Source organism: Streptomyces sp. NBC_00727, assembly GCF_045161745.1.
Classification (GTDB): domain Bacteria; phylum Actinomycetota; class Actinomycetes; order Streptomycetales; family Streptomycetaceae; genus Streptomyces.
In genome coordinates this window covers 6,849,393-7,071,489 of the sequence record NZ_CP108981.1, presented here as the reverse complement: position 1 = coordinate 7,071,489, position 222,097 = coordinate 6,849,393, and the positions used below count along the sequence as shown (strand labels likewise).

General features: G+C 71.4%; 202 protein-coding genes and 9 pseudogenes (1 of these 211 running past the window's edge). 104 read left to right on the top strand and 107 right to left on the bottom strand.

Features of this window, described 5'->3' with window-relative positions; genetic code table 11:
- Positions 1-505 precede the first annotated feature (505 nt).
- The 7 genes from OG242_RS31860 to OG242_RS31830 all read left to right on the top strand — a co-directional run bounded on the left by OG242_RS31860 (position 506) and on the right by OG242_RS31830 (position 10,299).
- Positions 506-3,001 (top strand): Helicase associated domain protein, encoded by a 2,496-nt coding sequence (locus tag OG242_RS31860; protein WP_405901458.1) that lies wholly within the window; start codon positions 506-508, stop codon positions 2,999-3,001.
- A 40-nt stretch (positions 3,002-3,041) separates the two neighbouring features.
- Entirely contained in the window at positions 3,042-3,386 is a 345-nt protein-coding gene (locus OG242_RS31855) for a KTSC domain-containing protein (protein WP_331738740.1), read from the top strand.
- Positions 3,387-3,438: 52 nt separating this feature from the next.
- Positions 3,439-5,295: an AAA family ATPase gene (locus OG242_RS31850; protein WP_331738744.1), complete on the top strand. Its 1,857-nt coding sequence runs from the start codon at positions 3,439-3,441 to the stop codon at positions 5,293-5,295.
- A 792-nt stretch (positions 5,296-6,087) separates the two neighbouring features.
- Positions 6,088-7,611, top strand: coding sequence for a Mu transposase C-terminal domain-containing protein (locus tag OG242_RS31845; RefSeq protein WP_405901459.1), 1,524 nt, complete (start codon positions 6,088-6,090; stop codon positions 7,609-7,611).
- Positions 7,601-8,377, top strand: a complete 777-nt coding sequence (locus OG242_RS31840; protein WP_136207106.1) for an AAA family ATPase — start codon at positions 7,601-7,603, stop codon at positions 8,375-8,377. Before OG242_RS31845 ends, OG242_RS31840 begins: the two co-directional genes overlap by 11 nt.
- A complete protein-coding gene (locus OG242_RS31835; protein ID WP_331738754.1) occupies positions 8,377-9,408 on the top strand; it encodes a hypothetical protein in 1,032 nt (343 codons plus the stop codon). Before OG242_RS31840 ends, OG242_RS31835 begins: the two co-directional genes overlap by 1 nt.
- 297 nt (positions 9,409-9,705) lie before the next feature.
- Positions 9,706-10,299: a hypothetical protein gene (locus OG242_RS31830; RefSeq protein WP_405901457.1), complete on the top strand. Its 594-nt coding sequence runs from the start codon at positions 9,706-9,708 to the stop codon at positions 10,297-10,299.
- A 135-nt stretch (positions 10,300-10,434) separates the two neighbouring features.
- Here OG242_RS31830 and OG242_RS31825 read toward each other — a convergent pair whose 3' ends face one another.
- From OG242_RS31825 to ltrA, 6 genes and pseudogenes are all read right to left on the bottom strand, one after another.
- Positions 10,435-12,690, bottom strand: a complete 2,256-nt coding sequence (locus OG242_RS31825) for an ABC transporter permease (protein WP_405901456.1) — start codon at positions 12,688-12,690, stop codon at positions 10,435-10,437.
- Entirely contained in the window at positions 12,690-13,394 is a 705-nt protein-coding gene (locus OG242_RS31820; RefSeq protein ID WP_331739125.1) for an ABC transporter ATP-binding protein, read from the bottom strand. The genes OG242_RS31825 and OG242_RS31820 overlap by 1 nt, the downstream gene beginning before the upstream one ends.
- A 217-nt stretch (positions 13,395-13,611) precedes the next feature.
- The gene (locus OG242_RS31815) at positions 13,612-14,259 is read right to left on the bottom strand and encodes an IS3 family transposase (protein ID WP_331739150.1); all 648 of its coding nucleotides are present in this window, start codon (positions 14,257-14,259) and stop codon (positions 13,612-13,614) included.
- A 1-nt stretch (position 14,260) separates the two neighbouring features.
- A pseudogene (locus tag OG242_RS31810) lies at positions 14,261-14,530 on the bottom strand (IS3 family transposase); the annotation flags it as partial.
- A complete protein-coding gene (locus OG242_RS31805; RefSeq protein WP_047471432.1) occupies positions 14,527-14,835 on the bottom strand; it encodes a transposase in 309 nt (102 codons plus the stop codon). The pseudogene OG242_RS31810 and the gene OG242_RS31805, both read right to left, overlap by 4 nt.
- A 66-nt stretch (positions 14,836-14,901) precedes the next feature.
- Positions 14,902-15,759 (bottom strand): group II intron reverse transcriptase/maturase, encoded by an 858-nt coding sequence (ltrA, locus tag OG242_RS31800; protein ID WP_331739124.1) that lies wholly within the window; start codon positions 15,757-15,759, stop codon positions 14,902-14,904.
- A gap of 726 nt (positions 15,760-16,485) precedes the next feature.
- On the opposite strand from ltrA, the gene OG242_RS31795 reads away from it, so the two are divergent.
- The 4 genes from OG242_RS31795 to OG242_RS31780 all read left to right on the top strand — a co-directional run bounded on the left by OG242_RS31795 (position 16,486) and on the right by OG242_RS31780 (position 19,497).
- Complete coding sequence (locus OG242_RS31795; RefSeq protein WP_405901455.1) at positions 16,486-16,980, top strand: hypothetical protein; 495 nt, start codon at positions 16,486-16,488, stop codon at positions 16,978-16,980.
- Positions 16,981-17,392: 412 nt separating this feature from the next.
- Positions 17,393-18,034, top strand: coding sequence for a hypothetical protein (locus OG242_RS31790; protein WP_331739122.1), 642 nt, complete (start codon positions 17,393-17,395; stop codon positions 18,032-18,034).
- Between the two features lie 30 nt (positions 18,035-18,064).
- Complete coding sequence (locus OG242_RS31785; protein WP_331739147.1) at positions 18,065-18,475, top strand: hypothetical protein; 411 nt, start codon at positions 18,065-18,067, stop codon at positions 18,473-18,475.
- A 683-nt stretch (positions 18,476-19,158) separates the two neighbouring features.
- Positions 19,159-19,497 (top strand): hypothetical protein, encoded by a 339-nt coding sequence (locus tag OG242_RS31780; RefSeq protein WP_331739120.1) that lies wholly within the window; start codon positions 19,159-19,161, stop codon positions 19,495-19,497.
- Here the strand turns inward: OG242_RS31780 and OG242_RS31775 are convergent.
- Positions 19,473-19,949 carry an integrase core domain-containing protein gene (locus OG242_RS31775; RefSeq protein ID WP_405901454.1) on the bottom strand — a complete coding sequence of 159 codons (477 nt, stop codon included), beginning with the start codon at positions 19,947-19,949 and terminating at the stop codon, positions 19,473-19,475. The genes OG242_RS31780 and OG242_RS31775 overlap by 25 nt on opposite strands.
- A gap of 326 nt (positions 19,950-20,275) precedes the next feature.
- Between OG242_RS31775 and OG242_RS31770 the strand changes: the two genes are divergently transcribed.
- Positions 20,276-21,283, top strand: coding sequence for a serine hydrolase domain-containing protein (locus OG242_RS31770; RefSeq protein ID WP_405901453.1), 1,008 nt, complete (start codon positions 20,276-20,278; stop codon positions 21,281-21,283).
- A gap of 69 nt (positions 21,284-21,352) precedes the next feature.
- On the opposite strand, the gene OG242_RS31765 is transcribed toward OG242_RS31770, so the two are convergent.
- From OG242_RS31765 to OG242_RS31755, 3 genes are all read right to left on the bottom strand, one after another.
- Positions 21,353-22,462, bottom strand: a complete 1,110-nt coding sequence (locus tag OG242_RS31765) for a Gfo/Idh/MocA family protein (protein ID WP_405901452.1) — start codon at positions 22,460-22,462, stop codon at positions 21,353-21,355.
- Between the two features lie 56 nt (positions 22,463-22,518).
- Positions 22,519-23,715: a Gfo/Idh/MocA family protein gene (locus OG242_RS31760; protein WP_405901451.1), complete on the bottom strand. Its 1,197-nt coding sequence runs from the start codon at positions 23,713-23,715 to the stop codon at positions 22,519-22,521.
- 86 nt (positions 23,716-23,801) lie between these two features.
- Positions 23,802-25,115 (bottom strand): condensation domain-containing protein, encoded by a 1,314-nt coding sequence (locus OG242_RS31755; RefSeq protein WP_405901450.1) that lies wholly within the window; start codon positions 25,113-25,115, stop codon positions 23,802-23,804.
- A 1,230-nt stretch (positions 25,116-26,345) separates the two neighbouring features.
- Between OG242_RS31755 and OG242_RS31750 the strand changes: the two genes are divergently transcribed.
- The 13 genes from OG242_RS31750 to OG242_RS31690 all read left to right on the top strand — a co-directional run bounded on the left by OG242_RS31750 (position 26,346) and on the right by OG242_RS31690 (position 41,446).
- Positions 26,346-27,692, top strand: a complete 1,347-nt coding sequence (locus OG242_RS31750; protein WP_405901449.1) for a hypothetical protein — start codon at positions 26,346-26,348, stop codon at positions 27,690-27,692.
- Positions 27,689-28,285 (top strand): hypothetical protein, encoded by a 597-nt coding sequence (locus OG242_RS31745; protein ID WP_405901448.1) that lies wholly within the window; start codon positions 27,689-27,691, stop codon positions 28,283-28,285. Before OG242_RS31750 ends, OG242_RS31745 begins: the two co-directional genes overlap by 4 nt.
- Positions 28,282-29,478: a YcaO-like family protein gene (locus OG242_RS31740; RefSeq protein ID WP_405901447.1), complete on the top strand. Its 1,197-nt coding sequence runs from the start codon at positions 28,282-28,284 to the stop codon at positions 29,476-29,478. The genes OG242_RS31745 and OG242_RS31740 overlap by 4 nt, the downstream gene beginning before the upstream one ends.
- 11 nt (positions 29,479-29,489) lie before the next feature.
- Positions 29,490-30,278, top strand: coding sequence for a SagB/ThcOx family dehydrogenase (locus tag OG242_RS31735; protein WP_405901446.1), 789 nt, complete (start codon positions 29,490-29,492; stop codon positions 30,276-30,278).
- The gene (locus OG242_RS31730) at positions 30,265-31,320 is read left to right on the top strand and encodes a JmjC domain-containing protein (protein ID WP_405901445.1); all 1,056 of its coding nucleotides are present in this window, start codon (positions 30,265-30,267) and stop codon (positions 31,318-31,320) included. The genes OG242_RS31735 and OG242_RS31730 overlap by 14 nt, the downstream gene beginning before the upstream one ends.
- Position 31,321: 1 nt before the next feature.
- Positions 31,322-32,452, top strand: coding sequence for an insulinase family protein (locus OG242_RS31725; protein ID WP_405901444.1), 1,131 nt, complete (start codon positions 31,322-31,324; stop codon positions 32,450-32,452).
- 38 nt (positions 32,453-32,490) lie between these two features.
- Positions 32,491-33,036 (top strand): hypothetical protein, encoded by a 546-nt coding sequence (locus tag OG242_RS31720; protein ID WP_405901443.1) that lies wholly within the window; start codon positions 32,491-32,493, stop codon positions 33,034-33,036.
- Positions 33,020-34,246 carry an MFS transporter gene (locus OG242_RS31715; protein WP_405901442.1) on the top strand — a complete coding sequence of 409 codons (1,227 nt, stop codon included), beginning with the start codon at positions 33,020-33,022 and terminating at the stop codon, positions 34,244-34,246. Before OG242_RS31720 ends, OG242_RS31715 begins: the two co-directional genes overlap by 17 nt.
- A gap of 5 nt (positions 34,247-34,251) precedes the next feature.
- Positions 34,252-35,700 carry an AMP-binding protein gene (locus tag OG242_RS31710; protein ID WP_405901441.1) on the top strand — a complete coding sequence of 483 codons (1,449 nt, stop codon included), beginning with the start codon at positions 34,252-34,254 and terminating at the stop codon, positions 35,698-35,700.
- Positions 35,697-36,182 (top strand): acyl carrier protein, encoded by a 486-nt coding sequence (locus OG242_RS31705; protein WP_405901440.1) that lies wholly within the window; start codon positions 35,697-35,699, stop codon positions 36,180-36,182. Before OG242_RS31710 ends, OG242_RS31705 begins: the two co-directional genes overlap by 4 nt.
- On the top strand, positions 36,179-37,603 hold the full coding sequence (locus OG242_RS31700) for an AMP-binding protein (RefSeq protein WP_405901439.1): 1,425 nt from the start codon (positions 36,179-36,181) through the stop codon (positions 37,601-37,603). Before OG242_RS31705 ends, OG242_RS31700 begins: the two co-directional genes overlap by 4 nt.
- A 170-nt stretch (positions 37,604-37,773) precedes the next feature.
- Positions 37,774-38,961, top strand: a complete 1,188-nt coding sequence (locus OG242_RS31695) for an MFS transporter (RefSeq protein WP_405901438.1) — start codon at positions 37,774-37,776, stop codon at positions 38,959-38,961.
- 109 nt (positions 38,962-39,070) lie between these two features.
- A complete protein-coding gene (locus OG242_RS31690; RefSeq protein ID WP_405901437.1) occupies positions 39,071-41,446 on the top strand; it encodes a glycoside hydrolase family 3 N-terminal domain-containing protein in 2,376 nt (791 codons plus the stop codon).
- 27 nt (positions 41,447-41,473) lie between these two features.
- Here OG242_RS31690 and OG242_RS31685 read toward each other — a convergent pair whose 3' ends face one another.
- Both OG242_RS31685 and OG242_RS31680 read right to left on the bottom strand, forming a co-directional pair.
- Positions 41,474-41,941 (bottom strand): RICIN domain-containing protein, encoded by a 468-nt coding sequence (locus tag OG242_RS31685; protein WP_405901436.1) that lies wholly within the window; start codon positions 41,939-41,941, stop codon positions 41,474-41,476.
- Between the two features lie 44 nt (positions 41,942-41,985).
- Positions 41,986-42,453 (bottom strand): RICIN domain-containing protein, encoded by a 468-nt coding sequence (locus OG242_RS31680; RefSeq protein WP_405901435.1) that lies wholly within the window; start codon positions 42,451-42,453, stop codon positions 41,986-41,988.
- Between the two features lie 455 nt (positions 42,454-42,908).
- On the opposite strand from OG242_RS31680, the gene OG242_RS31675 reads away from it, so the two are divergent.
- The 4 genes and pseudogenes from OG242_RS31675 to OG242_RS31660 all read left to right on the top strand — a co-directional run.
- Positions 42,909-43,433: a GNAT family N-acetyltransferase gene (locus OG242_RS31675; RefSeq protein ID WP_405901434.1), complete on the top strand. Its 525-nt coding sequence runs from the start codon at positions 42,909-42,911 to the stop codon at positions 43,431-43,433.
- Positions 43,434-43,524: 91 nt separating this feature from the next.
- On the top strand, positions 43,525-44,961 hold the full coding sequence (locus OG242_RS31670) for an IS1380 family transposase (RefSeq protein WP_405901779.1): 1,437 nt from the start codon (positions 43,525-43,527) through the stop codon (positions 44,959-44,961).
- A 464-nt stretch (positions 44,962-45,425) separates the two neighbouring features.
- Complete coding sequence (locus tag OG242_RS31665; RefSeq protein ID WP_405901433.1) at positions 45,426-46,739, top strand: helicase associated domain-containing protein; 1,314 nt, start codon at positions 45,426-45,428, stop codon at positions 46,737-46,739.
- Between the two features lie 42 nt (positions 46,740-46,781).
- Positions 46,782-47,079: pseudogene (locus OG242_RS31660) on the top strand (ATP-binding protein); the annotation flags it as partial.
- A gap of 20 nt (positions 47,080-47,099) precedes the next feature.
- Here OG242_RS31660 and OG242_RS31655 read toward each other — a convergent pair.
- The 4 genes and pseudogenes from OG242_RS31655 to OG242_RS31640 all read right to left on the bottom strand — a co-directional run bounded on the left by OG242_RS31655 (position 47,100) and on the right by OG242_RS31640 (position 49,882).
- Entirely contained in the window at positions 47,100-47,678 is a 579-nt protein-coding gene (locus tag OG242_RS31655; protein ID WP_405901432.1) for a GNAT family N-acetyltransferase, read from the bottom strand.
- A 176-nt stretch (positions 47,679-47,854) separates the two neighbouring features.
- Positions 47,855-48,292 (bottom strand): DUF4259 domain-containing protein, encoded by a 438-nt coding sequence (locus OG242_RS31650; protein WP_405901431.1) that lies wholly within the window; start codon positions 48,290-48,292, stop codon positions 47,855-47,857.
- Positions 48,293-48,346: 54 nt separating this feature from the next.
- A complete protein-coding gene (locus OG242_RS31645; RefSeq protein WP_405901430.1) occupies positions 48,347-48,658 on the bottom strand; it encodes a transposase in 312 nt (103 codons plus the stop codon).
- 268 nt (positions 48,659-48,926) lie between these two features.
- Positions 48,927-49,882: pseudogene (locus tag OG242_RS31640) on the bottom strand (IS3 family transposase).
- Between the two features lie 122 nt (positions 49,883-50,004).
- Here OG242_RS31640 and OG242_RS31635 point away from each other — a divergent pair.
- Positions 50,005-50,379, top strand: coding sequence for a transposase (locus tag OG242_RS31635; protein WP_405901429.1), 375 nt, complete (start codon positions 50,005-50,007; stop codon positions 50,377-50,379).
- Positions 50,380-50,428: 49 nt separating this feature from the next.
- Here OG242_RS31635 and OG242_RS31630 read toward each other — a convergent pair whose 3' ends face one another.
- From OG242_RS31630 to OG242_RS31615, 4 genes are all read right to left on the bottom strand, one after another.
- Positions 50,429-50,953, bottom strand: coding sequence for a hypothetical protein (locus OG242_RS31630; RefSeq protein WP_405901428.1), 525 nt, complete (start codon positions 50,951-50,953; stop codon positions 50,429-50,431).
- Between the two features lie 332 nt (positions 50,954-51,285).
- A complete protein-coding gene (locus OG242_RS31625; RefSeq protein ID WP_405901427.1) occupies positions 51,286-51,807 on the bottom strand; it encodes an NUDIX hydrolase in 522 nt (173 codons plus the stop codon).
- A gap of 552 nt (positions 51,808-52,359) precedes the next feature.
- On the bottom strand, positions 52,360-53,004 hold the full coding sequence (locus OG242_RS31620; protein WP_405901426.1) for a hypothetical protein: 645 nt from the start codon (positions 53,002-53,004) through the stop codon (positions 52,360-52,362).
- A gap of 205 nt (positions 53,005-53,209) precedes the next feature.
- The gene (locus OG242_RS31615) at positions 53,210-53,332 is read right to left on the bottom strand and encodes a hypothetical protein (RefSeq protein ID WP_405901425.1); all 123 of its coding nucleotides are present in this window, start codon (positions 53,330-53,332) and stop codon (positions 53,210-53,212) included.
- A 139-nt stretch (positions 53,333-53,471) separates the two neighbouring features.
- Between OG242_RS31615 and OG242_RS31610 the strand changes: the two genes are divergently transcribed.
- On the top strand, positions 53,472-53,735 hold the full coding sequence (locus OG242_RS31610; RefSeq protein WP_405901778.1) for an Imm49 family immunity protein: 264 nt from the start codon (positions 53,472-53,474) through the stop codon (positions 53,733-53,735).
- 49 nt (positions 53,736-53,784) lie between these two features.
- On the opposite strand, the gene OG242_RS31605 is transcribed toward OG242_RS31610, so the two are convergent.
- A complete protein-coding gene (locus OG242_RS31605) occupies positions 53,785-54,711 on the bottom strand; it encodes a hypothetical protein (protein ID WP_405901424.1) in 927 nt (308 codons plus the stop codon).
- Between the two features lie 380 nt (positions 54,712-55,091).
- Here OG242_RS31605 and trpS point away from each other — a divergent pair, with 380 nt between their 5' ends.
- Positions 55,092-56,210, top strand: coding sequence for a tryptophan--tRNA ligase (trpS, locus tag OG242_RS31600; protein ID WP_405901423.1), 1,119 nt, complete (start codon positions 55,092-55,094; stop codon positions 56,208-56,210).
- A gap of 166 nt (positions 56,211-56,376) precedes the next feature.
- Here the strand turns inward: trpS and OG242_RS31595 are convergent, their stop codons facing one another.
- Complete coding sequence (locus OG242_RS31595; protein WP_405901422.1) at positions 56,377-57,489, bottom strand: SMI1/KNR4 family protein; 1,113 nt, start codon at positions 57,487-57,489, stop codon at positions 56,377-56,379.
- A 53-nt stretch (positions 57,490-57,542) separates the two neighbouring features.
- Complete coding sequence (locus tag OG242_RS31590) at positions 57,543-58,955, bottom strand: FAD-dependent oxidoreductase (RefSeq protein ID WP_405901421.1); 1,413 nt, start codon at positions 58,953-58,955, stop codon at positions 57,543-57,545.
- A 71-nt stretch (positions 58,956-59,026) separates the two neighbouring features.
- On the opposite strand from OG242_RS31590, the gene OG242_RS31585 reads away from it, so the two are divergent.
- From OG242_RS31585 to OG242_RS31570, 4 genes are all read left to right on the top strand, one after another.
- Positions 59,027-59,677 (top strand): TetR/AcrR family transcriptional regulator, encoded by a 651-nt coding sequence (locus OG242_RS31585; protein WP_405901420.1) that lies wholly within the window; start codon positions 59,027-59,029, stop codon positions 59,675-59,677.
- Positions 59,678-59,785: 108 nt separating this feature from the next.
- Positions 59,786-60,205: an ATP-binding protein gene (locus OG242_RS31580; RefSeq protein ID WP_405901419.1), complete on the top strand. Its 420-nt coding sequence runs from the start codon at positions 59,786-59,788 to the stop codon at positions 60,203-60,205.
- Between the two features lie 562 nt (positions 60,206-60,767).
- The gene (locus OG242_RS31575) at positions 60,768-62,570 is read left to right on the top strand and encodes a hypothetical protein (RefSeq protein ID WP_405901418.1); all 1,803 of its coding nucleotides are present in this window, start codon (positions 60,768-60,770) and stop codon (positions 62,568-62,570) included.
- Complete coding sequence (locus OG242_RS31570) at positions 62,567-63,322, top strand: hypothetical protein (RefSeq protein WP_405901417.1); 756 nt, start codon at positions 62,567-62,569, stop codon at positions 63,320-63,322. The genes OG242_RS31575 and OG242_RS31570 overlap by 4 nt, the downstream gene beginning before the upstream one ends.
- On the opposite strand, the gene OG242_RS31565 is transcribed toward OG242_RS31570, so the two are convergent.
- Complete coding sequence (locus tag OG242_RS31565) at positions 63,310-64,119, bottom strand: alpha/beta fold hydrolase (RefSeq protein WP_405901416.1); 810 nt, start codon at positions 64,117-64,119, stop codon at positions 63,310-63,312. The genes OG242_RS31570 and OG242_RS31565 overlap by 13 nt on opposite strands.
- 150 nt (positions 64,120-64,269) lie before the next feature.
- Here OG242_RS31565 and OG242_RS31560 point away from each other — a divergent pair, with 150 nt between their 5' ends.
- Positions 64,270-65,115: a helix-turn-helix transcriptional regulator gene (locus OG242_RS31560; protein WP_405901415.1), complete on the top strand. Its 846-nt coding sequence runs from the start codon at positions 64,270-64,272 to the stop codon at positions 65,113-65,115.
- Between the two features lie 60 nt (positions 65,116-65,175).
- Here the strand turns inward: OG242_RS31560 and OG242_RS31555 are convergent, their stop codons facing one another.
- On the bottom strand, positions 65,176-66,294 hold the full coding sequence (locus tag OG242_RS31555) for a serine hydrolase domain-containing protein (protein ID WP_405901414.1): 1,119 nt from the start codon (positions 66,292-66,294) through the stop codon (positions 65,176-65,178).
- 157 nt (positions 66,295-66,451) lie between these two features.
- On the opposite strand from OG242_RS31555, the gene OG242_RS31550 reads away from it, so the two are divergent.
- A complete protein-coding gene (locus tag OG242_RS31550; RefSeq protein WP_405901413.1) occupies positions 66,452-67,111 on the top strand; it encodes a TetR/AcrR family transcriptional regulator in 660 nt (219 codons plus the stop codon).
- 97 nt (positions 67,112-67,208) lie between these two features.
- Positions 67,209-67,490 (top strand): hypothetical protein, encoded by a 282-nt coding sequence (locus tag OG242_RS31545; RefSeq protein WP_405901791.1) that lies wholly within the window; start codon positions 67,209-67,211, stop codon positions 67,488-67,490.
- A gap of 333 nt (positions 67,491-67,823) precedes the next feature.
- Here OG242_RS31545 and OG242_RS31540 read toward each other — a convergent pair whose 3' ends face one another.
- The 6 genes from OG242_RS31540 to lanL form a co-directional block, all read right to left on the bottom strand.
- The gene (locus OG242_RS31540) at positions 67,824-68,564 is read right to left on the bottom strand and encodes a dienelactone hydrolase family protein (RefSeq protein WP_405901412.1); all 741 of its coding nucleotides are present in this window, start codon (positions 68,562-68,564) and stop codon (positions 67,824-67,826) included.
- Between the two features lie 165 nt (positions 68,565-68,729).
- Positions 68,730-69,725, bottom strand: coding sequence for a DUF3533 domain-containing protein (locus OG242_RS31535; RefSeq protein WP_405901777.1), 996 nt, complete (start codon positions 69,723-69,725; stop codon positions 68,730-68,732).
- Between the two features lie 186 nt (positions 69,726-69,911).
- Entirely contained in the window at positions 69,912-70,766 is an 855-nt protein-coding gene (locus OG242_RS31530; protein WP_405901411.1) for an ABC transporter permease, read from the bottom strand.
- Positions 70,763-71,809, bottom strand: a complete 1,047-nt coding sequence (locus tag OG242_RS31525; RefSeq protein WP_405901410.1) for an ATP-binding cassette domain-containing protein — start codon at positions 71,807-71,809, stop codon at positions 70,763-70,765. Before OG242_RS31525 ends, OG242_RS31530 begins: the two co-directional genes overlap by 4 nt.
- An 85-nt stretch (positions 71,810-71,894) precedes the next feature.
- Positions 71,895-72,056: a VenA family class IV lanthipeptide gene (locus tag OG242_RS31520; RefSeq protein ID WP_405901409.1), complete on the bottom strand. Its 162-nt coding sequence runs from the start codon at positions 72,054-72,056 to the stop codon at positions 71,895-71,897.
- A 46-nt stretch (positions 72,057-72,102) separates the two neighbouring features.
- On the bottom strand, positions 72,103-74,757 hold the full coding sequence (gene lanL, locus OG242_RS31515) for a class IV lanthionine synthetase LanL (protein ID WP_405901408.1): 2,655 nt from the start codon (positions 74,755-74,757) through the stop codon (positions 72,103-72,105).
- 209 nt (positions 74,758-74,966) lie between these two features.
- Between lanL and OG242_RS31510 the strand changes: the two genes are divergently transcribed.
- Complete coding sequence (locus OG242_RS31510) at positions 74,967-75,320, top strand: STAS domain-containing protein (RefSeq protein WP_405901407.1); 354 nt, start codon at positions 74,967-74,969, stop codon at positions 75,318-75,320.
- 34 nt (positions 75,321-75,354) lie between these two features.
- Positions 75,355-75,789: an ATP-binding protein gene (locus tag OG242_RS31505; RefSeq protein WP_405901406.1), complete on the top strand. Its 435-nt coding sequence runs from the start codon at positions 75,355-75,357 to the stop codon at positions 75,787-75,789.
- Between the two features lie 27 nt (positions 75,790-75,816).
- Here OG242_RS31505 and OG242_RS31500 read toward each other — a convergent pair whose 3' ends face one another.
- The 4 genes from OG242_RS31500 to OG242_RS31485 form a co-directional block, all read right to left on the bottom strand.
- A complete protein-coding gene (locus tag OG242_RS31500; RefSeq protein ID WP_405901405.1) occupies positions 75,817-76,191 on the bottom strand; it encodes an STAS domain-containing protein in 375 nt (124 codons plus the stop codon).
- Positions 76,188-77,258, bottom strand: a complete 1,071-nt coding sequence (locus tag OG242_RS31495; protein ID WP_405901404.1) for a B12-binding domain-containing protein — start codon at positions 77,256-77,258, stop codon at positions 76,188-76,190. Before OG242_RS31495 ends, OG242_RS31500 begins: the two co-directional genes overlap by 4 nt.
- Entirely contained in the window at positions 77,255-78,838 is a 1,584-nt protein-coding gene (locus OG242_RS31490) for a SpoIIE family protein phosphatase (RefSeq protein WP_405901403.1), read from the bottom strand. Before OG242_RS31490 ends, OG242_RS31495 begins: the two co-directional genes overlap by 4 nt.
- Before the next feature lie 250 nt (positions 78,839-79,088).
- Entirely contained in the window at positions 79,089-79,421 is a 333-nt protein-coding gene (locus OG242_RS31485) for a helix-turn-helix transcriptional regulator (RefSeq protein ID WP_405901402.1), read from the bottom strand.
- A 95-nt stretch (positions 79,422-79,516) separates the two neighbouring features.
- On the opposite strand from OG242_RS31485, the gene OG242_RS31480 reads away from it, so the two are divergent.
- Positions 79,517-79,927, top strand: coding sequence for an STAS domain-containing protein (locus OG242_RS31480; RefSeq protein WP_405901401.1), 411 nt, complete (start codon positions 79,517-79,519; stop codon positions 79,925-79,927).
- A gap of 64 nt (positions 79,928-79,991) precedes the next feature.
- Here the strand turns inward: OG242_RS31480 and OG242_RS31475 are convergent, their stop codons facing one another.
- The 4 genes from OG242_RS31475 to OG242_RS31460 all read right to left on the bottom strand — a co-directional run bounded on the left by OG242_RS31475 (position 79,992) and on the right by OG242_RS31460 (position 83,591).
- Positions 79,992-80,513, bottom strand: coding sequence for a hypothetical protein (locus OG242_RS31475; RefSeq protein WP_405901400.1), 522 nt, complete (start codon positions 80,511-80,513; stop codon positions 79,992-79,994).
- A gap of 88 nt (positions 80,514-80,601) precedes the next feature.
- Positions 80,602-81,423 carry an ABC transporter permease gene (locus tag OG242_RS31470; protein ID WP_405901399.1) on the bottom strand — a complete coding sequence of 274 codons (822 nt, stop codon included), beginning with the start codon at positions 81,421-81,423 and terminating at the stop codon, positions 80,602-80,604.
- Positions 81,420-82,034 (bottom strand): ATP-binding cassette domain-containing protein, encoded by a 615-nt coding sequence (locus OG242_RS31465; protein ID WP_405901398.1) that lies wholly within the window; start codon positions 82,032-82,034, stop codon positions 81,420-81,422. Before OG242_RS31465 ends, OG242_RS31470 begins: the two co-directional genes overlap by 4 nt.
- Positions 82,035-82,190: 156 nt before the next feature.
- Positions 82,191-83,591, bottom strand: coding sequence for a wax ester/triacylglycerol synthase domain-containing protein (locus tag OG242_RS31460; protein ID WP_405901397.1), 1,401 nt, complete (start codon positions 83,589-83,591; stop codon positions 82,191-82,193).
- 708 nt (positions 83,592-84,299) lie between these two features.
- Between OG242_RS31460 and OG242_RS31455 the strand changes: the two genes are divergently transcribed.
- From OG242_RS31455 to OG242_RS31435, 5 genes are all read left to right on the top strand, one after another.
- Complete coding sequence (locus OG242_RS31455) at positions 84,300-85,469, top strand: SDR family oxidoreductase (RefSeq protein ID WP_405901396.1); 1,170 nt, start codon at positions 84,300-84,302, stop codon at positions 85,467-85,469.
- Positions 85,470-85,527: 58 nt separating this feature from the next.
- A complete protein-coding gene (locus tag OG242_RS31450) occupies positions 85,528-87,111 on the top strand; it encodes a PfaD family polyunsaturated fatty acid/polyketide biosynthesis protein (protein ID WP_405901395.1) in 1,584 nt (527 codons plus the stop codon).
- A 38-nt stretch (positions 87,112-87,149) separates the two neighbouring features.
- Positions 87,150-93,035 carry an SDR family NAD(P)-dependent oxidoreductase gene (locus OG242_RS31445; RefSeq protein WP_405901394.1) on the top strand — a complete coding sequence of 1,962 codons (5,886 nt, stop codon included), beginning with the start codon at positions 87,150-87,152 and terminating at the stop codon, positions 93,033-93,035.
- A 55-nt stretch (positions 93,036-93,090) separates the two neighbouring features.
- The gene (locus tag OG242_RS31440; protein ID WP_405901393.1) at positions 93,091-99,648 is read left to right on the top strand and encodes a beta-ketoacyl synthase N-terminal-like domain-containing protein; all 6,558 of its coding nucleotides are present in this window, start codon (positions 93,091-93,093) and stop codon (positions 99,646-99,648) included.
- Positions 99,649-99,749: 101 nt separating this feature from the next.
- Positions 99,750-100,583 (top strand): NAD(P)H-binding protein, encoded by an 834-nt coding sequence (locus OG242_RS31435; protein ID WP_405901392.1) that lies wholly within the window; start codon positions 99,750-99,752, stop codon positions 100,581-100,583.
- A 54-nt stretch (positions 100,584-100,637) separates the two neighbouring features.
- Here OG242_RS31435 and OG242_RS31430 read toward each other — a convergent pair whose 3' ends face one another.
- Entirely contained in the window at positions 100,638-101,033 is a 396-nt protein-coding gene (locus tag OG242_RS31430; protein ID WP_405901391.1) for a GNAT family N-acetyltransferase, read from the bottom strand.
- Between the two features lie 88 nt (positions 101,034-101,121).
- Here OG242_RS31430 and OG242_RS31425 point away from each other — a divergent pair, with 88 nt between their 5' ends.
- Entirely contained in the window at positions 101,122-101,661 is a 540-nt protein-coding gene (locus OG242_RS31425) for an ArsR/SmtB family transcription factor (RefSeq protein WP_405901390.1), read from the top strand.
- Between the two features lie 17 nt (positions 101,662-101,678).
- Positions 101,679-102,953, top strand: coding sequence for an MFS transporter (locus OG242_RS31420; protein ID WP_405901776.1), 1,275 nt, complete (start codon positions 101,679-101,681; stop codon positions 102,951-102,953).
- Positions 102,954-103,001: 48 nt separating this feature from the next.
- Here OG242_RS31420 and OG242_RS31415 read toward each other — a convergent pair whose 3' ends face one another.
- Complete coding sequence (locus tag OG242_RS31415) at positions 103,002-103,211, bottom strand: DUF4287 domain-containing protein (protein WP_405901389.1); 210 nt, start codon at positions 103,209-103,211, stop codon at positions 103,002-103,004.
- Positions 103,212-103,254: 43 nt separating this feature from the next.
- Positions 103,255-104,073, bottom strand: a complete 819-nt coding sequence (locus OG242_RS31410; RefSeq protein WP_405901388.1) for an alpha/beta fold hydrolase — start codon at positions 104,071-104,073, stop codon at positions 103,255-103,257.
- A gap of 154 nt (positions 104,074-104,227) precedes the next feature.
- Between OG242_RS31410 and OG242_RS31405 the strand changes: the two genes are divergently transcribed.
- Positions 104,228-104,836: a TetR/AcrR family transcriptional regulator gene (locus OG242_RS31405; RefSeq protein ID WP_405901387.1), complete on the top strand. Its 609-nt coding sequence runs from the start codon at positions 104,228-104,230 to the stop codon at positions 104,834-104,836.
- Between the two features lie 128 nt (positions 104,837-104,964).
- On the opposite strand, the gene OG242_RS31400 is transcribed toward OG242_RS31405, so the two are convergent.
- A complete protein-coding gene (locus OG242_RS31400) occupies positions 104,965-105,189 on the bottom strand; it encodes a hypothetical protein (protein ID WP_405901386.1) in 225 nt (74 codons plus the stop codon).
- Positions 105,190-105,389: 200 nt separating this feature from the next.
- Here OG242_RS31400 and OG242_RS31395 point away from each other — a divergent pair, with 200 nt between their 5' ends.
- Both OG242_RS31395 and OG242_RS31390 read left to right on the top strand, forming a co-directional pair.
- Positions 105,390-106,067 (top strand): ThuA domain-containing protein, encoded by a 678-nt coding sequence (locus OG242_RS31395; protein WP_405901775.1) that lies wholly within the window; start codon positions 105,390-105,392, stop codon positions 106,065-106,067.
- 85 nt (positions 106,068-106,152) lie between these two features.
- Positions 106,153-106,563: a RidA family protein gene (locus tag OG242_RS31390; RefSeq protein ID WP_405901385.1), complete on the top strand. Its 411-nt coding sequence runs from the start codon at positions 106,153-106,155 to the stop codon at positions 106,561-106,563.
- Between the two features lie 22 nt (positions 106,564-106,585).
- Here OG242_RS31390 and OG242_RS31385 read toward each other — a convergent pair whose 3' ends face one another.
- A complete protein-coding gene (locus tag OG242_RS31385) occupies positions 106,586-107,125 on the bottom strand; it encodes a GNAT family N-acetyltransferase (RefSeq protein WP_405901384.1) in 540 nt (179 codons plus the stop codon).
- A gap of 110 nt (positions 107,126-107,235) precedes the next feature.
- Here OG242_RS31385 and OG242_RS31380 point away from each other — a divergent pair, with 110 nt between their 5' ends.
- The 5 genes from OG242_RS31380 (at position 107,236) to OG242_RS31360 (ending at position 113,153) form a co-directional block, all read left to right on the top strand.
- Positions 107,236-107,877: an SUKH-4 family immunity protein gene (locus OG242_RS31380; protein WP_405901383.1), complete on the top strand. Its 642-nt coding sequence runs from the start codon at positions 107,236-107,238 to the stop codon at positions 107,875-107,877.
- 84 nt (positions 107,878-107,961) lie between these two features.
- Complete coding sequence (locus OG242_RS31375; protein WP_405901382.1) at positions 107,962-108,411, top strand: universal stress protein; 450 nt, start codon at positions 107,962-107,964, stop codon at positions 108,409-108,411.
- Positions 108,408-109,409, top strand: a complete 1,002-nt coding sequence (locus OG242_RS31370; RefSeq protein ID WP_405901381.1) for an adenylate cyclase regulatory domain-containing protein — start codon at positions 108,408-108,410, stop codon at positions 109,407-109,409. Before OG242_RS31375 ends, OG242_RS31370 begins: the two co-directional genes overlap by 4 nt.
- A 195-nt stretch (positions 109,410-109,604) precedes the next feature.
- Entirely contained in the window at positions 109,605-112,205 is a 2,601-nt protein-coding gene (rph, locus tag OG242_RS31365; protein ID WP_405901380.1) for a rifamycin-inactivating phosphotransferase, read from the top strand.
- A 39-nt stretch (positions 112,206-112,244) separates the two neighbouring features.
- Complete coding sequence (locus OG242_RS31360; RefSeq protein WP_405901379.1) at positions 112,245-113,153, top strand: NAD-dependent protein deacetylase; 909 nt, start codon at positions 112,245-112,247, stop codon at positions 113,151-113,153.
- A 20-nt stretch (positions 113,154-113,173) separates the two neighbouring features.
- Here the strand turns inward: OG242_RS31360 and OG242_RS31355 are convergent, their stop codons facing one another.
- Both OG242_RS31355 and OG242_RS31350 read right to left on the bottom strand, forming a co-directional pair.
- Entirely contained in the window at positions 113,174-113,620 is a 447-nt protein-coding gene (locus OG242_RS31355) for a glutaredoxin domain-containing protein (RefSeq protein ID WP_405901378.1), read from the bottom strand.
- Between the two features lie 11 nt (positions 113,621-113,631).
- Positions 113,632-113,979, bottom strand: coding sequence for a hypothetical protein (locus OG242_RS31350; protein WP_405901377.1), 348 nt, complete (start codon positions 113,977-113,979; stop codon positions 113,632-113,634).
- A 154-nt stretch (positions 113,980-114,133) separates the two neighbouring features.
- On the opposite strand from OG242_RS31350, the gene OG242_RS31345 reads away from it, so the two are divergent.
- Complete coding sequence (locus tag OG242_RS31345; protein WP_405901376.1) at positions 114,134-115,072, top strand: alpha/beta hydrolase; 939 nt, start codon at positions 114,134-114,136, stop codon at positions 115,070-115,072.
- 32 nt (positions 115,073-115,104) lie between these two features.
- Here the strand turns inward: OG242_RS31345 and OG242_RS31340 are convergent, their stop codons facing one another.
- A complete protein-coding gene (locus OG242_RS31340) occupies positions 115,105-115,590 on the bottom strand; it encodes a hypothetical protein (protein ID WP_405901375.1) in 486 nt (161 codons plus the stop codon).
- Positions 115,591-115,630: 40 nt separating this feature from the next.
- Here OG242_RS31340 and OG242_RS31335 point away from each other — a divergent pair.
- Positions 115,631-116,182: pseudogene (locus tag OG242_RS31335) on the top strand (DUF3626 domain-containing protein); the annotation flags it as partial.
- Positions 116,183-116,419: 237 nt separating this feature from the next.
- A complete protein-coding gene (locus OG242_RS31330) occupies positions 116,420-116,668 on the top strand; it encodes a DUF5133 domain-containing protein (protein WP_405901374.1) in 249 nt (82 codons plus the stop codon).
- 113 nt (positions 116,669-116,781) lie between these two features.
- Here the strand turns inward: OG242_RS31330 and OG242_RS31325 are convergent, their stop codons facing one another.
- A complete protein-coding gene (locus OG242_RS31325; RefSeq protein WP_405901373.1) occupies positions 116,782-117,156 on the bottom strand; it encodes a VOC family protein in 375 nt (124 codons plus the stop codon).
- Positions 117,157-117,322: 166 nt separating this feature from the next.
- On the opposite strand from OG242_RS31325, the gene OG242_RS31320 reads away from it, so the two are divergent.
- Positions 117,323-118,576, top strand: a complete 1,254-nt coding sequence (locus OG242_RS31320) for a cation:proton antiporter (RefSeq protein ID WP_405901372.1) — start codon at positions 117,323-117,325, stop codon at positions 118,574-118,576.
- Positions 118,577-118,706: 130 nt separating this feature from the next.
- Here the strand turns inward: OG242_RS31320 and OG242_RS31315 are convergent, their stop codons facing one another.
- The 3 genes from OG242_RS31315 to OG242_RS31305 form a co-directional block, all read right to left on the bottom strand.
- Entirely contained in the window at positions 118,707-119,477 is a 771-nt protein-coding gene (locus OG242_RS31315; RefSeq protein ID WP_405901371.1) for a restriction endonuclease, read from the bottom strand.
- Positions 119,478-119,599: 122 nt separating this feature from the next.
- Positions 119,600-120,466: a GNAT family N-acetyltransferase gene (locus OG242_RS31310; RefSeq protein WP_405901370.1), complete on the bottom strand. Its 867-nt coding sequence runs from the start codon at positions 120,464-120,466 to the stop codon at positions 119,600-119,602.
- 92 nt (positions 120,467-120,558) lie between these two features.
- The gene (locus tag OG242_RS31305) at positions 120,559-121,725 is read right to left on the bottom strand and encodes an FAD-dependent monooxygenase (protein WP_405901369.1); all 1,167 of its coding nucleotides are present in this window, start codon (positions 121,723-121,725) and stop codon (positions 120,559-120,561) included.
- A 104-nt stretch (positions 121,726-121,829) separates the two neighbouring features.
- On the opposite strand from OG242_RS31305, the gene OG242_RS31300 reads away from it, so the two are divergent.
- Positions 121,830-122,462: a TetR/AcrR family transcriptional regulator gene (locus tag OG242_RS31300; RefSeq protein WP_405901368.1), complete on the top strand. Its 633-nt coding sequence runs from the start codon at positions 121,830-121,832 to the stop codon at positions 122,460-122,462.
- A gap of 18 nt (positions 122,463-122,480) precedes the next feature.
- Here OG242_RS31300 and OG242_RS31295 read toward each other — a convergent pair whose 3' ends face one another.
- Positions 122,481-124,019: an MFS transporter gene (locus OG242_RS31295; protein WP_405901367.1), complete on the bottom strand. Its 1,539-nt coding sequence runs from the start codon at positions 124,017-124,019 to the stop codon at positions 122,481-122,483.
- A gap of 205 nt (positions 124,020-124,224) precedes the next feature.
- Between OG242_RS31295 and OG242_RS31290 the strand changes: the two genes are divergently transcribed.
- The 3 genes from OG242_RS31290 to OG242_RS31280 all read left to right on the top strand — a co-directional run bounded on the left by OG242_RS31290 (position 124,225) and on the right by OG242_RS31280 (position 126,167).
- On the top strand, positions 124,225-125,115 hold the full coding sequence (locus OG242_RS31290) for an LLM class F420-dependent oxidoreductase (protein WP_405901366.1): 891 nt from the start codon (positions 124,225-124,227) through the stop codon (positions 125,113-125,115).
- Positions 125,116-125,195: 80 nt separating this feature from the next.
- Positions 125,196-125,795 carry a TetR/AcrR family transcriptional regulator gene (locus OG242_RS31285; protein WP_405901365.1) on the top strand — a complete coding sequence of 200 codons (600 nt, stop codon included), beginning with the start codon at positions 125,196-125,198 and terminating at the stop codon, positions 125,793-125,795.
- A 3-nt stretch (positions 125,796-125,798) separates the two neighbouring features.
- Positions 125,799-126,167: a DoxX family protein gene (locus tag OG242_RS31280; RefSeq protein WP_405901364.1), complete on the top strand. Its 369-nt coding sequence runs from the start codon at positions 125,799-125,801 to the stop codon at positions 126,165-126,167.
- A 49-nt stretch (positions 126,168-126,216) separates the two neighbouring features.
- Here the strand turns inward: OG242_RS31280 and argJ are convergent, their stop codons facing one another.
- Positions 126,217-127,392, bottom strand: coding sequence for a bifunctional glutamate N-acetyltransferase/amino-acid acetyltransferase ArgJ (argJ, locus tag OG242_RS31275; protein ID WP_405901363.1), 1,176 nt, complete (start codon positions 127,390-127,392; stop codon positions 126,217-126,219).
- 282 nt (positions 127,393-127,674) lie between these two features.
- On the opposite strand from argJ, the gene OG242_RS31270 reads away from it, so the two are divergent.
- The 3 genes from OG242_RS31270 to OG242_RS31260 all read left to right on the top strand — a co-directional run bounded on the left by OG242_RS31270 (position 127,675) and on the right by OG242_RS31260 (position 131,665).
- Entirely contained in the window at positions 127,675-129,468 is a 1,794-nt protein-coding gene (locus tag OG242_RS31270) for a cellulase family glycosylhydrolase (protein ID WP_405901362.1), read from the top strand.
- Positions 129,469-129,799: 331 nt separating this feature from the next.
- Positions 129,800-131,062, top strand: a complete 1,263-nt coding sequence (locus OG242_RS31265; protein ID WP_405901361.1) for a phosphatase PAP2 family protein — start codon at positions 129,800-129,802, stop codon at positions 131,060-131,062.
- A gap of 114 nt (positions 131,063-131,176) precedes the next feature.
- Positions 131,177-131,665, top strand: a complete 489-nt coding sequence (locus OG242_RS31260; protein ID WP_405901360.1) for a flavin reductase family protein — start codon at positions 131,177-131,179, stop codon at positions 131,663-131,665.
- An 11-nt stretch (positions 131,666-131,676) separates the two neighbouring features.
- On the opposite strand, the gene OG242_RS31255 is transcribed toward OG242_RS31260, so the two are convergent.
- Together OG242_RS31255 and OG242_RS31250 are read right to left on the bottom strand one after the other, a co-directional pair.
- A complete protein-coding gene (locus tag OG242_RS31255; protein WP_405901359.1) occupies positions 131,677-132,108 on the bottom strand; it encodes an SRPBCC family protein in 432 nt (143 codons plus the stop codon).
- 55 nt (positions 132,109-132,163) lie between these two features.
- On the bottom strand, positions 132,164-132,544 hold the full coding sequence (locus OG242_RS31250) for a VOC family protein (RefSeq protein WP_405901358.1): 381 nt from the start codon (positions 132,542-132,544) through the stop codon (positions 132,164-132,166).
- A 210-nt stretch (positions 132,545-132,754) separates the two neighbouring features.
- On the opposite strand from OG242_RS31250, the gene OG242_RS31245 reads away from it, so the two are divergent.
- The 3 genes from OG242_RS31245 to OG242_RS31235 are packed head-to-tail and all read left to right on the top strand — an operon-like array spanning position 132,755 to position 136,197.
- Complete coding sequence (locus tag OG242_RS31245) at positions 132,755-134,473, top strand: diacylglycerol kinase family protein (RefSeq protein WP_405901357.1); 1,719 nt, start codon at positions 132,755-132,757, stop codon at positions 134,471-134,473.
- Positions 134,473-135,426: a YihY/virulence factor BrkB family protein gene (locus OG242_RS31240; protein ID WP_405901356.1), complete on the top strand. Its 954-nt coding sequence runs from the start codon at positions 134,473-134,475 to the stop codon at positions 135,424-135,426. The genes OG242_RS31245 and OG242_RS31240 overlap by 1 nt, the downstream gene beginning before the upstream one ends.
- Positions 135,427-136,197, top strand: a complete 771-nt coding sequence (locus OG242_RS31235) for a phosphatase PAP2 family protein (RefSeq protein ID WP_405901355.1) — start codon at positions 135,427-135,429, stop codon at positions 136,195-136,197.
- A gap of 10 nt (positions 136,198-136,207) precedes the next feature.
- On the opposite strand, the gene OG242_RS31230 is transcribed toward OG242_RS31235, so the two are convergent.
- Complete coding sequence (locus tag OG242_RS31230) at positions 136,208-137,158, bottom strand: Lrp/AsnC family transcriptional regulator (RefSeq protein WP_405901354.1); 951 nt, start codon at positions 137,156-137,158, stop codon at positions 136,208-136,210.
- Between the two features lie 182 nt (positions 137,159-137,340).
- Between OG242_RS31230 and OG242_RS31225 the strand changes: the two genes are divergently transcribed.
- Positions 137,341-137,856: a hypothetical protein gene (locus OG242_RS31225; RefSeq protein WP_405901353.1), complete on the top strand. Its 516-nt coding sequence runs from the start codon at positions 137,341-137,343 to the stop codon at positions 137,854-137,856.
- Between the two features lie 245 nt (positions 137,857-138,101).
- Positions 138,102-138,983: a GH25 family lysozyme gene (locus tag OG242_RS31220; protein ID WP_405901352.1), complete on the top strand. Its 882-nt coding sequence runs from the start codon at positions 138,102-138,104 to the stop codon at positions 138,981-138,983.
- Positions 138,984-139,065: 82 nt separating this feature from the next.
- Here the strand turns inward: OG242_RS31220 and OG242_RS31215 are convergent, their stop codons facing one another.
- Positions 139,066-139,806 (bottom strand): SDR family oxidoreductase, encoded by a 741-nt coding sequence (locus OG242_RS31215; RefSeq protein ID WP_405901351.1) that lies wholly within the window; start codon positions 139,804-139,806, stop codon positions 139,066-139,068.
- A gap of 110 nt (positions 139,807-139,916) precedes the next feature.
- On the opposite strand from OG242_RS31215, the pseudogene OG242_RS31210 reads away from it, so the two are divergent.
- Positions 139,917-140,042 (top strand): annotated as a pseudogene (locus OG242_RS31210) (VWA domain-containing protein); the annotation flags it as partial.
- Positions 140,043-140,086: 44 nt separating this feature from the next.
- On the opposite strand, the gene OG242_RS31205 reads toward OG242_RS31210, so the two are convergent.
- Positions 140,087-141,412, bottom strand: coding sequence for a condensation domain-containing protein (locus OG242_RS31205; RefSeq protein ID WP_405901774.1), 1,326 nt, complete (start codon positions 141,410-141,412; stop codon positions 140,087-140,089).
- Between the two features lie 467 nt (positions 141,413-141,879).
- Here OG242_RS31205 and OG242_RS31200 point away from each other — a divergent pair, with 467 nt between their 5' ends.
- Positions 141,880-142,476, top strand: coding sequence for a hypothetical protein (locus OG242_RS31200; protein WP_405901350.1), 597 nt, complete (start codon positions 141,880-141,882; stop codon positions 142,474-142,476).
- Between the two features lie 75 nt (positions 142,477-142,551).
- Here the strand turns inward: OG242_RS31200 and OG242_RS31195 are convergent, their stop codons facing one another.
- Positions 142,552-142,755, bottom strand: coding sequence for a cold-shock protein (locus tag OG242_RS31195; protein WP_018523299.1), 204 nt, complete (start codon positions 142,753-142,755; stop codon positions 142,552-142,554).
- A 678-nt stretch (positions 142,756-143,433) separates the two neighbouring features.
- Between OG242_RS31195 and OG242_RS31190 the strand changes: the two genes are divergently transcribed.
- A complete protein-coding gene (locus OG242_RS31190) occupies positions 143,434-144,264 on the top strand; it encodes a helix-turn-helix transcriptional regulator (protein ID WP_405901349.1) in 831 nt (276 codons plus the stop codon).
- 84 nt (positions 144,265-144,348) lie between these two features.
- Positions 144,349-144,789, top strand: coding sequence for a GNAT family N-acetyltransferase (locus OG242_RS31185; protein ID WP_405901348.1), 441 nt, complete (start codon positions 144,349-144,351; stop codon positions 144,787-144,789).
- Between the two features lie 69 nt (positions 144,790-144,858).
- Here OG242_RS31185 and OG242_RS31180 read toward each other — a convergent pair whose 3' ends face one another.
- A complete protein-coding gene (locus OG242_RS31180; protein ID WP_405901347.1) occupies positions 144,859-146,013 on the bottom strand; it encodes a S1 family peptidase in 1,155 nt (384 codons plus the stop codon).
- 273 nt (positions 146,014-146,286) lie between these two features.
- On the opposite strand from OG242_RS31180, the gene OG242_RS31175 reads away from it, so the two are divergent.
- On the top strand, positions 146,287-147,300 hold the full coding sequence (locus OG242_RS31175; protein WP_405901346.1) for an SCO7460 family lipoprotein: 1,014 nt from the start codon (positions 146,287-146,289) through the stop codon (positions 147,298-147,300).
- Between the two features lie 18 nt (positions 147,301-147,318).
- On the opposite strand, the gene OG242_RS31170 is transcribed toward OG242_RS31175, so the two are convergent.
- From OG242_RS31170 to OG242_RS31160, 3 genes are all read right to left on the bottom strand, one after another.
- The gene (locus OG242_RS31170; protein WP_405901345.1) at positions 147,319-148,812 is read right to left on the bottom strand and encodes a carboxylesterase/lipase family protein; all 1,494 of its coding nucleotides are present in this window, start codon (positions 148,810-148,812) and stop codon (positions 147,319-147,321) included.
- Positions 148,813-148,938: 126 nt separating this feature from the next.
- Positions 148,939-149,208: a hypothetical protein gene (locus OG242_RS31165; protein ID WP_405901344.1), complete on the bottom strand. Its 270-nt coding sequence runs from the start codon at positions 149,206-149,208 to the stop codon at positions 148,939-148,941.
- Positions 149,209-149,243: 35 nt separating this feature from the next.
- Complete coding sequence (locus OG242_RS31160) at positions 149,244-149,705, bottom strand: MarR family winged helix-turn-helix transcriptional regulator (RefSeq protein ID WP_405901343.1); 462 nt, start codon at positions 149,703-149,705, stop codon at positions 149,244-149,246.
- A gap of 56 nt (positions 149,706-149,761) precedes the next feature.
- Between OG242_RS31160 and OG242_RS31155 the strand changes: the two genes are divergently transcribed.
- Positions 149,762-150,169, top strand: a complete 408-nt coding sequence (locus OG242_RS31155) for a VOC family protein (protein ID WP_405901342.1) — start codon at positions 149,762-149,764, stop codon at positions 150,167-150,169.
- 16 nt (positions 150,170-150,185) lie between these two features.
- Here OG242_RS31155 and OG242_RS31150 read toward each other — a convergent pair whose 3' ends face one another.
- Positions 150,186-150,737 carry a glycoside hydrolase family 25 protein gene (locus OG242_RS31150; RefSeq protein WP_405901341.1) on the bottom strand — a complete coding sequence of 184 codons (552 nt, stop codon included), beginning with the start codon at positions 150,735-150,737 and terminating at the stop codon, positions 150,186-150,188.
- 142 nt (positions 150,738-150,879) lie between these two features.
- Entirely contained in the window at positions 150,880-151,752 is an 873-nt protein-coding gene (locus OG242_RS31145) for an oxidoreductase (RefSeq protein ID WP_405901340.1), read from the bottom strand.
- Between the two features lie 115 nt (positions 151,753-151,867).
- Between OG242_RS31145 and OG242_RS31140 the strand changes: the two genes are divergently transcribed.
- Complete coding sequence (locus tag OG242_RS31140; RefSeq protein WP_405901339.1) at positions 151,868-152,752, top strand: LysR family transcriptional regulator; 885 nt, start codon at positions 151,868-151,870, stop codon at positions 152,750-152,752.
- A gap of 3 nt (positions 152,753-152,755) precedes the next feature.
- Here OG242_RS31140 and OG242_RS31135 read toward each other — a convergent pair whose 3' ends face one another.
- Positions 152,756-154,123, bottom strand: a complete 1,368-nt coding sequence (locus OG242_RS31135) for a radical SAM protein (protein WP_405901338.1) — start codon at positions 154,121-154,123, stop codon at positions 152,756-152,758.
- A 220-nt stretch (positions 154,124-154,343) separates the two neighbouring features.
- Between OG242_RS31135 and OG242_RS31130 the strand changes: the two genes are divergently transcribed.
- Positions 154,344-154,850 carry an SRPBCC family protein gene (locus OG242_RS31130; protein ID WP_405901337.1) on the top strand — a complete coding sequence of 169 codons (507 nt, stop codon included), beginning with the start codon at positions 154,344-154,346 and terminating at the stop codon, positions 154,848-154,850.
- 4 nt (positions 154,851-154,854) lie between these two features.
- Here the strand turns inward: OG242_RS31130 and OG242_RS31125 are convergent, their stop codons facing one another.
- Complete coding sequence (locus OG242_RS31125; protein WP_405901336.1) at positions 154,855-155,727, bottom strand: pentapeptide repeat-containing protein; 873 nt, start codon at positions 155,725-155,727, stop codon at positions 154,855-154,857.
- A 137-nt stretch (positions 155,728-155,864) separates the two neighbouring features.
- Here OG242_RS31125 and OG242_RS31120 point away from each other — a divergent pair, with 137 nt between their 5' ends.
- A complete protein-coding gene (locus OG242_RS31120; RefSeq protein ID WP_405901335.1) occupies positions 155,865-156,356 on the top strand; it encodes a hypothetical protein in 492 nt (163 codons plus the stop codon).
- Between the two features lie 89 nt (positions 156,357-156,445).
- On the top strand, positions 156,446-156,673 hold the full coding sequence (locus tag OG242_RS31115) for a hypothetical protein (protein WP_405901334.1): 228 nt from the start codon (positions 156,446-156,448) through the stop codon (positions 156,671-156,673).
- A gap of 46 nt (positions 156,674-156,719) precedes the next feature.
- Here the strand turns inward: OG242_RS31115 and OG242_RS31110 are convergent, their stop codons facing one another.
- Positions 156,720-157,793, bottom strand: coding sequence for an enoyl-CoA hydratase/isomerase family protein (locus OG242_RS31110; RefSeq protein WP_405901333.1), 1,074 nt, complete (start codon positions 157,791-157,793; stop codon positions 156,720-156,722).
- 208 nt (positions 157,794-158,001) lie between these two features.
- Here OG242_RS31110 and OG242_RS31105 point away from each other — a divergent pair, with 208 nt between their 5' ends.
- Positions 158,002-160,101, top strand: coding sequence for a SpoIIE family protein phosphatase (locus OG242_RS31105; protein WP_405901332.1), 2,100 nt, complete (start codon positions 158,002-158,004; stop codon positions 160,099-160,101).
- A gap of 101 nt (positions 160,102-160,202) precedes the next feature.
- Here OG242_RS31105 and OG242_RS31100 read toward each other — a convergent pair whose 3' ends face one another.
- The 5 genes from OG242_RS31100 to OG242_RS31080 form a co-directional block, all read right to left on the bottom strand.
- Positions 160,203-160,841: an LAETG motif-containing sortase-dependent surface protein gene (locus OG242_RS31100; RefSeq protein WP_405901331.1), complete on the bottom strand. Its 639-nt coding sequence runs from the start codon at positions 160,839-160,841 to the stop codon at positions 160,203-160,205.
- 272 nt (positions 160,842-161,113) lie between these two features.
- Positions 161,114-161,602, bottom strand: a complete 489-nt coding sequence (locus OG242_RS31095) for a GNAT family N-acetyltransferase (protein ID WP_405901330.1) — start codon at positions 161,600-161,602, stop codon at positions 161,114-161,116.
- Between the two features lie 40 nt (positions 161,603-161,642).
- Positions 161,643-162,722 carry a DUF6397 family protein gene (locus tag OG242_RS31090; protein WP_405901329.1) on the bottom strand — a complete coding sequence of 360 codons (1,080 nt, stop codon included), beginning with the start codon at positions 162,720-162,722 and terminating at the stop codon, positions 161,643-161,645.
- A gap of 195 nt (positions 162,723-162,917) precedes the next feature.
- Positions 162,918-163,331 (bottom strand): roadblock/LC7 domain-containing protein, encoded by a 414-nt coding sequence (locus OG242_RS31085; protein WP_405901328.1) that lies wholly within the window; start codon positions 163,329-163,331, stop codon positions 162,918-162,920.
- A gap of 118 nt (positions 163,332-163,449) precedes the next feature.
- A complete protein-coding gene (locus OG242_RS31080; RefSeq protein WP_405901327.1) occupies positions 163,450-164,856 on the bottom strand; it encodes an LCP family protein in 1,407 nt (468 codons plus the stop codon).
- 444 nt (positions 164,857-165,300) lie between these two features.
- Between OG242_RS31080 and OG242_RS31075 the strand changes: the two genes are divergently transcribed.
- Complete coding sequence (locus tag OG242_RS31075) at positions 165,301-165,876, top strand: TerD family protein (protein ID WP_405901326.1); 576 nt, start codon at positions 165,301-165,303, stop codon at positions 165,874-165,876.
- Positions 165,877-165,934: 58 nt separating this feature from the next.
- Here OG242_RS31075 and OG242_RS31070 read toward each other — a convergent pair whose 3' ends face one another.
- Positions 165,935-168,046 (bottom strand): MMPL family transporter, encoded by a 2,112-nt coding sequence (locus tag OG242_RS31070; RefSeq protein WP_405901325.1) that lies wholly within the window; start codon positions 168,044-168,046, stop codon positions 165,935-165,937.
- Between the two features lie 91 nt (positions 168,047-168,137).
- On the opposite strand from OG242_RS31070, the gene OG242_RS31065 reads away from it, so the two are divergent.
- Complete coding sequence (locus OG242_RS31065; RefSeq protein ID WP_405901324.1) at positions 168,138-168,641, top strand: MarR family winged helix-turn-helix transcriptional regulator; 504 nt, start codon at positions 168,138-168,140, stop codon at positions 168,639-168,641.
- Between the two features lie 30 nt (positions 168,642-168,671).
- Here the strand turns inward: OG242_RS31065 and OG242_RS31060 are convergent, their stop codons facing one another.
- Positions 168,672-169,574 (bottom strand): oxygenase MpaB family protein, encoded by a 903-nt coding sequence (locus tag OG242_RS31060; protein ID WP_405901323.1) that lies wholly within the window; start codon positions 169,572-169,574, stop codon positions 168,672-168,674.
- Positions 169,575-169,683: 109 nt separating this feature from the next.
- Here OG242_RS31060 and OG242_RS31055 point away from each other — a divergent pair, with 109 nt between their 5' ends.
- Positions 169,684-169,992, top strand: coding sequence for a hypothetical protein (locus OG242_RS31055; protein WP_405901322.1), 309 nt, complete (start codon positions 169,684-169,686; stop codon positions 169,990-169,992).
- Between the two features lie 118 nt (positions 169,993-170,110).
- Positions 170,111-171,031 carry a hypothetical protein gene (locus OG242_RS31050; RefSeq protein ID WP_405901773.1) on the top strand — a complete coding sequence of 307 codons (921 nt, stop codon included), beginning with the start codon at positions 170,111-170,113 and terminating at the stop codon, positions 171,029-171,031.
- A 12-nt stretch (positions 171,032-171,043) separates the two neighbouring features.
- Here OG242_RS31050 and OG242_RS31045 read toward each other — a convergent pair whose 3' ends face one another.
- The 3 genes from OG242_RS31045 to OG242_RS31035 all read right to left on the bottom strand — a co-directional run bounded on the left by OG242_RS31045 (position 171,044) and on the right by OG242_RS31035 (position 172,945).
- Positions 171,044-171,586 (bottom strand): MOSC domain-containing protein, encoded by a 543-nt coding sequence (locus tag OG242_RS31045; RefSeq protein WP_405901321.1) that lies wholly within the window; start codon positions 171,584-171,586, stop codon positions 171,044-171,046.
- A 29-nt stretch (positions 171,587-171,615) separates the two neighbouring features.
- Positions 171,616-171,798 carry a hypothetical protein gene (locus OG242_RS31040; protein ID WP_018523268.1) on the bottom strand — a complete coding sequence of 61 codons (183 nt, stop codon included), beginning with the start codon at positions 171,796-171,798 and terminating at the stop codon, positions 171,616-171,618.
- A 103-nt stretch (positions 171,799-171,901) separates the two neighbouring features.
- Complete coding sequence (locus OG242_RS31035; protein ID WP_405901320.1) at positions 171,902-172,945, bottom strand: fatty acid desaturase family protein; 1,044 nt, start codon at positions 172,943-172,945, stop codon at positions 171,902-171,904.
- A 254-nt stretch (positions 172,946-173,199) separates the two neighbouring features.
- Between OG242_RS31035 and OG242_RS31030 the strand changes: the two genes are divergently transcribed.
- The 3 genes from OG242_RS31030 to OG242_RS31020 all read left to right on the top strand — a co-directional run bounded on the left by OG242_RS31030 (position 173,200) and on the right by OG242_RS31020 (position 178,239).
- A complete protein-coding gene (locus OG242_RS31030) occupies positions 173,200-176,085 on the top strand; it encodes a DEAD/DEAH box helicase (protein ID WP_405901319.1) in 2,886 nt (961 codons plus the stop codon).
- The gene (locus tag OG242_RS31025; RefSeq protein ID WP_405901318.1) at positions 176,082-177,419 is read left to right on the top strand and encodes an SWF or SNF family helicase; all 1,338 of its coding nucleotides are present in this window, start codon (positions 176,082-176,084) and stop codon (positions 177,417-177,419) included. The genes OG242_RS31030 and OG242_RS31025 overlap by 4 nt, the downstream gene beginning before the upstream one ends.
- Positions 177,420-177,648: 229 nt before the next feature.
- Positions 177,649-178,239 (top strand): N-acetylmuramoyl-L-alanine amidase, encoded by a 591-nt coding sequence (locus tag OG242_RS31020; RefSeq protein ID WP_405901317.1) that lies wholly within the window; start codon positions 177,649-177,651, stop codon positions 178,237-178,239.
- A 28-nt stretch (positions 178,240-178,267) separates the two neighbouring features.
- Here OG242_RS31020 and OG242_RS31015 read toward each other — a convergent pair whose 3' ends face one another.
- On the bottom strand, positions 178,268-178,825 hold the full coding sequence (locus OG242_RS31015; protein ID WP_405901316.1) for a helix-turn-helix domain-containing protein: 558 nt from the start codon (positions 178,823-178,825) through the stop codon (positions 178,268-178,270).
- A gap of 116 nt (positions 178,826-178,941) precedes the next feature.
- Here OG242_RS31015 and OG242_RS31010 point away from each other — a divergent pair, with 116 nt between their 5' ends.
- On the top strand, positions 178,942-180,180 hold the full coding sequence (locus OG242_RS31010; protein ID WP_405901315.1) for a benzoate/H(+) symporter BenE family transporter: 1,239 nt from the start codon (positions 178,942-178,944) through the stop codon (positions 180,178-180,180).
- Positions 180,181-180,264: 84 nt separating this feature from the next.
- Positions 180,265-182,058 carry an ABC transporter ATP-binding protein gene (locus tag OG242_RS31005; RefSeq protein ID WP_405901314.1) on the top strand — a complete coding sequence of 598 codons (1,794 nt, stop codon included), beginning with the start codon at positions 180,265-180,267 and terminating at the stop codon, positions 182,056-182,058.
- 41 nt (positions 182,059-182,099) lie between these two features.
- Here the strand turns inward: OG242_RS31005 and manD are convergent, their stop codons facing one another.
- A complete protein-coding gene (gene manD / locus OG242_RS31000) occupies positions 182,100-183,314 on the bottom strand; it encodes a D-mannonate dehydratase ManD (RefSeq protein WP_405901313.1) in 1,215 nt (404 codons plus the stop codon).
- A gap of 82 nt (positions 183,315-183,396) precedes the next feature.
- On the opposite strand from manD, the gene OG242_RS30995 reads away from it, so the two are divergent.
- Complete coding sequence (locus OG242_RS30995) at positions 183,397-184,614, top strand: MFS transporter (protein WP_405901772.1); 1,218 nt, start codon at positions 183,397-183,399, stop codon at positions 184,612-184,614.
- An 80-nt stretch (positions 184,615-184,694) separates the two neighbouring features.
- On the opposite strand, the gene OG242_RS30990 is transcribed toward OG242_RS30995, so the two are convergent.
- The 3 genes from OG242_RS30990 to OG242_RS30980 all read right to left on the bottom strand — a co-directional run bounded on the left by OG242_RS30990 (position 184,695) and on the right by OG242_RS30980 (position 189,482).
- The gene (locus tag OG242_RS30990; protein ID WP_405901312.1) at positions 184,695-187,076 is read right to left on the bottom strand and encodes a glycoside hydrolase family 9 protein; all 2,382 of its coding nucleotides are present in this window, start codon (positions 187,074-187,076) and stop codon (positions 184,695-184,697) included.
- A 208-nt stretch (positions 187,077-187,284) separates the two neighbouring features.
- Positions 187,285-189,117: a SpoIIE family protein phosphatase gene (locus OG242_RS30985; protein WP_405901771.1), complete on the bottom strand. Its 1,833-nt coding sequence runs from the start codon at positions 189,115-189,117 to the stop codon at positions 187,285-187,287.
- 203 nt (positions 189,118-189,320) lie between these two features.
- Complete coding sequence (locus OG242_RS30980; protein ID WP_405901790.1) at positions 189,321-189,482, bottom strand: hypothetical protein; 162 nt, start codon at positions 189,480-189,482, stop codon at positions 189,321-189,323.
- Positions 189,483-189,682: 200 nt separating this feature from the next.
- Between OG242_RS30980 and OG242_RS30975 the strand changes: the two genes are divergently transcribed.
- Entirely contained in the window at positions 189,683-191,593 is a 1,911-nt protein-coding gene (locus OG242_RS30975; protein ID WP_405901311.1) for an ABC transporter ATP-binding protein, read from the top strand.
- A gap of 53 nt (positions 191,594-191,646) precedes the next feature.
- On the opposite strand, the gene OG242_RS30970 is transcribed toward OG242_RS30975, so the two are convergent.
- Positions 191,647-192,432 (bottom strand): PepSY domain-containing protein, encoded by a 786-nt coding sequence (locus OG242_RS30970; protein ID WP_405901310.1) that lies wholly within the window; start codon positions 192,430-192,432, stop codon positions 191,647-191,649.
- Between the two features lie 201 nt (positions 192,433-192,633).
- Here OG242_RS30970 and OG242_RS30965 point away from each other — a divergent pair, with 201 nt between their 5' ends.
- Positions 192,634-192,951, top strand: a complete 318-nt coding sequence (locus tag OG242_RS30965) for a hypothetical protein (protein WP_405901309.1) — start codon at positions 192,634-192,636, stop codon at positions 192,949-192,951.
- 53 nt (positions 192,952-193,004) lie between these two features.
- On the opposite strand, the gene OG242_RS30960 is transcribed toward OG242_RS30965, so the two are convergent.
- The 6 genes from OG242_RS30960 to OG242_RS30935 form a co-directional block, all read right to left on the bottom strand.
- Entirely contained in the window at positions 193,005-193,199 is a 195-nt protein-coding gene (locus tag OG242_RS30960; RefSeq protein WP_405901308.1) for a hypothetical protein, read from the bottom strand.
- Between the two features lie 198 nt (positions 193,200-193,397).
- Positions 193,398-194,504 carry an acyl-CoA dehydrogenase family protein gene (locus OG242_RS30955; RefSeq protein ID WP_405901307.1) on the bottom strand — a complete coding sequence of 369 codons (1,107 nt, stop codon included), beginning with the start codon at positions 194,502-194,504 and terminating at the stop codon, positions 193,398-193,400.
- Complete coding sequence (locus OG242_RS30950; RefSeq protein ID WP_405901306.1) at positions 194,501-195,688, bottom strand: acyl-CoA dehydrogenase family protein; 1,188 nt, start codon at positions 195,686-195,688, stop codon at positions 194,501-194,503. The genes OG242_RS30955 and OG242_RS30950 overlap by 4 nt, the downstream gene beginning before the upstream one ends.
- Positions 195,685-196,653, bottom strand: a complete 969-nt coding sequence (locus OG242_RS30945; protein ID WP_405901305.1) for an NADPH:quinone oxidoreductase family protein — start codon at positions 196,651-196,653, stop codon at positions 195,685-195,687. Before OG242_RS30945 ends, OG242_RS30950 begins: the two co-directional genes overlap by 4 nt.
- A 176-nt stretch (positions 196,654-196,829) precedes the next feature.
- On the bottom strand, positions 196,830-199,490 hold the full coding sequence (locus OG242_RS30940) for a beta-N-acetylglucosaminidase domain-containing protein (RefSeq protein ID WP_405901304.1): 2,661 nt from the start codon (positions 199,488-199,490) through the stop codon (positions 196,830-196,832).
- 175 nt (positions 199,491-199,665) lie between these two features.
- Entirely contained in the window at positions 199,666-200,397 is a 732-nt protein-coding gene (locus tag OG242_RS30935; protein WP_405901303.1) for a PIG-L deacetylase family protein, read from the bottom strand.
- A 135-nt stretch (positions 200,398-200,532) separates the two neighbouring features.
- On the opposite strand from OG242_RS30935, the gene OG242_RS30930 reads away from it, so the two are divergent.
- Positions 200,533-201,105 (top strand): rhodanese-like domain-containing protein, encoded by a 573-nt coding sequence (locus OG242_RS30930; RefSeq protein WP_405901302.1) that lies wholly within the window; start codon positions 200,533-200,535, stop codon positions 201,103-201,105.
- Between the two features lie 61 nt (positions 201,106-201,166).
- On the opposite strand, the gene OG242_RS30925 is transcribed toward OG242_RS30930, so the two are convergent.
- Positions 201,167-202,462: an alpha/beta fold hydrolase gene (locus OG242_RS30925; RefSeq protein ID WP_405901301.1), complete on the bottom strand. Its 1,296-nt coding sequence runs from the start codon at positions 202,460-202,462 to the stop codon at positions 201,167-201,169.
- A 106-nt stretch (positions 202,463-202,568) separates the two neighbouring features.
- On the opposite strand from OG242_RS30925, the gene OG242_RS30920 reads away from it, so the two are divergent.
- Complete coding sequence (locus OG242_RS30920) at positions 202,569-203,732, top strand: ABC transporter ATP-binding protein (protein WP_405901300.1); 1,164 nt, start codon at positions 202,569-202,571, stop codon at positions 203,730-203,732.
- Between the two features lie 15 nt (positions 203,733-203,747).
- Here OG242_RS30920 and OG242_RS30915 read toward each other — a convergent pair whose 3' ends face one another.
- The 5 genes from OG242_RS30915 to OG242_RS30895 form a co-directional block, all read right to left on the bottom strand.
- A complete protein-coding gene (locus tag OG242_RS30915; RefSeq protein WP_405901299.1) occupies positions 203,748-204,710 on the bottom strand; it encodes an ABC transporter substrate-binding protein in 963 nt (320 codons plus the stop codon).
- Positions 204,707-205,390, bottom strand: coding sequence for an ABC transporter permease (locus tag OG242_RS30910; protein WP_405901298.1), 684 nt, complete (start codon positions 205,388-205,390; stop codon positions 204,707-204,709). Before OG242_RS30910 ends, OG242_RS30915 begins: the two co-directional genes overlap by 4 nt.
- Positions 205,387-206,064 (bottom strand): ABC transporter permease, encoded by a 678-nt coding sequence (locus tag OG242_RS30905; RefSeq protein WP_405901297.1) that lies wholly within the window; start codon positions 206,062-206,064, stop codon positions 205,387-205,389. The genes OG242_RS30910 and OG242_RS30905 overlap by 4 nt, the downstream gene beginning before the upstream one ends.
- 77 nt (positions 206,065-206,141) lie before the next feature.
- A complete protein-coding gene (locus tag OG242_RS30900) occupies positions 206,142-206,840 on the bottom strand; it encodes an alpha/beta fold hydrolase (RefSeq protein ID WP_405901296.1) in 699 nt (232 codons plus the stop codon).
- 35 nt (positions 206,841-206,875) lie between these two features.
- Entirely contained in the window at positions 206,876-207,460 is a 585-nt protein-coding gene (locus tag OG242_RS30895; protein WP_405901295.1) for a PadR family transcriptional regulator, read from the bottom strand.
- Between the two features lie 70 nt (positions 207,461-207,530).
- On the opposite strand from OG242_RS30895, the gene OG242_RS30890 reads away from it, so the two are divergent.
- Both OG242_RS30890 and OG242_RS30885 read left to right on the top strand, forming a co-directional pair.
- Positions 207,531-207,923 carry a nuclear transport factor 2 family protein gene (locus OG242_RS30890; RefSeq protein ID WP_405901294.1) on the top strand — a complete coding sequence of 131 codons (393 nt, stop codon included), beginning with the start codon at positions 207,531-207,533 and terminating at the stop codon, positions 207,921-207,923.
- A gap of 105 nt (positions 207,924-208,028) precedes the next feature.
- Positions 208,029-210,152 carry a SpoIIE family protein phosphatase gene (locus OG242_RS30885; protein WP_405901293.1) on the top strand — a complete coding sequence of 708 codons (2,124 nt, stop codon included), beginning with the start codon at positions 208,029-208,031 and terminating at the stop codon, positions 210,150-210,152.
- Between the two features lie 36 nt (positions 210,153-210,188).
- On the opposite strand, the gene OG242_RS30880 is transcribed toward OG242_RS30885, so the two are convergent.
- The 8 genes and pseudogenes from OG242_RS30880 to OG242_RS30845 form a co-directional block, all read right to left on the bottom strand.
- The gene (locus tag OG242_RS30880; protein WP_405901789.1) at positions 210,189-210,461 is read right to left on the bottom strand and encodes a hypothetical protein; all 273 of its coding nucleotides are present in this window, start codon (positions 210,459-210,461) and stop codon (positions 210,189-210,191) included.
- 5 nt (positions 210,462-210,466) lie between these two features.
- Positions 210,467-210,790 (bottom strand): annotated as a pseudogene (locus OG242_RS30875) (ABC transporter substrate-binding protein); the annotation flags it as partial.
- Positions 210,786-211,103: pseudogene (locus tag OG242_RS30870) on the bottom strand (class I SAM-dependent methyltransferase); the annotation flags it as partial. The pseudogenes OG242_RS30875 and OG242_RS30870, both read right to left, overlap by 5 nt.
- 10 nt (positions 211,104-211,113) lie before the next feature.
- A pseudogene (locus OG242_RS30865) lies at positions 211,114-212,229 on the bottom strand (MFS transporter); the annotation flags it as partial.
- A 204-nt stretch (positions 212,230-212,433) separates the two neighbouring features.
- A pseudogene (locus OG242_RS30860) lies at positions 212,434-212,724 on the bottom strand (dipeptide epimerase); the annotation flags it as partial.
- Positions 212,721-213,788, bottom strand: coding sequence for a PLP-dependent cysteine synthase family protein (locus OG242_RS30855; RefSeq protein WP_405901292.1), 1,068 nt, complete (start codon positions 213,786-213,788; stop codon positions 212,721-212,723). The gene OG242_RS30855 and the pseudogene OG242_RS30860, both read right to left, overlap by 4 nt.
- Complete coding sequence (locus tag OG242_RS30850; RefSeq protein ID WP_405901291.1) at positions 213,785-214,618, bottom strand: Rossmann-like domain-containing protein; 834 nt, start codon at positions 214,616-214,618, stop codon at positions 213,785-213,787. Before OG242_RS30850 ends, OG242_RS30855 begins: the two co-directional genes overlap by 4 nt.
- Positions 214,615-215,871, bottom strand: coding sequence for an ATP-grasp domain-containing protein (locus tag OG242_RS30845; RefSeq protein WP_405901290.1), 1,257 nt, complete (start codon positions 215,869-215,871; stop codon positions 214,615-214,617). The genes OG242_RS30850 and OG242_RS30845 overlap by 4 nt, the downstream gene beginning before the upstream one ends.
- 247 nt (positions 215,872-216,118) lie before the next feature.
- Between OG242_RS30845 and OG242_RS30840 the strand changes: the two genes are divergently transcribed.
- The 3 genes from OG242_RS30840 to OG242_RS30830 all read left to right on the top strand — a co-directional run bounded on the left by OG242_RS30840 (position 216,119) and on the right by OG242_RS30830 (position 219,743).
- The gene (locus tag OG242_RS30840; protein WP_405901289.1) at positions 216,119-217,411 is read left to right on the top strand and encodes an alpha/beta family hydrolase; all 1,293 of its coding nucleotides are present in this window, start codon (positions 216,119-216,121) and stop codon (positions 217,409-217,411) included.
- A 224-nt stretch (positions 217,412-217,635) separates the two neighbouring features.
- On the top strand, positions 217,636-218,700 hold the full coding sequence (locus OG242_RS30835) for a tetratricopeptide repeat protein (protein ID WP_405901288.1): 1,065 nt from the start codon (positions 217,636-217,638) through the stop codon (positions 218,698-218,700).
- Complete coding sequence (locus OG242_RS30830; protein WP_405901287.1) at positions 218,697-219,743, top strand: polyprenyl synthetase family protein; 1,047 nt, start codon at positions 218,697-218,699, stop codon at positions 219,741-219,743. The genes OG242_RS30835 and OG242_RS30830 overlap by 4 nt, the downstream gene beginning before the upstream one ends.
- Positions 219,744-219,787: 44 nt before the next feature.
- Here OG242_RS30830 and OG242_RS30825 read toward each other — a convergent pair whose 3' ends face one another.
- Positions 219,788-220,228, bottom strand: a complete 441-nt coding sequence (locus OG242_RS30825; protein WP_405901286.1) for a DUF2000 family protein — start codon at positions 220,226-220,228, stop codon at positions 219,788-219,790.
- A gap of 90 nt (positions 220,229-220,318) precedes the next feature.
- Between OG242_RS30825 and OG242_RS30820 the strand changes: the two genes are divergently transcribed.
- Positions 220,319-221,122 (top strand): AraC family ligand binding domain-containing protein, encoded by an 804-nt coding sequence (locus tag OG242_RS30820; protein ID WP_405901285.1) that lies wholly within the window; start codon positions 220,319-220,321, stop codon positions 221,120-221,122.
- A gap of 9 nt (positions 221,123-221,131) precedes the next feature.
- On the opposite strand, the gene OG242_RS30815 is transcribed toward OG242_RS30820, so the two are convergent.
- Positions 221,132-221,641 carry a DUF664 domain-containing protein gene (locus OG242_RS30815; RefSeq protein WP_405901284.1) on the bottom strand — a complete coding sequence of 170 codons (510 nt, stop codon included), beginning with the start codon at positions 221,639-221,641 and terminating at the stop codon, positions 221,132-221,134.
- Positions 221,642-221,859: 218 nt separating this feature from the next.
- A protein-coding gene (locus OG242_RS30810) for a YkvA family protein (protein WP_405901283.1) crosses the window boundary here: on the bottom strand, positions 221,860-222,097 show its 3' portion. It continues 83 nt past the right edge of the window; only the last 238 of its 321 coding nucleotides appear in the window; its start codon lies off the right edge, out of view — the gene reads right to left on this strand; its stop codon occupies positions 221,860-221,862.

Genomic DNA, 222,097 nt, shown 5'->3' with positions numbered 1-222,097 from the left:
ATCGCTTCGCGATGGGAAAGCGAAACGAAACCGCTTCGCGGTTCGTGACGAAGTGTTTGGAAAGCCGCTTCGCGCCTTTCGGATTTCCGCTTCGCTCCAATCCGCGGGCTTCCGCTCCGCTCCAGCCCGAACTGCGGGGCGGGTCCGCTTCGCTCCCCCGCCCGGTTCCGGCTCCGCCGGAACGGCTGGCTACACGATGACGGTGCATCATTGCTGTTCTGTGTAGTATCCCGAGAAAACGGCCACCCCCGAACCGTGACACTCCATCATCCTGGCCCGAGTGCCGGCCCCGGGCCGTGGGTGCGGATTCCGCTTCGCTCCCCCGCACCAGACAGGCCATCAGTCGCTTCCGGGGGTGACTCCAGCGCCGGGACGAGGTGGCCTGAAACTCCCCCTGGGTACCATCGTCCCGCTACGATGGTACCTGTGCATCACCCGCATGTGCATCGCATCGTGCGTCACTGATGTGCTGTGTAGTATCCCGAACAGATCGCCACTTCCTCTGATGGCCACCTGTTCATTCCTGGATTTCCGGAGATCCGATATGCCGAGTACAGAGAAATTCACGCTCCGACCTCACCAGATCGAGGCCGTTGACGCTGTCGTGCGCGGCCTTGATATCCCTCCGGGGAAGAAGATCCCACGGGCCGGTCTGAGGGCCACCGTGGTGGCGGCCTGCGGCACGGGGAAGACGTTCATCGCCGCGCACTCCGCGCTCCGTCTGGCCCGTAACGGGCGGGTCCTGGTCCTGCTGCCGACTCTCGATCTGCTGACGCAGACCGTGCGGGAATGGCGGGCCGCCGGCCACCACGGACCCGCCGTCGCCGTCTGCTCGCTGGAGGACGACCCGCACCTGTGGGACCTCAAGGTCCGCTCCACAACGTCCGCACCGCAGCTGGCCCTGTGGCACGGACGCGGACCGGTAACCGTCTACGCCACCTACGCCTCCCTGCCCGTCCTCGCGGAAGCCCACGAGGGCGCATACGGGCTGCCCATGGACGTCTTCGACCTCGTGGTCGTCGACGAGGCCCACAGAACAAGTGGCTCGGCAGGAAAGGCGTGGGCCGCGGTTCACGACCAGGACATCATCCCTGCGATGCGCCGGCTCTACATGACCGCGACGCCCCGCATCTGGAAGGAGCGGCCGCCCCGGCCCTCCTGGGCGCAGCGGCAGGCCGGGGCCGGTCAGCTGTGGGACCCGCTGCCGCAGGACATGGCCTGCTCCATGGACGATCCCAAGGTCTTCGGCCCCGTCGTCTACGAGCTGTCACTCGCATCAGCCGTCTCCCGGGGCCTGCTGGCGCGGTATCAGATCGTCGTCGTGGAACTGACGGACCCGGTCGTCACCCCAGCCCGGCTCGCCAGACCGGAGAAGCGGGACGAGGACGTCCGCGGCGAACGCATGGGCGCGCTCCAGGCCGCACTGCTGGAGACCATGGCCGAACACGGGCTGCAGACCACCATCACCTTCCACCACCGCACCATCGAAGCAGCCGCCTTCGCCGGAGGGCTGGGCCGGGTCGCGAAGCGGCTCCACGCCGCAGACTCCGAGCGGTATCCAAAACGGGTGTGGGCGAACTGGCTGTGCGGGGACCACGAGCCCGACCACCGCCGCCAGGTCCTCGCCGACTTCGGCCGCCGCGCCGGACGCGCCGTGCTCTCCAACTGCCGCGTCCTGGGCGAAGGCCTCGACATCCGAGCCGTCGACTCCGTCGCCCTCCTCGACCCCAAGGGATCAGCCGTCGACATCGTCCAGGCCATCGGCCGGGCACTGCGGCAAAAACCCGGACAGGGGAAAATGGCGACCCTGATCGTGCCCGTCTTCCTCGCACCGGATGAAAAGCCCGAAGACATGCTCACCTCCAACTCGTATCGGCCCTTGGTGAAGGTTCTGGAGGGGCTTCGGGCACACGACGAGCGTGCTATCGAGCTGCTGGCCATTCCTCAGGAACAGCGGAAGGCGGTCGTTGATCCGTCGCCTCCGATCGGTCCCCCGCCGGAGGAGGGTCAGGAGGACACGCGGCCGCTGCTGCGGTTCGCCGCCCCCAGGGATCCGGTGGTGATCGCGAAGTGGGTACGGTTCAACGTCATCAGCACCGAACGCCAGGACTGGCAGCGCGGCTACGACGCCGCCCGCCGCTACTACGAGCGCGAAGGCGACCTGGACGTGCCCTACGAGCACACCGAGGGCGCCTACCCGCTCGGGAGGTGGCTGTCCGACCAGCGGCGTGCCTACCGCGCCGGGACCATGAACGGCGAGCGCGCCGACGAGCTGGAGGAGCTCGGCATGGTGTGGGACACCGCCGACGCCGCCTTCGAAGAGAATCTCGCCGCCGCCCGCGCCTACTTCAAGGAGGCCGGCACCTTGGCCGCGCCCCGGCACGCCACCGCCCTCGACCGGCATGTCGGGCAATGGCTCACCAACCTCCGCCGGCCAGGCGGACTCGGGAAGGACACCGGTCGGGCGCAGCGGCGGGCGGAGCAGCTCGCCGCGATCGATCCGGACTGGAACCCGCGGCTCCTCGGATGGACTGTGGACTGGCAACGCTGCTACGTCGGCCTGGCCGCCCTCCTGGACGCCGGGAACACGCTGGAGAACGTCCAGCCCGGCGTGACCTACCGGGGCGACGACATCGGCCGCTGGGCCACCCGACAGACACGGGACTGGGCGCAGCTGAACGCGGAGCAGCGGCGGCGACTGGAGGAGCTGGGTGTAAGGCCACGGGCGGTTGTACGAGCGCAGAAGGCCCCCGCGCGGGGTGCGGCGAAGGCTGGGGCTGGGAAGGGCTCCGAAGCCTTCCAACGGGGCGTACAAGCCCTGCAGCAATACATCGCACGGGAAGGAAAGACCACCGTCGGAAGGCAGCATGTCGAAGAGCTGCCGGACGGGACGTCGGTGCGCCTGGGCGTATTTCTCAGCAACCACAAGAGCCGGCGGGACCGACTGAGCGACGACCAACTCACCACCCTCGCCGGCTTGGGGCTGGAGTGGGCGGCGTAGGGGTGGAGACGGACTGTACTGCTGGTTCTCAAGCGGTGAGGTGCAGGTCTGGGCAGCCCTGCTGTTCTACGAGAACGAGAGGCTTCGGAACCTCGCTGGCACAGCCGAGTACCGCGCTATCATTTCGGTCAATCGTGCAACGCTTGGCACGTTAGCTGTAGGAGGCGCCTTGTTGCATGAGCCGGTCCGCTCCTCCAACCTCCGATCGGTGGGCTACGACCAGGCGGAGCGTGTGCTTGAGGTCGCCTTTCACGGTGGAGGGTTGTATCGCTACGAGAACGTGCCCGCAGAGGTGCACGTGGCGTTGATGATGTCCTCCGGTAAGGGCGGTTACCTAGCCCAGTTCGTGAAGGGCCGATATCGGTACCGTTTGATTTCGGGCTGACAGCCCGGTAGTTGTTCCAAAACCGCTCCATCGTTGTCGAGTCGAGGCATGCGTGCAGATCTGCTCCGTTTCTGTTGAGGGCTTCCGCTGCCTGGCGAACATCAACAATGTTCCTGTCCTGCCGCAGACGGTTCTGACTGGTCAGAACGAGGGTGGGAAGAGTGCTCTGCTGGACGCGCTGGACTTCCTGCTTCATGGGACTGCGCTGAGCGAGCGCGATCTCACCTATGTCAGCGATGGGGTCGTGCAAGAACCGGTGCACAGCGAGGACGCGGTCGCGCCGCACGCGCGGGTGCCTCAGACCACCGTGATGGGCGATTTCACCCTCAGCGCCAACGAGCAGCAGCATTTCGCCCTGCCTGAGCGGGTACAGATTCGCCGTCGCTTCCGCCCGGAAGCGGGTGCGTTCCTGGAGATCCGCCGCCGCGTCTGCCGGATCCCTGAGCTACGCGACTTGGAAGCGGTGAAGCTGGCGGGCCTTAGGGAACTCGCAGCTACCCACGGGGTCGAGCCCGTCGGGCAGTTGAATGCGCGGAACAGTTGGGAGCAGCCCCTCCGGGAGTTGGCCCAGCGGATGGAGCAGGTCGATGCGTGGGTGGCGGCGGACTCCGAGGTAGCTGCTGCGATGCCGTCCATGGTGTATTTCAAGGGCGACTCGGTCCAGGCGCCTGAGGCTGTGGTCCAGAGTCTGCTCAACTCCCGGCTGCGCGAGTACACGCGCGCCGATGAGGTGGCTAAGCGAGTGGCGGATCTTGAGGGCTATCTTGCCGAGTCGCTGACACCCGACATCGACAGCATCCGCGGGCACATCGCGCAGCGGTGTGCCCTGCCTTCGGTGGAACTGGACCCTCAGGTGCAGGTGCGTCCTGCGCTAGTCGGGGTGGAACTGAACATTGTGGACTCGCAGGGGAGGCGGTTTCCGCTCTCGTCGGCCGGGACTGGTCGCTCGCGCCGTATCTCGCTGGCCTTGTGGGAAAGCAGCAACGACCTGGGACAGGACCAGGCGCAGGAAGGACCTGCCTCGGATGTCGTGTTCGTTTACGACGAGCCTGACACCCACCTGGACTACTCCCACCAGCGGCGGATCATGGCATTGATCCAGTTGCAGTCGTCACGGCCGAACGCGCGCGTCATTGTGGCGACGCACTCACTCAACCTGATCGACGGAGTCGACATCTCGTCCGTGGTGCACCTACGCACCCACGAGGGGCAGGTTCGGGCGGAAGTCCTGAGCGAGGACAGCGCAGACATTGATGTGCGCCGCCACCTGTCGACAATCGCGACCACGCTGGGGTTCCGCAACAGTGTTCTGCTACACGAGCGGTTCTTCGTCGCGGTGGAGGGGGTGTCCGAAACATCCGCGTTCCCGATCTTGTTCCGCAAGCACGCCGGGTACCCCATTCAGTCCGCTGGTATCTGCCTGTGGGCTGGGGGAAGCAATGAGGGTGCCTTGCGATTTGCCAAGTTCCTCAAGGAACACGGCCGCGACGTTGCGTTCGTCGTCGACAAGGACAGCCGTGCGAACCAGAAGCACGTCTTCCGGGACGCCAAGCTCAAAGAGCATGGCTTCGACCCCACCGAGGAGTGCTTCTACCTCGGTTCCCCCAACGAGCTCGAAGACCTGTTCACCGACGGCGACTGGGCCGATACGGCCAACGCGCTGTGGAAGCCGAACACCGAGCGCGAGGCTTGGCAGCCTGCGGAAATCGAGGCACTGCGGTCCGGAAAGTTCAGCTCTCAGCTGCTGGGCTTGTTCAAGGCCGGCTCGGACGATGGACCTCAGAACAAGGAAGACCTCATGGTAGGCATCGCCGCGCACCTTGGTAAGGACCGCATCCCTGCTGCGCTCTCAGCAATCTTCAACTCCCTGATCGATCGCGCGCAGAACGCGGGGCCGCATCTGTGGTAGACGTCGCGCTGCCAGCCTGACGTGCCGCGCGCCGTACCTTCATACGCTTGAGTCGTTGTTCACGCGTCGGCGCCTCCCACGTGTGCAGGCCGACCGAAGCTACCCACTGTGAGCCGTGATGGCCCTGGTCATCGCCACACCAGCGGCATCCGTCAGGGGAAGGCAGGTCCTTGCGATGTACGCGTATCGTCCGCCCATCACCCATGGAACACCGCCCATATGCGTCGGAATGCCTTCGATATGAATACTTCCCCCGGAAGGTCATGCTCAAAGATTCCCACATGCCACTGACAGTCCTACGGCCCAATCCGGGCTGCCACAAGCACTGTGCCGCTGGCGGGCCAAGGTACTGGTAATTACCGCAAGCACCCTGCTGCTCGCCGGACACGATGCTGCAGACGAACTCGTTCTCCACGCGCTCCCACTAGGGCCTTCATCCTGCTCTGACCAGCGGAGATGCGAACCTGAGCAGCAACGGCGTGCCGAGCCATGATGCCGTGGCATTCCAGTGCCTCGGTCGGTCTGTCGAATGCGGAGCGATCTGCCAGACGGCTCCAGCGGTCGGACGCGGCTTCGCAACGGCGCGGCCGTAACGGATGGCAACGGTCGCTGTCAGCCGTATGCCGATTCCGGTCAGCCCGGTACCGAGGAGCTGGGATACCTGGGTCCAGGACGGCGGGGTGCCGTCTCGGACTCGGCAGAGAGGGGCCGTACATGCGGGGAAGCCGTGGTGAGATTCCCGCGGACGCCTCGATGGCCGTGTTCCCGCCCGCGTCGGGGCGTGCTGCGGCCATGCCCCGGCTGCTGGACCTCGACGGGCGTGGAGAGCTGACGGCCGCGCATGTGCGCCTGGTGGCGCAGGCGTTGGGGAAGTCGGAGCGGACGGTATGGCGGTGGCTGGCCGCTGCCCGGAAGGATCACCGTCTCGCTCGGGTGGAGTCGTCCCGTTTCACGGTCACCACGGAGGTCCGGCGGCTGCTGGCGCTGTGGGGCGGGAACGCCTCCCGGGTCCATGCCGAGCTGGCACAGCGGGCAGCCGAGGATCCGGACGCGCCCCCAGTCCCGTCGCTGTCCACGTTGCACCGGGCGATCCGGCGGGACCTGACCCGCGGGGAGCGGGCCGGACTCAGGAGCGGGGAATCCGCCCGGCGCGCGCATGACGTGTTCGGACAGCGGCCGGCCACACACCGCAACGCGGTATGGGAGGGCGACCACAAGCACGTACCCGTCGAGGTGGACGTCGAGGGTGAGCTGGCCACTCCGTGGGTGACCTGGTTCATCGACTGCGCCACCAGGGCCATCACCGGGGTGGCCGTCACCGCCCACCCTCCGAGCCGGGACGCGGTGCTGGCCTCCCTGCGCATCGCAATCACCCGCAGCGCACCGTTCGGCCCCCTCGGCGGACTGCCGGGACAGATCCGGGTCGACCGCGGCAAGGAGTTCCTGTGCCGGGCGGTCACCGCGGCGATGGGCGCGCTCGCCGTCCCCGTCACCGACCTCCCCGCCTACACCCCACACCTGAAAGGGACGATCGAGGCGCTGAACGACGCGGTGGAGGAGATGTTCCTCGTCTCGCTCCCCCGCTACACCGGCCGGCAGAAACTCACCGGCGGCCGGACCGCCGACCCCGAAGCCCCGCCCCTGACGTACGAGGCGTTCGTGGGACTGCTGCTGGACTGGGTGACCTGGTGGAACACCCGCCACCAGCCGTCCGCGCTGCACGGGCAGACCCCCCTCCAGGCGTGGCAGGCCGACGCGACTCCGCTCACGGATGTGTCCGCGGGGCAGCTGGCGACGTTCGTGCTGGAGGACAACGGGCGCACGTACACGATCAGCACGTCCGGGGTGCGGTGGCGCCGGCGCGACTACCTCGCCCCGTGGATGAACGGCCGCACAGGCACCAGAGTCTCGGTACGGCACCTGCCCCATCACGACGACACCATCGAAGTCTTCGACGCCGATACCGGCCGCCATCTCGGTTCGGCGTTCCTGGCCGCCGCGGCGAGCCGTGAGCAGATCCGCTCCGTCCAAGCCGCACGTACCGCAGCAGCCCGGCGGCTCAAGGCTGATCTGAAAGCCGCGGAAAAGCTGCGCCGCCGGCGCTTCGAAGCCTCCACCACCGCAGCCCCACCCAGGGCGCTCACCTCTTCGACCGCTGCGCAGGCCGAAGAGGAGCTCGGTGCGGCGGCTCAGACGGACCGCCGTGCGCTGGCTCGTCCCGATCTCGTACCGCACGGCCCAGCGCCCGACACCTGGGCCCGTCCCAGGCCGCCACGCACACCCACTCCTGACAAGGACCGAGCCGATGATCACTGAGCTGGACTACGGGCTGCTGCCCGACGAGAGCGAAGACCACTTCCTGGGCCTGGAGCAGGCGCAACTGGTGGGCACCGATACGCTCCTGACCACCCGGGACAACATCGAAGCCGTCATCGAGGCCAAGGCCATGATGTGCGTCTACGGGCCGGCCGGATCCGGCAAGACGATGTCGGTGAACTCCGCGCTGCGCCACCTCGCACCGGACATCACCCACCGCCTGGAACTGCGGGCCGGACCGACCCCGCGAGACATTCGGCACGGTCTCTTCCAGGCACTGGGACTGCCCGGTGAGCCGCCGGCCCGCCCGATCGAGTTCGACACCCTCCTCAAAGAGGCACTCGCCGAGGAATTCAGGGTCCTGGTCTGTGACGAGGCGCAGTGGATGAAGAAGACCGGGTTCGAGTTCTGGCGCCACCTGTGGGACGACAAGCGCACCAACATCGCGGTGATCTTCGCCGGGGGCGACGGCTGCTACAAGGTTCTGCGCCGCGAGCCGATGCTGGCCTCCCGGATCTTCATCTGGCAGGAGTTCACCCGCATGTCCAAGGACGAAGTGAGGGAGACGATTCCCGCCTTCCATCCTGTCTGGGCCGATGTGGACACCGCGCTGATCGACGCGATCGACAAGCAGGCCGCCCATGGCAGCTTCCGCAACTGGGCCAACATCACCACCCACATCCTGGCCGGCATGAAGAAACTGCACCTCAATAAGGTCGACGAAGACCTCGTGCGCTGGGTCTACAGCAAAATCGGCGGCATGTAATGACAGCCGGCAGTCTCCCAGCCGTCACCGTCGTCATCGACAAGCACGACCACCCCGACTGGACGACCGCCGCTCACCACGCGCATCACCCGGGCCTCGGACGCCTGACCATCGACCCCAGCCCCGCCAACGGAGCACCCGCCGCCCTCGCCCACGACCTTCTCTATGCCCTGGGCAAACGACTCCCCCCAGGCGGAGAAACGTACGGGACGTGGGCCGACTCCCAGCGCCCCGCCTGGGACGCCGTCGCCACCTGGATCCTCACCCACCACATCGGACACCTCATCGTCTGCCGCACCGACCGCCTCACACACGCCCGCCGGCAACAACTCCTCGCCCTGCGGGAACAATGCGGCATCCGCCTCACCCTCCTGTGGCACCGCCCCGTCACCCCCGCCCTGACAACACTCCTCGAAGCCACCCCATACCGACTCATCGACGCCCTCCCCCGAGCCCGGAACGCGCTGACCCAGACCGGGCATTCAGCGTCCAGCACCAGAAACACGGGACACTGGCACCACCGGCACATCAAGGACGACGGACAGTGGATCACCCCACCCGCACCGTCCAACGGCACGGTGACAGGCCGTCCGAAACGGGCGCAGTGCCAGGGCGCCCCCGTACTCGCCCCGACAACGAACAACGCACCACCCGCGCGAGAGCGTCACCACCTACCAACGGACGCCCTCGTCGCACGGCTGGCCACGGTGGCACACCCCCTGCACGCAACAGCGCTGACCATCCACGCGGTCACCGGAGCAGACCTCACCCGGCTCGCTCTCATCCGCGGCATCGACATCAACGAAGCAGCAACCGCTGTCAAAGTCCACGACAGCACCGCCCACCGCAGATGCCAGGTCCACCCACTCCCCACCTGGACACACCAGCTCATACGCGCCGCCGGCATTCACGGACACCTCAAGGGCCGTACCGCCGACAGTCCGCTCTTCCCACTCATCACAGTCCAGAACGGCGAACAACTCACCCGCGCCGCAACAGGGATCCGCTACCACCTGAAACCCATGCCGTAAAAGGCCATGCCTACCACCTTCGGCCAGCAACGCCCCGGCACCGCCGCACGGCCGTGACCAGCAACAACACCCACCCATCTGTACCAACCGGCAACAAACTGACCCGCACCATCACCAAAAACGTCAGCACCGGATCGGCATTCCTGACAACAACCGAGCCACCCACAACAACCCACAGAGCAGCAGAGAGCCCGCTACTCACCCACTGACATCAAAACGCCGAACCACCACCGACAAAAACTCGCAGATCATCAACCACCGACAAAAACTGGCAGATCATCAGTCAGAAGTCCCTACTTGCCGCCACTGCCGCAGCGGGATGTTTCCGCAGCGGTGCACAAGGTACGCAAGATCCTGCGTAAGGATTCACGAGGGCGAACCACCGTCCTGGACAGCCCCGAAGTCAGGGCGGACTTCGCCGCAGCGTTGGACGTCGCACGGGACACGCTGCTGGTTTCCGAAGTGGCCCGCGCTGAAGCTCTCCTCGCCCGTTGGAACACGCCGCCTCGCCGTACCTTCAACGAGGCCCCAGGTCTGAGTCCCCAAACGCTCAAAACTGTGGCCGTCGCGGTGCGCGGAGCGCTCAAGAAGGCCGCGCGGGAGCAGCGAACAACGAGCTGGGAAGGCCTGAAGCGTCAGCTCGGTTCTGCGCTCCCTTCAATGACTGCGGCCGAGCGCACCAAGGTACTGACGCTGGTCGATGAGGGCTCCGCCTCAGCCGACCAGCCCTTGCTGTCCGTACTCGTTGCGATGAACTCCCCCGCCCTGGCACAGACCTATCGTCAAGTCGCTCTGAACCTCGGTCTCGAGATGCCCAGCGACGACGACGGCCTTGCTGACGTCATCCGGGCGGACAGCGAACACCTTCATCGCTACTGGCGGGACAGGTAGCGCGCGGCGGGGTGGCTCAGCGAGTGCGAAGGGACGCCAGGCGTCGGTGCCACGCACAAGGCCATCGCTGAGGTTGGCCAGTCCTGCCTGCAGCCTTCGGCACGACTGGCCCATCGTTGCTAAGCGTGATCCTCGTCAGTCCCCTCGCGGGCGCCAGCGGCGGGCTTGCCTTACCGAGACGGTGTTGGCCCATGCCCACATGAGGATGCCGATGGCCAGGACTGTTCCTGCGGCCGCGAGGGTCAGGTCGCGTGTGAGGAAGGCGTCGTCGCTCTCGGAGACGGGGTCGGCGAGGCCTGATGCGACGGCGCTGCCCGCAAGTGCTGCCAGGACGAGTGGCATGAAGACGGTCCATGCGGCGCTGGTGCGGAAGACGTGGAGTCCGCCGGTGAGTACGGACAGCGGTGCCAGTGCCCGTCCGTGGCGGAGGAACTCTGCCATGGCACTGATGCCGGCAGTGAGGGTGAGGACGGTGACGCCGAGGAGGCCGAGGAGGGTGCTCCAGCGGCCCTGGTCTCGGTTGGGGATTCCCGCGGTCAGTTCGTCTTCGCCGGGGGCGCTGGCGCGTGCGCCGCGTGGGAGCACTTGGTGGGCCAGCTTTTTGATGGCGGCGGCGGAGATGGCGTGTCCGTCGTTGCGGACGAGGACGAGGGCGGATTCTTCGGTCGAGGAGGCTGTGCGGTGGGCGAGGGCGGGCCCGGTGGTGCGGTGGGTGTCCATCTGTAGGGGTCCGTGTGGTGTCCACCTGACCATTTCTTGCAGTCTGGGGTCTTGGGGCGGTCCGGTGAGGCGGGCGGTGCGTGAGGGGCACTTCAGGTGGAGGGCGATCAGGGCGGGGCAGTCTCCGTAGAGGCGCATGGGGGCGCTGCTGCCCGGGCCGTCGGCCGGGCCTGCCAGGAGGACGGCTTGGGTGTTGTCCGGCAGGCGGTGAAGGAATGCGGTCATGTCGGCATCCGAGACCTGGCCTCTTACGCCGACGGACAAGGCGCTGGTGCCGATGCGGTCGAGGGTGCGCTGCGCGTCGTTGCTCTGGGCTCCGAAGAGTCCTTGCCAGGCGACTGCCTGCATGAGGACGATGAGGGCCACGGTGACGCCGGTGACCAGGCGGGCGGTGCTGCCGGGATAGGTGCTGGTGCGGCGCCCGGCCACCAGGGTTCCGGCCAGGCCGCGCGACTGTCCCCAGCGGGTGAGGACCGGGCCGGCGGCTGCGATCGCGGTCGCGATCGCGGCGGGCAGGGTCAGCACGGTGCCTGCGATGCCCACCCAGCCGACAAGGGTGCGCTGTCCCGAGTCGGAGCCGACGAAGTCGGGGCCCCGTACGGCGATGAGGAACATGACGGGGAACAGACCCGCGATGCGGGGCAGCCAGCGGGATGCGCTTGGGCTGTGAGGCCGGGTGCCCGTGCCACTGCGGCGGGGGGCCAGCTCGGCCACAACAACAGTGGCGCAGACCAGGACGAGAGCAGCGGCAGGTGTGAGCCCGACCAGCCAACCGTGCTGGCGCAGGTACTCGCTGGAGAGGATGTAGTGGGTGAAGGGGATGCGGAGGTCGGTGAGCAGGGCCGGTGCAACAGCCGTGGCGCCGAGCAGGGCGCCGAGCAGGACTGGCTGTGCTGCTTCGCCGAGTGCGACCAGGGCGCGGTCGGTGCGGCGGCCGCCGAGTGCGGCGATCAGTGCGGTTCTGCGGTCGCGGGCGTGAGCCCCTGTTCGCACGGCGATGACGAGTAGGGCCAGAGCGGGCAGGCCGAGCAGGCCGGCCACAGCGATCTGGAACATCCACTCGGCTTTGTCGTCGTCCCGGCCCGATCCCGGTTCCAGGCCTGGGGCGAAGATGCCCTGGGTCGCCGGGCCGAAGCCGGCGATGACATTGGTCGGCGCTTTGTCGCTGATGCCGTCGCGTGGGCGGACATAGGCGAGCCATTCAGATGGTTCGTCGAGTCCGGAGGGCTGGATGACACCGGCCAGGCGACCGTAGCGGTGGTCGATGTCCTCGCTCGCTCCCGCCTTCCGCAACTCGGGCGAGAGCACAGCTTCTCCCGGGGCCGGCCAGTGGTCCACGCCGGGAGGCAGCGGTGCGTCGCCCTCGTGGGGGGCCAGGAAGACGAGGTGGAACCGTCGCTTGTTCTGCAGCGAATCGGAGGCCACCAGCCAGGTCGTGGAACCCTTGTCGCTCGCCCGGTCTTGCACGACCGGGGTTCGCGCAATCCGGTGTTCCTCCTTCCCCGCGTACATGGCGTGGACGGCTGCCAAGCCGGCCAGCACGACGGACAGAACGGCAGTGGCGAGGAGCAGCGCCACTACCCGGATACCGCCAGCCTCCGCCCGGCGGCCTGCGCCTCGCCCGATGCCCAGGAGTCTGCGCGTCAGCTCCCCTGCGCCTGTTGCAGCCATCAGACGGCACCTCCGGCGGCAGCGGGCTCCAGGATCCCGGCCGACAAGTGGAGTGCGCGGTCGGCGCGGGCAGCGATTCCCGGATCATGGGTGACCACCAGCAGGCCGCACGCGTACCGCCGCGGCACCTCGAAAAGCAGATCCGCGGTCCTGTCCCGGGATTCGGCGTCCAGGGCCCCGGTCGGCTCATCCGCCAGCAGCAGCGCCGGCTCGTTGATGAGTGCGCGGGCCACCGCTGTCCGCTGGCGCTCCCCGCCGGAAAGTTCCTGGCTCGTCGCAGCCGGCGGAACCCCGAGTTCCTCCAGAAGGCGCTGTGCTCGCCCCCGCGCTTCATGGCCGCGGCCGTTACGTGCCAGCAGGGCAGCCAAGTACACGTTGTCCAGAGGGCTGAGTTCCGGGAGAAGCTCGCCGAACTGGAAGACCATACCGATCGACTGTGCACGCAAACGAGCCAGCTTGGCCTGCCGCAGGCCGGATATAGGTGTGCCGGCGACTTCCACTGTTCCGCTGTCGGGTTTGATCAGGCCGAGTACGCAGGACAGCAACGTGCTTTTCCCGGAACCGCTCGGTCCCGTTACCGCAACCGACTCCCCCGCACGCAGTAACAGAGAAAGGCCGTCGAACAAAGTCCGTCCGCCGATCCCGTAGCCGAGATTCGAGATCTCCAGTACCGGCCGCGCTTCCGCCGTATCGCCCTGTGCCATGCTCACTTGTCCTGTCCTCACCGTGCTGTCCCGCGCGGCATGCAAAACGCGGTGGGGCGCCGCCGGGGCACCCCACCGCCTTAAGGTTCTTAGCGTCCGTCGCCGGGCGAGTCCGTCGGACCGCACCGGTCAGGCTTGTTGTTGAGATTGACGCAAGCCTGCACCGATGTCACGTAGTTGGTGGTGTGAGGTTCCCCCGTTGCTCGGGAGGTGCTGATCAGCTGGTCAGGGCGGGTTGGCGGGGTTTCAGGTTCGCTCGTTCGGCCGTTGCCTGCTCGGCGTAGTGCTTCTCCTCGAACTCGATCGGGCTGAGGTAGCCGAGCCGCTTCTGGATGCGCCGGCTGTTGTAGAAACCGTCGAAGTACTCGAAGAGCGCGAGGTTCGCCTCGGCCCTGGTGGCGAAGACGCGACCGCGGACGCACTCGGTCTTCGTCAGCATCCACAGATTCTCCGCGAGGGCGTTATCGTAACTGTCGCCGACCGAGCCCATCGACGCCTCAATTCCCGCTCTCACCAGGCGAGTTGTCAGCTTGATGGATGTGTATTGGCAGCCGTGGTCGGCGTGGTGGATGAGCTTGCCGGGCTCGATCTCGCGGGAGGCGAGCGCGTACTCCAGGCTGGACAGGACCAGGTCGGCGTCCGCGCGGGCGGAGGTTTCCCAGGCCACGACCCGGCGGGAGAACGCGTCGCGGATCGCGGACAGCCACAGCGGTCCCTCGGCGGTCGGGATCATCGTCAGATCGGTGACCCACAGACGGTTCGGCCCCTGAGCGGTGAAGTCCCGGTTGACGAGGTCCGGGGCGAGCGCGGCCCTGGGATCCCGGCGCGTGAAACCGCTCCGGCGCGGGGTTGAGACCCGCCAGATCGGCCTCGCGCATCAAACGCTCGACGCGTTTGCGGCCCACGTGGACGCCCTCGCGTTTCAGCATGGCGTGCACGCGCGGTGACCCGTAGATGCCACCGGACTGGGTGTGGATCGCCTTGATCTGCCCGGTGAGCTCGACGTCGCGACGCCGCCGCTCGCAGGGCTCCTTCTCGGCGCGGCGCCAGCGGTAGTAGGTGGAGGAGGCGATGGAAAGTTCCCGGAGTACGCACTCGACTCCCAGGTGTGGATGCTCGTCGAGGAGCGCGGTCACCTGGGCCGGGTCGGGTCGAGTTGCGCCGCGAAAAACGCCGAGGCCGTCCGCAGTACGTCGTTCGCCCTCTTGAGCTGGGCGTTCTCCTTCCGCAGTGCCACCAGCTCGGCGTGTTCGTCGGTGGTCAGCCGGTCATCACGCTCGCCGGCATCGGCCTCGGCCTGACGGATCCAGCCCCGCAGGGCCTCGGGGTGGACGCCGAGGTCGACGGCCAGCTTCTTGATCTGCGGCTTCGGATCCGAGGTGCGATACATCCGCACCGCACGCTCACGCAACTCCAGCGAGTATTTCCTGGGGGCAGCCATGGTCGATGTTCCTCTCATGAGAACCATCTGACCCTCTGTCATCGACTTCCGCATCTCGGGGGAACCTCAATCAGCCAGCAGACACGTCAGCTGCTCCAAAGCAGCTTCGGCCTGCGCGCGGGTCGCGCACATCACCACAGCGTCATCGGCATAGCGGACCAGCACCCCATGCTGCCGTGTCTCCCACGCCCGGTCGATCCGGTGCAGAAAGACATTGGCCAGGAGCGGGGAGACAACCCCGCCCTGAGGAGTACCGGTGACCGGCCGGCGGACCTGCCCGTCTTCCATCACTCCGGCCCGCAGCATTGCGCGCAGAAGCTTCAAAACGGACTGATCACAGACACGTTCCTCGACCGCGTGCATCAACTTCTCATGGTCAATGGCCTCAAAGCAGTTGGCGATGTCCGTCTCGACGACCCATCGCCGTCCCCGCCAGGACTCATCGATCAAGACCTGCAGGGCATCATGTGCGCCCCTCCTGGGCCGGAACCCGAAAGAGCACGGCAGCATGTCCGCTTCGAAGACCGGTTCGAGCACGATCTTCAGCGCCGCCTGCACGATGCGGTCGCGAACTGCCGGAATGGACAAGGGCCTTTGCTCCGACGTACCGGGTTTGGGAATGAACACCCGGCGAGCCGGAAGCGGCTGCCACCTGCCGTCCTTCAACTCCGCGACCAGCTCACCGAGAAGCCGGGTGACCCCGTACTCCTCGACCTGCGCGAGATCAACCAAGTCGATGCCCGGGGCGCCGTTGTTACGACGCACCGTCAACCATGCACGCGCCAGGACATCCCTGCGGTGGACTTTGTCCCCCAGCGCGTGGAACCGTCGTCCGGGACCGGCCTTGGCCGCCCGGTAGAGCGCATGCTGGAGGGCACGGACCGGATCCGAGGGAGAACGTCCCCCGACGGCGGGACTAGCCACGCGGGCACTCACCGGGCCCCTCTACTTCAGCAGTACACATCGACGAAGCAGCGGCCCTTCCTCCACCGGCGGTTATGTTGTCCGCCCGGCTCAAGCAGTACTACGGCCGCCTCCGACGCCCACCCGGCCCGCTTTCCCTTCCCGGGGCACCCCCGGTTATAGGTCGCGATGCTTCCGACAGCACTCCTGCCGCAGGCTGCCGGGCCGGGGAGGGCCTCCCCAGTTCCCGCCGTCACCTTCGAAACGTTCCATGCCCCATACGCCGGGGAGTCCCTCGCGGCTGCCCATCCAGGATCTTCACCGCTTCCATGGCCTTCGCCCTGATTTCGGGGGCTCGGCTCTCCCTGTCCCCACCCTCACGAGCAGGCCTCCAACGACGCCGCAGACTTCGCGTGATGCTACGGACCGCTTCTTCGCTCCCCCTTCACAGGGCTTTCGACGCTGGACTTCGACGCTGGGCGTTTCCCCCCGACACCGCCAGCCTGCTACCGGGCCTCCTGGCAGCTACCCGGACCGGACTCACACCGGCAGGCGACGACGAGCTTACGAACCACGATCAACCACCTACATGGCCAACCTCCAAGTTCTGCTGGGCGTACGAAAGCGCGAGGCTAGGGATTGAAGGTATCAAAGCGATCCGCCAAGATGCTCAATAGTCGGCAGGGCAAGGGGCCCTGGGTATCCAACTATTGGGGGCGGACCATGATCCACATTACGCTCGGCCGAATGCGCTACGTCAACCCGCAGGAGGACCAGCTGGGCCGCGAACACGTCGGCTGGGACCCGAGCATGGGCGACGAAGCCCTCTTCCGCGCCAACCGAGGCTGCTGGGTCCTCGGCGAGCGGGCGGAGAAGGAGCAGTACGCGCTGCTCTCCTACGAAGGGGAGGTGCGTATGGCCATCGAGATCGACAGGCTGGTTCCGGTGGCCGGAGGACGCAAGGCGATGGAGGGCAGGTTCCTCAAGCCGGGCGACGCGGTCTACGACGCCTACGTCGGCGGGAATCCTCCCGTGGAGTCGGCCCGTAACCCGATTACCTACTTCGACTCCCCGCACGACAGCCGCTTGTGCGGGTGCGGCTGTGGTGAACCGGTCGCCGGCGGCTGGTTCCTGGCCGGACACGACCAGAAGGCCCTACATACCCGAGTCGCCAAGATCGGCACTGTCCGCGAGTTCATCGACTGGTTCGACAACACCTACGTCGAGCCGACGACCGAATAGCCGCTCAGTTCTCGTCGACGGACCAGCACCCTCCCCTCTGAGGCCCGCCACCCGATGGCGGGCCTCAGTTCGTCTCCCGCTCGATGAACGGCACGCAAGGTGCACACAAGAGCCGCCATACAGATAGTGCCGCGGCCGGAAGGGGTCGGCGATGGTGAGTCGGATCTGACCTGCGATGACCCGGGGGTAGGGCGCTGATCAGCTGCCCACGCGGCATGGAAGACTGGGCCCGCCCGCCGCGCCCTGGCGGGCGGATTCTGGGAGGGCGCCGAACATGGCGAGCTGGAGAAGGCGCGCGGCGGTACTGTGCGCCGTTGTCGCGGTAAGTGGACTGGCGGGTTGCGGCGGGACCGACGAAGAGGCAGCCGAAGCCAAAGCGTCCCCGGCGCCGCCCGTGAGCGACGCGCAACGCATGACCGAGGCGCTGGAGACGTTCAAGGCTTACCGCTCGTTCGGCTTGAAGGGGGAGGTCAGGGACGAGGGCGGCACCTCGATCGATTTGCACGTCGACCGTGAGGGCCACTGCACCGGCACCTACACCCGCGCCCATGCGGTAACCCGCTTCGTCATCATCGGCGACCGGGCCTGGTCGGCATACGACGACGCGACGCTGAACGACTCCATCGTGGTCGCGCAGATTGTTGGACCCGAGGCGGTGGCCGCGGCCAAGGACGCCATCGCGAAGGCGCGCGGTAAGTACGTGGAGTCATCTGCCGCCGAGCTGACCGCTCAGACCGCCCTTTCGCTGTGCCGGATGGACACCGCCTACGCAGGAGTGCCCGCCTCTGTGACCACCGCCGAGCACAGCAACCCCCGCGTAGTGGACGGGGAGCAGCGCGTCACGCTCACGCACGCGGTCAAGGCCGGCGAGGTGGTCGTCCACGTACCGGAATCGGGCAGGCCGACACCCCGCGGCATCGAGTTCGAGATCGCGGACACCCCCGTAGTGGTCGACGTCTACGACGCCGACGTGCCGGTCGATCCGCAGAAGCCTGATGCCCCTGACGTGGTGAAGGCCAAGGACGTACGCGGGCTTTACCCCTTCCCGAAGTGACCCGCGAACAGTCTGGACGATGATCTCGTGATGTTCGATCGTCTGGAGATCAAGGCGTTGCCGCACGAACCTCGGTTCCCTGCCCAGCTGCGGTTCTGGGTCAACGGCGAGGACGTGGTCGAAGCGACGGTCGGCGAAGGCGGCCGCGGCCCGTACGCTGCCGAGGCGCTGCCGGCTGGTCTCCCCAGCCCTCTACGAGCGACCGGCGAGGCGCGCCGCCTGGAGCTGGGAGAGCCGGACTGCACCGGTGGCTGCTGCGGCTTCCTGACCGTGGTCGTGCAGCGGTTCGGGGAGATCGTGCAGTGGTCGGACTGGGAAGTTCCGTGGGCGGCGCACACCGAGATGCCCTATCCCCCGCCAGAGCTCCACTTCGACGCGAGTCAGTACGACGCCGAAGTAGCTCGCGCTGAAGCGGATCGCTGGTGGCAGGCGTACTCGTAGCCCAGCACAGAGCGACCCCGCGATGCTGGGGCTCTACCGGCGGCCCCGCGTCCTTGGTCAACGGGCGACGCCCCAGCAGGCCCAGGTGTTGTTGAGACTCGCCGCCCTCGCGGCCACGGATGCCAAGGGCCGGCCGGCGGTCCCGCAACACGTCCTCTCCGGAGCCGCTGTCGGCGCGGTCGTCCTGGTGCTCGGTCATCTGGGCGAGGAAGTGGGCGTAGCCCCGGCTCGCGCGCGCCAGGAGTGCCGCCGAAGGCGCTCCGTAGAGTCGGAGGTGGAGTCCCGGTCTGCGGGCATGCGGCACCACCCCTCATGTCCGGCCGGTGGTTCGTCGGCGCTCTCGACGCCACGACCGGTGCGCCGCTCCCTCAACATGATCGCGACGCGTTGCGCAACTCGGCCCCCGGGGTCCCGATCACGGCCCGGGGAGCAGCGCGGGCACGGGGGCGCGTGCACGGCGACCCCGGCGGATGCTCTGACCGGGTCCTCGAACTCGCACGACCGGGTCACGCGGCGGGGTCTGGTCAGCTGGCCACCGTCGGCCAGGCGCGCTGCCCCAATCCCCGTCTGTGGCCGGGTCATCATTTGGGCAACCCTGTGACCTGCGCATGTGGGGGTTTGGGTCAGCGATTGGGTCGGAGGTCCTGAGAAGCATTCACGGCATCACCTGAACAGGAGCTGCCGTGAACGGAACCCGTGTTTTTGAGTCGCTGAACGCCGAGTGGGCGGTTGTGTGCGCCGAGCCGGGCCACACCGAGATGGTGCTCGGATGGCTGCGCGAGGGCGGCGTGTACCTCAGGGACGGGGAGCTTGAGGGCGGCCTGTCGGAGGTCCTGGTCGAGCTCGGTCGCCGGGACCGGACGCAGGACCGTGGGCACAGCGACCGGTGGCTTCGGGTGCTGCTGGAGCGGGCCGTCGGCGAGGGCGCCGGGGCGCTGCTGGCGGCGCGGGTGGTTGTGCAGGCTGAAGTGACCCCTCAGGTCCCGACACTTCCGTTCTATGCCGCGAGGTCCAGCCGTTGATGGCAGCGGACCCTCGCCTGGTACGGCGTGATGTAGCCGATGGCCGAGTGGATCCGCTCCCGGTTGTAATGTTCCGCGATCCACCGGAAAACGTCCTGCCGAGCCTGCGCCCGGGTTTCCCAGGCGGTCGTCCCGATCTCTGCTTTCAGGACGGCGAAAAAGCTCTCCGCGGCAGCGTTGTCGAAGCACGAACCGGTGCCCCCGGCGCTCTGCCGAATGTCCAGCTCACCCAGCAGAGCGCGGAATTGATGGGACGTCAGCTTCCGTCCGCGCTGCTCGCACGCCTCGGCGAGCCGTACGGCGGTGGGGATGTGCCCGAGGTCGACCGCCTGGTCCGCGAGCCCGCGCAGTGCGGTCGCGGCGAGTTCGATCTCGCCGGCCTCGGCGGCAAGCCGGTAGCTGTGCAGGTGGTACTTCTGGCTCAGGCCCTGGTTGCCCTCGTCGCGGGTCATCCAGCTGATGCGAAGAGGATCACACCGGCCCACAGCATGAGATTCGGTCCCAGGCACCGCATGACGCACCCGCCAGCCCTCGGCCGGAGGCTCCGGTACGGCGGTCAGGGGCGGGACATCCCGAGGCGACCCCAGGTAAGGTGCCCTGCGGCTCGACCGGAGATCGGAGGCAGGGTGGAACACCTGGTGGCGGAATCTGCGCGTCTCACGAAGGAAGGCCGCGCCCGGACCCGCCCGGCCTCCTGCGCGTCACGAAGCCATGCCGCCAACAGCAGGCGCCAGCCGCTCCGTTCACCGCGCTGCCACTCCACCGCAGGGGCTGCCCTGTGAGTGCGTCCGAGGCCCCGGCGCGCATCCGCCGGATGCTGGAGCAGTTGGTGGAGCGCAGGCTCCTCCTCGGCGGCCAGGTCTTCCACCGGCATGGCAGCGAGAGCCACCGCATCGCGGTGGGCGAGGCGCCGGGGGTCGGCGCCGCCGAGGCGGCCGGACGCCTGTACTGCGCCAACAAGCCGGTGCTGGCGGTCATCGCCGGACTCGCTGCCCAAGACGGGCTTCTCGGTTTCCAGGACCCGCTGACCCGCTTCTTCGGCGACTGCGCCCCGGCCATGGCCGCCGTCACCGTCGCCGACCTGCTCGGGCACGCGGTCAGGCTTCCCCCGTCCCTGCACCGGGACAGCCCGTCCCTGGACGAACGGGGGCGTCGCATCGCCGCAACCGCCACACCCCGCCAGGGCCCTGCCCACTACAACGCCCAGAGCACGTCCGCGGTGCTCGGCGCGATCGTCGAACGGGTCCACGCCCGGCCCCTCGCGGACGTCGTGGAGGAGCGGGTCGCCCGGCCGCTCGGCCTGCGCGACCTGGCACTCGTGCCGCGACCGGGCCGGCCGTACGGTGCGCTGCACCGCCGCGACGGACAGCTGCGGTTCGTCCCAGTCGACGACGAGGCGCGTGGTCTGGACGCGCTGAACCCCGGGCAGGCAGGGGTGTCCACGGCCGCGGACGCGGGCCTGCTGTACGCGGATCTCCTGGAATCACTCGACGGCCGAGGCACCCTGCTGTCGCAGGCGACGGCCCGCCGACTGGTGGCCGCCGGACCGCCGGTACACCTGTACGACCTCGGCGAGCGCAGCTGGGGCCTCGGCTTCCAGCGGGACCTGCCCCAGGGCATTCTGGGCGCGGGATGGGGTCCGGGCACCTTCGGCCACCTGGGCACCGCGCCCCGCCGCATCGTCGTCGTGCACGCCGCCGACCCGGAGGCCGGACGGGTACTGACCATGCGGCTGTTCAGCCCCGTTGACGACCGGTGGGTGCGGCAGCTCACCGTGATCGCCTGACCACCGCCTCCGGGATTCTGACAATCCGTCAGTAACCCAGAAGGTGCGACCCCGCGGACGGCACGGGCGTCATCGCGGCTGCGGCATCTCCGGCCGCGCGTTCGCCGGGACCGCGTCGGGCCGCTGGAAGCCGCTGTCCACCCGGCGGGCGGTGCCCGACTCGGTCGCCGCGAGCAGGGACTCCATGACGTCGAGGACGTGGTAAGCGAGATCGGCACTCGCCCGATGCGCTCCATCCGTCGCGATGGCGTACGCCATGTCCGCGATGCCGATGCCCCGTGCCCCGCCCGCGTAGCCGCCGAGCACCGGCAGCGTCCGCCAGGCGGAGTCCCCGTCGTGGGAGACGCGGACGTCGCCGCCGAAGCTGTTCGGGTCGGGCACCGACAGCGTGCCCTCCGTGCCGTACACCTCGATCCTGGGCAGCGTGCTCCGCCACACGTCGAAGCTCATCATGAGCGTGGACAGCGCCCCGCCCTCGTGCTCGAGCACCCCGGTGACGTGCGTCGCCACGTCCACGGGGAACGTGGTGCCCGCCCGGGGGCCGCTGCCGATCGTGCGAGTCCGGCGCGGGGTCACGGACAGGCCGGTGACGCGCCGCACCGGGCCGAGGATGAGGACCAGCGCGGTCAGGTAGTACGGGCCCATGTCGAGGATCGGTCCGCCCCCGGGCCGGTAGTAGAACTCCGGGTCGGGGTGCCAGCGTTCGTGCCCCGGGGTGGTCATGAAGGCGCTCGCCGCGATCGGGGTGCCGATCTCGCCCTTGTCCACGCAGACCCGCGCGGTCTGGATACCGGTGCCCAGGACCGTGTCCGGTGCGCAACCCACCCGTACGCCCCGCGCCGAGGCGGCGGCGAGGATCGAGCGGGCGTCGGCGGTGGTCATGGCGAGCGGCTTCTCCCCGTACACGTGCTTGCCCGCGGCGATCGCGGCCAGGGAGACCTCCAGGTGAGCCTCCGGAGTGGTGAGGTTGAGGACGAGGTCCAGCTCGTCCGAGGCGTAGAGCTCCGTCAGGCTCGTCGCACGTGCCCCCGGGAACCGCGCGACCGCGGTCCGAGCGTGTTCCGGGTTGCGCGTGGCCACCTGGAGGGGACGCACGTTCGGCATCCTCGACAGCGTTTCCAGGTATTCGCCGCTGATGTTGCCCGCACCCACCACGCCGATCCCCAACGGGCCAGTCATGTCGTCTCCTCCTGTGTGGTCATCGGAAGGCGGGGAACCGACGGGCGGCTCCCCGCTCATCTGGCCGCCGTCCGCGGCATGGCGGGGGCGAGGGTCAGTTTCTTGTCGTCGGAGGCGGGCAGCGCCACGTCTTCCATGACTCCGCGGCCCTCGGAGAGCCGGAGGCTGACGTCCAGCACATGGAGGGAGAAGTCCGCGGACAGGAAGGGCTGTTCACCCTTGAGGGCCGCGGCGGCCATGTCGGCGACCCCCGCGCCGACCGTGAGGTCATGGGTGTCGTCGTACCGGTGCTGCGCGGGCGGCACGACAAAGGGCAGCTGCTCCGCCTCCTGCAGATACGCGTTGGTCTTGCCGCTCGTCCTGGCGTGGCGCTGGAGCATGACCGGCGCGGATGCCTGCCACACGTCGCTCACGGTGAGGACCCCTTGGTCGCCGACGACGGTGAGCGATAGGTCGGCAGGCGCGACCCAGCCTATGCTGAGCCGGCAGACGGTGCCGCTCGCGAACTCCAGGAAACCCAAAGAGACATCAGGTGCGAGTTCCGTCTTCCCCGGCCACTTGTCCTCGAGTTGCAGGGAAGTGTGGGCCGCCATCCGCACCACCGGACCGAACATGGCCACCAGCCAGCTGAGTTGGTACCCCGCGTGTTCCATCACGCATCCGTTGGCGACCTCGTCCAGATACGGCCACGGCACACCCCGCCGGCTGCGCCACTCGGTGTAGGGCATGAAGGCGAGAGCACCCATGTCGAGCGAAGCGTGCGCGAGGAGCGGCTTGCCGATCAGGCCGTCGCCGACAGCGCGCAGCAACGTCTGTGCGGCCTGGCTGAAGATGGTCGAGGGGGCGCTCGACAGCAGGAGCCCTCGCTCCCTGGCCAGCTCGACGAGCTCCGTCGCCTCCGGGAGGCTGGAGGCGAGTGGCTTCTCCGAATAGACGTGTTTGCCGGCCAGCAGCGCCGCCTTGCTCACCGTGTAGTGCTGTGGCACCGGGGTGAGGTTGACGACGATGGCGACGTCCGGGTCGCCCAGCACTTCGTCGAAGTCGCTGAAGACGCGCCCGCCGTACTCCGCGACGAACGTGGCGGCGCGCTGCTTGTCCACATCGAAGGCGCCCTTGATCTCCACGTGCCGGTAGTTGGGCATCGTCGCGCCGTAGAAGTCGGCGGCGTATCCGCAGCCGACGAAGACCACGCCCACCGTCTCGCCGGACGGCTCCAGCGGGACTCCGGCGTGCCTGCTTCCTTCGTTTGCCATGTTCTTCTCTCCCGAAATGGTGTCAAGGGCTGTCGTGCGGGCGCCAGGGGGGCGGTGGAGCCGATTCGGGCACCACCGGCGCGGCGTCAGCCGGCCAGAGCGCGTCGGACCAGGTACTCCTCCAGGCCGCGCAGGACCGCCTCGGCCTGCGCGGGAGGGATGACGGCGTCGTCGCAGACCAGGTGGATACGCGCGGTGGGCCCGCCGTCCAGCACATAGGCGAACATCGTCGCGTCCCTGACGCGGTGTGTGGCGACGGCGGTCACGTGCGCGTCGCCTGGCTGCCACGAGGCCAGCTCCCCGGCCCGGTGCTCCAGACCGTCCCAGCCGCGCGACCTCCTCGCATCGTTGAAGTAGAAGGAGAGGTCGGGAGCCGTGCCGCGCTCCGTCATCGCGGCAAGCTTCTCGCGCCAACGCGTGGTGTCGTACCGGGCTTTGGCGTAGCCGCGGATCGCCGAGTCCTGAGTGGCCCTCAGGTATGCGTGGACGGTGCCTTCTCCGTCCGCCGGCGGGATCACGTGCAGACCGATCTGCAGGGCAATCCCGGTGAATCCGGCGAGGTCCGGGTGGTGCCGGTTGCTGGCGACCAGCAGCAGGGCGGCGGGAGGGTCGGCGAGCACCGGACGCAGGGCGGCCCCCAGCGCCGCGAGCAGGACGCTCGACGTGTTCACGCGGTGCCGGGTGGCGACGGTCTGAGCGGCCACGGCGGCCTCCCGCGAATGCAGGGCCCACTCCGTGTACGACCCTGCGGAGGGCAGCCGGAAACCGCGTCCCGGCGGCAGCGCGGACAAGGCGTTCGACCACTGGGACAGCGCGGCTTCACTGCGTTCCCGCATGCGGTCCGTGGCCTCACGGCGTACCAGGTCGCGAACGTGCGGGGTCTCCTCGGCGGCCCCCTCCAGGCCGCGCTCCAGGAAACCGGCGACCAGGGAGTGGCTGAAGGCGTCGAACACCAGGTGGGAGTAGGCGACGGCCAGCGCGTGGACCTCGTCGCCGTCGGCCACCAGGCCGAAGCGGACCGGCAGGTCGGTGCCGGGAGAAAAGGCGGCGCCGGCCAGCTCCGAGGCGAGGTCCGCAGCCGCCTTTGCGGGGTCCCCGCCGGAGTCGAGAACCCGGATCGGCGCGGCGACCGCCGGCCGGATCACCTGGGCGCGCCGGGTGACGTCGAAGGTCGTACGGGCCACGTCGCACTCGGCGAAGAACCTGGTCAGCGCGGCGAGCACCTGTCCGATGCCGTGCGGCGTCCGGAGCAGCCGCCGCCGCGGCAGGTTCAGGTCCCGTGCCTGTGTCCCAAGCGCCAGCACGTATTCCCACATGGTCGCCTGCGCCCAGGTGAGCGGGTAGTTCCTGGTCTCACTGTCCCGTCCGGACGCCTCTATGACGGTGTGTGCCTCGGTCATCACGCTCCCTGTCTTTCCAGCACGGAACAACCCACTGCGTCCCCCTCCCTCGCGCAGTCGCGCGCCAAGGGGGTTTCGTGCCCGGCGGACGGCGCCTTCGCATGCGGGCCTTCGTCCCGGCAGCGCACAGAAAAACACTCATCGCCAAGCGGAATGCACAAACCCAACGGGCGCCGGCCTGCCCGATAACGTTTTCCCTCGTCGTCTTCCGCCATCCTGCATCGTGTACCCGATGTCATGTGAGTGCATTCGCCGTCGTGCGGTGGGGCCGGGTGAAGGCCGGACACGGTTCAGAGCCTTTTCGGACCTGGTACATCAGCTCGTTCAACCGGGCCGGGGAGGCGGCTGCGGTAACCGGATTCCCGACGAAAAGGACTGCCTCCGCCGGAACGCCAGGGGAATTTCTACCCGCCCGGGCTGGCTCTGTCCAGACCCGACCGGCTGTTTTTGACGTGCGATTACCTGCCGCCGGCGCGCGTTCTCTGAACCGCCGCAGACGGTGGGCGAACGCCGGCCGAGAGGCCTGGGGCGCTTCCGTTTTACTGCGGTCCTTTCATCGGGCAAAACGGTTCTCCGGTCGGTCTTCGGTACGTAACTTCACTTTCGATGTGAAGTTCCTTTTTGTGACGAACTCCGAAAGCTGGCTACATTCTGTGACTTGCGGGGCCGTATCTCCTCGGAAGCTCCAGAGATATCCGCTATGTCCGGTTGATTGATCGCAGTCACGTGACCGTGGCCAGATTTGTCAATCCGCTTGACAAACCTGTTCGCGGAACTGGACCGTATGGAGGTCTCTTTCGGGACGTCACTTTGCGCAAGCTCTTTCTACGAGAGGTAGGCCCGGCATGGTGCACCAAGCGATGGTTCCGGCGTCCAGTGACAATGGACGTGCTCGCGCGATGGTTCCCGCGTCCAGCGACAATGGGCGTGCTCATGCGATGGTTCCCGCGTCCAGCGACAATGGGCGCGCCCGCGCGATGGTCCCGGCGTCCAGCGACAACGGGCGCTGATTACGCCGAAGTAATCCGTTTCGGACATCAGGTGTGCACGGATTTCGCTCCGGCGTACCTGTAGACCGCACGAACTGATCGGCACGCGAAAAGCGGCATTCGCCGCGTAAGGCTTCGGCGCCGGGAATTCCGGCGCCGAAGCCGCGCGTCATCCCCTGGACGTCAGCAATGGACGGTCGGCGCTCACGCGCGACCGCGACACCCTGATCACGAGGACACCGTGCCGCCTGATGGAGAGAACTTCGGCGAGGCCGTCGACGCATGGATCGACGTCGTCGCCGAAGGCTGCGACGTTCCTGCCGCCTTGACGACCGATGCGGCGGCGGCATCCGCCGACTTCATGCTGTGCGCCCTGATCGGCCGGACACTGCTCGGCGGAGCCGACCGGCACCCCGGAAGCCCTCCGGCACGGCTGGGCGCCGTGGGATTCCCCCTCTGGTGGACCGGGAGAAGCTCAACCGCCGCGCACGCGGCCCGTGCGAACCTGCTCGCCGGAATCTCCGCCGACTTCGACTCGGTGCACTACCTCGCCGGAGGGCACCTTTCCGCCTTCCTGACCCCCGTGCTCTTCGCGCGGCCCGATGTCCCGCTGGACACCGCTCTGCGCACCCAGGCGCTGGCAACGGAATTCGCCGTACGCCTGGGGCAGGCGGTCAAGGACCCGGCCCGGGCCAACGGCTTCCACGTCACCCCGGTGATCGGGGGCCTGGCCACCGTCTACGCCCTGGCCCGGTGGCGCGGGCTGCCCGCCGAACGCGTCAGGTGGTGCCTGCGCCTGTTCCTCTCGACGTACCGCTCGGACTACGGACTTTTGAGCAGCGACGGACGCCTGTACCAGATGGGGCAGGCACTCAGTCAGGTGTTCGCGGCGGTGGACGAGGGCGGTACACACACCAGGATCGACCAGCGGGCCGCGCGGGAGTGGTGGCGGCCCTTCTCCGCGATGGGCGTCCCGATGAACACACCCGCGGCCTCCTCGCAGGAGTGGCTCTCGGCGCTGGGCCACACCTCGCTGAAGCCCGTGCCGTGCTGTGCGTACTTCTTCGAGACACTGGAGACGGCGGCGAGCGTGCGCCGGCAGGTCCCCGGCGACGGCCTGCGCCACCTGAACGTCGACGTCCCGGAGTACGTCCTCGCCGCACACCGCCCCTCCGTGAGAGCCGACTGGCTCGAGCCGTTCGACCTCGTGCACAACCTCGCCATCTGCTGGGCGCTGGGCAGGAACTCCTGGACCCCGCTGGCAGAGACACCCATCGAGGCCGTCCGGCGGATCGCCGAGGCCATCACGCTGCACCCCGTGCCCGACAACGCGGCGGTGACCGTGACGGCGGTGACGGACGACGCCACCGTGACCGCGCGGGCCGCGCAACGGCAGGAGCCCGGAGTCGCCGTCAGGGCACTGCGAAGGAAAGCCGAGATCGTCAACGCACACCTCGACCGGGAGCAGCACCGGCCAGAGGTGTCCGCCGACCCACGTCAGCTGCTGCGCGACCTCCTCGATTCGTGTGGTGAAGACCGTCACGGGCGCCCCCCGGGCGCACGTCAGGCCGATGGAGTACTCCGATGACGTTCCCTCCCGTTGAGATCTCCACCGTCTGTCTCCACCCCTCCTCGTCGCATCCGTCCATCGCGACGGAGCTGACGACACTGCTGTTCGACGGCGGGGGCCCCGGCACGGCGGAGCACGACGCGGCCATGGCACGGAAGACACTGTGCGTGGCCATCGTCGGCGCCGACGGCGTCGACGACCTCCTGCCGCATGCTCTCGACTGGACGCGGCGCGGTGGCCTCCTGCTCCCCGTCGTCGTCGACGCGCGGCACACCTCGGTCGGCCCGCTCACCAACCCAGGGTTCTCCGCCTGCCTGCAGTGCGCCTGCTACAGCGGTCTTCTCGACCCGGAACCGGCGCCCGCCGGCGCGGACGGGCCCGGTGATCCGGCCGACGTCCCCTGGCTCGTGGCGAAGCTCGTCGCCGTCACCGTCGCCCGGGAGGTGCACCGGATCACGCGCGACACCAAGGCCCTGCCCATGACCTTGGGCGCGCTGGCCCGTATCGACCACGCCTCCGGGACCGTCGGCTTCCGGAACGCCGGCCAGATCGACGGCTGCGAGACGTGCTCTGCGCTGCTGGAGTCGGTCTTCCAGGGAAGCGCGAGGTGAGCGCCGTCCACGTGCCCCTGCCGCAGCGGGTGCGGCAGTTGGAGGAGCTCCTCCTCGGGCGGGCCGGCCACGTCTCCACGCTGGACCCCCTCGACGACTTCTACAACGACGAGCCGCGGGGACAGGGCTGGGTCGCCCAACTGCCGCCCAACGCCCACCTCCCATGGGGATCGGCCCCCCACCCGCGGGCCACCGGTGGCCGCGGACGAGGCGAACTCGCCCGCCTCAAGGCCCTGATGGAGGCCGCCGAGCGGGTCTGCCTGAGCACCGTGCCCAGCGACGGCCTCCTGTACGGGACCGCCTCGGAGCTCGGCGCCTGCGTCGCCGCCGAGGAATTCCCCCAGCCCTGGAAGGACTCCCCGGTCTGGCAGTCGCCGATGCACTGGTGCGGCGCCACCAGGATCGGCTCCCCCTCCTCCAAGGCCGTCCTCGTGCCGGCGCAACTCGTCTACTGCCCGTTCCACGAGCCCGACGAACGGGCGATGCTGTGGGACCCGAGCAGCAACGGCGCGGCTGCCGGCTTCTCCTTCGACGACGCGGTGGCGCGCGCGACCCGGGAGGCGTTCGAGCGGCACGCCCTCATGCTCTCCCACTACCTGCGGCTCGGCGGCCGGGAGATCGACTGGCTCGGCCTGCCGCTCGACCCGGGCGCCGTGGCGATGGGCCTGGAGGCACAGGCGCTGGGGCTGCGGCTGCGGGTCGCGTGCCTGACCGAGAACCCCTTCCCCGTCGTGGTCTGCTGCGCCGTCGACCCGTCCGACAGGTTTCCCTCGCTCACCACGGGCAGCGCCTGCGGCGAGACGCTCGCGCAGGCCGTCGGCGGCGCGATCAGCGAGGCGCTGCACGCCCGCAGGCAGGCCCGGGACTTCCTGACGAACGTGCCGGCGACGGACATCACCGACCTCGAAACGATCGAGGACCGCGTCGTCCACTGGGGGCAGCCGCAGACCGCGCGGAAGCTCGACTACCTCTTCGGGGACGCGACGCCCCTTGACGGCGCCTACACCAGCGGCGGCCTGGACCTGGGGTACGCGGCGGACATCACGACACCGCTCCTGCGCGAAGCCGGCGTCTTCGTCGTCAAGGTGGTCCACCCGCGCCTGCAACCCATGTTCTTCAACGAGAACCAGAAGCTGATTCTGGGTGCTCCGGATCAGGGTGCGCTGTCACCCGATCCGCACCCCTATGCCTGACGGAAGTGAGTATGAAGGCAGACAAGGGAGCGGCTCCTTCGGCGCTCGACTTTCACCGGACCACGTACGCCGACGCGGCGATGCTCTCCGACTGGGTGATGCTGCCCGTCGACCAGTGGCCCGACGAGTGGTTCACGTACAACCAGAAGACGTTCCCGCGGTTGGAGAGCCTGGTGCTTCCGGAGCCGGCGGAGCCGCCCGCGGGCCTCGGCGCACAGTGGCTCGCCCACCGGGTCAGCAGCCGCACCGCCCTCGCGGAGATGTCGCTCGCCGACCTCTCCCAGGTCCTCTGGTACACGACGCACTCCGAGCCACCGGAGCAGCACACCCCCGGCAACTGGCACCGGCCGTACCCCTCGGCGGGCGGGCGCCTGGGGTGCGAGTTCTACGTCATCGCGCAGAACGTCGCCGGCCTGGAACCGGGCGTCTACAGCTACGGCGTGGCCCGCCACCAGCTGACCCGGCTCCGCCCCGCTCTGACCGGGCACACCATGAGCCTCCTCTTCGGCGACGGCTGGGTGACGCGCACATGCGCAGTGCTCGCCCTCACGGTCTCCCTGGACCGGCTGCAGATTAAATACGGCCCCCGGGGGTTCCGTTACGGCCTGGTGGAGTCCGGTGCCGCCGCGCAGACGGCCTGTCTGGTGGCCGGCGCCGCGTCCATCGGCACCTGTGTGCTCGGCGGGTTCGCCGACGTCCCGATGAGCCAACTCCTTTTCTGCACACCGGAATCCGAGATACCCGTCGCCACCATCGCCTTCAGCCGCATCGAGGAGGGCCACCGAGATGATCGTCACTGACGACGCGGTCGAGCCGGTTCTCGGCCTCTCCAGGACCGAGCTGGCGGAGGCGATGGGGCGCCGGTGGTTCCACCGGCCCGGCGCGCTGTCCCCAGGCGGCGCCTTCACCTGGGGCGACCTCAACAGGGCCCTGCAGTACGGCAACCTCGGACCCGACCAGATCCGGCTCGTCGGCGGCGAGGTACCGGTCGGCGACCTCTTCCGCGTCGCCGTGGCCGGCGGCGGCCGTGCCTTCCACCGGGTTGTCCCGGAGGCGGCGCACCGCGCCCTCGCGACCGGCGCGACGCTCGTCATCGACCAACTGGACCTGATCGACCCGTGGGCCGACCGGATCGCCCGAGCCCTGTCCGGCATCTTCACCGCCAGGGTGCAGGCGAACCTGTACGCGTCGCTCCGCCGGGCACCCGGGTTCGGCGCGCACCAGGACACCCACGACGTCTTCGTGGTCCAGGGCAGCGGCAAGAAGCACTGGACGGTGGGGACCGAGACCGGGGCCACCAACCTGACCATGTGCCGGGGCGACGTGCTGTACCTGCCCGAAGGGACCCGGCACGACGTCGCCACCGACGCCGAGGGCTCCCTGCACATCACCTTCGCCATCCCGCGCCCGAACCTGCGCGAGCTGCTGGCGTGGGCGCTCGACGGCTCCCGCGACGCGCGCCTCCTCGCCCCCGTCGGCACCGGCGACACGGCGGCCCGGACAGCGGCGCTCACAGGGCAGGCGGACGCACTCACCGACGCCGAGGTGCACTCGTTCGTCGAGGAGCGGCTGCACAGCGGGATGGCACCCTCGTTCGTGAACCTCCCCTACGCCGGCCAAGGTGCCCCCGCGGTGCGGGACGCCCCCGTGCTGTTCGCCCGGCGGTCCTTCGCCGCCGTCCTGCCCGACGGAGCGGACCAGCACGCCCGGGTGCTGGAGTGCCTGAGCGCGACCGAGCCGATGGCCGTCGAAGAACTCTTCGCGGCCAGCGGCGTCGACAAGGCCCTGGAGGTGGTGTGCGAACTCGCGCAGCAGGGCCTGATCAGCCTGTCGGAGCGCTGAGATGAACCGCGTGTACGAGGCGGCTCCGGGGCTGGGCTGGTGCGAGGAGAACAGCGACATCGGGGCGTTCGCGCTGGGCTTCCCGGCGGGGTTCCGCGCCGAAGGCGCCGGCCGGCCGGGCCTCGCCCACTTCACCGAACACCTGCTCATGGCGCCCAGGGACGAAAGCGCCCATCCGTACGCGCAGTTGGAGGAGCGCGGGTTCCTGCTGGAGGCACAGACGCGGCGCGACCACCTCACCGTGAGCCTCAGCGGGCCGCAGAAACACCTGCTGGGCGCCGTCGAAACCCTCGTCACCCACCTCGTCGACCGTCGCCGGCCGGGCGGCGCCGCCCGGCAGCAGGCGGAGATCATCCACAACGAGGTACTGGAGAAGACCGGGCTCGACCCCGCGTCCGACCGGTGGCGCTGGTGCGTCCCGGTGCCGGGCGGGGCGATCGGCGCCGATCACGACCCGGTCGTCGCCCCCGCACTGGCCGGTCTGGTCGTCTACGCGGACGCCTGGCAGGGCTTCGCCGCCGAACACGTCCGCCTCGAGGAGTGCGCCGCCGCCGTGGCGGCCGATCCCGCGGTGGTCAGCCCCGAGGACGTGACATCGCTGCTGGGCCCCAGGTCGCTGCCGCGTGCCAGGCCCGCCGTCGCGCCCGCCTCCTTCGCCGCCGCGGGGGATGGCAGGCCGGCGCCGCGCGAGGAGGTCGTCCTCCCCGTCCGGGACGGCGGCCTGCCCGGCCAGAGCGCCGCTCTGGTCGCCGCCAGGCTGATCGGCGAGGCGCTCGCCGCGGCGACCGGATACCCGAGCGTCCCCGCGCACTACGGCCTGTTCGACGAGTGGTTCAGCGAGGACGCCCCGACCGTCCTCACCGTTGCCGTGCCCCCGGGGTCCGACCCCGACGCGCTGGAGCGGTCCGTCGGAAACGCCCTCCGATCCGCCACCGAGCCACGCACCCTGGCCCGGGTCTGCGCCCAACTGTCGGACGAGTGGAAGAGACGCATGGGCACCCCCTCGGCAGCCTCCCGGCTGACGGCGTGGATGCTCCTCGGAGAACGCATGGGCGTCCCTTTCACGGACGTCGACGCCGGACTCGTCACCCGGAGCCTCGAAGCGGCCGTGCTTCCCGGGGGGTCACGGTGACGCGTCCCACCACTCGGGTGAACCGCTGGGGAACGACCATGGACCTCGTCTCCCGCCCGTCCCACGTCACCGCGACCACGCCGGTGAACGTGGTCTGCGCCGACGACGTGCGCGCGTGGCTGTGCCTGTGCGAGTACGTCGCGGGCAACTTCACCAGCCCCCTCATGCGCGCGGGCCGGCTCACCGGGACGCTGTTCCGGGTCCGGCTGGCCCTGCTGCCCGGCCTCCCCGGCAGCGGCGTCCTCGCCCTCACGTTCACCTCGTCCGAGGCGTCGGAGCGGACGAACCTGGCGCTGGTCCACCAGGCGCTCGAAGACGTCGTCGAGGAGGGCGGGGTGCCGCCCGCCCACTGGCGCCGTGCGGCCCTGACGCTGAGGACCCGGCTAGCCACCAGCGACCCCCTGCCGCGGCGCTCCCCCTGGGGCCGCCCGCCGTACGACTGCCGCCTCGACGACCCGCTGACGTGGGCGGAGCGGCATCCACCCCAGCACGAAACCCACCGGCCCGCACTGGCGGCACTCGCCCGCCGGCTGTCGGACCGTCGATCGGCCCTTGAGGGGGATGGTGATGAGTTTCTCCGCTGAGCGGGAGTCGCCCATCAGACTTCTGCGCAGGATCAGCACGGCATCGAGCCTGGAGGACGGCGCCTTCACCCTGGTACTGCCCGTCCTCGCCCAGCAGTCCACCGGCGACCTCGGGGTGGCCGCGGTCTTCGTCGCGGTGACAGCCCCATGGGCGCTGGTCTCGCTGCCGGTCGGATACCTCGCGGACCACATGTCCCGGACGCGGCTGCTGAGGATCACGGCGTTCGCGCGGACCGGACTCGCCGTGGTACTCGCCGTGTTGTGCGCGTCCGGGAACCCCATGCCCGCGCTCATCGCCATCCTGGCGTTCGGGCTGAGCAGTTGTGGCGTCGCCTCCGAAATCGCCCGCCAGGCGCTCGTACCGCAGCTCGTGGCGGATTCCAGCCGGCTCGTCTCCGCCAACACGGAGATCGCCAAAGTCTCCCAGCTCTACGGGGGTTTCGTCGGACCGCTGGTGGGCGGATGGCTGCTCCTGTGGAGCCAGTCCCTCGCCACCGCTTCGCTCGCCGTCTTCGCCGCGATCACGATGCTCGTCACCCTCGGACTGCCGAGGACCCCGGCGTTGCACGACGAGCCCATGCGATTGCGGACGATGATGACGGCGGGGCTGGGCGGATTCCACCAGATCTACCACCACCGCATGCTCCTCACCCTGGCGTCGCTGAGCTTCACGGTCTCCACCGTCTGGTACGTCTGGGAAACGTCCTTCACCGCCTTCGCGCTCTCCGACAGCGGCCTGGGCGCCTCCAGCCTCACCTACTCGTTCCTCCTCCTGGCCGGGGCGGCCGGGGCGCTCGCCGGCAGCCAGGTCGTGCAGCCCATCACCCGCAGGTTCCCGCTGCGCACCACGCTCGCGATGAGCCTGGTGGGCTGGGGCGTATGGTTCCTCGTGCCCGCGCTCACGTCGAACTGGCTGCCCATCGTCTGCTGCCTCGTCCTCGGCGGCTGCGTGGGACTCATGTGGAACACCATCTCGATCACGGCCCGGCAACTGGTCACCTCCGGGCATCTGCTGGGACGCACCACCGCCGCGTACCGGATGGTGACGCGCACCGGCCGGGCGCTCGGGGCGGCCCTCGCCGGCCTGCTGATGTCACACACCTCCTGGCAGCACATCTTCGGCTCCTGCGCGATCGTCATCGGTGTCGTGGCCGTCGGGATCATCACCTTCTACCGCGACCGGCTCATGCTCGAACCGGAAACGAGGTGACGGCGATGACGGCCCACAGGACCGCGCGACCGTCCGCCGCGGAGTGGATGCCGACCGCCGGCCTCGTCCTGCACCTGGCCGACGGCAGTACGGAGACACTGTCGCCGGAGCGCCTGCGGGCACACGTGTCACGGCTCCGCGAGGCATACCGGCAGGCCGTGGGCCGCGACGACACCCTGTGCCTCGTGCCCGACGGGCGGGCACCCTTCCGGCGCTACCTGACGGAACTGCTCGCGGCGCTCGGGCTGCCCAATCCGGTGGTCGTGCCGGACGGCGAGACCGGTGCGCCGCCGACCGCCGAGCGGCTGGCCGCCCTGGGCCTGGCCGCCCACACGCTCGGGCACGAGCGGCAGCCGTGGAACGGGTCCGAGGCCCGTACGGCACTGCCCCCATCCACCCTGCTGCTGCGCACCGGCGGCACCAGCGGGCGCGTCCGGTACGCGGTGAACACCAGCATGCGCGGGGCCCTGGGCCGGGACCCGAGGCTGAGCCTGGCCTCATCGGTGGGGCTCAAGGCCGGACTCCGCGTCTGCCTGGCCGGGTCCGTCCGCCATGCGGCCACCCTGAGCATGCTGCTGGACGCGCTGAACCAGCGGGCGGAGATCCACCTCTTCGAGAAACCCGATCCGGCGCACGTGCTGCACGAGGTCCGCCGGCACCGCGTGCACTGGCTCCTCGTCACCCCTCTGCACATGCGCATGATGCAGCGCCAGTGGCTGAGCGACGGAGGCGCACCGGACCTCAGGACCCTCGTCCACATGAGCGCGGTCTGTGCCGAGCCGGTCAAACGGTTCTGGCACGCGACGCTCGGCCCCGAGCACGTCTACGAGGTGTTCGGCGCGTCCGAGGGGATCGGAACCACGGTGGCCCGCGGCGACGAGTGGGAGGCGCGGCCGGGAACCGTGGGCAGGGGTTTCTACACGTCCGTGGCCGTCCTTGACCCCTCGGGCGCACCCGTCGCACCGGGCGAGGCGGGCGACGTCTACTTCCAGTGCGGAACGAGCGCGCGTCCGCTGCACGTGGGCCACCGCGACTCGGTGCGGTGGAGCGGCTCCGGATACGTCAGCATCGGGGACCGGGGCCGCCTGGACGCGGACGGATACCTCTACCTGGAACCCCGGTCGCACCTGCGGATCACCGTCGGCGGAACGACCGTCCTGGCGACCGACGTCGAGGACGCGCTGATGGACGTCCCCTGGGTACGGGACGCGGCAGCGGCCGGCATCCCGAACCGGGTGACCGGGCACCGTGTCGTCAGCTTCGTGGTGACCGACGGCCAGGGGGCCGGGGACCGGCTGACCGAACTCGCCAGGCACCTGCGCGGGGTCCTGCCGCCCGCCGCCGTTCCGCGCCGCATCGTGGAGGTCGACGCGATCCCCCGTTCAGCGGCCGGAAAGGTCAACCGCACCCTGCTCGCGGACATGGTTCACCAACACTTCCAGGAGGGGCAATGACCACGCAGCACATCCCTGACAACCCGGACTGCGCGGGGATCTACCGGGTCACCCCGGAGGGCGACCACGTCGCGGCCGTGACCACCAGCTCCTTCGTCTCCGTTCCCGAGATACGGGCGCGCCTCAGCGCGCTCCTGGCGACGGACGCACACCGGCTGGTGTTCACCGTCCTCCACACGAGCGAGGCCGCCGACGCCGGGACCATCAGCGACGACGCGGTCGCGGCGGGTGCCTTCCACCGGACCAGGGCTCCCGAAGGCGCCGTGGAATCGCGGTTGTTGGAGCGGATCGCACTCACCCTGCCCGAGGACGTGGTGCTCAGCACGACCGACAGCATCTGGGACCTGGGCGGGGACTCGTTGCTCTGCCTTGAGCTGAGCGAGGCCATCACCGACATGTGGGGCGTGGAGATCGATCCCGTGGACATCTTCCGCGCCAAGTCCCTGGCGCGGCTCGCCGACGACATCGAGGCGAAACGATGACGTCGAGCACGTATGACCTGTTGGCCGGCGGCGGCAAGGACGCGCCGGCCCTCCTCGACGGCGCCCGGACTCTCACGCGTGGACGGGCCCGCGAGATCTGCGACGACGTCGCCCGGTTCCTGGGCGACGACGCGAAGAAACTCGTGATGGTCGAGAACCCCCGCTCCGTGGCGGGGGCGCTCGCCTACCTGGCGGCTCTCAGGGCAGGCCACGCGGTGATGCTCGTGGAGGCCGCAGGGCTCGACGACATGCCGGCGTCCATCGAGCGGATGCGGCCCGACGTCGTCCTCGGCCCCTCCTGCGTCCGGGCCACGGAAACGTCCGCGGACTACCGGCGCGAGGTCGAGAACGCCCCGCACATCGGCGCCGCGCGCCGCCTGGCCCCGGCCCGCGCGACCGAGCCCTCGCCCGAACTCGCCCTCGTGGCACGGACGTCCGGCTCCATGTCGGAGGGCAAGCTCGTGCGGCTCTCCTACGGCAACCTGTCGAGCAACGCCCACGGCATCGCCCGGGCGACAGGCATCCGCCCGACCGACGTCGCGGCGACGTCCCTGCGCCTGGACTACAGCTTCGGGCTGTCCGTGTTCAACTCCCACCTGGCGGCCGGCGCCGCCGTCGCCCTGACCACGGCGTCACCCACGACCGGCCGCTTCTGGACGGACGCCCGGCGCCTCGGCGTGACCACCATCGGCATGGTCCCCTCCACGGTCCCGTTCGTGCTGGGGGACCCACAGGCGCGGGCGAGGCTGTCCTCGCTGCGCGCCGTCCTCGTCGCGGGCGGACCTCTGGCCGCCCCCTCCCTGCGGCGGCTGCGGGACACGGCGGGCCCGCAGACGCCGGTGTTCTACATGTACGGGCAGACCGAGGCGACCGCACGGATGACCTGCCTGGACCCGGCGCTGGCCGCCGTACGCGAGGGGAGCGTGGGGGCCGCCATACCGGGCGGACGGATCGAGATCCGCGGCAGGGACGGGGCCCGACTCGCCCCCGGGCAGCGCGGCGAGGTCCACTACATGGGCCCCAACGTGATGCTCGGCTACGCGCGCACCCGCGACGACCTGGCGCTGCCCGACGTCACGGGAGGTGAGCTGCGGACCGGCGACGTGGGGCGGATGGAGGACGGCGTCCTCTACCTCGAAGGCCGGCTGGACCGGCAGGTCAAGGTCCTGGGCGAGCGGGTCGGCCTCGACGCCGTCGAAGCCGCGGCGATGTCCGCCCTCGACGGCGCCACCGTCGCCGCGGTGCTCGCCAGGCCCGACGAGGTCCACGTCTACGTCGAGGGAGACGCGGACCGCCTCGGCCGGCTGCGGTCGCTGGGCTCGGCCGGCCTGGGCGTTCCGCGGGGCTGCCTGAAGCTGCACGCGGTGCACCGCCTGCCGAGGACACCCTCGGGAAAGGTCAGGTATGTCGCGCTGAGCTGAGACGGAGCCGGCCGGCCGTTGCCCGCGCCCCGGGGTTCGCCTCCGCGCCGAGCAAGGAGAACCGGCGCCGGGCGGAAGCGGCGTACGAGGCTTCCGCGCCGTCGGGACGAGTGACGGCATCGGGGGAGCGAGAACTTGCGAAAGGGCCTGTTGCGACCATGGATGTGACGGTGCCGCAGTCAGCGGCGAAGGAGTCCGGGGAGGTCACCCGGGGGCGAGCGGTCGTCGCGGTGGCGGCGCTGTCGGTCGCGCTGTTCGCGTTCGCCACGGTGGAGACCCTGCCGGTGGGGCTGTTGCCCCAGATCGCACACGGGCTGGGGGTGTCACTGCCGTCGGTGGGACTGCTGGTGACCGGTTACGGGCTGGTGGTGATGGCGACGGCCGTGCCGTTGACCGCCCTGACCCGGCGGGTCCCGCGCCGGCGTCTGCTGGCCGTGCTGCTGAGCGTCTTCACCGCGGCCACGCTCCTGTGCGGTGTGACACCCGGATACGGCATCCTGCTGGCGGGGCGCATACTGATCGCGCTGACCCATGCGGTGCTGTGGTCGGTGGTCGCATCGGCTGCCGCGGGCATGTTTCCCGAGCGGATGCGGGCGAAGGTGGTGGCCGCCCTGTTCAGCGGGTCCTCGCTGGCGCAGGTGGCGGGTGTGCCGACCGGGACCTGGCTCGGGCAGCAGACCGACTGGCGGGTGCCGTTCCTGGTGATGAGCGTCCTGGGCCTGATCGCGGGGACCGTCGTGGTGACCCTGTTGCCGTCGGCCTCGGCCGAAGACAATCCGGCTGCCACCGCCCCGGAGCCCAGCGGCACCCGTTTCGCCCTGCTGGTGACGGTGACGGCCGTCGTCGTCGCCGGGTTCTTCACCTTCTACACGTACGTCACCGTCTTCCTCACACGTGTGGCCGGGATGTCCTCCCACTCCGTCGGCGCCGTGCTCGCGGTCGGCGGCGTGGCGGGCGTGATCGGCACCAGCGGGTCCGGGGTGCTGGCGGACCGCAGTACCCGCGCCACCATGACCGGGTCGGTGACGCTGGTGACCGCCGCCCTGGCGCTGCTGGTGGCCGCCGGCTCCCACCCCGTCGCCGCGATAGCAGCGGTCGCCCTGCTCTCCCTGTCCCTGTCCGGCATGATCACCGCCCTCACCAGCCGCATCCTGCACATCGCCCCGGGCAACGTGGACGTGGCCTCCGCGGCCGGTTCCGCCGCCTTCCAAGCCGGCATCGCCGCCGGCTCCTTCCTCGGAGGCCGCCTCCTGGACGCCCATGGCCCGCACTCCACCGTCGTCACCGGTGCGGCTCTCGCCGCCGCCGGTCTCGTGCTGCTTCTCGCCGAGGAGCCCCTCAGCCATCGCCGCCGGTAGCGGCCACGGCGACACCCGGGCCGAGACCCGTACGTGGCACGATGCGGCACCTGGCTCGCCCCGTGCCGCAACGAGAACTCGGCGTGTACTGAATGAGAGGAAAAGTCGCATGACCGAACGGATCGCACAGAGCGGCGCCGACGGGCCGGATCAGCAGACATGGCGGAACCCGTCCTCACCGGTGAGCGACCGGGTGGCCGACCTGCTGCGCCGGATGACCCTGGAAGAGAAGATCGGGCAGCTCGGCTCGTACTGGACGGCGCCGCTGCGCCCCGGTGAGCCGGTACTGCCCCTGCCGGACTGGGCCACGGACCCGTTGCCCCCACAGCTGGCGGAGGCGGCGACAGCCGGCCTGGGACAGCTCACGCGGGTCTACGGCACCGAACCGGTGACGCCGGCGGCCGGACTCGAGCGGCTGCGCCTGCTGCAGCGCACCGTCGTTGCGGCGAACCGGTTCGGCATACCGGCGCTGGTGCACGAGGAGTGCCTCACCGGGCTGTTGTCGTGGACCGCCACCGTGTTCCCCACCCCGCTGGCCTGGGGCGCGTCCTTCGATCCCGAGCTGGTGGAGGAGATGGCGACGGCCATCGGGGAGAGCATGCGCAGGTCCGGTGTCCACATGGGCCTGGCGCCGGTCCTCGACGTGACGCGCGACTACCGGTGGGGGTGCACCGAGGAGACCATCGGCGACGACCCCCACCTGGTCGCCACCGTAGGCACCGCCTACGTCCGCGGTCTGGAGAAGGCGGGCGTGGTCGCCACGGTGAAGCACTTCGCCGGGTACTCCGCATCGGCGGCCGGGCGGAACATGGCTCCCGTCACCTGCGGTCCCCGTGAGTTCGCCGACGTCATCCTGGAGCCGTTCGTGGCGGTGCTCCGCGACGGCGGGGCCCGTGCCGTCATGGTCGCGCAGACCGCCGTGGACGGCGTCCCCACCACCGCGGACCCGTACCTGTTGACCGACGTCCTCCGGGGCAAACTGGGCTTCACCGGCCTCGCGGTGGCCGACTACTTCGCGGTCTGGAACCTCAAGTACATGCAGCGGGCGGCGGATTCGGCCGGCCACGCCGCCGCCATCGCGCTGCGGGCCGGCATCGACACGGAGCTGCCAACGACGCACTGCTTCGGGCAGCCGCTGATCGAGCAGGTGCGCCAGGGCATCGTGCCCGAGGAACAGGTGGACCGGGCGGCGTCCCGCGTGCTGACCCTCAAATGCGAGCTGGGGCTGCTGGACGAGACGTGGGAGAGCGAGCTCGCCGCACTGCCGGTTCCCGGGCCCGACGCGTTGGATTCGCCCGAACACCGGGCACTGGCACGCCGGCTGGCCGAGGAGTCGGTGGTGCTGCTGGCCAACGACGGCACCCTGCCCCTCGGCGGCGGGTCCCTCGCGCTGACCGGCCCCCTGGCCGACGACCCCCTGTCCATGCTCGGCTGTTACGCGTTCGCCAACCACAACTCCCTCGACCACATGGAGGAGATGGCGGCGCGCGTGGGCCTGGAACTCGGCGTCGAAGTGCCCACCCTGTCCGCCGCCCTGGCCGCGGAGCTGCCCGACGCGAAGATCCGGGTCGCCCCCGCCGGGCGGGTCGACGCGTTGGAGGACGTGCACATCGCTGCCGCCGTGGCTGCCGCGCGCGACGCCGACGTGTGCGTGCTGGCGATCGGCGACCGGGCCGGGCTGTTCGGCCAGGGCACCTCAGGCGAGGGGTGCGACGCGCAGACCCTGGACCTGCCCGGCCGGCAGGCGGAACTCGCCCGGGCGGTCCTGGACACCGGCACCCCCACGGTCGTCGTGCTGGTCTCCGGCCGCCCCTACGCCTTGGGCGACCTCGCCGGGCGCGCGGCAGCCGTCGTCCAGGCGTTCTTCCCCGGCGAGGAAGGCGCCACGGCCATCGCGGGGGTGCTGTCCGGCCGGGTGGAGCCGTCGGGCCGGCTTCCGGTGAGCATGCCGGGCAACGCCGGCGCTGCCTTGGGGACCTATCTGCATCCGCAGCTGGGCGGCCCCACCGAGGTGAGCGGCGCCGACCCCACCCCGCTGTACCCCTTCGGGCACGGCCTGACGTGGACCACCTTCGCCTACGAGGACTTGGCGATGGACGCCGACATCATCCCCACCGACGGGACGGTGCGCATATCCGTGACCGTGCGCAACACAGGGCCCCGGGCCGGTACCGAACTGGTCCAGCTGTACCTCTCCGACCCGGTCGCCTCGGCAGCGCGGCCCATACGCTGGCTGGCCGGCTGGGCGCGGGTACGGCTCGAACCGGGACACGCCGCGAGGGTCCGGTTCACCGTTCACGCCGACCGGGTCTCCTTCACCGGACAGGACCTGCACCGCAGGGTGGAGCCCGGCCTGATCCACGCCGAGGTCGGACGGTCGAGCGCGGACCTCCCGCTGCTCGGGTCCTTCGTCCTCGAAGGCCCCGAGCGGGCCCTGGGCTACGACCGGGTGCTCACCGTACCGGTGAGGGTCACCGCCCTGTGAGAGGCCGGGCACCGGGCCGGGTGGCCCTCAGGTCCAGTACTGATACTCCCCACCGTTGCAGGTGAGCATGTAGACCTGGTTGTCGTTGCTGTCGAGGCACTCGCCGGTGGCCACGTTCTGCAACTTCCAGCCGCTGTTGGTATAGATCTCACGCCAGCGCTGGTAGTCGTTCTGCCCGCTGCTGCACGTTTCCACATAGGCGTCGTGGTCGGTGTACGCGGCAAGACACACATCCGGCACTTCGGCCATGCGCCCCACCCAGACGCCTCCACCGACGCTGACGTCGTGCCACTTCGCGGAGCCGAACGCGCAGAGGTACAGGCCCACGTTGGACCAGCCGAAGTGGCGGTCCCACATGGCGGCGAGACAGCCGCCGCCGTGCTTGTGGTTCCACACGATGTCGCCGTCGGCGTGCGCGGTGGCGCTCGCCCCGACGACCAGGAGCAGGGCGGATCCGGCCACTCCGAGCATACGGGCGGCACGTTGCCCGATCATCTGTTCTGCCTTTCGTTGTGGTGGGTGGGAGACGGATGGACGGCTCAGTACCAGCGCTGGTAGTCGCCGTCGTTGCAGGCGTGCACGTAGACGGAGGTGCCGTTGCTGTCGAGGCACTCGTGGGTCTGCCGGTTCTTCAGCTGGTAGCCGTTGCCCCTGTTGATCTCGTCCCGCCGCTGATAGTTGTTGCCGCTGCACGCCTCCATGTACACGTCGTGGTCGGTGTACGCGGTCATGCAGTAGTTGCACTTGGCGTTGTCCTTCTCCAGCCAGCTTCCGTCGCTCTGCTGAGCGTCGTACCAGAAGGTGAAGTCGGTGAAGGTGCAGCCCTTGATTTCCACGTCGTCGGGCGTGGTGGTGGCCCAGCTGTAGTGGACCTCCAGACACTTGTTGTCCGTCCGGTGGGTCCAGTGGACCTCGTCGTCGGCGTGCGCAAACCCGCTGGTGGCGAGCACGAGGAGCGGGGCGAGCGTGACCGCTCCGACGGCCTGGGCGATTCGTTTGACGCGCATGGGGACCCCTTCGGGTTCTCGAAGCTGCGGGCGATGAGGCGGGAAACGGTGACACGGCACTGGGTCACGGGGTCCGGGCCGGGGCCGACGCCCTTCGGTGCCCCCGGACTACGTCAGGGAGCCTAGGCGCGCCGGAAACGGCGGTGTGTGCATCGCGCGCAGTGTTTCTGTGCGCCCGGCAGGCGGGACTTTCGGAACACGCCCTAGTCTCGCCATTTCGGTTGAGATGAGGCCGGAAGCGGGGAGGAAATACGAAAGCGCCTTCTGAGCTGGGACGATGAACCTTGTCGAGGGGTTCTGTCGCTCCCAGCGGAAGGCACTTTCTGCGTGCAGGGTATCGAGAACAAGAGCTGCGCGATCGACTGGATCCTCCGGCGGGCGTAGGGTCGCGGCGGCGCGGGCACCCTCGCATAGGCTGGCCGTTTCATCCGACGCACCGCGACGAGGGTCAACCCATGCGCAGCACCAGGATCCGCCTGATCGAGCCCACCGACGCCGCCTCGATCGCCGCGCATAGGGTGCGGGACTTCGAGGCTTTCCGGCCGTGGGAACCGGCCCAGCCGGCCGACTTCTTCACCCCGGAGGGCCAGGCGGAGCGGATAGACAGCCTGCTGGCCGGATACCGGGGCGGCGCGGTCTGGCCGGGCGTGGTGCTCGCCGACGACCAGGTTATCGGGCAGGTCACCGTCGGAGGCATCCTGACGCAGCCGCACCTGCGCCGCGGCTCCGTCGGATACTGGATCGCCAGCGTCGCCCAGAATCAAGGGCACGCCGGGCACGCCGTCGGGCTTGTACTACGGGTGATGACGGACGAACTCGGGTTGCACCGCGCCGAGGCGTCCACCAATCTGGAGAATCTGCCATCGCAGCGGGTGCTGCGCCGCAACGGGTTCAGCCCGTACGGCGTCGCGCACTCCTCGATCTTTCTCGACGGGAGCTGGCAGGACGGGCTGCTGTGGGAGCGGATCCTCGGCGACTAACCGCGCCGGTTTCGGTTGAGATGAGGCCGGAAGCGGGGAGGAAATACGAAAGCGCCTTCTGAGCTGGGACGATGAACCTTGTCGAGGGGTTCTGTCGGTCCAAGCGGAAGGCACTTTCTGCGTGCAGGGTATCGGTTCTCGTCCCAAGCTCCACGTCTCCGCTGACGGTTCGGGGGTGGTCGGGCACGCAGGCGCACGTTTGCTGGCGGATCTTGCCGATGCTACTGGTCTGACCACCGCCTACTCCACTGCCCTCAGGCCGCTGCGACCGCGTGGCACCGGGCACGATCCAGGTCGGACCTTCACCGACCTCACGGTGATGCTCGCCGACGGCGGTGAGGCGATAGCGGATCTGGCCGTGCTACGGGACCAGGGCGAGGTATTCGGACCGGTCGTCTCCACGCCCACCGCCTGGCGGTTGCTCGCCGACACCGACGGGGCAGCACTCGCTTCGCTGCGAGCGGCCCGCGCCTCAGCCCGAGAAGTCGCCTGGATGCAGGCGGCCGAGACCGGCCAGGGCATACCCGCCGTCCAGGCCGGCGGACGAGAACTTGCCGGCCTGGTCCTGGACCTCGACGCCACGCTGATCACGTGCCACTCCGAGAAGGAACAGGCCGCGCCCACCTACAAGGGCGGCTTCGGCTTCCACCCACTGCTGTGTTTCCTCGCGAACACCGGCGAGGCCATGTCCGGCCAGCTGCGGCCCGGCAACTCCGGAGCCAACACCGCCGCCGATCACATTGCGGTGCTGGACGACGCCCTCGCACAGATCCCCGACGCTCACCGGCACGGCACCGCGATCCTGGTCCGCGCCGACAGCGCCGGCTCCGCGAAAGCCTTCCTCGCCCGCATCCGAACCTTTCGCGAGCACGGGTTGGACCTGCGGTTCTCGGTCGGATACGCGGTCACTGAGCCGGTCCGCCATGCGATCCGGACCCTGCCTGAGCAGGTCTGGCACCCCGCCCTGGACCAGAACGGGACACTGCGCGACGGCGCCGAGATCGCCGAGCTGACCGGCATAGTCGACCTGGCCGGCTACCCGGCCGACACCCGCATCATTGTGCGCCGGGAGCGACCGCACCCCGGCGCCCAACTGTCCCTGTTCGATCAGGACGAGGGCCTGCGACACCAGGTCTTCCTCACCGACACCCCGTACTCCGGTGGCGGTTCCGCCCAGTTCCTGGAGGTCCGTCACCGCGGGCATGCCACGGTCGAGGACCATATCCGGTGCGGGAAGAACACCGGCTTCGGCCGCTTCCCCTCCCGCGACTTCACCATCAACGCCGTCTGGCTCGAACTCAGCCTCACGGCGGTCGATCTGCTGGCGTGGATGCGCGTCCTGCTGCTGGACGGCGAACTCGCGGCTGCCGAGCCGAAGAAACTCCGATACCGGCTGCTGCACGTCGCCGCCCGCCTCACCCGCGGCGGCCGACGCCTGCACTTGCGGATATCGGTGACCTGGCCCTGGAGACACGAACTGGCCGCGGCCTTCGACCGCCTCGCTGCACTGCCCCGACCAGTTGGCTGACCGACCGCCCCCACCCACCCACGACCGAAGGACCCCGGAGAACCCGACCACCGCGCCGGGACTCCGCCATGCCCAGGGAACAAAATCGCCTCGACCACCCCACAGTTGGTGATCAGCGACGTCGCTTCAGCCCAACCGAAACGGCGAGGCTGAGGCCGATAGGCACACCTGACAGGCAGGCAAACAGCTCTGACCAGCGAAAACACCAACCGAGCCATTACACGCTCCCGAAACCCGCAACAAACCTGGTCTCACTCCCCACACCACAGATATCCCCAGCTCACACACCAGGACCATCAGGGTCTAACCGCCCGCTCGGTTTCTCAGCGAACCCACAACACACCAGGCCAGCAATCCCGCAATACACCAGCAAACCCCCCACCGAGCGTTAGCAGCCCGGGGAGGGCAAGCTGGCCTCGCTCGTGGTGCCGGTGCTCCTCGGGCCGGGTGAGACAGTCGACAACATGCTCACCAGCCGGGCATACGGCGGGCTCGCGAAGCTCCTGGAAGCGCTCAGGGCGCACGACGCCCGGATCGTGGAGCGGCTCGCAGAGCAGCAGGCCCCCAGCGCCTACAAGCCCGTGCAGGGCGGCCAGGAGGGCGAGATGGGCGAGGCCGGGGAGGGCGAGGTGGCGGGTCCGTCGGTGCCGGCGCGGGAGCTGCTGAAGTTCTCCGTGCCGCGTGATCCGGCGCAGCTGGCCGCGTTCATCAACCTGCGTGTCCTCAACCCGGAGAATGAGCACTGGCGGCGCGGTGTGGAGGCCGCTGGCATCTACCACCGGTTGCACGGTGATCTGAAGGTTCCGTTCACCTACCGCGTACCCACCACCGACACCCACGAGGACGACGAGGTCCAAGAAGTCGAGGAGGTGCAGGAGGGCCGGGGCGACGAACCTGGAGCGTGGCCCGCCTCGCTCGCCGGATTCCCCCTCGGCCAATGGACGGCCGACGCCCGGCGCTTCTACGCCCGCGGCGACATGGACAAAGACCGCATCGCGCAGCTGGAGAAGCTGGGCATGGTCTGGTCGCACTACGACGTCGCCTGGGAAGAAGGACTCGCAGCCGCCCGCGGATGGGCCGCCCAGGCAGGCCACCTCCTGGCCCCCACCGACGCCGTGTTCCACGGCTACCGGCTAGGGATCTGGCTCAAGAATGCGAGGGCTGCGGCCCGACGGACGGCCGAGAACGAACAGCGGCGCGCCGAGGGGCTGCCGGTCCAGTCCTCGGCCGGGGTCTTGTCGGACGAGCGACGTGAGCAGCTGGAGGAGATCGACCCCGCCTGGTGCCCGGCCTGGCCGGTGGAATGGCAGCGCTGCTTCCACCTCGTCCGGCGCCACCTGGACGTCGGCCACCCGCTGCCCACCGCACCTGGGGACGTGATGGACCAGGGCGAGGACCTCGGGCGGTGGGTACGGGCACAGCGGCTCGGCTGGGACGAGCTCACGGCCGTGCAGCAGTGGATGTGCGAACACGTCCTCGGAATCACACCGGCCGCCGAGAACGAGAAGCCGAAGCCGCGGACCACTCAGGCCGAGAAGTGGGCGATGCACTATACCGCCGCCCGCCAGTACTACGAACGCGAAGGCCACCTGACCGTACCGAGAAAACACATCGAGACCGTCACCCTTGGCGGTGACAGCAAGGTCAAGGAGGACCAGGAGCAGCATGAGGTATCTCTCAAGCTGGGGGCATGGGTCAGCAACCAGCGCAGCAGAGCCGCGACACTGTCCCCCGAGCGAGTAGAGCTCCTGTCCGCGATCGGGATGCGGTGGGCGTGATGGGTCTCGTCGTCACGGTGTCCGCCGCACTCACGGCCGGCAATCGCCCGCTACAGCCGTGTCGACCTGCTCTGCATCGACGAGCTCGGCTACATGGAACTCGACCGCCGCGGCGCTGAACTGCTCTTCCAGGTCCTCACCGAACGCGAGGAAAGGAACATCGGTCGCCATCGCCTGCAACGAGTCCTTCGGCGGCTGGACCAAGACCTTTGCCGACCCCCGACTCTGCGCAGCCATCGTCGACCGCCTGACCTTCAACGGCACCATCATCGAGACCGGCACCGACTCCTACCGACTTGCCAGCACCCGGGCACGTGCTGAACATGCCGAGGAGGGCTGAAGGCGAGGTATCCCAGTCGCTCAAGGCGAAAGGGAGTCTGCTCCGCCGTTCTGATAACACCAGGTAAGCAACCTGATCTGGCGGCCCTTGACCTCAAGCGTGGTGGGCTCGTCGTCGGTGAGCTCGAAACCAGTTGCACGGGCGACAGCCACGCTGGGGTAGTTCCCCGGTTCAATGCGCAGCAACACACGCCTTACGCCCTGCTGGCGATGGGCATAGTCAGCCACCAGCCTGACAGCTCGTGAGGCAAGGCCCTGCCGCCGATGTTGGCTGCCGACGCCGTAAGCGAGCTCGACGTCACGCGCGTCGAGCTCGCTGCGGAAGAGGAGGACCTCACCACGCGGCTGCTTACCGTCGGTAGTGATCACCAACTGCGCCTTCTTGCGGCCTTCCTCGCGGCCTTCGTGGGCCCTGGCCAGGTATTCACTTGCCGCCGTCGAGTCGAAAGGTGAGGGCACCGGAGTCCATCGGTCGATCTCGGGGTCGTCATAGAGCTCAACCAACGCAGACAGGTCGGTCTCGGCCCACTCTCGCAGCAGTATCCCGTCTCCTGATAACCGAATGCGTGACGGCAGAACGATCTCACGTTGGCTGGACATGTGCCCGATCTTGCCTTGCAAGAGCACCAAACTCCAGAGCCAGCAAGCCCGCCGGCCAGGTTTCGTTGTCGACTGAACGCCGCAGTTGCGTCAGGCAACACACGGACGAGACCGGCTATGCCGGCAAAACTCGGGTTCTGGCTCAGGTTCTGTGGTCCGTGACTGCGGGTCACCAATTAGATCCCGAACAGCGCTTCCTCTTGTGGCGGGATCGGAGGGTCGAGGACGTCGCGGAGGCGGGTGATGCCCTGGCGCCACTTCGACCAGTTCGCGGCTTCGGCCCACAGCTCGGCGAGTTCAGACCGGTTGGAGACCACTTGGTCCAGGGCGTCGACGGCGAGCATTCTAAGGTCTGCAGGCAACTTCGGTAGCGGCTCTGAAGGGCCATAGTTCGAACACGGCCGATCGCAGTCAGAATGCCGGGCAACGACCAGAGCCGCCGCGCCCACGGCTCGCTCGCCGTCGTAGATACCCAGCAAGTCCGCGGGCCCGGCAGCACGCCTGAGCACGCCCCGGATCATGGCTTCACGCTCTTCCAGTGCTGCCTCGTCCAGGTCACCGGCGAAGTCGGCGGCGGTGTCGTTGTCGAAAGGGCCGATGTCCCAGGTGCCCATGTCTCTCCTCGCGCGGTCGTCTGGGGATCCTCGCACTGACCACTGACAGTGCGCTCAGGAGGCAAGCAACACCCGCTTGCGCATGAGGTTGAAGCCAGCGCGTCCATACATCTGCCGCTTGATCATTTTGATGCGGTCGACATGGCCTTCGACTGCGCCCGAGCTCCAAGGCACGGTGAGACCGGCGATGACGGCATCGCGGTCGCGGTCGATGCCGGCGGCAAGGGTCTGGAGACTGGGCAGATCGTCCTGCCGGACGGCGACGAGCCAGTCCGGAAGACGCTCGCCCTGGCGCTCGGTCAGCATGACGGCGAAGGCGCGGACGTGTCGGGTGAACGCGTCGATCTCGAGGCAGTAGCTGCGCACGGCTTTGAGCAGCAGTTGTTCGCGCTCGAGAAGGGTTTCCGGTCGCCGGAGAATCCATCCGGCGACCGTTCGGGGTGAGGGCGGCCGGGCGACTACCGGTCGTGGGGAAGCGCGCTTCTTGTGCTGGGTAGGCGCGGACGCGCTGGTAGCTGCCCTTGTAGCCGAGCGGCACAATCTCTTCCCACAGCTTCCAGGCGTTGGTGCAGCCCTCGTTCCACCGGTCGTCCAGGTGGGGTGAAGTGACCCCTCAGGTCCCGACACTTCCGTTTTATGCCGCGAGGTCCAGTCGTTGATGGCAGCGGATCCTCGCCTGGTACGGCGTGATGTAGCCGATGGTCGAGTGGATCCGCTCCCGGTTGCAATGTTCGGCGATCCACCGGAAAACGTCCTGCCGAGCCTGCGCCCGGGTTTCCCGGACGGTCGTCCCGATCTCTGCTTTCAGGACGGCGAAAAAGCTCTCCGCGGCAGCGTTGCCGAAGCACGAACCGGTGCGCCCGGCGCTCTGTCGAATGTCCAACTCACCTAGTAGACAACGGAATTGGTGGGAAGTGTGGGCGCGGTGAAGTCGCGCCGCACGAGGTCTGGAGCCTTGGGTGCTCGCGCGTCCTGCACGGTGGTCCGCTTCCCTTTACGCAGGTGGCGGCCGGTGATGCCGGCGGCCCGCATCAGCCTCGCGACCCGCTTGTGATTCACCACCGGACCCGATTCCCGCAGCTCACGCGTGATCCTCGGGACGCCGTAGGCGCCCTTGGTCCCGGTGTGAATGCCGCGGATCTGCTCGGTCAGCGCCGCCTCGGCCGCCGCCCTGGCCGCCCGGGCGGGCCCGGCTGCCCGCCAGCGGTAGAAACCGGACCGGGAGACGCCGAAGATCCTGCACAGCCGCTGTATGCCGTACTCCGTGTGGTGGTCGGAGATGAACCGCCAGCGGCCGGTCATCGACCCATCTCCTTCGCAAAATACTGCGCAGCCTTCTTCAGGATCTCCTTCTCCAGCTCCAGCTCACGCACCTGTTTGCGCAGCCGCTTCAGCTCCTCACGCTCCACCCGGGGTCATCGGCTCACCACCCCCGCCGGCCCGGGCGGCCTCGGCCGCACGCACCCACTGCCGCAGGGACTCGGTGTTGACTCCGAGCTCCTTGGCCACCGAGTTGACGGACCGGCCGGTGGAGGCCACCAGCCTGACCGCGTCCTGCTTGAACTCTTCCGAATACCGGGCTGTACCCACCACGACACCTCCATGCCAATCCCACGATCTGACCCTCAAGAGATGTCCACAAACGCGGGCAAACCTCACTTTGCGCGAGGCCCCATCCGGGGGCGCCGTCCCGGGCGCCGACGGTGCGGCAGGTGACCGGCTGGATCACCCGGCACCCCGCGACCCTGAACGAGGAAGACCGCGCCGGCCTGAAGGAAGTCCTGGCGCGCTGCCCCGAGCTGGACAAGGTCGGCGAACATGTCCGCGACTTCGGCGAGATACTCACCGACCGCCTCGGCGTCACGCTCCCCACCTGGATCGACGCAGTCGACGCCAGCCAGCTGCCCGGCCTCACCGGCTTCGCCGTCCACATGCGCCGGGACCTCGACGCCGTGACCGCCGGGCTCACTCTCGACTGGAGCTCCGGCGGCGTCGAGGGCGCCGTCAACCGCATCAAGAAGATCAAGCGGCAGCTCTACGGCCGAGCCGGATTCGAACTACTCCGCAAGATGATCCTGCTTCAGTGACTCTCCGCGATCGTGACGTTTCGCCAGAAACGCCTTCTGACCCCACTCGTCAGAAGCGCGGCCCGACACTGGGATGTGACGCCAAGGCACAGGCCGCGATCTGCAGTTGCGCCTTCCATGCCGCCTCGTCGAGCCCCAGCGTGTACTCGACGCAGCACGCGCATGACGGGAGTAGCGCCACGAATGCTTGCTCCTCGGCGGTCTCGACCTCCATCTCCGACCACTCGTCCGATGCCAACTCGGCAAGATCCACCTCCCCTGCGCTGAATCGCGAGGCCAGCCTGCGCAGCGCGTATCGTCGGGCCACGTGGTGATCGGGCAGATTGATCCCCAATTCTTCAAGGGCCTGCTCGAATGTGTCACGGATGTCCCGGGGGTCCGCATGACGCGGCAGACCGGCGAGCTCGCACAGGGTCGGCGTGTCCATTCCCATCGCGAGCCCCTGGGCAGCGGTCATCGGCAGGTCTTCCGGACACACCTGATCCGCCTGATACAGCCACGCTGCCTCCACCAGGGGCGGATAAGCGCCGCGGACAGGGCTGTCGGGTTCGGATGTGTTGTCTATCGCTGCCATGATTCATACGATGCCAGCACGCCTCGCGAGAGTGCCCGGAAATTTCGACTGTCCCGGCAAACCGCCCTACGGGCTGACCCACCCCATGCTGTTGCCCCGGTGACACTCCGCGACGACTCCCCAAGACCTGTGCCAGAACCCACTACTGCTCGATAAAGCCATGAAGGCGGCCTCGTGGTGGGTGTTGTGCATGGCCAGTTGGCCGGCAAGGAGGTAGGCGCCCACCAGCGCACGCTCGCCCCCTGCCCGGAATCGAACGTGCCTCGGGTGTCCGGAGTATGTGCGGGCGCGGCTTCGGACTCTTCGCGTGTTCCCTTGTCGGCTGCTCCGTATCAGCGGCCCAAAGCCTTCCCCAGCCATCGCGCATGCTCACGCACGCGCGCCGCGTCCCCGGGGAAGCAGCTGGACCAATCCTCGACCAGGGGCGTCCACGCCGCCGGCTGCCCGCTCTCTGGGGTCAGAGGCGTTGCCGCGCTCGCGATCGCGACGAATGACAGCCCGAGAGTCGCCGCCAACCCGGCGCGGTAGGAACGCACCGTTGCGGCGGCAGGTACAGGCAGCAGTTCTGCCTCGACGCCGGTCTCCTCGAAGAGCTCGCGCCGTGCTCCTTCACGGGGTGTCTCCCCCGGCTCGACACGCCCGCCCGGCGGGACCCAACCACGCCACTGGTGGTGGACCAGCAGCACCCGAGCGAGATCCTCGTCGAAGACCCATACCTCCGCGGCAAGCGGCTCCGAGGGCCCTCGCCCGACGGCGGCCAGCCATTGGCGGACCCCGTCGAACTCCTTTCTAGCCAGCTGGACATCGGCGGTTGCGGCCTCCGCCACCCGGGGATCAAGTGCGTCACGCATCATCAGGACAACATAGAGGGAGGGTCTGACACCGGGATGATGCGGGCGCCGCCCAGGTCCTGTGCCGACCGGCCTCGCCGTCGTTGCTCTTCACGGCTCGGGCGCTCGTGATCGGCTGCCGTGGGTCGATCTCGGGGACCGATGAGACCAGTTCGCGGCTGGGGGGCTGTGGTGAACATCGCCTTGCCCAGGTCGCCGAGAGGGGCGTCGTGAGGTGCGACGTCGACTGCAATCTCGGGGACGGGTCGTGTGACGGCCTCGGGCCGGCCCTCCGGTGGGCGGGGTTGGTGAGTGTGCATCGGTTGGCAAAGCTGAGCGCGTTCGTCCACTTCGTCACCGATCACTACGACGAAGGCCCCGTCATCACGTCGCAGCAGGGCCCCGTCCTACCTGGCGACACCACCTAGCCTCGTCGCTCGCGTCCTGCGCGCTGAGCACCGGATTCTCCCCGCAACGGCCAGGCCTCCCCGGTCCTGCCCTCACGGCTCCACGCCTGCCTCGGTCAAGAGGCAGGCGTGGCCGCGAAGCCCGGCGTGCGGACACGGGTACGGGCGGTCAGTTGGTCCAGAGGACGGGACTGTCGCTGTACGCGTCACCCTCCTCGAACGAGGCGACCGTGATGGGGTCCGTCTTCGTGGCGCTGAGCGAACAGGTCTCGTACGAGGCGCCCTTGGTGGTGAAGTCGCGGGGGGCCGTCTCGTTGTCGCACTTGCCCGGGAGGTCGCCGATCAGAATGACGCCCGTGGGGCCGCCGCCTTCCAGCTTGCCGCGCAGCCTCAGCGATGAGTAGGACAGGTCGGTACCGCCGACGTTCTCCACCTTCATCCGGATGTAGTAGGGCGTCATGCCCTTCGCCTTGTCGCCGAATGGGGCCATGTCGGCCTCGGTGCCCTTTTCGATCGCCGTGACGGTCACGGCCACGGTGCCCTTCTTGCTGGTGCCGTACTTGAACGGGAGAATCGCCCGGTCACCGATCTTGAACTTCGTGCCCGGTGCGGCGACGTCACCACTGGGCGTAGCGGAAGCGTCGTCGCTCGGCTCCGCGGACGGGTTCTCGCTGCTCGGTGCGGACGAGGGCGAGGCGGAGGCTGAGGGTGATTCCTGCGCCGATGCCGAGTCTTCGCCGTCGTTGCAGGCCGTGAGCCCGAGGCCCAGGGTGGCGAGGGCAGCTGCGAAAACAATGCGTCCCTTATATGTCATTTTGACCTAACTCGCGATGGGGCTGCGCTGCGCGACAGCAGTTCAACAACGGGACGGAGTCCCCGGCTGTACGACCGGGGATGCCGGAGCGGCACGACGATGGCAATGCGTCAATCAGGCGCGCCGTGCCGCGCATCTCAGACTGACGCAGGAATGACACAGACTCGTCGCAGGCCCGGCACAGCCGCGCGACGGGCGCCCCGGCTCACTCCGAGCACTCCGCGTCGGCCTGGGCCAGGAACATCTGTGCGTCCCGGCCGTCGAGGGTCTGGGGCGCGGAGGCGGGCGCAGGCACATGGCAGAGGGCCGAATCCTTCGCCCTGATCACCGGGGCACGCAAGGACCTTGCCCCACTGGTTCTCACCGGCCCCACATCGCCCGGACGCCTCCGCGTTCACCGCGTACCGCAAGGCCCTCTATGCCTACCGGAAGGGCGCCGACCCTGAAGCAGCCGCACAGCTCGGGCGCTGCAGGAGGCCGAGAGGGCCAAGGACTGGGGCTTGGCGATGCCGCCCGCCGTGCTCCTGTCGCAACTCGTCGAGGGTGACGAGGAGGGCTTCAACCTTGCACTGGCTGACGTACTCGAAGCCCATCGGGCCTACTACCAGGTCGCCGATCCCTGCTCGCCGTACGGAATCGCCGCGACCTGGGGTGAATGGCTTCCATCGTTGCCCTCTTCGTTCCTGGCTCGTCCGACGCACGATCAGACCAGTCGGCCGGCCGGAGGGTGACGGTCCGCAGGGGTGAGCTGGGTACGACAACGCGGCGGCACCGTGGCTTTCAGAACCTGCGGCTGATCTTCTTTTCCCTTATGAGTTCCTCCAGTTCGGCGTCCGTCGGCCGGTGCAGGCCGCTGAGGAGTTGGCGTAGCTCAGGTTCGTCCAGAGTCTGGCTGCTGGCTTCGACCTCGACACTCCGGTGGCGGCGGGTGACAGTGACCTTGCTGCGATAGCCGTCCAGCCTGTCGATCGTGACGGCCTCGCCGTTGCGCTTCACCGTGCAGGTCTCGTCCTCCGTCAGGTACTCGGGGCATTGCACGGTTGGCGTGATCGGCACTCGAATGACGAGCGATGCGTATCCCGTCTCGTAGCCCGCCCGGACCGGGCGGTACTCGAGGACGGAGGATGCGGGTCCCACCTCGGCGCGCGTGAGCTGCATGCCTGACGGCACAGCGCCCAGGTACAGCAGGTCCGGGGGTTCTCGGTACCCTGCGATCTCCGCCTCGTGCTGCCGCTGCTGGGCCTGCATCGGACCGATGAACCCTCCGTACGTCAATGCCCCGGCCAGCAGCGCCAGCGCGCCCAGGCGCACCCACCGGCTCGGCACGAAGAGTGACGCGGCAACGGCGTACGGCACTCCGGTCAGCACGACGCGTATCCCCGCGCTGCCGAGACCGATGTCCTCCGCATAGGCGGCCACGCCGGCGAGGACTCCGAGTGTGCCGAGGACGAAGACCAGTACGGCCCAGCCCAGACGCCGCGAGGCAGAGCCGCACAACGGAACCACGTCCCCTGCCGGCAAGCCGGCCACGGACAGCAGGCCCACGACCACCGGCACGCCACACACGAGAACGGGCACTGTGCCAACCGCTCCACCGGTCCACGCCGCGCCCAGCAAGGCGAACCCGAGCGTCGGCACAGTGGCCGTCATCACCGCCCAGACCAAGAAGAGATGCAGGGCTATGAGCGGTCGTCTGCCAGTTTTCATGGAACGGAGCCTTCAGTCGATGTCCCGGAGGTACATGAGTACGCGTACTCAGGAGCCATTTCGGTCGGCGGGTTCGGTAGCCCTGCGGCCGTAGTCGTGGAGCGGCTGATGACGCGGCACATGGCCGTACTCCGGGAAGTTCCGCGGCGCCGGCCTCGCCGCACCGCAGGGGGCAAGCTCGTATTTCACGGCTGTTCGGCGGTCCGACCGTATATGATGCCGCTATGCAACTTTCTTCGTGTCGTAGCTGGTGGCGCTCCTCGTAGGAGCGGCTACCTCTCAGGCATGACCGGGCCGTTCGGATGGACGGCCCTTTTTGTGTCCCCTGGTCCGGGGGCGTGGCGTGTCGTCCGGCGGCGATACGACCACCAGGAGACCGTGTGAACACCACCACTCAGCCGGCAGGCCCGAACACCGATGCCCCTGCCGTCGAACCGTCCGCCGATGTACTCGGGACGACCGCCGCGCAAGTACGCAGCCGGGTGCTGGAGGAACTGATCCTCGACGATCCCGGGCAGTTCCGTGTACTGACCGGTGACCGTCCTACCGGGCGTCTCCATCTGGGGCACTACTTCGGCACCCTGCACAACCGGGTGCGTCTGCAGAACCTCGGGGTCGATTTGTTCGTCATCGTCGCGGACTACCAGGTCCTGACCGACCGCGACGTGGCGGACAACCTGACCGGGCACGTCGAGGAACTGGTCCTGGACTACCTCGCCATCGGAGTGGACCCCACCCGCAGCACTATTTTCACGCACAGCGCCGTCCCCGCCCTCAACCAGCTGCTGCTGCCCTTCCTGAGCCTCGTCTCCGTCGCCGAGCTGAGCCGCAATCCCACGGTCAAGGACGAGATCGCCCACTCACGGCAGTCCTCGGTCAGCGGCCTGATGTTCACCTACCCCGCGCACCAGGCCGCCGACATCCTCTTCTGCAAGGCCAATCTGGTGCCGGTCGGACAGGACCAGCTCCCACACCTGGAACTCACCCGCACCATCGCCCGCCGCTTCAACGACCGTTACGGGTCCGGTGCCGCGGTCTTCCCCCAGCCCGAGGCCCTGCTGTCGCCCGCACCGTTGCTCCTGGGTACGGACGGGACCAAGATGAGCAAGAGCCGCGGCAATGCCATCACCCTGGCCGCGGGCGCCGACGAGACGGCGCGGCTGATCAAGGGAGCCAAGACCGACTCCCGGCGCCACATCACCTTTGATCCGGCCGGCCGCCCCGAAGTCTCCTCACTCCTCCTGCTGGCCGCTCTCTGCCAGGACCGCACTCCTCAGCAGGTGGCGGACGACATCGGCCCCGCGGGTGCCGCAGCGCTGAAACGTACGGTCACAGAGGCGGTCAACGAGTACCTGGCCCCGATCCGGGCCCGCCGCGCCGAGCACGCCCGGGACCGCGCGTACATCCGTCGGACACTGCGCGAGGGAAATGAGCGAGCGAGAGCCGTGGCTGATGCCACCCTCGCCGAGGTGCGGGCTGCGATGAACAGCGACTACTGACGAGCAGACCGGCGGGACGGCGTAGGGCGTGGACCCGGGCCGGCCTGCCGGTGCACCAGCTCGCAACGCCGGTCCACGCTCCGACGGGCCGGGTGGCCAACTCCTGCTGTGAGCAGTCCTTGAGCATCATGCTCATGGGCCCCTCCTCGTGATCAACGGAATGCGATCAACGGCGGCGGTGCTCCCGGTCCGGGGAGCGGCGGCCGTTGACAACGGCGCGTACGGCCCGGTCGCCACGAGGGTCGGCCATCAAGCGGGCGATGTCCCACCACCGCAGCAGCAGTGCCGGAAAGTGCGGCGGGATCGCGGCAAGGAAGTCCTGGCTGAACCTCGTGCGGACGCTCTCGTGGCGCAGGGCGGTCCTTATGTCGCCCAGGGACGGCGGGCGGTGGCGGATGGCGGGCGGCAGCGTGGCCTCGTACTCCGGTGCCAGCTTGCGGCCGGGCTGGGCCATGACGCTCCCGCCCAGCGCGGCTGCGACTTCGTCCTCCAATTCCTCCTGAGCCCGCACGGCACGCTCCCACCAGTGGTCTCGGAACGCCGCGACGGCTACGGGGTCGGTCAGGTCGAGCGCGTCGCGCTGCTCGTCGAACTCCTCGCGTTCGTCGCCGGGCAGAGCTTCCCGGATCGCGCCGAGTGTCTTCGCGGGGTGGCGCGGCCGGGCCCCGCCCAGGTGGCGCACCCACTGGCTCCCGCGCTCTCCGTCCGGGGGCCCCCATACGAGGGCGCCCCTCAGCATCCCGGGCTTCTCCGGGCCGGCTGCCGCCAAGGGAGCTTCCAGGCTGACGGCCATGAGTTCGAGGTAGGCGGGCAGCGACTCATACTCGCGCTGGCGCTCCGCGAACCTGCTCCACCGGCACACTTCCCCGGTCCGGCCGTTCAGGTAAAGGCCGTAGACGGTGTCGTCGGGGTTGTAGGAGCAGAACGGAATCCACGATGGCTGCCACTGCGCCAGGGCGTCTTCGTCCTCGCCGTCGGCGTCCCGGAGTCGCATCTGCGTCTGGTGGACCTCGATCACGGCGTCGAGCGGCATCAGGGCCCAGTCGCCCAGCATGAGCCCGGAGCCGTTCACGCCGTTCTCACCGGCGGACAGCCGCCACAGCGCCTTCAACTCCTCCGGAACGCCGGCACCGAGGGCCTCCTCCACAGCCGCGATCTCATCGTCGGAGGCGCCCGGTTCGAGGGCCGCGTACGACGGCGGGGCGTAATCGGCCAGCCACTCGAGGATCCGGCTCCATGCCCGGGTGACTCGTGCGTCTGCTGATGCGTCGGTAGTCATGAACACCACCCTCGCATCGCGCTCCGGCGCAACACACGGCGGGCCGGGCCGTGTTACCGGGTTCGCGAGACCCGGCTCAGGTATTCGTCGAGGCCGTCCGGCGTGTCCCCGGCCCATCCCACGTAACCGTCCGGCCGTACGAGGAACAGTCCCGTGCCGTACGCACCGTGCGCGCCGCCCCGCACCACGCGTGCCACCGGCCCCGTGGTGTCCCCGGGCGCTTCGGTGCCCAGCGCGAGCAGTGTCCAGTGCGGGCCCCGGAAGGCGTCGAAGAGCCGTACGCCGTCCACCGTGCCGTCGGGCGCGCGGTCCCCTGCCCGCAGCGTGCCCTCGGGAACCGCTCCGCGCGCCTCCACCGTCAGCGACGACTCGCGGTACCCCAGGCCCAACTGCCGTGTCGCGCCGCCGCGTCGCACCTCACCCCTGTGTACCCCGGTCGACAGGTCGAGCATCTGCGCGGCGATGGGGCGCCGCTCCTCCTCGTAGCTGTCCAGGAGCGCGGCCGGCGCATCGCCCGTCAGCACCGCGTCCAGCTTCCAGCCCAGGTTGTAGGCGTCCTGGACACTGGTGTTCAGGCCCTGTCCGCCCGCCGGCGAGTGCACATGCGCGGCGTCGCCGGCCAGGAAGGCCCGGCCCGAGCAGAAGCGGTCGGCCAGGGCGGCGCGCGGGCGGAAGTCCGAGGCCCAGCGCACCTCGGTCAGGTTCTCGGCGAGGATGTGTGAGCGGTCCGCGACGACCTTGCGGATGCCGGCCGGGGTGAGGTCGATGCCGGTCCCCTCCGGGAACCGCGCGGTCACCTGGAAGTCGTCCGTACCGGCCAGCGGGCAGACTGCGAGGAAGTCGGCGCCGTCACGGGGCGGGAAGATGTGCCAGTTGTCGCGGTCCAGGCCGTCGATTCGGACGTCCGCGACCAGCGTCGGACTCGGGTCGACGGTCTCCCCGGTCATGTCGATTCCCAGGGCGCGCCGCACCGCCGACCGGCCGCCGTCCGCAGCGACCAGATAGCGGGCACGAAGGGTGTCACCCGAGGAGAGGTGGACGGTGACGCCCTCCGCGTCCTGCGCGAGGCCGACGACGTCCCGGCCGAAGGCGACCTTGCCGCCCAACTCCGCAAGTCGCGTCGCGAGGATCTCCTGTGTGCGCCACTGCGGCACCATCCACGGCTTGTTGTACGGCGAGTCCTCGCTGGGCTCCGCCGGGTCGAACATGTGGTGCTCGCCGACCCGTTCGCCGTTCTTCCAGACCATCCCGACCGGGTAGGTGCCGCCCGCCGTATGGATGGCGTCGAGGACACCGAGGTCGTCGAACACCTCCATGGTGCGGGGCTGGAGCCCCTTGCCCCGCGAGCCGGGAAACAGCTCTTCGCCGCGCTCCAGGACCAACGCGTCCACCCCGCGCCGGGCCAGGTCGACGCCGAGTGCGAGGCCGGTGGGGCCCGCGCCGACGATCAGTACGTCCGTGTTCACAGCAACTCTCCTTAACGCCGTTAAGTAGCAACTGGTCCGAGAGTGGCCTTAACACCGTTAAGCTGTCAAGTGTGAGTACCGAACGACGCGCGCCCCTGGACCGCCAACGGGTTGCGGACACTGCCCTGAGGCTGCTGAACGACGTGGGGCTGGACGGGCTGACCCTGCGCGCCATCGCCAGGGAGCTGGACGTCAAGGCGCCCGCTCTGTACTGGCACTTCGAGGACAAGCAGGCCCTGCTCGACGAAATGGCCACCGAGATGTTCCGGCGGATGATCGCGGGAACTCCCCTCGACCCGGCCGACACCTGGCGGGAGCGGCTGCTCAGGACCAACCGCGCCCTGCGCACGTGCCTGCTCGGCTACCGGGACGGCGCCAAGGTGTTCAGTGGTTCACGCTTCACCGGCGCGGTGCACGCCGCGCAGATGGAGGAGAACCTGCGGCTACTCACCGCCAACGGGCTCACGCTGGCCCAGGCGGTGCGCGCGGCCACGACGACGCACTTGTTCACACTCGGCTTCGTCATCGAGGAACAGGGCGTCGAGCCCGTGCCGGGCCGGCGCCGGGAGGGTTTCGATGTGGCCGAGCGCGCCCGTGCGCTGGCCGCCTACCCTCTGACGGCCGCTGCGGGCGCGGAGATCTTCTCCGACTTCGAGCGGCACTTCGAGGAATCGCTCGACCTGGTGATCTCGGGCATCGCAGCGGCCCACGGCCTCGATTGATCACGCACCTGCCGGAAGGGTCCTCACCCCGGTTCGACGACTCCCGCGTCAGCGCTCCCGCCGGGGGTAGACGCGAGACGTAGGCGCCGGACCGACGAGGGGAGAACCATGGGGGAATCGCTGCGCGCAGTGGGCTGGGCGCGGTCGCTGCCTCTGCACAGCGAAGTCAAGGTCGCGCGGGAATGGGCGCGCGGCCACCTGGAGACGCTTCCGTGGGCCCGCGACGCCGCAGAGGTGGTCGACGATGTGCTGCTGACCGTCTCGGAGCTGGTCACCAATGCCCACGTCCACGCCGACAGCAGCGCACAGTTGGTGATGACATGGGACGAGCGTTGCCTGCACGTCGCCGTCCACGACTCCTCGACCACGCTGCCCACGCCGCGGCCGCCCAGCCCCGAAAGGCCGGGCGGCCGGGGTATGTTCCTCGTCGATGCCCTGGCCGACGACTGGGAGGCCCGCCCCTGCCACGACGGCAAGATGGTGATCGCCTGTTTCCACCCGCCCGTGGCAGACCAGGAAGGTAGGTAGCTGCGACGAGGGCCGCGGTCGGCGGGCTTCCCGGCGTATGGCCGGATGCGAGCGGCGCGTGATGGCGTGTCACCTCCACACTGTTCCCGTAGCGATCGGATCTTGCCGATACCGAGGCCGACGCTGACGCCTGTTCGGGCCTAGGCTTCCCGGTCGGCCGAGTGCAGGGGTGCTGCGCCCCACGAGATCGCAGTCCGCAGACCACTCACGGGGGAACACGATGACAGAGCCCGAAGACGCCCACCGGCCGCCCGCTGACCGCCCACCGCAGGACTCGCCCTTTGGTCCGCCACCCGGCGTTTTCGGGCCACCGCCTCCGGCTCCGCCGAGCGTTCCACCCCAGCACTCCCCGTACGGTGCTCCGCCGGGAGCCTTCGGGCCTCCGGTGCAGGGCCCCTACCCCTCGTCGGGCGCACCGTCCGTGCCACCGCCGCGGTTCCCCTACGGTCCCCCGCCGGGTTCCCCGTACGGCCCTCCCCCGGACTCCCCGTACGGTCCGCCTCCGACGCCGCCAGGCGGGCCGGGGCGGCGCAGGCGCTTCCTGCTGTTCGGCGGCGTCGGGGTGCTGGTCGCCGGGCTGGTGGCCGGGCTGCTGGTCTGGCACGGCAACCCGGCTACGAAGGAACCGGTGGCCAAGCGTGACCTGAGGCCGTTTCGGCAGGCCGTAGCCGCACTGGCCGACAGTCCCGGTCTGCGGTACCAGGATTCCGGCACCGGCGCGATGAAGCGGGATGTCACGGTCACCGCCTCGGGCAGCCGCTTCGGCGCGATGGATTACGGAAGCGCCGAACTCGCCCGGGAGGTCCTGCACATCGGTGGCAGGACGTTCACCCGGCAACAGGGACCGGCTTCCGGCGACGGGTCCGACGAGGACGCCTCGGGCAAGTGGGCGGCCGCGGACGACAGCGCCGGTGTGACGACGGAGATGGTCGAGCACATGCCGGCCCCGCCCGACCTGGCCACGCAGCTCTCGAAGGCCCTGGACAAGCTGGAGGGCAGCCCGGCACCCAGCGAGTCCGCACAGCCTCCCGCCGTCCATGGCACGCCGGCCCTCGCGGTGGACACCTCCGCCGGCCGGCTGCTCGTCACCGCGACGAAGCCGTACCAGGTGCTGCGCCTGGAGTCGTACGGCCCTTCCGGGTCGGCCGGGGCCTCCGGTGGCTCGGCTCAATCCGCCTCGCTCCGGTGGGCGACCGTCACGGGGCAGGGGGACGAGGAGGACGAGGACTCCGCGGAGAGCCCCGAGGTGACCGATGGGCCCCTCGAAGGCAGCGATTCCGGGGGCCTGGACCTGGCGCCGGTCACCGAGGACGCCGTCGACCCCATGTTCGACACCCTGGAAAAGCAGACGAAGGAGTTGAAGAACGCCACCGACAGCGGCATCACCCTCGCCCTCAGCGGCGGCGGAACGGTGAAGTGCAGCTCCGGCGGATGCACGGCCAGGAACAGCTTCGCCGGTCACATCACCTCCAGCGCCAAGAGCCGCCTGGTGAGCGGCAAGGTCACGGCGGTGATGACCGCTTCCTTCAGCATCGACGGCAAGGCCGCGGGCCGGTGCACCAGCCCGCAGAGCTCCTTCGCGGTCACCGGCACCAGCGTCTCCGGCAGCCTGTCGTGCTCCGATCCGGGCGCCGGACCGGCCTTCGCCTCGGTCGAGGCGCAGAAGAAGAGCGAGGCACGGGCCCGTTCCCGGGCCAGCGGCGGCCGGCTGGTCCAGTACCGCATTCCGTACCGCGCCGACACCCTGATCAACGCCTACGCCCTGGCTACGACCGAGGTCAAGAAGCTGGTCGACAAGGTGCGGCAGGAACGCGACGACATCGGCTGCAAGGTCCGCAGCGGCTCGGCCTCCGGCGCAGGGGCCCGTTCGGACGGCGTTACCGAGCCCGCCGGGCTGGTCCGCGCCGCGGTCCTCGTCGGCCACCGTACGTACACCTGGGCCGGGTTCCAGGCCGGCAGTGCCAAGTGCCCCGACGCGAAGGCGACGAGTGCCGCGGACGAGATCACCGAGAGAGCGGCGGACGGCAAGGTACGCAAGTCCAGCAACTACCACCCGCACTTCAGCGACGAACGCGTGGCGGAGATCCTGAAGAGCCCGGACGCGGTGTACCTCTCCCAGGGTGGGCGCGGGAACCTCATCTTCCGCAAGGGGGAGGACATAGTGGTGACGAAGGGGCCGGGGGCCGGCGTGGGCGACGTGATCACGGGCTACGGCCCCTCCGGGAAGAAAGGGCAGAGCGGAGCCGAGGCTCTCGGTGGTTCGCCCGACGACCCGGGGCCCCCGGTGACGCACGAGAACATCGTGAACGGCAGGATTCCCGACACCAAGGGCGGTTTCATGCCGCCTGCCAGACGCATCCGGTGAGGATCACGGTCGGCGACACCATGACCGCCGAGACGACGGACAGGCCCCTCGCCTTCGCTCCTCGCTTCGACTTCCGGGACCTCCAGCTGATCGTCGCGGGCTACTCGGACCCGGGCGAACGGGAACGGGAGCTGTCGGAGACCTTCGGCAGCCTGCGGTGGTTGTGGTCGCAGGACGATTACCTCCGCTTCGACCGGGAGAGCGGAGACCTGCGCAGCCTGACGTTCTTCGTGCCGGCGGAGTCCGTCGCCGTGCCTCAGGCCTACGCGGCCCACGACGAGCCCCGGCCACTGGCGGCGGGGCTGCACGCGGACGCTGCACGGGAGTTCGTCATGCCCGGGACCACGGTCTTCCACTGTGACGCCGGGGCGAGCGAGCTGCGAGTCTTCGGGGACGGCCGTCTCCTGGGCACGCGGCCGGACGCGCGGCTCGGCATCGCCCCCGATGTGGCTCTCCTCGTCCACGAGAGGGCGGTGACCGGATGGAGTCTCCGCGATCCCGCACGGTACCTGACGGACGGTTTCGCCGAGCCCTCGCCGGCCCCGCCGGCCCCCACGACCCGGCTCCGGCTGGCCGAGTGCCTGGAGCTGGTCTCCTCGCCGCTCGTCGACCGGGTCATGGACGCGGCCCCGGAGGCGTGGCGCAGGCTCCGGGCGACCGAACACGCCCTGCGTGAGCAGCGGGACGACCGGCCCCGTGCGGACATCCTGCACGCAGTCATCAGCCGGCTTATCGAGGACTACGGGGTGTGAGACACGAGCACCGCGTGGATCCGGTCCGCCGTTCCGCGCGGGCGGAAGACGTAGCCGTTGTGCCCGCCCGGGAACGTCTCCAGGCTCACCCCCAGGGCGCCCGCGAGCGTCGCGGCACATGTGTGCGTCCAGACGTGGCCCGATGTCTCGCCGGCGGCCGCCACGATGCGGGCGGGTGTGCCCTTGAGCGCGGCCGTGTCGAGGACGTGCGCCCTGATGGCCGGCAGGTCGTACGTGAGGAGAACCTCCGCGTTCCGCAGGTGTTCGGGGCCCGGTACGCGTACTGGGGCGTCCGGTTCGCGGTCGTGCGGGTCGATGTCGAGGTCGGCCGCGAACCTGCGCATCGCGGCGTCGGCGCCCTCGGACCTGAATGTGTCCTCGACGGTGAGGAGTTGGTCGATGGCCCGCCGGGGTTCCGGTAGCAGCCGGATGACCGGGGGCTCGTGTGCGATGACTGTCGCGACCTGTCCGGGGTGACGGGCGGTCAGCTCCAGTGCGATGAGCGCGCCCAGGCTGGTGCCGTAGACCCGTGCGGGCTCGGGTGTGAGAGCGCGGAGCAGATGGGCGACGTCCTCGGCGTGCGTGGCGATGGTCTTCGCGGGGGCGTCGGTCGTGCTGCCCGACAGGCCGCGGCGGTCGTACGTGACGACGGTGTACCGGTCGGTGAGGTGGCGGGCGAGCGGTTCGTTGGCTTCGATGCCGTGGTGTCCCCCGGCGACGAGCAGCAGCAGGGGGCCCTCGCCGCGGACGGTGTGGCGCAGGCGCGCGCCCGGTACGGACAGCAGGGATTGCCTCATCGTGCGACCACCGATCTTCTTGCCGGACAGGCCTCGGGCGGGCCATGGGCCGATCGTGCCGCCGTCGGTGTCCTTCCGGGATCGGAGCGGTTTCCCCAGGACCGGCGGTCCCAGGATGCGCGGGCGCAACGGCGTTACCCTGGGAGCGACATGACACTGAAGCGTCCGGACCTCGCCGACTTCCTGCGCCGGTCCCGGGAGCGGCTGACGCCGCGCGACGTCGGGCTCGTCGAAGGGCCGAGGCGGCGGACCCCGGGGTTGCGTCGCGAGGAGGTCGCCGTCCTCGCGGGGATGTCGGCCGACTACTACATGCGCCTGGAGCAGGCGCGTGGCCCCCAGCCCTCGGTCCAGGTGCTCGGCGCGCTGGCGGGCGCGCTGCGGCTGACCGAGGACGAACGGGACCACCTCTATGTGCTCGCCGGGCACCGCCCGCCCGAGGGCGCGCGGGCCGGGGAGTATCTGCGTCCCGGGCTGCGGTATCTGCTCGACCGCCTGGACGGTGTGCCGGTCCAGGTGGTGAGCGATCTGGGTGACCTACTGGCGCAGAACGATCTGGCGCTCGCACTCTTCGGGTGCGTGTGCACGGTGGCCGACGAGGACCGGAACATCGTGTTGCGCTGGTTCACCGACCCGGGCGTCCGCGGTCACTTCGCGGCCGGGGAACACGAGCAGCAGGCACGGCAGTTGGTGGCCGACCTGCGGGCCGCGACCGCCCGTCGCGGCAACGATCCTGCGTCCCGCTCGCTGCTGACGCGGCTCCTTTCCGCGAGCGCGGAGTTCCGCTCGTTGTGGGACCGGCACGAGGTAGCCGTACGCAGGGCGCACCCGTACCGGCTCGTACATCCCGACCTGGGCGCGATCGAGCTGGACTGCGAGGTGCTGGCCACACCTGCGGTGGACCAGCGGCTGCGGATCTTCACGCCTCCGCCCGGTGGCACTTCGGTTCTGGACGAGCTGCGCGCGCTGGGTCCGCAACACCAGTGCGGCTCCCTGTAACTGACGAGCCGTCAGGTGCGGCGCCCGGCGGCAGACCGGGCCGCCGGGCCGAAGGCGTGATCAGCCGTACATCGCCACGCGGTACAGGGCCTCCAGCGCCTCGTCGATGGGGTGCGGCTGCGGCCTGCCCGAGGCGTCGAGGCTGTTCCACCTCTGCAGGTTCACCGCGACCGCCAGCTGCCGTTTGCCGTCGGCGCGGGTCATGGCGAGCGTGCCGCCGCCCCAGACCGTACCGCCGTGGCCCCAGAAGGTGTCCTGGCCCGGTGCCTCCATCGGGTACAGGCCGAGGCCGTACTCGATGAGCTTGCCCTCCTGGGAGATGACCGGGCCGGTGCGCCGCATCTGCTCCAGCGACGCCCGGGTGACGATCCTTCCGGCCATGAGCTGGGCGTAGAAGAGGTTCATGTCGGCGACGGTCGATATGAGGGAGCCGGCCGGCCCCACGAACGACATGTCGAAGACGCTGTAGTCGCGGGGCGGGTCGAGCTTGCCCAGCCACGCCTCGTAGAGCCGTGAGTGCGGTTCCGCGATCTCCGTTCCGGTGGGGAAACCGGTGTCCTTGAGCCCAGCGCGCTCGATGACGTCTCGGGTGACGCATTCCTCGGCCGTGGTGCCGGTCACCCGCACCAGGAGTTCGGCGAGGAGCAGGTAGTTGGTGTTGGAGTACAGCCCCGGTGCACCGCCGGGGGTGCCGACGGCGGGTGCGTCGACTCCCGCCGCGATGAGTTCCGCGCGGTCGAACCGAGTGAACCGGTGGTCGTCCAGGCTCTGGGGCGAGGTTTCGGCCAGGTTGGGGAACTGCTTGAGCGAGGGATAGACATAAGGAAGGTACTCGGCGAGGCCGCTCGTGTGGCCGATCAGCATCCGCACCGTGATCGCCTCGCCCCGCTCCCCCGGCACCAGCTCCGGCAGGTAGCGGCCGACCGGTGCGTCGAGTTCGATCCGGCCCTTCTCGGCCTGCCGGAGAACCGCCGCGGCGGTGAACGTCTTGGTGACGCTGCCGACGCGGTGGCGCATACCGGCGTCGACGGGCCGGCCGCCGGCGGTGTCGGCGACCCCGGCGGCGCCGCACCAGACCTGGTCGCCGTCCCGGACCTCGGCGAACAGGCCCGGCATCCCGGCGCGGTGAACGTTGTCGATGGCCGCGTCCAGTACCGCGGCGTCCAGTGTCTTCTTCACGTCGTGCGTCCCTTCGTAACCCCCGGGGCCGGCAGCGGTCACCGCGCGCCGGACCACCTCCTGCCGGGCCGCCCGGCAAGCTCATGCACCCAGTATGCACGCGCTGCGTGCAACACCAAGTGCATAGGTTAGGCTGGAACCCGGCGAGAGGAGAGAAATGGCAGGCAGAAGGCGTTGGACAACCGACGAGATCCTGGATTCGGCGGCCGAGCTACTGCGGACGAACACGACGGAATCGTTCAGCGTACGAAAGCTGGCGGCGACCCTCGGGACCGATTCGTCGAGCCTCTACCGGCACTTCCGCAGCAAGACCGAACTGCTGCGCGCCGTCGCCGACCGGGTCCTGCTCGCCGCCATGGAGGGCCACGGCCCCGAGGGTGACTGGAAGCAGCGCCTCACCGCCTTGGCCCTGCGCGTGCGGAACGCCTTCAGTCAGCAGCCGCAGCTCGCCAGGGTCTGGGGGCGTTACGTGTCGGGCGGCGCCGGCTCGCGGCTGGTCATGGAGGAGGTGCTCCAGGCCCTGCGCGCCTCGGGCCTGCCCGACGGGCAGATCCCGGTGCACTACCACCGGATCGTGGTGCTCATCGCCGCGCTGATCGCCTCGGAGGCGGGGGCCGACACGCTCACCCCGCAGGAGCGCGAACAGGGAATGGAGTTGTTCCGCGTGACGGTTCTGGGCGCCGATCCCGAGCGCTTCCCCGCGATGGCACACTTCGCCCGCGACCTGCGCCCGCTGCAGACGGATCATCAGGCGGCCTTCGAGGAGATCCTCGCGGCTCACCTCGCTCATGTCGAAGCGGTCGTGCGGGCCGGCTAGCGGAGCGGCTCATGGATGTGGGCCGGGGCCACGGCCGGCGGACAGACCCGGCGTCGGGAGCGGGCAGGCCGTCGCCGACGAAGCCGACCGTGCGGCCGTGTGCGCGCGGCGCGGTGACGATCCGCGCCTTGCCCTCGGGCCCGCGCCGGGCGAAGACCGTGATGCGGTCCCGTCCGCCAGACCGGCCGGCCGTCCGTCCGTCGAGCGGGCCCGGGGCGCCGGCGTCCACCACATCGCCCGGCTCCAGCCCCGGGTCGCGGCAGAGGCGGTCGGCCGCGGCCGGGTGGTCGCCCGTGAGGACCTGGACGCCAACGCCCTGGCCGGTGAGACGGGCCGTCGCCTCGACGGCTCCCGGTGCGAGGGCGTTCGCGGAAGCTGACGAAGCCGCGGAAGTCGAGGCCAGTTCGTCGGCGGGACCGTACGGGCGGCTGCAGGCACAGCACGTCCATCGCGCCGAGGTCGTACAGTGCCGGCGGTCTGCGGACGATCACGCCGTGGGTGCGCGCCGGCAGGGCGGATCCGCGGGTCAGGCAGGTGGTCACGACGACGGGCAGCATCTCGGGTGTCAGCCCCACTTCAAGGTCGGGTCATTCCAGGGGGTGAGGCGGGCGGCGGACGTCTGGATGCCCCGCACTTCAGCCGGCCCGGCGCCACGGACGGGCCCACGGCACCCCCGCGGTGCCGGAGCACGCGCGGGGGTGCCGTTGGGGTGCTACTTCAGGTGCCGGGCGAAGAACTGGACCGCGGGGTCCCCGGCGTGCTGCGGGACACCGGTGTGTCCGCCCATGTGGGCGTGCAGGGACTTCTCCTCGGTGCCGAAGGCGTCGAACAGGTCCAGCGACGCCTGCCGGTCGTTCCTCTCGTCGTCCCACTGCAACAGGACGTGCAGCGGAGTGGTGATCCGGCGGGCTTCCTCGAAGGTGGCGCGCGGGACGAAACTTCCGGCGAAGAGGACGGCGGCCGCAAGGCGCGGCTCGACCAGCGCCAGCCGGACGCCGATGGAGATCACTCCCCCCGAGTAGCCGACCGGGCCGTCGATCCCGGGCAGCGCGAGAAGCTCGTCCAGGGCGGCCTGCCACTCCGGGACCGCCCGGTCGACCAGCGGGAGGACGAGGGCGTCGACGATCTCGTCGCTGAGCGGTTCGCCCGACTCCAGTGCCCGGCGCATGTCGGCGCGGGCCTGGTCGAGGGCGGGCAGCCGGGGCCGGTCGCCGCAGCCGGGGAGCTCGATGGTGGCCGTGGCGAAGCCCCCCGCCGCGGAGTGCCGGGCCCGGCCGAGCAGACGCGGATACATCTTGTTGAGGCCGAGCGTGGGGTGGCCGAGCAGGATGAGCGGCACCGGTGCGGACGCCGAAGCGGATGCGGGAGTCCAGAGGATGCCGGGAATGTCACCGAGGGTGAAGGTGCGTTCGAGTACGCCGTCGTCGAGGCGCTGCTCGGAAGTGAAATGCATGATCGTGCCTTTCGGGAGTGCACAGATTGGCGCTCCCGGACGACCTGCCTATCGCCCGACCGTGACTCCGGAGGGGAGCACCCATGTCGATACTGCGTTCACGGGTACCACCTCCTCGTTCTTTCGCACGGCCGGGAGAATGTAGCAGTGTGCCGCTGCCGTCGGCTAACGGGTTTCCGTGCGGGCCCGCCGGCCGCGCAGGGCGGCGGCGAGCAGGGCCACGACGATTCCGCCGAATGCCCAGGCGCCGAGGATCCACAGTGCGCCCGTGGTGTTGTTGCCGTCGAAGTAGACCGTGTTGCGCACCACCGTCGTACCGGCTCCGGGTGGCAGGGCCTGGCCGATCGCGGACCAGAAGGGCGGCAGCAGGGACGCGGGGTAGACGCCGCCGGAGCTCGGGTTGCCGAGGATCGTGAAGATGAGGATGGTCAGGCCGAGGCCGATCGTGCCCGCCACCGACTGGAGGGCCACCCCCACGGCCCCGGAGGCGAACACGACCAGGGTGCCGATGCCGACGAGCTCCCAGAAGGCGCCCGGCAGGCAGTGCAGCACGGGCCCCACGATGATGGCGCCGCCGATCCCGGAGATGAAGGCGTAGGGCACCATCGCCGCGAGCCGCACGATGGAGCGCCGGAGGGTGGGTCGCTTGGAGCCGGCCGCCATGTTCAGCGCCGACGCGGCGAGGTAGCCGCCGATCGTCCAGCTCAGTACGAGGTAGAAGGACGACAGCCCCCGGGTGTCCCCGGCTGCGGGCGGGCGGATGTCACGGACGGTCAGGGCGCGGTCCTGCGTCCGCTCGACGGTCGCCACGACCTTCGCCGCGGCGTCCGCCGCCGAGGGGCCGCCCGCCGAGGCGATCAGCAGGGTGTCGGTACGCCCGGTCACCGCGACGATCAGCGCGGCGTCGGTCTTCCGCTCCAGAAGCCGTGCCCTGGCCTGCGCGCGGTCGTGTACGGCGGTGACGTGCACCGGGTCGCCTGGCAGTGCGTTGAGCCGGGCGACGAGGTCGGCCTCCACGGCGCGCGGGGCGACCAGCGTGATCGGGATGCGGTGCGGCTCAGGGGCGTGGAAGGCCCCCATGTACGATAGGGCGAAGCCCAGTTGGAGCAGCAGCACGCCCACCATGACGAGGACGGCTCTGGTGGTGATCGCGTCCCGCATCTCCGTCCACGCGTCGACCCTCGTCGTCGAACCCTCTGCGTCCGCCACGTGACGTACCTGCTCTCAGCCGTGATTGACCGGTGCACCCATTCCGCCGACATCCTCATCGCCGGTCCGCGCCGTACGGAGAGAACACGCATGGCCGGTGCCGTGCCCACTCGTTCGGCGGAACAGGTGCGCGGCCGGTCACTCCTGGCGTTCGAACTGGTGAGCGGCCCAGAGCAGGGCCCCGACGCCGGTGATCAGGAGCAGGGCGGCCTTCACGGCGAGCGGGACGGGGTGTCCGGCCCAGGTGACACCGCCGACGGCCGCCCCGTCCGGGGCTCGCAGGGCGATGCTGTCGCGAAGCATGTCGATGCCGTAGGCGAGCGGATTCGCGGCGGCCAGGGCGTGGATCCAGGCGGGGAGGGTCTGCAGGGGGAAGAAGCCGCCGGAGAGGAACAGCAGGGGCATCATCATCACGCCGAGCAGTGTGTGGAAGGTCTCGGGCCGACGCAGGCTCACGGCCAGGGTCAGGGCGAGGGCGGTGATCGTGAAGGAGATCAGCGACATGCCGGCGAGGAGCAGGGCCAGGAGGAGCGGGTCGTAGGGCAGGCCGACGACGCCGGCGAGAGCGAGGAGTACGGCACCCTGGATGGTGGCGACGAGGGTGCCGCCGGCGCAGCTGCCGAGGAGCAGGGTCGAGCGGCTTACCGGGGCCATCAGGAGTTCTCGAAGGTAGCCGCTCTGCCGGTCGGTGATCAGGCGGATGCCGACCAGGATGGCGGGCGTCTGCACGGTCATCATCAGCATGCCGGGGAAGAGGTAGGTCTGGTAGCCGACCCCCAGCTTCGAGTCGGGGATGAGGGCGGCGAGTCCGCCTCCCAGGATCAGCAGGTACAGCACCGGGTGGAGCAGCATCAGCGCGGTATGGGCGCGCTGGCCGGCGAGGCGCAGCAGGTCTCGGTGGATCAGGCCGTGGATCGCTCGCAGTTCGTGTCGCAGGCGCGCCGGTCGGTCGCTGTCGCGGGTGGCGGGCGCGTCGAGGGGGAGCGCGGTCATCGGCCGCCTCCGGGCGGTTCGCTGTGGATGCTGCGGCCGGTGTGGTGGAAGAAGACGTCGTCGAGTGTGGGCGGGGTGGCGGAAGCGGCGCGGACGGCGATGCCGTGGCTTTCGAGGGCCGCGCAGAGGCGGGGAATCCAGGAGCTGCCATCGGGCAGACGCAGGCAGATCCCGTCGGGGTCCGTGGTGACGGTGTGCCCCGGCGGCACGATGCGTCGGACGATTGCGTACGCCGAGTCGTCCTGGCTGGTGCGCAGCACGACGCGGTCGTCGCCGATGGCCGCCTTCAGAGCGGAGGGCGTGCCCTGCGCGACAAGCCGGCCGTGGTCGATGATGGCGACGCGGTCGCAGTTGGCGGCCTCTTCGAGTTGGTGGGTCGTGACGAAGAGGGTGCTGCCGCGCCTTTCCCGCAGGGCGTACAGGTGGTCCCAGATCTGTGCGCGGGCGTGGGGGTCGAGGCCGGTGGTCGGCTCGTCCAGGAAGAGCACACTCGGCGCGTGCAGCAGTTGGCGGGCGATCTCCAGGCGGCGGCGCATGCCACCCGACAGGGTGCGTACGGGGGAACGCCGCCGGTCGGTCAGTCCGGCCACCTCCAGAACCTCGGCGGTGCGCTGCCTGGCGTAGCCGCGTCGCAGTCCGTAGAGCCGTGCGTGGATGTACAGGTTCTGTTCGGGCGTCAGGTCCGGGTCGAGTGCGCTCTGTTGGAAGAGCATGCCGACTCGCTGCCGGACCTGGTGGGGCTGGGTACGGACGTCCGCGCCCGCCACCGTGGCGTGGCCGGAGGTGGGGCGGGCGAGGGCGCACAGCATGGCGATGGTCGTGGACTTCCCGGCGCCGTTGGGTCCGAGGAAGGCGAAGGTCTCGCCGCGCCGGACGTCCAGGTCGAGGCCGTTGACCGCCATGGTGGTGCCCTGGGGGCCGGGGTAGCTCTTGACCAGGCCGCGCGTGGTGATGGCCTGCTCGGGCTCGGGCGGTCGGGGTGTGGCGTGGGCGTCGGGGGTGGGCTCGTGGGCGAGTTCCTCGTCACCGGTGTGCAGTCGCATGGGGCCGGTCCTCACCTCTGGTTGGCCGGTGGGTTCCGGCCGGCGGCTGTCCCGGGACAGCCGCCGGCCGGACGTTATGCCGGTCCTAGGCGCAGCTGATGCCGATGCAGACCGTGTTGAGGACCGTCAGCAGGCCGATGCACTCGCAGGTGGCGGAGAACGCCGCCCCTTCGGCGCCGACGGGGTCGGTCTCGGGAAGGGCGTGGAGGTGGGCGAGGAGTTCGAGGTCCTGGGTCTGGGTTTCCATGGTTCTCTCCTTCTTCTTTGTGGTTGGGCGGCAGGGTTTCTGCCGCTCAGCCCGGCAGCTGGGCCAGCCAGTGCCGGGGGTCTGTGTGCCGGAGCCGCAGGAGGAAGGCCAGGATTCCGGCCGACCCGTCGCTCCAGCTGGTCGAGACGTCGCCGTACTCGTTGGGGAAGACCAGGTGCCGGTGGCGGCGGGCTCCTTCGGTGCGGGCGAGTCGGCCCATGTCGTCCGCCATCGCGCGGTAGGCGGCGTCCCCCGTGGCGGTGCTCATGTCGAGGAGGAAGTCGCCGTTGCCGGCGAGTCCGTGGCATTGGGAGAGCGGGGCGCGTGCGGCGCGTTCGGTGACGGCGAGGGCGCTGCGGTGGGCCTGGTCGCGGAATCTGTCGTCGCCGGTGACCTGCCAGAGCCGTACGAGGAAGGTGCCGATGCCGGCCGCGCCGTGGCACCAGTACGGGGCGGTGGGTTCGTCCTCGGCCTGGGCGGGCCACTGGGCCGCCTCTCCGATGCGTACGGCGCTGTGCAGGAGGTGTTCGCCGACCTCGACCGCGAGCCGCAGGTGGTCCTCGCGTCCGGAGGCGACCGCGCTGCAGAGGAGGAAGCAGCCGATGCCGGCGGAGCCGTGGGCGAAGCCCAGGTAGCGTTTGCCGGCTTCTCCGGAGAGGGCTTCCGCGGGAACCGGCCAGCTCGCCGCCGACGGCTCGCGCTGCGCGGCGGCCGCCAGCCGGTCGGCCGCGTCGACGGCGAGCTCGGCGAGGCGCGGGTCGCCGGTGCGGTGCCACAGGTGGAGGGCGGCCATCCCGCTGCCGGCGGTGCCGTGGGTGATGTCGTGGTGGGGTGTGGGCTCCTGCGGGGTCAGTGCCAGGGCGAGCGCGTGGCCGACGAGTGCCCGGTCGTCGAGGGCTCTCCCGGCTTCGTACAGCGCCCAGGCGGTGCCTCGGTCCCCGAAGTGCAGGCCGGGGCGGGTGGACTGCGGGTGGGTGCGGTCCGCGATCCAGTGGCCCGCCGCCGAGAGCAGCTCGGGCAGGCGCGGGTCCGCGGTCAGTTCGAAGTACCGCGTGAGTACGGCCAGGGGACCCGCCGCGCCCTGCTGCACGGTGCAGGGGTTGGTCTCCCCCGCCGCCGTGGACACCGGCCACAGGCGCCGGTCGTCCGCCGGGGTCATCGAGTCGACGAGGTGGTTGACCAGTCCGGTGACGGCATCGTCCACGTCCTCGGCCCGTGCCGGGGCGTTCCGTGGAGAGCCCGCCCCTTCCGGTCTGCGCAGGGCCGCGCGCGCCCGGCGGGTGCCCCAGCGTGCGGCGGGCTCGTCCCTCATCAGTCCGGTGATCATGTCCGCCACGCCGTCCGGGGGCTTCGCGTACCCGGTACAGGCTCTCAGCCAGGCGGCGAACCGTTCCTCGTCACTTCTGGTGGCGGGTTCCTCGGACAGGAGGTTCGGCACCTTCCCGGTCAGGACGAAGCACGTGGTGGCGCCGAGGCTGTAGTAGTCGCCCGTCACGGACACGGGTGCGTCCGTCAGGCGTTCGGGGGGACTGAACCCGGGGGTGCCGACCCGGGTGGGCATACAGGGGCCGGTCGCGTCGACGGCGAGTTCCAGGTCGATGAGGCGCAGTTCGCCGTCGGGGCGGACCATGACGTTGCCGGGCGTGAAGTCGCGCAGGACGCAGCCGTGGGCATGGGCGGCCGTGACGAGGTCGACGAGCCGGGCGACCAGGGCCAGGGCCTCGCGGCGGTAGTGCTCGGCGCCCAGATCGCGGAAGCGCTCGGCGACCCACGTGCGCAGGCTGACGCCGGGGACCTCGCTCTGGGCCAGGAAGAGGTGTTGGCCGTGCTCGAACAGGGCCAGGGCTTCAGGGGCGAGCCCGGTGCCTTTCAGCTTCTCCAGCATCCGGGCCTCGGCGCGCAGCCAGTCTCGGACGTCGCGGCCGGACGCGTCGCCCTCCACATGGGGCCGGGTCTCCTTGATGACCACGGGGGCGCCGGTGGTCATGTCGGTGCCCCGGTAGACGCCGCCCTTGTTGGTGTGACGGATGGCCTCCCGTACCGCGAAGCGGTCGCCGAGCAGGACCGGGCCGCCGGCCGCGGCCGTCTCGGGCGGCGGGAGTGGCACGGTGTCCGGGAAGGGGCAGACGGCCCAGGAGGGCGGTGAGTAGCGGCCGGTGCGCGCGTCCTCCACGGGGTTGCCGTCGGGGTCCTCGATGTACCAGATCAGCAGGCCCTGGTCGGACAGTCGCTGCCGGGCGACGAAGGCGCCGTAGCGGTAGTGCACCAGGCTGTGCGGTGCGTAGGGCTGGTCGGAGAGGATGCGCGGGCCCGCGAGTCCGGCCGTCGCCGCGTGCAGGTCCTGGGCGAGCCGGACGGCGTCGGCGTCGGAGCGCGGGTAGACGGTGAGGAATTTTCCGGAGCTTCCCCGGGGCGTGGCGCGGGAGTTGAGGGTGCTCACCTGGTCGAGCGAGCGCGCGAACTTGAAGGCCGACGTGTCCGGCAGCAGCACGTCCAGGGCCCGTACGAGGACCGTCGGCGCGGAGGCGGCCGTTGCCGACAGGTGCAGCTTCCAGCCCTGGTCGCGGCGGGTCGCCGAGCGTGGTGCGACGCGGCACCACGTCTCGTCGGTTCCGGCCGTCCAGCGGGCGGCCGTGCGGGTGGCTTCCAGGGCTCGGCGGAGAAGGCTCTCGAGGTCGACTTCGGTGGCGTTGCTCGTCATGTGGGTGTCCCTCTCAACGGTGAGGACCGCTGATCGGAAATTGCCCATGACACGTGAGCGTGGAACGCGCCCCAGCCGGAATCACCTGCTCCAGCGAGCGTGCGGGTATCGCTTTTACCTGGTCCGGCGCCGCCCGGCGCAAGGGGAGGCGCACGTGCGGCGAGCCCCTCGGCGATGGCCCGGCAGTGGGACGTAGGAAGATATGACGCATGGCGGAAGATGAACGGTCGGTCGGTTCCGAGAAGACGGCCGGCGATGTGGTGCTGATCCGGGTCCGGGGCAGTCTGGACGGGTGGTCGGGCAGCAGCGAGTTGTCGGCCGCGCTGACCGCAGCGGTGGCGGACGGTGGTGTGCGTACGGTGGTCGATCTGTCCGGGGTGGCTTTCGCCGACTCCGCGGCGCTGCACTCCTTGCTGGGCGGTCAGCGGGGACACGCGAAGGCGGGGGTGCCGCTCGTCCTGGCCGGTCCACTGGAATCGGGCGTCCGCAGGCTCTTCGAGGTCACCGGTACTTCGGGCGCGTTCCGGTTCGCGGACGACGTCGAAGCGGCACTCCGTTGCTGAGCGCGCCGGTCCGCGGGGGCGTGGGGGTGTCCGGGTGTCGATAGAAGCGGGAGGGGAGGCGGAACGGCTCTCGGCCGTTCCGCGGAACGCGGCCGCCGCACGAGGCATCGTGTCCGATCTGCTGGCGGCACGTTTCGGAGCCGTTGTGGCGCAGTGGCCCGCGCACGTGGTGGACGACGTGCTGCTGGTCACGTCGGAACTGGTGACGAATGCCTTCCGGCACGGTGGTCGTCTCACCGCATTCGAGACCGAGGTCACGGATGAGGGTCTGCGCATCACCGTGGGCGACGCGAGTACGGAGAGTCCCGCCGAGTCGGCGGACGTGGGGCCGAAGGTGCGGGCCGGCGCGGCGCGGATCGGTGGTTACGGCTGGCCGCTGGTGCGCCTGCTCGCCAGCCGGGTGTCCATCAGCTTCCACGCGGGCGGCAAGCGGATCACGGTGCTGATGGCCCTGCCCTCGTATCCGTGACCGGCCGGGAATCGGGGACCCGGCGCCTCAGTCCGTCGTCTCGCGCACCTCGTCGGGGCGCCTGTGCCGTGGCTTCTCGTTCTCCAGTGCGAAGAGGTCCCGGGTGCCCGTGACGCTCAGCATCCGCTCCATGAAGGGTGGCGGGTTGTCGAGGAAGAGTCTGATCCCCCGGGCCGTGGTCCGGCGGTGGATCATCAGCAGTGCGGAAAGCCCCGTGGAGTCGCAGAGCCGGAGCTTCTCGCAGTCGAGGTGCAGCTCGCCGGCCTGTGGGTCCTGCTCGACGCACGCGTCGGCCCGCGCGGCGAGCTCGTCACTGGTGTCGTAGTCGAGAACGCCGGCGAGGCGCAGCCACAGGGCCCCGCCCTCCGATTCGACGGTGAGGAAGAGGGGCGGGGCGCTCATGCGTGGGCTCCCGGGTGTGCTGTGGCGGTTTCGGCCAGGATGGTCCGCGCCCTGTGCAGGGGCCTCAGAGCCCGGGGGAAGTCCTTGAGTTCGGTCATCAGGATGTCCAGGACGGGCGGCAGGGAACGGGCGGGAACGCGGCGGGCCGTGAGGACGTCGGCGGTCCAGGTCATGAAGGTGGTGAACAACTCGTCGTCGTCGGTGTAGATCGCCACGGACAGGAACTCGACGATGTGCGCGATGTCCTCCGCGGTGCGCTCGCGCTGAACGCCGGTGTACGCGGTCATGGCCGGGAAAGTGTCTTCGAGCTTCGTCAGGACCTGCTTGACGAGTTGTCCCTGCGCACGCGAGACCAGGGTGTACTCCTGATCGACCAGATGCGGCAGGTCGTCGATCTGCTGCCGTACGTCGCCACGGGCGGACGGGGGCATGCCCGCGTCCAACTGCTCGGCGGCGCCGCGCGCGTCGCGCGCCCACGCGTTCGTACCGAGCATCCGTGCGAAGCGGCCGTCGGGCCCGAAGGCCGCCCCGCCGGCGAGGACGGGTACTCCGACGGACTGGCAGGCGGTGATCGCCGCGTGGGCCACGGGCAGCCGGGTGGGGATGGAAGACGAGAGGGCGACGACGTCCGCACCTGTGTGGTGGAGGTGCGAGACGAGGTGCGGGGTGGGCACCTGGGCTCCGAGGAAGTCGACTTCCCAGCCCCGCAGGGTGAGGACCTCGGCCAGGAGCCGGGCGGGCAGCGAGTGCCATTCCTGCTCCACGCAGGCCACGGCGACCTTGCCGAGGCGGGGCTTCGTGCGGGCGGCCGGGTGGTGGGCGAGTGCCGTGATCACCCGCTCGACGATGGCGCTGGCGGCGTGTTCCTGGGCGACGGTGAGGCGGTTGGCCGCCCACTCGGTGCCCACCCGCGCCTGCACCGGTGCGATGAGGTCGAGGAGGACCGATTCAGCGGGCATGCCGTCATCGAGGGCGCTGGTGACGAGGCCGGCGGCGGCGAATTCGTCGCGTTCCAGGGCCGCGGCGGTCAGGAGCCGGTCGCGGAGCTCCGCCGTCACGGCCGTCATGCGGTGTACCTGCCTCGCGTGTGTCCGTCCACCGCGCTGAGGTGGTTCGTCCGGGGCGCGGTGATCGCGACCACCGCCATGTCGTCGTGGCCGCCGCCCCGTACCCACTGGGCTGCGAGCATCTGGATGCGCTCGACCACGGCCTCCGCGGGCATGTCCGCGCATTCCGACAGCGCCCGCTTCAGCCTCTCCTCACCGAACATCTCGTCGCCGAGCGGGCCGCCCCGGGCCTCGGTGAACCCGTCGGTGTAGAGCAGGCATGTCTCGCCGGAACGCAGGACGGTCTCGACGGTCCGGGACTCGATGTCGGGGAGGGCGCCGATGAGGGTGCCGTGGGCCCCGACCTCCTCGACCCGGCCGTCCAACCGCACCACCAGCGGCACGGGGTGACCCGCGGAGGTGAGCCGTAGGCGCACCACGTGGTCCGTACGCCGGACCGAGGCCAGGACCATGGTCGCGAAGCGGGTGTGGTGGGAGTTGAGGAGCGCCCCGTTGAGGAGTCCCAGTATCTTCTGGTGGTCGTCCGACATCGGGACGAGGGCCTGCAGGGTGTTGCGGATCTTGCCGGTGAGCACGGCCGCGTCCAGCCCCTTGCCGCACACGTCCCCCAGGACCACCAGGGAGGAATCGTCCTCGTCGGTGCCTGAGTGGTGGACGTCGAAGAAGTCTCCGCCGACGCGTTCCCGGGCCGCCGCGGGCCGGTATCCGCCCGCGAACTCGACTCCGTTGACGCGGTGCAGCCGGGGCGGGAGCAGGTCCTGCATCAGGGTGTGCGTGATGGCGCTCTGCTCCGCGTACAGATGGGCGGCGGACAGGGCGGCACCGGCCCGTGCGGCGAAGAGCCGGGCGAAGATCTGCTCGTTCTCCGTGAACTGGCCGCCGCTGCGCAGCAGGACCAGAGCGCCCGCCGGGACGCCTTGGCCGGGAAGCGGCGTGATGACGACCGAAGTGATCGTTCCGGTGTAGCCCTCGGGGATCATCCACGCGGGCAGTGCGCCGGGGTCTATCCAGCGCGAAGGTACCGGCGGGAATCCCTGGAGGGCCTCGTCCAGGCCGGGCAGCTGGGACGGGTCGGCCGCGACGAGGCCGCGGACGACTTCCTGGCCGGCGACCGCATGGGCAAGGGGCAACTTGTCGCCCTTGGCGGGGGAAACGACGACGGCTGCCTCAGCGAGGTACTCGGAGGCGAGTCGGGCCGTGGCGGTCACGCATCGGTCGGTGTTCAACGAGGACAGCAGGACATGGGACGCCTCCGTGAGGAATGCGGTTCGTTCGCGTTCGGTGGCGAGTGCCTCCTCGGCGCGTCTGCGGTCGGTGTCCTCCACGAGCCACCACACCACGTTCCCGTTCCCGCTCCGGCCGGGGTGTGCCTCGAAGCTCCGGGCACCGATCCACCCCGACGCACCGCCGTCGGTGTGCCCGGACCCGTTCACGATGCGGTCCCGTAGATCCTGGTCCGCCCGCGCGAGCCAGGCCGGTGCCGCGTCGGCCATCCTGGCCCCCGGTCGCGCGTCCCGCAGGAGCCGGGAGGCAGCGGGGTTCACCTCGGTCAGCACGCCGTCCGCGGCGCTCTCGATCACCGGATGCGGGGCCGTGGACCATGCGCCGGACGCCGGGCGTGCGCCGGTTCTCGTAGCGGGAGTTCCTTGCGGAGGAGCCATGAGGGGGCGCCCGCCTGCGGCGAGCGGCACCACCTTCCAACTGGACGGAGAAGCATTGCCTTGCGGCAACTATCACGCAGCGCCTCCCCCGCTGGCAATCAGCCGCCCTCCGCCGCGGTAACAGAGTGTGATATCTCTACCGCCCCACCGCCCGCTGGACGCACAACCCTCACGTGGCCTTCACCCGGTCCCTGCCGCGGTCCGTTTCGTCCTGCACGAGGAGGGTGAGCAGCGACGCGACGGAAAGGCCGGCTTCGGCCGGGTGGCGCAGCACCTTGTCCGGTTCGATGCGGTAGGTGTTCGCGCGGCCCTCTCGGGTGTGGGAGAGGTATCCGTCCTGCTCGAGGTCGGAGATGATCCGCTGAACCGCACGCTCCGTGAGTCTGCAACGGGCGGCGATGTCGCGGATACGGACAGTCGAGTCCTCGGCGATGGTCGCCAGCACACGCGCGTGGTTGGTGATGAACGTCCATCCGGTGTGGGATTCGGGTACTCCAGGCATGTCTCCCATCTAAGCGCGCATGCTTGCCCGCCCTCAACTACATGACATACTTTTCGTGTAATCACTGACAGGGTGAAAGCCACGGGAGGCCTCGGGTGTCGTACGGCGAAGCCGTTCCGGCAGCACGCGCGAGCGACGTCGGAACAAGCAGCGTGCACCCGCCGCGCCAGGCGGCCGGGCCCGGCCCGGCGCAGGCCGTGGTGGTGGAGTACGAGCGGCACGGTGTGTGGGTGGTCGCGGCCAGTGGCTCGTGCGACTCGGAGTCGATCGCACGGCTGGAGGAGGCACTGACCTCGGCGGCCTGGAGGCATCCCAAGGTGGTCCTGGACGCCTCGGGGATCACTTTCGCGGATTCCTCGCTCCTCAACCTTCTGATCCTCACCCACCGGGCAGGCGCCCTGCGCGTGGCCGCCCCGGAGCCCCAGCTCCAGCGCCTGCTGGAGCTGACCGGGCTCGACGCGGTCCTGTACGTCCGGGCGACGATCGAGGAAGCAGCCGCCTGCTGACAGCGGGGTCGCGGCTCCGTCCCGTACGGGATGCGGGGCGGAGCCGCGCGGTCCGCGGGTCTCGTTACCAGCCGGCCTTCGCCGTGTCGTACGCGGTACGGCAGTCGGCGTTGGTGGCGTCGGCGGCCAGCTTCGCCATGGAGTCCTTCCAGATCCTCTTGGCCAGCTTCTCCAGGTCACGCGTTTCGGCGGGCACGTTCGGGGCGTACTTCTTGATCGTCGCGAGGGACGACTTCGCGAACTTGTTGCACACCGGCCCCGCCGCGTTGCGGTAGCGCGTGTCCAGGTCCGTGGCTACGGCCTGGCCGTTGGCGGTCGCCCAGCTGTTCCAGGCCGCGCACGCCTTCTCGGTGAACACCTGCTGATCGGCCTCGCTCAGGCCGAGGACCTCGGCGAGCATCGTGTTCTTGGCCTTGTCCGGGACCGTGAAGTCGACCACGGGGAACTTGTCGAAGGTCTCCAGCAGCGCCTCCTGACAGGCGGGCGGCAAGGACGCCGCCTGCGCCGGGGACGGGGCGGCCAGCGCGGAGACGGTCAGGAGAGCCGCGGCGAGTACGGTGCTCCGGGCGGTACGCGAAATGGTCATGGGAGTAGTGCTCCTTGCACGAGGGGGTGGCGCCGCGGGCGCCGTGTGAGCGCCCGACGGCTACAGAACGATCACCGGCATTCGTAGGTCACGGCTGTCGTGCCGCCTCCGGGGACCGGGTGGGCGCCGGCACGCCGGCCCTCCCCCGGGCAGGCAGCGCGTCGCGGGTGCGCCTGCGGAAGACCAGCAGTCCGGCGCACGCGGCGCCGGTGAGCCAGAGGAACTGGATCGCGAGCCCTTCGCCCACCGGCGCATCGGAGAAGGCGGCGGACATGCTGGCCTGCACGGCTCCGTACGTCGGCAGGAATCGGACGACCGGGCTGTCGGATCCCGAGCTGGAGAGCGGGTTCTGCAGGGCGACGTCGAGGATGCTGATCATGAGGATGGCGAACATCCCCTCCACCTCGCGGCGGAGCACCGATCCGAAGACCACGCCGAGCGCCCCGTAGGTCAGGGCGGCGAGGAACAGTCCGGCGGCCAGCATCAGGGGTTGCCTCGGGGTCCAGGCGAAGCCCGCTGCAGCCGTGGCGTACGCGGCAACGGCCGTGCAGACCAGCGTCAGCGCGGAGAGCTTGGCGAGGACGAGGTGATACCGGGGGTATCCAGCCATGGCGAGGCGGCGGTCGAAGGCGCCTCCGGTGAAGGTGGCGGCGAACATCATGAAACCGGCGATCAGGGTGACCGCGTTGAGCGCGCCGGTGATCTGGGTGAGGTGGTTGCCCGGCGGGGACAGGATCTCGCCGGTGGCCCGCAGCCGGAACGGTGCGGGCCGGCCGGGAATGGCCACATAGGCCAGGCCGATCCAGACGGGGATGTACACGACCACCAGCAGCATCGCGAACCGGTTGCGGGCGTGGCCGATCAGGGCGTAGCGGGACGCCGTGACGAACAGGGACCAGTGCCTCTTCACGCCGTCGCCTCCGTACGCGTGTCGCTCAGGTGCAGGCGTCTGCCGTCCAGCCGCCACAGCAGGTCGAGCCGGTCGATGTCGTACGCGAGGTGCGAGACGACCAGCACCGAGTGTCCGGCGTCGCGCAGGCTCGTCGCCAGCTCCCAGAACCGCAGATAGGTCTCCCAGTCGAACCCCTGGTAGGGCTCGTCCAGCAGCAGGACGTCCGGGTCGTGCATGAGCGCCAGCGTCAGGTTCAGCTTCTGCCTCGAACCTCCGCTGAGCAGCCCCGCGCGGTGGTCGAGGTACTCGGTGAAGGCCAGGATCTCCATCACCTCGAAGGCTCGCCGGAGGTCCAGCAGGCCGAATGCGTGCCGGAAGAAGTCGAGGTGCTGGCGGACGGTGAACGAGTCGTCGAGCACGACGGCCTGGGGGCAGTAGCCGAGTCTGCCGCTGTGCCGGACCGTTCCCCGGTCCGGGGCGAGTTCACCGGCGAGGATCTTGAGCAGGGTCGACTTCCCCGCGCCGTTCTCCCCGACGATCCCGGCGAGTGTGCCGGGTCGCAACTGGAGGCCGACGCCCCGCAGGACGGCGTGCCGCCGGTAGGAGTGGTGCACATCGGTGACGTCCATCGCGCTGCTCCGTCGTGGCTGGTGTGGCCGGTCGTCGGCCCCCGTGACCGGGCCCGCTCGTGCCCAACGAGCGGCCGGCGCACCGGAAACGGTGGTGCCGGCGCACCGTCCGCGCAAGCGTCGGCCCGGTGCGGCGCGGACCTGTCGTGCGCCGGCTCATCGCGGCTCCGGGATCTCCTCCAGTTCCGCGACGGTCCGCTCCCACAGTTCGGGCAGCCGCTCACCCAGCGGCAGGCCGCTGTCGACGACGACGGACACCTCCGCCCACTCGCCGAAGGACGAGAGGGCGACCGCGAAGAGATGCCCGGGTACGAGCAGCGGCAGCAGGGCGGTGCCCGTCACCCGGGTCTCGCCGAGGTTTCCCCGGTCGGCGAGCGGCATCGAGGTGGTCATGATGTTGGTGACGCGCGGGGAGAGCACCCGGCGCATGTACCACTCGGTGGGCCGGGCCGGCATGTGGCGCACCAGGTCCACGATCGTCTGCCGCCGTGCGGCGCCGCGCAGCTTGCGGGTCGCCGTCGTCACGTGGTCCAGCCGCCGGACGGCGTCGCTGTCCGAGGACGCGTCGGCGGGTGCGGGGGCGAGGCGCACGGGCAGTTCCAGCGGCAGCGCGAAGCAGCGGTTCCCCCAGGTCTGTTCCTCGTCGGGGCGTCGTGCGTCGACCGGGAGCACGGCCGTGACCCGTGGCAGCGGCACCCCCGACTCCTCGGCCCAGGACGCCAACGCGCCCGCGAGCGCCGCGAGGTATGCGTCGTGCGCCGAGCCGTCCCGGGCCGCACCGATCCTCCGCAGGGTGTCCGACGGCACGCGCCCCCGGTACAGCCGCCGCTCCCCGGTCGGCACGTAGGCGGCGACGGGGCGGTGGCCGCGTACGGTGATCGTGCCGGCCGCGAACCTGGCGGCCATCCCGACAGCGGCGGCCGCACGGCGGGGCACCGCGGCCCGGCGGGCCCGGCCGGGCACGGGCCGGCCGGAGGATTCCCCCTCACCGAGCACGGCCCGGAAGGTCATGGCCGCTGCCGCACCGTCCTGGCAGGCGTGGTGGAAGCGGTAGCACAGGGCGTACGCGTCGGGGTCGTGGCCGTGAATCAGCCAGGCCCCCCAGTAGGTGCCGGGTGCGAGGGGGGTGTTGAGCGCGGTGTGCAGGGCGGCGTCCCAGCCGCCGGGCCCGTCGGCGACGGCCTCGTGCACGTGCCGGTCCACGTCGAAGCCCTCGTCCGGCTGCCATCGCGGTCGCCGGCCGCCCTCGATACGGCTCGTCATGAGCGGCAGCGCGCGCAGGCGGTGACCGAAGTACGCGCGAAGGTCCGCGAGGGCGGGGGGCGGACCGCTCAGGTACGCGATGCCCCCGGCGTCCCAGCGGACGTCAGGGCGTGCGCGCTCCAGATTCAGGAAGGCCCGGTCCACGGGGTGGACGGGCACATGGGGCGGCTCGGGCCGGCCTTCCGGGGCCGCCTCGCCGGAGTGGTCGCCGGGCGGCGCGGGCCGGGCGGACGGGACGGATGTGGCGGGCGGCGCCGGCTCCGCCGACGGGGTGGACCGACCGGAAGCGGACATGGGTTTCGACTCCAATGCGTGACGGGTCTGCGGGCTGGCGGGACAGGTGGTGACAGGGGTGATCGGCGGGACGTGCCGTGGACCACGGCCTCGCAGTCCCTCTCCCCCGGCCGCGCCCCTCAGGATGTCCGCCGGCCGGGCCGGGTCCGCACCGGCAACGGGCGCCGGTCCTCTCTCCAGCTCGCCGAACCGGCCGGCCCAGGGCTGCTCCGCGTACGGCTTGGCCCCCTGAACCGCCGTGCTGTGCCCGCGTCACAGCGCCTGTGCCCCCGCCCCTGGATCGTGCGGCACCCGGCTTCGGACCGATCCGAAGGATCCCTCGAAGGAGGGATGCGTCATGCGCCCCCGTCCCCGCAGGCGCCTCGAAGTCCCACCGCGTGTGGGCAGAAGGGACGGCTTGCCACCTCCGCACTGACGTACGCGGCCCATGATCGCGGGCGTACTTCGTTCGGGTGAGCAGCACGGATCGAGGTCTTCCGCTTCGCCTGCCGTCTGACAGGGTGTGCCGTGCGCCGAAGATCAACGCGGCCGGGAGGGCCGGGGATCGGAGCGTCGGTGCGGTTCCGGTCCGACGGGGCGAGCCGCTCGGGGTGCGACCGCACCGTCGGCACGGCGCGTCCCGCACTTGCCAGTCGTCACACCGGCGGCGCCCCGCCCCATAGCTTTGCGCGGCGGGACGCGGCTGTCCCGTCCGAAGCCCTTGGAGCCATGGCCGTGCACGTAGCCCTCACCGGCGCCACCGGATTTCTCGGACTGCGCCTGCTGCGTCGTCTTCTCGTGACGCACCGGTCGGTGACGGTGCTGGCGCACGCGGGGTCGGGCGACGCTCTGCACCGCATCAGCCGCTTCTTCGAACTGACCGGCGCATCAAAGGCGTTCACCGCCGCCCTCCCCGACCGGCTGCGGGTGGTGGAGACGGACCTCGCGCGGCCCCGGCTGGGGTTGTCCCGGCAGGCGTTCCAGGAACTGGCCGACCGTATCGGCACGCTCTGGCACAGCGCCGGAAGCATCAATCTGGAAGGCGACCTCCCCGAGCTGCGCCGGACCAATGTCGAAGGGACACGGCACGTCCTGGAGCTGGCCGCGGCGGGGCGGCTGCGACCCCGTGTGCATCACGTGAGTACCGCGTTCGTGGCCGGCGCCCGGCGCGAGGGGGTGGCGTACGAGGACGAGCTGGACGACGCACGCGGCTTCGAGAACGCCTACGAACGCTCGAAGTACGAGGCGGAGTTGCTGGTGCACGCCTGGTCGAGGGAGCACGGCCGGCCGGCCCTGGTGCTGCGGCCGGGCATCCTGGTCACCGACCTGCCGCCGCACCCCGAACTCCCGTCGCACCCCTTGCAGGTCGTCGAACGGATCCTGCGGGACGCGCGACACACCACCGGCCCCGTCGACCCCGCACTGCGGACCGGCGCCCTGGATTCCCGGCCCCGTGTCCGGATGGTGGGGCACGCGCACGGCCGGCTCAACCTCCTCCAGGTCGAGCACGCGGCCGAGGTCATGGTGCGGCTGGCCGGCCGGGCGCCCTCGGGCGGGGTCGACACGTACCACGTCGTCCACGACCGCGATGTGCCCGTGACGACCGTCGTGACGGTGCTGGAACGGCTGGTCCCGGTCTCCATCGAGCTGGTGGACGCCAGACCGGACACCCCGTCGGCCTTGGAGGCCCTGCTCGGCTTCTACCCGGGCATGACGCCCTACCTCGCGCACCGGCGACGGTTCGACGACACCCGGGTCCGGGCTCGGCTGGGCCCCTCCGCCGCGTCCGCCCCGCTGGGGGCCGACTACCTCTGGTCGGGTCTGGCCGCGCGCCCGTGGACCGTGCCGGGCCCGCCGGGCGCCCCAGCGGACCTTTCGTCGTCCGTTCACTGCGCCTGACCGTCCCCCTCCCCCTTCTCGCCGACCAGCCCGCCTCCTGTCCCGTTGGAGCCTCTCCGTGTCCGTCCTCGCCGCTTCCGGCGCATCCGTCATGCCCCCGGATGCCTTCGCCCTCGACGGAATCGCCGCCTGTGCCCGGCGCATCCGGGAACCCGTCCATCTGGTCGGCGGGCCGGACGGGCGTGAGCTGGGGCTCGCGTGCGGTCCCGTGCCGCCGGACCGGGTGCTCGCGACGCTGCCGCCGCTGTACCCCGAATGGCTCGGCGGCCGTACCTTCTGCGAGGCACACGGGGTCCGGTTCCCCTATATCGCCGGTGAGATGGCGAACGGCATCGCGACCACCGCCATGGTGGCGGCGATGGCACGGGCGGACATGCTGGGCTTCTTCGGCGCGGGCGGTCTGGCGTACCCGGAGGTGGAGCGGGCGGTCCACACGCTCGTCCACGAACTGGGCGAGCGGCGGAACTGGGGCGTGAACCTCATTCATTCACCGGCCGAGCCGGAGCTGGAGTCACGCGTCGCCGAACTCCTGGTCCGCTGCGGTGTCCCCCTCGTCTCGGCGTCGGCGTACATGGAGCTGACCCCGGCCGTCGTGTGGTGTTCGGCCCGGGGGCTGCGCCGGGACGCGGGCGGTGGCATCGTCCGGCGTACGCGGATGCTCGCCAAGGTCTCCCGGCCGGAGGTGGCCGAGCGGTTCCTCTCTCCCGCCCCTGCCGGTCTGCTGGGCTCCCTCGTGGCGCAGGGCAGGCTGACGCGGCAGGAGGCGGAACTGGCGGCGTGCGTGCCGGTGGCCGATGACATCACCGTGGAGGCGGACAGCGGCGGGCACACCGACAACCGGCCGTTGTCGGTGCTGCTGCCGAGGATCGCGGCGCTGCGCGACGAGGTGTGCGCGCGGTACGGCTATCGCAGGCCGGTCCGGATCGGTGCGGCCGGCGGTCTCGGCACGCCCGACGCGGTGGCCGCCGCCTTCGCCCTCGGTGCGTCGTACGTGCTCGTGGGGTCGGTGAACCAGAGCGCCGTGGAGGCCGGCCTGTCCGACGAGGCCAAGGCCATGCTGTGCGACGCCGACATCGCGGACGTGGCGATGGCGCCCGCGGCCGACATGTTCGAACTCGGCGTGAAGCTGCAAGTACTCGCCCGGGGGACGATGTTCGCGCAGCGGGCCGGGCGGCTCCACGCGGCGTACCGGGCGCACGACGCACTGGAGGAGATCCCGCCCGCCCTGCGTGCCGTGCTCGAACGCGATGTGCTGCGCGCGTCGTTCGACGAGGTCTGGCAGCACACACGGGCGTTCTGGGAGCGGCGCGACCCCTCGGAGATCACCCGCGCGGAGACGGACCCCAAGCACCGGATGGCCCTGGTCTTCCGCTGGTACCTGGGGAGTTCGAGCCGCTGGGCGATCGCCGGCGAGACATCACGGCGTACCGACTACCAGATCTGGTGCGGCCCCTCGATGGGCTCCTTCAACCGGTGGGTGGCGGGCACACCGCTGGCCGATCCGGCGAACCGGACCGTGGTCGGGATCGCCCTGAACCTACTCGAAGGCGCGGCCGTGCTGACGCGAGTCCACCAACTGCGCACCCATGGCGTCCCGTTGCCCCCCGAGGCGTTCGCCTACGCGCCGTGCGAGCCGGCATGAACGGCCCCGGCTTTCCGAAGCCCACCCCTTCAGGATCCATGCGTTCCTCCCTCCTCGGCCGCAATCCCGTCGCCGTGGTCGGAGTGGGCGCCCTGGTGCCCGGTGCGACGGACGCGGCCGGATACTGGCGGATCGTGTCCGGCGGACAGGACCTGATCACCGAGGTTCCCGCGTCCCGCTGGCGGGTGGAAGACCACTACGACCCGGACCCGGCCGCCCCCGACCGGACGTACGCCCGCCGGGGCGCCTTTCTGCCGGAGGTCGACTTCGATCCGATGGCGTACGGCGTTCCGCCCACCGTCCTGTCGTCGACGGACAGTTCGCAGCTCCTGGCCCTGGTGGTAGCCGACCAGGTGCTGGCGGACGCCGGTGGCGGGGCGCGACCGGCCCCGGACCGGACCGGTGTGGTCCTCGGCGCGGCCGCCCTGGAACTCCTTCCGCACATGTACGGGCGGACGCACCGCCCCGTGTGGCTCGCCGCGCTCCGCGAGAGCGGGTTCGCCGAGGCCGAGGCGCAGGCGGTGTGCGACCGGATCTCGGCCCGGTTCGAGCCGTGGCGGGAGTCGACGTTCCCCGGTCTGCTGGGCAACGTCGTCGCGGGCCGGATCGCCAACCGGTTCGACCTGCACGGCATCAACCACACCACGGACGCGGCCTGTGCCAGTTCGCTGGCCGCCCTGTCCACGGCGGTCGGTGAGCTGGCGCTCGGCCGGGCCGACCTGGTGATCAGCGGGGGCGTGGACACCGGCAACGACGTCGGCATGTTCCTGTGCTTCTCCAAGACGCCCGCGCTGTCCCCCAGCGGTGACTGCCGGCCGTTCTCGGCCGAGGCGGACGGCACCATGCTGGGCGAGGCCGTCGTCATGTACGCCCTGAAGCGGCTGGCCGACGCGGAGCGGGACGGCGACCGCGTCCACGCGGTGATCCGGGGTATCGGCAGCTCATCCGACGGCCGGGGCACCGCGATCTACGCGCCGCTGCCCGAGGGCCAGGCGCGGGCCCTGCGTCGCGCGTACGAGGACGCCGGCTACGGACCGGAGACCGTCGAGCTGGTCGAGGCGCACGGCACCGGGACCAGGGCCGGCGACACGGCCGAACTCGCGGCACTCGGCGAGGTGTTCGGCGCGTCGGGCCGTGCGGACGGGCAGTGGTGTGCGATCGGCTCGGTGAAGTCCCAGATCGGCCACACGAAGTGTGCGGCGGGCGCCGCGGGGCTCCTCAAGGCGGTCATGGCCCTGCGCCACCAGGTGCTGCCGCCGACCGTGAAGGTCGAGCGCCCCAACCCGGCGGCGGCTCTCCCCGACGGTCCGTTCTACGTGAACACCGAGACACGCCCCTGGGTACGTCCGCCCGGTCATCCCCGCCGGGCGTCGGTGTCGAGCTTCGGGTTCGGCGGCAGCAACTTCCACGTCACGCTGGAGGAGTACGTGCCCTCCGGATCCGGTGGCCGCGTGGCCCTGCGCCACCGCTCGGCGCCGAGCGAACTCGTCCTGTTCAGCGGGGGCTCCCCCGCCGCTCTCGTCCCGCCGCCGACGGACGCGGGCCGCCCGCTCGCCGCACTGGCGCGGGAGAGCCACACGTCCTTCTCCCCCACCGACCCCGTGCGGCTGGCCATCGTCGCCGCCGACGGGGAGGATCTGCGGGAGAAGTACGACCAGGCGCTCGCGCTGATCAGGAAGCGGCCCGGCACGGCTTTCGCCACGCCGCAGGGAACCCGCTACGCGTACGGGGAACCGGCTCCCGGTCGCATCGGCTTCCTGTTTCCCGGCCAGGGTGCGCAGTACGTCGGGATGGGCGCCGGGGTCGCCATGCTGTCGCCGGCCGCGCAGGCCGTGTGGGACCGGCTGGGCGGCGCCTCCTTCGACGGCCGGGCGCTGCACCGGGTCGTGTTCCCGCCGCCCGCCTTCACCGATGAGGAGCACGCGGCCCGGCGGGCGCTGCTGGACGCCACCGAGTGGGCGCAGCCGGCGCTCGCGGTGCACGCGCTGGCGCTGCTGGAGGTGGTGCGGGAGCTCGGGCTGCGCCCGGACTGCGTGGCCGGGCACAGCTTCGGGGAGCTGGTGGCGCTGCACTGTGCGGGCGTGCTGGACGCCGGGGCTCTGGTGGGTCTCGCCCGTCGCCGGGGTGAGCTGATGCGGGACGCGGCGGGCACACCGGGCGCGATGCTGGCGGTGGCGACGGACCACGCCCGTGTCGCGGAGGTGCTGGCCGCCGGAGCTTACGGAGACGTCTGGCCCGCCAATCACAACTCCCCCCGGCAGGTGGTGCTCTCGGGCGCGGTCGACGCCATCGCACGCGCAGAGGAGGGCTTCGCCGCCGAGGGGGTGGCGACCAGGCGGCTGGCCACATCGACCGCGTTCCACAGTCCGGTCGTCGCCCCGGCCGCCGAGCCGCTCGCCGCGTACCTGCGTTCGGTGGCGCTCACGGAGCCCCGGATCGAGGTCTACGGCAACGCCGACGCGACGCCGTATCCCTCGGACCCCGGGGAAGTGCGCCGGCGGATCGCCGGTCATCTCGCGTCGCCGGTGCTCTTCCAGGATCAGATCGAGGCGATGTACGCGAACGGGGTGCGGACCTTCGTCGAGGTCGGTGCGGGCCATGCGCTGACCGTCCTGACGGGGCAGATCCTCGGTGACCGCCCGCACGTGGCCGTATCCCTGGAGGGTCCGGGGCGGGCCGGGACCGGCGGCCTGCACGCGGCACTCGGCGAACTCGCCGTGCGCGGTGTCCCCCTCGATCTCGGCACTCTCTGGGCGTCCTACGACCTGCCCGAAACCTCAGCGAAGGAGCGCGAGCCCCGAATGACGGTGAAGATCAGCGGAGCCAACCACGGCCAGCTTCCGCCGCCCCGTGCGGCGGCCGCCGAGCCGGAGCGCCGGCCGTCGCCCACGTACGTACCCGAGCCCGAGACCCAGGTGGCCCCCATGCCCGCGTACGCCCCTGAGTACCCTGCGCCTCCGCAGACCGTCGGGGCAGTCCATGCCCCCGTACCCCTGCCCGAGACCGTCACCTCCCTCGGTCCGGACGTGTACACGGCCGTCGAGCAGGTGCACCGGCAGACGGCGGAGGCCCATGCGGCGTGTCAGCGCATGCTGGTGGACAGCCACATGGCGTTTCTCCGGATGACCGAGACGAGCATGGCCGCGCTGCTCGGCGCGCCTCTGGGAGGGGAAGCGCTCGCCGTTCCGCTCCCCCGTCCCGCGCCGCGGACAGACAGCGCGGTGGTGAACGCGCCCGCGCCCATGGTGACCGTGCCCGCTCCGGCGCCGGAGGCCGTGCCCGTACCACCGGCACCTGTCGTCCCGGCGCCGCATGTTCCGGCGGCCTCCGACGTGTCCCCGTCCCTCTCACCGGAGGAGCTGGAGAACGTGCTCCTGTCGGTGGTGGCCCGGCTCACCGGCTATCCGGCCGAAATGCTCGACACGGGGATGGAGTTGGAGGCGGATCTCGGGATCGACTCCATCAAGCGGGTCGAGATCCTTTCGGCCGTTCGTCGTCAGGTGGGCGATCTCGCGACGGGGGACGTCGGGCACCTGGGGCGGCTTCGCACACTGCGAGAGATCGTCGATGCGCTCGTCGACGTGACCGCGCCCGGTGAGGCGTCTTCCGCCTCTCCTGGTTCCGGTGTCCTGGACCGCGCCGAGCCTCCCGAGGACGTAACGCTTACGCGGCTCGTGCCGCGCCTGGCGGAGTCATCGGCGTCCGGCCTGGTGACGGCGGGCCTGCTGGACGGGCCCGTCGTGGTGACCGGCGGGGGCTCCGGCGGGTCCGGGCTGACCGGCCTGGTCGCCCGCATGCTCGCGGAACGCGGTGTGGACGCCACCGCCGTGGCCGAGGTGCCGTCGGACGCACGGGGTGTCATCCATCTCGGCGGGCTCACCTCGTCGAGCGCACCGGACGAGGCGGGGGAGGTCCACCTGTCGGCGCTCCGTGCGGCGCGCACGGTGGCGGCGCGGGCGGCGGCCGGGGGCGACGTCGTGTTCGTGGCCGTGCAGGACACCGGGGGCGACTTCGGGCTCGGCGGCCGCACGCGCGACCGGGCCTGGCTGGGCGGGGTCGCCGGACTGGTCAGGACCGCGGCGAAGGAGTGGCCCGACGCCTCGTGCAGGGTCGTCGACTGCGAGCGGGGCGGCCGGGACGACGAGGAGGTCGCCGAGGCGGTCGTACGGGAACTGCTCGAAGGCGGAGCCGACAGGGAGGCCGGTCTCCGGGCCGACGGTTCGCGGGCCGTCCCGCGCCTGGTGCCCGCTCCGGTGACGCCTGGCGGGGAAGGCCGGATCACCTCCGCGTCGGTGCTCGTGGCCACCGGCGGAGCGCGCGGCGTCACCGCGGCCGCCCTGCTGGACCTGGCCCGGGCGCACCGTCCGCGGATCGTGCTGGTGGGCAGGACCGACCCGGGCGCCGAACCCGCGGGGCTCGACGCTGCACCCGACGAGCCCTCGCTCACCCGCCTGCTCGCCGAACGCGCGGACGCCGCCGGGACGGGCGCCTCGCCCGCGCACGTCGCGGCGCGGGCCCGGGAGATCCTGGCCGCGCGCGAGGTGCGGGCGACGCTGGCCGCTCTGGAGGCGGCCGGTTCGCCCGTCCGGTACGTCCAGGTGGACGCCCGCGATGCCGACGCACTGGCCGCGGCGCTGCGTGACGTACGTGAGGCATGGGGTCCGGTCACCGGCGTCGTGCACGGTGCGGGGGTGCTGGCCGACAAGCGGATCGCGGAGAAGAGCGACGAACAGGCCGGGCTGGTGATGTCCACGAAGGTGGACGGGCTGCGGGCGCTGCTGGCGGCGACGGCGGACGATCCCCTGGACACGATCGTCCTGTTCTCCTCGGTGGCCGCCGTGTTCGGCAACCCCGGGCAGTGTGACTACGCCATGGCCAACGAGGTCCTGCACCAGGTCGCGTCCGCCGAACAGGCCCGCCGCCCCGACTGCCTGGTGCGGTGCGTGGCCTGGGGGCCGTGGCAGGGCGGCATGGTCACCCCCTCCCTCGCGGCGCACTTCGGCCGGTCCGGGGTGCCGCTCATCCCCCTGACCCAGGGTGCCGCCGCCTTCACCGCCGAGTTGGGCGGCGCGGCCGGTGAGCCCAGGGTCGTCCTCGTGGCCGGCGAGGACCCTGCGGCGATCGCGCCGGCCGGTGACTCGTCCCGGGCCGAGGTGCTGGTCCGCGCGGACTCGCTGCCGCAGCTGGCGGACCACGCGCCGGCTGGCGTCCCCGTGCTGCCCGTGGCGATGGCCCTGGACTGGTTCGCCGGTGCCGCCGCGGCGTGGCTCCCGGCCGCCGGCCCGATCGTCGTGCGGGAGCTGCGCGTGTACAGGACGTGCGCCCTGCCGGACCTGGCGGGAGCGGGTCACCGGCTCACCGTGCTCGGCAGCCGGGGCGCGCCCGGGGCGCCGAAGGGGCTCGACGCGGAACTGCGGGGCGAGGACGGAACGGCGTACTACCGGGCCGTGCTGGACACCGCCGACGACCTGCCGGTTCCGGACGTGTGGGAGACCCCCGACGCCCTGAAGCCGCTCGACGCGGCCGGTCCGTACGAGGGGACGGCTCTCTTCCACGGCCCCCGGTTCCACGCCCTGCGCATGGTGAACGGCGCTTCGGAGCACGGTGCCGAGGCGGTCGTGGCGGGGCTGCGTGCGCTGGACTGGGCAGGCGCGCACGGGCCGCTGGACGCGGCCGCGGTGGACGGTGCGCTCCAACTCGCGCTGCTGTGGGCGGAGGTGGCGCTCGGTGCGCAGACGCTGCCGATGGCGGTCGCGGAGTGCCGGGTGCACCGGCGCGGTCCCGTGGACGGCGAGGTCCGGTGTGTGGTGCGCGGGCGGAAGACGCATGCCACGGGGGCGCGCTGCGACGCCGCGCTGATCGACGCCGACGGGAGTGTCCTGCTGGAACTCGTCGGCGTGGAACTCGTCCGCCGCCCCTCCTGAGCCACATGCCCTTTCCGGCCTTCCCGCCTACTCCGCCGACCGAGTGAGCACCCGCATGGATTTCGAACCGATCGCCGTCGTCGGCCGGGGCTGTGTGCTGCCCGGCGCCCTGGACCCGGACACGTTCTGGGCGAACATCGCGGCCGGCCGCACCAGCCTGTCGGCGGCCCCCGCGGGGCGCTGGCGGATCCCGCGCCCGCAGGTCATGGGCTCGGTGGACGACTCCGTGGACCGCACGTGGACCGAGGCCGGCGGTTACGTCGAAGGGTTCGAGTCCGTCTTCGACCCGGGCGGCTTCACGATCGCCCCGGAGGAGATCCGTGCGCTGGACCCGCTGTTCCACTGGGTCCTGTACGGGGTGCGCCAGGCCCTCACCGAGGCGGGGCGCCTCGGTCCGCTGCCGCGCGGGGGGCTGGTGCTGGGGAACCTGTCGTATCCGACGGAGTCCGGGGCCGCCTTCGCCGAACACGTATGGCTGTCCGCGCAACGGCCGCCACTGCGCGATGCCTTGTTGAGGGGTGCGCGCCGGGCCCGCCCCGATGCCCGTAACCGCTTCTCCTCGGGGCTGCCCGCGGCGCTCGCGGCACGGGCGCTCGGGCTCGGCGCGGGGGCGTGGTCCCTCGATGCCGCCTGTGCCTCTTCGCTGTACGCGGTGAAGCTGGCGTGCGACCGGCTGCACGACGGCACGGCCGACCTGATGGTGGCGGGTGCCGTCAGCCGGCCCGACCCCCTCTACCTCCATGTGGGGTTCTGCGCGTTGTCCGCGACCAGCCGTACGGGCAGGTGCCGCCCGTTCCAGCGGGACGCGGACGGGCTGGTGCACGGTGAGGGCGCCGGGTTCGTCGTCCTGATGCGGCTGCCTGAGGCACGCGCCGCCGGGCTTCCGGTGCTCGGCGTGATCAGGGGGGCGGGGCTCTCCAACGACGGACGCGGCGCCGGGCTCATCAGCCCGTCCGAAGAGGGCCAGGTGCGGGCCATGCGTCTGGCGTACGAGCGGGCGGGTGTCGCCCCCGAGTCGGTCGCGCTGGTCGAGTGCCATGCGACGGGGACACCCGTCGGTGACGCCGTGGAAGCGCGGGCCATGGCGGATGTCTTCGGGGCCGCCGGGGACATGCCCATCGGTTCCGTGAAGTCCAATATCGGGCACCTGCTGGCCTCGGCGGGCATGACCGGGCTACTCAAGGTGCTCGGCGCGCTGCGGGCGGGGGTGCGTCCGGCGACACCGGGCGGGCGACGGCCGCTGGACGTGCTGTCGGGCACACCGTTGCGGGTGCTCGCGGAGCCGGAGGAGTGGACCGGCCCGCGGAGGGCGGCGGTGAGCGCGTTCGGCTTCGGCGGGACCAACGCCCATGTGGTCGTGGACCATCCGGACGAGGTGCGCCGGCCCGTCGTCCCCCGGCCGGCACGCAAGTCGGCGGCCTCGCGGAACCGGGGACCGGTGGCCGTGGTCGCGGTCGGTGCCCGGGTGGGCGACGGGGCGTCCGCCGAGGACTTGCGCCGGGCGGTCCTGGGTGGCGAACGGCGCGGTCCTGTCACGGAGTTCGCCGTGGGGCTGAAGGACCTGTGCTTCCCTCCGCTGGCCCTGGAGCGGACCGTACGCCATCAGATCCTGGTGCTGGAGGCCGCCCGGGAGGCCGCACGGACGGTGGCCCTTCCGCGTGAGCGGACGATGGTGGTCATCGGGATGGGCGTGGACCCGGAGGTGGGGCGCGCGGGTGCCCGCTGGCGGGTGCCGCACTGGCTGGAGGAGGGCGGGCGGGCCGCGGCCGTGCCGGCGGACCGGGCGCGGGACGCGTTCGCCCCGGCGATGACGGCGGAGGGGGTGGTGGGGAGCATGCCGAACCTCGCGGCGAACCGCATCAGCACCCAACTCGATCTCGGAGGGCCGGGATTCACGGTATCGGCGGAGGAGGCGTCCGGGCCGGTCGCGCTGGAACTGGCGGCCCGGGCACTGCGTGCGGGCGAGGCGGACGCCGCGCTCGTGGGCGCCGCCGACCTGTCCTGCGAGGCAGTGCACCGGGCGGCCCTGCGGGAGCTGGGGCACGGGTGCGAGCCGGGGGACGCGGCCGTCGTCCTCGTACTCAAGCGCCTGGACACCGCGCGCAGGGACGGTGACACGGTCGTCGCGCTGCTCGACGAGAGGGGTGACGACGAGCCCGACATGGTCATCGGTGACGGCCCCGACGCGGTGTTCGACCCGTCGGCGGCCTTCGGGCGTGCCCATGCCGCGTCCGGGCTGGTCTCCGTCGCCGTCGCCGCGCTGGCACTCCAGCACCGCGCGGTGCCCCGTCCGGACGGGCCCGCCGACACCGGGGCGGTCCCCCACACCGCGCGGGTCGTGGTGACGCCGATGGAGGGGCCCGCCGCGCACGTGCGTCTGCGTGCGGGTGACGCGCGGCCGTGGCTGCGGGGGCCGGTCCCGGGTCTGCACGTGTATTCCGGTGCGGACCGCCGGGAGGTCCTGGCCGCGCTGGACTCCGGTGTGCGCTCCACTGCGGGCCCGGCGCGGCTGGCGTTCGTGGCCGATGGCGGCCGTGTGTCCGCGGAGCGCAAGGACGCGGCCCGTCGCTGGCTGACCGGGGGCGGGGCGCGGCCGTCGGGTGTGCGGTACCGGGACCGGCCGGTCGACGGGCGGACGGCGTTCGTCTACACCAACGGCTCGGCCGCGTACGAGGGCATGGGGCACGAGCTGATGCTCGCGCTGCCCTCGCTCGGCGAGGCTGTACGGGACACCCACCACGACGTCGGTACGCGGTTCCGGTCCGGGCCGCGCCACGGGGTGCTGCGGCAGATCTGGTCCGCCGCCGAACTGGCGGTCTGCCACACGGTGTTCAGCCGGGAGGTGCTGGGCCTTCGTCCGGACGCCGCACTCGGCTACTCCTCCGGCGAGTCGACCGCACTGGTCGCGCTGGGGGCCTGGCCCGATGCGACGGGGCTGTACGAAGCGACCCGGGACAGCGGCCTGTTCACGACCGAACTCACCGGCGAACTCCGTGCGGTGCGGCGCCACTGGCAGCGGCACGGCATCGCGGGGTCCCGTTGGTCGAGCTACTTGGTCGGCGCCGGGGCGGAGGCCGTCCGCGCCGCACTGGCCGGTGAGCGGGCCGTCCACCTGATGGCGGTGAACGCGCCCGGACTGTGCGTCATCGGCGGCGAGTCCCGGGCGTGTGCGGCCGTCGTGGCGGGGCTGGGCGCGGAGTTCGCCGTCGAGCTGGACTACGACGTGGCGGCCCACGCACCGGAGCTGGCGGAGGTCCGCGAGGTGTGGCGCGCGGCCCATCACCGGCCCACCTCTCCGGTGCCTGGTGTGCGGTTCTACAGCGGGGCCACCGGGCAGGCGTACGTGCCGACGGCCGACCGGGCGGCCGACGCGATCACCGCTCAGGGCATGGGCACGATCGATTTCGCGGCCACGGTCGAGCAGGCGTGGGCGGACGGGGTCCGTGTCTTCGTCGAGCACGGGCCGCAGAAGCTGTGCACGGGCTGGATCAAGCGGGTGCTCGGTGACCGGGAGCATGTGGCCGTCGCCCTGGACTCCCCGGGGGACACCGGTCTGCGGCAGCTGTGCCTCGCGGTGGCCGAGCTCGTCGTCGCCGGAGTGCCGGTACGCACCGAGGAGTTGCTGGGGCGGCTCGCGGACGCCGCCACGGAACTCCCGGATCCGGGTCCCACCGTGACCGTGCGGCCGGTCCCGTCTCCGTGTCTGCCCCACGCGGAGCCTCCGGTGACGGTCCTGCCCCGGGCGCCCCGGCTGGCCCCGGTTCCGGCCCCCGGGCCGAGGCGTCCCGCGGCCTCCCTCGTGCCGCGGACACGCGCCGCGGAGGACCGCCCCGGCCGTCCGGCGCCTGCCGTCGCGGAAGGCGCCGACGGCGCTCGGGCCGCCGCCGGGCTGGGACAGCGGGCCGCCGAGCTGCACCGGGAAGTGATGGCCCGCCACACCGACAGCCACCAGCGCTTCCTGCGCATGTCGGCGCTGGCCGTCACCGCGTTGACGCGCGCCGGAACACCGGCCCGCACCCCGGGCCCCGTACGCCCGCTCGACCTCACCGCGCACCGCGCTGCCGCCCCGCTCGCGCTGCCGGCCCCACAGCGGCCGGAGTCCGGAGGGCCGGCACGTCCGTCGGAGCCACCGGCCGCACCGGAGCGGTCCGACCCGGGCCCCGGGCCGACGTTCGACCGTGCCCAGCTGGAGTACCTCGCGAAGGGGAGGATCTCCGCCCTGTTCGGCCCCCGGTTCGCCGAGCAGGACCGATACGCGGTGCAGACCCGCATGCCCGGACCGCCGATGCTGCTCGCCGACCGCGTCACCGGCATCGACGCGGTGCCCGGGGCGCTGGCTCTGCCGGGGCCGGTCCGCACCGACGGCAGAATCTGGACGGAGACCGACATCCTGCCGGACAGCTGGTACCTGGACTCCACGGGCCGCATGCCGTCCGGCCTGCTGATCGAGGCGGGGCAGGCCGATCTGCTCCTGCTCAGCTGGCTGGGCGCCGACCTCCTGAACCGGGGCGAGCGCGCCTACCGGCTGCTCGGATGCGAGGTCACCTTCCACGGTGTCCCGCCGGGCGCCGGGGACACCCTGCGCTTCGAGATCCACATCGACGGTCACGCGGAGGCCGATGGCGTGCGGCTCGCCTTCTTCCACTACGACTGCTTCGTCGACGGCGAGCTCCGGCTCAGCGTCCGCGAGGGCCAGGCCGGCTTCTTCACCCCGGCGGAGCTGGCCGACGGCGGGGGTGTCCGGTGGGATCCTGCCGGGCATCCGCCCGGTGACGGCCTGCCGCTCGACCCGCCCGCCGTCCCCTGCGAACGGAGGCGATTCGACGCGGAGGCGCTGCGGGCCCTGGCGGGAGGGCGGCCCGCGGACTGTTTCGGCCCCGGCTGGGAGGCGACCGCGGCCCATGTCCGCTCGCCGCGGCTCGACGGGGAGCGGATGCGGCTGCTGGACGAGGTGAGCGAGTTCGATCCGGCGGGCGGGCCGTGGGGCCGGGGGTATCTGCGCGCCGAGACCTCGTTGGGGCCGGACGACTGGTTCTTCGCCGGGCACTTCCACAACGACCCGTGCATGCCGGGCACCTTGATGCTCCAGGGGGGTCTCCAGGCGATGGCCTTCTATCTGACGGCCATGGGGTACACGGTCGCGCGGGACGGCTGGCGCTTCGAGCCGGTGGATGGGCAGCCCTACCGGGCCATGTGCCGGGGCCAGGCGACCCCGGAGGACGGACGGGTCGTCTACGAGGTGTTCGTACGGGGTGTCTCGGCCGGTCCGGTGCCGACGCTCCACGCCGATGTGCTGGGCTCCGTGGACGGGATGAAGGCGTTCCTGGGGCGTGGCATGGCCCTGCGGCTGGTCCCGGACTGGCCGCTGACGCAGTGGCGGCACGCGGGTCCGCCCGCCGTGCAGACCGGCGGGACCCCGCTGCCGCTCCCCCGGCTGGGCGGGCTCGCCGGCCATCGCGAGGAGAAGCCGGTGGCCACGGCGGCCGACGGGTTCCGGTTCGACTACCCCTCGCTGCTGGCGTGCGCCTGGGGCAGGCCGAGCGAGGCATTCGGTCCGATGTACGAGCCCTTCGACGGCACACGTGGCGTGGCGCGGCTGCCCGGTCCGCCGTACCACTTCATGAGCCGGATCGTCTCGGTGGACGGGCCGCAGGGCGGGATGCGGGAGGGCAGTCGTGTCGTCGCGGAGTACGACGTGCCCGAGCGTGCCTGGTTCTTCGAGCAGAGTGGTGGCCGCACCATGCCGTTCGCCGTCCTCATGGAGGTCGCGCTGCAACCCTGCGGCTGGCTCGCCTCGTACGTGGGCAGCGCGCTGACCACGGAGGTGGACCTGCTGTTCCGCAACCTCGACGGGACGGGAACGGTCACCGGCGAGGTGACGCCGGCGACGCGCACGGTGCGTACCCGGGCCGAGCTGACGCGGCTCTCCCGTAGCGGGGAGATGATCATCGAGTCGTTCCGGGTGTCCTGCACGGCGGACGACGTGCCCGTGTTCGCGATGGAGACCGTTTTCGGGTTCTTCCCCCGGTCGGCCTTCGACGACCAGCAGGGTGTCCCCGTCACGCCGGACCACCGCGCCCGCCTCGCCGAGCCCTGCGACCGGGCCGTCGACCTGACCACCCGGCCCGACCGCTACTGCGCCGGACGGCTGCGTCTGCCGGGGCCCATGCTGCTGATGCTGGACCGCGTGACCGGCTACTGGCCGGAGGGCGGCAGCGCGGGGCTCGGGCGGCTGCGGTCGGAGAAGGACGTGCGCCCCGGCGCCTGGTTCTTCCGGGCCCACTTCTTCCAGGACCCGGTGCAGCCGGGCTCCCTGGGGGTCGAGGCGATGTGCCAGCTCCTGCAGTTCTACCTGCTCGAGCGCGATGCCGCCGAGGGCATGCCGCGCCCCCGCTTCGAGCCGGTGCTGCCGGACCGGGAGACGGCGTGGACGTACCGCGGCCAGATCACCCCGGCCCATCGGCTGATCCGGGTGGACATGGACATCGTGGAGAACGGCCGGGACGCGCTGGGGCCCTACGCGGTGGCGGACGCCACGTTGTGGGGCGATGACACCTGCATCTACCGCGTACGGGGGCTGGGCATGCGGGTGGTCTCGGCGCCGGCCGGGTGAGGAGGCGGGCGCCCCGGGTGCCCGCCTCTCCTTGACCTCAAGTTCGCTTGAGGTCCTAGCGTGTTGCCCGGTCAGTCATCTGCCGACGGGAGAACACGTTCATGATCCTCGTGACCGGAGCCACCGGGAACATCGGAAGCGCACTGCTGAAGGAGCTGCACGGCCACGGCGCGGGCCCACTGAGAGGACTCACCCGGAATGCCTCACGGGCCGCACTCCCCGCCGGAGTCGCACTGTACGAAGGTGATTTCGGGGTGCCGGAGTCGCTGGAACCCGCGATGGCCGGGGTTCGCTCGATGTTCCTGCCGTCGCGCGTGGGCCCGGACGCGGACATTCTCGCGGCGGCCCGGCGCGCGGGTGTGGAGCATGTGGTGCTGGTGTCGTCCATCACCGTCCGGACCCATCCGCACCTCGGGCCCGCCGCCGAGAACCTGGCGGTCGAGCGACTGCTCAAGGACAGCGGCATGGCGTGGACGATTCTGCGGCCGACCCAGTTCGCCTCGAACGCGCTGATGTGGGCCTCGTCGATCCGCGCAGGGGAAGCGGTCCGCGCACCGTTCGCGGACACCGGGCTGCCCACGATCCATCCCGCGGACATCGCGTCGGTGGCCCGGGTCGCACTGACCGAGCCCGGTCACCGGGGGCGGACGTATGCCCTGACCGGTCCGGAGCCGGTGTCCGCCAGGCAGCAGGTGGAGGCCGTCGCGGCGGCCGTCGGGCGGGATGTGCCCTTTGCCGGGATCAGCCGGGAGGAGGCCCGCGCCTGGATGGCCGACGTCTTCGGGGAGGAGGCGGCGGACGCGGTCCTCGATGTCACGGGCGGCGACGTCAACGACGAACTGCTCGCCGTACGCGACACCGTCGCACACGTCACCGGGGCGCCGGGCCGAACGTTCCGGCAGTGGGCCGAGGAGAACGCCGACGCCTTCCGCTGAGGGCTGACCGTCGCCCCTTGCCTCGGCTGTGCCGCCCCGGCGCGGCGGCGGGGCTCACAGAGCGATGAGCCCCGCCGCGGTCTCCCTGAAGCCGCACGCGTCGAAGTAGAACGGGCGCAGGTGCGCTTCGAAGTCGACGTGCAGCCACTCGCACCCCGCCGCACGACTCCCCTCGACGGCCGCCGCGACCAGCCCGGCCCCCACCCCCTTGGAACGGCTGCCGGGCGCCACGACCGTATCGAGAACGAACGCGTGGACCCCGCCGTCCCAGGCGACGTTGACGAAGCCGGCCAGCAGGCCGTTCTCCCGGGCGCAGACCCAGCCGAGGCTGTGGCGGTGCAGCCGTGCCCGCCAGTCCGTGTGCCCGGCCGGGTGGCCGAACCCTTCCGCGTGCAGCTTTTCGAGGGCCTCGTCGTCGATGTCGCCCCGCCACTCGTATGTGATCGCCATCCCCTCACTCTGCCCCGGATCCGGCCCGGTTTCGACTCTCCGCGTAAAACCCTTGCTCAATGGTCAAGAAACGTTGACCATTGAGTACATGCCAACCGACGAGCTTCCCGAGACGTTTCACGTCACCACGGACGAGCAGCTGCGCGCCGTCTCCAATCTCACGCGTCACCGGATCATGGCCGTTCTCCGCTTCGAGCCCGCGACCATCACTCAGATCGCCGGGCGGGTCGGCCTGGCGAAGGGGAGTTCGAGCTATCACGTACGGCTGCTGGAACGGGCCGGCCTGATCAAGGTGGTACGGACGCGGAAGGTGCGGGGGGTCACCGAGCGGTATTACGCGATGGCCGCACGGTCCGTCGAGCTGCCGGACCCGGGTGAGGGCGGGCCGGATGTGCTGATGCGTCACGCGGTGGCGGACCTGGAGGCCTCGCCGGCGGGCGGTGACCGGCATGTCCGGATGGCCCATCTGCGGCTGACCGACGAGCAGTTCGCGGAGCTGGGGGCGCGGCTGCAGGCGCTGGCGGACGAGTACCGGGAGCTGTCCGACCCGGCACTGCCGGACACCTCGCTCGTCTTCGCGCTGTTCCGCCCCGCACCGGTCAGGAACTCCGAGGGGGAGGTCAAGTGAAAGCGAGAGCAACGAAGTTGCCGACCGGGTTCGGGCGGCTGTGGACCGCTCAGACCGTCTCCTCACTCGGTGACGGGGTGACGCACGCCGCGCTGCCGCTCATCGCGTTGACGCTGACGCGGGATCCGATGGCGCTCGCCGTCGTCACGGCCGCGGGGACGCTGCCGTGGCTGTTCTTCGGGATACTCGGCGGTGCGCTGGTGGACCGCTGGGACCGCCGGCGCACGATGTGGGTCGCGGACACGGTACGCGCGGCGCTGCTCGCGTTACCAGCGGTGGCGGCCGGGCTCGACGCACTGAGCATCCCCCTGCTCGCGATCGTCGCCTTCCTGCTCGGCCTCGGCGGGCTCTTCTTCGACACGGCCGCCACGGCGTATCTGCCGGACCTGCTCACCCGCGACCCCGCACTCCTGGAGCGGGCCAACTCCCGCCTGCGCGGCGCCCAGACCGCGATGTCCGGCTTCGCGGGGCCGCCCGCGGGCAGCGCGCTGCTCGCGCTCGGGCGGGCGGTTCCGCTGGTCGCCGACGCGGTGTCGTTCGCGCTCTCCGCACTGCTCGTACGTACGCTGCCCGCCATGCCCCGGCCCGCGCCGGAGGCCCGCGAGTCCCTGCTCACGCAGGCCCGGGCCGGTGCGTCCCACGTCTTCCGGAACCAGTTGCTGCTCGGGCTCGCGCTCCGCCCCGCGGTCGGGAACATCGCCTTCCTCGCCGTGGAGACGGTCCTCGCCCTCTTCGCCCACGACCGCCTCGGCATCGGCGCGTACGGTTTCGGCCTGCTCCTGACCGCGGAGGCGACCGGCGGCCTGCTCGGCGCGGCCATCGCCTCCCGGCTGGGCCGGCGCCTCGGCACCGGCACGGCCCTGACCTGCACGGCCGCCGTCGAGGGCCTGGCGATCCTGGGCCTGGCGTCCTCCTCCAACCCGTACGCGGCCGGGGCGGCGCTCGCCGTCTGCGGGGCTGCCATGGGCGCGACGATGGTGCTCGGGCCGTCCCTCCGGCAGGCGATCGTCCCGGGCCAACTCATGGGCCGGGTCGCCTCGACCTCCCGCATGCTCGCCATGTGTGCCGCCCCCATGGGAGCCTTCCTCGGCGGCTGGCTGGCCACCGCGTACGGCATCCGCACCCCGCTCTACGCCGCCGCCGCGCTGCTTCTGACGATGACGGCCGTCACCGCGTCCATGACGAACAACCGCCGCGTCGAAGCGGCGCTGAGTGCCGCCGCCCCCGCCGACGCCCCGGACCGGCCGTCAGCCGGGGAGACCACCCGGGCGTGCGCGCCCGGCCCGGTGTGAACGCCTGCCGCCCGCCCGCCACGTGGGCCACGTAGCGGGCGGGCGCGTTCACTTGCCCTGTTCGGCCAGCGTGTGCGCGACCAGTGCGTTGGCGTGGCCGTGGCCGAGGCCGTGCTCGGTCTTGAGCCAGGAGACGAGTTCCATGTGCTTGGTCAGGCCGGACGCGCGGATCATCTCCTTCCACTCGTCGATGGGGCGGCCGTACTTCTTCTCGATGGAGGGGAAGTAGCTGGCGGGTCCCTTGGCGGGTGCGGTCATGCCGTTGCCTCTTTCCGGTGTGGGTGTCTGTGATCCGTACTGGTCAGCGGGCGTGCTCGCCGCCGAAGAAGTCGGCGAGGGCCGGCGCCAGCGCATGCGGTGCGATGGTGTGCTCCTCGCCCGGGAAGACCCGCAGGGTGAAGTTGTCACCCGTCGCGGCCAGTTCGCGGGCGCCTGTCAGCATGTGGGGCGCGCCCGCGTCTCCGCTGCCGACGAGGACGGGCACGGTCACCGACGCCCAGCGCTCGACCGGAAGCGGGCGACCGGACATGGTGTCGCCCATGATCCGGCCGTCGTACGGGAGGGTGTGGGCGACGGCCTCCATGCCGGCCCAGAACGAGGCCTGGCGCATGCCCGCGACCGCCTCGCCGGGCAGGCCGAGCGCCGCCGTCATGAAGTAGGCGGCGGCATCCCCGTAAGCCTCGCGGCCCACGAGGTCCGTCAGGTGCTCCACGTAGCCGGCGGGCAGCGGCGGCCGGCTGTCGTCGGTGATGAACGGCGGCTCGTACAGCGCGAGACGCGGGACGGCGCTCCCCCGGGCCGTCGCCTCCAAGGCGAGCACCGCGCCCGAGGACATCCCGAAGAGCATCGCAAAACCGCCGCCCGGGCCCTCGATGAGCGCGTCGATGTCCTCGATCTCACGCTGCACCTCGTATGCGGGGCCGTCCCCGCTGTCGCCCCGGCCTCGGCGGTCGTAGGTGATCACCGTGAAGTCCCTGGCCAGCAGTGCGGCGAGCTCTGCGGAAGCGGCCCGGGTCATGAAGGCGCCGCCGACGAGCACCACCGCCGGGCCCGAGCCCTGCTTCTCGAACGCGATGGCCGTGCCGTCGGCGGAGACGACCTTGTCCACAGTCCTGCTCATGCGAAATCCCCCATCGATGTGCCGTTGACATGGCTCGCAGGCCGCAGCGGTCAGCCGCGGACTGGAACTGGACGGTACAGTACTCACATGAGTACTGATCAGTCCAGTACTCTGCGGGTGGCAGGCAGACGCGGACGTGGAGAGGGAGCTGATGATGGACAGCCGGTCAGCGGGCAAGCACCAGGCGATCCTGGAGGCGGCGACCGACGTGTTCCTGAAGAAGGGATACGCGGGGACGAGCATGGACGACATCGCGAAGCTGGCCGCGGTCTCCAAGCAGACCGTCTACAAGCACTTCGCGGACAAGGAGAAGCTGTTCGCCGAGATCGTGCTGGCCACGACGGACCGCATCGACGCCATGGTCGACATGGTGGCCGACATCCCCGCCGACGCGGACGCCCTCGACGAGAACCTGACCCGGCTCGCCCACCAGTTCCTCACGGCCCTCACCCGGCCCCAGGTGATCCAGCTGCGGCGCCTCGTCATCGCCAACGCCGACGCCTTTCCGGAGCTGGGCGCCGCCTGGTACGAGCAGGGCTTCGAGCGGGTCCTGGCGACTCTGGCCGACACCTTCCGGCGTCTCACCGACGAGGGGCTGCTCAAGACCTCCGACCCCGTCCTGGCCGCCCACCACTTCGCCGGGCTGCTGCTGTGGATCCCGGTGAACCAGGCGATGTTCCACGGCAGCGGCCGGCACAGCGACGCCGACCTGGAACGCTACGCACACGGCGGCATCCGCACCTTCCTGGCCGCCTACGCGTAAGACCCCGGCGCCGGTGGCGCAGATGGCGTCGGCCGTGTCCGGGGTGGCGATGCGGATGACCGGCGTGGCGCTGCCGTCGGCGAACTGCCGGAAGGTGACGCCGCTCCGTGCGCCCAGCCCCGGGGCGGCTACACCTGGCCCGTGGCGAACAGTTCGAGGTGTCCGCACTTGGGGCAGCGGAACGCCTCGATCTGCCGGCGCGGACGCCCCATGCGCTTGGCGCCGCCGAAGACCCCCCGCTCCAGCGCACCCTCGATCCAGCGCGCGTACCCGCGCGAGTGTTCGCCGGCGTCTTCGATGAAGCCGTCCTCCAGACCGACGGTTCCGCAGTGGGTACACCTGAGGTTGTTCATGCCGCGAGTGTAGGGAGCGGGCCGTCCCGAAAGGCTCGTGGACCGTCAACGGTTGCGTGACCGATACGCACATCACCTCGCCCCGTGGGTGGACCGCGCCGAACAGGAGCGCGACGGCGGCGGACGGATGCCCTGCGCCCGGCCGGGGCAGACTGCCCGTGACCGCCACCACCGTGCGCACCAGAACCCCGGAGTCGCAGATGTCCCAGACCGGCCGCCTGTCGGATGTCCTCGTCTACACCCGTACCGCGGCCTACCGCCACGACTCGATTCCGGCGGGGCGGGCGGCCCTGGGTGAGCTGGGTGAGGAGCACGGGTTCGGCCTGGAGGCGACCGAGGACCCGTCGGTCTTCACGGACGCGTCCCTGGCGGGGCGCGGGGCGGTGGTCTTCCTGTCCACCAGCGGGGACGTGCTCACGCCGCAGGGGCGGGCCGCGCTCCAACGGTGGGTCGCGGGCGGCGGCGGCTTCATGGGGGTCCATTCCGCCGCGTGCACCGAGTACGACTGGCCGTACTACGGTGAGTTGGCCGGCGCGCGCTTCGCCGGCCATCCCGCCTTCCAGCCCGGCACCGTGCAGATCGAGGACCCGGACCACCCGGCGATGCGCCACCTGCCGCAGCGGTGGGAGTGGAAGGACGAGTGGTACGACTTCCGGAGCAACCCGCGCCACCTCCCCGGTGTGCGAGTCCTGGCCACGATCGACGAGGCGTGCTACGAGGGCGGCGGCATGGGGGCGGACCACCCGCTGGTCTGGTGCCAGGAGTCCAGCGAGGGCCGCTCCTTCTATACGGCGCTGGGCCATGCGGAGTCGGCGTACAGCGACCCGGCCTTCCGCGCCCATCTCCTCGGTGGGCTGCGGTGGACGGCCGGCTGCTGAGCGGACGGAAAAGGAGGGGACGGGGGTGGCGCCTTCTTGGCAGGATGTCCGGGCTCAGCTCCCCATGCGATTGGACCCACCCGCCATGCCCCGCGCCGTCACCCTCATCCGCTCGGCCGCCCTGTCCGATGTCGCCGAGTACGCGTACGCGGCCACGGCGCCCGCCGAGTCCCGGCTCATCTTCCTCGCCGGGGCGTGCCCCCTGAACGCCGACGGCTCGACGGCGGCCGCCGGGGACTACGCGGGCCAGGCGCTCAAGGCCGTCGAGAACATGGAGGTCGCCCTGCGTGCCGCCGGCGCCTCGCTCCAGGACGTCATCAGTACAAGGGTCCTCGTGGCATCGAGCCGCCGGCAGGATCTGGTGACGGCCTGGAAGATCGTACGGGACTCGTTCGGCGAGCACGACGTCCCCAGCACGCTGATGGGTGTCACCGTGCTGGGCTACGCGGACCAGCTCGTCGAGATCGAGGCCGTGGCCGCCGTACTCGACGCCTGACGCCGGATGGTCGCGGGCCGGGCTACGGGGCCGGAGGCCGTACGCCCATCCACTGAGCGGCGCCCCACGCCTCGAAGCGGTGGATCTCGGTGAAGCCGAGCTTCTCCGCGAGGCGCATCGAGCGGGTGTTGGCGGTCTGGGTGAAGAGGGTGACGGGCTGGCCGGGGCATGTCTCGGTGAACCAGTCGAGCACCGCCGCGCACGCCTCGGCGGCGTACCCGTGGCCCCACGCCTCGGGCAGCAGCAGGTAGCCCAGCTCGGCCTTCCCCGCGTCCGGGCGCACCGCGTCCGGGTCGTCCAGGTCGCGGTGCTTGAGCTCGACGGTGCCGATCATCGCTCCGCCGCGCTCGATCACGAAGCGGCCGGCGCCCTTTCCCGGTGTCTCCGCCAGGGTGCGCTCGCACTCGTCGCGCGGGCGGGCGCCGCCCAGGTAGGTGTGGACCTCCGGTGAGGAGAGCAGTGCGACGAAAGCCGCTCGGTCCCGGCTCTCCGGCTCGCGCAGCACGAGTCGCTCGGTGCGTATCGGGGCAGGCGGCCAGGGAAGGAAGTTCGCTTCAGCCATGGCCGGGGACCCTATCCCACCGTGGGCCGGGCAGTCCGGGGGCGAAGTCGCCTTCGGCCGTACGCCATGCCGGTGCCGTTCTGCATGCCCACCGCGTCCGGAGTCGTCCCGTGCTCTTCGATGTCACCCGTGCCCGACTCGCCGATGTCTTCGGCGAGGAGCGGCTCGCGTCCCTGCCCGCCGCCGCGTTTCCGCCCCCAGCGGCGGACACCGAGGGCGCCCGTCTGCTGCAGACCGTCGGCGTGCCGACCGGGACGCTCTGGCTCCGGGAGCCCGACACGCAATCCGGCCTCCTCCCCCTCGTACGCGAGGTCGTCGACGCCGACGAGGACACCGCCGAGTGGCCCGTGTTCGGGTGGCTGCTCAACGCCCATCTCGCCCTCGACCCCGGCTCCGGCTCCGGCTCCGGCTCCGGCTCCGGCTCCGGCTCCGGCTCCGGGAAGGTGTACGCCTTCGACCCGGACGAGGAGGGCGCGCGGGAGCTGCACACGGACGTCTCCTCCCTGATCCACGTCACCCTGCGGTTCCAGCGGCTGCTGGCGGAGTTCGCCTTCAGCGGTGACGAGGCCGAGGAGGACGCCGACTTCGAGCGGCTGGACGGCGAGGTGGGACGCATCCGGGAGACGACGAGCGTCGTGGACCCGCTCCCCTTTTCGGACGACGAAACCGTGTGGTCGCTGGTCGGTGACGAGATCGCCGCGGGCGCGCGCTTCACGGGAGACAGCCCGGCAGGCCGTTCCCTCCACGGCTGAGCACGTCCGCCGCACTCTTGCCCGGGGTCGCCGGGCCGCTTACCTTACTCTGAAGTAAGTTTACTTCTCAGTAAGGAGTTTGCCTTGACCGCCTATCGAACCCTGCTGGTCGGCACGGACGGATCGGAATCGTCGTTCGCGGCGGTCGAGGCCGCCGCACGGCTCGCCGCGGTGTGTGGTGCCGAGCTTGTCATCACGTGCGCGTATGCCCCCATGCGCGGCCCGGAACTCGCGGCCGCCAAGGACCAGTTAGGAGCGGAGGCGTACCAGGTCGTGGGCTCGGCGCCGGCCGAGGAGACCCTGCGGACCGCCAAGGACCGGGCCCGCCTTCAGGGCGCCACCGGGGTGCGTACGGTCGCGGTGGAGGGTGAGCCGGTCCCCTCGCTCGTGCGGACGGCCCGGAAGTGCTCGGCCGACCTCCTGGTGGTCGGCAACCGCGGGCTGCGCTCGCTGGCGGGACGGCTCCTCGGCTCCGTCCCCGCGGACGTCGCCAGGAAGGCCGGTCTCGATGTGCTGATCGTGCACACCACGTGAGCGGGGAGCCGGACGACACGGGGGCGGTGTCCGTCGAGGAGGTGCTGCTGGGCGGGGGCCGGGTGTGGACGCGGCGCGATGTGGCCGCGCGGGCCGGGGTGGAGTTCGAGCGTGCCGTACGGGTGTGGCGGGCCCTCGGGTTCCCGGCGGTGGACGACGACGCCAGGGTGTTCACCGACGCGGACGTGGAGGCCCTGCGCGCGGGGGAACGCCTCATCGCGGCCGGGCTCATCACCGAGCACAGCGAGACGCTGATGGCCCGCGCCCTCGGCCACCACCTCTCCCGGCTCGCGGACTGGCAGGTGGACACCCTGCGGGACTGGCTGGGTCACGACCGGGGCCCCTCGCCCGACCGGGACGCCCTGCTGGGCCACATGGCGGCACTGCTGCCGGAGATCGAACGCTTGCAGCGCTATGTGTGGCGCCGTCATCTCGTGGCTTACGCCGGGCACTTGCTGAGCGAGGCCCGGGAGGAGGCAGCGGGGCCGGGCGCTCATGTCCGGGACCGGGCCGTCGGGTTCACCGACATGGTGGGCTACACCCGGATGACCCGTGGCCTGGACGGGCCCGAACTGGTGGGCGTGCTCGACCGGTTCGAGACCGTGACCGGCGATGTGGTGGCGGAGGGCCGGGGGCAGGTGGTGAAGACCATCGGCGACGAGGTGCTCTTCGTCTGCGAGTCCGCGGCCGGTGCCGCCGACATCGGCCTGGAGCTGACGGCCCGCGCCCAGTCGGACCCGAAGCTGCCTCAGGTGCGGACCGGGCTGGCCCACGGCCCCGTCATCGGCCGCTTCGGTGACGTCTACGGGGCGGCGGTCAACATCGCGGCCCGGCTCACGGCGGTGGCCCGCCCCGCGTCCGTACTGGTCGACACCGCGCTCGCCGGCGAGCTGGCCGGGACGGCGTCGTACTCGCTGAGGCCGCTGCGTCCGGTGACGGTACGCGGCTACAGCCGGCTGCGGCCGGTACTTCTGCGGAGGGGCGGGGCGGCTTCGTGACCCGCGGAGATGGCCGGGGTGCGCGTGCCGTTCGCTCACGGCCCGCCCTGCCCGGCGCACAAAGCAAAAGCAGGGAGAACCTCATCTCCCTGCCCTTCTCAACATATAGCGCACCGGGGGGCTTGCGGCAAGGGTTGGGGGGTGGCGCACAATCGTCGGCCTGACCACCCCGACCTGCGGAAATGAGGACGCTGCGTGCGCGAGCGGTACGTGTGGGATCTGGACGAGGCCGACGGGGCGCGGATCGCGCTCGTCGGCGGCAAGGGCGCGCACCTGGGCACGCTGTCGCGTATCGAGGGCGTCCGGGTGCCCGGCGGCTTCTGCGTCACGACGGATGCCTTCCGGCGCGTCGTGGCCGGGACGCCGGAGGTGGAGGAGCAGCTCGAACGGCTGGCACGGGTGGTTCCGGACGACCGGGAGGCGGTACGCACCCTCAGCGCCGGGATCCGCCGGACGATCGAGGGGCTCGCCCTGCCGGACGAGCTGGTGGCGGCGGTCACCGGGGCGCTGGCCCGGCACGGTGAGGAGGCCGCGTATGCCGTACGGTCCAGCGCGACGGCGGAGGACCTGCCGACGGCCTCCTTCGCCGGCCAGCAGGACACGTATCTGAACGTCGTGGGTACGGAGGCGGTTCTCCGGCACATCAGCCGGTGCTGGGCCTCGCTGTTCACCGAGCGGGCCGTGACGTACCGGCGGCGCGGCGGCATCGACGACCGTACGGTGCGGATGGCCGTGGTCGTGCAGCGGATGGTGTTCCCGCAGGCGTCGGGCATCCTCTTCACGGCCGACCCCGTGACGGGCGACCGGAAGAACGCCACGGTGGACGCCGGTTTCGGGCTCGGCGAGGCGTTGGTCTCCGGGCTGGTGAACCCGGACGTGTTCACAGTGCGCGACGGGGAGATCATCGGCAGGACGATTGCCGCCAAGGAGCGGGCGATCGAGGCCCTGGAGGGCGGCGGCACGCGGGAGGTGGCGGTCGAGGCGCGGCGGCAGGAGCAGCCCGCGCTGACGGACGGGCAGGTCCTGCGGCTCGTCCGGCTCGGGCGGCGGATCGAGGAGCACTTCGGGCGCCCGCAGGACATCGAGTGGTGCCTCGTCGACGACGGGTTCCGGATCGTCCAGAGCCGGCCGATCACGACGCTCTTCCCGGTACCGGAGGTGGCGGACGACGAGAACCACGTCTACGTCTCCGTCGGGCACCAGCAGATGATGACCGACGCGATGAAGCCCCTGGGGCTCTCCATGTGGCGGCTGACGGCCATGGCTCCGATGCTGGAGGCCGGCGGGAGGCTGTTCGTCGACGTCACCCGGCGCCTGGGTCCGCCCTCGGCCCGGGCCGGCCTCCTGGACATGATGGGCAAGGGCGATCCGCTGGTCAGGGACGCCCTGGAGACCGTCCTCGACCACCCCGGCTTCGTGCCCGCGCTGCCGGACCCGGCGCCCGTCGCGCCGCCGGCCGGTGGGGCGCCGGCCCCGATCGAGACGGACCCGGCCGTCGTCCGCGAGCTGATCGCACGCAGCGAGGCGTCCGTCGCCGCCCTGGAGCGCGACATCCGGACGCACTCGGGACCGGCGCTGTTCGACTTCCTCCTGGGGGCGTTCGACGAGCACAAGCGTGTACTCGGCGACCCCCTGAGCATGCAGGCGATCATGGCGGGAATGGAGTCGACGTGGTGGCTCAACGACAGACTCCTTGAGTGGCTCGGCGAGAAGAACGCGGCCGACACGCTCACGCTGTCCGCCCCCGACAACGTGACGTCGGAGATGGGCCTCGCGCTGCTCGACGTCGCGGACGTCGTCCGTCCGCATCCGGAAGCGGTGGCGTATCTGCGGGGCGTCGGGGACGACGAGGGATTCCTGGACGGCCTGGCGAAGGTGGCGGGCGGGGCGCAGGCGCGCGACGCCATCGAGGCGTACCTCGACCGGTACGGCATGCGCTGCGTCGGCGAGATCGACATCACGCGGCCGCGCTGGAGCGAACGGCCCACCACGCTCGTTCCGGTGATCCTCGACAACGTGCGGCTCTTCGGACCGGGCGCCGCCGCCCGGCGCTTCGAGGAAGGCCGGCAGAAGGCTCTCGCCAAGGAGCGGGACGTGCTCACCCGTCTGCGGGCCCTGCCGGACGGGGAGCGGAAGGCCGACGAGACCAAGCGGATGATCGACCGGGTACGGACGTTCATCGGCTACCGGGAGTACCCGAAGTACGGCATCATCCGCCGCTACTTCGTCTACAAGCAGGCCCTGGTGCGGGAGGCCGACCGCCTGGTGGACGCCGGGGTGCTCGCCGACCGGGAGGACGCCTTCCACCTCACCTTCGACGAGTTCCGGGACGCCGTACGCACGAAGGAAGCGGACGCGGGACTGATCCGGCGGCGCAAGGGTGAGTTCCGGGTGTTCGGTGCGCTCACCCCGCCCCGGGTGCTCACCTCCGACGGTGAGGCGGTGAACGGGGCGTACCGGCGCGACGACGTGCCGGAGGGTGCGCTGAGCGGCCTGCCGGTTTCCGCCGGGATTGTCGAGGGAAGGGCGCGTGTCATTCTCGATGTGTCCGAGGCCGATCTGGAGGCGGGCGACATCCTGGTCACGACCTTCACGGACCCCAGCTGGTCGCCGCTGTTCGTCGGGATCGCCGGCCTCGTGACGGAGGTGGGCGGCCAGATGACGCACGGCGCGGTGATCGCCCGGGAGTACGGCCTGCCGGCGGTCGTGGGCGTGGAGCGGGCGACCCGGCTGATCCGGGACGGGCAGCGCATCCGCGTGCACGGCACCGACGGGTACGTGGAGCTGCTGCCGTGACGGCGGAGCGGCGGGAGACGCGTTCCGTACTCTGGACGCATGCGCATGCGCCCCACTCTGAGCTGGACTCCCACCGACGGACTGCCCCCGGCCACCACTGATCTGGAACCCGTCGTCGAAGCGCTCGGCACCGGCGGTGTGCTGGTGCTGAGCGGCGCCGGCATCTCGACGGAGTCCGGCATCCCCGATTACCGGGGCGAAGGCGGAAGCCTCAGCCGGCACACCCCGATGACCTACCAGGACTTCACCTCCGGCGCCGGGGCCCGGCGCCGGTACTGGGCGCGCAGCCATCTCGGCTGGAAGACGTTCCGGCGTGCCCTCCCGAACGCCGGTCACCGGGCGGTGGCCGCGTTCGGGCGCAGCGGTGCGCTGTCCGGGGTGATCACCCAGAACGTCGACGGTCTGCACCAGGCCGCCGGCAGCGAGGGCGTCGTGGAGCTCCACGGGGGCCTGGACCGGGTCGTCTGCCTGACCTGCGGCACGTTCGTCGCGCGCCGGGAGGTCGCGCGGCGGCTGGAGGAGGCTAACCCCGGGTTCCAGCCGGTGGCGGCCGGGGTCAATCCGGACGGCGACGCCGATCTCAGTGACGAGCAGGTCGGGGACTTCCGGGTGGTGCCGTGCGAGGTCTGCGGCGGCATCCTCAAGCCGGACGTGGTGTTCTTCGGCGAGACGGTGCCCCCGGCGCGGGTCGAGCACTGCCGTGAGCTGGTTCGCGCGGCGGCCTCGCTCCTGGTGCTGGGGTCCTCGCTGACGGTGATGTCCGGGCTGCGGTTCGTCCGGCAGGCGGCCCAGGCCGGGAAACCGGTGCTGATCGTGAACCGCGAGCCGACCCGGGGCGACGGACAGGCCGTCGCCCGCATCGGGCTTCCGCTGGGGGCGGCCCTGGGGACGGTGGCGGAACGGCTGGGGGTGGAGGTCGAGGACGGGCGGGACGCGCTGGGGGCGTAGGGGCAGGGGGCCGGCGGCCCTCAGCCCGGCCGTCCGGCAGGCGCCAGCTGTTGCCGTACCCATGCCGGGTCCGGGTTGGTGTGGGGCTTGCCCGCCACGACGACCGTCGGAACGGTCTCGTTGCCGTCGTTGGCCGCCCTCACCTCGGCGGCCGCTTCCGGGTCGCGCCAGATGTCGACCCAGTGCAGCCGGCGGGCGCGCCGGCGCAGCCTGAACCGCAGCCGCAGACAGTAGGCGCAGCCCGGCCGCCAGAACACGATCGGCCGGCCGTCGGCCGCGCTGCGGCGCCGGGCCTCCGCCGCGCTGATCGACCTCGGGAAGACCAGGGGCGAGTTCAGGACCGCGAGCAGGGCGAAGGCCACCAGGAGGACGACGCCTTCGCGGGTGCTCCCCCTCACCATCAGTCCGGCCGCGACGGCCGTACCGGAGGCGAGGAAGAGGATCGGCAGCAGCCAGGCGCGCATCATGGTGCCCAAGGCTACCGAGGTGCCGGCACGCCCGGCCGGCCGGGCCGCAGCAGCCGCCACCACCGACGCCGCCGTCCCGGCGCGCCGGGGTCACCCGGTTCGGGGTCCGGTAGCGGCGGGTCCACGTAGGCCGGGGCGGTGAGCTTCGCGTCCAGCCCGACGCGGCCGGGGTGGACGCAGACCGGGGTCCGGCTGCCGGCCGTGTACCGGAACCCGTCCGCCGCGTCGAACGGCCAGTCCCGGCTGGGCCGGTCCGCGACGAGGAAGCCGGTGCGCGGAAGCCGCAGTGCGGGGCAGAACCAGCAGCACGGGTAGTCCGTCTCCGGGTCGATGAAGGGTGCGTCGGCCTCGTCGTCCATGTCCCCGGGAAGGTAGCGCACGGCGGGTCGCGCCGGCGTGGACGCCTTCTCGATCCGGTGTCGAGCGGTCCTCCGTGGCTTCTTCCTACCGTCGCACCATGCGTACGAGCGCTGTGTCCCGGCTCAGTCCCCACCGACCGACAAGGACGACCACGTGAGCGTGTCCAGGACGGACCGGAAGAAGACGTTGCCGACGCACTCGGCAGGCGTACGCCCGCTCCTGCTGCAGGCCGCGGGCCTCACGCTGTCCGGTCTGGTGGCGGAGCCGCCGGAGGGCAGTCCGCGGGCGACCGTCGTCGCCGTGCACGGCGGTGGGATGCGGGCCGGCTACTTCGACGGGCAGGCGCACCCCGACCTGTCCCTGCTGACGCTGGGTGCCCGGCTCGGCTTCACCGTGCTGGCGCTGGACCGGCCCGGCTACGGCAGGTCAGCCGCGCAGGTGCCCGCCGGTATGACACTCGGCGAGCAGGCCGCCGTCCTGCCGGCGGCGCTCGACGCCTTCGCCGAACGGTACGAGGCCGGCCGGGGCTTCCTGATGCTGGCCCACTCCTACGGCGGCAAGCTCGCTCTCACGACTGCCGCGCGCTCCCCCGGTCTGCTGCTCGCCCTGGACGTCTCGGGGCTCGGGCACCGTTACGCCGTCGAGCCCGCGGACCTTCCGCGCATCCGCCACCACGTGCACTGGGAGCGCACCTGGGGGCCGCTGGGGCTGTACCCCCCGGGCACGTTCCGCGCGGCGCAGGCGCTGGTCACCCCGATGCCCTCACGCGAGGGGGCCGAAGTGAGGCTGTGGCCCGGGATGTTCGACGAACTGGCGCCGCGCGTCGACGTACCCCTGCGGCTGACGTTCGCCGAGCACGAGGCGTGGTGGCTGCATGGGCGAGCGCACATCGCCGACCTGACCGCCCGGCTGGAGCGGGCACCCCTCGTCCGGGTGGAGCGGCAGCCGGGTGCCGGTCACAACATCAGCCTCGGCCGCGCCGCCCGCTCGTACCATGCCCGCGCGCTCGCCTTCTTCGAGGAATGCCTGGAGTCCGCCGCGGAGGCGAAGGCCCCGGAGAGGTGCGCGGGTCCGGCGGTGACCGCGCCGTAGCCGCCCGCGTGCACCGGCCGGCCCGCACGGCGTCACGGCGCCCCCGGCGGCCCCGAGGCGGGGCGCCTGGACACGGTGCGGGAGACGGCCCCCGGCACACCGAGGCTGGCCCGCGCATGCTCGACGTAGCGGTCCCGTGCCCGGCGGAACTGCAGATAGGCCTCGCCCCAGTCCTGTTCGGCCGACGGGTCGACGCCCCGGGCCAGCCCTTCCAGCCGCCACAGGCACTGGTCGACGGTCTTGGACGCGGTGTTGGCCTCCGTGTCGCCGAGCAGGCCTAGGGTCTCCGACAGCGCTGAGCGGCGCGCCTCCAACTGGCCGACCTCGGCGAGAACTTCCGGCGTCGCCTCCATGGGCACGGGGCCGGTGGTGAGTCCGCGGCCGGCCGCGAGCATCTGGTAGCGCGCGGCCAACTCCTTGACCGCGTGGGCGTAGTCGGCGTACGCCGTCAGGCGGTGCTCGTCCCACCGGACGGACTGCTGCCTTCGCCATCTCGTCCGCTCGTTGGCGCTGGTCACCAGGAAGGATGTGAGGGCCCCCAGGGCGACGCCCGCGAGCGGCGGTTCGGCGCATCTCCGGCTGGGCTCCGAGGCGCTCGAGCGTACGACGTTCTGCTACCCCGACAGCTGTTGCGAGCCCACGGATTTCGGGCTCGCGTCCCGCATGGGCCTGATCGAGCTCGCTCTGGCGGACCGGCAGGACGTGCTCGACGACTACATCGAGGCGCAGGTCCACGGGCCGGTCCGCCCGGACCGCCATGTGGAGGCGCTGGTTCTGGACCCCTGTTACCGGGATACGGCCGTCGAGGCCGCGGCCCGTCGCCTCGGCTGCCCCCTGGAGTGGCACGCCGGCTTCCGGCTCACGGTCGACGAACTGCGCCGGCACCCCGGGTACCGCGGGCAGGAGTACGTGGGGCTGGGCGCGGCGATCGCCGTGGACGGTGTGCTCGATCCCCGCATCGTGGGGGACGCCGCGTGCGGGGGCCGGTTCGATGCCCAGGCGGTCAAGAAGGTGTGGCACTGCCTGGCCCGCTTCGGCTACCCCTGGGACGCTCGCGCGCCGGAGCCGCAGGGCCCGGTGGAGGCGGTGCCGGCGGGAACGGACGGATGACCGGGAGGCCTGCCGTGCGGGGCTGGGTGACTTCATCCGCAGGGCGGCCTCCCCGGCCATGCAGGACGTGTGCCCCGTAGTGGCGCCGATATGGGTGGCGCGGAAATGCGGGTTCGGCCGAAAGCGGTTGGAATGGTCTGCGTGTGGCGGGGAATCCGAAGATCGTCGTGAGCGACGCCCCTGCCCCAGCCGCCCAACCGGCTCGGGAGGGTCAGTTCAGTTGAGAAGGAGTTGGCTGTGCTGCTTCCCACGCCCGCAGATCTGCGTGCCGCGCTGTCCCGTTACGCCGATGCCGTGATCGAGGACGAGCGCCGTTCCACCCCGGGCACCGTCCGGCAACGCGAGGACACAGCGTACACCCTGTGTGTCATGACGGGGGTCAGCGACGTGCGAGAGGCACTGAGCACCGCCGACGCCCTGCTCCACCGCGGCGGCCCCGCCGCGCAGCCCGGCCGTACCGACCCCTCGGACGCCGTCCCCGTGTGAGGTGACGGAACCGGGAAACCCGGGCCGCCGATGCCGAAGGGCCGGCCGCGACTGCCCTCCGAGATCCGGGGCAGGGCGGCCGGCCCTTGGCGTGAGCCGGTCCGTTCCGGGCGTCAGGCGCCCGGCAGGAACAGGCAGAACGGATGGCCGTGCGGGTCGCGCAGGACCCGTACGTCCTTCTGGGGCTGGAGCTCCTCCAGCGTCGCGCCGAGCGCGCAGGCCCGCTGGGTCTCCGCTTCCAGGTCGTCCACCTCCAGGTCCAGGTGCGCCTGCATCTGCTGGCTCCCCGGGCGCTGGGGCCAGACCGGTGGCGTGTGGTCCGTTTCGAGCTGGAAGCTGAGGCTGGGGCGCTCCCGTTCCGGAGCACGCAGCCTGACCCATTCGGGGTCCCGTTCGGCCTCCTCCCAGCCCAGCAGGGCACGGTAGAAATCGGCCAGGGCGGGCGGGTCGGGTGTACCGAGGACGTAGGCGCCGAGCGTGGTAGTCATGTTCCCCACCTTGCCCCGGCCCCCCGGCCCATGCATCCGCCGCGCCGGGGGCTTGGGCATCCGCCCCCGGGGTACCCGGGATTCCTCCCGCCGCAGTCGCAGTCAGCGTGGCTGTCCTGCCCGTTCGGCTGTGCGCGGGCCGAGGCGATGGAGGACGCGGTACCGGATGACGTTGGTGCACGGCATATACACGGCAGCGGGAATCGGCATCCTGATGGCCGCCGTCCTTCCTCCACTGGTCCGTCGGCGGCCCTTCTCCATGCCCATGGTGTTCCTGGTGGCGGGTGCGGCGATCGCCCTGCTTCCGCTGGGCGTGCCCGTCGTGGACCCCGTAAGGGACAGGGTGTGGGTCGAGCATGTGACGGAGATCTGCGTGATCGTGTCGCTGATGGGTGCCGGGCTGGCGATCGACCGGCCCTTCGGATGGCGTACCTGGGCGGGGGCCTGGCGCTTCCTGGGGCTGGCCCTGCCGCTGACCATCGGGGGCGTGGCGCTGCTCGGGGTGTGGCTCGTGGGCTGGCCGCCGGCGGTGGCCCTGCTGCTGGCCGCCGCGCTGGCGCCGACCGATCCGGTGCTGGCGGCGGAGGTGCGGGTCGGGGAGCCGACGAGTGGTGAGGACGAGGAGGACGAGGAGGAGGTGCGGTTCACGCTGACCTCGGAGGCCGGTCTCAACGACGGTCTCGCCATGCCGTTCGTGCTGGCCGCGGTGGCACTGGCGGCGACGGCGGGCGAGGGCTGGTCGGCGGAGTGGATCGGCCACTGGCTGCTGGCCGACGTGCTGCTGCGGGCAGGGGTCGGACTGATCGCGGGGGTGGCCGTGGGCCGGTTGCTCGGCCGGCTGTTCTTCCGCTCCCGGCACGTGCGCCTCTCGCAGCAGATGGAGGGCTTCACCGCGCTCGGCGCCACGTTCACCGTGTACGGGCTGACGGAACTGCTCCACGGGTACGGATTCCTCGCGGTGTTCGTCGCCGCGTGCACGATCCGGGGCGCCGAACGCAACCACGGCTACCACCAGGTACTGCACGGCTTCAGCGAACAGATCGAGCGGCTGCTGACGGCCGTGCTGCTGTTCCTGCTGGGCGGCTATCTGGTCGCCACCGGTCTGGAGGACCTGCCGTGGCAGGGGGCGCTCCTCGGTCTGGCCCTGATCCTGGTGATCCGCCCGGCAGCCGGCGCCGCCGCCCAGCTGGGCTTCCCGGCCGGATCGCGCGAGCGGGCGGTCACGGCCCTGTTCGGCATCCGGGGCATCGGCTCGCTGTTCTACCTGGCGTACGCACTCGGCGTGGGCCCTTTCACGGGGTACGCCGACGAGCTGTGGGCGGTCGCGGCGTTCACGGTCCTGGTCTCGGTGCTGCTGCACGGCGCGACGGCGACGCCGGTGATCCGGCACCTGGACCGGCGGCGGGCCCGGGCTTCCTGAGATGGCGCATTCCTTACGGGCCCTGGCCGCCCAGCCCGCGGGCGCGAGCAGCGTCGCGGCCCGGAGCGAGGGGTTCGGCGCGCCGCGGCGACCCGGAAGCCGGCGGCCGCCCGGGTTCCGGTGGGCTCCTTCAGGCCGTATCCAGCATCGCCGGGCCCCACGGGGCGGGTCCCGCGCCCTCGGCCCACGCGGTGAGTGAGGCGCCGTCCACGCATCGGATGCCGCACGTCTCCGCGTACTCCAGGGCCGGCGCGGTGAACTCGCTGGTCGTCACCACGGCGGCGAGCTGCGCACCGTGGACCGTCCAGCAGGTGCCGCCGAAGCGCTGGAGGTCCTGGGAGCCCACCTTGTGGTCCGGTCCGTACTGCTTGCACTGTACGACGACGCGCCGGCCGTCCGGCGCGGTCGCGAGGACGTCGGCGCCCAGGTCGCCGGCGCCGCCGACGACCTCGACCTCCTGGCAGCCGTCGCGTTCGCACAGCGCGGCGACGGCTGCCTCGAAGCCGTCGGGGTCGAGGGCGGCGAAGTCGGGGACCGGCGGCGGGAGTACGGCGGTGAGCCCGTCCTGTGCGTCGGTGGGGGCGTGCAGAAGCCGCGGGGCGGGGGCCGGTTCGGTGCTGGTCTCTTCCGCCGGGGGCGGGGCCATGCCCGCGCGGGCCGCCCGGCGCAGCTCACGGGCGCGGGGCATCGCCCGGAACAGGGTGTACAGCACGGGCAGGGCGAGCAGCGCCAGCAGTACGGCGGTGACCGGATGGGCGCCGGCCCAGTGGGCGAAGCGCAGGAAGAGCAGGACCGCCCCACCGATCAGTGCGCCGGTGAGGGCGAGGGTGAGCAGCGGGCTGCGCAGCGAGTCCGTGGTGCGGGTGCGGGGCGTGACGCTTCTGGTTCTGCGTATCGGCACGGCGTCTCCTCGTCAGGTCGTGAACGGCATCGACCGCCATGTGCCCCGTTCCGCCCCGTCCATGATCAGCGACGGTGCCGGGTGGTGTCCGTGAGGTCCCGCCCGGCTCGCGAGCCCGCCGTTCAGGCGCTCCGGAAACGGTCGTGGATCTCGGGGCGCCGCTCGAAGCCGCCCGCCACGTACGTGATCACGGCGCCGGTGTTGGAGCTCGGGGTGCAGACGAGGGCGCTGGACGAGCCCAGCTCCTGGAGCGTGCCCGCGGCGGCGAGGGTGATCGCCCGCCCGTGGCCCCGGCCGCGGTGGTCCCGGTGCACACCCATCGGTTCGAGGAGCCCCGGCCGGCCCGGCCCGGCCGACCACACCGTCACGGTCGCGACCGCGTGGCCTCGGTCGTCGTACGCGAGCAGGCAGCGGGCATCGCCGAACAGCGGACCGGCGGCCATGGCGTGCCATCGCTCGTCCGTGAACCGTGAGCCTTCGAAGGCCCCGCGGATGACGCCCGCCACCAGGTGTGCCCGGTCGGGACCGGCGACCTCGATCCGCAGCCCCGGCTCGGCCACCGGCACGCTCAGGTCGCGGCGCAGCGGCGACCACGCCTCGTCGATGGACCAGCCCGCCTCGCCCAGCAACTCCCGTACCAGGGCGTCCTCCGGCGCCTCCACGGCCGCCCTGCCCTCCGGCAGCACGCCGCGCGCGGGGGCGGTGATGTCGGCGACCAGTCGCCGCGCCAGCTCCTCGTCCCGGCGGGCGTCCGGCGCGGTGGTGAGCCGCACCAGGCCGGGGCCGTCGAGCAGCCCGACGGCGAGGATCCGCCCGCCCCGGCTCCAGGTCCTGACGGCCTCGGCGGTGGCCCGCGGGCCGGTCCGCCAGTACCAGCCCAGATCCCCCGGGTGCAGCTGCATCGGGGCGCCTTCCTCCTGCCAGTCCCGCAGCGCGTCCCCCGCAGCGGCCAGTCGGTCGATGTCCGGCGTGTCGAGTGCGATCGTCATGCCCCCGATCCCACACCACCGGGAGGACGGCCCGCACCTGGTTTCCGGGGCGCCGGTGCGAAGGGCCGGGATGGGGGGCACCGACCCGTACGTCAGTCCCGCAGGACGGCACCCGGGAGTCCGCCGCAGTCGTACGTGTAGAGCCAGGCCGTGGCCTTCTCGTAGAAGAACCGGATGCCCAGCGGCATCATCAGGTCACGCGCCCACCGGCCGAGCGGGCCCGCCGTCTTGGAGTCGCGGTTGCCCGCCGCCGCCTTGGCCATCCTGGCGAGCCGGTCCGAGCGGGCGGCGCCGTACGCCGAGAGCGCAGCCGGAACGGAGGTCTGCGTGCCCAGTGACCGGGCGAGCACGAGGGCGTCCTCCAGAGCCATCGAAGCGCCCTGCCCGGCGCCCACGGGGTGGTCGGCGTCGCCGAGCAGCACGATGCGGTCGTTGTGCCGGACCGTCACCGCGTCCAGGGTGTGCGCCAGCGTGGGCCGGTGCAGTTCGACGGTGGCGGCGAGGACCGCGGACGGCACGCGTTCGTGCCGGTACAGGCCGGCGAGGTGGGCGAGCCACGCGTCGTCCGTGCGGTCGAGGTCCGGCTGCCCGGGGCTCGCGACCTGGGCCGACCACCAGACCCTGCCGTCGGGGGCGGCGAGGTGGAGGAAGGCGCCGTTGCGGGCGAACGTCATGTGGAAGACGCCGGGTTGGGCGGCCACGCCCTCGGAGACGCCGGAGATGCTGTACAGGCCGGCGTAGTCGGGGACGGGTGCGTGGGGGTCGAGCAGTGTCCGGGTCACCGAGTGGATGCCGTCCGCACCGATGAGCAGGGAGGCCTCCGCCGTGCGGCCGCTCGCGAAGACCGCGCGTACACCCGTGTCCGTGGCGACCGCGTCCACCAGCCGTTCACCGGTGACGACATGGGCGCCGGCGGCCACCGCCTCGGTGCGCAGCGTCTCGACCAGCGCGCCGCGCATCAGGGTCACGCTGTGCAGGTCGTCGCCGCCGAGCCGTCCTCGCGGTATGTCCCCGAGGAGCTTCCCGGAGCCGGACCACATGCGCTGGCGCGGCACATCGATGCCCGCGCCGCGTACCTGGTCCAGGACGCCGAGGGCCCGCAGAACCCGCAGCCCGTTGGACGCGATGCTCAGGAACGAGCCGGCCCGGCCAGCCGGTTCGGCGTACGCCTCGTAGACCGCGACCTCCACGCCGAGCCGCCGCAACGCGATGGCGCTCGCCACTCCGGCCACTCCCCCGCCGACCACGATGACGTTCACATCAGCCCCCTGAATCCATATTCACTGAACCTAGGTTCATCGAACCCGCGTTCACTATGATGGAGCACCAGACCATGCGTCAAGCCGACAAGGAGCCCCGCCCGATGGGCGTTCGCAAGGAGAAGGCCGCCGAGACCGAGGCGGCGCTGAAGGACGCGGCGCGCAGGCTGTTCGCCGAGCGCGGCTACCTCGATACGAAGATCACCGACATCACCCGTGAGGCCGGGCGCGCCACCGGCTCCTTCTACGCGCACTTCGCGGACAAGGAAGCCCTGCTCAAGGCTTTGGTGGGCGATCTCCACGCGCAACTGGCCGCGGAAATGGGCGCTCAGGAGCATCCGGCCGACCACGACCTGACCGACCCGGCGCAGCTGCGCGCGCACCTGGCGGCCACCTGGGGGGTCGTCCGCGACCATCTTCCGGTGATCGTGGCGATGATGCAGACCACCTTCGCGGGGCCGCCGAGCGAGGGCCGCGCCTGGGCGAGCCTGGCCGGGGACACCGGCATCTTCCGCGAGCACCTTGCCTGGTTGCGCGACCGGGGTCATCAGCTGCCGGGCGACTCCGGGGTGGTCGCGGCGGCCATGGGGGCGATGGTCTCGCAGCTCGCGTTCGCGGTGACGACGGCGGGGCCCGGCCGGCCCGGGATCTCCGACGACGAGATCGTGGACACGCTCACCCGGCTGCTGCTGCACGGACTGGCCGGACCCGCGTCCGCGACGACGGGTCCGGCCTGAGTGCTGCGCCCGGGCGCGTTACGTCGTCTGGGACAGCGGCTTGGCGATGTCCTCCAGAGAGCGCTGCTCGGCGTCGACCGCGAGGAAGGCCGCGACGAGACCGGCCGCGCACATCAGGCCCGCGCCGATGGAGAAGGCGAGGGCGGTGTCGCCCGGGATGCCGGACTCGGTGAGGTCGGCGAAGATCAGGGGGCCGCTGATCCCGCCGGCCGCGGTGCCGATCGCGTAGAAGAAGGCGATGGCCATGGCCCTGGTCTCCATGGGGAACACCTCGGAGACCGTGAGGTACGCGCTGCTGGCGCCGGCCGAGGCGAAGAACAGCACCACGCACCAGCAGGCGGTGAGGGTGTTGGCGGTCAGCGAGCCCCGGTCGAAGAGCCAGGCCGTGATGAACAGCAGGATGCCCGGCAGGATGTAGGTGCCGGCGATCATGATGCGCCGCCCGATGGTGTCGAACAGCTTGCCGAGCACCAGCGGGCCGATGAAGTTGCCCGCCGCGATCACCGCGAAGTAGTAGCCGGTGTGGCCGCTCTCCACGTCGTAGAACGTCGTGAGGATCGCACCGAAGCCGAAGGTGATCGCGTTGTAGAGGAACGCCTGTCCGATGAAGAGGGAAAGGCCGAGCACCGCGCGCTTGGGATAGCTCTGGAAGACGGTCTTGGCGATGAGGCCGAAGCCGATGCTCTTGCGCTCGTGGATCGTGATCTCGCCGGCCGGGGGCGGCAGCTTCTCGTGCTTCTCCTCCTCGATCTCCCGCTCGACGGAGTCGACCAGTTCGTCGGCCTGGTCGCCGTGCCCGTGGATGAACTGCCAGCGCGGGCTCTCCGGCACGTGCCGGCGTACGAGGAGGATCACAAAGCCGAGCACGACACCGAGGGCGAAGGTGAGCCGCCAGCCGAGGTCCTTGGGGAAGTAGTCCGTGTTCAGCATGACGATCGACAGCAGCGCACCGCCGACCGCGCCCAGCCAGTAGCTGCCGTTGATGATGAGGTCGACCCGGCCCCGGTACTTCGAGGGGATCAGCTCGTCGATGGCCGAGTTGATCGCCGCGTACTCGCCGCCGATGCCGAAACCGGTGAGGAAGCGGAAGAGGAAGAACCACCACGCGCTGAACGACAGCGCGGTCATGGCGGTCGCCGCGAGGTAGACCGCGAGCGTCACCATGAAGAGCTTCTTGCGGCCGTATCGGTCGGTGAGCCAGCCGAAGAACAGCGCCCCCACACAGGCACCCGCCACATAGAGCGCGGCGGCGAGCCCGGTGACCTGGGCGGACGTGATGGCCAGGCCCGAGCCGTCCTCGGAGAGCCGGCTCGCGATGTTACCGACTGTCGTGACTTCGAGGCCGTCGAGGATCCACACCGTGCCGAGACCGATGACGATCATCCAGTGCCAGCGCGACCACGGCAGCCGGTCCAGCCTGGCCGGGACGGCCGTGGTGATGGTGCCGAGCCCGGAGTCGCCCGGCGCGGCCGCCTCGTCGCGCGGATCCCGCTCCCCGCCCCCACGCGGGCGTCGTTCCCTGTCGCCAGGTCCCTCCGATGCGGCGGGGGTCGTCACGGCAGCTACCTCCTCGTCCGGGCGGGTGCGTCCTGCGGAACGCAGAGCATCCAATATCCGCCAGTTGCCCCGGCGCCGCCGCCGCACACGCGGCGACTCGTCCACATGGGTTGCGGACGCTCCCCGGTGACGCCTTGCCGGGTGGAGGCCGACCCGTTCGCAGCAACGCCGGGAATAGCAGGGGCCTCGCGCTGTTGTCCCCGGCATGACTTCTGAGACATGTGAGACGTTCGGCCGGGTCGGCATCTGGAGCGGCGCCCTGCACACATCGCGGGTGGACCCCGACGGGAAGAAGACGATCGCGGAGGCCGTCGCCGAGATCGAGGCGCTGGGTTACGGGACGCTGTGGCTCGGTGGCAGCCCCTCGCCCGACGACGCCGCCGCGATCGTCGACGCCACCCGGACCATCACCGTCGCGACCGGCATCCTGAGCATCTGGGACCACACCGCCGAGGAGGTGGCGGCCCGGATCTCCGCGATCGACGCGGGCGCCCGGGACCGTTTCGTCCTCGGCCTGGGCGTCAGCCACGGCGCGCTGGCCCCGCAGTACGCGAAGCCGTACAGCGCGATGGTGGCCTACCTCGACGCCCTGGACGCCGCCGACCCGTCCGTGGGCCCCGGCCACCGGGTGCTGGCGGCGCTCGGCCCGAAGATGCTGAAGCTCGCGTCGGACCGGGCGCTCGGCGCGCACCCCTACCTCGTCACGGCCGCGCACACGGCGGAGGCGCGCGAGGCCCTCGGACCGGAGGCGCTGCTCGCCCCCGAGCTGTCCGTCGTGCTCGACACCGACCTCGACCGCGCCCGCACCACGGCCCGCGCCATGCTGGCGATGTACCTCCGGCTGCCCAACTACACGGACAACCTGCTGCGCCTCGGGTTCACGGAGAGCGACTTCGAGGACGGGGGCAGTGCGCGTCTGCTGGACGCCCTGTTCGCCCTCGGGGACGCCGAGCACGTGAAGGCGCGGGCCGGCGAGTACTTCGACGCGGGCGCGGACCACGTGGCGCTCCAGGTGGTCACCGCGGACCAGGGGAGGACGGGGCTTCCGCTGGCCGAGTACCGCGAGCTCGCCGAGGCGTTCGGCGACGAGCTGTAGAGCCTTCTCGGAGCCCCGGTCCGCGACTGCGCGGGCCGGGGCTCTTGCATGCGCCGCGCTCACCCTCGTACATTATGAACATGTTCGGTGAACAGGTTCAGTCAACGCGTGCGGCGCAGAAGCGGCGGACCGCCACCCGCATCGTCGAGGCTGCCGCCCAGCTCTTCGCGGAACACGGCTTCCAGAGCACGACGGTGCGCCAGATCGCTGCGGCGGCCGGGGTTTCGGTGGGCACGGTGATGGCGGTCGGCGACAAGGAGTCGCTGCTGGGCCTGGTATACGACCAGGCCATCGCCGACCGCATCCCCGCCCCGCCGGAACCGGCGGAGGCGGGGGCGAAGGCGCCCGCCGTCGAGTATCTGGCCCACTACTTCGACCCGTTCCTGGCCCTGTTCGCCGAGAACGACGACCTCGCCCGCGCGTACTTCCGGACACTGGCACGGGGCCGGCCCGGGAACGCCGCCCTGGGCGGACTGCGCACTCTCACCGAGGACAACCTCACGGCCGCGATGGTCAACGCGGGCATGCCCGAGGAGCGTGCCCGGCTCGGTGCGCAGGTGATGTTCTCCAGCTACCTGGGCGAACTGATGCTGCTCGCCGCCGGGTCGACCGACCACCAGCAGACGCCGGCGAGACTCCGGACCACCGCGGCCTTCGTCGCCGCGCAGGAAGGGAACTGACTGATGACACTCTCCGAACTCCCCTCCCCCGTATGGCCGGTGGTGGTCCTGCTCGTCATCCAGGCCGGTGACGCGGTGATGATGCTGCGCCCGCCGCGCTTCATCGTCGACTGCCTGGAGGGCGTCCGGCTGCCGCGCGACTGGTGGTGGGTGCCGACCACCGCCAAGACCGCCTCGGCCGCGGGTCTCGTCGTCGGCTTCTGGGTGCCCGGCGTCGCCATGACCACGACGGCGGCGATCGTGGTCTACTTCCTCGCGGCCGCCGCGGCGCACATCCGCGCGCATGCGCTGAACACCACGTTCTGGGTCAACTGCCTTGGCATGCTGGTGATCTCGCTCGCGGTACTGGTGGGGTCCTTCGTACGCGTGTAACGCGGTCCGTCGTCGCGGCGCCGGGTGCACCGCGACGACGGACCGCCGGTCAGGTCGTGTAGTCGGCGTTGACGCGGATGTACCCGGCGGACAGGTCGCAGCCGTACACGGTCGCCTCGGCGTCACCGAGACCGAGCGTGATCGCGATGTCCACCTCGTCCCGGCGCATCAGATCGACGAGCCTGCCGAGGGTGTCCGCCTCGGGCTCCCGCGGATACACCTCGATGTCACCGAACTTCACGGTGACGGCGTCCGGGACGATGTCGGTCTCGTCGGTGTTCTTGCCGATGGCCATGAGAACCCGCCCCCAGTTGGGGTCCGCGCCGTGGACGGCCGTCTTGACCAGCGGCGAGTTCACCACGCTCTTGGCGACACGCTTGGCCTGCGCGTAATCGCGGGCGTCACCCACGGTCACCCGCATCAGTTTGGTCGCACCTTCGCCGTCGCTCGCCAGTTGCAGGGTGAGATCCAGACACAGGTCGGCGAGCGCCTCGGCGAACAGCGCCGGATCGACCGCACCGGCCGCCCCGTTGGCGATGACGGCCACGGTGTCCGAGGTGGAGGTGTCCGTGTCGACGCTCAGACAGTTGAACGTACGGTCCACCGCTCCGCGCAACGCGGTGTCCAGATCGGCCGGTGACAGCTCGGCGTCGGTGAACACATAGGCCAGCATGGTGGCCATATTGGGCTCCAGCATGCCGACGCCCTTGGCGACGCCCACGATGCGGGCCCGCCCGACGGTGCGGGCGGCCGTCTTGGGGCGGGTGTCGGTGGTCATCATCGCGCGGGCCACGTCCTGGGGCCCGGCCGTGAACGCCGCGAGGCCGCGCTCGGCGGTCTTGTCGAAGTGCGGAAGGATGGCGGTCATCGGCAGGGGCCGCCCGATGACCCCGGTGGAGCCGATGAGCACTTCCTCTTCGGGGACGCCGAGGATCGCGGCGACCCGGCCGACGACCTCGGCGGCGTTCCTCTCCCCCTGGGGCCCGGTGGCGACGTTGGCGTTCTGGGCAAGCGTGGTCACGGCGCGCAGGCTGCGCCCGGCGGCATGCCTGCGGCTGAGCACCACGGCCGGTCCGGCGAAGAGGCTCCGCGTGAACACCGCGGCGCTGACCGCCGGCCGGTCCGAGGCCACGACGGAGATGTCGTCGCCGTGCTCACGCAACCCGCCGTGGCCGGTGTAAGCGAGGAAGCCGGAGGGCCACATCAATGCATGATCATGCGTCATGCGACATATATTTACATCGCCGAGCCGGGGCGTCCACCCCATTCGCAAGCCGCTCAACCGCGTTCAACTCATGAACACTCCACGCCCCATTGACATGCCCATTGCTATATCGCTTTTATGGCGCCGGGTCGCATCACCACCCCCGGCGTCAGGCGAGGGGGCGGTCGGTGACCCCGCACCCCCGTCCCCATGCCACAGGCGGGGCGGCGCACGGCACGTAATGGGAGCGCTCCCACCTCTCGCGTGCCGTGTCGCCGCGCCGCCGAGAGAGGAACCAGCACCATGCTTCACCCTCTCCGCACCCTCCGAAGAGCCGCCAGAATCGCCGCCTTCAGTGCGGCGGCCCTGCTTCTGCCCCTCGCCGGTACGGTCACGGCCCAGGCCGCCGAGCCCGCCGCCGGCTCCGGTTACTGGCACACCAGCGGGCGGCAGATCCTGGATGCCGGCAACCACCCGGTCCGCATCGCCGGAATCAACTGGTTCGGCTTCGAGACCGCGAACTACGTACCTCACGGCCTGTGGTCCCGCGACTACAAGAGCATGATCGACCAGATGCACTCGCTGGGTTACAACACCATCAGGCTGCCCTACAGCGACGACATCTTCGCCGGCACCCAGCCCGCGAGCATCAACTATTCCAGCGGGATGAACACCGACCTGGAGGGACTCGACTCGCTCCAGGTGATGGACCGCATCGTGGACCACGCGGGCAGCGTCGGCATGAAGGTCATCCTGGACCGGCACCGGCCGGACTCGGCCGGGCAGTCGGCACTCTGGTACACCTCGGCCGTGCCCGAGTCCACCTGGCTGGCCAACCTCAAGTCGCTGGCCGCCCGCTACGCCGGCAACGACGCGGTGGTCGGCATCGACCTGCACAACGAGCCGCACGACCCCGCCTGCTGGGGCTGCGGCGACACCACGAAGGACTGGCGGCTCGCGGCGCAGCGCGGTGGCGACGCCGTGCTGGCCGCCAACCCGGACCTGCTGATCTTCGTGGAGGGCGTGCAGACCGTCGACGGGGTGTCCGGCTGGTGGGGCGGGAACCTCATGGGCGTCGGGCAGTACCCCGTGGAGCTGAGCGTGCCGCACCGGGTGGTGTACTCGGCGCACGACTACGCCACCAGCGTCGCCCAGCAGCCGTGGTTCACCGACGCCTCGTTCCCCGCCAACATGCCCGGCGTCTGGGACAAGTACTGGGGCTACATCTTCAAGCAGAACATCGCCCCGGTGTGGGTGGGCGAGTTCGGCACCACCCTCCAGTCCACCACCGACCAGAAGTGGCTGAAGGCCCTGGCCGACTATCTGCGGCCGACCAGTCAGTACGGGGCCGACAGCTTCTCGTGGACCTTCTGGTCCTGGAACCCCAATTCCGGTGACACCGGCGGCATCCTCAAGGACGACTGGACCACGGTGGACACCGTGAAGGACGGCTACCTGGCGAGCATCAAGGCGCCCGGCTTCGGCGACGGCGGCGGCTCCGGCGGCGACGACGACACGCAGGCCCCGACGACACCGACGGGCCTCACCGTCAGCGGGACCACCGCGAGCTCCGTGTCCCTGTCCTGGAAAGCCGCCTCCGACGACACCGGGGTCACCGGCTACGACGTGTACCGGGGCTCCACCAAGGCCGGCACCGCCACCGGCACCACGTTCACGGACACCGGTGTGACGGCCGGCACGTCGTACACGTACACCGTCCGCGCCCGCGACGCCGCGGGCAACACCTCCACGCCCTCCGCGTCCGTCACCACGTCCACCACCGGTTCCGGCGGGAACACCGGCTGCAAGGCGGTGTACACGGTGAACGGCGACTGGGGCAGCGGGTTCGGGGTGGACGTCACCGTGACCAACACGGGTACGGCACCGGCCACCTCGTGGAAGCTGACCTGGACCTACGGCGGCAGCCAGAAGATCACGAACATGTGGAACGCCTCCTACACCCAGACCGGCGCTTCCGTCACCGTCACGAGCACCGACTACAACGGCGGCCTCGCGGCCGGCGCGCACACCGCCTTCGGCTTCCAGGGCACACCGGCCGCCGGAGCCGTACCGACCGTGAGCTGCACCCTCTCCTGACCGTCCCGTCCGCACGACCCGCTCCGGAAGGGAGCACCGTAGCCCGCCCCCAGTGGCGGGCTACACCTCATTCGGCACACTGTTTTCGGCGCAGTCACGACCAGCGAATACCCGGCGAAACCCCTCGGTTAGCATGATCCCACCCCGGCGACCACCCTCATCGCCCGCACACCGTGCCATATGGCATGAAAAGCGACCTATTTGACCAAAACCCAGGACATCGGCCAGAGAATTGATACCTATAGCATCGCGGGCGTTCTCGCGAATAAGCAGCCGAATACCCTTCGCCGCATGGCGCCGACCGCGAGCGATCCTCAGGGCGGCGGCGGTGGTGGTGACGCTCGCATTCCTTGTCGCGCTGGAGTTCGCCGCACGCCACTACGGCCTGCCGGGGCCGATGACCACTCAGGTCCAGGAAGTGGTGGTCGCACCCAAATCGGGCTTCCTGCTGTACGCCAGCATGGGTCTGATGATGGTGGTCCTCACCTGGCGGCAGCGTTTCATCGCGCTCGGTGTCGCGGTCGGCATCGACCTCGTCATCGCACTGATCCGGTGGGTGGCCGACGCTCCGGTCACCGAGGGCCACCCGTTCGGGAACGGTGCACTGTGGGTGATCATCGGCGTCACGGTCATCGCCCTCACCCGTCGCACGGGCCAGGAGCGCATGCTCCTCCTGAAGGGCGTCGGTCTGGGTCTGCTCCTCGTGACCGGGCGCAAGACCGGTGACACCTGGCTGCTCATCACCTCGAAGACGCGCCCCGATGTGCTCGACCAGTACATGGCCAACGCCGACCACGCGCTGGGCAACCCGTCCTGGGTGGTGGGGCGGCTCGTCGAGGCGACCGGCTCGGCCGGCGCCCATTTCCTCAACGCCGTCTACGCGCAGCTGGCGGTCGCCGCGGTCTGTGTCGCGCTGTACCAGCTGCGCAATGTGGCGACCGATCGCGTCTTCCCCGGCCACCACCTGGTGCGCACCTTCCTGGTCATCGGCCTCCTCGGCCCGGCCATCTACATGATCTTCCCGGTGGTCGGCCCGATCTTCGCGTTCGGCTCCGACGGCGGGCACTGGGCGGTGGCCGACATGTGGCCCGACACCGCCGTGCCGATCGGCACCCCGCATCACATGCCGTTCGACGAGATCACCCCGCGCAACTGCATGCCCAGCCTGCACACCGCGTGGGCCACCGCGATCTTCATCCACTCCCGCAAGGGCCCGAAGTTCCTCCAGTACGCGGGCGCCTTCTGGCTGGTCGCCACGCTGGCCGCGACGCTGGGCTTCGGCTACCACTACGGTGCGGACCTCGTCGCCGGTGTGGTGTTCACCCTCACGATCGAGACGGGCATGCGCGCGCTCGAGCGCGGCTGGGACCGGCCGGCCGTACAGCTGGTCGCCTACGGCACCGTGGTCTTCGCCGCGCTGCTGGTGTCGTACCGCTATCTGTCGCTGGAGATGGCCCACTATCCGTGGCTGTTCGGACCGCTCCTCCTCGTGACGATGGGATCGGTGATCTACGGCTACGTACGGATCACCCGGCGGTGGGAACCAAAGGCGGCGCCCGTGCCGAAACTGGACCCGCAGCCCGAGATGGCCTGAACCGCCGTCCGCATACCTGGGTAACGTTGGCCCGCACCACCCCGCCGGTTCGTGAACCGGCGGGGTGGTGCCGTCAGAGACCCATGGGCAGGACCGGACAAGGAGCCGCACCCAGTGAACGCATTTGACCGGTTCACCGACGAGCTGGACTACCCGGTGTATGTGGTGACCGCCGAGGCGGGCGGTGAGCGGGCCGGCTGTCTGGTCGGGTCCGGTTCGCAGTGCTCGATGCGGCCGGCCAGGTTCATGGTGTGGCTGTCGGAGCTGAACCGGACCTGCCGGATCGCCGCCGGGGCCGACCGGCTCGCCGTCCACCTGCTCCGTCGCGACCAGGACGCGCTCGCCCGGCTCTCCGGCGGTGAGACGGGCGAGCGTACGGACAAGTTCGCTCAGGTCGCCTGGCATCCCGGGCCGGGCGGCGTCCCGCTGCTCGACGAGGCGCCGGCCTGGTTCATCGGCCGCGTCGAGCAGCGCATCGACGGCGGGGACCACGTCGGGTACCTGCTCGCCCCGGAAGAGGTGGGGCATCCGACGGACAAGGGTTTCCCGTTCCTGTCCCTCACCGGTGCCATCGATATTCCGCCGGGCCACCCGGTGGACTGAGGGCCTGAGGGTCAGAAGTCGCCTCGCGCGGTCCGCTCGGCCAGCTTCTGGAATTCGCCGAGGTCGTAGTTGGCCAGGACCGAGTCCAGGTGCGTGAGGGCGCCCAGATACTCCACGAAGCCCTGCGGGTCGTACTCGATCTGGAGGGCCACCCGGCTCGACTCGTCGTCCAGCCGGTGGAAGGTGACGACCCCGGCGTGGTGGACGCCTTCCGTGGTCTTCCAGGCGATCCGGTTCTCCGGAACGACCTCGGTGAGTTCGGCGATGAAGCTCTTGTCGGCACCGGGGAGGGAAAGCTGCCAGGCGAACCGGCGGGCGTCGAGGGGCTCGACGTGCCGGACGTGGCTCAGAAAGGCGGGCCAGCGTGCGACATCGCTCCACAGGGCCCAGCTGACGGCGACCGGGGCCTTGATATCGACGGTCTCGACGAGCGAGGAAGACATGGGGACTCCTAGTCGTAGGTATGAGTGAGTGCCGCCTCGGGCGGCGGCAGCGGTGTTACGCGAGTGTGGCCAGGGTGAAGGGGTGCCCGGCGGGGTCGGAGTAGAGGCGGGCGTCGCGCGCGCCTCCGTTGTTCTTCGTGTCCAGGGGGCGCGCGCCGAGGGCGACCGCCTCCCGTTCCGCCTCGTCGATGTCCTCGCGGGCGACCAGGAGGCGCAGATGGGCCTGTTGCGAGTCGTCGGGCCGGGGCCAGCTCGGCGGGGCGTACCCGTGGTCGTGGCGGATGGCGAGGTGGATGCCGGACGCGCCCACGACCTCGACGAGGTCGGGGTCCAGCCCGGGGCGGATCTCGGCGCCGAGCAACGCGGCGTAGAAGCCGGCCAGTTCCTGGGGCTCGGCGCAGTCCAGCACCAGCAGACCCGATTTCGGCACCGCCATGACCGTCCTCCTGTTCGCGGGGGCTCGTTTCTCCGGATGCCGTCCGCGTACCCGCAGCGCCCCCGGACACACCCGCCAACAGTCCGGTACGCGACGGCGTCCCCGCGGGCGCCCCTGTTCACGGCATGCCTGCGGGACGGATTACGGGGCAAACGGCGGTCACCGGAAGGACCGAAGCCTTCCCCGCCGCCGAACAGGGGGATCGATCCCATGTCTGCCACCCAGCCGGAAAGACCCGTCCGACCGACGGCCGAGTCCCGTGCTCCCGCCGGGCCGGGCCGCTCCCCCGCCCTGACGACCGGTCTCCGCACGGCCGCGCTGCGCCTCGGCGCGCTCACCGTCGGACAGGCGGCGCTGATGGTGGGTCTCGGGCTCCTGATCACGGGGCCCGCGCAGGCGATCTGGCCGGTGAGTGTCGAGGACGAGGTCAACGAGGGGTTCGAGCGTCTGCGGACCGGCCCCCTGACCGACATGTCGTTCGTCGCGTCGGAGGCCGGGAACACGCTCACCATCATCGCGATCACCGTCCTGGTCTGTCTGGGCCTGGTCGTGATCCCCCGGCTGCCCAAGTGGCGGCAGGCCGTCTTCCTCGCCGTGGGCGTCTCGCTGCAGTCGCTGGTGTTCCTGGTCATCACCGTGTGCGTGGACCGCGACCGGCCCGATGTGGACCGGCTCGACGCGTCACCGCCGACGGCGAGTTACACCTCCGGGCACACCGGGGCCGCGACGGCGCTCTACGCGGGTCTCGCCGTCCTGGCCCTTCTTCCCGGTGGGCGCGGCCGGCGCCACAAGGTGCTCGCCGGACTGCTGCTGCTCATTCCGCTGCTCGTGGGGCTGGCCAGGCTCTACCGGGGGATGCACCACCCCACCGACGTCCTCGGCGGCATGCTGAACGGAGCGCTGTCCCTGCTGGTGGCGGGCCGGGCCCTGCTTGCCGAGGGCAGGGCCCCGGCGCCGGTCCCGAAGAACGCCATGGAGATCGCGCGGGAGGTGGCCGCCGAGCGTGCCGAGCAGGTCGCGGGGCGCACGGTGGTCGTGGTCAACCCGACGGTGACCGACGAGGAGCAGCGCGAGACGTTGCGGCTCGTCCTGGAGCAGTACGGCCGTCACGGGCCGGAGTTCGTCGACACGACGGCCGACGACCCGGGCGGCGGCCAGGCCGCGGCAGCGGTGCGCGACGGCGCGTCCCTGGTCGTGGTGTGCGGGGGCGACGGGACGATCCGGGCGGCGGCCGACCGGCTGGCCGGTACCGGGGTGCCGCTGGCCGTGGTTCCCTGTGGCACGGGCAACCTGCTGGCCCGGAACCTGGGCCTGCCGGTCGCACCGGCCGAGGCGCTGGCCGCCGCGCTGGGCGGGACCGAGCAGCGGATCGACCTCGGCCGCGTCGAGGGCGACGGCCTGCCCGCCACCCACTTCACCGCGATGTCCGGGGCGGGCCTGGACGCGGCCATGCTGGAGAACACCGGCAGTGCGGCGAAGTCCGCGATCGGCTGGCCGGCGTACGTGGTGGCCGGGCTGAGCAGTCTGCGGGCGCCGCGCATGTCGGTGTCCATCCGGCTGGACGGCGGGCCGGTGCTGCGTCGTACGGCGCGGATGGTGCTGCTCGCCAACATCGGGGACGTACAGGGCGGGGCCACGCTCGTCCCGTCAGCCCGGCCCGGCGACGGGCTGCTGGACCTCGCCGTGTTCGATCCGCACGGCCCGGGTGGCTGGCTGCGTGCCGTCGGGGCGGTGCTGCGCGGGCGCCGGAAGCCGGACGGCTCCGCCGGCGCGCCCGTGGAGTACTTCACCTTCCGCCACGCCGAACTCCGCTTCGCGACACGGCAGTCGCGGGAGCTGGACGGCGACCCGGTGGGGGCGGGCCGCCGGCTCGTGGCCGAGGTGCGTCCGGGGGCGCTGGCCGTGCTCCTGCCGTCGGGGGGTGAGTGATGGGCACCGCGACGCGGGTGCCGCAGACGCGGGACATGACGGGCGACGAGCTGACCGCGGACGAGGCGCTGGCCTCGCTGCGCCGCTACGGGCGCTGGCCTCTGGTGCGTGACTCGTTCGTACGTTTCCGGTATGCCGACGGCTTCAGCCACTCGCGTGCGCTCGCGCTGCAGACGGTCCTCGCGGTGATACCGCTGGTGATCGCGTTCGTCGGCCTTTCGGCCTCGCTGCACACCGAGAACGTGGGCAGGCTCGCCGAGTTGACGATCCATCGGATCGCGGCGGGCCCGAGCGCCGACGTGGTGGACGACGCGCTCGACCGCAGCCGTCGGCGCGCCGGGGAGGGGTCCCAGCTCACGCTCTGGTTCGGGCTGCTCTTCTCGCTGGTCAACGTGACGACGGCGATGTGCCAGATAGAGCGCGGGGCCAACCGGATATACGGGGTCGAGCGCGACCGGCCGTTCCACCAGAAGTACTTCCGGGGGCTGGTGATGTCGGTGACGGCCGGCATCCCGCTGGGGCTCGGGTTCATCCTGATGGTCGTCGGCGGCGACCTCGTCACGGCCGCCGCGACGGTGTACCACCTCAGCGGTACGGCGAGGACCACCTGGGACCTGCTGCGCTGGCCGATCGGTCTGCTGCTGGCGCTGATGTCGGCGAGCGCGATCTTCCGCCGCTCCCCGCGCCGCAACCAGCCCGGCTACACCTGGCTGGCCTTCGGCGCGGCCCTCTACCTGGTGCTGTGGACGGCGCTGACGTATCTGCTGAGCCAGTACCTCTCCCTCAGCGGCTCCTTCGACACGGTCTACGGCCCGCTGAGCGCCTTCATGTCGTTGCTGCTGTGGGCGTATCTGACCTCCATAGCCCTGTTCCTCGGGCTGTCCTTCGCGGCGCAGCTGGAGGCTGCCCGCGCCCGCCGGCCCGGTCCGATACAAGCCGATCCGGGAGCATGAATGGTTGTACGAGCCACCACACGCCTGCTGCGGGAGCGGCGGCGCCGGGCGGCGGACCGCGCGTTCGGCGTGCGTCTGCTGGGCGCCGCCGCCGTCGCTGCGCTGTCCGCGGTGCCGTTCGCGCTGGTGCTGGTCCTCGTCGAGGGGCACTGGCGGCCGCTGCGCGCGATGGACTCGGGTGCGGCCGGGCGGCTGCACCGCACCGCGCTCGACCACCCCGCGTGGACGAGCACCCTGCGCTTCCTGTCCGACTGGGTCTGGGACCCGCTGACGCTGCGCTGCGCGGTCGCCGTCCTGACCGGCTGGCTGCTGTACCGACGCGCCTGGCGGCTGGCGGCCTGGAGCGGGGTCACGGCGGTGGCCGGGGGCCTGACGGGGCTGCTGGTCAAGGTGGTCGTGGAGCGGGCCAGGCCGTCGCTGGACGATCCGGTGGCGCGGGCGCCCGGCTTCTCGTTCCCCTCGGGGCATGCGATGACGGCCACGACGTCGTTCGCGGTGATGCTGCTGGTCCTGCTGCCGCTGGTGCCGCGCCGCGCCCGGGTGGTGTGCTGGGCCGTGGCGGGGCTTTCGGTGCTCGGGGTGGGTTTCACCCGCGTCGCGCTGGGTGTCCATTGGTTCAGCGATGTGGTCGGCGGCTGGCTGCTCGGGCTCGCCGTGGTGGCGTCGACCGCCTGGGCCTTCGAGGCCTGGCGCGCCGACTCCGGGCGCCGGCGCAGCGAGGTGACGGAGGGCCTGGAACCGGAGCTGACCGAGACGGCCCCGGAACGCTGACGGGCGGACCTCAGCCCCCTGGGGCGGCGCGTTTGACGTAAGCGGTGACCAGTGCGGATTCGAGGCGTTCGACACCGTCGAGGGTGCCGACGCGCTCGGTGAGATAGGTGTCGAGGGCCGCGGCGTCCCGGCAGACGGCGACGGCCACCAGGTTGTGGGAGCCCGTCATGGTGCCGACGAAGGCCGCTTCGGGGTCCTCGGCCAGGGCCCGTGCGACGCGGGTGAGGCTGCCGGGCACGACGGAGAGCCGCAGCATGCACTGCACGGAGAAGCCGAAGAGCCCCGAGTCGACCTCGACGTCGAGCTGGAGAACGCCCATGTGGCGCAGTTCGTGCAACCTCCGGCGTACGGCGGATTCCGACCAGCCGATCCGCCGGGCGAGGTCCGGGTAGGCCGCGCGGCCGTCGGCGGCGAGGGCGGGCAGCAGGCGGCGGCCGAGGTCGGTCAGTTCCACCGGCCCGGGGTCCGCGGTGGCCTCGGGCGTGAGCGCGGCGATCTGTTCCTCTGTCAGCGCCAGGTTCCGGCCGGCCCATCGGCGTTCCATGACCGGCCGCAGCACGCGGTGCGCCTCGATGTGGCTGACGTACGGGAGACGGCCCAGCGCGGCCAGCGGTGCCGGGCCCTCCCCGGCGACGCGGAAGACGCAGCCGACCTCGGTGCCGCTCGACAGGACGGCCACCCAGGCGGTGTCGGGGCGGTGGGCCAGGGCGCGGGCGAGTGCGGTGCTGCGGGCGGGCGGTACGCGCAGCCGGACGAGCCATTCGGCGTGGCCGAGGCGGTGGCTGTTGACCACTCCGGCCACGCGGGCGATCCCCGCGGCCCGGAGCTTGCCGAAGCGCCGGGCGACGGTGCGGTCGGAGACGTCGAGCACTCCGGCGATCCTGCTGAAGGGGGCCCGGCCGTCGAGTTGGAGGGCGTGCAGGAGCCGCAGGTCGAGTGCGTCCAGCGTGACCGATTCCATCCGGGCAGTGTAGGCCGGTGTCGAATGCCGCCTGTGTGCGGCCGGTTGGAGGCCGGGGCCGGGCCGGCCGGGAAGCATGGCGGTCGTGTCCGGGCCGCGCCGGGTGTCACCCGCGCGGTCCGTGCGGCGGGTCTGCCGGCGGTGGCCGGTGCCCGCGCTGATCACCGCTATCGGAGGACCTCGTGTTCGAATCCCTCGTGCTTCTCGCCGTCCCGACGCTGGTGTTCCGCCTCCTGGGCGCGATGGGCGTCCGCCGGTTCGCTTCCTGGCGGGCCGCCGCCGTCCACGGTCTGGCGGTGCTGTTCGTGGCGAGCGGGGCGGCGCACTTCGTCCCGGACGGCGGGGGTGTGATGCCGAGCCACGACGACCTGGCGGCGATGGTCCCGCCGTTCGTCCCGCTCCCCCACCTCGTGGTGTACGGGTCCGGGGTGCTGGAGCTCCTGGGCGCCGCCGGGCTCGTACGGACGGCGACGCGGCCCGTGGCCGGGGTCTGTCTGGCGGCGCTCCTGGTGCTGATGCTGCCCGCCAGTGTGTACGCCGCCGTGGAGGACATTCCGCTGGGCGGCGATCCGGCGACCCCGCTGTGGTTCCGGATACCCGAGCAGGCGGTCTACTTCGGCGTCGCACGGGTCGCGGCCAAGGGCGATGGCGCGCGTCTTCCGGACGACCGGGCGCGGGCCGGGGTTTCACGGGGATGAAAGTTCTCACCCGGGTGGCGGAATCACCGCAGCTGGGCCACTTCTTCACTGGACTGGACCACAGAGGACGCCCCAAGGCCCTTTACGGCACAGTGGTGTTCATGCGTCACTCATGACGTGCACCCGTCAAGACGATGGTCTCGCCGCACTCCATGACGGGCCACCCCCGGAACACATCGCTACGCTCGGAATCGCCCCACATGCTACGCGAGTAGACCACTTCCGCTCACCCCCCGGAGGCTCCGTTGTTAACCATTCGCAGCCACAGACCCGCACTCCGCAAGCTGGTGGCCCTCGGGGCCGCCGGCCTGGGCATGGTGCTCGTCCCCACCGTTTCGGCGACACCCGCCTCGGCCGACCCGGCGCCGTCGTCCGCTGCCATTCCTCTCGGTGACGGGTACATGGGCGCCGGCTACCTCACCGACGGCGACACCTTCGCGCCCGACAACCGGCAGCTCGACCTCACCCCGGAGAGCTCGTCGTCCATCCAGGCCACGACGCTCCCCGGCATCGACGTCTCGCACTACCAGGGCTCGATCAACTGGTCGTCGGTGAAGTCGGCGGGTATCAAGTTCGCCTACATCAAGGCCACCGAGTCCACCACGTACAAGGACCCCAACTTCAACGCCAACTACCTCAACGCCTACAACGCGAAGGTGATCAGGGGCGCGTACCACTTCGCGCGTCCCAACCTGTCGAGCGGCGCCGCCCAGGCGACGTACTTCGCGGGGCACGGTGGCGCCTGGTCGCGGGACAACCTGACGCTTCCGGGGATGCTCGACCTGGAGGGCGGCTGCTACGGCAAGTCGGCCTCCGCCATGCAGTCGTGGATCCTGGACTTCTACAACACGTACAAGGCCAAGACGGGCCGTGACGTCGTCATCTACACCAGCGCGAGCTGGTGGAACTCGTGCACGGGCGGCTGGAGCGGCATGTCCGCGCGCAGCCCGCTGTTCACCGCGCACTGGACGAGCGCGGCGAGCCCGACCATTCCGAAGGGCTTCCCGTACTGGACGTTCTGGCAGTACACCGACTCCGGTTCGGTGGGCGGCATTTCGGGAGCCGTGGACCGCGACCGGTTCAACGGCGACGCCACCCGGCTGCTGGCCCTGGCCAACAACACCTGACGGGCAGCTGAATCGCAGGCCGGAAAGGAGTGCGGCCACTCGGTGAGGGCTTCGGCCCGCACCGAGTGGCCGCCCTTCCGTCTCAGCGGTCGGCGGTCAGCCATTCCTCGTACGAGGTGGGCGCGATGCGTGCGCCGGGTCCCGCGATCAGCTCATCGCCCCGCACAGCGGCGAACATGCCCGCCGTCTCGTCGGTGACGACGCTCCGGTGGTCCCGGCGGGCGGCCATCGCGAGGCGCCCGATCTCGACGAGTGGGAAGACGTCGGGCCCGGCCACGTCGACCGTGTCGTTGAGCGGTGCGGCGGTCGCGACGTCCGCCAGGGCGGCGACCACGTCGGCGGCTGCGATGGGCTGAAGGCGCGTGGCGGGAAGCCGGACAGTGTCCTCGTCGGAGGTCCACGACATGACGGCGTCCATGAACTCGAAGAACTGCGTGGCACGCACGATCGAGTACGCGGCGGGCCCGTTGCGCAGAAGCTCCTCCTGGAGCGTCTTCGCCCGGTAGTAGTCCAGCTGGGGGATCCGGTCGACCCCGACGATCGAGAGCACGACCTGGTGGCGCACACCGGCCCGCTCACCCGCCGTCAGCAGATGGCCCATGGTCGTGCGGAAGAAGTCGGGGGACGCGGCGTCGAACGTGGGCGAGTTCGAGACGTTGACGACTGTCTCCGCCCCGTCGAGCGCTTCGTCGAGCCCCTTGCCGGTGAGCAGGTCGACGCCTGTCGACAGGGAGGCGGGGACCGCGGTGTGCCCGGCCTCGCGCAGCTTCGCTACGAGCTGGGAGCCGATCAGTCCGGTACCGCCGATGACCGTGGTCTTCATGGACGAGCCTTCCGTGAGCCGGGTACGGCCGGCCGCCACCGTAAGCCCCGGTCCCCCGGCCGCACGTGCTGTCCCGCGCCGCCCGGCCGCTCATGACCCGGACGGCTCAGCGCCGGGTCGACAACGTCGGCTTCTTCGCCGTGGACGACATCGAGAAGGTCTGCGACCAGGAGCTGCACGAGCGTCTCCTGTCGGAGTTCCCGTCCTGGCTGCAGGCCGCCCGGCAGGCCGGCGTCGCAGGGGCCGTACGCGGAGCGGTTCAGCGGTCAGCTCGTGCTGGTCACGGGTGCCGCGGCCGGGATAGGGCGCGCCCGGCGGTGGCGTCGGGCGTGCGCGCGATCTGCTCGTCGATGAGGGAGACCAGCGTGGCGTCGGCCGGGGTCGGCGCTTCCGTGTGGTTGAAGTCGCCGGTCTCCAGGGCGCGTTCGTCGGCGGAGAGCAGGTCGAACGTCGAGAGGGGCACGCCGGGGCGGTCGGCCACGGCGTGCAGCAGCCGGTCGAGGTGGGCGGCGAGCCGGGCGATGTCCGCTTCGTCGAAGAGGTCCGTGTTGTAGTTGAAGGCGCCGCGCAGTCCGTCCGGCCACTCCATCAGGAAGAGCTCGACGTCGAAGCGGGTGCCCGAGGCGCGCAGACCGTAGGTCTCCACGTCCAGGCCCGGACCGGCGGCGGCCTGCCGCCCGGTGGCGTAGTTCTGTACGGCGAGCACCGCCTGGAAGACCGGGGAGCGGGAGACGTCGCGCTCCACGTTCAGCTCGGTGACATGCTGCGCGAACGGCAGCTCCTGGTGGGCGTAGGCCTCCGGACAGGTTTCGCGGGTACGTTCCAGCAGGGCGGCGAACGTGGGGTCGCCGTCGAACCGGGCACGCAGGGCCAAGACGTTGACGAACATGCCGGCAAGGCCCTCCAGTTCCGGTTCCGGGCGGCCTGCGACGGGCGAGCCGACGGCGCATTCGCGCTGGCCGCTGAAGCGGGCCAGGAGTTCCTGGAAGGCGGCGAGGAGCACTACGTGGATGGTCGCCCCGTGCGCTTTGCCGAGGGCAGCCAACCGGTCCAGGAGTGCGCGGTCCACCTGGAAGCCGTAGCCGGCCCCGTCGAAGGTCTGCCGGGGCGGTCGTGGCCGGGCGGTCGGGGGGAAGTTCCAGGGCGGGTGCGCCGTCCAGGTGTTCCCGCCAGTAGTCGAGGGCTTCGCGTGCCTGTGCCTCGTCCGCGTCGTGGTGTTGCTCGGCCGGGTAGGCGGCCGGGCGGGCAGGTCGGCGTCCTCGCCCTTCAGGTGGGCGGTGTAGTGGGCGGCGAGTTCGTCGCGCAGGACGTTGAGTGACCAGCCGTCGGCGACGATGTGGCGCAGGACGAGGCACAGGACGTGCTCGGTGTCGCCCGTACGGAAGAGGGAGACGCGCAGCAGCGGTCCGCGGGCGAGATCGAAGGCACGGTTGGTGCGCTCCGCGATCAGTGTCTCCAGCAGGTCGCCACCACCGCGCAGGTCGCGGAACTCCACGTCGACCGGGCCCGGTTGCGCGACCAGTGCGGCCGGGTTGCCGTCCTCGGCGGGGAACCGGCTCCGCAGCGCCCCGTGCCGGGCCACCACCGCGTCGAAGGCGGCCCGCAGCGAGGGCTCGGACGGTGTGCGGTTGCTTCAGGTCAATGGGGACGTGTGTGGAGCATGTGGGGGTGCGGAGCAACGCGGCGGCATGGGGATTCCGCGGCGGCCGACCGGTCTCGCCACCGGCGAGATCCAGTCATTCACGGCTTCAGGTATTGCGATGTTATGAACAGCGCAAGCATGCGTCAATGCAACACCTGTACATGCAAACGGAGTTGATGCCTCCAGTGGCTGTACAGGGCCCATGGGCCGACACCGGGCCGCCCTTCACCAGGCGTGATGCGCGCCGCATACCCCCGCACACCGATACGGTCGTGCGGCGATCATGTGATCAGCATGTGGACTTCCCGGCTTCCGGCGGGTTGTTCATCCCTTCGGCTGGACCTTGCCCGCAAACCCCGCCCACCGCGTCGCCGCATGTGGTGAATGGAGGCGCATGGCAGCAACCCCCAGCCCAAGGAGCGTGAACCACCATGAACGACACGGACAGCGCGTCGCAGAGCGTACAGAGGGTGTATGCCGAGCGGTTCGCCACCGATCTTGCCGACAACCGTGCGGAGCAGAAGGAGCTCACCGCGCAGATCGAGCAGCTGCGGTCCCGCCTGGACCAGCTCCGAACGGACGAGACCTGGCTGACCGGCATGCAGTCGGCCCTGCCCGGCGCGACGGCGCCCCCTCGGCCGCGCCGCGCCCCGCAGGCCGACGAGGCACAGGCCGGTGACGGCCACCCCGCCGCCAAGCCCGTCCCGAGCCCCAGGCCCGTCGGGCGCGCGAAGGCGAATCCCACCAGGGCAAGGGCGGCAGGCAGGAAGGCGGACACCACGGCGGCCGCCCCCCTGCATCAGCTCATCCGGGCACTGATGCCCCTGGGTGAACCGCGCCTGGTGCGCGAGGTGCACGCCGCTCTGACGAAGGCGCACCCGGAACGCGGCACCTCCGTACAGGTGGTGCGCAACACCCTGGAGACCCTAGTCAAACGGGGCGTCGTCGGTAAGGGAACGCAGAAGGGCGCGGCCATGTACACCGCGACCGAGTCGGCGCTCACCGACGAGAGCCGGGCAGCCGGCTGAGACCGCCACGGGCCGTCTCATACGTCCGGCCCCCGGGAGCGTGCTCCCGGGGGCCGGACGTATGATCCTGCGGCGTCAGACGGCCGTGATGTTCTCCGCCTGCGGGCCCTTCTGGCCCTGCGTGATGTCGAAGGTCACCGCCTGGCCCTCCTGGAGCTCACGGAAGCCGGTGGCGTTGATGTTCGAGTAGTGCGCGAAGACGTCCGGCCCGCCGCCGTCCTGCTGGATGAAGCCGAAACCCTTTTCGGCGTTGAACCACTTGACGGTTCCGCTGGCCATGCCGGTGCCTCTCAGTCGATATCGGGAGCCGCACCACGCGGTCCCAGTGGTGTCCTGATCCGCCCCTGCACAGCAAGGCGCCCGCGCCGGAGCACGGGCGGTTTCGGCGAACCACGACTTCCGGCAGTGACGCTACATGGCGAAACCCCTCTCCACCAGAGAGCAACGACTTCGCGTCGCGCCGGATGCCGGGGATACCCGCTGATGGGGCCACGGTGTGGCCGCGGCGAGTACCGCCGGGTGTGCGGTCGCCTCCGGATGGAGCAGTGGCCGCGGGTACGAAAAGGGTGCGGCCGGCAGGGGGGCTGCCGGCCGCACCGAGATCCGCCCCGCCTCGGCCCGGGAGACCGAGGTGGGTGACGGAAAGAGCCAGATCAGCGGACCGTTGGGCCGGCTCCGCTTCTCCGGGGGCGCACTACGGTTTGCTGGTCAAGCCCTTCCCGTCACCGTTCTGAACGGGCACGGGACTCCGGCTGAGCGCTGCCAGGAAGGACAGCAGGAGGCCCGCACGTCGGGCGCGGGCCCGTCGCCCCGAGGAGCCGCAGGTCACCGCCCGACGCTCTCCAGCATGGAAGGTAAACACCCCGTTTTCTACGTCCGGTTTTTAGCGCTAAACCACGTAGCGCCAACTAGGCTCACGCTCGGGCAACGTGGCTCGGCAGCGGGGGATTTGATCGCATGACCAACACCGACAAGGCGGCACTGCGCACGCTGCTCAGCGTCCGTCGTGCGCTGATCGACCCCGCCGGGCACGGCTTTCACCGCTCGTCCCGTCGGGGGCGCCGCGCTCCCGGGCTCTCCCAGCACCAGGTCGACCAGCTGCTGCACCGCACGCCCGGTACCTATCGCCGTCTCGAATCGGGTGCCTGGCCGAGGCCGGACATCGGCTTCCTCCGTGATGTGGCGACGCTCTTCGCGTTCAACGAACAGGAGTGGGTGTCGCTGTGCCGGTACGCCGGAATAGGCGACCCGCCCGGCCCCCTCACCACGCGGTCGGGCAAGGAGGTGCCGGCTGTGTGGCAGGAGGCCGTGGACGGAATGACCCACCCCGCGTACATCACGGATGCCTCGTGGGAGCTCATCACGTACAACGACGAGTTCTCCCGGCTGTTCCCGGGCAGGCGGGTCCCCACGAACACGATGCGGTGGATGCTCCTGGAACCCCAGGGCCGCGCCATGCTCATCGACTGGGAGACCGCCTGGGCCCCAATGGTCGTGCCCCAGTTGCGGGCGGCGCTCGCCGGCCGGCCCGACGACGAGGTGCTCCGCCAGATCGAGAAGGACGTGCAGGCCGACCCTCAGTGCGCGCCGATCTGGGAGTCGGGCGGCGCGCAGATCCATCCCGACGGGGACGCGCGGCCGGTGCGGCACGCCGTCGACGGCCCGGGGTGGGTGACAATGTGTGCGGCGCAGCCCATGGCCGCCCCCGGCGCGCGCCTGATCGTCCTGGTCTTCCATCCCGGGGAGCAGCACGCTCACCCGCGTGCGCGGGTGCTGCGCGCCCCGTAGGCCGTGTCCACGAAGGCCCGTCTGATGGCGGTCCCGGGGCGCAAGTCGGTTGACGGGCCGCCGCGGTACCGGTTTCCTGGCGCGATGACCGATCTTCGTATCGAGCGGGCGGACGACGACGCCTCGCTCCTGGACTGGCGGTTCGTCCACAACGCCGTCATCCCCACGGCCGCGCTGTCCGTCGCGGAAGTGACGGAGCGCGCCGGCCGCAACCGGCTGTCCGTCGCGCATCTGGATGACGTCGTGGTGGGCTGTTCCACCGTGCGCCCGCCCGGTGCCGAGAACCCGGTGGCGACCGTGATCGCACGCATTCTGCCCGCCCACCGCGGCCGGGGGCTGGGCGCGTTGCTGTACGCCCACGGCCTGGAGCTGGCCCGTGAGCTCGGTGCCGAGGTGATCGAGACCTGTGTACTGGAGTCGAACCCCGAGGGGCTGCGGTTCGCGTTGCGGCAGGGGTTCGTGGAGACCGAGAGGTACGTCCTGCCGGGCGACACCGTGCCGTTCATCGACCTGCGGCTCACCTGACGGCCCGGAGCGTACGCCTACCGGGACCCACCGTCCCGCTCGGCAGGCCCCGGTACGCGCGGAACGCGGTCAGGCGGTGTGGAGCGTCAGCCCGTACCGGTTCAGGATCTCGTTGATCGGCTGGTGCCAGGTCTCACCGCCGGAGCTGCAGTTGCCCCAGCCGCCGGAGGTGACGCCCTGGGCCTGGTCGCCGCTGATGAAGGAGCCGCCGGAGTCACCGCCTTCGGCGCAGACGCTGGTCTTGGTCATCTGGTAGACCGCGCCCTGGCTGTAGTTGACCGTCTCGTTGGTGGCCAGGACGTTGCCGCAGTGCCAGTGCGAGGTGGAGCCGGAGCGGCAGATCGACGCGCCGATGGGAGCCACGTTGGAGCCGCGGACGAGCTGGTCGGAGACGGTGCCCCAGCCGAGGACGACGGGGACCGTCCACCAGCCGCTGCCGACGTTGACCCACGCGTAGTCGTCGCCGGGGAAGGACGAGCCCTGGAAGTTGCCTATGAAGGAGCCGTCCCAGCCGCTGACCCCGGCGCCCGCCCGGCCGCAGTGCCCGGCTGTGACGAAGCCGCCGTAGACGGAGAAGCCGATGGAGCACCGCACGTTGCCCGTGTAGTACGGGTCGCCGCCCACGGTTCCGGCCGAGAAGGTCTTAGGCGCCTCCATGGTCTTCTCGACGCTGACGGGCCCGGTTTCACGGGCCTTCCGCACGAACGCCTGGACATCGTTGTCAGACTGCCGGGAGGCGACGACGTCGATGACGACCTTGTTGGCGCGGGGGTCGACGTGCCAGCTGCTGACGCCGGAGGGGGCGTCGAGCTTGTCGAGCTTCGCCTTGACCGAGTCGAGGCTCTTCGCGGTGTGGGACACCATCCGTACGGCGGCGCCCGTGGCACGTACCGCTGCCGCCTGCTCGGTGTCGGTGACGGCGACGGTGAGGTCGCCGGTCGCCGGGTCGAACCAGGAGCCGCCGTAGGAGGCGCCGGCGGCGCGGCGCGCGTCGGGCTGCAGTGCGGTGGCGGTCTTCTCCGCGGAGAGCCGCGCCCTGGCCTGGCTTTCCGTCAGGCCCAGGTCCTTCTGCATGGCGGTGAGCAGGCCGTCGGAGGCCGGCGCGGCGCTGGAGGGTGTGGTGGGGGTGTCCGCTGCGGATGCGGAGGGGAAGCCGGCGCCCGCCCAGGCTCCGAGGAGGAGTACGGCGGACAGCGCGGTCCTCAAGGCTGTGGTGCGTCTCAAGGTCTTGGCCCTTCTGTTGTTCCGGCTGGTGGGGGGAGGAACAGCAGGCGTCCGAAGGCGACTCTTTGAGAGCGCTCTCAGAGTGTGCCGTTCCGGACTGTAGCGGAAGAGTCATTAGCAGGTCCATGCCAATGACATGGGTGACTGGACGGGCCGCGCGCTGAGTAGGCGTACTCATTCCACGCGCCCGTTCCCGGCCTACCGTCACATCAGATGAACGAGCAGGTCCGGCCGCGGAGCGGGCCCGGGCCCGGAGCAGGGGGCGGGACACAGATGAGCGGATCGTCGAGACGACGGGCGGCCGGCACCTCACTGGCCGGGGTGCTTGCGTGCGCGCTCGCGCTGGTGCTGACGGGGTGCGGCGTGGTGACCACGAAGGAGGACCGCCGGTACGCCGAGAAGCTGGCCGACCAGTATCACCCGGGCGTTCTCCGCGTGATCGAGGCGCACACCCTGGTCCCGCATGCCAGCGGCTCGGAGATCACCTTCGCGATGACCGACGATCCCGACGCCGTGGTCCGGATGCGGGTGGACGCCGAGGCAGGCACCTGCAACACCCATGACTGCCGAGGGGTGATGGACGAGGCGGTGAAGCGCGGACGGCGGGAAGCCGCGGCGCTGCGCGTGCTGGTCGACACATTCCGGCGCTGCGGCCACGAGGTCATCGCCGTCGATCCGCAGACCGGCGCCCCCTGGATCGTCGCCTCCCCCACCAACGCCACGGTGTCCGCCCTGCTCAAGGACATCGGAGCGTGCGCGCGGCAGTGGAAGGACGGGACCGAGGTGAAGGGCGCGTCGGTCAACCTGGTCTCCCCTTCCGTCGCCAAGAAGCGGCCGGCAGGAAAGAAGTCGCAGCCGACGGCCATGCGCCTCGGCGCGGCCTCGCTCCTCGCGGCCCTGAGTGGGCACGCCTACTACAGCGCCGGCTACTCGGCGGACGACGGGCGCGTGGACCCGTCCTCGGGCAGCGCCCGCATCGTCCGCCCGTTCGAAGAAAGGCAAAAGTTCGCCGCAGCCGTCCACAGCGCAGTCGAGGACCGGCTCCGGGACGGCCATCCGCACGTGCAGGTGAGCGACTACGAGTGGGTGTGGCGCCTGGAGCCGGACACCGTCGACCGGCTCACGGGTTACGTCCTGTACTGCGAGGAGCCCGACGGGGACAAGTCCTGCCTGGGCGACCGGGCCGTGCTGGTGACCACGGACCTGGCCGGCACGCCCCTGGGCGAGCTGCGCCACGTCGGCAAGGTCCGCGAGGGCCGGGGGCCGCTGCAACTGCCTCAGATGTGAACCGCGGCGCCCGCCGGGTCAGGACCGGGCGGGACGGTAGGTGTACGTGTCCCACAGCTCGCGGACCGCGGCGCTGTCCCGCCAGTTCCCGGAGGCGCAGGCACGGTCCGGCGTCCCCCACACCCTGACCTCGCCGCCGCCCGGCGCCCAGCCCGGGTCGCCGGTGGCCGCGAACCCGGCCCAGGCCGCGGTCATCCGGTCCGCGAGAGCCCGGTCCTCGGCCGACGGGGCGGCGCCGCCGATGAGGAACCGGATACTTTCGTCGTCCACGTTGCCGAAGGCGAAGGGCACGTCCGCGCAGTGCCAGGCACGCACTTCCCCGCCCCCGCGGTCGAACCGGGACAGGAAGGCGCGGCCGCCCGCCGCTGTGTGGGCCTCCGCGAGCCGGCTGCTGTACACGCCGAACATCAGGTCCCCGTAGACGGCGAGGTGGAGGTCGTACGGTGCGGCGCCGGGCATGAGCGCGCGGTATCCCTCGATGAGGGCGGCGGACAGGCCGAAGTCGGCCGCGAAGCGGCGCAGCCGCTCGTCCGTGGGGACCTCGGAGGCGCTGCCGACGGCGTCCATCAGCCAGTACTCCTCGGTCGTGTGACAGACGAGCAGGTCGACGTCCCGGGCCGCTCCGGCGGTGATCAGGTGCAGCGGGTCGTCGCGCAGGAGGTGTCCGTCGGCGACGGGCCCGTAGATCACCGGGTCCCAGTGCAGCTGACCGGAGTCGGGGTCCTTGCGGTAGTCCCCGACGACCGCGTCCGAGGCCCGGACCAGTGCCTGCGGGGGCGCCCCGGCCAGCGCGGCCCAGGTCACGGGCACCCCGGCAGCGGCGGCCACACGTGCCGTGACCTGTTCGGCGAGTTCCGGGGCGAAGACGGGGCCGACCGCACTGTGCGCGATCACCCGCCGGAAGAGCCCCCGGGCGCCGCTCATCACCATCAGGCAGACCGCGGAAGTGGCTCCCGCCGACTGTCCGGCCACGGTGACGTCGTCCGGCGCTCCCCCGAACGCGGCGATGTTGTCGCGGACCCATTCCAGGGCGGCGATCTGGTCGAGAAGTCCACGATTGGCCGGGCAGACGTCGGCCGCGCCGTCGGCAGGGACATGGCCGAAGCCCTCGAAGCCGAGGCGGTAGTTCAGGGTGACGACGACAAGGCCGGTGCGGGCCAGGGCCGTACCGTCGAAGTCCGGTTGCGCGCTCGATCCGAAGGTGTAGGCGCCGCCGTGGATCCAGACCAGCACCGGCAACGGGCCGGTCGCGTCGGCGGGGGTCCAGACGTTGAGGCTCAGGACGTCCTCGTCGCCGGGCGACCAGGAGGGGGCGCCCGGCAGTTCGGCGGACTGCGGCGGAATCGGGCCGAACTCCGTGCAGTTCCGGACGCCGGACCACGGGGTGCGCGGGCGGGGAGCCCGGAACCGGTTCCCGCCGAACGGCGGCTCGGCATAGGGGACTCCGAGGACCGCGACGACCTCATCGGCCGGGGCTCGTCCGCGTACCGGCCCGGCTGCCGTCTCGTACACACCGCTGTTCTTCAACGTGCTCCGACTGCCCTTCGTTCACCGCCCCCGAGGCGGGCGCGGTGACCAGAATGGCTCACTTCCGGCGCCCGCGCGAAGGGACTTCGCCGCAAGTGATCACGTAGGCGGTCAGCCGGCCCGGCCGATGGCGCTGCGGAGCATGGCGACGGTGGTCGCCGCCGCAGCCCGTTCCGCTTCGTCCTCCGTGGCGCGCACCCGTTCCTCCAGCAGCACCACCGCCGCCTGGAGTACGCCGACGCGCACCGGAACGGTCTGCACGGCCGTCAGCACGGCCGCCGCCTGTTCGGCCGGCGTGGCGGGCGCGGCCTGCGGGATGAGGGTGGAGATACCGCGCCCGAGCGCGCGGTCGCGAGGCGGCTGGGCCGCGGGTGTGGTCACCGGAGAAGTCTGCCGCACCCGGCGCGCCGAACCGGTCAGCGACCTGCCCGTGCCTGCCCGGTCTCGCGCGCGCCGTCGTGCACGCGGAGCAACAGGGCCGTCAGCTGGGCCCGTTCGCGGGCGTTCAACGGCGCGAGGACGTCCTCCTGTACGGCCTGCGCGTCGGACTTGAGGCTCTCCAGCAACGCGCTGCCCGCCGGGGTGACGGTGACCGTGACGCGTCGCCGGTCGGCGGTGTCGCGGGCCCGCTCCACCAGGCCGGCCCCGCCGAGCCCGTCCACGATCTTCACGACGTCGCTGCGGTCGATCGAGAGCCGCGAGGCGAGTTCCCGCTGCACGTGCGGGCCGAAGTCGGTCAGGGCGGCGAGGACCGCCATGTGCCAGAGCCGCAGCCCGCGTTCGGCCAGCCGGTCCGCGAGCCGGCCGCGAGCCGCCTTGCCGGTCTTGGACATGAGGTAGGTCGTGAGTCCCAGGAGGCTGGGCGGGGTCTCGTTCATCGGGTATATCGTAGGGCTGAGCCAATGATGGGTGCACACCTACTAAAGGAGTCGTTGTGGACGCGCTGCATCCCCGCCTGCTGGTCGACCGGTTCGCCGACTGCTTCCGCTTCTACGACGCCGTACTGCCGACGCTGACCGGAGCCGTACGGGCCAGTGGCTGCGCGACCGGGCCGTACGCCCACTGGGACGTGGACGGGCAGGGTGTGCTGGTGCTGTTCGACCGGGGCGCCATGGCGGCGGCTGTCGGGACGGACCACCTGCCCGCGCAGGCGCCGCCGGCTCAGGACCGCTCGATGTTCGTCTGCCGCGTGGACGACGTCGACGCGGGTCTGGCGCTCTGCCTCGCCGGGGGCGCCGAGTTGGCCGCCCCGGCGTGCGACCGGCCGGAGTGGGGGCCGGGGCTGCGCACCGCCCATGTGCGGGACCCGGAGGGCAACCTCGTGGAGTTGCAGTCGTACTGACCGGTGAGCGGCGCGGTCACTTCCGTGCCCAGGCACGCATGGCGGAGCGCGAGGAGAAGTCGGCGGCATCCTTGTCGAGCGGCTGGTCGGTGTACTGGTGGATGCGCCAGGTCGCCTTGATGCGCGGCTTGCCCGCCTTCACGTAGTCGGCGATCCAGAGCCCGTCCCCGGCGTACGACGTGGTGTCGTGGTTCAGCCAGAAGTAGCGGTTGCAGTACAGCAGGACGCGGTGGTGGGGCCGCAGGCGCTTGACCTCGCGGATGAAGCGGTCCTTCTCGGAGTTGCTCGCCCGGGTTCCCTCACCGTTCTGCTCCCAGTCCACGGCGAGCAGGTCACCGGCCTTCTCCGGCGCCTTGCTCAGGAAGTACTCCGCCTGCGCGGTGATGTTCCCCGGCCACAGGAAGTGGTAGAAGCCGACGACGCAGTCCGCGTCGCGGGCCCGTTTCGTCTGGTCGGTCAGGCGTGGGTTGACGTACGAACGGCCCTCGGTCGCCTTGATGAAGACGAAGTCGAGTCCGTCCGCGTCGAACGAGGACTGATGGGCACTGACATCGACGCCGTGCAGCATGGGCACCGCCTTTACAAATGGCTGGCTCTGTTCCGCTTACCTTCCCCTCCCGCCCCCGTTCCACCCTCGCCGGAAGCATGAATGCGCGTGTGTGCCGGGGCGCACGCTCCGGCACACACGCGCGGATGGCGTGCGCGGGGTCTCAGTCGTCGAAGCCGGTGGAGCGGCTGACCTTCTCCCAGGCGAGCACTTCGGTACGGGCCGCGTCGAGCGCGCCGAGCACGGCGTCGGTCGCGTCGCTGCCGAGCGGCAGCCGCAGCGGGGTGTCCTCGGCGGCCAGCGCGGTGAGGATGGCGGCCGCCGCCTTGCCAGGGTCGCCCTCCTGCTTGCCGTCCGAGTCGGGCAGGCCGGTGCGGACCGGGCCGACGCTGTCCGCGTAGGCGTCCAGCGGCGTGGACTGCCGCAGGGCGCCGCCACCGGCGAACCCGGTGCGGAAGGAGCCGGGTTCGACGATCAGGACCTTGATGCCGTGCGGGGCCACCTCGGCGGCCAGCGCCTCGGAGAGGCCCTCCAGGGCGAACTTCGTCGCCGAGTAGCCGCCGACGCCGGGGAAGGTGAACCGGCCGCCCATGCTGCTCATCTGGACCACGGCGCCGGAGCCGTTGCGGCGCATGTGCGGCAGCACGGCCCGCACCAGTGCTGCGGGGCCGAAGAAGTGCAGGTCCATGAGGTCGCGCAGCTCGCGGTCGCTGGTCTCCTCGACCGCGCCGACGAGCCCCATGCCCGCGTTGTTCACGACCACGTCGATCCGCCCGTACCAGAGCACGGTGTCCGCGACGACGTCCGCGATGCGGGCGGTGTCGGTGACGTCGAGCTGGACGGCGACGGCGCGGTCGGGGTGTGCGGCGACGAGGTCGTCGAGTGCCCCGGGCCGGCGTGCGGTGGCGACGACGGTGTCCCCGGCGGCGAGGGCGGCCGCGGCTATGGCCCGGCCGAAGCCGGAGGAGGCGCCGGTGATCAGCCAGACTCGGCCCGGGGTGTTGTCGCGGGCGGGGGTGGCGGGTGCGGTGTTCATGTCCAACTCCGTTTTTCCATCGGCGCGTTGCGGTGATCCATTTATGTCACCCGCGCCCATGAACGGTCCAAGACCTGGATTCTCCGGAGCGATAAAAACGACTTATGATCGCGCGATGGAACTGCGCCACCTGCACTACCTCACGGTGATAGCCGAGGAGGAGAACCTGGGCCGGGCCGCCCGTCGGCTGTTCGTCAGTCAGCCTGCTCTCTCGTACGCGCTCAAGAGCCTGGAGTCCGAACTCGGCGTGAAGCTCTTCGACCGCCACGCGGGCGGGGTGTCGGCCACCCCGGTGGGACGCGATGTGATCGCCGAGGCGCTGCTCACGGTGCGCCAGGCCGAGCGGGTCACCGCGGCGGCCGAGCGGCACACCCGGGGCGATACCGGGGTGCTGCGGGTGGGCTTCGAGGCGAGCGGGGCGGGCGAACTCACCACCCGGGCGCGGGCGGAGTTCGCGCGCCGTCATCCGGCCGTACGGGTGGCGCCCAAGCGGTACGACTGGGGGCAGGAGGCCGACGCGCTGCGGGACGGTCTGGCCGACGTGGCGTTCGTCTGGCTGCCCAACGACCTGACGGGTCTGACGTACGAGCCGGTGCACACCGAGTCCCGCGTCGTCGGCCTGCCCACGGGGCACCCGCTGGCGTCCCGCTCCGGCGTCTCCGTGCTCGAGGTCAAGGACGAGCCCCTGCTCTGGACGCGGCGGGCGCCCCGGCAATGGGTGGACTGGTGGGCCGTCAACCCGCGCCCCGACGGGTCGGCCCCGGTCTGGGGGCCGACCAACGACAACGTCGAGGAGATGCTGGAGCAGGTGGCGCAGGGGTCCGCCATCTGCTTCGCGCCCGAGAGCATGGCCCGCTACTACGCGCGCCCCGACCTGGCCTGGGTACCGCTCACCGATGTCGCACCACTGCGCGTGGTCCTGGCCTGGGCGGACGGCACCGAATCGGCACTGGTACGGGGCTTCGCCCGCGTGGTGCGTGAACTCGCCTCGGAGGCGTGACGCTCAGCCGGCTTCGGGGGCCTCATCCGGGGCGGCCGGCAGGCTGTCCATGAAGGAGCTGACCGAGAACACGGCGTTGCCGGCGCCGGGCGGGCCGTAGCCGGGAGGCGAGCTGAGCCCGAACTCCTCCATCGTCGCGCGGTACGACTCCAGCAGCCGGATGTGGTACTCCAGCGGCGCACCGTCCGGGTTGGTCTTACCCAGCGGGGTCGTCGGCTCCGGGCACCATGTGGTGAAGCGCGGGGTGATGCCGTGGGACATGAAGAAGCGCAGGCCCTCGGTGGTCGAGTCGATGGCTTCCTTGACCGTGGTGAAGCCGAACGGCTCGGCCATCTCCACGCCGGCCACGAAGTTGGGGATCACGTTGCGGGCGCCGAAGACGTCGGCGGAGTCCAGGATGCGGCGGTGCCACTCGTCCCGGCCGACGTAACGCTCCTTGCCGGGGCAGTACAGCTCGAACAGCCGCCGGTCCCAGACCTCGTAGTTGGGGTGGTAGATCTGCACCCCGTAGTCGTGGAAGCGCTGGACGTCGTCCTTGGGCAGGGCCTGGGCCACGACCTTGCCGATCCAGCGGCCCGGGAAGCGGTCCTCGATGGCCTTGGCGTACTGGCCGTAGAAGTCCGCCTCGTCCCGCCCGCCGATGTGCGAGGTGATGGCGCCGCCGGTCAGCGTGTACGCCGTCGAGGTCTTCGCCGTGTCGTACCGGTCGATGATCTCCAGCGCCTCCAGCACCTCCTCGACGGGCTTGACCCCGGTGTACGGGCGTCCCGCCGCCTTGTGCTGGCGCCAGTTGTGGTTGATGTCGCAGTACTGGCACTCCTCCTTCGCGCCGAAGTACTGGCAGACGCGGAAGACGGTGAGGTAGACGAGGTAGCCCCACTGGATGGTCGGGGCGACCTCCATCACGGACTTCCCGTTGGCCAGGGTGTGCCGGTAGTAGTCCGGCATGGGCGGCAGTCCCACGTCGGAGATCCGCCGGCCGTCGAGGTAGAGCCCGAGCATCCCGTCCTCGTCCGCCGCGACGCGGTACGGGGACGCGGGGTTCACCCGCACCGAGACGACGGTGCGGCGCAGCTCGTACGGGCCGCCGGTGAGCACGATCTCCTCGGGCGGGCGGCGCAGGGCGGCCGCTCCCAGCTCGGGCAGGGTGCCGTGGTCGAAGGAGAAGATGAAGTACGACTTCGGCTTGACGTCGCCGTCCTCGTTGTCGCTGAGCGCCGACTCGTCGAAGGCCAGGCCGCCGCGCAGCAGGTCCTCCTTGATGACGGCCTCGCGCGGCACGTGCGGGAACTGCTCCATCAGCCGTTCGATGAGCCGGGTGCGGTCTGCGGTGCCGGGCTCGGTGCGGCTGGGGTCGGTACGGCTTGGCATGTGCGGGCTCCTCGGTCGGTCGTCGGCGTGTTCCGGATGCGACGTCTGTGCAACGAACCACGGCCGCGGGGCGTTCTCGTCCCCGCTGCCGGATACGTCACTCCCCGCTTCCGGATCTTATGTGACCGGCCAGTAAGGTGTGGGGGCGGGAGCCCGTCGGCCGTGCGGCCGGCCCGACGCCCGGTGGTGACCGCAGCCGGCCGCGGAACGGAAGTGCCCCATGTCCCGCACCATGTCCGTGTCGGACAGCGTCGTCGTGCTCGCCGATCCGTCCCATGTGTACGAAGCGGTCAGCGATCCGACGGCGATGGGCCGCTGGAGCCCGGAGAACCTGGGCGCGCGGGTGCGGGGCGAGCGCCGGGAGGCGTACGCGGGCATGGTCTTCGACGGCCGCAACAAGCGCGGTCCGGTGAGCTGGACGACGCGGTGCACGGTGACGGCGGCCGATCCGGGCCGGAGGTTCGCGTTCCGCGTCCACGCGATCGGTGTGCGGCGGCCGTTGCTGCGCGGGCCCATCGCCACGTGGGAGTACCGCTTCGAGGTGGTGGAGGGCGGCACCCGGGTCACGGAGACCTGGACCGACGACCGCCGCGCCTGGCCGGACGTCGTGGCGAACGCCTTCGACCGGGTGGCCACCCGGGGGCACACCTTCGCCGTGTTCCAGCGCCGCAACATCCGCACCACGCTGGAACGCCTCAAGGCGGCGCTGGAGGCCCCGGACGCCTGACGGGTCAGTTCGCCCAGTGCCCGGGGCGGCTCAGGGGCGAGGGGAGCCGGGTGGCGCCGCTTCCCTTGGCGGCGTTCACCTGGGCCTGCGTCAGGAAGAGCGCCCCGGTCAGGTCGGCGCCCGACAGGTCCGCGTCCCGGAAGTCCGCCCCGATGAGGTCGGCCAGGCGCAGGTCGGCGCCGCTGAGGTCCGCCGCGATGAGGTAGGCGCCGCGCAGGTCGGCGCCCCGGAGATCCGCCTTTTTGAGCCGGGCGCCCATGAGGTCGCCGCCGCGGTGGTCGCGCTTCTTGCGCCCCGGGGCCGTGGCGCGGACGAGCTCGCTCACGCGCCCGAGGAGCACGGCGACCTCGCCCCGGTGGGCCGCCACGTCCAGGCCGGCCAGGGCGGAGGCGTCGAGGCGCGTCAGGGCCTCGGTCGCTTCGAGGGTCTTCCGTATCTCACCGCGCAGCGGGCGGGCCCGGGGCAGGGTGGCCGCCTCCGTGAGGTACCAGAGCAGTTCGTGGAGCTGCCGGACGACCGGGAAGACCTGGAACATCTCCTGGGCGGTCTCCGGGGCGCCGCGCCAGTCCCGGCGGCCGTAGATCTCCACCGACACCTTCTGGCCGGCCCCGAAGCAGTCGTAGACGGTGCAGCCGGGGAAGCCCTCGGTGCGCAGCCGGGAGTGGATGCCGCAGCGGAAGTCGTCCCGGAGGTTCCGGCAGGGCGTGCCCGCCGCCTTGTTGACGGCGAAGTCGGCGGAGCGCGTCAGGGTGAGCGCGACGCAGCACAGTGCGAAGCAGTTGCCGCAGTCGGCACGCAGGGCGGCGCGGTCGTCCCCGTTCGGGACGGTGGCGCCGTGCGCCCGTTCGTTTCCGTGCGGGCGGTCGTTGTCGGGCACGGTGCGGGGATCCTCCGGGGCGCGGTGTTCGTGAGCAGCACCGGAGCCTACCGGCTTCGCGCGCGGTCCTCCGTTGTCGGTGGGGCGGCGCACACTGGCAGCAGAGCGGTACGGGGAACAGGACGAAGGGGTTGCGCATGGGCGCCGAGGAGGGGACCGGGTTCGAACCGGCCACCGGGGACGGCCCGTCGGACCCGGGGCAGGCGCGGGCGCGTGCCGCTTCGGTCCGGTCGGCGTTCGCCGGGCTGCTGCAGATCAGGCGCCTGGCGAATGGCGGCCGGGCCGACCCGGAGTCGGTGCCGGCGCCGTGGGAACTGCACCGTCCGGTACGGGCCGTGGCGCTGGCGCTGGAGGCGGCCGGGCTGCCCGCCTCGGCCGTTGGCCCGTCAGGGGGGCGCACGGCGAAGGGGTACCGGGTGGCGGCCGGGTCCTCGTCGGGCACGGCCCGGGTGGAGTGGCCGGGCCCGCCCGGCAGCGGGGCGGCGTACGAGGAGGAGGGCGAGCTGAACCGGTGCGCGGCGGCCCTGCGGGAGTTGGGCTGGACCGCGCTGCTCTACCGGGGCCCGCGCGGCCGCCGGTTCCTGGAGGTCGAACCGCCGGCGGGTGCGCGTCGGCCGGACGGCCGATAGTCGCCGTGCCGCGCCCCTCACCGACGGCGGCTGTCAGACCCATGAGGAATGCTGGTGGGTCCCAACACCTCTGACCTGGAGATGCTGAGATGCGCAAGGACGAACTCGCCGCGGCGCAGGCGTATGTCCGTTTACTGGAGGCGACCCGTGCGGCCCTCTCCGACCCGGACGACGGCCCGCTGTATCTGCCGTTGCTCACCTCGCCGATGGAGGAGGCCGACGGGGCGCTCCGGCGCGCGGGGCTCTCGGGCAACGAGACCCGGTTCTTCGAACTGGTCAGTTCGCTGCGGCCGAGTCTGACGGGCAGCGACCGCTGAGGCGTTGAGGGCGGCGGCCCCGGACGCCTCCAGGGCCGCCGGGGTCTCAGCAGCCGGCCTCCGGGAGCGGTGCCAGGCCGAGTTCGCGGTCGCCGAGCAGCGCGAAGTGCCGGGCCACATCCTCGTCGGTGACCTGGGAGAGCTCTGCCGGGTTCCAGTGCGGGTCGCGGTCCTTGTCCACGATCTGGGCCCGTACGCCTTCCACCAGGTCCGGTCCGGCGAAGGCGGCGGTGGAGACGCGGTACTCCTGGTCGAGGACCGCTTCGAGGCCGCCGAGGCGGCGCGCCCGGCGCAGACCCTCGAGCGTCACCTTGAGCGAGGTGGGCGCTTTGGCCAGGATGGTCGCCGCGGCCTGTTTGGCGGCGGGGTCGCCGTGGCCGGCGAGGCGGTCGACGATCTCCTCGACGGTGTCCGCCGCGTAGCAGGAGTCGATCCAGCCGCGGTGGGCTGCGAGCACACCGCCGGTAGCAGGACGGGCGTGCCGCTCGACGGCCGCGGTGACGGCCTCGGGGGTCGTGCAGTCGGCCAGGGAGGCGACTAGCGCGGCGATTCCGTCGGCGGGCACGAAGTGGTCGGCGAGTCCGCAGAGCAGGGCGTCGGCCGCGCCGACCGACTCACCGGTGAGCGCGAGATGCGTACCGAGTTCGCCGGGCGCCGCTCCGAGCAGATACGTTCCGCCGACGTCCGGGACGAATCCGATCCCGGTCTCCGGCATGGCGATGCGGGAGCGCTCCGTGACGATCCGGACGGAGCCGTGGGCGGAGACCCCGACGCCGCCGCCCATCACGAGGCCGTCCATCAGTGCGACGTACGCCTTGCGGAAGCGGGCGATCCGTGCATTGAGCAGGTACTCGTCCCGCCAGAATTCCAGGGAGGCGGTGCCCCCGGCCAGGGCGTCGTCGCGGACCGCGCGGATGTCGCCGCCCGCGCACAGACCGCGCTCCCCCGCGCCGGTGAGCAGCACGGCGACGACGGCGTCGTCGCTCTCGGCCGCGTCGAGCGCGTCGGCCAGGAGCCGCACCATGGCGTGGTTCAGCGCGTTCAGGGCGCGGGGCCTGTTGAGGGTGAGGTGGCGGACGCGTCCTTCGGTGTGCAGCAGGACGGGGTCCTCGTGGTTCATGCGTGCGCTCCGGTCAGCCCTGGTGCCGTACCGTCCGCCGCTCGGGGGACGGTCTTCCGCTGCCATTGTGCGCGGCGCCCTGCGCGAGGGGGCCTCGGGGTGGGGGCGCGCGGTGCGTGACGGTTTCCGCTGTGGCAGGCGTGCTGGACCGGCCGGACAATTGAGCCACGCCGTACGGCGGACCCGCCGGACGATACTCGGAGCTGGAATGAGCGATCAGAACCGGCCACCGGTCGTTCCCGGCCCGCACGGCCGGCCGACGGACAGGACGCCCGGCGGTGAGAGCGTCACGGCCGAGCGGCTCGCCCTGAACCGGACCGGCAGTTTCGAGTGGGACCTCGACGCCGGGACGCTGGACATCGACGAGGCGGGCCTGCTGGTCTTCGGCCTGGACCCGGCCTCGTTCGACGCCCGTCCGGAGTCGCTGGCGGCGCTGCTGGAGCCGGAGGAGCTGGCCCGCCTGGACGTGGCGACGGACGAGGCGTTCCGGAGCGGGGACAGCTCGTACAGCGTCCACTTCCGTATCCAGCTCGTCGACGGGCGCGATCAGTGGACGCACGTCCAGGGGCGCATTCTGCGCGGCGATGACGGAAGGGCGCGCCGGGTGATCGGCCTGGTCCGGGACGCGACGGCCGAGGTCACCCATTCGGCCTTCGTGCTGGACCTGGAAAAACGCCGCCAGCGGCAGACCGATATCGTTGAACGGACAACGAGCGCCCTGTCGCGGGCGGTCACGGTCGACGACGTGACCGCTGTCCTGACGGGACCGGGCGGCCTGGCCCGGCTGGGCGCGGACGGGCTGGCGCTGGGGCTTCTGGACAACGCGGCGCTGAATGTCATCGCGGTGAGCGGCGAGTCCCTGGAGCTCATCGACGAACTGGGGGCGGGGCGCCTCGACCCGAAACTGCCGCTGGCCGACACCGTGCTGAGCGGGCGGCCGCGATTCATGAGCTCCCTGGCGGCGCTGACCCGGCGGTACCCGATGCTGGAGCCGTACGTCGGGCGCATGAAGTTCCGGGCGGCGGCCTATCTGCCGCTGGTCGCCCAGGCGCGGTCGCTCGGCGGGCTGGCCCTCTTCTACCGCGAGCGCACCCCTTTCACCCCCGACGAACGCATTCTCTGCCTGGGACTCGCCGCGATCGTCGCCCAGTCCCTGCAGCGGGCCAAGCTGTTCGACGAGGAACGCGAGTTCGCCACGGGGCTCCAGTCCGCGATGCTGCCGCGCCGCATCCTCGACATCGAGGGCGGTGAGATCGCCGTCCGCTATCACGCGGCGTGGAGCGGACGCCAGGTCGGCGGTGACTGGTACGACGTGATCGCCCTGCCGAAGGACCGCTTCGGGATCGTGGTGGGCGACGTCCAGGGCCACGACACGCACGCCGCCGCGATCATGGGCCAGCTCCGGATCGCGCTGCGTGCCTACGCCGCCGAGGGCCATCCCCCGGCGACGGTGCTGGCCCGGGCGTCCCGGTTCCTCGCCGAACTGGACACGGACCGGTTCGCCACGTGCACGTATGCCCAGGTCGACCTGAAGGCCGGAACCGTCCGGGTCGTGCGGGCCGGCCATTTCGGGCCGCTGATCCGGCACATGGACGGCCGGGTGGGCAGCCCGCAGGTGCGTGGCGGCATGCCGCTGGGCATCTCGACCGACTTCGGCGACGAGGAGTACCCGGAGACCCGGCTCGACCTGGTGCCGGGCGAGACGCTGGTCCTGTACACCGATGGTCTCGTCGAGGAGCCCGGCGCCGACATCGACGCGGGGGTGCGCACCCTGATCACCGAGGTCAGCGCGGGACCGGCGGGGGCCGAGGCGCTGGCCGACCACCTGTCGGACCGGCTGTGGGAACGCTGGGGCTCCGGTGACGACGTCGCGCTGCTGGTGCTGCGCCGCAGCCCGGACCCCGGATCGCCCCGGGCGCCGAGGCTGCACCAGTACATCCACCAGGCCGACCCGGAGGGCCTGTCCGAGGCCCGGACCATCGTGCGCCAGGCGCTGACGGACTGGGACATGGCCGAACTCGCCGACGACGCCGAGCTGGTGACCGGGGAGCTCCTGGTCAACGTGCTGCTGCACACGGAGGGCGGTGCCGTCCTCACCCTGGAGGTGCTGCCCGAGCCGGTGCGCCGGGTGCGGCTCTCCGTGCAGGACCGGTCCAGCGCGTGGCCCCGCCGCCGGTCACCGGGCGAGACCGCGACCTCCGGCCGGGGACTGCTCCTGCTGGACGCCGTCGCCACCCGGTGGGGCATCGAACCGCGCGGGGAGGGCAAGGCGGTCTGGTGCGAGATCGGACCCCGGGAGCAGCCGTGAGGGATCCAACGGCAAGGGGCGCACCACCACGCCGTGCGTGACAGTGCGCCCCTCCGCCTGCTCATCCCGGGCGCTGTGCGCGACCGGGCGGGCCTGCTACGTCAGTGCTGCGCGGTACGGCGCTTGCGCACCGACCACATGATGCCGCCGCCGGCCAGCAGCACGGCAACGGCCGCGCCACCGATGATCGGCGTCGCGGACGAGGAACCGGTCTCGGCCAGATCCGGCGAGCTGGGGCTCGGCGTGGCTGCGGCGGGCGCAGACGGCGAAACGGACTCGCTCGGCGTGCCGGTCGGGCTGGGAGACGCCGTGGTCGGGGTCTCGGACGGCTTCGACGCGGACGGAGTCGGCGTCGGCGGGGGCGTCGACGGCGGCGTGCTCTGCTCGCAGACCAGGGCCGTCTTGGTGTCTTCCTTCGAGTAGCGCTCGCCGTCCCCGGCCTTGACGACCAGGTGCACCGTCAGGGGCTGGTCGTGCTTCGGCAGGGCGAGCGTCTTCTCGAACTCCTTGCCGAACTTCTCCGTCGGCAGCAGGTCCTTGCCGTCGACGGTGACGGTCACCTCGTTGGTGACACCGGCGTTGTACTGGGTGAGGTGCAGGCTCACTTCGTCACAGGTCACGTCCCAGGTGGGGGTGTGAGCTGCGGCCGGACCGGCGGTGAGGACCGCACCGGACAGGCCGACCACCGCGGCGGCGGCGAGAGTTCCCGCAGCGCGCCACGATCTCCTGGGTATGGTCATGGATTTTTCCTCCGAAGATGTTTCGCGCCCGATTGGGCGGTGCAGCGCACAGTACTGCCCGCATCCCCGATGTGTGCACCCGCCCCACAACCGAATCTGTGTCACAACAACCCCCACATCGTCGCCGGTTGGGGCATGCCGGACAGCAGACGCCCCCCGGGTGGTGGCGTGAAGTGAGCACTCGGCGCCGGACGGTGCCGATGGGCGCCGGCCGCGGGCCTCCTGCGCCCTCCGGTCGGTCCGGCGGAGGTGGCAGCCGCGTCATCGGCCGGTCAGAGCTTGCGGTGCATGTTGTGCAGTCCCACGTAGCCCACGGCCGGGTGGTGGAACCCCTCGGGCAGGGTGCCCAGGATCTCGAAGCCCAGCGACTCGTACAGCCGCACCGCCGCGGTGTTGGTCTCCACCACCGCGTTGAACTGCATGGCCCGGTACCCGGCCGTGCGCGCCCAGTCGATGGTGTACTCGCACAGCGCCCGGCCGACACCCTGCCCGCTGTGCCGGGGGGCGACCATGTAACTGGCGCTGGCGATGTGCGAGCCGTTGCCCATGTGGTTCTTGTTCATTTTCGCCGTGCCGAGGACGGTCCCGTCGTCGGCGACCGCGACCACGGTCCGGTTCGGCGGCTTCAGGAGCCACCAGTCGGCGGCGTCGGCCCCCTGGAGGTCGAGCGGGTAGGTGAACGTCTCGCCGGCGGCGACGATTTCACGGAAGAAGGGCCAGATGGCGGGCCAGTCCTCGGGGGTGGCTTCCCTGATCAACATGGCGCCCAGAATGCCTGGCCGTCCCCCGCGCCACCACCGGTTATCCGGAACGCCTCGCACCGCCGCGCCGTGGCCGGCGTCGCCCCACTCCCCGGGCCGCCCGGGACCGGAGCCGGGCCAGCAAGCTACGCGGCCCCGCGGAACGGACCGCAGCGGGCGGAACGGACGGAACAAGCGGCAGGCCGAGGTCGTCGGGCTCTCGTGGTGACATGAGGCTGCGTGAGCCGGGCTTTCCCAAGGGCGTCGCCGTCTTCGCAAGGCTTCCGGCCACAGCCGCGCTGTCGCCCGCCTCCTGCGCCGCCGGCCCCGTCGAGGCCGCGGACAAGGCAGGCGGGTCGTCCGGCCCCGCCCACCTCTCGTCTCCCGGACGTGGCGCCTGGCGGGCCTCGCGGGCAGCGTCCAGCTCCGTGATGAGGCTGATCCGGCGCCAGAGGATCTCGTCCGGTTCGTCCGCGGGCATCAGCCGGGCCAGCGCCTCGCGCCCGGCGACCGACCCCCTTCGGCCGGACACCGCTTCCGGCCCGACCCTGCCGAAGTGGGCCCGCTCGTAGGGGTCGTCCACCACCTCCGCCAGCTGAACCGGGTCCAGGCCCTGGGCCACGATCGCCGCGCGCGCCCAGGGGTCCTCGGTGAGGGCCAGCAGGCGCTCGATCCGGCGCGAGCGCCAGTTGCGCGGCCGCCAGTCGCCTCCGGCATCCAGGCGGCTCCGCATCCAGGGCGGGCTGTTGCCCACGAGCAACTCCGGCGACCGGACCCCCAACGCCTCGACCTCCTGGGCGAGATAGACCCATACGACCGCCCGATAGCGGTTGAGGTAGAACGCGACGGGCGTGAGGCACCCGGCCCTGGCCAGCCGGGTGAAGCGGACGGGACTGATCCCGAGCAACTGGGCGCCCTCCGCCGTCCCGACCGTACGCACCCGCTCGCGGAGCGCGTCCGGGAAACCGCCCTGGGACCGCAGGCGCGCGATCTCCTCCCGGCCCACCCTGGGCCGGCCGTCCGGTCCCGTCCGTACCTCGACCGCCCCGAGGTACACCGCGAGATCGAACTCCCTCCGCTTGAGTTCGAGTTCCGTCGCGGCGCGGCCGGCGGCGACCGTGGAGTCCAGGCCGTCACACACGGTGCTGAACCCCGGCAGCGATTCCGCACGGGTATCGGTCGTAAAGCCCGTGCCTGTACGTGTTTTCGTCGTCGACATGACGTCACTCCCCCGCGAGTCGCGAATACTCTCTGTGACCAGAGTAGCCGGGGAAGTCAACCGCCGCCGGGCCTGTGGATAACTCCACGGGCCCGGCGGCGGCTGTCCTCGCTTCCGTCAGAGCCGGCTGACTCCCCCGCTCCCGTCCTGTCGCGAGTCCACGCCCAGGTGCTGTCCCACGCGGTTGACCAGAAGCGTCATCTCGTACGCCACCTGACCGACGTCCGACTCCGCCTCACTCAGCACACACAGGCAACTGCCCTCCCCCGCAGCCGTCACGAAGAGCAGTGCCTCGTCGAACTCCACCATGGTCTGCCGGGCCTTGCCGGCGCGGAAGTGCCGCCCCGAGCCACGGGCCAGACTGTGCAGCCCCGACGACACGGCAGCCAGGTGTTCGGCGTCCTCACGGGCCAGCCCGGTGCTCGCGCCGGTCACCAGACCGTCGTTCGACAGCACCAGGGCGTGCCGTATGTGCTCCACCCGGTTGGTGAGATCGTCAAGGAGCCAGTCGAGTCCCCTGTCCAGCGCCATTCTGTTTCCTCCCCGTTCACGCGTTCCCCGTACCTCACTCGTGTGCCAGCCTTGCGCACGGGTCACGTACGGGCAAGCACGCCGCTCCGGCCACCGGTCCGGAAGCGTTCGGCGGGGTTCAGCCGTAGGTGAGGTTCGAGCAGGGGTCGTCGTCCGCCGATCGGGCCTCGTCGGCGAGGTCGGCCGGGGCGCCCGGCGCCGGTGTGGTTGAGGCGGTGTCCGGCGCGGCCGACGGCTCGGCCGCGTAATCCTGTCCGACAGTGACCTGAATGCCGCTCCCGGCGCCGGTGGATTCGGTGGTCCGTGCGCCCGGGAAGAGCCTTGCCGCCGTGCGGGCCTGTTCCCGCAGGCCGGGGCCGTACTCGACGACGGTTGAGGACCGGGTCTGGTCCTGTGCGGTGGCGGTGCCGGTGACGGTGAAGTCGTGGGCGCGCAGGAGACCGGCGGCCTTGGCCGCGAGGCCGGTCACCGTGGTGCCGTTGTACACCGCGACCTGGATGCCCTCGCCGGAGACGGCGGGCTGCGAGGCCTTGGGCGAGGCGGTGGCCTTCGCCTCGGCGTCCAGGGGGCGGTCGGCCTTCAGCGCCGCCCACAGCGCGTCAGCGTCGGGCTCCACGACGGCGACGCGCTCGCCCTCGTAGCGCCAGGGAACGGTGATGAACTTGGTGTTGTGCAGGTCGATGTTCTTCATCGACAGGGCGAAGGAGAGCAGTTTGTCCGCCGAGCCGAGCCCCGGGTCGACGGTCATCGCTTCGGTCGCGGCGTTGGCCAGCGGCAACAGCGTGGTGGGGTTCATGCCACGCGACTTGACCTTCTTCACCAGGGAGGCGACGAATGCCTGCTGCCTCTTGATCCGCCCTATGTCCGAGCCGTCACCGATGCCGTGCCGCAACCGTACGTAGTCCAGGGCGCGCCGGCCTGCCACCGTCTGCGGGCCCTTCTCGAAGACCAGGGAGCCCCGGGTCGTGCGCTTCGGATTCAGATCGCGCTGGTACACGTCCTTCGGCAGGCACACCGGCACCCCGTCGACCGCCGAGGTCAGTGCGGAGAACCCGGCGAAGTCGATGACCACCGTGTGGTCGACGCGCAGTCCGGTCAGGTGCTCGACGGTGTTCTGGGTGCAGGCGGGGTTGCCCTCGACGGTCTCCCCCACCGAGAACGCCCCGTTGAACTGGCTGTGGTGCTGCGGCGTCGTCCAGCTGCCGTCGGGCTTCCGGCAGGCCGGGATGTCCACCATGGCGTCGCGGGGAACGGAAACGGCCACGGCGTGTTTGCGGTCGGCGTAGACGTGAAGAAGGAGCACGGTGTCCGAGCGGCCGACCGCCCCCGTTCCGCCGCCCAGGCCCTTGTTGTTGCCCGAGCGAGTGTCCGACCCGATGACGAGTACGTTCTGCCCGCCGGACGAGCCGGGGGGGCGGTCCCCGGAGATGCCGTCGGCGCTGAACGTGTCGATGTTGCCGGTCAGTTTCAGGTATCCCCAGCCGACTCCGGCGACCAGCAGGACGAGGAAGGAGAGTGCGGACACCGCCGTCCGCCGCAGACGGCTTCCCCTCCCGCCTGTCCCTGTCCCTCTGTTCCTGCTTGTCATGGGCCACCCCGTTCGTACGGCTGCCGCACGGGGCGGCCTGTCGGCCGCGCCCGTACGGTCGTGCTGTTGTGCGGTTTGCTGGTTGTGAACTGCGGTGGTTTCCTGTGCCACCGCACTTCACCATCGTCGATCCGATCCCCTGTCCGCACAGGAGCACCGGAAACATTGACCGGAAGAGGCCGTGGGGCGACGAGGGAAGAGGCGTCTTCCCCGTCCACCCGTCGAGTAATCGGGCCGCACACCGCCCGCGCCCTGGGCAAATCCTCGCGATTCCTGAAGAGTGGGGCACGGCCGTCGTTCGTTGCGGGCGACAGCCGGGCCATCGCCCGCCGGAACGCGCGAGCACCGGTCGGTGAACCACTGGATCATTGGAGGAAGTTCATGGGTGTGACCCTGGCCAAGGGCGGCAACGTCTCCTTGTCGAAGGAGGCGCCCGGCCTGACCGCGGTGACGGTCGGCCTGGGCTGGGACGTACGGACGACGACCGGCGCCGACCACGACCTCGACGCCAGTGCACTGCTGTGCGCGGAGAGCGGCAAGGTCGTCTCGGACCTGCACTTCGTCTTCTACAACAACCTCAACAGCCCGGACGGCTCCGTCCAGCACACCGGGGACAACCTGACGGGTGAGGGCGAGGGCGACGACGAGTCCATCAACGTGAACCTCGCGACGGTCCCCGCCGAGGTCGCGAAGATAGTCTTCCCGGTCTCCATCCATGACGCGCAGAGCCGGGGGCAGAGTTTCGGCCAGGTGCGCAACGCGTTCATCCGCGTCGTGAACCAGGCCAACGGTGTGGAGCTCGCCCGGTACGACCTCAGCGAGGACGCGTCGACGGAGACGGCGATGGTGTTCGGCGAGCTGTACCGGCACGGCGGCGAGTGGAAGTTCCGTGCGGTCGGCCAGGGGTACGCCTCCGGCCTGGCGGGTATCGCGAAGGACTTCGGCGTCAACGTCTGAGCACGGCAGGCCCGGCTCCGCGTCGGCGGAGGCCGGGCCTGTTCCGCTCGCCCGACCTTCAGCCGGAGGCCGGGGGTTCCGATTCCCGTGCGGTACGGCTGATGGCGCTCGGCCACCAGGCCCGGGGGCCGATGTCCACGACCAGCGCCGGGGCCAGCAGGGACCGCACCACCAGCGTGTCCAGCAGGACACCGAAGGCCACGATGAACGCGATCTGTGCCAGGAACGCCAGCGGGATGACGATCAGCGCGGCGAAGGTGGCCGCCAGCACCACGCCCGCCGACGTGATGACGCCGCCCGTGCTGACCAGGCCCCTCAGCATCCCCTGGCGTGCTCCGTGTTCCAACGCCTCCTCGCGCACACGGGACATCAGGAAGATGTTGTAGTCGACGCCTAGCGCCACCAGGAACACGAATCCGTACAGGGGCACCGACGCGTCCGTGCCGCTGAAGCCGAAGGCGTGTTTGAAGACCAGGGCCGAGACCCCGAGGGTCGCCAGGAAGTTGAGGCCGACGGTGGCCACCAGCAGCACCGGCACCAGGACGGACCTCAGCAGGCCCATGAGGATCAGCAGGATGATGACGAGCACCACCGGCACGATGATCGAGCGGTCGCGCTCGGCGGTGCGCTGGGTGTCGTACTGCTGCGCCGTGTAACCCCCGACGAGCGCGTCGGCGCCGGTGACTTCGTGGACTGCGGTACGCAGGCGCCTGACGGTCTCCGTGGCCGCTTCGCTGTCCGCCGCGTCCTTCAGCGTCACGTCGATGCGCACCCGGCCGTCGACGACGAGCGGCTTGCCCCCGCCGGGCCGGCCGGACGCCGTCACGGGCGCGGCGGAGGCCACCCCGGGCGTCGCCTCGGCCGCCGCGGTCACCTCGTCGGCGCGGCCGGCCTTCGCGACGACGACGGCCGGGTTGCCGGAGCCGCCCGGGAAGTGCTTGCCGAGCGTCGCCTGGGCGGAGACCGACGGGGCGTCGTTCACGAAGATCTCGTCGAGCGGGACGCCCTGCGACTTCAGGGTGGGCGCGAACGCGGCGCAGGCGATGAGCACCACCGCGCAGGACAGCCACACCTTGCGCGGGGACCCGTCGACGCGCGCGGCGATCCGGCGCCAGATGCCGTGCCCGCCGGTCGCCTCGTCCACGGCGCGCGGCTTGGCCGGCCAGTACGCCGCCCGGCCGCACAGCACCAGCACGGCGGGCAGGAACGTCATCGTGCTCAGCACCGCGCAGACGATGCCGATGGCACCGACGGGCCCCAGGGCGCGGTTGTTCGTCAGGTCGCTGAGCAGCAGCGCGAGGAGTCCGAGGGCCACGGTGGCGGCGCTCGCGGTGATCGCGCCGAAGGAGCGGCGCAGTGCGGCGAGGGCGGCGGTCGTCCGGTCGCCGTGCCCCGCCAGCTCCTCCCGGAAACGCGCGGTGAGCAGGAGCGCGTAGTCCGTGGCCGCGCCGATCACCAGGATCGACAGGATGCCCTGGACCTGGCCGTCCACGAGCACGACGTCGTGGTCCGCGAGGACGTAGACGACCGCACAGGCGAGCGCGAGCGCGAAGACGGCGCTGAGGATGATCAGGAAGGGCAGCAGCACACTGCGGTAGACCAGCAGGAGGATCACCAGCACGGCGGCCAGCGCCACCCCCAGCAGGAGTCCGTCGATTCCGGCGAAGGCGTCCTTGAGGTCAGCCTGGGTGGCGGCGGGTCCGGCGATCCGAACGGTCGTGCCCGTCACCGAATCGGCCGCGTCACGCACCCGGTCGAGCGTGTCCGGCAGTTCGTCGCCCAGGTCGGAGCGCAGTTGCACGACGCCCGACAGGGCCTCGCCGTCCTCGGACGGCAGCGCGGGCGAGGGCGTGCCGACCACGCCGGGCTTGCCCTGCAGGGAGGCGAGCGCCTTGGTCGCCGACGCTCCGGCGTCACCCGGGAGCCCGCCGTCAGCGCCCGTCCACACGACGATCGCGGGCACGGTCCCGGACCGCTGGAAGGCCTTCTGCTCGTCCGCGACCTTGGTCGACTCGGCGCTGCGCGGCAGGAACGCCGCGCGGTCGTTGGTGGCCACCTCGCCGAGCTTCCCGGCGAAGGGCCCGAGGGCCCCTCCGATGCCGAGCCACACGACCAGGAGCGCTACGGGCACCAGCCATCGGACGACGCGGTGCCTCGGTGGGGGCTTCATTGCTTCCTCAGGGGTCGACACATGACACACATTGCCCGAAGTATCTCGGCCATTCATTATCTCAATGATTGAGAGATATTACGGTAGGTGTATGCGCACCGCAGACGAAGGCCCGGACAGAGGCACGGACGGCGGGCCCACGGGCCTCCAGTCGTTCGCTGTGCTGCTGCGCCGTATGAACAGCGAGTTCAACCGCATCACGCATGAGTTCGCGCAGGCCCAGGGGCTGCACCCGACGGATGTGCAGGCCCTCGTCGCCATCCTGGACGCGGACCGGAGCCAGGAGGGGCGCGCCATGACGCCGGGGCGGCTGCGCGAGCAGCTGGATCTCACCTCGGGGGCGGTGACGGCGTGTCTGGACCGGCTGGAGCGTGCGGGGCACATCCGTCGGGTGCGGGACGGCGGTGACCGCCGGGTGGTCCATCTTCACTACGCGTCCGCCGCGAAACATGTGGCGCGTGACTTCTTCAAGCCGCTGGCGGCGGGCACGGAGGCGGCGCGCCGGCAGTTCGACGAGGACGAACTACGCGTGGTGATCCGCTTCCTGCGAGTGATGAACGAGGAGCTGGCGCAGCTGCGCCGCACCGAGCCGTGAGCGTAGGACCGGGCCGCCACCGGCCCCTCGTCATTCCGCGGCGGCCTCCGGTCGCGCGAGATCGCGGACGGGGCAGCCGCGGACGCCCGGAGCGGGGTACGTACCGAGCGCGGCCACGTCGTATCCGCCCGGGTAGCCCTTGATCTCCGGGTTCTGCCGTGCGTAGTGCGGAGTGGTGCGCGGTGGCAGCAGGCGTACGGCGCGGGCGCGCAGCCGCAGCGCGCCCCGGGTGATGCCACGGGCCACGGGCGTGGGGCGCTCGTAGCGGAAGGAGCGCAGCAGCGAATCGTCCAGGAGCGCGAGGCTTGCGCCGCGTACGAGCGGGGCGAGAGGTCGCGGGTACCAGGAGGCCATCAGCTCCAGCGTGGCGTCCGAGACCGCACGCGCGCCCTCGTCCCAGCCGAAGTGCGCGTCCTCGTAGGTGTCGAGCGTGCGCTCGAAGTCCTCGTACGTCTGCGGCAGGTCCTTGATGCCCATGTGGGCGCCGAGCGTCCTGTAGTACGCGGCGAAGGCCCGCAGTTCGTGGTCGCACAGCCTGCGCCAGCCGTACGCGTCGAGCCACCGCTTCGGGGTGACGACAAAGGTGCACAGGACGTAGCGCATGTCGTCGTTGCTGATGTCGTAGGCGGCGTGCATGCGGTTGATACGGCGGAGGGCCGTGCGCCCCGGGTGGCTGTCGAAGCCGTGCTCGACGACCGTGTCCAGGAGCAGCGCGGTGTCGTCGTACCGCTTCTGCGAACGGGCCGTCAGTTCCGCCGTCTCGGCGAGGAGTCTGCCGATACTCGGGACGGCGTACGTGCGGTACAGGGCGAGTTCGAGAGCGCGGGTGATGTCCCACGGGAACTCGTACGTCGCGGTGATCCGGTAGATCTCCAGGAAGTCCCGCTCCGGATCGAGGCGTTGGATCTCCTTAAGCCGGTCGTAACGCTTCACCGCACCGTCCCCCTTGTCCAGGTCGAGTGTCCCAGCGTACGTCCGGGGGCAGGACGGTGAGTACGCGCGACGCACGCGCGTCGACGCGTTGACGGAAGGCGGTTCCCCCATGACCGAGATATTCGGTGCTCTGCGCAGAGCCGTGTCCCCGGGCCGCAGAGGCGGTCGTACGGCCGAGGCCGCACCGGCGCCCGTGCGCCGGCAGCACAACCTCTTCGAGGCGGCGGCGGCGTTCGTCGCGGCGTCGGCGGAGGACGACGAGGAGCGGATGGACGAGGCGAGCGGCTGGGTGTCACCGGAGCAGCTGTCGTTCGGCGTCAGTGAGCTGGCCTGCCGGGCGCTGATCGCGCTGGCCCGGGAGCGGGGCGAATCACCGCAGACAGTGGCGCGGGAGCTGCTCGGGGTGTCCCACGCCTGAGCCGGCCGTCACCGAGGCGCACCCCGGCCGGATGGACTGCCTTGTCAGGGCCTCGACGAGGGGGTTACCCACTGGTTAGGGTGCGCCGACGGAAATCATGACGGACGAGGAGGGTGCAGTGGCCGGGACGGACGACACAGTCGCCGACGACGACGCACTGTTTGTGCTGACCGCGATCCTGCTGACACCCGCGCAGTTCCCCAGTGTGCTCGGTGACGACTATCCGGCGGCGTGCGCGGCGCTGGGGCTGGAGCCGTATGCCGAGGGGTACGGGCTGGTCCTCGGCCAGGACGGCGACGGCGCCCGGTGGACCGTAGTCGTCGACGACGTCTCCCTGGTGGCGGTGGCCATCGCGTCCTGGGACTGCGGCATGGAGTACGACCTGTCGCCCGACGACCGCTCGGTGGTCTGCGCGCTCCCCGGCTGGCCGCTCGCCGTCGCCGTAGCCGCGCCCGGGGTGCCCGCGCCGCACGACCCCGGTCCGGAGGCGGTCGGCGAGGACACGGCCCCGCTGACGCCTCCGGACACCGATACGTGGGGACCGGCCCAGCGTCGGCTGGGCGCGGACGCCATCGCCTCGCAGTGGGCGGACTGGCGCGGCCAGATGGACGACGCCGCGTCCGCCCCGACGGGTGCGGAAGCCGCCGGCGACGAGACAGCGGCCGCCGCGAGCAACGGCGACGACGACGGCCATGCCTCACCGGAGGCCGCAGCAGCCGACGGAGCCCCCGACGGCGAACCGCATGCCGCCGACGGCGAACCGCAGGCCCCGCACCCCGGCATCCGGCGGGCCCTCGCCGAAGCGCGCGGCTACCTCGACGATCCGCCGCCGCCCGGCCGCGTCCGGTCCTCCTTCGCGCCCGGGGACGCCCGGATGATCCGGGCCGACGGCCCCGGCTGGTCGATGGTGGCCAGGACCGACGACATCGCCTTCCTGCTCCTGGACGAGGTGCCGGGCGAGATCCTGCCGGTCGGGCGCGGACCGGAACTGCCGGGGCTGCTCACGGGGCTGGACACGCTGGCCGTACGGCCGTCCTGACCGCCGGAGGGATCAGACGCGTTCGAGCGGGCGGTGGGGCTCGGCGGGGAGTTCGACCGTCACCCGGTCACCGGGACCGACCACGCCGCCCGTGACGACGACGCTCATGATCCCGGCCTTGCGGACTATGTTGCCCGCCTCGTCCCGGCCGACGACCTCCTTGAGGAGGCCGCCCCGGAAGTTGTCGATCTGAAGGCACGGATTGCGCAGCCCGGTGACCTCGACGACGGCCTCCGCGCCGAGGTGGAGTCGCGTGCCGACCGGCAGGGCCAGCAGGTCGATGCCGCGCGTGGTCACGTTCTCCCCGAGCTCGCCCGGCGCCACCTCGAAGCCCGCCGTGCTGACCTCGTCGAACAGCTCCTCGTGGATGAGGTGGACCTGGCGCAGGTTCGGCTGGGTGGGGTCCTGGGCGACCCGGGAGCGGTGCTTGACCGTCACCCCCGCGTGCACGTCGCCTTCCACGCCGAGGCCCGCGAGCAGCGTCACGCTGTCGCGGTTCGGCTTGGTGAAGGTGTAGGTCTCGTTCCTGCTGACGGCGGTCACGGTGCCACTCACGGCGGGAGTCCCCTCTCAGCGACCGGCCCTCAGCGGCCGATCTCCTTGCGTGTGATCCTACGGAGCCGTCGGCGCTGGCCCGGGTCCAGGGCGAGATAGGCGAGCGCGGGGACTCCGACGAGCACCAGCAGGGACAGCCAGAACCCGATGAACGGCATCAGGACGACTGCGACGACGACTCCCCCGATGGCTACCTTCGCGCTGTTCGACATCGTCCACGCCTCCTTCGCGGCCTGTGGCCGCCTCTGATGGAGAGAACGCCTGTGCGTCCTCATCGGTTCCTGGTTTCCGCCTACTCGTGCGAGCCGTGTCCGGTCACCGCAGCGGCGCACCGACCTCATGCATATGGGCGAGCGCCTGCCGGTAGGACTCGACGAGTCCGGTCTCCGCGTACGGCAGGCCGAGCTCCTCGCAGTGGGCCTTGACCAGGGGCTGGGCCAGGCGCAGGTGCGGGCGGGGCATGCTCGGGAAAAGGTGGTGTTCGATCTGGTAGTTGAGGCCGCCGAGGAACCAGTCGGTGAGGGCCGCTCCGCGTACGTTGCGCGAAGTGAGGACCTGGCGACGCAGGTGGTCCCAGCGGTCCCCGTCCGGGTCGGGCATCTCCATGCCCTTGTGGTTGGGGGCGAAGGCCATGCCGAGGTGGAGCCCGAAGAGCGCGTGGTGCACCAGGGCGAAGACGATCGCCTTGCCCGGGGACATGACGGTGAGCAGGAGGGTGGCGTAGAGGCCGAGGTGCGCGATGAGCAGGAGGGCGGAGAGGCCGCGCTCGCGCACGGGCTGCTGCTTCAGGTACTGGAACCCGGAGATCTTGAGCGCGATGCCCTCCAGGAGCAGCATCGGGAAGAACAGGCGGGCCTGGTTGCGGGTGAGCCAGCGGGCGAAGCCCTCGCGCTGGGCGGCCTGCTTCTGGGTCCAGACGAGGGCGCCCACGCCGACGTCCGGGTCCTTGTCGACGTGGTTGGGGTTGGCGTGGTGGCGTACGTGCTTGTCGTTCCACCATGCCTCGTTCATGCCGAGCAGCAGGTTGGCGTGGAACAGGCCGATGGCGCGGCTGGCCCGGCGGTTGCCGGATATCTGGGCGTGCCCGGCGTCGTGTCCGACGAACGCGGTGCGGGCCCAGACGAGGGCCAGGGGCAGGGCGAGCAGGAGAACCCACCAGGTGTTGCCCAGGAGGGCCATGCCGGTGACGACGGCTGCCAGGGCGAGCAGGTTGACGGTGATGCCCGCGGCGTACCAGGCGGTGCGCCGTTCGAGGAGCCCTCTCGCCTTGACCGCGCGTAGCAGGGGCGCGAAGTCGCTTCCTGGTTTTCCGGTTCCGTCGCTCGTACGCTCCGCGACGGCAAGGGTGGCCTGGGGCATGATGTCTCCGGTCTCGAATCCGCTCCGACCTCAGAAAACGTACGGTCGGAGAGGGCTAGGGAACCATGGCGCCACCACCCGAGGTGTGGTGGTGCCAGCCCCATGACGTCCCGGGGGTCCTCCTGCACCGGCCGGCAGCACCACGGCCCACCGAGTGGCCCAGATCACAGACCGGAAGGGGCCTTCTTCGCGAGAGTTGAGGTACCCTCGGCGACCTCAGTCGGCTAGTCAAATTTGAGGACTCTGACATCGCTGTGCACAGCCTCCCCTCCCTTTCCTTCTCCGAGATCTCCGCACTGGCCGGCTGTTCCGTGGTCTTCCTGCCGTCGGATCCCTCCCGCACCGGCCGCCTCGCCTTCTGGCACCCCGACGGCAGCAGTCCCCCCGACGGCCCCGGCGAGAACGGCACGCTGACGGTGGCCGACGCCGACGGTCTGCCGTACGAGGTTCCGGCGCGCCTGCTTCCGGTGGGTGACGCGCTGCCCGTGCTGACGCGTGCGCGGGCGTCGGCCGGCGCCTCCGCAGCCGTGGCGTTCTGGGGCGCGGCAGGACTGCTGGCCCTGCAGTTCGCCGCCCGTGGCCTGCTCCTTCCGGGGCTGAGCGCGACGGACCACGACACCTGGCGCTCCGGACCGCTGACCGCGGACGACCGGACGCGCATCCGCACCCTCGCCGCGTCCATGCCGCCCACGGCTCATGCCGTGCCCCTCGACGCGGCGGCCCGGCCGCTGCTCCTGCCCGAACCGGAGCGGCTGGTACGGGCGTTCCTCGACGCTGTCGCCGACTGCCTGCCCCGGACGCCCGCAGCCCCGCTCGCCGCCGGCTCTCCCGCGTTCACCGCTCCGGAGCCGCAGCGTCTGCCCGCCCACCGCGCCTGGGCCGCCGATGTCGCGGCCGGTCACGACGCGGGCGTGCGGCTGTCGTTGCGGGTGGAGGTGACGGGCCTCGACCGGGACGACGAGCCGGGCTCCGGGCCGTCGTTCCGCGTGGTTCCGCAGATCCACAGCGTCAACGACCCGGCCGTGGTCGCCGACGCCGCGGAGATCTGGGCGGGCGGCGGTCCGGCCGCGGCCGCCTTCGGACCGCGGGCCCGGATGGACGCGCTGCTGATGCTGCGCCGTGCCGCACGGGCCTGGCCGACGCTGACCCCCCTGCTGTCGGCGTCCGTGCCCGACGCGGTGGAGCCGGCCGACGAGGAGATCACCGAACTGCTGGGCAGTGCCGCCCGGGCGCTCGCCGCGACGGGGGTCCAGGTCCACTGGCCCAGGGAGCTGACGGCCCGCAAGCTCACGGCGCGCGCGGTGATCGGCCCGGACGGCGAGGAGGAGGACGGCGGCGCGCCCCGGGGCCTTTCGCGTACCGCTTCGGACGCCGCGCCGCTGCTGTCGTCCGACGCCCTGCTGACCTTCAACTGGTGGTTCGCCCTCGGCGACCAGCAGCTCAGCCGGGAGGAGCTGGACCGGCTGGCCGAGGCTGGACGGCCGCTGGTGCGGTTGCGCGACCAGTGGGTGCTCATCGATCCCGACGAGGCGCGGCGGGCCCGGCAGACCCAGGACCGCAAGGTCTCCCCGATCGACGCGCTGGGCGCGGCCCTGACCGGTTCCGCCGAGGTCGACGGGCGACGGGTCGAGGTCCGGGCGACGGGCTGGCTGGAGCGGCTGCGCGAGCGGGTCGCCGATCCCGCCGGCCGGCAGGACGACGGGCCGGCCGTCGGTCAGCCGGCCACGCTCATCGCGACCTTGCGGGACTACCAGCTCCGCGGCCTGAACTGGCTGCACACCATGACCTCGCTCGGCCTCGGCGGTTGCCTCGCCGACGACATGGGGCTCGGCAAGACGATCACCCTGATCGCCCTTCATCTGCACCGCCAGACCGTCGAGGGCGGCGCCGGGCCCACGCTCGTGGTCTGCCCGACCTCGCTGATGGGCAACTGGCAGCGAGAGATCGAGAAGTTCGCCCCGGGCACCCCGGTCCGCCGCTTCCATGGCGCTTCGCGCGGCCTGGAGGACCTGGCGGACGGCGGTTTCGTCCTCACCACATACGGAACGATGCGGCTGGACGCGCCGAAACTCGCCGCCACGCGGTGGGGCATGGTCGTCGCGGACGAGGCACAGCACGTGAAGAACCCGTATTCGGCGACCGCCCGCGCGCTGCGCACCATCGGCGCTGGGGCACGGGTGGCGCTGACCGGCACCCCGGTGGAGAACAACCTCTCCGAGCTGTGGGCGATCCTCGACTGGACGACGCCCGGCCTGCTGGGCCGGCTCGGCACGTTCCGCACCCGGTACGCGCGGGCGGTTGAGGGCGGCGACCCGGTGGCGGCCGAGCGGCTGGGCGCGCTGGTGCGTCCGTTCCTGCTGCGCCGGCGCAAGTCCGACCCCGGCATCGCGCCGGAGCTGCCACCGAAAACGGAGACGGACCGGGCGGTGTCGCTGACGCCGGAACAGGCGGGCCTCTACGAGGCGGTGGTACGGGAGACGCTGGCGGCGATCGCGGAGGCCGACGGGATGGCCCGGCGTGGGCTCGTGGTGAAGCTGCTGACCTCGCTCAAGCAGATCTGCAACCACCCCGCGCAGTACCTCAAGGAGGAGGAGCCGCGCATCGCGGGCCGTTCGGGGAAGCTGGAGCTGCTCGACGAACTGCTCGACACCATGGTGGCGGAGGGGGCCGGGGTCCTCGTGTTCACGCAGTACGTGGCGATGGCGCGGCTGCTGGAGCGGCATCTGGCGGCACGCGGCATCGGCACGCAGTTCCTGCACGGCGGCACACCGGTGGCCGCGCGGGAGGAGATGGTGAACCGGTTCCAGGCGGGCGCGGCACCCGTGTTCCTGCTGTCGCTGAAGGCCGCGGGCACCGGGCTCAACCTGACCCGGGCGGGCCATGTGGTGCACTTCGACCGCTGGTGGAACCCGGCGGTCGAGGCGCAGGCCACCGACCGTGCGTACCGGATCGGGCAGACCCAGCCGGTGCAGGTCCACCGGCTGATCGCCGAGGGGACGATCGAGGACCGGATCGCGGACATGCTGGCCCGCAAGCAGGGGCTCGCGGACGCGGTGCTGGGGTCGGGCGAGAGCGCGCTGACCGAGCTCAGCGACGCGGAGCTGGCCGATCTGGTGGAGCTTCGAGGGGGGACGCGATGAGGGACGGATACGAGGCGGACGACTTCGCCGACAAGGGCGAGGACCGGGAGGACGGGGTGTTCGCTCAGGAGCGCACCTTCGCCGCCCTGCCCCCGGCGCCCGGCCGTGGTTTCGCGGCGTCGTGGTGGGGCAAGGCGTGGCTGAAGGCGCTGGAGGACACCGCTCTGGACCTCCGGCAGCTGAAGGAGGGGCGGCGCGTCGCCCGTGAGGGCCGCGTCGGCGCCGTGTCGGTGCGGCCCGGGCGGATCACCGCGGTGGTCAGCGAGCGGGACGGGAGCACGTACCGCAGCGATGTACTGCTCCAGGAGCTGGACGGGCAGGAGTGGGACAGTTTCCTGGGCATGGCGGTCGAGCGGGCGGGCCACATCGCTGCACTGCTCGACCGCGAGATGCCGCCGCATCTGGTCGAGGACGCGGCGGCGGCCGGGGTCGACCTGCTCCCGGGCATCGGTGACCTGGAGCCGCAGTGCACCTGCGAGGCGTGGGACCACTGCCTGCACACCGCCGCCCTCTGCTACCAGGTCGCCCGGCTGCTCGACCAGGACCCGTTCGTGCTGCTGCTGATGCGGGGGCGCGGCGAGCGGCGGCTGCTGGACGAGCTCCAGGAGCGGATCGCGATGCCGGCCGGGGCGCCGGAAGACGCGGACGGCCCCGAGGAGCGGGCGGCGGAGCCGGAGATTGCCGGCGTGCCGGCGGCACAGGCGTTCGCCATGGGCGGCATCCTGCCCGCGCTGCCGGCCCCGCCGGAGCTTCCCGAGGCACCGGGCGATGCCCCCTCACTCGACACGGAGGCCGACCCCGAGGCGGGCGTGGACCCGACGGCGCTGGAGATGCTGGCGAGGGACGCCGCCGCCCGGGCCCACCGGATGCTGGCGGAGGCGCTGGCACCGGACCACGAACACCGGCCCGTGACCGAGGGGCTGACCGTGCGCCAGGACGCGGTCCGGCTGGCCGCCGACGCCCGTCCGGAGCCGTGGATCGTGAACCGGCTGGCGTCCGGCTCGGGGCGACCGCGCGCCGGCTTCCCGGCCGCCGTCGCCGCCTGGCGGTACGGTGGCGCGACCGCGCTGTCCGTGCTCGACGAGGACCGGGCCCTGGAGGGCGAGGTCCTGGCCCGGGCCAGGACCGGGCTGGCCGAGGCGTGGGAGGAGGACGAGGCACCCCGGCTGCGGGCCGAGCGCAACCGCTGGACGGCCGCGGACGGCGGCCTCCAGCTCCGCTACGGACCCGAAGGCCGCTGGTACCCGTACCGCAGGCAGGACGGTCAGTGGTTCCCGGCGGGTCCGGCCGACGACGACCCGGCGGCCGCCTGGGCGCAGGCGGAAGGCATCTGACGGCGGGTCGACACACGGCCGACGAGCCGTCAGATCCAAGCTGCTGAAAAGGATTTGGGTATCCTCCCATCTTCCGCGACATGCGCGGCGCCCGTACGGTAGGGCCCGCGCACGACTGGGCCGCACTTCGGACAGCGCCTTCCCGTCACCGGACGGGCCGCCCGGTGACCACGCGCGGTACCGCACCATCCGCATCCCCCTGCCCATCCGACCCCCCACAGGAGTACGCATGGAACGCAGAAGAATCCTCCAGGGCGCCGTAGTCGCGGCGGCGGGCGCGCTGATTCCCGCCTCCGTCCGGGCCACCGCGGCGACGACGGGCGCCGTGGACTACCCGGCGGCGCACTGGGTTCCCGCTTCGACGTCCAACTACACGGCGTCCTCGCGCCCGTCGGCGTACCCCGTTGACCACGTCATCATCCATGTCACCCAGGAGACGTTCTCCGAGACGGTGTCCATCTTCCAGAACCCCGCCAAGCAGGTGTCGGCGCACTACGTGGTGCGCTCGGGCGACGGGTACATCGACCAGTGCGTGCGGGAGAAGGACGTCGCCTGGCACGCGGGCAACTGGAACTACAACACGCGCAGCATCGGCATCGAGCACGAGGGGTGGGTGGACCAGCCCGCGTACTTCACCGACTCGATGTACGAACAGTCGGCGCTGCTGACGGCCTCCATCTGCGACCGCTACGACATCCCCAAGGACCGCGCGCACATCCTGGGCCACGTCGAGGTCCCGGGCACCGACCACACCGACCCGGGCCCGCACTGGGACTGGGTCCGCTACATCCGTCTGGTCAACCTCCTCGGCACCGGCTGAGCGACGCTCCCGGCGGGGTGGGGGCCGCTCAGCTCCGCCCCTCCCCCGCGACCGGGCTGCGCACGAAGAGGACGCCCTGCACATCACCGTGGGGCGCGCTGTAGACATGGGGCCGGTCGGCCGTCCACCGTGCGGAGCCCCCGGGCCCGACCGTGCTGAGGTCGCCCGGCCGCCCGACGACGGCGGTGCCCGCCAGCACCATCAGGCTCTCCGACGTACCCGGCACATGCGCCTCCGACTCCTGGACCGCGCCGGCGCGAATGGTCACCCGGAACACATCGGTGACCGCTCCTCCGTCCTCGTACCGCTCCAGCAGTACCGCCGTGACGGCGCTGCCCGAGACGCCTGACCGGTCCCCGGCGGGGGCGCCGCCGGGCAGCGGGTCGCTGAGCACCGCGCTGAGCGGGCGTCCGAGGGCGGTGGTGAGGGCGTAGAGGGTCTCCAGGGTGGGATTGCGGCGGCCGCTCTCCAGCTCCGAGAGCGTGCCCTTGCCGACCCCCGAGCGCCTGGACAGCTCCGAAAGGGACACGTCCATGTCCTGGCGCAGGGCGCGCAGCCTGCGTCCCACGTCTTCGTTCAGCCCCATCGCCGTCCGCCTGCCCGCTGTCGTGGTTGACGGGCACAGGCCCGCGTCCCTAGTGTTCCACAAACAGAACGTTCCGTATACGGAACACTCGGCGGCACCCCGGAAGTGGCTCACCCATGTCCTCGTTGACCCGCATACGTTCGGCCGCACCTCCCTCCGCCGTGGCCGCGGGGCTGATCGCCGTGCTGGTCGGGGTCACCAGTTCGGCGGCGCTGGTGTTCACCGCCGCGAAGGCCGCCGGGGCCGACGCGCGCGAGATCTCGTCCTGGATGCTCGCCCTCGGCATCGGTCTGGCCTGTACGTGTGCGGGTCTGTCACTGCGTCACCGGGCGCCTGTCGTGACCGCGTGGTCGACGCCCGGGGCCGCACTCCTGACGACGGGTCTGACCGGCGTCTCCATGCCGCAGGCCGTCGGCGCCTTCATCTTCTCGGCGCTGCTCATCCTGGTGAGCGGTGTGACGGGGTGGTTCGCCCGGGTCATGAGCCGCATCCCCGTACCGCTGGCCGCCGCTCTGCTCGCCGGGGTGCTGCTGCGATTCGGCACGGGCCTGTTCAGCACCATGCATCACAGCTTCGCGGTCGCCTTCCCGATGTTCGTCGTCTATCTGCTGGGCCGTCGTCTGCTGCCGCGTTACGCGGTGCTGCTGGCGCTGGCCGCGGGGGTGGTGGCCACCCTGTTCACCGGAGGCTGGCATACCGGCCGGGTCCAGCTCTCCCTGGCCACCCCGGTCTTCACCGCGCCGGAGTTCGACTGGAAGGTCCTCGTCAGCGTCGGCGCGCCGCTGTTCGTCGTCACGATGGCCTCGCAGAACCTGCCCGGTGTCGCCGTGCTGCGCGCCTCCGGGTACGAGGTGCCGGTCTCCCCGCTGATGACATGGACCGGCGCGGCCAACGCGGTGCTGGCGCCCTTCGGCGCGTTCGGGCTCAACCTCGCCGCCATCACGGCCGCCATCTGCACGGGTGAGGAGGCGCACCCCGACCGGGACAAGCGCTATCTGGCCGCCGTGTGGGCCGGGTTCTTCTACCTCTGCGTGGGGCTGCTCGGGGCAACCGTCGCCTCGCTCCTCGCTGCCATGCCCCACGAACTCGTCATGGCCGTCGCGGGCATCGGGCTGCTCGCGACGATCGAGTCCTCGCTGGCCTCGGCGCTCTCCGACAAGGAGTCGCGGGAGGCAGCCGTGGTCACCTTCCTCGCCACCGCGTCGGGCGTGACGCTGCTGGGCATCGGCTCCCCGTTCTGGGGGCTGCTGGCCGGCCTCGTCACCAGCGCCATCGCCTCGCCGGGGCGCCCCGGCCGGCCCGGCCCCGAGAAGCCGGCACCGGAGAAACAGCCCCGCGGACTCCCCGTCCGCTGACCGCTCCCGTCGCCCTGCGCGCGCCCGTGTCCCGTCCGTGGAACGCGGTTGCCCCGGGCGTCGGTGGCGGGGTGGGATGGTGGCATGCAGAAAGCGGTATCCCCACCCTCCGCCGAATCCCTGGCGCCCTTCGACCACCTGGACCACCGCTACCGCGGTGAACACCCGTTCCGTACCCTCGCCCTCCTCCTCCGCCCGGACCGCGGCCGCCTGGCTCTCGCCGTCGTCCTCTTCACCGTGAAGCACAGCCCCATATGGCTGCTGCCGCTGATCACCGCGACGGTGCTGGACGTGGTGGTCCAGCACGGTCCGGAGTCCGAACTGTGGAAGGCGACCGGGCTGCTCCTGTTCATCCTGGTCCTCAACTACCCGCTCCACCAGTGGTACGTGCGGTGCCTCGGCGGCAGCATCCGCCGCATGGGCATCACCCTGCGCTCGGCGCTGTGCCGCCGCATGCAGCAGTTGTCCGTCGGCTACCACGCCCGGGTCAGCTCCAGCGTCCTGCAGGCCAAGGTGGTCCGCGACGTCGAAGCCGTGGAGCAGATGGTGCAGCAGAGCGCCGACATGGGGCTCGGCGCCGTCGTGACGCTGGTCGGCGGGCTCGTCGTCATCGGCATCCGGGTGCCGTCCTTCCTGCCCGTCTTCCTGGTGGTCGTCCCCGCCGCCGGGTTCCTCGTGATGAAGCTGCGCGGCCGGCTCCGCAGCCACAACGAGTCCTTCCGCCGCGAGGTCGAGCAGCTGTCCTCCCGCGTGGGCGAGATGACCACCCTCATCCCCATCACCCGCGCCCACGGCCTGGAGCGGACCGCGCTGGGCCGTGTGGACGGCTCGCTGCGGCAGGTGTTCGCCGCCGGGCTCCGCCTGGACATGCTCAACGGCCGCTTCGGGTCGCTGGCCTGGGTCATCCTCAACACGCTCGGCGTGCTCTGCCTCACCGGGTCCGCGCTGGTCGCGTACCACGGCTGGATGCCCGTCACCGCCGGGGACGTCGTCATGCTGAGCGCCTTCTTCACCGTGCTGACCGGCTCGGTGACCACGCTTCTGGGGCTCGCCCCCATCCTCACCAAGGGGCTGGAGTCGGTGCGTTCGGCGGGCGAGGTGCTCCAGGCGCCCGACCTGGAGCACAACGCGGGCAAGGCGCAGGTGGAGCAGGTCACCGGGCGCATCGACTTCGAGGACGTGGCCTTCGCCTACGACGACGCCCAGCCGGCCGTCGACGGGTTCACGCTGTCGGCGCGGCCGGGCGAGACGATCGCCCTGGTCGGAGCCTCGGGCGCGGGCAAGTCGACCGTGCTCAACCTGCTCATCGGGTTCATCCGCCCGACCTCGGGCCGCATCCTGCTCGACGGCACCGACATGGCCGGGCTGGACCTGCGCAGCTACCGCCGGTTCCTGTCGGTCGTGCCGCAGGAGTCGATCCTCTTCGAGGGCAGCATCCGCGACAACGTCACGTACGGTCTGGGGCGCACCGACGAGGCGACCCTGCTGAGCGCGCTGGAGGACGCCAACGCCATGGAGTTCGTCCGCCGGCTCCCCCAGGGCCTGGACACGGTGGTCGGTGAGCGCGGCGCCCGCCTCTCGGGCGGCCAGAAGCAGCGGCTCGCCATCGCCCGGGCGCTGATCCGCGATCCGCGGGTCCTGGTGCTCGACGAGGCGACCTCCGCGCTGGACAACCGCTCGGAGGCGCTGGTGCAGGAGGCGCTGTCCCGGCTCGTGCACGGCCGCACCGTGTTCGTGGTCGCCCACCGCCTCTCCACCATCCAGGGCGCCGACCGCATCGTGGTCATGGAGGGCGGCCGGATCGCGGAGGTCGGTACGCACGAGGAGCTGCTCGGGCGCCACGGGGTGTACGCGGGCCTCCAGCCGGCGTTCCCGTAGCGGCGGAGGGGTCCCGGGCGCCCGGGACCCCTCCGCCGCGGTCACCAGTCGTGGACGGTGCCGTCGCGCAGCCGGTTGACGGGCAGATACGTCTGCTCGTACGGGTGTGCCGCCGCGAGCTCGTCGTCGAGCTCGACGCCGATGCCGGGCGCGTCACCGGGGTGCAGGTGGCCGGCGGTGAAGGTGTAGGCGTGCCGGAACACCTCCTGGGTCAGGGCGTTGTGGCCCGAGTACTCCTGGATGCCGAAGTTGTGGACGGCGAGATCGAGGTGGACGGCCGCGGCCATCCCGACCGGGGAGATGTCCTCGGGACCGTGGATCGCGCTCTTGATCTGGTATTGCGCGGCGAAGTCGAAGAGTTTGCGCAGCGGGGTGACGCCGCCGAAGTGGGTGACCGCGGAGCGCACGTAGTCGATCAGCTGCTCGGTGATCAGCGTCTGGTAGTCGTACACCGTGTTGAAGACCTCGCCGAGCGCGAGGGGCGTGGTGGTGTGCCGGCGCACCAGCCGCAGGGCCTCCTGGTTCTCGGCGGGTGTGCAGTCCTCCAGCCAGAACGGGCGGTACGGCTCCAGGTCCTTGCCGAGGCGAGCCGCCTGAATGGGTGTGAGGCGGTGGTGCGCGTCGTGCAGCAGTGGTGTCTCCGCACCGAACTCCGCTCGTACCGCCTCGAACACCGCGGGGGTGTGCCGCAGGTACGCGTCGGTGTCCCAGTCCTCGACCAGGGGCCGGGTCTGCTGGTGGAGGACGCGTGTGCCCTGTTCGTCGGTGGTGTGCACCCCGTAGACGGCCTTGAGGCCGGGGATGCCCGTCTGGATGCGGACGGCGGGGTAGCCCTCGGCCAGCCGCGCCCGTACGGAGTCGAGGAGCTCGGGAATGTCGCGCCCGTTGGCGTGGCCATAGGTGGCGACACGGTCGCGGGAGGCGCCGCCGAGCAGCTGGTAGAGCGGCAGGCCCGCGGCCTTCGCCTTGATGTCCCACAGTGCTACGTCCACGGCGGCGATGGCGGCCATCGTGACCGGGCCGCGCCGCCAGTACGCTCCCCGGTAGAGGTACTGCCAGGTGTCCTCGATCCGGTGCGGGTCCAGACCGGTCAGCAGGGGCGCCACATGGTCGGTGAGGTAGCTGACGACGGCGAGCTCCCGGCCGTTGAGCGTGGCGTCGCCGAGGCCGGTGATGCCTTCGTCGGTCGTCAGTTTCAGCGTCACGAAGTTGCGGCCGGGGCTGGTGACGACGACCTGCGCGTCGGCGATCCTCATGGTGGCTCTCTTTTCGGGCTGCGGCGCGCGGCAGCCCGTCGCTCCGACCGGGGGCCGCCCGCTGCATAGAGTGGCGTGCGTGATGGTGCGTGAGGATACGGGACGGGCGGACGGGCGCCGGGCGGGGTATGCGGCAGCGGCGGTGGTGTTCGCCATCGGAATGGCCGGCACCACACTGCCGACCCCGCTGTACGGGCTCTACCAGAAGGAGATCGGCTTCTCCGAGCTGATGGTGACCGTGGTCTTCGCCGTGTACGCGGTCGCGGTCATCTCCGTACTCCTGGTGGCGGGCAACTACTCGGACAAGGTGGGCCGCAGACCCGTACTGCTGGCCGCGATGGCGCTGTCCGCCGCGAGTGCGGGCTGCTTCCTGCTGGAGAGCGGGCTGCCCCTGCTCTTCGCCGGACGGGTGCTGTCCGGCGGCGCGGCCGGGCTGCTGAGCGGCGCGGCGACGGCGGCGGTCATCGAACTGGCGCGCCCCGGGCAGCGGGCGCGTGCCGGGTTCGCCGCCACGGCCGCGAACATGGGCGGCCTGGGCTGCGGCCCGCTGCTCTCCGGGGTGCTGGCCGAGTACACACCCTGGCCGCTGTCCCTGCCGTTCTGGGTCCACCTGGGTCTGGTCGCCGTGGCGTGCGTCATCACCTGGCGGCTGGCGGAGACCGTGGCCGAGCCGCGGCGGTGGCCCCGCCTCGAACCGCAGGGTGTACGGGTGCCCGCGGAGGTGAAGGGCGTGTTCCTGCCGGCCGCGCTGGCCGCCTTCGCCGGGTTCGCGCTGCTCGGCCTGTTCACCGCGGTCGCGCCGAGCTTCGCGGCCGAGACGCTGGGCGTGCACAACCTGGCGGTGACGGGCGCGGTGGTGTTCTCGGTGTTCTGCGCCTCGACGATCGGGCAGTCGCTCGCACCGCGTATCGGGGCGCGTCGCGCGCTGCCGATCGGGTGCGCCGTGCTGATCGTCGGGTTGCTGCTGGTGGCGTCGTCGTTGCTCGCGAAGTCGCTGGTGCTGCTCGTGCTCGGCGCGGTCTGCGGAGGCATCGGGCAGGGGCTCGCGTTCCGGGCCGCCCTCACCCTGGTCAGCGAGGCCGCCCCGGCCGAGCACCGGGGCGGCACGATCTCTGCGTTCTTCGTCGTCGCGTACACGGGGATTTCCCTGCCGGTGGTGGGCGTGGGCGCGCTGGCCACCGCGGTGGGGCTGCGTGACGCCGGGCTCGTGTTCACCGGGTGCGTGATGCTTCTGGCCGCCGTCTCGGGGACGTATGCGGCGCTCAGGACACCGACCCGGGGCACGACCGGCGGCAAGTAGCCCATTCGGACGCCGCAGCCGAGGCCGCCCCGGCTGCGGCGTCCGCCATGACCGGAGCTGCCACCGCTGAGGCGTGCCGGTCAGCCGCACTCCTTCCCGTTGAGCGTGAAGGAAGCCGGGTCGGCCGCCGGTGTCCCGTTCGCCTGGAAGCCGAAGGAGACGCTGCCACCCGCGGGGACGGTCCCGTTGTGGCCCGCGTTCGTCACGGTGACCCGGCTGCCGCTCTGTGCGGCGGTCGCGTTCCACGCGTTGCCGATGCTCTCGCCGCCCTGGAAGTCGAAGGCCAGTTGCCAGCCGTCGAGCGGCGTCGACCCGGTGTTCTTCACCGTCACCTCGGCGGTGAAACCTGTGCCCCACGCCTGGCTGACCCGGTAGGAGACAGCACACGCCCCGGGCACGGGGTCGGGCGTGTCCGTCGGATCGGGCGTCGGGGACGGGTCGGGGGTCGTCGTCGGGTCCGGGGTGGTCGTCGGGTCGGGACCGGGGTCCGTGCCGTCCGGCGCACTCCCCCACTGCGGTGCCGAGCCCTCCAGCAGCACCATGTGCGGCGCGTCGACCGGGGTGCCGCCCGGGGTCGTCGCGGAGGAGGGGTAGGACCAGTCGTTCGACGGGTCCCAGGCACCGGCCGAGCTGATCCGGAACTGGACCTCCTTGCGGTACGCGGACTGGCCGGCCGGTGCGATGTCCGTACCGGAGCAGTCCACCGTCGCGTAGTAGACGTCCCCCTCCAGACGCGTGGGTCCGGTCACCTCGCCGCACTGGTTGTAGTTGGTGCTGAAGGTGATGTCGTCGGGTGCGACGCCCGGCTCCAGCGTGAAGTAGTAGCGCACCGAGGCGTCCGTGAGGGCACGGGCCGGCCACGCGGAACGGTTGATCAGGTACGCCTTGACCTCGGTGAAGTTGCTGCCTGACGCGTTCACCGACGCCTGTACGGAGATCTCCGGCCCGTCCGGCTGCTCCGGCTGCGGGAAGCCGGCGAGCGGGGCGCCGCCGTATTCGGCGTAGAGCCGGGCCAGCGCCCCGGTGAAGGCGGCGTTGTAGTCGGTGGCGACCTCGTTGTTGACGTAGTTCGACCGGTCGTCGGTGTACGAGTCGTTGGCGGCGCTCGGGCCGCCCACCAGTGCCCCGTACAGGGTGTGCCGGCTCTCCACGGGGCTGTTGAGCTGGTCGGTCCACGAGCCGTGGGCCGTGCGGTGGTGCGGCTTGGTCGGCGGGTTCTCGCCGAAGCCGACCACGTAACTCGACTTGCGGGGGTTGTCGCCGAGCGCGTAGTCGATCTGGCGCACCGCGAAGTCGTGGTAGCGGGCCTTGCGGGTGGCGTCACCGGTCAGCCAGTCGGAGTAACTCAGGGCCGCGAACGCGGTGTTCGCCGCGTATCTGAGCGACCCCCAGCTGTCCAGCACCGCCTGGCCGCCGGGCGAGTAGGGCACCCGCTGCCCGTTGACGCCGACCGTCCACCAGTCGAGCCAGCGGTTGGCGTCGTCGATGTACTTCTGCTTGCCGGTCAGCTGGGCGAGCAGCACATAGGCCCCGTACGAGGTGTCGTCCCAGGAGAGCGTCCAGCGGTAGGACCGGGTGGTGGTCTGCGGCTCCGTCGAGAGGTTGTCGTAGTACGACTCGGCCTTGGCGAGGTACGTGGCGTCGCCGGTCGCCTTGTACAGCCAGATCGCGCCCCAGACGAGTTCGTCGTTGTACCCGCTCCAGGAGTTGTAGTAACTCTGCGCGTCGGTGATGCAGTCGCTGTACCTGCCGCGGTAGGTGTCCGCGAAGGCGTACAGCTGCTTCGCGTGGGTGATCAGCTTCGCGGCGTACGCGGGGTCGCTCCCGGAGAACACGATCGAGGAGGAGGCCAGGGCCGCCGCCGTCTGGCCGGCCAGGTCGCTGCCGGGGCAGGAGGCGTCGATCTTGTACGCGGGGCGCTCCATCGGCATCACCTCGGCCGGGCCCCACCACTTGTGGTCGTCCGCGCCGTTGCCGACCTGCCCGTAGAGCACATTGGGCGAGGGGTGGGCCTTGAGGAGGTAGTCGTCGACGAAGCGGAGGTTGTTGCGCAGGTACGGCAGCTGGCCGGACGCCTGATAGGCCGCTTCCTGCTCCACGCCACCCCAGGCGAGCATGGTGGCCGAGTACGCCATCGGGAGGCCGAACTTCACATGGTCCCCGGCGTCGTACCAGCCGCCCGTCAGGTCCAGGCCGGCGTCCTTGCCGTCGTCGAGCGCGGAGTCGCCGCGCCAGGAGACGCGGTTGGTGTCGGGCAGCTTCCCGGACTGCTGAGCCTCGTAGAAGAGCACGGACTTCTGTAGTGCCTCGCCGTAGTCGAAGGCCGGGGCGGCCTCGGCTCCCGCCGGCAGCGACAGCGGAAGCAGGAGGCCGGCGCCGACGGCGAGGGCCAGCGCGACGGCTTCCAGGGGGCGGGGTCTGCGGGATCGTCTTCGCAGGGAGGGGAGAGTGAGTAAGCGCAACGGAACTGTCCCTTCGTCACGTCGGTGGGGGGTGCTGGCCGCATGCGGGGGGGGGACCCAGGCAAGTGTGGGAGCGCTCCCAAAGGCGTTGCTCATGAAGCCAGGTGACGGCAGAGCTGTCAACGGTTGCGGCACAACACCTTTGGCGGAACGGGCGCCCGTAAACCCCCGGGACGGTCTTCGAATGCCGGTCTTCAGTTGCCGGTCTTCAGATTCCGGGAATGTCGCCGGCTTCGCCCGAGGCGGCCTCGTTGAGGGCGAACCAGGCGGTCTTCCCCTCGGGCTCGGGCCGTACGCCCCACTGGTCGGCGAGGATGTCCAGCAGAAGCAGGCCGCGGCCCGAGGACGCGAGCTCGCCCGGGGTGCGCTGGTGGGGCAGTTCGTCGCCGCGGTCCATGACCTCGACGAGCAGCCGCCGGGTGCCGGTCTCGCCGGACACGGTGGCGTTGAGGGTGCCGTCCTGGTCGGTGTGCACGAGGACGTTGCCGAGGAGTTCGGTCGCCAGGAGTACGGCGGTGTCGATCTGGTCCGGGCGCGCCCAGTCGTGCAGCAGCGCCTTCAGCTCCGCGCGGGCCTCGGCCAGGCCCTCGCCCTGGTCCTGGCCGACGGTGAGCATCAGCTGGCGCTGGCTGATCTCGGCGCGGGCGTGGACTGCGTCGCGGCGCAGCAGCAGGAGGGCGATGTCGTCGCCGTCCCGCGCGACGGCGTCCCGTGCGCCGGGGCCGGGGCTGAGGACGGCCGCCATGAGCCGGTCGGCCATGCCCTCCAGGTCGTCGGTGGGGCCGGGCGAGAACGCGTCGCGCACCCGCACCCAGCCGGTGTACATGTCGTGGCCGCCGTTCTCGATGAACCCGTCGGTGCACAGCATGAGGATCTCGCCCTCGTGGAGGCGCACGGTGTCGACGGGGTAGTCCTCCTCGCCGGGCATCAGTCCGAGCGGCAGCCCGCCGCTGACGTGCTTGAGGACGCAGGTGCCGTCCGGCATGCGCAGGACGGGGTGCGGGTGTCCGGCGCGCGCGATGTGCAGGTCGCCGGTGGAGGGGTCGGCCTCGATGTAGAGGCAGGTCGCGAAGCGGTCCTCGTCGAGGGTGGTCAGGAAGCGGGAGGCCCGTGCAAGAACGGCGTCCGGGCCGTGGCCCTCGGCGGCGTACGCGTGCACGGCGGTACGCAGCTGGGCCATAAGCCCGGCGGCGTGCACGTCGTGCCCCTGGACGTCACCTATGACGACGGCCATCCGGCCGTTCGGCAGGTCGATGCTGTCGTACCAGTCCCCGCCGACCATGAGACCGCCGCCGGTCGGCACATAGCGGGTGGCGACGCTCAGTCCGGTCAGGACCGCGCCCGCGGTGTGCATGCTGCGGCGCAGACCGCGGGAGAGTTCCAGTTCGGCGCGGCTGGCGCGGGCCCGTTCGAGCACCTGGGTGATCATGCGCCCGGTGACGGTGAGCAGGGCGCGCTCGCTCGCCGTGAAGTCCATGGTCGTACGGAAGGCGGCCAGCCAGACCCCGACGACCCGGCCGGCGGTCACCAGGGGCAGGAAGGCCCAGGACTCGCGGCCCTTGCGGGCGGACATGTGCCACGTCGCCGGGAAGCGCCTGCGGTACTCCTCCGTGGAGCCGAGGTAGACGGCGCGCCCGGTCCTCGCCACCTCGGCGGCCGGGTAGCCGGTGTTCATTGGCATGCGGAAGCCGCGGCTCGCGCCGCCGGGCCGGAATCCGTACTGTCCGAGCGCGGCGAGGTTGCCGTCGGCGACGCCGAACACGCACTGGCCGTCCAGCGGGAAGTCCGGGGCGTACAGGCCGGCGACCAGCCGCAGTGCCTCGTCGAGGGTGTCGGCGGCGGCCACCGCGTGTCCGGCCGAGAGCAGCAGGGAGTCGCGGCGCCGGGCCTCTTCCGGCGTGCCGCCTGCCCGGGTCCCGTTCTCCGGTCCCGGGGGCACCGCGGGGTCCGAACCGGCCGCCTGCATCCGGTTCAGCGCCTCGATCTGGTCCAGCTCGGCCTCGAACGCGTCGGTCGGTGGCTCATGCCGTTCACCACCCATCCGGCTTCCCTTCGTCCCGAAGTCGTCGGCGACTGTTCGTTCCATGCTCCGACGGGAGAGCCGGGTCCGCAGTGCGAGACGTCGGCGAACAGCCGCCCGGGTGTGCCGGACGGTGGAAGGGAGGGCCGTCCGCGCGGGCCGGTCCGGGGTCACCGGCGGCTCGGCGGAGGTCGGGCGCAGGCCCTGACAGGGGGCTTCGGGGATTACCGGTAAGCCGCTGACCTGCGGATATCACTGAAGTCCACGGCCTGGTCGGCCTCGCGCATGGTCTCTTCAGCCACCTGGCGCACCTCGGCCATCACATCGCCGTGTTCCTCCACGAGACCGGCGTAGATCGGTGCATCGGAACTGTCTGCGAAACTCACGTCGAACTGCCTCAATCGGTCGTGTCTGCCGTCGTCCGGCCGGAAACAGGGGCCGATTCTACGCAGGTCCGATGCCGGGTCCGCACGGGGCCCGGAGTTTGACCTCAAGTCCGCTTGAGCTTCTAGCGTTCTGTTCCGCACCCCGGTCCCGCACCGGCCGCCGGGGCCGTACCGATCCGTCCTGCCCCCGGAGGCACCGCATGAGCATGGAAGTCACCGCCTGGTCGTCGCTGCACAGCGCGATCAACGCGCAAGCGGACCGCAGACCGTTCTCCCGGGCCACCGTGCGCCGGATCGCCTCATTCGCCCGGCCGCGCCGCCGGCAGCTCTACCGGTTCCTGCTGCTCAGTGTGGTCACGGCGCTGCTGGCCGTGGCGACGCCGATGCTGGCGGGGCGGGTGGTCGACGCGATCGTGCAGGGCAAGGAGAGTGGCACCGTCGTGCGGCTGGCCCTGCTGATCGCGGTGATCGCCGTGGCGGAGGCCGCCCTCGGACTCCTCACCCGGCTGCTGTCGGCGACGCTCGGCGAGGGGCTGATCCTGGACCTGCGCACGGCGGTCTTCGACCACGTCCAGCGAATGCCGGTCGCCTTCTTCACCCGGACCCGGACCGGGGCGCTGGTGAGCCGGCTCAACAACGATGTCATCGGTGCGCAGCGGGCTTTCAGCAACACCCTGTCCGGGGTGGTCTCCAACGTGGTGACGCTCCTGCTGACGCTCGTGGTGATGCTGACCATCTCCTGGCAGATCACCCTGCTCGCGCTGGTGCTGCTGCCGGTGTTCGTCGTGCCGGCCCGGCGGATGGGCTCACGCATGGCGCGGATGCAGCGCGAGGCCGCCACGCACAACGCGGCGATGAGCACGCAGATGACCGAGCGGTTCTCGGCGCCGGGCGCCACGCTGGTGAAGCTCTTCGGCCGGCCCGCGGACGAGTCCGCCGAGTTCGCGGCGCGGGCCGGACGGGTACGCGACATCGGCATCCGTACGGCGATGGCGCAGTCCACGTTCATCACGGCGCTGACCCTGGTGTCCGCGCTGGCCCTGGCTCTCGTCTACGGCCTGGGCGGCTACTACGCCCTGCGCGGCAGCCTGGAGCCGGGCGCGGTCGTGACGCTGGCCCTGCTGCTCACCCGGCTCTACGCCCCGCTGACGGCGCTCGCCGGTGCCCGGGTCGAGGTGATGAGCGCGCTGGTGAGCTTCGAGCGGGTCTTCGAGATCCTGGACCTGAAGCCGCTGATCGCCCAGAAGCCGGACGCCCGCACCGTGCCCGAGGGGCCGGTGTCCGTGGAGTTCGACGGGGTCTCCTTCGCCTACCCGTCCGCCGACAAGGTCTCGCTGGCCTCGCTGGAGGAGGTCGCGACGCTGGACTCCCGGGGCGGTACGCGGGTGCTGCACGACGTCTCCTTCCGGGCCGAGCCGGGCCGGATGGTCGCCCTGGTCGGTTCGTCGGGCGCCGGCAAGTCGACGATCGCCCAACTGCTGCCCCGGCTCTACGACACCGACGAGGGCGCGGTACGGCTGAACGGCGTCGACGTACGCGATCTGACCGCCGAGTCGATCCGCGAGACTCTCGGCATGGTCACCCAGGACGGACACCTCTTCCACGATTCGGTGCGCGCCAACCTCCTGCTGGCGAGGCCCGGCGCGTCGGAGGACGACATCTGGGACGCTCTGCGGCGCTCCCGGCTCGACGGTCTGGTGGCCTCGCTGCCCGACGGGCTCGACACGGTCGTGGGCGAGCGCGGCTACCGGCTGTCCGGCGGTGAACGCCAGCGGCTGACGATCGCCCGGCTGCTCCTGGCCCGGCAGCGGGTGGTCATCCTGGACGAGGCCACCGCGCACCTGGACTCCACGTCCGAGGCGGCCGTGCAGGAGGCCCTGGCCGAGGCGCTGGAGGGGCGCACCGCCGTCGTGATCGCGCACCGGCTGTCGACGGTCCGGGCCGCCGATCTGATCCTGGTCGTCGAGGAGGGCCGGGTGGTGGAACGGGGCACGCACACCGGACTGCTGGCGGCGGGCGGGCGGTACGAAGAGTTGTACCGGACCCAGTTCGCCTCACCGGACTCGCCGGACTCGCCGGAGGAGCGGCAGGAACCCGTGGGGTCCGCCTGACGCGAGTGCCCCCGGTCCGCAGCGGACCGGGGGCACTCAGGGTGTGGTGGGTGTCAGTCGCTGTCGGTTTCCTCGTGGGTGATCGAGCCGTTGGACGCGTCGATGTCGAACGTCGTCTTCTTCCAGTCCTTGGTGACGACGTCGGTCTTCCAGACGAGGACGTTCTTGTCGTTCTCGTCGAGGTCGAGGGACGTCACCGTGCCCTTCTTCTTGGCCAGGGCGGCCTTCGCCGCCTGCTGGGGCGTCTGCTTGGCCTCGGCCACCCACTTGACCGTCTTGGCCTTGTCCGAGGTGTCCTGGTCGGAGTCCTCGTCCGAGCTGACGACCTTGCCGGAGACGGCGTCGATGCGGACCTCGTGCTTGGCCCCGGACTTGGTGGCGACGGTCGCGACCCACTGCGGTCCGGCGCCGGGCGTGGCGCTGCCGCTCGGCGACGGGCTGCCGGTCGGCGAGGAGCTGGGGCTCGCGCTCTCGTCGTCGTCCGTGTCGCCCGGGCCCTTGAGCTCGAGCTCGATGAGCTTGCTGTCCTTGACCGCGCCCTCGGCCGTCGTGATGGCCTTGTCGTAGGTGATCTTGGTGGCGGAGATCAGCTCCTTGCGTTCCTGCTGGTCCTCGGTCATCTGACCGGGCGAGGCGCTCCCGCTGGGGGACGGGCTCTTCGTCGCCTCGGGCACGGCGCGGGCCGCCTCCGAGGTCTTCGTCGTCGCCGAGGTGCTGCCACTGTCCTGGCCGCAGCCGGTCAGCAGGGCCGCGCCGAGCACGACGCAGGCGACGCCCGCGGAGCGCAGGCGGTGGGCACGGAGGAATCCGGTGTTCTTGGCGTGGGAGTCACGTGTCATGCCCGCATGCTTAACCGCCGTACGGCTCCGGCATGTGGAATGACCGGGCAGTGTCACCCGATCGACCGCCTTCCCGTCCCGACCTGCGTCTCCCCGGCGTACCGGGGGGATTCTGTGCACGGTGGGCGAAGATGCGACGACAGTCCGAATTCCCTGTTCACGCGGCTCGCGATCCGGCCGCTTTGGTGCGAGCCTGAATGCATGACCTGGGCGTCCTGGACAACCCGCGGAGTGTATTCGGGGCACGGCGGCGTGCTCACCGAGGAGGTCGGGCCGCTGTCCGGTGACCTGACCATCCACACCACTTGGGCAGAGGGCACGGCACAGATCACCGTGCAGTACACCGACGCGGCCGACTGGTTCACCATGGCGGGCAGTCCCGTGCCCTGTCCGTCGGAGGAAGCGAGCCGTGCGCTGCACGCGGCCGCCGTCGAGGCGGTACGGCAGGGCTCGGCGGCCACGGTTCCCCCGGTGCACTCCGGCTCCGAACGCGCGGCGGGCGAAGCCACCGCGGAGTGACACGGGCTCGTTCCCGTACGGGCCCCGTCACCGCTCAGCCCTGCAGGCGGCAATCAGGGCCTGATGCTGCTCACCACGTCGGCGGTGGCCATGATGCCGTCCTGGATGGTGGGGGCCATACTCGTGCCCGCCAGGAAGAACCCGAGCAGCCCGCACACGAGCGCGTGGGAGATCTTGAGTCCGCCGCTGCGGAGGAAGATCACCGCGAAAATCAGCAGAAGCAGCACCACTGAGATCGAAATAGCCATGGCCAACCTCCTCCGCCGCGCCTGATTTGCGGCATTCGGCGTCAGTGTGGCGTAGCCCGGGGACCGCCCGGCGCACTGGCGTGTCCGCCAAACGGGTAGGCCTTGGGTCAGGCCCCGAGAAGCGGGGAAGTGGTGCGGCGCTCGCGTGGCAGGGGGCGGGGCACGGCTCTCCGTCCCCGCACCCCCTGCGACGAAACCTCAGGGGGCCGGCAGTTCCATCAGCGCGGCAACCGTTTCGCGGTGGCGTCCCGCCGTGCCGTACGCGGTGGCGTCGGCCTTGGCCCGCTTCAGGTAGAGGTGCGCGGGGTGCTCCCACGTCATCCCGATCCCGCCGTGCAACTGCACGCACTCCTCGGCCGCGTGGACCGCGACCTTCGAGCAGTACGCCTGAGCCACAGCCACCGCCAACGGCGTGTCGGGGCTGCCGGTGGCCAGGGCGTCGGCGGCGTTCCGCGCGGCGGCCCGGGCCGAGACGACCTCCAGCCAGAGCTGCGCCATGCGGTGTTTGAGCGCCTGGAAGGAGCCGACCGGCCGGTTGAACTGGTGGCGTTCCCGCGTGTGTCGCACCGTCTCGGTGAGACACCACTCGGCGAGTCCCAACTGCTCCGAAGCGAGCAGCCCGGCCCCGGCCAGCAGCCCGCGGTCCACCGCGCGCCGCGCCGCGTCGGCATCCGCGAGGCGGGTTCCTGACGCTCCGTCGAGCGTGACGGTGGCGAGCGGACGGGTGAGGTCGAGCGCGACGAGCGGCTCGACGCGGACCCCGGGCGCGTCGGTGGCGACGGCGTACAGGCCGTCGGCCGTGGGCACCAGGAGCACGTCGGCGGCGGCCGCGTCGGCGACCGGGCCCAGCACCCCGTCGAGGGAACCGATCGCCACGGTGGCTGCCGCGAACGGAACGGCGAGCACCGCGACCTTGCGCCCCTCGGCGAGTTCGGCGAGAAGGGCGGCAACCGGCCCGTCCGGCGTGCCGAGCGCCAGCAGCGTCTCGGTCGCGACGACGGAACTGGTCAGATACGGCGCGGGCGCGACGCTGCGGCCCAGCTCCTCCAGGACCACGGCGGCCTCGCGGTGGGTGGCGCCCTGGCCGCCCAGCTCCTCGGGCACGAGGAGCCCGGCGGCCCCGATGCCGGTGGCGAGCGCCTTCCACAACTCCGGGTCGTACGGCGTGTCGGACTCGGTGCGGGCGATCACCGTCGGCGCGTCGGCCCGGTCCGCCAGCAGGGAGCGGACGGCGGCGCGCAGGTCCTCCTCGGCCTCGGAGTAGAGGAGGTCGGGCGCCTGGCCTGCTTCGGTCTGTGCGGTCATCGGGAGAGGTCCTTCCAGGCGACGTCCTTGTCGTTACGCGGCTCGGAGGGCAGCCCGAGGACGCGTTCGGCGACGATGTTGAGCAGTACCTCGCTGGTGCCGCCCTCGATGGAGTTGCCCTTGGAGCGGAGGTAGCGGTAGCCGGCGTCGCGGCCGGTGAAGTCGACGAGTTCGGGCCGCCGCATCGTCCATTCGCTGTACAGCAGGCCCTGGTCGCCGAGCAGTTCCACTTCGAGGCCGCTGATCTCCTGGTTGAGCCGGGCGAAGGCGAGCTTCATCCCGGAGCCCTCGGGTCCTGGCTGACCGGCGACGAGCTGCTGGCGCAACCGCTCCCCGGTGAGCCGGGCGACCTCCGCCTCGACCCACAGGGTCAGCAGGCGCTGGTGCAGGTCGTGGGTGCGCAGCTCGGGGCGTTCGCGCCAGGTACGGGCGACGGGGCCGATCATGCCGCCCTCGCGGGGGATGCGGGAGCCGCCGATGGAGACGCGCTCGTTCATGAGGGTGGTCTGCGCGACCTTCCAGCCCTCGCCGACGGCCCCGAGCCTACGGCTGTCCGGGATGCGCACTCCGGTGAGGAAGACCTCGTTGAACTCGGCCTCGCCGGTGATCTGGCGCAGTGGCCGGACCTCGACGCCGGGGTCGGTCATGTCGCAGATGAAGTAGCTGATGCCGCGATGCTTGGGCACGTCGGGGTCGGTGCGGGCGATGAGGATCGCCCAGCGCGCGAGGTGGGCGCTGGAGGTCCATACCTTCTGCCCGTCCACCACCCAGTCCTCGCCGTCGCGCACGGCGCGCGTGCCGAGGGCGGCGAGGTCGGAGCCGGCCCCGGGTTCGCTGAAGAGCTGGCACCACACCTCCTCCCCCACCCACAGGGGCCGCAGGAACCGCTCCTTCTGCTCGTCGGTGCCGAAGCCGAGGATGGTCGGGGCGGCCATGCCGAGGCCGATGCCGATGCGGCGGGGGTCGTTGTCCGGGGCATCGGCGGCGGCGAGTCCGGCGTCGACGACGGGCTGGAGGGAGCGCGGGGCGTCGAGGCCGCCGAGGCCCACCGGGTAGTGCACCCAGGCGAGTCCGGCGTCGAAGCGTGCCTTGAGGAAGTCGGTGCGGTCGGTGGTCGCCGGGGGGTGCGCGGCGAGCAGTTCGCGGGTGCGGCGGCGCAGTTCGGCCGCGTCGGGGGCGGTCATCGGGCGGCTCCCGACGGGAGGACGACGATGCGGCCGGTGCTGGTGCCGTCGGCGACGCGCTGGACGGCGGCCGCCGCCTCGCTCATCGCGACCCGCTCGCTGACCAGTGGCCTGACGACGCCTTCGGCGGCGAGCCGGGTCAGCTCCCGGTGGCAGTCGCGTACCGCCTGCGGGTCCTTGGTGTTGTAGAGGCCCCAGTGGAGTCCGAGTACGGAGTAGTTCTTCACCAGGGCGTGGTTGAGTGCCGGGGTGGGAATGGTGCCGGAGGCGAAGCCGACGACGACGATCCTCCCCTCGAAGGCGATGCACTTGACGGACTTGGCGTACGCGTCGCCGCCGACCGGGTCGTAGACGACGTCGGCGCCCCGGCCGCCGGTGAACTCCTTGACGGCCGCCACGATGTCCTCGCTACGCCGGTCGATGACCAGGTCGCAGCCGAGCGCGGCGGCGGTCTTCGCCTTCTCCGGTCCGCCGACGACGCCGATGACGGTGGCGCCGGCGGCCTTGCCGAGCTGGACGGCGGCGCTGCCGACCCCGCCGGCGGCGGCGTGCACGAGCAGGGTCTCCCCCGCCTCCAGGTGCGCGCGGCGGTGGAGCCCGAACCAGCCGGTCTGGTAGCCGATGTGCAGGGCGGCGGCCTCCGCGTCGTCGAGCGCTTCCGGGGCCGGCAACAGGGCCGCCTCGTCGGCGACGACGTACTGGGCGAAGCCGCCGTGCGGCAGGGCGGGGGTCGCGAGGACCCGGCGTCCGTCCTCGGCACGCCCGCAGATCTCGACGCCGGGGGTGAATGGCAGCGGGGGCCGCACCTGGTACTGGCCGCGGCAGAGCAGCGCGTCGGGGAAGTTGATGTTCGCCGCGAGCACCTCGACGATCACCTGCCCGTCGCCGGGCACCGGCCGGTCCGTCTCCTCCAGCCGCATCACCTCGCTCGGCTCGCCGTTCCGGTGCACTCGCCATGCCTGCATGAGGGGCCTCCACAACACTGTCGGCATTACCACTGCTCCGGCGCATACTAAGCGGTCGCTTGCCTCTCTGGGAACAACCCCAGGCCGACGGATTCGCCCGGGCCGGAACACGGCCGTGCGCCCGGCCCCGCCCGCGAGGACCGCGGGGGCGCCGGGCGCACGGATCTGCGGCAGGGCTACTTGCCCACCACCACCTCGGCGACCTGCGGTGCGGCCGCACCGGCCCGCCAGGCCAGCCGCACCGCGTCGGCGGTTCGCCCGGCGGTGTCAATGGCGGTGTACGCACCGCGCAGGGCGCCGACGGTGTGCCAGCTGCCGTCCGCCGTGCGCAGCTGGACGTCCGCGGTGCCCGCGGAACCGGACGGCCGCAGCACCGTCACCGAACCGACCGCCCGCGCGGCGACGAGGTCCACCTCCAGGGATTCGCCCGCCGCCGCCGCACGCGCGCCCCGGTAGACGGTCTCCGGGTCGCCGTCGGCGGCGGCGCGCAGCGAGGAGCCGGTCGCGGCGGGCGGGTTGCCGGTGACCGCGCCGTCCGTGGTCGTGACCTGGAACTCGCGGACGACGACCCAGCTGTTCTGCCCCGCGGTCGCCCGGGCCCGCACATAGCGCGCCTTCGTACCGGCGGGCGGGTCCGCCGTGACGTCGGGCTTTCCGGAGAAGTCCGCGAGCTTCTGCCAGCTCTTGCCGTCGGCCGAGTACTCCAGGACTCCCTCGTGGATGTAGTCGTCGGTGCTGCCGGACTTGGCCATGGCGAGCGTGACGGAGCCGATGGACCGGGACTCGCCGAGGTCGACGGTCAGCTGGTCGCCGGCGGCGGGCGCCCCGTCGCTCCAGAAGTACGTCGAGTCGTCGCCGTCGAGCATCCGCGCGACGGTATTGCTCTGGTACGTGCTCAGGTTCGTCGTGGCCGTGGGCCTGCCGCTCACGCCGAGCAGCCGGTCGTACTCGGCGGTGGCCGCGTCGACGAACCCGTTCAGCTGCCCGTCCCCGACCAGGACCGGCACCTCGCGGCCGTCGAGCCCGGTGTACGTGAACGAGGCGGCGCGCTCGACCTGTGCGGGCAGCTGCAGGCGCAGGTCCCACGCCTGGGCGCCCTTCCCGGCGCGGGCGGCCTCGACCATGCGCAGGGCGGTGCGGGTGGCGGTGGCCCAGGACTCGGTGGCGTCCAGCCAGGGGCCGGAGTCCTCGATGAAGCCCCGGTCGGGGAGTGCCGCGCGCAGCCGGGCGGGGGCCGCGCCCAGCGAGGCCAGGACGGATTCGAGCCGCCTCGCGTCCCCGGACTCCCAGTACCGAGCAAAGGCTGCGGACAGCTCGGGCGCCTTGTCGGTGTTGAGTGCGGAGCTGTGGTTGACGTCGGCGAAGGCCCGCAGCGCCTTCGCGGTCCGGGCGTCGCCGCCCGCGTACTCCTCGATGCCCTTGCCCCAGGATTCGCGCGGGTCGTAGGCGGCGTCGTTCCAGGAGTAGTCGGCGACGGTGTACAGCGACAGCTTGGAGGCGTACGGCTGGATCATCGGGTTGGCGGTGATCCCGGCCAGGCGTCCCGGGAGGCCCTTCTCGCGGCCGTTGAACGGGCCGAGCAGGAGACGGTTGGTGGCGTAGTCGTTGACCGGGTAGTTGTCCCAGGTCAGGATCGGGTGGCCGAACACCTTCCGGGCGGCGTCCGCCTGAGCCACGGTCATGGTGGGGGCGACGACGCCGACGCCGGTCCACTCGACGAGCACATTGGGGTCGAGTTGTTCGGACAGGGCCGTCTTGTACGCGGACGAGCTGACGTTGTAGTACTCGGTGGGGACCATCTGGAGCGGCTGGGCGCCGGGGTGGGTGGCGATGAACTCCTGGTTGACCCGGTTGAGGAGATGGGCCTGGGCTGCACCGGCCGCGCCGCCGCCGGTCCCCCACTTCTCTTCGTCGGCGTCGCAGTTCCAGTTGGTGTAGCTGATGTCGTCGAGCGGGACCGCGAAGGTGCGGACGCCGATGTCCCACATCGTCTGGAACTTGCCGATGAGTGCCTGCACGTCCGCGTCGGAGCTGTAGCACACGGAGAGGCCGGGCGAGAGCGCGTACGTGAACTCGACGTGCCGCAGGGCCGCGCGGTCGGTGAGGTCCTTGATCTGCGCGAGCCGGTCGGCGGGGTAGGGGTCGCGCCACTTGGCCCGGAGGTAGTCGTCGTCCTTGGGCGAGTACACGTAGATGTTCATCTTGTGCTCGCCGTAGTAGTCCAGCTGGTCCAGGCGGGCCTCGTGCGACCACGGCGTGCCGTAGAACCCCTCGATGACCCCGCGCAGCGCGGTGCCGGGCCAGTCGCGTACGGCGAGGCCGGCGACCTTGCCACCCGGATGCCCGCGGTGGGGCAGGACCTGGCGCAGGGTCTGGGCCGCGTAGTAGGTGCCGGTGGTGTCCTTGCCGGCGAGGACGATACGGCCGGCGCCGATCCCGAGGACGTAGCCCTCGGCAGGCAGGGCGGCGGGCCCTTCGAGCTTCTGCGCGGCCAGGGCGGCGGTGTCACCGGCGTACACGGTGAGTCTGCCGGGGGCGGGCCGGTCCGCGTGGACGACGTGGCGGGCGCCGGCTCGGCGCAGGGCCGTCTCCACCACGTCGAGCGTGGGCCCGTCGGCCGTCCCGGCGATGAGGGTGACGGTGGGGGTGATGGTCACCCGGTCCCGGCGGTTCTCGACGGACTGCGGGGTCGGGGTGATGGCCGGTGTGTCCTGGGCCTTAGCCGATGCGGGCGGGGAGCCGGCCGCCTGGGCGGACGGTCCGGCGGCCAGCATGCCGCCTGCGAGCAGGGTCGCCGCGGCGGTGAGTGCGGTGATGCGGGGCGGGCGAGGCGTCACAGATCCTCCATTGGTCACTCAAGTCACCAGAGTCGCGCAACACAACGAGACTGAATTCAACATCCTGGCGCTTGCATGTCAATGGTCTGGACAACATCAATGCGCGGACCTGCGGTTTTGTCTTCAAAAACCGCTCTTCTGCATCGAAGTGCGGGGCCGCCGGGCCCTCGCGCGGCTACCGGGCGAAGAGTTCGAACGGGACGGCCGGGCGCCCGCCGAAGCGGTCCGCGGCCGCCTCGGCGTTGCCGGTGAGGAAGGTCCGGCAGTACGTCTCGGGGTCCTCGTCCGTAAGGACTTCGATGTAGGTGCGGTGGGCCAGCAGGGACTGCACGGACCGCTCCAGACCGGCGGTCGCGTCCACCGCGTGCGTGGGCGTGGACGATCCCGCCACGGCCACCCAGCGCACACCGTCCCACGGCTGGAGGCCCCGCTCCTTCAGCTCCGGGAAGATCCAGCGGTTGCCCGCGTCGGCCGCCGCGTCGAGGGTGGCGCGGCCGACGGCGCGGTGGTCGGGCGTGTTCCAGGCGACACCGCCCCAGGTGTCCCGGTGATTCAGCGTGATGACCAGCTCGGGGCGGTGACGGCGGATGGCCGCGGCGATGTCGCGGCGCAGCGGGATGCCGTACTCGATCACCCCGTCACGGTGATCCAGGAACTCGACGCGGGAGACGCCGACAGCCGCCGCGCTCGCCCGCTGCTCCCGCTCGCGCAACGGCCCGCACGTCTCCGGGTCCAGCGTGTCGATGCCCGCCTCGCCCCTGGTGGCGAGCAGATAGGTGACCTCCCGTCCGGCGTCGGTCCAGCCGGCCACCGCTGCCGCGCAGCCGTACTCCAGGTCGTCGGGGTGGGCGACCACGGCGAGCGCGCGCCGCCAGTCCTCGGGCATGGGCTTCAGCTGCTCGGTCATATCCGCAGGCTAACGGGCAAGGCGACGGGGAGGCCGCGACACGACGGCTCCGATACCCAGGGGGGTATCCTGGATCGTCCGGGGCAGGAGAGAGCGAGACCTGCCCCGAACCGGTGACCGAAAGGACCACAGCTCGTGACCAGCCCCGTAACCCTCTCCCCCACCCAGGCCGCCGCCCGGCTCGCGGAGTTCACCGTGATCGACGTGCGGGGACCCGGCGAGTACGCCGCAGGCCATGTGCCGGGGGCGCTGAACATACCGCTCGACCGCCTCGACGAGGCACTGCCCGCGCTGAAGTCCGCGTCCGCGCGCGGCTCGCTGCTCGTGGTCTGCGCCTCGGGCGTCCGCTCGACGCGCGCCTGCGACATCCTCTCGGCGGCCGACATCGACGCGGCGACGCTGGTCGGGGGCACCTCGGCGTGGGAGAACGAGGGCCACGGCCTGGAGCGCCCGGAGGGTGCGCGGGCCGTCTGGCCCATGGAGCGCCAGGTCCGGCTGGCCGCAGGGTCGCTCGTGGCGGCAGGGGTACTCGCGGGCGTCAAGTTCCCCGCCGCGCGCTGGCTGTCGGCCGGTGTGGGCGCCGGTCTCGTCTTCTCCGCCGTCACCAACACCTGCGGCATGGCGGCGGCGCTGTCGAAGCTTCCGCACAACCGCGCGCCGCACTCGGCGGCGGACCTGGACGCGACGCTGGAAACGCTCCAGGCCTGAGACGGCACGACGCCAGGGGCCGGCCGCGGATCCGCGGCCGGCCCCTAGCCCTAGCGCTGTGTCACACCTCGTCGCGGACCACCGCGAGCAGCCGGTCGAGGACGCGAGGGCCGCCCGCGCGCAGTCCGTCGTGCTCGAACTCGTCGGTCACCCAGGTGCGCAGTCCGCGGATCGCGGAAGCGGTGCGCAGCGCGTGGGCGGTGTCCACGTACATGTCGTCGTGGTAGACGGCGGCGGCCACCGGCACCTCGTTGGCGGCCAGGCGCTCGGGGTCGTACAGCGGCTCCCAGTCGGTGCGGTCCGCGAGGAGCGCGGCCGTCTCGCGCAGCGGGCGCAGGGCCGGATCGACCTCGAAGTGCCAGGGGTGGATCGTCTCGCCCGTGAACAGGACCGGGCCGTCGCCCGCGAGCGCCGTCGCCGCGTCGAACTGCGGGAACTCGGCGCGGACCCGTTCGGCCGCCCAGGCGGTGGGGCGCCCGCCCTGGCCGTAGATGGCCTCGTGCAGGAGGGCGTACAGGGGGTGGCCGGCGAAGGAGGTCGCTGTGCGCACGGCCTCCTGGAAGGTGTCGGAGAGCTCGGTGCCGTGCGGGGTGCGCACGAAGGCGTTCTCCAGGAGGTAGTGCAGCTGGTGGCTGCCGTTGCCGCCGCCGAGCAGGATGCCGAGGGACTGGAAGCCCTCGGGCGTCAGCCGGTACCCGGCGCTCTCGGGCCGGTGCCCCACGAGGTGAGCGGTGATCTCGCGGACGCGCTCGATGTCCTGCGGGTAGCGGGCGTAGTGCGCGGCGACCTTGCGCTCGATCCTGGGGTACGCGGCCCGGTAGACGTCGTCCGCGTGCGCGTCCAGAGAGGGCAGGCCGCCGGTGATCAGGACGGTGCTCAGCCCCTCGGGCGCGGCCGAGAGGTAGCGGACGGCGCAGAAGCCGCCGAAGGACTGGCCGAGAACCGTCCAGGGGGCTCCGCCGGTCAGCCGCGGGCGGATGAGCTCGCAGTCGCGCACGATGCTGTCCGCGCGGAAGTGCGCGAGGTAGTCGGCCTGCTCGCGCGGCCCGCCGCGCAGGGGCAGGGTCTGCCGGTTGGCCGGGGTGGACAGGCCGGTACCGCGCTGGTCGAGCAGGAGCACCCGGAACTCGCGCACCGCCCGTCCGAGCCACGCCTCCGCGCCGGTGAAGCGCCGGGCGCCGAAGCCGGGGCCGCCCTCCAGGTAGAGCAGCCAGGGCAGCTCCTGGCCTGCCTTGGACGCCGGCACGATCTCCCGGCCGAAGATCTCGATCTGCTCACCGCCGGGGTCGGCGTGGTCGAGCGGGACGGTGAAGCGGTGGTCGGTGAGGACGAGGCCGGGCTGCCGGTAGCTGTTCAAGGGTGCTCCTGGATCGGACGGTTCCCGGACAGTTCAGCACATCGTTGTGCCCCGGACGGTCGCGGCCCGTGTGCGTTCGGGGCGGCCGGCTCCTACCGTGCACTTCATGATCCGGTTCGAGCAGGTCGGCAAGGTCTATCCGGACGGCACGACCGCGGTCGACGGGCTGTCCTTCGAGGTCGACGAGGGGGAACTGGTCACCCTGGTGGGCCCTTCGGGCTGTGGCAAGACCACCACGATGATGATGGTGAACCGCCTGATCGAGCCGACCTCGGGCCGCATCCTCGTAGACGGCCAGGACATCATGAAGACCGACCCGGTGAAGCTGCGGCGGGGCATCGGCTACGTCATCCAGCAGGTGGGCCTCTTCCCGCACCGGACGGTCCTCGACAACACGGCGACCGTGCCGGCCCTGGTGGGCTGGAAGCGGTCCAGGGCCCGGGAGCGTGCGGCCGAGCTGCTCGACCTGGTGGGCCTGGACCCGTCGGTGTACGGCTCCCGCTACCCCGCGCAGCTCTCCGGCGGCCAGCGCCAGCGGGTCGGTGTGGCGCGGGCGCTGGCCGCCGATCCGCCGGTGCTCCTGATGGACGAGCCGTTCGGCGCGGTGGACCCGGTGGTGCGCGAGCGGCTGCAGAACGAGTTCCTGAAGCTCCAGTCGAGGGTGAGGAAGACGGTTCTGATGGTCACCCATGACATCGAGGAGGCCGTGCGGATGGGTGACCGGATCGCGGTGTACGGCCAGGGGTGCATCGAACAGTTCGACACGCCGGGCACGGTGCTCGGCTCGCCCGCCACGCCCTACGTGGCGGAGTTCGTCGGCGCCGACCGGGGGCTGAAGCGCCTGTCGGTCACCGCGATCGAGCCGGACGACCTGGAGCAGCCGCCGCAGGCCCGGCTGGACGAGCCGACCGGGGTGGCCGCGGCGCGCCTGGGTGCGGCCGGTGCGCGGTGGGCGGTCGTGCTGAACGAGGAGGGCGAGCTGCACGGCTGGGTGTCGGCGGACGCGCTGCGGATCGCCGGGGACCGGGGCACGGTGGGCGAGCTGGCCCGCCGGATGGACGCGTGGGTGCCGGTCGGCGCGCCGCTGAAGCGGGCGTTCAGCGAGATGCTCCAGCACGACGCGGGGTGGATCGCGGTGCTGGACGGGGCGCGCTTCCTCGGGGTGCTGACGCCGGCGAAGCTCCATGAGGCGCTGCGGCGTTCGGTGGACGCGGACGCGCAGGGTGTGGGGCGCGACGAGGTGCCGTTCGACTCGGTGGCGGACGCCTGACGGACCGACGGAAACTCAGCCCGGGATGAGGTGTTCGGAGCGCAGGTAGGCGCGGGCCACGTCTTCGGGGAGCCGTCGCCAGCTGTCGACCTGTTCGTTCAGCCGGGCCAGGTCCTGGGTGGTGAGGACGGTGTTCAGCTTGCCGAGGGCCTTGCGCACGCCCTCGCCGCCGGCGCGGGAGCGGTTGACGACGGGGACGAGGTAGTCGGCGTTCTGGAGGTGCTTGTCGTCGGCGAGCAGGACGAGCCCGAAGTCGTCCAGGGTCGCGTCGGTGGTGGTGGTCAGCACCATCTGGTCCCGGCCGCTCTGGACGGCCTGTTTGGCCTGGGTGGTGCCGACGCCCTTGGGGTCGACCGCGGTGATGTCGATGCCGTACGTCTTCTTGAGGCCGGGCGCGCAGTACGGGCGCTGCACGCACTCGTCGCCGGCCGCGAGCCGTACGGGCCGTCCTGAGCGGCCGAGGTCGCCGAGGGTCTTCAGGTGGTGCTTGCGGGCGTAGGCGGCGGTGACGGCGAACGCGTTCTGGTCGACGGCCTTGCCGGGGTCGAGGACGGTGAGGCCGCGGGGTGCGGCGAGGGCGCGCAGGGCCTTCATGGTGGCGGCGAGGTCCGGTGAGCCGACGGGGGTGGCGTCGGCGCCGTTCTTCTTGGCGTTCAGCCAGTCGGCGAAGGTCGCCGCGTACTCCGGGACGACGTCGATCTGGCCGTTCTCCAGCGCGGGTTCGTAGATCTCCCGGTTCGTTACGGAGATGATCTTCGTGGAGTATCCGGCGCGGCCGAGCAGCAGGGCGTACATCTGGGCGAGGAGGTCGCTCTCGGTGAAGCCCGCGGAGCCGATGGTCAGGTGCTTGCTGTCGCCGGGCGGGGCGGTGACGCCGCCCTGGCTCTCCAGGCTCGGCCCGGTGGTGCAGGCGGTCGCTGCCAGCAGCAGGAGCACGCCGAGCGGACGGCCGGCCCGTACGCGGGGTCCCGCCCTCACGCGGTGTCCCCCGTGCGCAGCCCGAGGCGGCTGGGCGCGAGTCGCTGGGCCGCCTCGAACAGGCCCTCGACGATCAGAGCGAACGCGGCGACCAGGACCGCTCCGGCGACCACCTGCGCGGTGGAGGCGAGGTTGAACCCGGCGGTGATGATGCGGCCGAGGCCACCGCCGCCCGCGAGGGCCGCGATGGTGGCCGTGGCGACGAGCTGGACGGCGGCGATGCGCACACCGGTGAGGATGAGGGGCATGGCGAGGGGCACTTCGACGCGGAGGAGCAGCTGCCGGCCGGTCATGCCCATGCCCCGGGCGGCCCGGACGACGTCCTGGTCGACCTCGCGCATGCCGACGTAGGCGTTGGTGAGCAGCGGGGGCACGGCGAACAGGACGAGCGCCACGATGGTCGGCCCTTCCCCCCAGCGGCCGACCGGAGTCAGCAGGAGCAGCACCAGGACGGCGAAGGTGGGCACGGCGCGCCCCACGTTGGAGATGTTCACGGCGAGCGCCCCGCCCTTGCCGATGTGGCCGAGGAGCAGGGCGACGGGCAGCGCGATGAGGCAGCTGACCAGGAGGCAGACGACGGTGAGGTAGAGGTGCTGGCCGAGCCGGGTCCAGATGCCGTCCTGGCCGTGCCAGTGCGCGGAGGTGGTGAGCCAGGACCAGGCGTCCGTCAGGGTGTTCACGACCGGCTCCTGGTCCACGGGGTCAGCAGGCGTTGCAGCAGCAGGAGGAGCAGGTCGGCGGCGACGGCGATGACGACGCAGAGCACGGACGCGGTGAGCACCTGGGCCTTGAAGTAGGTGTTCATCCCGGCGTAGATGAGGTTGCCGAGTCCGCCGTAGCCGACGATCGCGCCGATGGTCACCAGGGAGACCGCGGAGACGGTGGCGATACGCAGCCCGGCCATGGCCGCGGGCAGGGCGAGCGGGAGTTCCACGGCGACGAGCAGGCGCACGGGCCCGTAACCCATGCCCCGGGCGGCCTGCCTGGTCTCCTCGGGCACGGCGCGCAGCCCGGCGAGGATGTTGCGTACGAGCAGGGTCAGCGAGTACAGGACGAGTCCGGCGACGACGAGCGAGGCGGAGAGTCCGTACACCGGCAGCAGCAGCGAGAACATGGCGAGCGACGGGATGGTGTACAGGATCGTCGTCACGCCGAGCACGGGTCCCGACGCCCAGTGCCAGCGGCGGGCCGCGAGGGCGAGCGGCAGGGCGAGGACGAGGCCGATGAGCACGGACACCGCGGTCAGCTGGACGTGTTGCAGGGCCGCGTCCCAGAGGATGTGCCGGCGGCTGCTCAGATAGGCACCGCAGACCCACTCGTTGCGCGCGAGGCAGTCGTCGGGGGGCCCGGTCACCCGTCCATTGCAGCCCGTACGGCGCGGGGGCGCGCGCCCGGATCGTCCGATCGGGCCGCCACGCCCCCGATCGGTCGTCAGGAGGCGGCGGCCTTGTCGAGGATCGCGGCCAGTTCGTCGGGGCGGGAGATCATCGGCCAGTGGCCGGTGTCCATCGTGACCAGCTCCCACTGCTCGCTCGTCAGCAGGCGGGCCACGTCCTCGCCAGGTTCGGGGCCGTCGAGGAGGCATTTGACGTACGTCGCCGGCAGTTCGCCCAGCGGGCGGTCCAGCACGGCGGGGTCGCTCAGGGCGGCGCCCGGGTGCGGCGTCGCGCCGGCCAGGAAACGCGCGATCTGTTCGTCGGTCATGTCCTGGCCCTCGAACTCGGCGGCCTCCGGCAGGGCCCAGAGGCCGCCGTTCCCGTCGAGCTGCGCCTGGAGCGCGTCCGGCCCCTGCCACCAGGCGGAGACGAACGACTCGCCGTCGGTGGGCACGCCGGCGTCCACGAAGACGACGCGGGTCAGCCGGTCGCCCAGGCGCTCGGCGGCCTGGCCCACGGGAATGCCCGAGTAGCTGTGGCCCACGAGGACGACGTCGCGCAGGCCCAGCCGCTCCACCTCTTCGACGATGTCGTTCACATGGGTCTGCCGGCCGACCGGCCGCTCCCGCTTCTCACCGACTCCCGACAGAGTCACCGCATGGACGCCGTGTCCGGCCGCACGCAGGGCCGACGCCACGTCGTCCCACACCGATCCGTCCAGCCAGGCACCCGCCACCAACACGAATTCAGTCATGCCGGGGACCCTAACCGAGGGGTCTGACAACGCCGTCAGACCGCTTCCCCGCCGCCCACCGCCCGCGCCGCCGCGCGGAGTTCCAGGATCTCCAGGACGCGCTGTCCCCAGCGCAGGTTCTCCTCCTCGAAGGACCGGCCGCGCATCAGCGTCAGATAGGGGCCGACGCGTTCGGTCCCGGCGAGGAACGCCGCCTCGTCGCTGCCGTCCAGGAGGCGCAGGCGCAGCCGTTCGTAGCGGGCGAGCTTGGCGCGCGCCCACTCCATGCGCTCCTCGACCGAAGCGCGTACCGCGTCGGGATCGCCGACATCCACGGCCTGGATCATGACGAGCAGTTCGTCCCGGATGGCGGTGGGCCGGGGCGACTCGGCGGTGAACGCGCCGAGCGCGTGGCGGCCGTCCGGCGTGAGTGTGAAGAGCCGCTTGTTCGGCCGGCGCAGCTGCTCGACCACACGCGCCTCGATCAGCCCGTCCTCCGCGAGCCGGTCCAGTTCCCGGTAGAGCTGCTGGGGGGTGGCGGACCAGAAATTCGCCACCGAGACGTCGAAGACCTTCGCCAGGTCGTATCCGGACGCCTCCCCTTCGAGCAGGGCCGCCAGGACCGCGTACTTGAGTGACATCTGGACACGCTAGCACTCATGTGATTAATCTCGTTGGCACCTATTCAACAAATTGACTATGGAGGCCGGGATGCTCGCTTTCCGCAAGGCGGTGGAGGCGCACGATCTGACGGCGGTCGAGGCGGCGCTGGCCGACGATGTCGTCTTCACCAGCCCGGTGGCGTTCAAGCCCTACCCCGGGAAGCCGGTCACGGCGGCGATCCTGCGGGCCGTCTCGGAGGTGCTCGGGGACTTCCGCTACGTACGGGAGATGGCGAGCCCGGACGGGCGCGACCACGCGCTCGTCTTCACGGCGAAGGTCGGCGACCGGGAGATCACCGGTTGCGACTTCCTCCATCTGAACGAGGAGGGTCTGATCGACGACCTCATGGTGATGGTCCGCCCCCTGTCGGCCGCGCAGGCGCTGGCGGCGGAGATGGGGGCGCGGTTCGAGCAGATCAGCCGGGAGGCCGCGGCGGGCTGACCGGCCACCGCGCACTCCCGGAGTCGGCCGGGCGGATGCCGGAAAGCGCGTCGCGGTGGGCGCCATCGCGGTGTCGAGGACGGGACGCGGGCGTATTGTCCGTTTATGGACAATGTCGGGCCCGCCGTGGACTCCGCGGAGGACCTTCTGGACGCGGCGGTGGCGTGTGCCGTGCGGGAGACGGGCGCCGCCGTGGCGATGCTCTATCTGCTGCCGCCCGGCGGATCGACACTCCGGCTCGCCGTACTGGCCGGAATCCCGGCGGAGATCGCCGACCCCTGGCTGCGGGTTCCGTTGTCGGCGCCCATGCCGGTGTCGGACGCGGTGAAGGACCGGCACTTGGTGTGGCTCGGCAGCCAGGAGGAGCTGGCCAGGCGTTATCCGCGCCCCGCGCTCGTCCTGCCGTACCGCTTCGCGCTCGCCGCAGCGCCCCTGGTCAGCAAAACGGAGGCGCTGGGCGGTCTCGTACTGCTGTGGCCCGGCTCCCACCCGGCCCAGCTGACGCCGCAGGAACGTGCGGCGGTCGACGACTGCTGCGGCGACGCGGCGCGGGTGCTGCACGAGGCGCGGGAGCGGGGCCGTCCGGTGACGGCGGGCGCCGGACCGCGGGTGCTGCCCCCGGTCACCGCACCGCCGCCCGCCCACACCGAGGCGGTCGCCGCCGCGGACTTCGTCGGCCGGCTGCCGGGCGGCTGCTGCACCCTCGACATGGACGGCAGGATCACCTTCCTCACGGAGACCGGCGCGGAACTGGTCGGCGGGCGCGTGGCGGATCTGGTGGGGACGCTGCCCTGGGAGTCACTGCGCTGGATGGCCGATCCGCTCTTCGAGGACCAGTACCGGGGCGCGATGATCAGCCGCGAGCCGATGTCCTTCGTGGCCCTGCGGCCGCCGGACCAGTGGCTGTCGTTCCGCCTCTACCCCGACGCGTCCGGCATCAGCGTGTACATCACTCCCGTCAGCGGGCCGCACGCGCCTCCGCTGCCCACGGCCACCGGCGCCGCCGCGTCACCGAGCGCCCCGGGCCGTGCCGTCGCGCTCTACCACCTGATGCATCTGGCCGCGACGCTCACCGAGGCCGTGGGCATCCAGGACGTGGTCGAGCTGATCTCCGAACAGCTGGTGCCCGCCTTCCGCACCCAGGCGCTGGCCGTGCTGACGGCGGCGGAGGGCCGGCTGCGCATCGAGGGGCACCGCGGTTTCAGCGACGCGCTGATGGAGTGCTTCGAGGGCGCGCCGCTGACCTCGAGCGCCCCCGTCGCCCATGTCCTGACCACCGGTGTCCCCGCGTTCTACCGGACCTTCGACGAGTTCCGGCGCGCCTTCCCGCCCGCGTCGCTCCAGGACGGCCTGACGGCGTGGGCGTTCCTGCCGCTCTTCGCCTCGGGACGCCCTGTCGGGACGCTGGTGCTCGGTTACGAACGTACGCGCCCCTTCGAGCCGGAGGAACGGGCGCTCCTCACGTCCATCGCCGGGCTCATCGCCCAGGCCCTGGACCGGGCCCGCCTGTACGACACGAAGGAGCAGCTGGCCCACAGTCTCCAGGCCCATCTGCTGCCCCACGCCCTGCCCCGGATCGCCGGTCTGGACGTGGCCGCCCGCTATCTGCCCGCCACGCGCGGCATGGGCATCGGCGGCGACTTCTACGACGTCATCCCGCTCGACGCCACGAGCGCCGCCGCGGCCATCGGTGACGTACAGGGCCACAACGTGAAGGCTGCCGCGCTGATGGGGCAGGTACGCACGGCGGTGCACGCCTCGGCCGGTGCGCCGCCCGCCGAGGTGCTCGCGCGCACCAACCGGCTGCTCGCCGATCTCGACCCGGACCTCTTCACCAGCTGCCTCTACGTCCATCTGGACCTGGCCGGGCACCGCGCGCTGCTGGCCACGGCCGGCCACCCTCCCCCGCTGCTGCGCCACCCCGGCGGGGACACGGAGGTGCTGCGGCTGCCTCCGGGGCTGCTGCTGGGCATCGACCGGGACGCCCGCTACCCGACCACCGAGATCCCGTTGCCGCCGGGCGCCGCGCTCGCGCTGTACACGGACGGGCTCGTGGAGGTGCCCGGCACGGATCTCGACGAGTCGACGGCGGCGCTCGCCCGCCAGTTCACCCGGAGCGCCGGCCGGCCCATGGACGCCGTCGCGGACAGCCTCGTCCGGTACGCGAAGGACGTCACACCCGGCAGCGACGACATCGCGCTGCTGCTCATCAAGGCGCTGGAGGGCTAGGGCCTTGGCGCGGGAGCGGCCCCGAACCCCGGTCCTTCAGTCCCCGGCAACAGCGAATGTGCCCTCCGCCGCCACGAGTTCCCTCGTGAAGACGTGCTCCGGCGCGCCCAGTACCCGGCCGGCCGCCCCCACCTCCACCACCTCGCCGTCCTCCATCACCGCGATCCGGTCCGCCAGCGCAGCGGTCCCCAGATCGTGGCTGATCAGGATCAGCGCCTCGATGCGCCCCGAGCGCAGCAGCCCGCCGAGCAGGGCGAGCACCGCGTCCCGGGCCAGCGGATCGAGGCCCGAGGTGATCTCGTCGCACACCAGGACCCGGGGCGGGCCAGAGCGGCGCGGGCGAGGGCCGCGCGGTCGGCGACGAGCAACAGCGCCTGGCGGACGCGGCGGTCGTCGAAGGGCGGCCGGTCGGTCTTCATGGCGAAGGACTGCATCGCGCTGTTGCGCAGCCGCACGATGGTCACACGCCCGCCGTGCTCGTGGGCGCGGGCGGTCGCGGGGTTCAGCTCGTGGGCGTACTCCACCTGGCCGCCGAGCAGGGCGTTGACGCGCGCGGACTCCTCGTCGGCGACGACGAACTCCAGTTCGTCCAGGTGCGGTGCGCCCTCCCAGTAGTCGTCGTTGCGGCGCAGCCAGGCAGGCCACGGCGTCGAAGCTCCCCGCTCCCAGGTCGAAGCGGCGCAGGTCGGCGCGGAGGTAGCGGGGGCCGGGGTGGTGCCGGGCGGCGTGCCGGAGCATTGCCCCGGAGAGGTCGGCGCCGGTCACCGTGCGGCCCACGGAGTAGAGGTGGGCGGCGTCGCGGCCGGTGCCGCAGCCTATGTCCAGGATGCGGGCGCCGCTTCCATGGGTACGCAGGCACTCCTCGGTCCAGCGTCCGGCGAGCCGTTCGGTGTCGGGGAAGCGCACCTCATACAGGGCCGGGTTGTCGGTGAGCAGGTTCCTGTCCTTCATGCCGGCCCCCTCACGCGCGGGCCGGCACGGGTGCCGGCTTCCCGGGCAGTGCTCCGACGCGGTGCAGCCGGGCGACGGCGGCCGCCGAGGCGAGTCCGAGGCCCAGACAGCACGCCCACGGCAGCCATCCGGCACCGGTGCGCGCACCGGTGTCCATCGCCCAGCCGACGGCCGCGTTGCCCAGGGCGGCGGCGATGCCGGAGACCATGTGGAAGACCCCGAAGTAGGTGCCGGTGAGCCGGGACCGGCCGAAGGCGGGCACCAGCTCCATCACGAAGGGCTGGGCGACCATGAGCCCGGTCTGCAGGAGCAGGGCGCCCACCAGGACCGGGACGATGCGCAGCACGACGCCCGGCACGTCTCCGGGGTCCGCGCCCGGCCCCCATGTCACGCACATGGGCGGGACGAAGGCCGCGGCCATGAGCGCGAGGCCGCCGCTGATCCAGCCCGCCCGGCTGCCACGCCGTTGCAGTGCCCGTGTGATACGCAGTTGGAACCCGAGCCCGGCGAGCGTGGCCACGGCGAGGACCGGGCCGGCGGCCCCGTCCCATCCGGTGGCCCGGCGGGCGCCCTCGGGGAGCAGCAGATAGAGCTGGCTCTCCAGCGCGATCATGGCCACCATGGCCAGTGCGAACGCCATGAACGCCCGGTTCCCCACCACTTCGCGCCAGTCGGCGAGCACGTGCCCCTGGGCCGGGGCGACCTGTCCGGCCGGCAGCATCAGGGCCTGGGCGACGGTCAGGAGCGCGAAGAGCCCGGCCGCCGCCAGGGCGGCGGCCCGGAAGTCGACGAGAAGCAGCGCACTGCCGAGGAGTGGGCCGACGAGGGCCCCGGTCGTCGCGAACACGTTGAACAGGGCGAACGTCTCGGCCCTTCGCTCCCCCGCCTCCTGGGCGAGGTAGGCGCGGACTGCCGGGTTGAACAGGGCGCCGGCCAGCCCGCTGTGCACCGAGGCGGCCAGCAGCACCGCCGTTCCGTCGCCGAGGGCGAACAGGCCGAAGCCCACGGTCCGCAGTGCGCAACCGGTGATGATCACGCCCCGGGCGCCCAGCCGGTCCGCGGCCGAGCCGCCGATGACGAAGAGCCCCTGCTGGCTGAGGTTGCGCACCCCGAGCACGGTGCCGACGTCGTCCTCGGGGTCCGCCGATCCGGCTTTGACCTTGAGGACCGTGAACCCGTGGTCCGCGAGGCGGGCGGCGAGGGCGGCGGCCCGAGAGGGCGTGGTGACGCCGACGGTCCGGGCGGTGACGGCCGTGGGCGGGGCGGTCGCGCCGAGGAGCCGGTGCACGGGCTTCCCGGCGCGCTTGCCGGCGAGGTCGAGCAGCGCGGATTCCACGGCGGCCGTGACCGCAGGAGGCGCGCCGGTTCCGTCCTCGGTCAGTGCGGCGAGGGCGGTCTCGGGGTCGGGAAAACGGGCGAGTGCCTGGAAGCACCGGCGCAGCCACTGGTGCAGGGTGCCGGTGTCCAGGCCGTAGTACACGCTGGTGACCACTTCGCCGTGGCCGTGGAGCCCTTGGTGCTCGACGGACAGTCCGACGGCGTGCCGGGAGGTCGTGGTGGACCGGGAGATCCGCAGCGGCTCGGCGAGCCGGAGCTCCGTGGTGTGGAGGGTGCACTTCATCGGTGCTCCCGGGGGGCGCTGACGGCCGTGCAGCGGGTCCAGCCCGTGGCCTCCGTCGCCCGGGGGTGCGCGATCTCGACGGGCCGGGTCGCAGGGGCGCCTGCCCGCAGGCCGTGCAGGGCGTTGAAGCCGTCGTCGAAGACGCTGCCCAGGTAGCGGTGGGGGCCGTCGGGGAAGACGGTCACCACGACCGCACCCGGGTGCACCCGGGCTGCCCAGGCGGCGACGAGGGCGACGGCGCCGGTGCTCCAGCCGCCACTGACGAAGTTGTCCCTGGCGAGCCTGCGGCAGCTGTCGGCGGCCTCGGCCGGGCCGACCCAGTGCACCTCGTCGAACCGGTCGTGGGCGACGTTGCGGGGATGGATGCTGCTGCCCAGACCGCGCATGAGCCGGGGGCGGGCGGGCTGGCCGAAGATCGTGGAGCCGGTGGCGTCCACGCCGATCAGCCGGAGCGCGGGCCACTGCCTGCGCAGTCGGGCGGCGACCCCGGCGCTGTGGCCGCCGGTGCCGACGCTGCACACCAGCACGTCGACGCGGTCGAGCCGGCCGACGATCTCGGCGGCGAGCGAGGCGTAACCGGCCGTGTTGTCGGGGTTGTTGTACTGGTCGGGCCAGTACGCGCCCGGCAGCGTGGACAGCAGCTCGCGGAGCCGGGTGAGCCGTGCCGCCTGCCAGCCGCCCCGGTCCGCGGGCCGGTCGACGAGCTCCAGCCGGGCTCCGTGGGCGCGCAGCAACTGCCGCATGGACGGTTCGAGTTCGGCATCGCCCACCAGGACGACGGGGTGGCCGAGCGCCTGGCCCGCGAAGGCCAGCCCGATGCCGAGCGTGCCGGACGTGGACTCCACGACCGGTGCGCCGGGCAGGAGTTCACCGCGTTCCTCAGCTCCTTGAAGCATCGACACGGCGGCGCGTGCCTTCATGCCGCCCACCCCGAAGCCTTCGAGCTTGGCCCAGAAGCCGGGGTGCGGACAGGGCAGGGGCGCGGTGATACGGGCGAGCGGGGTGCGCCCGACCAGGCCGAGCAGTTCGCGGTTGCCGGCGGGGCGCAGAAGTGCGGTGGTCACCGGTTGCCTCCGTACTGGTGGATGGTGCCGGGGCCGCCGTCCAGCCAGAAGAAGGGGTACGGCTCCGCGGACACGGCGGTGACCCCGGAGCCGATGAACCGGGGCAGCACGGCGCTGCCCGTCTGGGCGAACATCACGAGCGGCTTGCCGTGCCGCAGGGCATGGGTCCTGAACTGTTCGAAGCTGCCGTTGCCGAGCGTCATCCCGGAGGCGAGGACGGCGTCGCACCCGGCGAGCGGGCCTGACGCGTCCCTGCGTACCGGCTCGTCCCACTCCGTGGTGCCGCCCTTGAGGTCGCAGGGCACGTAACGCAGTCCCCGCTCGCGCAGCGCCTCCAGGAGCGAGTTGACCACTCCGACCACGAGCACGGTGCGGCCGGGCGGGAGGTCCAGCAGGCCGACGACGGCGCGCGCCCTGGCCCGGGACTTCTCCAGGGAACCCCCTGCGGGCAGCGGCAGCGGCCGGGCGCCCGAGGCAGGGCCATGGGGCAGGGCGTGCATGAGGAAGGCGTCGAGCGCGGCGATCCGTACCGGCCGCAGCGGGTGGGCGAGCAGCGTCGCGGCATCGGTGCCGACGCAGTCGTCGGCCGTGCCGTCCGGCAGCTCGTCCGGCTCGACCGCGCAGGAGCCGACGGCCGCGGCGATACGCAGGCTCAGTACCTCGTTGCGGTAGCCGCCGGCCCGTCCCGGATGCCTGACGGCCTGGCGGGTTGTGAACGCGGTGCTGACGCGGAGGGCCCTCGGGTCGTGCCCGTACGCGCGCGCCAGGACCCGGGACACGAGCTCCTCGCACGAGCCTGGGGCCGGTGCGGTGGCGGTGTGTGCGGTCATCGGGACACCACCCGGGGGTGAAGCCCCGCCAGCAGTGCTTCCACGCGGTCCCGGGCGCCCGGCCCGTCGGTGTCGCCGGCCATCACATGCCCGAGGTATTCGTTGTTGCTGCCCGCGGCGGTGACGCTCGTGCCGGGAGCGGCGAGGCTCAGCTCCAGCACGTCGCGGGACTCGCCGACCGTGTCGCCGCCGTCGATCCCGTCCAGTACTCCTTGTGCCCCGGGCACCAGGAAGCCGATGGCGGCGCTGCGCAGTCCGGTGTCGTGCGGTCGCAGGTCCGGCTCCTGGCCGAGGGCGACATCGACACTGGCGGCGGCGATGTCGATGCCGGTCACATGCCGCACGAGTTCGGTGATGCGGTTGCCCGCCGGGCGGGGGTTGACCTCCACCACGCGGGGGCCGACGGGCGTCAGTTTGATCTCGGTGTGCGCCACGACGTCGTCGAGGCCCAGCGCCTCGATCGCGTGGACCGCGGTGCCCCGGGCCGCGCGGGCGTCCTGGTCGGTGAGGGCCGCCGGATACATGTGTCCGGTCTCCACGAAGGCCGGTGCGCCGCCGATACTCTTGTCCGTCACCCCGATCACCTGGGTCCTTCCCCGGTGGGTGACGGTCTCGACGCTGACCTCGGGGCCGTGCAGCAGTTCTTCCAGCAGAACCACCGGCGAGCGCCGTTGGCCGCGCGCGTTGACCGGGAAGTCGGCGAGGGCGCGGTGGGCCGCGGCGAGCTGCGCCTCGTCGTCGACGCGGCGTACCAGCATCCCTGCGCACAGGTCGACCGGCTTGACGACCAGCGGCAGGCCGGTCCGCGCCGCCGCCTTCGCGGTCCCGGCCCAGTCGGCGCAGATCGCGTAGCGCGGTCCGGGTACTCCGGCACGGGCGAGGACGTCCCGGGTGGCGTCCTTGCGGCAGGCGTTCTCGATCGCCTCGGGCGCCGGGCCGGGCAGGCCCAGCCGGGCCGCGATGCGGGCGGCGACCGGCAGGTAGTAGTCACAGGACGAGACCACGGCGTCGAACCCCAGCGTCTGGTGGGCCCGTTCGGCGAACGGCAGCAGCCGGCCGGGGTCGTTGGTGGGGGCCGTCAGGATGTTCCGGGCCGTGAGCAGCGGGTGCCGGGCGCCCTCGGGCGCCGAACGCAGGTAGTGGTGCAGATCGCGGGTGAGGAAGGTGAACTCGTGCCCGCCCTCCCGGATGGCTCTCGGCAGCAGTCTGCTCATCGATCCGACCCAGCTCTCGACCATCAGCAGATGAGCCACAACTCCCCCTCTTTGCCGCACGGTTGCAGGACTCCGGGCACACTCCGGCACACAGCCGGCAGGCTGCGCACCCGACTCCACTACGTTAACGACAATCGTTTTCATTGTCACCTACGTTTCGGACTCCGGTGCCTTTCCGTCGATTTGCGTGTGCCCGGCGGGCGCGGTTGATTGGAATGAGGTACGCGCGTCACCCTGCGCGAGGCGGGTGGCCGCCGTACGTGGTCTTCGATGTGGGGTGAGTCCCGTGCTGTTCGCCGACCGGACCGACGCGGGCCGGCGGCTCGCCGAAGCTCTCGGCCCCCTCGCGCAGAGCGACCCGGTCGTGCTGGGCCTGCCGCGCGGCGGTGTGCCGGTCGCCTTCCGGGTCGCGCAGGAACTGCACGCACCGCTCGATGTGATCGTGGTCCGCAAACTGGGCGTGCCGCGCCACCCGGAGCTGGGCTTCGGCGCCATCGGGGAGGGCGGGGTGCTCGTCATCACCGAGGACATCGTGCGCCGGGCCGGTGTGTCGGAGTCCGACATCGCCTCCGTCCAGCAGGCCGAGGAGGCCGAGCTCTCGCGCCGGGCCCGGGCGTTCCGGGGCGACCGGCCGCGCATCCCCCTCGAAGGACGCACGGTGGTCCTCGTGGACGACGGCATCGCCACCGGCGCGACCGCGCTCGCCGCCTGCGCGGTGGCCCGTGCCCAGGGCGCCGCCCACGTGGTGCTGGCCGTTCCGGTCGCGCCGCCGTCCGCCGCGGCCGTGCTGCGGAAGGAGGCGGACGAGCTGGTCTGCCTGTCGGCGCCGGCCGGGTTCTCCGCGGTGGGCGAGTGGTACCGGGACTTCGGCCAGACCCCGGACGAGGAGGTCGTCGCGCTCCTGGCCCGGGCGGCACGGCACTCCGGGTCCCGGCTGACCAGCGACGTACTGGTGGGGGCCGGCGGGGTGGACCTGCCGGGCACCCTCACCCCGGCCGGCGACGCCGGGGCGCTCGTGGTGTTCGCCCACGGCTCCGGAAGCAGCAGGCACAGCCCGCGCAACCGGTCGGTCGCGGCGGCGCTGAACCGGGCCGGCATCGGCACGCTGCTCTTCGACCTGCTCACCACGGACGAGGAGGCCGAGGGCGGTCACGTCTTCGACATCTCGGCACTCGCCGGCCGCCTGGTGGACGCCACGGCCTGGGTACGGGACCACTCCCCCGGGCCCCTCGGCGTGTTCGGGGCCAGCACGGGCGCGGCCGCCGCGCTCCAGGCGGCGGCCGTCGTCGGCGCGGACCCCGACACGGGCATCGGGGCGGTCGTCTCGCGCGGCGGCCGTCCGGACCTCGCGGGCGCCCGCCTGGGAGAGGTCCGCTCACCGACACTGCTCCTCGTGGGGGGCAGGGACAGCGAGGTGCTCGATCTGAACCGGCGGGCGCAGGCGGAGCTGCGCTGCGAGAGCCGGCTCGACATCATCCCCGGCGCGACGCACCTCTTCGAGGAGCCGGGGACCCTGGACGAGGTCGCCGACCGGGCCCGCGCATGGTTCATCGCCCACCTGACCGGCGATACCGCCTGACGCGTACGCACACGGCCAACGGTTCCGACGGCTTTTCCCGGCACGAGGCAACCCCTGGCGCCGATCCGCGGTCTTGATCCACAGCAAGGCGGCACGCCGCACACACGACGACCCTCACCCCTCCCCCTGAGCACGGCCCGGAACACCGGCCAACTATGCACTACGTGTATACATGCACTGCATAGTCATGTCCGTACCGGCCCGTGCCCGCGCGAAAGGCTTCCATGCACAGCAAGGCACTGGCGCCCGAGTACCAGGGCGCCCTCACCAAGATGTCCGTCAACGCCTCGCTCACGGACGTACTCGCCGAGGGAATACGCCACTTGGCAGAGGCCGAACGCTCCGGCTCCGCCCGGGAAGTGGCCCGTGCGGGTCTCGCCGTGGCCGAGGCGCACCGCAGGCTCGGCCAGGTGCGGGACGCCGACCTCGCGTGGAAGGCGAGTTACCGCGCCGCGCGCTCGGCGGACGACGCCGGGGCGATGGCCTGGGCCCTGTGGAGCGGCGGCACGCTGGCCCGCCAGCGCGGGCGGCTGCGGCTGGCGTTCCGGCTCCTGGGCCTGGCGGCGGACATGGGCAAGGAGGGCGGGGACGTCGTCGCCCGGGGCTACTCCCTCGCCGGCCTCGCGGAGACCGGGCGCATCCAGGGCGACTACCGGACCGTCGCCGCGCTGCACGAGCAGCTGCTCGCCGAGGCCCGGGCACGCGGCGAGGCGCGCCACACCGTCTGGGCCCTGGAGGGCATCGCGCAGATCCACCGCAACACCGGCTCCTTCGACACCGCCCTCGCGATGTTCGAGGAGGCGGCCCAGCTGGCCGGTGACGCCGACGACCGGCGCGGCCGGGCCTGGGCGCTGCGCGGCATGGCCGACATCATCTCCGTACGCGACAACGACCCGGACCGTGCGCTGGAACTGCTCGCGGAGGCCGAAGTCACCTGCCGCGAGATGAAGTTGACCAGCGCCCTCGCGTACAACCACAAGATGCGCGCCAATGTGCTCTACCGCGCCGGGCGCCATGAGGAGGCCAGGCAGGGCTACGCGGGAGCGCTGGAGGAATTCCGGGCGATGGCCGAGCCACGGGGCGAGGCACTCGCGCGGCTCGGGCTGGTGAAGTCGCTCGCCAGGCTCGGGCGGGACGCCGGGGAGACGGCCGCCGACCTGGACGCGCTGCGGGCCACGCTCGACCGGATCGGTCTGCTCAACGCCCGGGACATGGTCGACCGGGCGTACACGGAGCTGGGCGTGGAACCGGCCGGGGACACGGCGGCGGACGCGGAGGGTGGCCGATGACGTCTCCCACGGCCTCCCCGGCCACCGCACCGCGGATTCTGGCCCGCTGCCGCGCCCTGGTCCGCCCCGCCCTGTCCCGGGCGGTGCGCCGACTGCACCCGTGGCACGGCGAGATCACCGCTTTCTCGCTCGGGTGGGACGGGGTTGACGGCGGTGACGTGCCGGGCGCCCAGGGCAAGGGCGTACGCCAGGCGCTGGCCGTGCTCGGCGCGGAGGCCGTCGGGGCAGAGGCCCGGGACGCGGTCCCCGGAGCGGTCGCCGTCGAGCTGATCCACACCTTCTCCCTGCTCCACGACGACATCATGGACGGCGACGAGACGCGCAGGCGGCGCGCCACCGCCTGGAAGGCGTACGGGACCGGTCCGGCGGTCCTCGCGGGGGACGCCTTGTTCGCCCAGGCGGTGCGGACGCTGACCGACGCGCCGAGCAGGCAGTGCGTGCGGGCGGTGCGGCTGCTCGCCGGCACCCTCACCGACCTGGTGCACGGCCAGGCCGACGACCTGCTCTTCGAGTCACGGCCCTGGTCCGGCCCCGACGCCGTACGGCCGCACGAGTACCGGCTGATGGCCGAGCACAAGACGGGTGCGCTGCTGGGCTGCGCCGCCGGCCTCGGCGCTCTGCTCGGCGGCGCCGGGCGCACGGAGGCCGACGCACTGGCCGCGGCGGGGCGCCACCTGGGTGTGGCGTTCCAGGCGGCGGACGATGTGCTGGGCATCTGGGGCGATCCCGCGGTCACGGGCAAGCCGGTGCACGGCGACCTCGGGCGCGGCAAGAAGACCTACCCGGTGCTCGCCGCGCTCGCCGCCGGCGGACCGGCCGCGACGGAGCTGGCGGCGCTGCTGCGCGGCGGTCCGCTCGACGAGGGCGCTGTGCGGCGGGCCGCCGAGCTGGTGGAGGGGGCCGGCGGGCGGGCGGCTGCCACGGCGGAGGCGCACCGCCACCTGGAGCGGGCGCGGGCGTGTCTGGAGAGCGTTCCGCTGGCGCCCGATGCCCTGGAGGAGATGCTCACGCTGTTCCCGTACGTGGTGGAACGCGCCCTGTGACGCCACTGCGCCGCCCCTCGCTCCGGCGGGCGGCGCCAACGTACTCACCGGTGCATCGACGCGCCCTTGAGGATCTTGTCCACGGCGTTGCGGGGGCCGTGCACCGCGATCCCCACCAGGTCCAGCGCGTCCCGGTGCACCGCGCGCACCGCGGCGCGGTTGTCCCGGTCGTTGCCCGTCGCGAAGAGGCCGGACGTGAACACCGACAGCGCGACGCCCCGGCCGGCCGCGCGGGCGTGGGCGGTGGTGAGCGTCTCCTTCGTCCCCTCGAAGACCATGACCGGCTGGCGGAACATCGGCAGGTACGGGGTGTCGTCCGCGTCGGCGTAGGGCTCGCCGATCACCTCGGGGGCGGCCGTGCCGAGGCCGCTGACCAGGAAGGCGGTGACGTTCAGCCGCTGCCAGGTCTCCAGGTCGTTGCGGAGCAGCACGGCGATCTTGGTGTCGAAGCGGACGGGAGCGGCGGCGGTTGTCTCAGCTGTCATGCCCCCGAGCCTGCCGGGCCGGCCGCTGCCCGGTCTTGTACGAACTTTGCACGTCGGGGCACGCGGCGCACCCGACGTACGATCGGACGCATGGCCACAGCACGTCCGGAGATCACCGCGTGGTCCCCGCCCGTGGAGGGGATCGCCGAGGTCTTCCACGCGCGTTTCACCGACCATGCCTACCCCATGCACACGCACGACGCCTGGACCCTGCTCGTCGTGGACGAGGGCATGGTGCGCTACGACCTGGACCGCCACGAGCACGGTGTGCTCACCCACACGGTGACGCTGCTGCCGCCGCACGTCCCGCACAACGGTGAGGCGGCCACCCCCGAGGGGTTCCGCAAGCGCGTGCTGTACCTGGACACCGACCAGGTCGACGAGCGGCTGATCGGCCGGGCGGTCGTCCGCCCCGTCCTGCACGACCGGGCCCTGCGCGACCGCATCGACCGCCTCCACCGCACCCTCGCGGGTCCGGGCGACGAACTGGAGGCGGCGAGCCGGCTCGCCCTGGTCGCGGACCGGCTCGATCAGCATCTGCGCGACCGCGTCGACTCCGCCACGTACGTCCACGACGGCAGACTCGCGCACCGGCTGCGCGAGCTGCTCGACGCGACGTACGTCGAGGGCATCACGCTGCAGGAGGCGGGTGCGCGGCTGCACGCCCACCACGCCCATCTGGTGCGGGCGTTCAGCCGCGAGTTCGGCATGGCACCGCACCAGTACGTGACGGGCCGGCGGGTCGACCTGGCGCGCCGGCTGCTGCTGCGCGGGCTCCCGGCGTCGGCCGTGGCCACTTCGGCGGGCTTCTACGACCAGTCCCATCTGACCCGCCACTTCAAGCGGATCGTGGGCACTGGCCCGGGGCACTACGCCCGTACGCGCGGGGCGTGAGCACAGCCCTTATCGGCGTTCCAGCACTCCGCGGACGAAGGCGGCCTGGCCCGCGTGCTGGAGGTCGTCCGACAGGACGCTGACCAGCCGCGCCCCGAGGGTGACGGGCGGGTCCCAGGCCTCGTCGACGACACGGTCCAGTGCGTGTCCTTCGAGGTTCCGGATGAAGGCGAGGGTGTGCTCGTGGACGGAGTCGTAGTAGCCGAGGAGCAGGTCCGCCGAGTCCACGCGGACGGCGGCGACCTCCTCGCTGCTCTGCCCGTAGCCGGTGGCGTCGGCGGGGAGGGGGAGGTCGAAGCGGCCGGCCCAGTCCTGGGCGGACCAGAGCTGTTCGGTGCCGGCCGCGTCCGCGATGTGGTCGTCCTGGACGCGCGTCAGATGCCACACCAGCCAGGCGATCGAGTTGGTGCCGTCGTCCAGCCGGGCGTGCAGGTCGTCGGGTTCCAGGCCCTCGACGGCCGCGTGCACGGTCTCCTGGATGCGGGAGTATCCATCCGCCAAAATGTCGGTGACGTTCATGCTTTCACCATGGCCGCTGCGCCGTCCGGGCGCGGCCACCGACACGCCCCGCCGGCACCCGCCCGGTGCTCAGCTGTAGATGCCGAACTCCTGGCGGAAGAGAGCGGGACGGGGATCCCGCGGCGGGTTGGGAGAGCGCTCGCCCAGGAGAGTTACGTGTACCCGTCCAGCTGTCAACGATCAGGACGTGCCGGGTTCCCCGGAATGTGCGCGCAGGGCTACGGAACGAGGCTGCGGCCGGTCTCGGCCGCCTCCCCCCGACGGGCACCGACCCCCGCGGCCCGCGCCGCGGAGTGCAGCGAGCGCAGGGCCAGCAGGAGGAAGCCGATGTCGTCGAGGTAGACAGGGTCGGGCAGCAGGTCGACCGGCGACACGGTGTACAGCACCGCCGCCCAGACCAGCGCCTTGTTGTGCAGCGGGACACCGGCATCCGCCAGCAGCTTCCTGGCCTTCAGG

What these genes read in the sequence shown, in the direction of transcription:
- OG242_RS30835 (WP_405901288.1), top strand. Translation starts at nt 217,636, where the DNA reads ATGCACAGCAAGGCACTGGCGCCCGAGTACCAGGGCGCCCTCACCAAG.
- OG242_RS31595 (WP_405901422.1), bottom strand. Translation starts at nt 57,489, where the DNA reads ATGACTACCGACGCATCAGCAGACGCACGAGTCACCCGGGCATGGAGC.
- OG242_RS31795 (WP_405901455.1), top strand. Translation starts at nt 16,486, where the DNA reads ATGCGCTACGTCAACCCGCAGGAGGACCAGCTGGGCCGCGAACACGTC.
- OG242_RS31700 (WP_405901439.1), top strand. Translation starts at nt 36,179, where the DNA reads ATGACGTCGAGCACGTATGACCTGTTGGCCGGCGGCGGCAAGGACGCG.
- OG242_RS30975 (WP_405901311.1), top strand. Translation starts at nt 189,683, where the DNA reads ATGAGCATGGAAGTCACCGCCTGGTCGTCGCTGCACAGCGCGATCAAC.
- OG242_RS31320 (WP_405901372.1), top strand. Translation starts at nt 117,323, where the DNA reads ATGACGTTGGTGCACGGCATATACACGGCAGCGGGAATCGGCATCCTG.
- OG242_RS30850 (WP_405901291.1), bottom strand. Translation starts at nt 214,618, where the DNA reads ATGACCGCACACACCGCCACCGCACCGGCCCCAGGCTCGTGCGAGGAG.
- OG242_RS30945 (WP_405901305.1), bottom strand. Translation starts at nt 196,653, where the DNA reads ATGCAGGCATGGCGAGTGCACCGGAACGGCGAGCCGAGCGAGGTGATG.
- OG242_RS31650 (WP_405901431.1), bottom strand. Translation starts at nt 48,292, where the DNA reads ATGGGCACCTGGGACATCGGCCCTTTCGACAACGACACCGCCGCCGAC.
- OG242_RS31465 (WP_405901398.1), bottom strand. Translation starts at nt 82,034, where the DNA reads ATGGACGTCACCGATGTGCACCACTCCTACCGGCGGCACGCCGTCCTG.
- OG242_RS31115 (WP_405901334.1), top strand. Translation starts at nt 156,446, where the DNA reads ATGCGCAAGGACGAACTCGCCGCGGCGCAGGCGTATGTCCGTTTACTG.
- OG242_RS31105 (WP_405901332.1), top strand. Translation starts at nt 158,002, where the DNA reads ATGAGCGATCAGAACCGGCCACCGGTCGTTCCCGGCCCGCACGGCCGG.
- manD (WP_405901313.1), bottom strand. Translation starts at nt 183,314, where the DNA reads ATGAGGATCGCCGACGCGCAGGTCGTCGTCACCAGCCCCGGCCGCAAC.
- OG242_RS31245 (WP_405901357.1), top strand. Translation starts at nt 132,755, where the DNA reads ATGTCTGCCACCCAGCCGGAAAGACCCGTCCGACCGACGGCCGAGTCC.
- OG242_RS31350 (WP_405901377.1), bottom strand. Translation starts at nt 113,979, where the DNA reads ATGGACGACGAGGCCGACGCACCCTTCATCGACCCGGAGACGGACTAC.
- OG242_RS31355 (WP_405901378.1), bottom strand. Translation starts at nt 113,620, where the DNA reads ATGATGCGCGCCTGGCTGCTGCCGATCCTCTTCCTCGCCTCCGGTACG.
- OG242_RS31715 (WP_405901442.1), top strand. Translation starts at nt 33,020, where the DNA reads ATGAGTTTCTCCGCTGAGCGGGAGTCGCCCATCAGACTTCTGCGCAGG.
- OG242_RS31410 (WP_405901388.1), bottom strand. Translation starts at nt 104,073, where the DNA reads ATGAGCAGGACTGTGGACAAGGTCGTCTCCGCCGACGGCACGGCCATC.
- OG242_RS31735 (WP_405901446.1), top strand. Translation starts at nt 29,490, where the DNA reads ATGAAGGCAGACAAGGGAGCGGCTCCTTCGGCGCTCGACTTTCACCGG.
- OG242_RS31805 (WP_047471432.1), bottom strand. Translation starts at nt 14,835, where the DNA reads ATGGCTGCCCCCAGGAAATACTCGCTGGAGTTGCGTGAGCGTGCGGTG.
- OG242_RS31435 (WP_405901392.1), top strand. Translation starts at nt 99,750, where the DNA reads ATGATCCTCGTGACCGGAGCCACCGGGAACATCGGAAGCGCACTGCTG.
- OG242_RS31525 (WP_405901410.1), bottom strand. Translation starts at nt 71,809, where the DNA reads ATGCGACTGCACACCGGTGACGAGGAACTCGCCCACGAGCCCACCCCC.
- OG242_RS31385 (WP_405901384.1), bottom strand. Translation starts at nt 107,125, where the DNA reads ATGGCTGAAGCGAACTTCCTTCCCTGGCCGCCTGCCCCGATACGCACC.
- OG242_RS31230 (WP_405901354.1), bottom strand. Translation starts at nt 137,158, where the DNA reads ATGGAATCGGTCACGCTGGACGCACTCGACCTGCGGCTCCTGCACGCC.
- OG242_RS30935 (WP_405901303.1), bottom strand. Translation starts at nt 200,397, where the DNA reads ATGACCGAGCAGCTGAAGCCCATGCCCGAGGACTGGCGGCGCGCGCTC.
- OG242_RS31065 (WP_405901324.1), top strand. Translation starts at nt 168,138, where the DNA reads ATGCGCACCGCAGACGAAGGCCCGGACAGAGGCACGGACGGCGGGCCC.
- OG242_RS31100 (WP_405901331.1), bottom strand. Translation starts at nt 160,841, where the DNA reads ATGACCATACCCAGGAGATCGTGGCGCGCTGCGGGAACTCTCGCCGCC.
- OG242_RS31400 (WP_405901386.1), bottom strand. Translation starts at nt 105,189, where the DNA reads ATGAACAACCTCAGGTGTACCCACTGCGGAACCGTCGGTCTGGAGGAC.
- OG242_RS30820 (WP_405901285.1), top strand. Translation starts at nt 220,319, where the DNA reads ATGGCCACAGCACGTCCGGAGATCACCGCGTGGTCCCCGCCCGTGGAG.
- OG242_RS31535 (WP_405901777.1), bottom strand. Translation starts at nt 69,725, where the DNA reads ATGCGGGACGCGATCACCACCAGAGCCGTCCTCGTCATGGTGGGCGTG.
- OG242_RS31765 (WP_405901452.1), bottom strand. Translation starts at nt 22,462, where the DNA reads ATGACTGGCCCGTTGGGGATCGGCGTGGTGGGTGCGGGCAACATCAGC.
- argJ (WP_405901363.1), bottom strand. Translation starts at nt 127,392, where the DNA reads ATGACGCATGATCATGCATTGATGTGGCCCTCCGGCTTCCTCGCTTAC.
- OG242_RS30955 (WP_405901307.1), bottom strand. Translation starts at nt 194,504, where the DNA reads ATGACCGCACAGACCGAAGCAGGCCAGGCGCCCGACCTCCTCTACTCC.
- OG242_RS31160 (WP_405901343.1), bottom strand. Translation starts at nt 149,705, where the DNA reads ATGAACGAGACCCCGCCCAGCCTCCTGGGACTCACGACCTACCTCATG.
- lanL (WP_405901408.1), bottom strand. Translation starts at nt 74,757, where the DNA reads ATGACGAGCAACGCCACCGAAGTCGACCTCGAGAGCCTTCTCCGCCGA.
- OG242_RS31095 (WP_405901330.1), bottom strand. Translation starts at nt 161,602, where the DNA reads ATGTTGATCAGGGAAGCCACCCCCGAGGACTGGCCCGCCATCTGGCCC.
- OG242_RS31860 (WP_405901458.1), top strand. Translation starts at nt 506, where the DNA reads ATGGCCACCTGTTCATTCCTGGATTTCCGGAGATCCGATATGCCGAGT.
- OG242_RS31255 (WP_405901359.1), bottom strand. Translation starts at nt 132,108, where the DNA reads ATGTCTTCCTCGCTCGTCGAGACCGTCGATATCAAGGCCCCGGTCGCC.
- OG242_RS31035 (WP_405901320.1), bottom strand. Translation starts at nt 172,945, where the DNA reads ATGCCCCAGGCCACCCTTGCCGTCGCGGAGCGTACGAGCGACGGAACC.
- OG242_RS31520 (WP_405901409.1), bottom strand. Translation starts at nt 72,056, where the DNA reads ATGGAAACCCAGACCCAGGACCTCGAACTCCTCGCCCACCTCCACGCC.
- OG242_RS31425 (WP_405901390.1), top strand. Translation starts at nt 101,122, where the DNA reads ATGCCAACCGACGAGCTTCCCGAGACGTTTCACGTCACCACGGACGAG.
- OG242_RS31675 (WP_405901434.1), top strand. Translation starts at nt 42,909, where the DNA reads ATGCGCAGCACCAGGATCCGCCTGATCGAGCCCACCGACGCCGCCTCG.
- OG242_RS31500 (WP_405901405.1), bottom strand. Translation starts at nt 76,191, where the DNA reads ATGAGCGCCCCGCCCCTCTTCCTCACCGTCGAATCGGAGGGCGGGGCC.
- OG242_RS31325 (WP_405901373.1), bottom strand. Translation starts at nt 117,156, where the DNA reads ATGACTACCACGCTCGGCGCCTACGTCCTCGGTACACCCGACCCGCCC.
- OG242_RS31110 (WP_405901333.1), bottom strand. Translation starts at nt 157,793, where the DNA reads ATGAACCACGAGGACCCCGTCCTGCTGCACACCGAAGGACGCGTCCGC.
- OG242_RS31175 (WP_405901346.1), top strand. Translation starts at nt 146,287, where the DNA reads ATGAGCGGATCGTCGAGACGACGGGCGGCCGGCACCTCACTGGCCGGG.
- OG242_RS31300 (WP_405901368.1), top strand. Translation starts at nt 121,830, where the DNA reads ATGGGCGTTCGCAAGGAGAAGGCCGCCGAGACCGAGGCGGCGCTGAAG.
- OG242_RS30920 (WP_405901300.1), top strand. Translation starts at nt 202,569, where the DNA reads ATGATCCGGTTCGAGCAGGTCGGCAAGGTCTATCCGGACGGCACGACC.
- OG242_RS31070 (WP_405901325.1), bottom strand. Translation starts at nt 168,046, where the DNA reads ATGAAGCCCCCACCGAGGCACCGCGTCGTCCGATGGCTGGTGCCCGTA.
- OG242_RS31390 (WP_405901385.1), top strand. Translation starts at nt 106,153, where the DNA reads ATGCCCCGCGCCGTCACCCTCATCCGCTCGGCCGCCCTGTCCGATGTC.
- OG242_RS31790 (WP_331739122.1), top strand. Translation starts at nt 17,393, where the DNA reads ATGACCGAGGCGCTGGAGACGTTCAAGGCTTACCGCTCGTTCGGCTTG.
- OG242_RS31665 (WP_405901433.1), top strand. Translation starts at nt 45,426, where the DNA reads ATGCTCACCAGCCGGGCATACGGCGGGCTCGCGAAGCTCCTGGAAGCG.
- OG242_RS31395 (WP_405901775.1), top strand. Translation starts at nt 105,390, where the DNA reads ATGTCCCAGACCGGCCGCCTGTCGGATGTCCTCGTCTACACCCGTACC.
- OG242_RS31690 (WP_405901437.1), top strand. Translation starts at nt 39,071, where the DNA reads ATGACCGAACGGATCGCACAGAGCGGCGCCGACGGGCCGGATCAGCAG.
- OG242_RS31195 (WP_018523299.1), bottom strand. Translation starts at nt 142,755, where the DNA reads ATGGCCAGCGGAACCGTCAAGTGGTTCAACGCCGAAAAGGGTTTCGGC.
- OG242_RS30885 (WP_405901293.1), top strand. Translation starts at nt 208,029, where the DNA reads ATGGACAATGTCGGGCCCGCCGTGGACTCCGCGGAGGACCTTCTGGAC.
- OG242_RS31235 (WP_405901355.1), top strand. Translation starts at nt 135,427, where the DNA reads ATGGTTGTACGAGCCACCACACGCCTGCTGCGGGAGCGGCGGCGCCGG.
- OG242_RS30830 (WP_405901287.1), top strand. Translation starts at nt 218,697, where the DNA reads ATGACGTCTCCCACGGCCTCCCCGGCCACCGCACCGCGGATTCTGGCC.
- OG242_RS31015 (WP_405901316.1), bottom strand. Translation starts at nt 178,825, where the DNA reads ATGGGGCTGAACGAAGACGTGGGACGCAGGCTGCGCGCCCTGCGCCAG.
- OG242_RS31710 (WP_405901441.1), top strand. Translation starts at nt 34,252, where the DNA reads ATGACGGCCCACAGGACCGCGCGACCGTCCGCCGCGGAGTGGATGCCG.
- OG242_RS31075 (WP_405901326.1), top strand. Translation starts at nt 165,301, where the DNA reads ATGGGTGTGACCCTGGCCAAGGGCGGCAACGTCTCCTTGTCGAAGGAG.
- OG242_RS31580 (WP_405901419.1), top strand. Translation starts at nt 59,786, where the DNA reads ATGGGGGAATCGCTGCGCGCAGTGGGCTGGGCGCGGTCGCTGCCTCTG.
- OG242_RS31485 (WP_405901402.1), bottom strand. Translation starts at nt 79,421, where the DNA reads ATGCCTGGAGTACCCGAATCCCACACCGGATGGACGTTCATCACCAAC.
- OG242_RS31360 (WP_405901379.1), top strand. Translation starts at nt 112,245, where the DNA reads ATGCGCATGCGCCCCACTCTGAGCTGGACTCCCACCGACGGACTGCCC.
- OG242_RS31785 (WP_331739147.1), top strand. Translation starts at nt 18,065, where the DNA reads ATGTTCGATCGTCTGGAGATCAAGGCGTTGCCGCACGAACCTCGGTTC.
- OG242_RS31215 (WP_405901351.1), bottom strand. Translation starts at nt 139,806, where the DNA reads ATGAAGACCACGGTCATCGGCGGTACCGGACTGATCGGCTCCCAGCTC.
- OG242_RS31530 (WP_405901411.1), bottom strand. Translation starts at nt 70,766, where the DNA reads ATGACCGCGCTCCCCCTCGACGCGCCCGCCACCCGCGACAGCGACCGA.
- OG242_RS31705 (WP_405901440.1), top strand. Translation starts at nt 35,697, where the DNA reads ATGACCACGCAGCACATCCCTGACAACCCGGACTGCGCGGGGATCTAC.
- OG242_RS31540 (WP_405901412.1), bottom strand. Translation starts at nt 68,564, where the DNA reads ATGCATTTCACTTCCGAGCAGCGCCTCGACGACGGCGTACTCGAACGC.
- OG242_RS31200 (WP_405901350.1), top strand. Translation starts at nt 141,880, where the DNA reads ATGAACGACACGGACAGCGCGTCGCAGAGCGTACAGAGGGTGTATGCC.
- OG242_RS31685 (WP_405901436.1), bottom strand. Translation starts at nt 41,941, where the DNA reads ATGATCGGGCAACGTGCCGCCCGTATGCTCGGAGTGGCCGGATCCGCC.
- OG242_RS31285 (WP_405901365.1), top strand. Translation starts at nt 125,196, where the DNA reads ATGTTCGGTGAACAGGTTCAGTCAACGCGTGCGGCGCAGAAGCGGCGG.
- OG242_RS31140 (WP_405901339.1), top strand. Translation starts at nt 151,868, where the DNA reads ATGGAACTGCGCCACCTGCACTACCTCACGGTGATAGCCGAGGAGGAG.
- OG242_RS30960 (WP_405901308.1), bottom strand. Translation starts at nt 193,199, where the DNA reads ATGGCTATTTCGATCTCAGTGGTGCTGCTTCTGCTGATTTTCGCGGTG.
- OG242_RS31280 (WP_405901364.1), top strand. Translation starts at nt 125,799, where the DNA reads ATGACACTCTCCGAACTCCCCTCCCCCGTATGGCCGGTGGTGGTCCTG.
- OG242_RS31620 (WP_405901426.1), bottom strand. Translation starts at nt 53,004, where the DNA reads ATGACATATAAGGGACGCATTGTTTTCGCAGCTGCCCTCGCCACCCTG.
- OG242_RS31720 (WP_405901443.1), top strand. Translation starts at nt 32,491, where the DNA reads ATGGACCTCGTCTCCCGCCCGTCCCACGTCACCGCGACCACGCCGGTG.
- OG242_RS30985 (WP_405901771.1), bottom strand. Translation starts at nt 189,117, where the DNA reads ATGGGTGGTGAACGGCATGAGCCACCGACCGACGCGTTCGAGGCCGAG.
- OG242_RS31120 (WP_405901335.1), top strand. Translation starts at nt 155,865, where the DNA reads ATGGGCGCCGAGGAGGGGACCGGGTTCGAACCGGCCACCGGGGACGGC.
- OG242_RS31415 (WP_405901389.1), bottom strand. Translation starts at nt 103,211, where the DNA reads ATGACCGCACCCGCCAAGGGACCCGCCAGCTACTTCCCCTCCATCGAG.
- OG242_RS31510 (WP_405901407.1), top strand. Translation starts at nt 74,967, where the DNA reads ATGGCGGAAGATGAACGGTCGGTCGGTTCCGAGAAGACGGCCGGCGAT.
- OG242_RS30895 (WP_405901295.1), bottom strand. Translation starts at nt 207,460, where the DNA reads ATGTCACTCAAGTACGCGGTCCTGGCGGCCCTGCTCGAAGGGGAGGCG.
- OG242_RS31025 (WP_405901318.1), top strand. Translation starts at nt 176,082, where the DNA reads ATGAGGGACGGATACGAGGCGGACGACTTCGCCGACAAGGGCGAGGAC.
- OG242_RS31565 (WP_405901416.1), bottom strand. Translation starts at nt 64,119, where the DNA reads ATGAGGCAATCCCTGCTGTCCGTACCGGGCGCGCGCCTGCGCCACACC.
- OG242_RS31185 (WP_405901348.1), top strand. Translation starts at nt 144,349, where the DNA reads ATGACCGATCTTCGTATCGAGCGGGCGGACGACGACGCCTCGCTCCTG.
- OG242_RS31240 (WP_405901356.1), top strand. Translation starts at nt 134,473, where the DNA reads ATGGGCACCGCGACGCGGGTGCCGCAGACGCGGGACATGACGGGCGAC.
- OG242_RS31290 (WP_405901366.1), top strand. Translation starts at nt 124,225, where the DNA reads ATGACTTCTGAGACATGTGAGACGTTCGGCCGGGTCGGCATCTGGAGC.
- OG242_RS31135 (WP_405901338.1), bottom strand. Translation starts at nt 154,123, where the DNA reads ATGCCAAGCCGTACCGACCCCAGCCGCACCGAGCCCGGCACCGCAGAC.
- OG242_RS31440 (WP_405901393.1), top strand. Translation starts at nt 93,091, where the DNA reads ATGGATTTCGAACCGATCGCCGTCGTCGGCCGGGGCTGTGTGCTGCCC.
- OG242_RS30890 (WP_405901294.1), top strand. Translation starts at nt 207,531, where the DNA reads ATGCTCGCTTTCCGCAAGGCGGTGGAGGCGCACGATCTGACGGCGGTC.
- OG242_RS31085 (WP_405901328.1), bottom strand. Translation starts at nt 163,331, where the DNA reads ATGGCGCTGGACAGGGGACTCGACTGGCTCCTTGACGATCTCACCAAC.
- OG242_RS31755 (WP_405901450.1), bottom strand. Translation starts at nt 25,115, where the DNA reads ATGACCGAGGCACACACCGTCATAGAGGCGTCCGGACGGGACAGTGAG.
- OG242_RS30970 (WP_405901310.1), bottom strand. Translation starts at nt 192,432, where the DNA reads ATGACACGTGACTCCCACGCCAAGAACACCGGATTCCTCCGTGCCCAC.
- OG242_RS31725 (WP_405901444.1), top strand. Translation starts at nt 31,322, where the DNA reads ATGAACCGCGTGTACGAGGCGGCTCCGGGGCTGGGCTGGTGCGAGGAG.
- OG242_RS31250 (WP_405901358.1), bottom strand. Translation starts at nt 132,544, where the DNA reads ATGGCGGTGCCGAAATCGGGTCTGCTGGTGCTGGACTGCGCCGAGCCC.
- OG242_RS31630 (WP_405901428.1), bottom strand. Translation starts at nt 50,953, where the DNA reads ATGGCAGCGATAGACAACACATCCGAACCCGACAGCCCTGTCCGCGGC.
- OG242_RS30995 (WP_405901772.1), top strand. Translation starts at nt 183,397, where the DNA reads ATGGTGCGTGAGGATACGGGACGGGCGGACGGGCGCCGGGCGGGGTAT.
- OG242_RS31840 (WP_136207106.1), top strand. Translation starts at nt 7,601, where the DNA reads ATGATCACTGAGCTGGACTACGGGCTGCTGCCCGACGAGAGCGAAGAC.
- OG242_RS31270 (WP_405901362.1), top strand. Translation starts at nt 127,675, where the DNA reads ATGCTTCACCCTCTCCGCACCCTCCGAAGAGCCGCCAGAATCGCCGCC.
- OG242_RS31775 (WP_405901454.1), bottom strand. Translation starts at nt 19,949, where the DNA reads ATGACCCGCGACGAGGGCAACCAGGGCCTGAGCCAGAAGTACCACCTG.
- OG242_RS31550 (WP_405901413.1), top strand. Translation starts at nt 66,452, where the DNA reads ATGGCAGGCAGAAGGCGTTGGACAACCGACGAGATCCTGGATTCGGCG.
- OG242_RS30965 (WP_405901309.1), top strand. Translation starts at nt 192,634, where the DNA reads ATGACCTGGGCGTCCTGGACAACCCGCGGAGTGTATTCGGGGCACGGC.
- OG242_RS31445 (WP_405901394.1), top strand. Translation starts at nt 87,150, where the DNA reads ATGCGTTCCTCCCTCCTCGGCCGCAATCCCGTCGCCGTGGTCGGAGTG.
- OG242_RS31560 (WP_405901415.1), top strand. Translation starts at nt 64,270, where the DNA reads ATGACACTGAAGCGTCCGGACCTCGCCGACTTCCTGCGCCGGTCCCGG.
- OG242_RS31655 (WP_405901432.1), bottom strand. Translation starts at nt 47,678, where the DNA reads ATGTCCAGCCAACGTGAGATCGTTCTGCCGTCACGCATTCGGTTATCA.
- OG242_RS31475 (WP_405901400.1), bottom strand. Translation starts at nt 80,513, where the DNA reads ATGACCATTTCGCGTACCGCCCGGAGCACCGTACTCGCCGCGGCTCTC.
- OG242_RS31680 (WP_405901435.1), bottom strand. Translation starts at nt 42,453, where the DNA reads ATGCGCGTCAAACGAATCGCCCAGGCCGTCGGAGCGGTCACGCTCGCC.
- OG242_RS31190 (WP_405901349.1), top strand. Translation starts at nt 143,434, where the DNA reads ATGACCAACACCGACAAGGCGGCACTGCGCACGCTGCTCAGCGTCCGT.
- OG242_RS31405 (WP_405901387.1), top strand. Translation starts at nt 104,228, where the DNA reads ATGGACAGCCGGTCAGCGGGCAAGCACCAGGCGATCCTGGAGGCGGCG.
- OG242_RS31130 (WP_405901337.1), top strand. Translation starts at nt 154,344, where the DNA reads ATGTCCCGCACCATGTCCGTGTCGGACAGCGTCGTCGTGCTCGCCGAT.
- OG242_RS31730 (WP_405901445.1), top strand. Translation starts at nt 30,265, where the DNA reads ATGATCGTCACTGACGACGCGGTCGAGCCGGTTCTCGGCCTCTCCAGG.
- OG242_RS31010 (WP_405901315.1), top strand. Translation starts at nt 178,942, where the DNA reads ATGTCCTCGTTGACCCGCATACGTTCGGCCGCACCTCCCTCCGCCGTG.
- OG242_RS31005 (WP_405901314.1), top strand. Translation starts at nt 180,265, where the DNA reads ATGCAGAAAGCGGTATCCCCACCCTCCGCCGAATCCCTGGCGCCCTTC.
- OG242_RS31310 (WP_405901370.1), bottom strand. Translation starts at nt 120,466, where the DNA reads ATGACGATCGCACTCGACACGCCGGACATCGACCGACTGGCCGCTGCG.
- OG242_RS31495 (WP_405901404.1), bottom strand. Translation starts at nt 77,258, where the DNA reads ATGACGGCCGTGACGGCGGAGCTCCGCGACCGGCTCCTGACCGCCGCG.
- OG242_RS31020 (WP_405901317.1), top strand. Translation starts at nt 177,649, where the DNA reads ATGGAACGCAGAAGAATCCTCCAGGGCGCCGTAGTCGCGGCGGCGGGC.
- OG242_RS31625 (WP_405901427.1), bottom strand. Translation starts at nt 51,807, where the DNA reads ATGATGCGTGACGCACTTGATCCCCGGGTGGCGGAGGCCGCAACCGCC.
- OG242_RS31820 (WP_331739125.1), bottom strand. Translation starts at nt 13,394, where the DNA reads ATGGCACAGGGCGATACGGCGGAAGCGCGGCCGGTACTGGAGATCTCG.
- OG242_RS31605 (WP_405901424.1), bottom strand. Translation starts at nt 54,711, where the DNA reads ATGAAAACTGGCAGACGACCGCTCATAGCCCTGCATCTCTTCTTGGTC.
- OG242_RS31455 (WP_405901396.1), top strand. Translation starts at nt 84,300, where the DNA reads ATGGCCGTGCACGTAGCCCTCACCGGCGCCACCGGATTTCTCGGACTG.
- OG242_RS31835 (WP_331738754.1), top strand. Translation starts at nt 8,377, where the DNA reads ATGACAGCCGGCAGTCTCCCAGCCGTCACCGTCGTCATCGACAAGCAC.
- OG242_RS30950 (WP_405901306.1), bottom strand. Translation starts at nt 195,688, where the DNA reads ATGACCGCCCCCGACGCGGCCGAACTGCGCCGCCGCACCCGCGAACTG.
- OG242_RS31845 (WP_405901459.1), top strand. Translation starts at nt 6,088, where the DNA reads ATGCCCCGGCTGCTGGACCTCGACGGGCGTGGAGAGCTGACGGCCGCG.
- OG242_RS31825 (WP_405901456.1), bottom strand. Translation starts at nt 12,690, where the DNA reads ATGGCTGCAACAGGCGCAGGGGAGCTGACGCGCAGACTCCTGGGCATC.
- OG242_RS31460 (WP_405901397.1), bottom strand. Translation starts at nt 83,591, where the DNA reads ATGTCCGCTTCCGGTCGGTCCACCCCGTCGGCGGAGCCGGCGCCGCCC.
- OG242_RS30825 (WP_405901286.1), bottom strand. Translation starts at nt 220,228, where the DNA reads ATGACAGCTGAGACAACCGCCGCCGCTCCCGTCCGCTTCGACACCAAG.
- OG242_RS31745 (WP_405901448.1), top strand. Translation starts at nt 27,689, where the DNA reads ATGACGTTCCCTCCCGTTGAGATCTCCACCGTCTGTCTCCACCCCTCC.
- OG242_RS31150 (WP_405901341.1), bottom strand. Translation starts at nt 150,737, where the DNA reads ATGCTGCACGGCGTCGATGTCAGTGCCCATCAGTCCTCGTTCGACGCG.
- OG242_RS31055 (WP_405901322.1), top strand. Translation starts at nt 169,684, where the DNA reads ATGACCGAGATATTCGGTGCTCTGCGCAGAGCCGTGTCCCCGGGCCGC.
- OG242_RS30815 (WP_405901284.1), bottom strand. Translation starts at nt 221,641, where the DNA reads ATGAACGTCACCGACATTTTGGCGGATGGATACTCCCGCATCCAGGAG.
- OG242_RS31760 (WP_405901451.1), bottom strand. Translation starts at nt 23,715, where the DNA reads ATGGCAAACGAAGGAAGCAGGCACGCCGGAGTCCCGCTGGAGCCGTCC.
- OG242_RS31430 (WP_405901391.1), bottom strand. Translation starts at nt 101,033, where the DNA reads ATGGCGATCACATACGAGTGGCGGGGCGACATCGACGACGAGGCCCTC.
- OG242_RS31040 (WP_018523268.1), bottom strand. Translation starts at nt 171,798, where the DNA reads ATGTCGAACAGCGCGAAGGTAGCCATCGGGGGAGTCGTCGTCGCAGTC.
- OG242_RS30900 (WP_405901296.1), bottom strand. Translation starts at nt 206,840, where the DNA reads ATGACTGAATTCGTGTTGGTGGCGGGTGCCTGGCTGGACGGATCGGTG.
- OG242_RS31145 (WP_405901340.1), bottom strand. Translation starts at nt 151,752, where the DNA reads ATGAACACCGCACCCGCCACCCCCGCCCGCGACAACACCCCGGGCCGA.